This is a genomic window from Polycladospora coralii (genome assembly GCF_014773435.2).
Classification (GTDB): Bacteria; Bacillota; Bacilli; order Thermoactinomycetales; family Thermoactinomycetaceae; genus Polycladospora; species Polycladospora coralii.
The window spans coordinates 461,371-692,056 of sequence record NZ_JACXAG020000001.1; the positions used below are offsets into that span (position 1 = coordinate 461,371).

At 39.6% G+C, this 230,686-nt stretch carries 227 protein-coding genes, 3 tRNA genes, 3 pseudogenes, 1 riboswitch and 3 other annotated features (2 of these 237 running past the window's edge); of the genes and pseudogenes, 59 read left to right on the forward strand and 174 right to left on the reverse strand.

The annotated features are described in order from the left end of the window. From cshA to IC619_RS02385, 3 genes are all read right to left on the reverse strand, one after another. On the reverse strand, nucleotides 1–642 hold the 5' end (the start) of the coding sequence (gene cshA / locus IC619_RS02375) for a degradosome RNA helicase CshA (protein WP_224749577.1). Its footprint begins 810 nt before the window's first position; the window shows 642 of its 1,452 coding nt (coding positions 1–642); the start codon lies at nucleotides 640–642; its stop codon lies off the left edge, out of view. 158 nt (nucleotides 643–800) lie between these two features. Further along, nucleotides 801–2,111 (reverse strand): D-arabinono-1,4-lactone oxidase, encoded by a 1,311-nt coding sequence (locus tag IC619_RS02380; RefSeq protein ID WP_191138511.1) that lies wholly within the window; start codon nucleotides 2,109–2,111, stop codon nucleotides 801–803. Beyond that, on the reverse strand, nucleotides 2,108–3,298 hold the full coding sequence (locus tag IC619_RS02385) for an amino acid deaminase/aldolase (protein WP_224749578.1): 1,191 nt from the start codon (nucleotides 3,296–3,298) through the stop codon (nucleotides 2,108–2,110). The genes IC619_RS02380 and IC619_RS02385 overlap by 4 nt, the downstream gene beginning before the upstream one ends. A 103-nt stretch (nucleotides 3,299–3,401) precedes the next feature. On the opposite strand from IC619_RS02385, the gene IC619_RS02390 reads away from it, so the two are divergent. From IC619_RS02390 to IC619_RS02405, 4 genes are all read left to right on the forward strand, one after another. Further along, nucleotides 3,402–3,575, forward strand: coding sequence for a hypothetical protein (locus tag IC619_RS02390; protein WP_191138512.1), 174 nt, complete (start codon nucleotides 3,402–3,404; stop codon nucleotides 3,573–3,575). Between the two features lie 212 nt (nucleotides 3,576–3,787). Next, nucleotides 3,788–4,105: a PadR family transcriptional regulator gene (locus IC619_RS02395; RefSeq protein WP_191138513.1), complete on the forward strand. Its 318-nt coding sequence runs from the start codon at nucleotides 3,788–3,790 to the stop codon at nucleotides 4,103–4,105. A gap of 13 nt (nucleotides 4,106–4,118) precedes the next feature. After that, nucleotides 4,119–4,733 (forward strand): DUF2812 domain-containing protein, encoded by a 615-nt coding sequence (locus tag IC619_RS02400; RefSeq protein WP_191138514.1) that lies wholly within the window; start codon nucleotides 4,119–4,121, stop codon nucleotides 4,731–4,733. Between the two features lie 86 nt (nucleotides 4,734–4,819). Then, nucleotides 4,820–5,530, forward strand: a complete 711-nt coding sequence (locus tag IC619_RS02405) for a creatininase family protein (protein ID WP_191138515.1) — start codon at nucleotides 4,820–4,822, stop codon at nucleotides 5,528–5,530. 42 nt (nucleotides 5,531–5,572) lie between these two features. Here IC619_RS02405 and IC619_RS17270 read toward each other — a convergent pair. The 3 genes and pseudogenes from IC619_RS17270 to IC619_RS16975 form a co-directional block, all read right to left on the reverse strand. Continuing rightward, nucleotides 5,573–5,815, reverse strand: a pseudogene (locus IC619_RS17270) (hypothetical protein); the annotation flags it as partial. 326 nt (nucleotides 5,816–6,141) lie between these two features. Beyond that, nucleotides 6,142–6,231: a transposase gene (locus IC619_RS17275; RefSeq protein ID WP_191138565.1), complete on the reverse strand. Its 90-nt coding sequence runs from the start codon at nucleotides 6,229–6,231 to the stop codon at nucleotides 6,142–6,144. Then, on the reverse strand, nucleotides 6,216–6,344 hold the full coding sequence (locus tag IC619_RS16975; RefSeq protein WP_255506009.1) for a hypothetical protein: 129 nt from the start codon (nucleotides 6,342–6,344) through the stop codon (nucleotides 6,216–6,218). Before IC619_RS16975 ends, IC619_RS17275 begins: the two co-directional genes overlap by 16 nt. Before the next feature lie 176 nt (nucleotides 6,345–6,520). Between IC619_RS16975 and IC619_RS02420 the strand changes: the two genes are divergently transcribed. Continuing rightward, complete coding sequence (locus tag IC619_RS02420) at nucleotides 6,521–7,279, forward strand: alpha/beta fold hydrolase (protein WP_224749598.1); 759 nt, start codon at nucleotides 6,521–6,523, stop codon at nucleotides 7,277–7,279. A gap of 84 nt (nucleotides 7,280–7,363) precedes the next feature. Here IC619_RS02420 and IC619_RS17165 read toward each other — a convergent pair whose 3' ends face one another. From IC619_RS17165 to IC619_RS02445, 5 genes are all read right to left on the reverse strand, one after another. Then, nucleotides 7,364–7,507 carry a hypothetical protein gene (locus tag IC619_RS17165; protein ID WP_347239748.1) on the reverse strand — a complete coding sequence of 48 codons (144 nt, stop codon included), beginning with the start codon at nucleotides 7,505–7,507 and terminating at the stop codon, nucleotides 7,364–7,366. A gap of 351 nt (nucleotides 7,508–7,858) precedes the next feature. After that, nucleotides 7,859–8,134 (reverse strand): hypothetical protein, encoded by a 276-nt coding sequence (locus IC619_RS02430; protein WP_191138517.1) that lies wholly within the window; start codon nucleotides 8,132–8,134, stop codon nucleotides 7,859–7,861. Between the two features lies 1 nt (nucleotide 8,135). Then, nucleotides 8,136–8,381, reverse strand: a complete 246-nt coding sequence (locus IC619_RS02435) for a hypothetical protein (protein WP_191138518.1) — start codon at nucleotides 8,379–8,381, stop codon at nucleotides 8,136–8,138. A gap of 3 nt (nucleotides 8,382–8,384) precedes the next feature. Next, the gene (locus tag IC619_RS02440) at nucleotides 8,385–8,807 is read right to left on the reverse strand and encodes an NUDIX domain-containing protein (RefSeq protein ID WP_191138519.1); all 423 of its coding nucleotides are present in this window, start codon (nucleotides 8,805–8,807) and stop codon (nucleotides 8,385–8,387) included. Next, nucleotides 8,804–9,061 carry a hypothetical protein gene (locus IC619_RS02445; protein ID WP_191138520.1) on the reverse strand — a complete coding sequence of 86 codons (258 nt, stop codon included), beginning with the start codon at nucleotides 9,059–9,061 and terminating at the stop codon, nucleotides 8,804–8,806. The genes IC619_RS02440 and IC619_RS02445 overlap by 4 nt, the downstream gene beginning before the upstream one ends. Before the next feature lie 257 nt (nucleotides 9,062–9,318). Here IC619_RS02445 and IC619_RS17170 point away from each other — a divergent pair, with 257 nt between their 5' ends. After that, entirely contained in the window at nucleotides 9,319–10,731 is a 1,413-nt protein-coding gene (locus IC619_RS17170) for a helix-turn-helix transcriptional regulator (protein WP_191138521.1), read from the forward strand. Nucleotides 10,732–11,140: 409 nt separating this feature from the next. Here the strand turns inward: IC619_RS17170 and IC619_RS02455 are convergent, their stop codons facing one another. Both IC619_RS02455 and IC619_RS16980 read right to left on the reverse strand, forming a co-directional pair. Then, a complete protein-coding gene (locus tag IC619_RS02455; RefSeq protein ID WP_191138522.1) occupies nucleotides 11,141–12,502 on the reverse strand; it encodes a S8/S53 family peptidase in 1,362 nt (453 codons plus the stop codon). Nucleotides 12,503–12,524: 22 nt separating this feature from the next. Beyond that, nucleotides 12,525–12,653: a hypothetical protein gene (locus IC619_RS16980; protein ID WP_283770911.1), complete on the reverse strand. Its 129-nt coding sequence runs from the start codon at nucleotides 12,651–12,653 to the stop codon at nucleotides 12,525–12,527. A gap of 108 nt (nucleotides 12,654–12,761) precedes the next feature. Here IC619_RS16980 and IC619_RS16985 point away from each other — a divergent pair, with 108 nt between their 5' ends. Continuing rightward, a complete protein-coding gene (locus IC619_RS16985; RefSeq protein WP_283770912.1) occupies nucleotides 12,762–12,890 on the forward strand; it encodes a hypothetical protein in 129 nt (42 codons plus the stop codon). A 759-nt stretch (nucleotides 12,891–13,649) separates the two neighbouring features. Here the strand turns inward: IC619_RS16985 and IC619_RS02465 are convergent. Continuing rightward, a complete protein-coding gene (locus tag IC619_RS02465; RefSeq protein ID WP_191138524.1) occupies nucleotides 13,650–14,717 on the reverse strand; it encodes a cytochrome D1 domain-containing protein in 1,068 nt (355 codons plus the stop codon). A 345-nt stretch (nucleotides 14,718–15,062) separates the two neighbouring features. On the opposite strand from IC619_RS02465, the gene IC619_RS02470 reads away from it, so the two are divergent. Further along, nucleotides 15,063–15,317 (forward strand): hypothetical protein, encoded by a 255-nt coding sequence (locus IC619_RS02470; protein WP_191138525.1) that lies wholly within the window; start codon nucleotides 15,063–15,065, stop codon nucleotides 15,315–15,317. A 416-nt stretch (nucleotides 15,318–15,733) separates the two neighbouring features. On the opposite strand, the gene IC619_RS02475 is transcribed toward IC619_RS02470, so the two are convergent. Next, nucleotides 15,734–16,792, reverse strand: coding sequence for a trypsin-like serine peptidase (locus tag IC619_RS02475; protein WP_191138526.1), 1,059 nt, complete (start codon nucleotides 16,790–16,792; stop codon nucleotides 15,734–15,736). Between the two features lie 673 nt (nucleotides 16,793–17,465). Between IC619_RS02475 and IC619_RS02480 the strand changes: the two genes are divergently transcribed. Next, nucleotides 17,466–17,693 (forward strand): AbrB/MazE/SpoVT family DNA-binding domain-containing protein, encoded by a 228-nt coding sequence (locus tag IC619_RS02480; protein ID WP_191138527.1) that lies wholly within the window; start codon nucleotides 17,466–17,468, stop codon nucleotides 17,691–17,693. Nucleotides 17,694–17,708: 15 nt separating this feature from the next. Continuing rightward, nucleotides 17,709–18,137, forward strand: a complete 429-nt coding sequence (locus IC619_RS02485; protein WP_191138528.1) for a type II toxin-antitoxin system death-on-curing family toxin — start codon at nucleotides 17,709–17,711, stop codon at nucleotides 18,135–18,137. Nucleotides 18,138–19,542: 1,405 nt separating this feature from the next. Here the strand turns inward: IC619_RS02485 and IC619_RS02490 are convergent. From IC619_RS02490 to IC619_RS02505, 4 genes are all read right to left on the reverse strand, one after another. After that, a complete protein-coding gene (locus IC619_RS02490) occupies nucleotides 19,543–20,247 on the reverse strand; it encodes a hypothetical protein (protein WP_191138529.1) in 705 nt (234 codons plus the stop codon). Beyond that, on the reverse strand, nucleotides 20,228–21,184 hold the full coding sequence (locus IC619_RS02495; RefSeq protein WP_191138530.1) for a hypothetical protein: 957 nt from the start codon (nucleotides 21,182–21,184) through the stop codon (nucleotides 20,228–20,230). Before IC619_RS02495 ends, IC619_RS02490 begins: the two co-directional genes overlap by 20 nt. An 18-nt stretch (nucleotides 21,185–21,202) precedes the next feature. Then, nucleotides 21,203–21,619, reverse strand: a complete 417-nt coding sequence (locus IC619_RS02500; protein ID WP_191138531.1) for a hypothetical protein — start codon at nucleotides 21,617–21,619, stop codon at nucleotides 21,203–21,205. A 214-nt stretch (nucleotides 21,620–21,833) separates the two neighbouring features. Then, nucleotides 21,834–23,396 (reverse strand): FAD-dependent oxidoreductase, encoded by a 1,563-nt coding sequence (locus IC619_RS02505; protein WP_191138566.1) that lies wholly within the window; start codon nucleotides 23,394–23,396, stop codon nucleotides 21,834–21,836. Nucleotides 23,397–23,567: 171 nt separating this feature from the next. Between IC619_RS02505 and IC619_RS16990 the strand changes: the two genes are divergently transcribed. Continuing rightward, on the forward strand, nucleotides 23,568–23,699 hold the full coding sequence (locus tag IC619_RS16990) for an RAxF-45 family protein (protein ID WP_255506010.1): 132 nt from the start codon (nucleotides 23,568–23,570) through the stop codon (nucleotides 23,697–23,699). Between the two features lie 90 nt (nucleotides 23,700–23,789). After that, the gene (gene abc-f / locus IC619_RS02510) at nucleotides 23,790–25,424 is read left to right on the forward strand and encodes a ribosomal protection-like ABC-F family protein (RefSeq protein ID WP_191138532.1); all 1,635 of its coding nucleotides are present in this window, start codon (nucleotides 23,790–23,792) and stop codon (nucleotides 25,422–25,424) included. Between the two features lie 79 nt (nucleotides 25,425–25,503). On the opposite strand, the gene IC619_RS02515 is transcribed toward abc-f, so the two are convergent. Then, complete coding sequence (locus IC619_RS02515) at nucleotides 25,504–26,106, reverse strand: TSUP family transporter (RefSeq protein WP_191138533.1); 603 nt, start codon at nucleotides 26,104–26,106, stop codon at nucleotides 25,504–25,506. A 154-nt stretch (nucleotides 26,107–26,260) separates the two neighbouring features. Continuing rightward, complete coding sequence (locus IC619_RS02520) at nucleotides 26,261–26,824, reverse strand: hypothetical protein (RefSeq protein ID WP_191138534.1); 564 nt, start codon at nucleotides 26,822–26,824, stop codon at nucleotides 26,261–26,263. A gap of 103 nt (nucleotides 26,825–26,927) precedes the next feature. Between IC619_RS02520 and IC619_RS02525 the strand changes: the two genes are divergently transcribed. Beyond that, nucleotides 26,928–28,493 carry an FMN-binding glutamate synthase family protein gene (locus IC619_RS02525; protein WP_191138535.1) on the forward strand — a complete coding sequence of 522 codons (1,566 nt, stop codon included), beginning with the start codon at nucleotides 26,928–26,930 and terminating at the stop codon, nucleotides 28,491–28,493. Between the two features lie 48 nt (nucleotides 28,494–28,541). Here IC619_RS02525 and IC619_RS02530 read toward each other — a convergent pair whose 3' ends face one another. The 7 genes from IC619_RS02530 to IC619_RS02560 all read right to left on the reverse strand — a co-directional run bounded on the left by IC619_RS02530 (nucleotide 28,542) and on the right by IC619_RS02560 (nucleotide 37,352). Then, the gene (locus IC619_RS02530) at nucleotides 28,542–30,098 is read right to left on the reverse strand and encodes an ABC-F family ATP-binding cassette domain-containing protein (protein ID WP_191138536.1); all 1,557 of its coding nucleotides are present in this window, start codon (nucleotides 30,096–30,098) and stop codon (nucleotides 28,542–28,544) included. Nucleotides 30,099–30,233: 135 nt separating this feature from the next. Continuing rightward, a complete protein-coding gene (locus tag IC619_RS02535; protein WP_191138537.1) occupies nucleotides 30,234–31,385 on the reverse strand; it encodes a thiolase family protein in 1,152 nt (383 codons plus the stop codon). Between the two features lie 18 nt (nucleotides 31,386–31,403). After that, nucleotides 31,404–32,258 (reverse strand): 3-hydroxyacyl-CoA dehydrogenase family protein, encoded by an 855-nt coding sequence (locus IC619_RS02540; protein ID WP_191138538.1) that lies wholly within the window; start codon nucleotides 32,256–32,258, stop codon nucleotides 31,404–31,406. Between the two features lie 63 nt (nucleotides 32,259–32,321). Next, entirely contained in the window at nucleotides 32,322–34,646 is a 2,325-nt protein-coding gene (gene helD / locus IC619_RS02545; protein WP_191138539.1) for an RNA polymerase recycling motor HelD, read from the reverse strand. A gap of 225 nt (nucleotides 34,647–34,871) precedes the next feature. Continuing rightward, nucleotides 34,872–36,251: a beta strand repeat-containing protein gene (locus tag IC619_RS02550; RefSeq protein WP_213260798.1), complete on the reverse strand. Its 1,380-nt coding sequence runs from the start codon at nucleotides 36,249–36,251 to the stop codon at nucleotides 34,872–34,874. Between the two features lie 222 nt (nucleotides 36,252–36,473). Next, nucleotides 36,474–36,848, reverse strand: coding sequence for a hypothetical protein (locus tag IC619_RS02555; RefSeq protein ID WP_191138568.1), 375 nt, complete (start codon nucleotides 36,846–36,848; stop codon nucleotides 36,474–36,476). A 150-nt stretch (nucleotides 36,849–36,998) separates the two neighbouring features. Next, the gene (locus IC619_RS02560; protein WP_191138569.1) at nucleotides 36,999–37,352 is read right to left on the reverse strand and encodes a hypothetical protein; all 354 of its coding nucleotides are present in this window, start codon (nucleotides 37,350–37,352) and stop codon (nucleotides 36,999–37,001) included. A gap of 774 nt (nucleotides 37,353–38,126) precedes the next feature. Between IC619_RS02560 and IC619_RS02565 the strand changes: the two genes are divergently transcribed. Then, complete coding sequence (locus tag IC619_RS02565) at nucleotides 38,127–38,987, forward strand: DegV family protein (RefSeq protein WP_191138570.1); 861 nt, start codon at nucleotides 38,127–38,129, stop codon at nucleotides 38,985–38,987. 218 nt (nucleotides 38,988–39,205) lie between these two features. Here the strand turns inward: IC619_RS02565 and IC619_RS02570 are convergent, their stop codons facing one another. Further along, nucleotides 39,206–39,424, reverse strand: coding sequence for a helix-turn-helix domain-containing protein (locus IC619_RS02570; protein WP_191138571.1), 219 nt, complete (start codon nucleotides 39,422–39,424; stop codon nucleotides 39,206–39,208). A gap of 189 nt (nucleotides 39,425–39,613) precedes the next feature. Beyond that, nucleotides 39,614–40,813 (reverse strand): M24 family metallopeptidase, encoded by a 1,200-nt coding sequence (locus IC619_RS02575; protein WP_191138572.1) that lies wholly within the window; start codon nucleotides 40,811–40,813, stop codon nucleotides 39,614–39,616. 96 nt (nucleotides 40,814–40,909) lie between these two features. Here IC619_RS02575 and IC619_RS02580 point away from each other — a divergent pair, with 96 nt between their 5' ends. The 5 genes from IC619_RS02580 (at nucleotide 40,910) to IC619_RS02600 (ending at nucleotide 46,384) form a co-directional block, all read left to right on the forward strand. After that, nucleotides 40,910–42,472, forward strand: a complete 1,563-nt coding sequence (locus IC619_RS02580) for an alkaline phosphatase family protein (RefSeq protein WP_191138573.1) — start codon at nucleotides 40,910–40,912, stop codon at nucleotides 42,470–42,472. A 72-nt stretch (nucleotides 42,473–42,544) separates the two neighbouring features. Then, nucleotides 42,545–43,267: a hypothetical protein gene (locus IC619_RS02585; RefSeq protein ID WP_191138574.1), complete on the forward strand. Its 723-nt coding sequence runs from the start codon at nucleotides 42,545–42,547 to the stop codon at nucleotides 43,265–43,267. 204 nt (nucleotides 43,268–43,471) lie between these two features. Beyond that, a complete protein-coding gene (locus tag IC619_RS02590; RefSeq protein ID WP_191138575.1) occupies nucleotides 43,472–43,708 on the forward strand; it encodes a DNA alkylation repair protein in 237 nt (78 codons plus the stop codon). Nucleotides 43,709–43,856: 148 nt separating this feature from the next. Then, a complete protein-coding gene (locus tag IC619_RS02595) occupies nucleotides 43,857–45,389 on the forward strand; it encodes a fumarate hydratase (RefSeq protein ID WP_191138576.1) in 1,533 nt (510 codons plus the stop codon). A gap of 83 nt (nucleotides 45,390–45,472) precedes the next feature. After that, nucleotides 45,473–46,384: a DUF1002 domain-containing protein gene (locus IC619_RS02600; RefSeq protein ID WP_224749600.1), complete on the forward strand. Its 912-nt coding sequence runs from the start codon at nucleotides 45,473–45,475 to the stop codon at nucleotides 46,382–46,384. A gap of 23 nt (nucleotides 46,385–46,407) precedes the next feature. On the opposite strand, the gene IC619_RS02605 is transcribed toward IC619_RS02600, so the two are convergent. After that, a complete protein-coding gene (locus tag IC619_RS02605) occupies nucleotides 46,408–47,388 on the reverse strand; it encodes an aromatic ring-hydroxylating oxygenase subunit alpha (RefSeq protein WP_191138578.1) in 981 nt (326 codons plus the stop codon). Nucleotide 47,389: 1 nt separating this feature from the next. Next, nucleotides 47,390–48,751 (reverse strand): aminotransferase-like domain-containing protein, encoded by a 1,362-nt coding sequence (locus tag IC619_RS02610; protein ID WP_191138579.1) that lies wholly within the window; start codon nucleotides 48,749–48,751, stop codon nucleotides 47,390–47,392. A 108-nt stretch (nucleotides 48,752–48,859) separates the two neighbouring features. Between IC619_RS02610 and IC619_RS02615 the strand changes: the two genes are divergently transcribed. Beyond that, nucleotides 48,860–49,270 (forward strand): GNAT family N-acetyltransferase, encoded by a 411-nt coding sequence (locus IC619_RS02615; protein ID WP_191138580.1) that lies wholly within the window; start codon nucleotides 48,860–48,862, stop codon nucleotides 49,268–49,270. A 70-nt stretch (nucleotides 49,271–49,340) separates the two neighbouring features. After that, nucleotides 49,341–50,141: an AAC(3) family N-acetyltransferase gene (locus tag IC619_RS02620; protein ID WP_191138581.1), complete on the forward strand. Its 801-nt coding sequence runs from the start codon at nucleotides 49,341–49,343 to the stop codon at nucleotides 50,139–50,141. Nucleotides 50,142–50,597: 456 nt separating this feature from the next. On the opposite strand, the gene IC619_RS02625 is transcribed toward IC619_RS02620, so the two are convergent. From IC619_RS02625 to IC619_RS02660, 8 genes are all read right to left on the reverse strand, one after another. After that, on the reverse strand, nucleotides 50,598–51,632 hold the full coding sequence (locus tag IC619_RS02625; RefSeq protein ID WP_191138582.1) for a cytochrome D1 domain-containing protein: 1,035 nt from the start codon (nucleotides 51,630–51,632) through the stop codon (nucleotides 50,598–50,600). 224 nt (nucleotides 51,633–51,856) lie between these two features. After that, on the reverse strand, nucleotides 51,857–52,891 hold the full coding sequence (locus tag IC619_RS02630; protein WP_191138583.1) for a cytochrome D1 domain-containing protein: 1,035 nt from the start codon (nucleotides 52,889–52,891) through the stop codon (nucleotides 51,857–51,859). Nucleotides 52,892–53,190: 299 nt separating this feature from the next. Next, the gene (locus IC619_RS02635) at nucleotides 53,191–54,222 is read right to left on the reverse strand and encodes a cytochrome D1 domain-containing protein (RefSeq protein ID WP_191138711.1); all 1,032 of its coding nucleotides are present in this window, start codon (nucleotides 54,220–54,222) and stop codon (nucleotides 53,191–53,193) included. Nucleotides 54,223–54,498: 276 nt separating this feature from the next. Further along, nucleotides 54,499–55,536, reverse strand: coding sequence for a beta-propeller fold lactonase family protein (locus IC619_RS02640; RefSeq protein ID WP_191138584.1), 1,038 nt, complete (start codon nucleotides 55,534–55,536; stop codon nucleotides 54,499–54,501). Between the two features lie 143 nt (nucleotides 55,537–55,679). Continuing rightward, nucleotides 55,680–56,582, reverse strand: coding sequence for a cytochrome D1 domain-containing protein (locus IC619_RS02645; protein WP_191138585.1), 903 nt, complete (start codon nucleotides 56,580–56,582; stop codon nucleotides 55,680–55,682). Next, nucleotides 56,567–56,719 (reverse strand): hypothetical protein, encoded by a 153-nt coding sequence (locus IC619_RS02650; RefSeq protein WP_191138586.1) that lies wholly within the window; start codon nucleotides 56,717–56,719, stop codon nucleotides 56,567–56,569. The genes IC619_RS02645 and IC619_RS02650 overlap by 16 nt, the downstream gene beginning before the upstream one ends. A 231-nt stretch (nucleotides 56,720–56,950) precedes the next feature. After that, nucleotides 56,951–57,853 (reverse strand): orotidine-5'-phosphate decarboxylase, encoded by a 903-nt coding sequence (pyrF, locus tag IC619_RS02655; protein ID WP_191138587.1) that lies wholly within the window; start codon nucleotides 57,851–57,853, stop codon nucleotides 56,951–56,953. Nucleotides 57,854–58,086: 233 nt separating this feature from the next. After that, nucleotides 58,087–58,186: riboswitch (purine riboswitch) on the reverse strand. Nucleotides 58,187–58,314: 128 nt separating this feature from the next. Next, a complete protein-coding gene (locus IC619_RS02660; protein ID WP_191138588.1) occupies nucleotides 58,315–58,470 on the reverse strand; it encodes a hypothetical protein in 156 nt (51 codons plus the stop codon). A gap of 86 nt (nucleotides 58,471–58,556) precedes the next feature. Between IC619_RS02660 and IC619_RS02665 the strand changes: the two genes are divergently transcribed. Together IC619_RS02665 and IC619_RS02670 are read left to right on the forward strand one after the other, a co-directional pair. Then, nucleotides 58,557–59,246, forward strand: coding sequence for a methyltransferase domain-containing protein (locus IC619_RS02665; RefSeq protein ID WP_191138589.1), 690 nt, complete (start codon nucleotides 58,557–58,559; stop codon nucleotides 59,244–59,246). A gap of 501 nt (nucleotides 59,247–59,747) precedes the next feature. Next, nucleotides 59,748–60,140 carry a hypothetical protein gene (locus tag IC619_RS02670; RefSeq protein WP_191138590.1) on the forward strand — a complete coding sequence of 131 codons (393 nt, stop codon included), beginning with the start codon at nucleotides 59,748–59,750 and terminating at the stop codon, nucleotides 60,138–60,140. 153 nt (nucleotides 60,141–60,293) lie between these two features. Here IC619_RS02670 and IC619_RS02675 read toward each other — a convergent pair whose 3' ends face one another. The 9 genes from IC619_RS02675 to IC619_RS02715 all read right to left on the reverse strand — a co-directional run bounded on the left by IC619_RS02675 (nucleotide 60,294) and on the right by IC619_RS02715 (nucleotide 68,421). Continuing rightward, nucleotides 60,294–60,578 (reverse strand): ferredoxin family protein, encoded by a 285-nt coding sequence (locus tag IC619_RS02675; protein ID WP_191138591.1) that lies wholly within the window; start codon nucleotides 60,576–60,578, stop codon nucleotides 60,294–60,296. Next, nucleotides 60,575–61,885: an FAD-dependent oxidoreductase gene (locus tag IC619_RS02680; protein ID WP_191138592.1), complete on the reverse strand. Its 1,311-nt coding sequence runs from the start codon at nucleotides 61,883–61,885 to the stop codon at nucleotides 60,575–60,577. The genes IC619_RS02675 and IC619_RS02680 overlap by 4 nt, the downstream gene beginning before the upstream one ends. 105 nt (nucleotides 61,886–61,990) lie before the next feature. Next, nucleotides 61,991–63,046 (reverse strand): electron transfer flavoprotein subunit alpha/FixB family protein, encoded by a 1,056-nt coding sequence (locus IC619_RS02685; RefSeq protein WP_191138593.1) that lies wholly within the window; start codon nucleotides 63,044–63,046, stop codon nucleotides 61,991–61,993. A 23-nt stretch (nucleotides 63,047–63,069) separates the two neighbouring features. Continuing rightward, a complete protein-coding gene (locus IC619_RS02690; protein ID WP_191138594.1) occupies nucleotides 63,070–63,879 on the reverse strand; it encodes an electron transfer flavoprotein subunit beta/FixA family protein in 810 nt (269 codons plus the stop codon). A gap of 133 nt (nucleotides 63,880–64,012) precedes the next feature. After that, nucleotides 64,013–64,378 (reverse strand): hypothetical protein, encoded by a 366-nt coding sequence (locus IC619_RS02695; protein WP_191138595.1) that lies wholly within the window; start codon nucleotides 64,376–64,378, stop codon nucleotides 64,013–64,015. 341 nt (nucleotides 64,379–64,719) lie between these two features. Continuing rightward, a complete protein-coding gene (gene sdhB / locus IC619_RS02700; RefSeq protein WP_191138596.1) occupies nucleotides 64,720–65,472 on the reverse strand; it encodes a succinate dehydrogenase iron-sulfur subunit in 753 nt (250 codons plus the stop codon). Then, a complete protein-coding gene (gene sdhA / locus IC619_RS02705) occupies nucleotides 65,469–67,229 on the reverse strand; it encodes a succinate dehydrogenase flavoprotein subunit (protein ID WP_191138597.1) in 1,761 nt (586 codons plus the stop codon). The genes sdhB and sdhA overlap by 4 nt, the downstream gene beginning before the upstream one ends. Nucleotides 67,230–67,245: 16 nt before the next feature. After that, the gene (locus IC619_RS02710) at nucleotides 67,246–67,893 is read right to left on the reverse strand and encodes a succinate dehydrogenase cytochrome b558 subunit (RefSeq protein ID WP_191138598.1); all 648 of its coding nucleotides are present in this window, start codon (nucleotides 67,891–67,893) and stop codon (nucleotides 67,246–67,248) included. A gap of 207 nt (nucleotides 67,894–68,100) precedes the next feature. Beyond that, nucleotides 68,101–68,421 carry an SCP2 sterol-binding domain-containing protein gene (locus tag IC619_RS02715; protein ID WP_191138599.1) on the reverse strand — a complete coding sequence of 107 codons (321 nt, stop codon included), beginning with the start codon at nucleotides 68,419–68,421 and terminating at the stop codon, nucleotides 68,101–68,103. A gap of 288 nt (nucleotides 68,422–68,709) precedes the next feature. Between IC619_RS02715 and tatA the strand changes: the two genes are divergently transcribed. After that, nucleotides 68,710–68,895: a twin-arginine translocase TatA/TatE family subunit gene (gene tatA / locus IC619_RS02720; protein WP_191138600.1), complete on the forward strand. Its 186-nt coding sequence runs from the start codon at nucleotides 68,710–68,712 to the stop codon at nucleotides 68,893–68,895. Between the two features lie 31 nt (nucleotides 68,896–68,926). On the opposite strand, the gene IC619_RS02725 is transcribed toward tatA, so the two are convergent. Together IC619_RS02725 and uvrC are read right to left on the reverse strand one after the other, a co-directional pair. Next, nucleotides 68,927–70,375 carry a phytoene desaturase family protein gene (locus tag IC619_RS02725; RefSeq protein ID WP_191138601.1) on the reverse strand — a complete coding sequence of 483 codons (1,449 nt, stop codon included), beginning with the start codon at nucleotides 70,373–70,375 and terminating at the stop codon, nucleotides 68,927–68,929. A gap of 128 nt (nucleotides 70,376–70,503) precedes the next feature. Then, complete coding sequence (uvrC, locus tag IC619_RS02730) at nucleotides 70,504–72,282, reverse strand: excinuclease ABC subunit UvrC (protein WP_191138602.1); 1,779 nt, start codon at nucleotides 72,280–72,282, stop codon at nucleotides 70,504–70,506. A 204-nt stretch (nucleotides 72,283–72,486) separates the two neighbouring features. Here uvrC and IC619_RS02735 point away from each other — a divergent pair, with 204 nt between their 5' ends. Further along, nucleotides 72,487–73,443, forward strand: a complete 957-nt coding sequence (locus tag IC619_RS02735) for a hypothetical protein (protein ID WP_191138603.1) — start codon at nucleotides 72,487–72,489, stop codon at nucleotides 73,441–73,443. 32 nt (nucleotides 73,444–73,475) lie between these two features. On the opposite strand, the gene trxA is transcribed toward IC619_RS02735, so the two are convergent. From trxA to IC619_RS02765, 6 genes are all read right to left on the reverse strand, one after another. Next, nucleotides 73,476–73,799, reverse strand: coding sequence for a thioredoxin (gene trxA, locus IC619_RS02740; protein WP_191138604.1), 324 nt, complete (start codon nucleotides 73,797–73,799; stop codon nucleotides 73,476–73,478). A gap of 190 nt (nucleotides 73,800–73,989) precedes the next feature. Then, a complete protein-coding gene (locus tag IC619_RS02745; protein ID WP_191138605.1) occupies nucleotides 73,990–74,973 on the reverse strand; it encodes an electron transfer flavoprotein subunit alpha/FixB family protein in 984 nt (327 codons plus the stop codon). A 19-nt stretch (nucleotides 74,974–74,992) separates the two neighbouring features. Further along, nucleotides 74,993–75,772 (reverse strand): electron transfer flavoprotein subunit beta/FixA family protein, encoded by a 780-nt coding sequence (locus IC619_RS02750; protein WP_191138606.1) that lies wholly within the window; start codon nucleotides 75,770–75,772, stop codon nucleotides 74,993–74,995. A gap of 19 nt (nucleotides 75,773–75,791) precedes the next feature. Beyond that, nucleotides 75,792–76,379: a fatty acid metabolism transcriptional regulator FadR gene (gene fadR / locus IC619_RS02755; RefSeq protein WP_191138607.1), complete on the reverse strand. Its 588-nt coding sequence runs from the start codon at nucleotides 76,377–76,379 to the stop codon at nucleotides 75,792–75,794. A 101-nt stretch (nucleotides 76,380–76,480) separates the two neighbouring features. Beyond that, the gene (locus tag IC619_RS02760) at nucleotides 76,481–78,199 is read right to left on the reverse strand and encodes an AMP-binding protein (protein WP_191138608.1); all 1,719 of its coding nucleotides are present in this window, start codon (nucleotides 78,197–78,199) and stop codon (nucleotides 76,481–76,483) included. A 247-nt stretch (nucleotides 78,200–78,446) separates the two neighbouring features. Then, on the reverse strand, nucleotides 78,447–79,925 hold the full coding sequence (locus IC619_RS02765; protein WP_191138609.1) for a spore germination protein: 1,479 nt from the start codon (nucleotides 79,923–79,925) through the stop codon (nucleotides 78,447–78,449). 109 nt (nucleotides 79,926–80,034) lie between these two features. On the opposite strand from IC619_RS02765, the gene IC619_RS02770 reads away from it, so the two are divergent. The 3 genes from IC619_RS02770 to IC619_RS02780 are packed head-to-tail and all read left to right on the forward strand — an operon-like array spanning nucleotide 80,035 to nucleotide 82,959. Then, nucleotides 80,035–81,309 (forward strand): BaiN/RdsA family NAD(P)/FAD-dependent oxidoreductase, encoded by a 1,275-nt coding sequence (locus IC619_RS02770; protein ID WP_191138610.1) that lies wholly within the window; start codon nucleotides 80,035–80,037, stop codon nucleotides 81,307–81,309. Beyond that, the gene (locus IC619_RS02775) at nucleotides 81,302–82,702 is read left to right on the forward strand and encodes an RsmB/NOP family class I SAM-dependent RNA methyltransferase (protein ID WP_191138611.1); all 1,401 of its coding nucleotides are present in this window, start codon (nucleotides 81,302–81,304) and stop codon (nucleotides 82,700–82,702) included. The genes IC619_RS02770 and IC619_RS02775 overlap by 8 nt, the downstream gene beginning before the upstream one ends. Before the next feature lie 47 nt (nucleotides 82,703–82,749). Beyond that, a complete protein-coding gene (locus IC619_RS02780) occupies nucleotides 82,750–82,959 on the forward strand; it encodes a hypothetical protein (protein ID WP_191138612.1) in 210 nt (69 codons plus the stop codon). A 324-nt stretch (nucleotides 82,960–83,283) separates the two neighbouring features. On the opposite strand, the gene IC619_RS02785 is transcribed toward IC619_RS02780, so the two are convergent. The 9 genes from IC619_RS02785 to IC619_RS16680 form a co-directional block, all read right to left on the reverse strand. Next, entirely contained in the window at nucleotides 83,284–83,574 is a 291-nt protein-coding gene (locus IC619_RS02785; RefSeq protein ID WP_191138613.1) for a hypothetical protein, read from the reverse strand. Nucleotides 83,575–83,629: 55 nt separating this feature from the next. Beyond that, a complete protein-coding gene (locus IC619_RS02790) occupies nucleotides 83,630–84,013 on the reverse strand; it encodes a hypothetical protein (protein ID WP_191138614.1) in 384 nt (127 codons plus the stop codon). Between the two features lie 18 nt (nucleotides 84,014–84,031). Then, on the reverse strand, nucleotides 84,032–84,211 hold the full coding sequence (locus IC619_RS02795; protein WP_191138615.1) for a hypothetical protein: 180 nt from the start codon (nucleotides 84,209–84,211) through the stop codon (nucleotides 84,032–84,034). A gap of 660 nt (nucleotides 84,212–84,871) precedes the next feature. Next, nucleotides 84,872–85,276: a phosphoribosylaminoimidazole synthetase gene (locus IC619_RS02800; RefSeq protein ID WP_191138616.1), complete on the reverse strand. Its 405-nt coding sequence runs from the start codon at nucleotides 85,274–85,276 to the stop codon at nucleotides 84,872–84,874. A gap of 148 nt (nucleotides 85,277–85,424) precedes the next feature. Beyond that, on the reverse strand, nucleotides 85,425–85,877 hold the full coding sequence (locus IC619_RS02805; protein ID WP_191138617.1) for a hypothetical protein: 453 nt from the start codon (nucleotides 85,875–85,877) through the stop codon (nucleotides 85,425–85,427). A gap of 13 nt (nucleotides 85,878–85,890) precedes the next feature. After that, a complete protein-coding gene (locus IC619_RS16995) occupies nucleotides 85,891–86,394 on the reverse strand; it encodes a polymorphic toxin type 35 domain-containing protein (protein ID WP_191138618.1) in 504 nt (167 codons plus the stop codon). A 180-nt stretch (nucleotides 86,395–86,574) separates the two neighbouring features. Next, complete coding sequence (locus tag IC619_RS02815; protein WP_191138619.1) at nucleotides 86,575–87,219, reverse strand: hypothetical protein; 645 nt, start codon at nucleotides 87,217–87,219, stop codon at nucleotides 86,575–86,577. A 12-nt stretch (nucleotides 87,220–87,231) separates the two neighbouring features. Further along, nucleotides 87,232–87,546, reverse strand: a complete 315-nt coding sequence (locus IC619_RS02820) for a polymorphic toxin type 35 domain-containing protein (RefSeq protein WP_191138620.1) — start codon at nucleotides 87,544–87,546, stop codon at nucleotides 87,232–87,234. 716 nt (nucleotides 87,547–88,262) lie between these two features. After that, nucleotides 88,263–88,460, reverse strand: a complete 198-nt coding sequence (locus IC619_RS16680) for an immunity protein Imm33 domain-containing protein (RefSeq protein ID WP_347239757.1) — start codon at nucleotides 88,458–88,460, stop codon at nucleotides 88,263–88,265. A gap of 463 nt (nucleotides 88,461–88,923) precedes the next feature. Here IC619_RS16680 and IC619_RS02830 point away from each other — a divergent pair, with 463 nt between their 5' ends. After that, nucleotides 88,924–89,187 carry a hypothetical protein gene (locus IC619_RS02830; RefSeq protein ID WP_191138621.1) on the forward strand — a complete coding sequence of 88 codons (264 nt, stop codon included), beginning with the start codon at nucleotides 88,924–88,926 and terminating at the stop codon, nucleotides 89,185–89,187. Nucleotides 89,188–89,898: 711 nt separating this feature from the next. On the opposite strand, the gene IC619_RS02835 is transcribed toward IC619_RS02830, so the two are convergent. The 3 genes from IC619_RS02835 to IC619_RS02845 form a co-directional block, all read right to left on the reverse strand. Next, the gene (locus tag IC619_RS02835; RefSeq protein WP_191138622.1) at nucleotides 89,899–91,107 is read right to left on the reverse strand and encodes a helix-turn-helix domain-containing protein; all 1,209 of its coding nucleotides are present in this window, start codon (nucleotides 91,105–91,107) and stop codon (nucleotides 89,899–89,901) included. Between the two features lie 11 nt (nucleotides 91,108–91,118). Beyond that, the gene (locus IC619_RS02840) at nucleotides 91,119–91,817 is read right to left on the reverse strand and encodes a hypothetical protein (RefSeq protein WP_191138623.1); all 699 of its coding nucleotides are present in this window, start codon (nucleotides 91,815–91,817) and stop codon (nucleotides 91,119–91,121) included. A gap of 476 nt (nucleotides 91,818–92,293) precedes the next feature. Further along, nucleotides 92,294–92,431, reverse strand: a complete 138-nt coding sequence (locus IC619_RS02845; RefSeq protein WP_191138624.1) for a hypothetical protein — start codon at nucleotides 92,429–92,431, stop codon at nucleotides 92,294–92,296. Between the two features lie 82 nt (nucleotides 92,432–92,513). Here IC619_RS02845 and IC619_RS02850 point away from each other — a divergent pair, with 82 nt between their 5' ends. After that, complete coding sequence (locus IC619_RS02850) at nucleotides 92,514–93,602, forward strand: choice-of-anchor I domain-containing protein (RefSeq protein WP_191138625.1); 1,089 nt, start codon at nucleotides 92,514–92,516, stop codon at nucleotides 93,600–93,602. A 252-nt stretch (nucleotides 93,603–93,854) separates the two neighbouring features. Here the strand turns inward: IC619_RS02850 and leuS are convergent, their stop codons facing one another. From leuS to IC619_RS02890, 8 genes are all read right to left on the reverse strand, one after another. Beyond that, entirely contained in the window at nucleotides 93,855–96,311 is a 2,457-nt protein-coding gene (leuS, locus tag IC619_RS02855; RefSeq protein ID WP_191138626.1) for a leucine--tRNA ligase, read from the reverse strand. A 55-nt stretch (nucleotides 96,312–96,366) separates the two neighbouring features. Next, nucleotides 96,367–96,582: a binding site (T-box leader), on the reverse strand. 62 nt (nucleotides 96,583–96,644) lie between these two features. Beyond that, nucleotides 96,645–96,992, reverse strand: a complete 348-nt coding sequence (rsfS, locus tag IC619_RS02860) for a ribosome silencing factor (protein WP_191138712.1) — start codon at nucleotides 96,990–96,992, stop codon at nucleotides 96,645–96,647. Between the two features lie 28 nt (nucleotides 96,993–97,020). Further along, nucleotides 97,021–97,584, reverse strand: a complete 564-nt coding sequence (gene yqeK, locus IC619_RS02865) for a bis(5'-nucleosyl)-tetraphosphatase (symmetrical) YqeK (protein ID WP_191138627.1) — start codon at nucleotides 97,582–97,584, stop codon at nucleotides 97,021–97,023. Then, a complete protein-coding gene (locus IC619_RS02870; protein WP_191138628.1) occupies nucleotides 97,547–98,158 on the reverse strand; it encodes a nicotinate-nucleotide adenylyltransferase in 612 nt (203 codons plus the stop codon). The genes yqeK and IC619_RS02870 overlap by 38 nt, the downstream gene beginning before the upstream one ends. Nucleotides 98,159–98,236: 78 nt before the next feature. Then, nucleotides 98,237–99,070, reverse strand: coding sequence for a shikimate dehydrogenase (gene aroE, locus IC619_RS02875; RefSeq protein WP_347239749.1), 834 nt, complete (start codon nucleotides 99,068–99,070; stop codon nucleotides 98,237–98,239). A 21-nt stretch (nucleotides 99,071–99,091) separates the two neighbouring features. Then, nucleotides 99,092–100,204, reverse strand: coding sequence for a ribosome biogenesis GTPase YqeH (yqeH, locus tag IC619_RS02880; RefSeq protein WP_191138629.1), 1,113 nt, complete (start codon nucleotides 100,202–100,204; stop codon nucleotides 99,092–99,094). After that, nucleotides 100,201–100,710: a YqeG family HAD IIIA-type phosphatase gene (locus IC619_RS02885; RefSeq protein WP_191138714.1), complete on the reverse strand. Its 510-nt coding sequence runs from the start codon at nucleotides 100,708–100,710 to the stop codon at nucleotides 100,201–100,203. Before IC619_RS02885 ends, yqeH begins: the two co-directional genes overlap by 4 nt. Before the next feature lie 99 nt (nucleotides 100,711–100,809). Continuing rightward, nucleotides 100,810–101,859, reverse strand: a complete 1,050-nt coding sequence (locus IC619_RS02890; RefSeq protein ID WP_191138630.1) for an aromatic acid exporter family protein — start codon at nucleotides 101,857–101,859, stop codon at nucleotides 100,810–100,812. Between the two features lie 108 nt (nucleotides 101,860–101,967). On the opposite strand from IC619_RS02890, the gene rarD reads away from it, so the two are divergent. Further along, nucleotides 101,968–102,885, forward strand: a complete 918-nt coding sequence (rarD, locus tag IC619_RS02895) for an EamA family transporter RarD (RefSeq protein ID WP_347239750.1) — start codon at nucleotides 101,968–101,970, stop codon at nucleotides 102,883–102,885. A 100-nt stretch (nucleotides 102,886–102,985) separates the two neighbouring features. Here rarD and IC619_RS02900 read toward each other — a convergent pair whose 3' ends face one another. Beyond that, entirely contained in the window at nucleotides 102,986–103,177 is a 192-nt protein-coding gene (locus IC619_RS02900; RefSeq protein ID WP_191138631.1) for a hypothetical protein, read from the reverse strand. Between the two features lie 563 nt (nucleotides 103,178–103,740). Here IC619_RS02900 and IC619_RS02905 point away from each other — a divergent pair. Then, nucleotides 103,741–104,187 (forward strand): YncE family protein, encoded by a 447-nt coding sequence (locus IC619_RS02905; RefSeq protein ID WP_191138632.1) that lies wholly within the window; start codon nucleotides 103,741–103,743, stop codon nucleotides 104,185–104,187. Between the two features lie 64 nt (nucleotides 104,188–104,251). Continuing rightward, nucleotides 104,252–105,223 carry a glycosyltransferase family protein gene (locus tag IC619_RS02910; protein WP_191138633.1) on the forward strand — a complete coding sequence of 324 codons (972 nt, stop codon included), beginning with the start codon at nucleotides 104,252–104,254 and terminating at the stop codon, nucleotides 105,221–105,223. Between the two features lie 123 nt (nucleotides 105,224–105,346). On the opposite strand, the gene IC619_RS17000 is transcribed toward IC619_RS02910, so the two are convergent. Both IC619_RS17000 and IC619_RS02915 read right to left on the reverse strand, forming a co-directional pair. Next, nucleotides 105,347–105,478, reverse strand: coding sequence for a hypothetical protein (locus IC619_RS17000; RefSeq protein ID WP_283770916.1), 132 nt, complete (start codon nucleotides 105,476–105,478; stop codon nucleotides 105,347–105,349). Nucleotides 105,479–105,487: 9 nt separating this feature from the next. Then, nucleotides 105,488–106,375 (reverse strand): SDR family oxidoreductase, encoded by an 888-nt coding sequence (locus tag IC619_RS02915; RefSeq protein WP_191138634.1) that lies wholly within the window; start codon nucleotides 106,373–106,375, stop codon nucleotides 105,488–105,490. Nucleotides 106,376–106,571: 196 nt separating this feature from the next. Here IC619_RS02915 and IC619_RS02920 point away from each other — a divergent pair, with 196 nt between their 5' ends. Further along, nucleotides 106,572–106,847: a hypothetical protein gene (locus IC619_RS02920; protein ID WP_191138635.1), complete on the forward strand. Its 276-nt coding sequence runs from the start codon at nucleotides 106,572–106,574 to the stop codon at nucleotides 106,845–106,847. A gap of 154 nt (nucleotides 106,848–107,001) precedes the next feature. On the opposite strand, the gene IC619_RS02925 is transcribed toward IC619_RS02920, so the two are convergent. Further along, nucleotides 107,002–109,362 carry an endonuclease MutS2 gene (locus IC619_RS02925; RefSeq protein ID WP_191138636.1) on the reverse strand — a complete coding sequence of 787 codons (2,361 nt, stop codon included), beginning with the start codon at nucleotides 109,360–109,362 and terminating at the stop codon, nucleotides 107,002–107,004. A gap of 186 nt (nucleotides 109,363–109,548) precedes the next feature. Here IC619_RS02925 and IC619_RS02930 point away from each other — a divergent pair, with 186 nt between their 5' ends. After that, complete coding sequence (locus IC619_RS02930) at nucleotides 109,549–109,890, forward strand: hypothetical protein (RefSeq protein ID WP_191138637.1); 342 nt, start codon at nucleotides 109,549–109,551, stop codon at nucleotides 109,888–109,890. A gap of 46 nt (nucleotides 109,891–109,936) precedes the next feature. Here the strand turns inward: IC619_RS02930 and sleB are convergent, their stop codons facing one another. The 16 genes and pseudogenes from sleB to IC619_RS03005 all read right to left on the reverse strand — a co-directional run bounded on the left by sleB (nucleotide 109,937) and on the right by IC619_RS03005 (nucleotide 124,953). Further along, a complete protein-coding gene (gene sleB / locus IC619_RS02935) occupies nucleotides 109,937–110,596 on the reverse strand; it encodes a spore cortex-lytic enzyme (protein ID WP_347239758.1) in 660 nt (219 codons plus the stop codon). A 45-nt stretch (nucleotides 110,597–110,641) separates the two neighbouring features. Continuing rightward, a pseudogene (locus IC619_RS16685) lies at nucleotides 110,642–110,938 on the reverse strand (peptidoglycan-binding domain-containing protein); the annotation flags it as partial. A gap of 56 nt (nucleotides 110,939–110,994) precedes the next feature. Beyond that, entirely contained in the window at nucleotides 110,995–112,236 is a 1,242-nt protein-coding gene (locus IC619_RS02940; RefSeq protein WP_191138638.1) for a M16 family metallopeptidase, read from the reverse strand. Beyond that, nucleotides 112,233–113,432: an insulinase family protein gene (locus IC619_RS02945; protein ID WP_191138639.1), complete on the reverse strand. Its 1,200-nt coding sequence runs from the start codon at nucleotides 113,430–113,432 to the stop codon at nucleotides 112,233–112,235. The genes IC619_RS02940 and IC619_RS02945 overlap by 4 nt, the downstream gene beginning before the upstream one ends. Next, nucleotides 113,429–114,406, reverse strand: coding sequence for an LpxL/LpxP family acyltransferase (locus tag IC619_RS02950; RefSeq protein WP_191138640.1), 978 nt, complete (start codon nucleotides 114,404–114,406; stop codon nucleotides 113,429–113,431). Before IC619_RS02950 ends, IC619_RS02945 begins: the two co-directional genes overlap by 4 nt. A 14-nt stretch (nucleotides 114,407–114,420) precedes the next feature. Continuing rightward, nucleotides 114,421–115,794, reverse strand: coding sequence for an MATE family efflux transporter (locus tag IC619_RS02955; RefSeq protein WP_191138641.1), 1,374 nt, complete (start codon nucleotides 115,792–115,794; stop codon nucleotides 114,421–114,423). Beyond that, nucleotides 115,781–116,713 (reverse strand): hypothetical protein, encoded by a 933-nt coding sequence (locus tag IC619_RS02960; RefSeq protein WP_191138642.1) that lies wholly within the window; start codon nucleotides 116,711–116,713, stop codon nucleotides 115,781–115,783. Before IC619_RS02960 ends, IC619_RS02955 begins: the two co-directional genes overlap by 14 nt. Continuing rightward, nucleotides 116,706–117,848, reverse strand: a complete 1,143-nt coding sequence (locus IC619_RS02965) for an acyl-CoA dehydrogenase family protein (protein ID WP_191138643.1) — start codon at nucleotides 117,846–117,848, stop codon at nucleotides 116,706–116,708. The genes IC619_RS02960 and IC619_RS02965 overlap by 8 nt, the downstream gene beginning before the upstream one ends. Before the next feature lie 5 nt (nucleotides 117,849–117,853). After that, nucleotides 117,854–118,543 carry a hypothetical protein gene (locus tag IC619_RS02970; protein ID WP_191138644.1) on the reverse strand — a complete coding sequence of 230 codons (690 nt, stop codon included), beginning with the start codon at nucleotides 118,541–118,543 and terminating at the stop codon, nucleotides 117,854–117,856. 13 nt (nucleotides 118,544–118,556) lie between these two features. Next, on the reverse strand, nucleotides 118,557–119,498 hold the full coding sequence (locus IC619_RS02975) for a ketoacyl-ACP synthase III family protein (RefSeq protein WP_191138645.1): 942 nt from the start codon (nucleotides 119,496–119,498) through the stop codon (nucleotides 118,557–118,559). Then, nucleotides 119,495–120,340 carry a hypothetical protein gene (locus tag IC619_RS02980; protein ID WP_191138646.1) on the reverse strand — a complete coding sequence of 282 codons (846 nt, stop codon included), beginning with the start codon at nucleotides 120,338–120,340 and terminating at the stop codon, nucleotides 119,495–119,497. The genes IC619_RS02975 and IC619_RS02980 overlap by 4 nt, the downstream gene beginning before the upstream one ends. Continuing rightward, nucleotides 120,330–120,599, reverse strand: coding sequence for an acyl carrier protein (locus IC619_RS02985; protein ID WP_191138647.1), 270 nt, complete (start codon nucleotides 120,597–120,599; stop codon nucleotides 120,330–120,332). Before IC619_RS02985 ends, IC619_RS02980 begins: the two co-directional genes overlap by 11 nt. A 170-nt stretch (nucleotides 120,600–120,769) precedes the next feature. Then, on the reverse strand, nucleotides 120,770–122,059 hold the full coding sequence (gene lysA / locus IC619_RS02990; protein WP_191138648.1) for a diaminopimelate decarboxylase: 1,290 nt from the start codon (nucleotides 122,057–122,059) through the stop codon (nucleotides 120,770–120,772). After that, complete coding sequence (locus IC619_RS02995) at nucleotides 122,043–123,431, reverse strand: preATP grasp domain-containing protein (RefSeq protein WP_191138649.1); 1,389 nt, start codon at nucleotides 123,429–123,431, stop codon at nucleotides 122,043–122,045. Before IC619_RS02995 ends, lysA begins: the two co-directional genes overlap by 17 nt. Nucleotides 123,432–123,441: 10 nt before the next feature. Continuing rightward, entirely contained in the window at nucleotides 123,442–124,377 is a 936-nt protein-coding gene (locus tag IC619_RS03000) for a 3-oxoacyl-[acyl-carrier-protein] synthase III C-terminal domain-containing protein (RefSeq protein WP_191138650.1), read from the reverse strand. 87 nt (nucleotides 124,378–124,464) lie between these two features. After that, on the reverse strand, nucleotides 124,465–124,953 hold the full coding sequence (locus IC619_RS03005; protein WP_213260800.1) for a hypothetical protein: 489 nt from the start codon (nucleotides 124,951–124,953) through the stop codon (nucleotides 124,465–124,467). A gap of 161 nt (nucleotides 124,954–125,114) precedes the next feature. On the opposite strand from IC619_RS03005, the gene IC619_RS03010 reads away from it, so the two are divergent. Further along, nucleotides 125,115–125,441, forward strand: a complete 327-nt coding sequence (locus tag IC619_RS03010) for a winged helix-turn-helix domain-containing protein (RefSeq protein WP_191138652.1) — start codon at nucleotides 125,115–125,117, stop codon at nucleotides 125,439–125,441. A 440-nt stretch (nucleotides 125,442–125,881) separates the two neighbouring features. Further along, nucleotides 125,882–126,328, forward strand: a complete 447-nt coding sequence (locus tag IC619_RS03015) for a VOC family protein (protein ID WP_347239751.1) — start codon at nucleotides 125,882–125,884, stop codon at nucleotides 126,326–126,328. A 120-nt stretch (nucleotides 126,329–126,448) separates the two neighbouring features. On the opposite strand, the gene IC619_RS03020 is transcribed toward IC619_RS03015, so the two are convergent. The 4 genes from IC619_RS03020 to polX all read right to left on the reverse strand — a co-directional run bounded on the left by IC619_RS03020 (nucleotide 126,449) and on the right by polX (nucleotide 132,434). Further along, on the reverse strand, nucleotides 126,449–126,736 hold the full coding sequence (locus IC619_RS03020; RefSeq protein ID WP_191138654.1) for a hypothetical protein: 288 nt from the start codon (nucleotides 126,734–126,736) through the stop codon (nucleotides 126,449–126,451). A 445-nt stretch (nucleotides 126,737–127,181) separates the two neighbouring features. Continuing rightward, entirely contained in the window at nucleotides 127,182–127,529 is a 348-nt protein-coding gene (locus IC619_RS03025) for a hypothetical protein (protein ID WP_191138655.1), read from the reverse strand. 23 nt (nucleotides 127,530–127,552) lie between these two features. After that, the gene (locus IC619_RS03030; RefSeq protein ID WP_191138656.1) at nucleotides 127,553–130,438 is read right to left on the reverse strand and encodes a DEAD/DEAH box helicase; all 2,886 of its coding nucleotides are present in this window, start codon (nucleotides 130,436–130,438) and stop codon (nucleotides 127,553–127,555) included. Between the two features lie 265 nt (nucleotides 130,439–130,703). Then, on the reverse strand, nucleotides 130,704–132,434 hold the full coding sequence (polX, locus tag IC619_RS03035) for a DNA polymerase/3'-5' exonuclease PolX (RefSeq protein ID WP_191138657.1): 1,731 nt from the start codon (nucleotides 132,432–132,434) through the stop codon (nucleotides 130,704–130,706). 107 nt (nucleotides 132,435–132,541) lie between these two features. Between polX and IC619_RS03040 the strand changes: the two genes are divergently transcribed. The 3 genes from IC619_RS03040 to nadR all read left to right on the forward strand — a co-directional run bounded on the left by IC619_RS03040 (nucleotide 132,542) and on the right by nadR (nucleotide 134,943). Continuing rightward, nucleotides 132,542–133,078, forward strand: a complete 537-nt coding sequence (locus tag IC619_RS03040) for a DUF420 domain-containing protein (protein ID WP_224749695.1) — start codon at nucleotides 132,542–132,544, stop codon at nucleotides 133,076–133,078. Between the two features lie 139 nt (nucleotides 133,079–133,217). Continuing rightward, a complete protein-coding gene (pnuC, locus tag IC619_RS03045) occupies nucleotides 133,218–133,907 on the forward strand; it encodes a nicotinamide riboside transporter PnuC (protein ID WP_191138658.1) in 690 nt (229 codons plus the stop codon). A 1-nt stretch (nucleotide 133,908) separates the two neighbouring features. Continuing rightward, nucleotides 133,909–134,943 carry a multifunctional transcriptional regulator/nicotinamide-nucleotide adenylyltransferase/ribosylnicotinamide kinase NadR gene (gene nadR / locus IC619_RS03050; RefSeq protein WP_191138659.1) on the forward strand — a complete coding sequence of 345 codons (1,035 nt, stop codon included), beginning with the start codon at nucleotides 133,909–133,911 and terminating at the stop codon, nucleotides 134,941–134,943. Nucleotides 134,944–135,077: 134 nt separating this feature from the next. Here the strand turns inward: nadR and IC619_RS03055 are convergent, their stop codons facing one another. Beyond that, complete coding sequence (locus IC619_RS03055; protein ID WP_191138660.1) at nucleotides 135,078–135,275, reverse strand: transcription initiation factor TFIIIB; 198 nt, start codon at nucleotides 135,273–135,275, stop codon at nucleotides 135,078–135,080. Between the two features lie 120 nt (nucleotides 135,276–135,395). Between IC619_RS03055 and IC619_RS03060 the strand changes: the two genes are divergently transcribed. Next, nucleotides 135,396–136,172 (forward strand): class I SAM-dependent methyltransferase, encoded by a 777-nt coding sequence (locus IC619_RS03060; protein WP_191138661.1) that lies wholly within the window; start codon nucleotides 135,396–135,398, stop codon nucleotides 136,170–136,172. Nucleotides 136,173–136,325: 153 nt separating this feature from the next. On the opposite strand, the gene IC619_RS03065 is transcribed toward IC619_RS03060, so the two are convergent. Then, complete coding sequence (locus IC619_RS03065; protein ID WP_191138662.1) at nucleotides 136,326–140,606, reverse strand: AAA domain-containing protein; 4,281 nt, start codon at nucleotides 140,604–140,606, stop codon at nucleotides 136,326–136,328. A gap of 805 nt (nucleotides 140,607–141,411) precedes the next feature. Between IC619_RS03065 and IC619_RS03070 the strand changes: the two genes are divergently transcribed. Then, nucleotides 141,412–141,801, forward strand: a complete 390-nt coding sequence (locus IC619_RS03070) for a hypothetical protein (RefSeq protein WP_191138663.1) — start codon at nucleotides 141,412–141,414, stop codon at nucleotides 141,799–141,801. A gap of 191 nt (nucleotides 141,802–141,992) precedes the next feature. Here IC619_RS03070 and IC619_RS03075 read toward each other — a convergent pair whose 3' ends face one another. The 6 genes from IC619_RS03075 to IC619_RS03100 form a co-directional block, all read right to left on the reverse strand. After that, the gene (locus IC619_RS03075; protein WP_191138664.1) at nucleotides 141,993–142,523 is read right to left on the reverse strand and encodes a CvpA family protein; all 531 of its coding nucleotides are present in this window, start codon (nucleotides 142,521–142,523) and stop codon (nucleotides 141,993–141,995) included. A 12-nt stretch (nucleotides 142,524–142,535) separates the two neighbouring features. After that, a complete protein-coding gene (zapA, locus tag IC619_RS03080; RefSeq protein ID WP_191138665.1) occupies nucleotides 142,536–142,784 on the reverse strand; it encodes a cell division protein ZapA in 249 nt (82 codons plus the stop codon). A 47-nt stretch (nucleotides 142,785–142,831) separates the two neighbouring features. Beyond that, nucleotides 142,832–145,249 (reverse strand): phenylalanine--tRNA ligase subunit beta, encoded by a 2,418-nt coding sequence (pheT, locus tag IC619_RS03085; protein ID WP_191138666.1) that lies wholly within the window; start codon nucleotides 145,247–145,249, stop codon nucleotides 142,832–142,834. A 14-nt stretch (nucleotides 145,250–145,263) separates the two neighbouring features. Further along, nucleotides 145,264–146,265 carry a phenylalanine--tRNA ligase subunit alpha gene (gene pheS / locus IC619_RS03090; protein ID WP_191138667.1) on the reverse strand — a complete coding sequence of 334 codons (1,002 nt, stop codon included), beginning with the start codon at nucleotides 146,263–146,265 and terminating at the stop codon, nucleotides 145,264–145,266. Nucleotides 146,266–146,318: 53 nt separating this feature from the next. Then, nucleotides 146,319–146,552: a binding site (T-box leader), on the reverse strand. 74 nt (nucleotides 146,553–146,626) lie between these two features. Next, on the reverse strand, nucleotides 146,627–147,442 hold the full coding sequence (locus IC619_RS03095) for a TrmH family RNA methyltransferase (protein ID WP_191138668.1): 816 nt from the start codon (nucleotides 147,440–147,442) through the stop codon (nucleotides 146,627–146,629). Continuing rightward, nucleotides 147,435–148,100: an NAD-binding protein gene (locus tag IC619_RS03100; RefSeq protein WP_191138669.1), complete on the reverse strand. Its 666-nt coding sequence runs from the start codon at nucleotides 148,098–148,100 to the stop codon at nucleotides 147,435–147,437. Before IC619_RS03100 ends, IC619_RS03095 begins: the two co-directional genes overlap by 8 nt. 109 nt (nucleotides 148,101–148,209) lie before the next feature. Between IC619_RS03100 and sspI the strand changes: the two genes are divergently transcribed. Beyond that, on the forward strand, nucleotides 148,210–148,422 hold the full coding sequence (sspI, locus tag IC619_RS03105; protein WP_191138670.1) for a small acid-soluble spore protein SspI: 213 nt from the start codon (nucleotides 148,210–148,212) through the stop codon (nucleotides 148,420–148,422). 33 nt (nucleotides 148,423–148,455) lie between these two features. Here sspI and IC619_RS03110 read toward each other — a convergent pair whose 3' ends face one another. From IC619_RS03110 to IC619_RS03130, 5 genes are all read right to left on the reverse strand, one after another. Further along, nucleotides 148,456–149,541: a M42 family metallopeptidase gene (locus tag IC619_RS03110; RefSeq protein WP_430624088.1), complete on the reverse strand. Its 1,086-nt coding sequence runs from the start codon at nucleotides 149,539–149,541 to the stop codon at nucleotides 148,456–148,458. Between the two features lie 120 nt (nucleotides 149,542–149,661). Then, on the reverse strand, nucleotides 149,662–149,793 hold the full coding sequence (locus IC619_RS03115; RefSeq protein ID WP_191138672.1) for a sporulation protein YjcZ: 132 nt from the start codon (nucleotides 149,791–149,793) through the stop codon (nucleotides 149,662–149,664). A gap of 81 nt (nucleotides 149,794–149,874) precedes the next feature. Further along, nucleotides 149,875–150,321 carry a disulfide oxidoreductase gene (locus tag IC619_RS03120; protein WP_191138673.1) on the reverse strand — a complete coding sequence of 149 codons (447 nt, stop codon included), beginning with the start codon at nucleotides 150,319–150,321 and terminating at the stop codon, nucleotides 149,875–149,877. Continuing rightward, the gene (locus IC619_RS03125) at nucleotides 150,318–151,013 is read right to left on the reverse strand and encodes a DsbA family protein (protein ID WP_191138674.1); all 696 of its coding nucleotides are present in this window, start codon (nucleotides 151,011–151,013) and stop codon (nucleotides 150,318–150,320) included. The genes IC619_RS03120 and IC619_RS03125 overlap by 4 nt, the downstream gene beginning before the upstream one ends. A 134-nt stretch (nucleotides 151,014–151,147) precedes the next feature. After that, complete coding sequence (locus tag IC619_RS03130; protein WP_191138675.1) at nucleotides 151,148–153,505, reverse strand: M4 family metallopeptidase; 2,358 nt, start codon at nucleotides 153,503–153,505, stop codon at nucleotides 151,148–151,150. A 915-nt stretch (nucleotides 153,506–154,420) separates the two neighbouring features. Here IC619_RS03130 and IC619_RS03135 point away from each other — a divergent pair. Next, on the forward strand, nucleotides 154,421–154,837 hold the full coding sequence (locus IC619_RS03135) for a MarR family winged helix-turn-helix transcriptional regulator (protein ID WP_191138676.1): 417 nt from the start codon (nucleotides 154,421–154,423) through the stop codon (nucleotides 154,835–154,837). 595 nt (nucleotides 154,838–155,432) lie between these two features. Here IC619_RS03135 and rplT read toward each other — a convergent pair. From rplT to IC619_RS03280, 29 genes are all read right to left on the reverse strand, one after another. After that, nucleotides 155,433–155,786 (reverse strand): 50S ribosomal protein L20, encoded by a 354-nt coding sequence (gene rplT, locus IC619_RS03140; RefSeq protein WP_191138677.1) that lies wholly within the window; start codon nucleotides 155,784–155,786, stop codon nucleotides 155,433–155,435. Nucleotides 155,787–155,830: 44 nt separating this feature from the next. After that, nucleotides 155,831–156,028: a 50S ribosomal protein L35 gene (gene rpmI / locus IC619_RS03145; RefSeq protein ID WP_191138678.1), complete on the reverse strand. Its 198-nt coding sequence runs from the start codon at nucleotides 156,026–156,028 to the stop codon at nucleotides 155,831–155,833. Nucleotides 156,029–156,049: 21 nt separating this feature from the next. Further along, complete coding sequence (gene infC, locus IC619_RS03150; RefSeq protein WP_430624089.1) at nucleotides 156,050–156,568, reverse strand: translation initiation factor IF-3; 519 nt, start codon at nucleotides 156,566–156,568, stop codon at nucleotides 156,050–156,052. Between the two features lie 16 nt (nucleotides 156,569–156,584). Then, nucleotides 156,585–156,722 (reverse strand) — a sequence feature (ribosomal protein L20 leader region). A 177-nt stretch (nucleotides 156,723–156,899) separates the two neighbouring features. Then, on the reverse strand, nucleotides 156,900–157,295 hold the full coding sequence (locus IC619_RS03155) for a thiol-disulfide oxidoreductase DCC family protein (RefSeq protein WP_191138679.1): 396 nt from the start codon (nucleotides 157,293–157,295) through the stop codon (nucleotides 156,900–156,902). Nucleotides 157,296–157,302: 7 nt separating this feature from the next. Beyond that, complete coding sequence (gene ytxC, locus IC619_RS03160) at nucleotides 157,303–158,181, reverse strand: putative sporulation protein YtxC (RefSeq protein WP_191138680.1); 879 nt, start codon at nucleotides 158,179–158,181, stop codon at nucleotides 157,303–157,305. Nucleotides 158,182–158,260: 79 nt separating this feature from the next. Next, entirely contained in the window at nucleotides 158,261–158,902 is a 642-nt protein-coding gene (locus tag IC619_RS03165) for a metal-dependent hydrolase (RefSeq protein ID WP_191138681.1), read from the reverse strand. A gap of 272 nt (nucleotides 158,903–159,174) precedes the next feature. After that, nucleotides 159,175–160,290 (reverse strand): cyclic dehypoxanthinyl futalosine synthase, encoded by a 1,116-nt coding sequence (gene mqnC / locus IC619_RS03170; RefSeq protein ID WP_191138682.1) that lies wholly within the window; start codon nucleotides 160,288–160,290, stop codon nucleotides 159,175–159,177. A 148-nt stretch (nucleotides 160,291–160,438) separates the two neighbouring features. Next, nucleotides 160,439–160,527 (reverse strand) — tRNA-Leu (locus tag IC619_RS03175). 9 nt (nucleotides 160,528–160,536) lie between these two features. After that, nucleotides 160,537–160,611 (reverse strand) — tRNA-Gly (locus tag IC619_RS03180). 2 nt (nucleotides 160,612–160,613) lie between these two features. Beyond that, nucleotides 160,614–160,689, reverse strand: a tRNA-Phe gene (locus IC619_RS03185). Between the two features lie 62 nt (nucleotides 160,690–160,751). Next, nucleotides 160,752–161,696 (reverse strand): primosomal protein DnaI, encoded by a 945-nt coding sequence (gene dnaI / locus IC619_RS03190; RefSeq protein WP_191138683.1) that lies wholly within the window; start codon nucleotides 161,694–161,696, stop codon nucleotides 160,752–160,754. Beyond that, complete coding sequence (locus IC619_RS03195; RefSeq protein WP_191138684.1) at nucleotides 161,693–163,138, reverse strand: DnaD domain protein; 1,446 nt, start codon at nucleotides 163,136–163,138, stop codon at nucleotides 161,693–161,695. The genes dnaI and IC619_RS03195 overlap by 4 nt, the downstream gene beginning before the upstream one ends. Before the next feature lie 106 nt (nucleotides 163,139–163,244). After that, complete coding sequence (gene nrdR, locus IC619_RS03200) at nucleotides 163,245–163,739, reverse strand: transcriptional regulator NrdR (protein WP_191138685.1); 495 nt, start codon at nucleotides 163,737–163,739, stop codon at nucleotides 163,245–163,247. 166 nt (nucleotides 163,740–163,905) lie between these two features. After that, nucleotides 163,906–164,949, reverse strand: a complete 1,044-nt coding sequence (locus IC619_RS03205) for a glyceraldehyde-3-phosphate dehydrogenase (protein ID WP_191138686.1) — start codon at nucleotides 164,947–164,949, stop codon at nucleotides 163,906–163,908. A 162-nt stretch (nucleotides 164,950–165,111) separates the two neighbouring features. After that, nucleotides 165,112–165,717 carry a lytic transglycosylase domain-containing protein gene (locus IC619_RS03210; protein WP_191138687.1) on the reverse strand — a complete coding sequence of 202 codons (606 nt, stop codon included), beginning with the start codon at nucleotides 165,715–165,717 and terminating at the stop codon, nucleotides 165,112–165,114. Next, the gene (coaE, locus tag IC619_RS03215; RefSeq protein ID WP_191138688.1) at nucleotides 165,675–166,289 is read right to left on the reverse strand and encodes a dephospho-CoA kinase; all 615 of its coding nucleotides are present in this window, start codon (nucleotides 166,287–166,289) and stop codon (nucleotides 165,675–165,677) included. Before coaE ends, IC619_RS03210 begins: the two co-directional genes overlap by 43 nt. 154 nt (nucleotides 166,290–166,443) lie before the next feature. Beyond that, nucleotides 166,444–167,088: a sporulation membrane protein YtaF gene (gene ytaF, locus IC619_RS03220; protein WP_191138689.1), complete on the reverse strand. Its 645-nt coding sequence runs from the start codon at nucleotides 167,086–167,088 to the stop codon at nucleotides 166,444–166,446. A gap of 67 nt (nucleotides 167,089–167,155) precedes the next feature. Further along, on the reverse strand, nucleotides 167,156–167,980 hold the full coding sequence (gene mutM / locus IC619_RS03225) for a DNA-formamidopyrimidine glycosylase (protein ID WP_191138690.1): 825 nt from the start codon (nucleotides 167,978–167,980) through the stop codon (nucleotides 167,156–167,158). A 15-nt stretch (nucleotides 167,981–167,995) separates the two neighbouring features. Beyond that, nucleotides 167,996–170,641, reverse strand: a complete 2,646-nt coding sequence (gene polA, locus IC619_RS03230) for a DNA polymerase I (protein WP_191138691.1) — start codon at nucleotides 170,639–170,641, stop codon at nucleotides 167,996–167,998. Nucleotides 170,642–170,862: 221 nt separating this feature from the next. Beyond that, entirely contained in the window at nucleotides 170,863–171,519 is a 657-nt protein-coding gene (gene phoU / locus IC619_RS03235; protein ID WP_191138692.1) for a phosphate signaling complex protein PhoU, read from the reverse strand. A gap of 15 nt (nucleotides 171,520–171,534) precedes the next feature. Next, entirely contained in the window at nucleotides 171,535–172,293 is a 759-nt protein-coding gene (gene pstB, locus IC619_RS03240; RefSeq protein ID WP_191138693.1) for a phosphate ABC transporter ATP-binding protein PstB, read from the reverse strand. Between the two features lie 26 nt (nucleotides 172,294–172,319). Next, nucleotides 172,320–173,237 carry a phosphate ABC transporter permease PstA gene (pstA, locus tag IC619_RS03245; RefSeq protein WP_191138694.1) on the reverse strand — a complete coding sequence of 306 codons (918 nt, stop codon included), beginning with the start codon at nucleotides 173,235–173,237 and terminating at the stop codon, nucleotides 172,320–172,322. Beyond that, nucleotides 173,237–174,154, reverse strand: a complete 918-nt coding sequence (gene pstC, locus IC619_RS03250) for a phosphate ABC transporter permease subunit PstC (RefSeq protein ID WP_191138695.1) — start codon at nucleotides 174,152–174,154, stop codon at nucleotides 173,237–173,239. The genes pstA and pstC overlap by 1 nt, the downstream gene beginning before the upstream one ends. Before the next feature lie 79 nt (nucleotides 174,155–174,233). After that, nucleotides 174,234–175,184, reverse strand: coding sequence for a PstS family phosphate ABC transporter substrate-binding protein (locus IC619_RS03255; protein WP_191138696.1), 951 nt, complete (start codon nucleotides 175,182–175,184; stop codon nucleotides 174,234–174,236). A 123-nt stretch (nucleotides 175,185–175,307) separates the two neighbouring features. Beyond that, nucleotides 175,308–177,005 (reverse strand): two-component system histidine kinase PnpS, encoded by a 1,698-nt coding sequence (gene pnpS, locus IC619_RS03260; RefSeq protein ID WP_191138697.1) that lies wholly within the window; start codon nucleotides 177,003–177,005, stop codon nucleotides 175,308–175,310. Further along, nucleotides 177,002–177,712: a response regulator transcription factor gene (locus tag IC619_RS03265; protein ID WP_191138698.1), complete on the reverse strand. Its 711-nt coding sequence runs from the start codon at nucleotides 177,710–177,712 to the stop codon at nucleotides 177,002–177,004. The genes pnpS and IC619_RS03265 overlap by 4 nt, the downstream gene beginning before the upstream one ends. A gap of 279 nt (nucleotides 177,713–177,991) precedes the next feature. Continuing rightward, a complete protein-coding gene (gene mdh / locus IC619_RS03270; protein ID WP_191138699.1) occupies nucleotides 177,992–178,933 on the reverse strand; it encodes a malate dehydrogenase in 942 nt (313 codons plus the stop codon). An 18-nt stretch (nucleotides 178,934–178,951) separates the two neighbouring features. Continuing rightward, nucleotides 178,952–180,247 carry an NADP-dependent isocitrate dehydrogenase gene (icd, locus tag IC619_RS03275; protein ID WP_191138700.1) on the reverse strand — a complete coding sequence of 432 codons (1,296 nt, stop codon included), beginning with the start codon at nucleotides 180,245–180,247 and terminating at the stop codon, nucleotides 178,952–178,954. A 100-nt stretch (nucleotides 180,248–180,347) separates the two neighbouring features. Beyond that, nucleotides 180,348–181,460: a citrate synthase gene (locus IC619_RS03280; RefSeq protein WP_191138701.1), complete on the reverse strand. Its 1,113-nt coding sequence runs from the start codon at nucleotides 181,458–181,460 to the stop codon at nucleotides 180,348–180,350. Nucleotides 181,461–182,081: 621 nt separating this feature from the next. Between IC619_RS03280 and ytvI the strand changes: the two genes are divergently transcribed. Further along, complete coding sequence (gene ytvI / locus IC619_RS03285; RefSeq protein ID WP_224749692.1) at nucleotides 182,082–183,224, forward strand: sporulation integral membrane protein YtvI; 1,143 nt, start codon at nucleotides 182,082–182,084, stop codon at nucleotides 183,222–183,224. A gap of 869 nt (nucleotides 183,225–184,093) precedes the next feature. Here the strand turns inward: ytvI and IC619_RS03290 are convergent. From IC619_RS03290 to IC619_RS03390, 21 genes and pseudogenes are all read right to left on the reverse strand, one after another. Continuing rightward, a complete protein-coding gene (locus IC619_RS03290; protein ID WP_191138702.1) occupies nucleotides 184,094–184,492 on the reverse strand; it encodes an FxsA family protein in 399 nt (132 codons plus the stop codon). Nucleotides 184,493–184,535: 43 nt separating this feature from the next. Beyond that, nucleotides 184,536–184,973, reverse strand: coding sequence for an acyl-CoA thioesterase (locus IC619_RS03295; protein WP_191138703.1), 438 nt, complete (start codon nucleotides 184,971–184,973; stop codon nucleotides 184,536–184,538). Nucleotides 184,974–185,277: 304 nt separating this feature from the next. Then, nucleotides 185,278–187,032, reverse strand: a complete 1,755-nt coding sequence (gene pyk, locus IC619_RS03300) for a pyruvate kinase (RefSeq protein WP_191138704.1) — start codon at nucleotides 187,030–187,032, stop codon at nucleotides 185,278–185,280. A 268-nt stretch (nucleotides 187,033–187,300) separates the two neighbouring features. Beyond that, nucleotides 187,301–188,260, reverse strand: a complete 960-nt coding sequence (gene pfkA, locus IC619_RS03305) for a 6-phosphofructokinase (protein WP_191138705.1) — start codon at nucleotides 188,258–188,260, stop codon at nucleotides 187,301–187,303. Between the two features lie 98 nt (nucleotides 188,261–188,358). Then, the gene (locus IC619_RS03310; protein ID WP_191138706.1) at nucleotides 188,359–189,327 is read right to left on the reverse strand and encodes an acetyl-CoA carboxylase carboxyltransferase subunit alpha; all 969 of its coding nucleotides are present in this window, start codon (nucleotides 189,325–189,327) and stop codon (nucleotides 188,359–188,361) included. Further along, nucleotides 189,324–190,184: an acetyl-CoA carboxylase, carboxyltransferase subunit beta gene (accD, locus tag IC619_RS03315; protein ID WP_191138707.1), complete on the reverse strand. Its 861-nt coding sequence runs from the start codon at nucleotides 190,182–190,184 to the stop codon at nucleotides 189,324–189,326. The genes IC619_RS03310 and accD overlap by 4 nt, the downstream gene beginning before the upstream one ends. 487 nt (nucleotides 190,185–190,671) lie before the next feature. Then, a complete protein-coding gene (ystJ, locus tag IC619_RS03320; protein ID WP_249669671.1) occupies nucleotides 190,672–191,907 on the reverse strand; it encodes an NADP-dependent malic enzyme in 1,236 nt (411 codons plus the stop codon). Between the two features lie 409 nt (nucleotides 191,908–192,316). After that, on the reverse strand, nucleotides 192,317–192,775 hold the full coding sequence (locus IC619_RS03325; RefSeq protein WP_191138708.1) for an SRPBCC family protein: 459 nt from the start codon (nucleotides 192,773–192,775) through the stop codon (nucleotides 192,317–192,319). Between the two features lie 159 nt (nucleotides 192,776–192,934). Then, nucleotides 192,935–193,552 (reverse strand): YczE/YyaS/YitT family protein, encoded by a 618-nt coding sequence (locus IC619_RS03330; RefSeq protein ID WP_191138709.1) that lies wholly within the window; start codon nucleotides 193,550–193,552, stop codon nucleotides 192,935–192,937. A gap of 155 nt (nucleotides 193,553–193,707) precedes the next feature. Then, the gene (locus IC619_RS03335) at nucleotides 193,708–194,367 is read right to left on the reverse strand and encodes a YczE/YyaS/YitT family protein (protein ID WP_224749691.1); all 660 of its coding nucleotides are present in this window, start codon (nucleotides 194,365–194,367) and stop codon (nucleotides 193,708–193,710) included. A gap of 527 nt (nucleotides 194,368–194,894) precedes the next feature. Further along, entirely contained in the window at nucleotides 194,895–195,953 is a 1,059-nt protein-coding gene (locus tag IC619_RS03340; RefSeq protein ID WP_191138710.1) for an RNA-guided endonuclease InsQ/TnpB family protein, read from the reverse strand. Nucleotides 195,954–195,957: 4 nt separating this feature from the next. Then, nucleotides 195,958–196,319, reverse strand: a pseudogene (tnpA, locus tag IC619_RS03345) (IS200/IS605 family transposase). A gap of 155 nt (nucleotides 196,320–196,474) precedes the next feature. Beyond that, nucleotides 196,475–196,771 carry a hypothetical protein gene (locus tag IC619_RS03350; protein WP_191138722.1) on the reverse strand — a complete coding sequence of 99 codons (297 nt, stop codon included), beginning with the start codon at nucleotides 196,769–196,771 and terminating at the stop codon, nucleotides 196,475–196,477. A 60-nt stretch (nucleotides 196,772–196,831) separates the two neighbouring features. Continuing rightward, a complete protein-coding gene (locus tag IC619_RS03355; protein ID WP_191138723.1) occupies nucleotides 196,832–197,188 on the reverse strand; it encodes a lasso peptide biosynthesis B2 protein in 357 nt (118 codons plus the stop codon). Further along, entirely contained in the window at nucleotides 197,185–197,442 is a 258-nt protein-coding gene (locus tag IC619_RS03360) for a PqqD family protein (RefSeq protein WP_191138724.1), read from the reverse strand. Before IC619_RS03360 ends, IC619_RS03355 begins: the two co-directional genes overlap by 4 nt. Then, entirely contained in the window at nucleotides 197,442–199,082 is a 1,641-nt protein-coding gene (locus IC619_RS03365) for an asparagine synthase-related protein (protein ID WP_191138725.1), read from the reverse strand. Before IC619_RS03365 ends, IC619_RS03360 begins: the two co-directional genes overlap by 1 nt. A 139-nt stretch (nucleotides 199,083–199,221) precedes the next feature. Then, nucleotides 199,222–199,326, reverse strand: a complete 105-nt coding sequence (locus IC619_RS03370; protein WP_213260802.1) for a keywimysin-related RiPP — start codon at nucleotides 199,324–199,326, stop codon at nucleotides 199,222–199,224. 1 nt (nucleotide 199,327) lies between these two features. Then, nucleotides 199,328–200,323: a methyltransferase domain-containing protein gene (locus IC619_RS03375; protein ID WP_191138726.1), complete on the reverse strand. Its 996-nt coding sequence runs from the start codon at nucleotides 200,321–200,323 to the stop codon at nucleotides 199,328–199,330. 61 nt (nucleotides 200,324–200,384) lie between these two features. After that, a complete protein-coding gene (locus IC619_RS03380) occupies nucleotides 200,385–200,942 on the reverse strand; it encodes a hypothetical protein (RefSeq protein ID WP_191138727.1) in 558 nt (185 codons plus the stop codon). 96 nt (nucleotides 200,943–201,038) lie between these two features. Beyond that, nucleotides 201,039–201,281, reverse strand: coding sequence for a hypothetical protein (locus IC619_RS03385; protein ID WP_191138728.1), 243 nt, complete (start codon nucleotides 201,279–201,281; stop codon nucleotides 201,039–201,041). Nucleotides 201,282–201,297: 16 nt separating this feature from the next. Next, nucleotides 201,298–201,603, reverse strand: a complete 306-nt coding sequence (locus IC619_RS03390) for a hypothetical protein (protein ID WP_191138729.1) — start codon at nucleotides 201,601–201,603, stop codon at nucleotides 201,298–201,300. A 184-nt stretch (nucleotides 201,604–201,787) separates the two neighbouring features. On the opposite strand from IC619_RS03390, the gene IC619_RS03395 reads away from it, so the two are divergent. From IC619_RS03395 to IC619_RS03410, 4 genes are all read left to right on the forward strand, one after another. Continuing rightward, a complete protein-coding gene (locus IC619_RS03395; protein ID WP_213260804.1) occupies nucleotides 201,788–202,615 on the forward strand; it encodes a helix-turn-helix domain-containing protein in 828 nt (275 codons plus the stop codon). Then, nucleotides 202,612–203,166, forward strand: a complete 555-nt coding sequence (locus tag IC619_RS03400; RefSeq protein ID WP_191138731.1) for an NUDIX hydrolase — start codon at nucleotides 202,612–202,614, stop codon at nucleotides 203,164–203,166. Before IC619_RS03395 ends, IC619_RS03400 begins: the two co-directional genes overlap by 4 nt. Before the next feature lie 46 nt (nucleotides 203,167–203,212). Further along, on the forward strand, nucleotides 203,213–203,926 hold the full coding sequence (locus IC619_RS03405) for a YdcF family protein (RefSeq protein WP_191138732.1): 714 nt from the start codon (nucleotides 203,213–203,215) through the stop codon (nucleotides 203,924–203,926). Between the two features lie 487 nt (nucleotides 203,927–204,413). Beyond that, nucleotides 204,414–205,223 carry a DUF4037 domain-containing protein gene (locus IC619_RS03410; RefSeq protein ID WP_191138733.1) on the forward strand — a complete coding sequence of 270 codons (810 nt, stop codon included), beginning with the start codon at nucleotides 204,414–204,416 and terminating at the stop codon, nucleotides 205,221–205,223. Nucleotides 205,224–205,252: 29 nt separating this feature from the next. Here the strand turns inward: IC619_RS03410 and IC619_RS03415 are convergent, their stop codons facing one another. Further along, complete coding sequence (locus IC619_RS03415; protein ID WP_191138734.1) at nucleotides 205,253–208,648, reverse strand: DNA polymerase III subunit alpha; 3,396 nt, start codon at nucleotides 208,646–208,648, stop codon at nucleotides 205,253–205,255. 207 nt (nucleotides 208,649–208,855) lie between these two features. Between IC619_RS03415 and IC619_RS03420 the strand changes: the two genes are divergently transcribed. The 4 genes from IC619_RS03420 (at nucleotide 208,856) to IC619_RS03435 (ending at nucleotide 210,393) form a co-directional block, all read left to right on the forward strand. After that, a complete protein-coding gene (locus tag IC619_RS03420) occupies nucleotides 208,856–209,188 on the forward strand; it encodes a YtrH family sporulation protein (protein ID WP_224749822.1) in 333 nt (110 codons plus the stop codon). A gap of 1 nt (nucleotide 209,189) precedes the next feature. Then, a complete protein-coding gene (locus IC619_RS03425) occupies nucleotides 209,190–209,714 on the forward strand; it encodes a sporulation membrane protein YtrI (protein ID WP_191138736.1) in 525 nt (174 codons plus the stop codon). Between the two features lie 64 nt (nucleotides 209,715–209,778). Next, nucleotides 209,779–209,985 (forward strand): YtzJ family protein, encoded by a 207-nt coding sequence (locus IC619_RS03430; protein WP_191138737.1) that lies wholly within the window; start codon nucleotides 209,779–209,781, stop codon nucleotides 209,983–209,985. A gap of 60 nt (nucleotides 209,986–210,045) precedes the next feature. Then, nucleotides 210,046–210,393: a YtpI family protein gene (locus IC619_RS03435; protein ID WP_191138738.1), complete on the forward strand. Its 348-nt coding sequence runs from the start codon at nucleotides 210,046–210,048 to the stop codon at nucleotides 210,391–210,393. A 34-nt stretch (nucleotides 210,394–210,427) separates the two neighbouring features. On the opposite strand, the gene IC619_RS03440 is transcribed toward IC619_RS03435, so the two are convergent. The 7 genes from IC619_RS03440 to IC619_RS03470 form a co-directional block, all read right to left on the reverse strand. Continuing rightward, complete coding sequence (locus tag IC619_RS03440) at nucleotides 210,428–211,741, reverse strand: DRTGG domain-containing protein (protein WP_191138739.1); 1,314 nt, start codon at nucleotides 211,739–211,741, stop codon at nucleotides 210,428–210,430. Between the two features lie 109 nt (nucleotides 211,742–211,850). Then, the gene (locus IC619_RS03445; RefSeq protein WP_191138740.1) at nucleotides 211,851–212,135 is read right to left on the reverse strand and encodes a hypothetical protein; all 285 of its coding nucleotides are present in this window, start codon (nucleotides 212,133–212,135) and stop codon (nucleotides 211,851–211,853) included. 156 nt (nucleotides 212,136–212,291) lie between these two features. Continuing rightward, nucleotides 212,292–212,912 (reverse strand): dienelactone hydrolase family protein, encoded by a 621-nt coding sequence (locus IC619_RS03450; RefSeq protein ID WP_191138741.1) that lies wholly within the window; start codon nucleotides 212,910–212,912, stop codon nucleotides 212,292–212,294. A gap of 175 nt (nucleotides 212,913–213,087) precedes the next feature. Next, entirely contained in the window at nucleotides 213,088–214,119 is a 1,032-nt protein-coding gene (locus tag IC619_RS03455) for a coiled-coil domain-containing protein (RefSeq protein ID WP_191138742.1), read from the reverse strand. A gap of 153 nt (nucleotides 214,120–214,272) precedes the next feature. Continuing rightward, complete coding sequence (locus IC619_RS03460; protein WP_191138743.1) at nucleotides 214,273–214,449, reverse strand: P-loop NTPase family protein; 177 nt, start codon at nucleotides 214,447–214,449, stop codon at nucleotides 214,273–214,275. A gap of 164 nt (nucleotides 214,450–214,613) precedes the next feature. Next, nucleotides 214,614–215,300 (reverse strand): metal-dependent hydrolase, encoded by a 687-nt coding sequence (locus tag IC619_RS03465; protein WP_191138744.1) that lies wholly within the window; start codon nucleotides 215,298–215,300, stop codon nucleotides 214,614–214,616. Between the two features lie 56 nt (nucleotides 215,301–215,356). Next, entirely contained in the window at nucleotides 215,357–215,704 is a 348-nt protein-coding gene (locus tag IC619_RS03470; RefSeq protein ID WP_191138745.1) for a YlbF family regulator, read from the reverse strand. A gap of 145 nt (nucleotides 215,705–215,849) precedes the next feature. Here IC619_RS03470 and IC619_RS03475 point away from each other — a divergent pair, with 145 nt between their 5' ends. The 5 genes from IC619_RS03475 to IC619_RS03495 are packed head-to-tail and all read left to right on the forward strand — an operon-like array spanning nucleotide 215,850 to nucleotide 221,651. Continuing rightward, entirely contained in the window at nucleotides 215,850–217,280 is a 1,431-nt protein-coding gene (locus tag IC619_RS03475) for a YheC/YheD family endospore coat-associated protein (protein WP_191138746.1), read from the forward strand. Further along, the gene (locus tag IC619_RS03480) at nucleotides 217,280–218,428 is read left to right on the forward strand and encodes a YheC/YheD family endospore coat-associated protein (RefSeq protein ID WP_224749733.1); all 1,149 of its coding nucleotides are present in this window, start codon (nucleotides 217,280–217,282) and stop codon (nucleotides 218,426–218,428) included. The genes IC619_RS03475 and IC619_RS03480 overlap by 1 nt, the downstream gene beginning before the upstream one ends. Continuing rightward, on the forward strand, nucleotides 218,409–219,791 hold the full coding sequence (locus IC619_RS03485; RefSeq protein WP_191138748.1) for a YheC/YheD family endospore coat-associated protein: 1,383 nt from the start codon (nucleotides 218,409–218,411) through the stop codon (nucleotides 219,789–219,791). Before IC619_RS03480 ends, IC619_RS03485 begins: the two co-directional genes overlap by 20 nt. A gap of 19 nt (nucleotides 219,792–219,810) precedes the next feature. Continuing rightward, nucleotides 219,811–221,151 (forward strand): YheC/YheD family endospore coat-associated protein, encoded by a 1,341-nt coding sequence (locus tag IC619_RS03490; RefSeq protein WP_191138749.1) that lies wholly within the window; start codon nucleotides 219,811–219,813, stop codon nucleotides 221,149–221,151. Then, nucleotides 221,148–221,651, forward strand: a complete 504-nt coding sequence (locus tag IC619_RS03495) for a GNAT family N-acetyltransferase (protein WP_191138750.1) — start codon at nucleotides 221,148–221,150, stop codon at nucleotides 221,649–221,651. Before IC619_RS03490 ends, IC619_RS03495 begins: the two co-directional genes overlap by 4 nt. Before the next feature lie 8 nt (nucleotides 221,652–221,659). Here the strand turns inward: IC619_RS03495 and IC619_RS03500 are convergent, their stop codons facing one another. Beyond that, nucleotides 221,660–222,379: a C40 family peptidase gene (locus tag IC619_RS03500; protein WP_191138751.1), complete on the reverse strand. Its 720-nt coding sequence runs from the start codon at nucleotides 222,377–222,379 to the stop codon at nucleotides 221,660–221,662. A 364-nt stretch (nucleotides 222,380–222,743) separates the two neighbouring features. Between IC619_RS03500 and IC619_RS03505 the strand changes: the two genes are divergently transcribed. Further along, complete coding sequence (locus IC619_RS03505) at nucleotides 222,744–229,346, forward strand: WIAG-tail domain (RefSeq protein ID WP_213260806.1); 6,603 nt, start codon at nucleotides 222,744–222,746, stop codon at nucleotides 229,344–229,346. A 70-nt stretch (nucleotides 229,347–229,416) separates the two neighbouring features. Here IC619_RS03505 and IC619_RS03510 read toward each other — a convergent pair whose 3' ends face one another. Then, nucleotides 229,417–230,686 carry the 3' portion of a SpoVR family protein gene (locus IC619_RS03510; RefSeq protein ID WP_191138755.1) on the reverse strand. 143 nt of this gene lie beyond the right edge of the window, so the window shows 1,270 of its 1,413 coding nt (coding positions 144–1,413); its start codon lies beyond the right edge, outside the window; it ends in the stop codon at nucleotides 229,417–229,419.

Genomic DNA, 230,686 nt, shown 5'->3' on the forward strand with positions numbered 1-230,686 from the left:
CGTTGGAATGGTCATCTCTTTGGTCTTCGTTTTAATCTCAACGGGATTTTTCATAAACTTATCTGCCAAGGCACGAATATCCCTAGGCATGGTTGCTGAGAACAACAAGGTTTGATGCTCTTCTGGAATTTCGGAAAGAATTGCTTCGATCTCTTCCACAAATCCCATTTGTAACATCTCATCTGCTTCATCTAACACCACCATATGAATCGATTGCAGACGAATCGTACGACGTCGCATATGGTCTTGTAAACGTCCTGGTGTCCCTACAATAATTTGAGGTTTCTTTTTTAATGAGCGGATTTGACGGTTAATATCTTGTCCACCATAGATCGGTAATGCCTTTACTCTCTTTACTTGTCCAATTCGGTTTAATTCCTCTGCTACTTGTATCGCTAATTCACGAGTCGGCGTAATCACGAGTGCTTGTATGTCATTGCTTTCCATATCCGTCCGGTCGATTAAAGGTATGCCAAAGGCGGCCGTTTTTCCTGTTCCGGTCTGTGCTTGCCCTAAGACATCTTGTCCTGTCAAAGCGACGGGGATCGATTGCGCTTGAATCGGTGTCGCCTCTTCAAACCCCATCTCCTCTACTGCTTTAATTAATTCTAAACTAAGATCAAAATCACGAAAAGTTGTCAAAACGTTGGTACCCCTCTCAAAAATTTATCCATCAACCCGTCTTTATGGCGTGAGATCTATATAAAAACTGAGTAATGATCTATTTATTATTCTTAACACCTTATCTTAACATGTATGCATAAAAAAATCTCAACTATTTTGCAGAGGGACACCTATTTTCATGAAGATACGAGCATTTTCCTTACATAATCATTTAAAAATAGGCCTTGTGGATCCATCTGCTCTCGGAATTGGTTAAACTGCTCCAACTTCGGATAGCTATGCTTTATGCTATCATGCTCCATATGATGCATTTTTCCCCAATGTGGTCTCCCTTCATACTTCTGTAAGATCGACTCAAGTTGTTTAAAGTACGCTTCATATTCCATACCTCTGTACATATGCACGGCAATATATGCGGAGTCCCGGCCATAGGCAGAGCTTAGCCAAATATCGTCTGCGGCAACAAAACGGCATTCAATCGGAAAATGTACAGCAAATTGGTGTTGATCAATACTTGCTTTAATCTCTGCCATCGCCGCAGGTAAGCAGTCAGCAGGGATACTGTATTCCATCTCTTGAAAACGGACAAGACGGGAGGTGGCAAACATGCGATGACTCTCTTCAATTTCATTTGTTGCCGGTATCCCATTGGCTGAAATGCGTGAAACAGCAGGCGCTAATTTGGGAACGAAGCGTGTAGCTTCCGATAAACACCAAAAAGCACCATTTTCCACAACCACTTCCTTAAAAAACTTTACCGTTTCATTTCTAGTCGGTTCTGCTTCTGTGATATTGGTTAACTTCATCTGAACCAAGTCCGTATATGGAAACCAGTAAAACTCAAAATGGCGATTTTCTTGTTTATAATGTTCCAATTGCTGTATGCACTCGGAGAGGGGCAAACGAAAACTATTTAAATGAAGCCGGTACTTCGGTAAAACTCGCAAGCGTACTTGTACAATGATACCGAGTGTGCCTAAGGAAACCTGAGCCGCTTTAAATAAATCGGGATTTTGCTCCGCACTACAGCATACCATTTCGCCTTCTCCATTTACCATCGTGATCTCAACGGCTTGCGTAGAAATACTTCCAAATTGAATGCCGGTCCCATGTGTACCTGTGCTGATGGCACCCGCAATCGATTGCGCATTAATATCGCCTAAATTTTCTTGTGAATAACCACGTTCGGCAAGTAACTCTCCTAACGCTTTTAGTTTGGTCCCGCCCCATACTAAAGCTGTTTTCCGCTCCTCATCCATCTCCACAATCCCTTGCAATCGATCGAGTGAAACCAATTGATCATCTGTCTCTACAAGACGAGTAAACGAATGTCCAGACCCAACCACACGAATCAAACGTTGTTCTTGCTTTGCCTTTTTCACAAGCGCTACGACTTCCGCTATCGTTTGAGGGTACAAAACAGCCTGTGGTTGACATTTTACAGAACCGGACCAATTTTCCCATTTTTTAATCTCTGCTTGACTCATAAAAAACACTGCCCCTCTCCCCGATAGGTTTTAACTTCATCTACTACTTTATGATTTCTGATCAGATATAAACTTTGAAATCGCTCGCATAACTCTCCCGCTTTACTATGCCGCATAAAAATGGGGTCACCAAGCTGAAGTTTATGCTCCCCGTGATAGCGAATCGGTGTTTGTACTTCACCCGCTCCTTCCATGGCTATGAGGGATGCTCCTGCAGGCAGATGAGGTTGGGGAAGTTTATCCACCCCCGCACTTCCCGAGGCCGGATACCCCCCTCCTAAACATGTATATATGTCTTGCTGTGGCTGTCTGGTAATTTCAATCGCAAATCCGGCTGCTGGGGCATACTGAAAATCTCGATAATAATCAAATAATATCGGCGCATAAAAAGCGGATCCCACCGTAACTTCCGTCACACTGGGATCCATGACGGTACTCGCTATACTTCCTGTCCCCCCACCATTTACAAAACGTAATGAAAACCCCTCTTGCTTGATATAATCGACCATTTCCGTTCTGCGTTTTTGGATTTTTGGAATCGAAAACGCTTTCAATGTTTTTATAATCTGATTTTGTAATCGTTTACCAGTAGATCGGTCAGCCACGCCTGCGATTTGAGCCTCATAGCCCATCAAACCTGCTAACTGAATACATGCAGATTGCTTGATGGTTTCAATCACTTTCTTAACATCAGTTAGCGTACGACTACTAGACCGATACACACCAAAGTAAATCGCCGGGTACTGTATCGACATGTCTACATCCATACAAACCGGTATTGGCGTCTCCATCCGACTTGCAATCTGTTCCAAATGGCGTACATGCTCCGCACTGTCAATCATCAAAGTGATCCTTTTTCCCTGGCGTACCTTGAGCAAGACCGCTTTAACCGCTTGTTCATTCCACGCTGGATAGGCGACCAATAGATCATCTAATCCATGCTCACTTAAAAATAAAGCTTCTTCAATCGTAAAGCACAACACCCCTTGAAAACGTTGGTCAGATTGTAAGATATACTTCAATATCTCTACACTGCGAATCGATTTACTCGCTACTCGGATCGGTTTATCTTGACTTCTCTTTAAGATTTGTTTGATATTTTCGTCAAGTAAGTCGAGATCCATATAAGCAAATGGCATCGGCAATCCCGAAAAAACTTCTCGATACTCCGTATATGTTCTACTCATCCTGCACGAATCACTCCCTTCATCAGTTCCCTAGTTAACTTAGTTATTTGAAAAAATCATATTTTTACAGTAGTGTTGATTATCCAAATTTAGGAAGTGTATTTTGAGCGGAAACCCCTTTGAGCTGTACCTAGCGAAGCCAAAACCTGAAGGGAAAAAGCGGACAACCTGTTTGACTGATAGGGAGTTTTGGGAGCGCCGTAAGGTTTTGGCGGAGCGGTCTTTTCAGCTACTTTGCAAGGCGAAAGTGGATGGAGAGCAAAATACACGACACTAAAATGGAAAAATAATGCAACTCAACACGCTTGATATTTTTATTATAGTACATCCCATTCTTGCTGAAAAGATGAAGCGAACTGGTGTGTTGTGAACATAGACTTAGAAATTGGTGATACAATAACAAAATTTGCAATATACGGTACAGTGTTATACGATAATTATATCGTCATACTGTATACAGTGAAACTGATTAATTATGGGAGAGGTCATATGTCAAGAGATAAACACTTACCCTTAACAGAAACCGTTTATTATATCCTCTTATCTTTACTCGAACCTGCACACGGTTATCTCATCATGAAGAAGGTGGAAGATCTGAGTAAGGGGGAAATAAAAATGGCTGCTGGTACTTTGTATGGAGCCATTGAAAACTTATTAAAGTTAAAATTGATCGAACCCGTACATAGCCCAGATAAAAGACGTAAAATATATTTGATTACACAAACAGGTAGAGTCGTTTTACAACAGGATTTTGAAAGAATACAACATATGGTTCAGCTAACTGAAAAAGCATTTACAGAAAGGTGAAGGTGATGTGCACGTGAAAAAGTTTAGATTTTTTCTCGATATCGACAAAGAAGAAAAATGGCTAAATACGATGGCGAAACAAGGTTATATATTCATTGGAAAGTTAGTCCGATATCACTTTCGTCCAGCCCAAACTGAGACGTCAACGATAAAAATCGACTACCGCTCATTTAAAAACCAGGTCGATTATCAAGATTACCGCACCCTTTTTGAAGATAGTGGCTGGAAGCATATTGCTGGTTCAAAAAACTCAGGGGTTCAATACTTTGAGCGAATAGATGAAAATGCGAGTAAAGATATATTCTCAGATATTTCTTCTAAAGCAGGACGATATAAAAGACTTTCTGAAATGTATCTAACACTGGCATTACCACTCACCTTTGCACTCATACTAAGCCCTGTAAAATTCTCAACTCTACTTCATCCGATGTCTTGGTATCTCACCCCCGGCCTATGGGAGAAAGCAGGTATTTCCTTCTGGTGGTCTTTTCTATTCGAAACACCGTTTGTCCTTCTTCGCAATCTCTCTTGGGTGATATTGATCCCTATCGCCTCATTCTTTTTGATCAAATCGATGAGAGCGCGTATGCAATACCGGAAAATGAGAAACTCGACCAAACATTCTTAGAAGTAATGCCGATAGATATTTTCAATTGAGATGTTTATATGCATGTGCATGTCATATCCTGCTTGTAGAAAGGACGTTTTTTAATAATGAACCCCTATTCCACTTGGACTGATTTAAAACATATCGATCTTGCATTATTTCCGATCGGCTCCTTAGAACAACATGGTTATCATCTACCAATTAACACAGACAGTCTCATTGCTGAAGCCATTGCAAATCAGTTAGCAAAGACTTTAACCCATCGTTCATTTGTAATACCAAATCTTCCTTTTTCAGCATCTTTTGAACACGCTCATTTCCCCGGTTCCATTTCGCTATGTTCCGAAACCATCATCCATGTTGTAAAAGATGTCATCCATTCATTGGAACGGATGGGCATCACGAAATGCGTCATCGTGAACGGACATGGTGGGAATATGCTATTCGGGAATATCGCGCAAGAAATGAATGTTAATTCTCCCAAACTACTGATCACACCAAGTCGGAAGCATTGGGATCGCGCTTATGAAAAAGCAAATCTATCTACAACCATCTCTCGGGATATGCATGCCGGAGAAGGTGAGGCTTCTATTTTGTTATCCCTCTTACAAGAAGGAACTATAAAAACAGATCACTACCAGGATGTAGATTCGCCTCGTAGAGACTTATTTCAGGTATTAGGCATAAAACCGTATTCAAAAACCGGGGCAATCGGATTCCCCACCCGAGCGAGTGCTGAAAAAGGAAAAGCACTTCTGCACGCATTAACTGACGAAATCAAGCTCACTGTAGAGGATTTTTTAAAACTTGGCTCGTAAAAAATGGTTAGAAGCCAATTCAAAAATGACGCAGGCACATCATTATGCAAGCAAGCACACAAAAGCCGCGATATAACCGAGCACATTGTTCATATACAATAACCAGACGCGGAAAATTGTCCATCCAAGCAAAACAACGCTCAACCTTGTATCGTTGCTTATAAATGAGTTTAAAGTTAGCAGGCTTCTTGCCTCGCTTCTTTTTTGATTTTTTCGCATAGGAATGTGAAAAAGAACACCCTTTTTTCTCATGTACTTCTGAAAGGATTTACTTTGATATCCTTTATCTGCACAAGTATATTAGGTCTTTTGATGGGTGCTCCTTGCTTTTGTGGGATACGAATATCATTCACGATCTACTTAGCAAAGTTGATCTTTTGAGGGTTCGCGTCTTCGACACGTAAAGCAACCGGGAGCCCCTTTTTATTTTCGACGATATATAAGACTTGAGAGCCTTTTCCAACCTTTGTTTTTCCTACTTTTGTTCCTCCTTTTTAGCAGAAACAAAACTCGCTTCTAGATGAACGATGTCCAGTTCGGTTTTACCCTCCCCATATAAATCTCGTAACAAAAGACGCCAAATTCGGTTCCAGATCTCCCTTTTTTCATAATCACGATGTACTTCTCCAACAAGTAGAAGAAGAGCCATATCTTTTAGGAAGGTCTTGCCATGCACAACCTATTTTTAGTACATAAATGATTCCATCTCACTTTTTCGTCGATCTGCGAGCGGTCCTCCTTTTCCGTCTTTTCGTTTAGGTAAATAGGGTTCTATTTTCTGCCATTGTTCGTCTGTAAGTTCATGTCTATTCATAATTTATAGCATACTCTATTTCTGATGTTTTTCAACAAAATGTATATTTATGATTTTTGAAATGGGCTCTAGAAAACAGGAGACAAATAAACATATACCCATTACTTATATAATTTTTTTGAGCTTTATCCATACTAAGAAAAAATGATAAAAGGAGCAAGATCGATTTGCCACATATGCAGATAAACGGCGTGCAACTTCATTATCAATCAGTAGGTACGGGTAAAACCATCTTATGTATCCATCCCCCACTTCTCACAGGTGAGAATTTTTACTATCAAAGAGAACAGTTAGCAAATGAATTTAGAATCATCACTTTAGACTTACGCGGTCACGGGAAAAGCGATGCTTCATCTCTCCCCCTATCGTATCCCCTTATTGTTGAGGATATCGTTCAACTACTTGACCAACTTCAAATCAATGAAGTGATTTTATGTGGCTATTCAACAGGAGGGAGTATAGCACTGGAAGCCATGTTACGATATCCAAATCTTTTTGTAGGGGGAATATTGATCAGTACGATGTCAGAAGCAACCCGTTTTTATCTAAAGTCGAGGATACACACGGCCTATACGTTATCTAATCCCTATACTTTTAAGACACTAGCTACGGCAATCTGTCTAGGAAATGCTGATTCAATTTCTACTTACCAGCGTCTTTATCAAGCCTCAAGAACTGGTCACATTCCCAATATCAAACAATATTATCAATACAGCCAGCTCTATCAATGTACAAATCGCTTACATCAAATCACACAACCGACCTTACTTCTCTATGGAGAAAATGATCGTCATTTTCATCATTATTTTAGATTACTACAAAATAATATTCCTAAGCACATTGATGCACTCATCATGAATGCCCCTCATCAATTACCCACTAAAGCTACTTCAAAGATTCACCCGATCATTCGTGATTGGATGAAAAGCTTGTAATTTCCTTATGCATAATGCTAGTTAAATCTGCGCGCTTTAATATACAAAGCCTGTTTGGTTAGAGTCGGGATGTGAGACTTCAACTCACACCGTGACGCCAGAATGGTGGTGGTAGTTTCGAATAAACATCCCGTGTGCGGTTTTTAATCCAATCTGTTCGTGAAAAGATTGCAGGTTTTCATCGCATAGAAGATCAATCATATTCAAGTGATCTAGCTCATTTAACATGCGAACGACTCATTCTTTTCTGATTCCCTTTCCTTGATAAGCGGACAACACCTTCTAACAAGGGTATATCAGATGCTAGAACGGCATCACTCACCGCGTCAATAAAACCAACAACTTGATTTTTCTCTTCATCTATTGCGAGCACAATGCGATAAGATGTGTCTCAGGTGAAGGTGGACTTGGCCAACCGACAAAAAATCCTCCTGTTAACTGTTCCACACTGATCTGTTTGAGACTCATTACATATTTCATAAGGGAACAGCTCCTGTTTCTTTTCATTCAGTTACGAATTGCATTTAAATCTTCTAATCATATGAATCATCTGCATTTCATCAAACTTACTGTACCGATCTACAACACCCGAACCTTCCCTGTAATCAGTACTTGCACCTGCGCTCCTTTATACTTGGTGTTTCGTAGATACCGTTGTTGTTCCGCGTGCTCGATCCATATGTTTAATCTTTGAAAATGATATAGCTGTCGCGTTTGGTTACAGTGGGGGCACGAGAATCGGTCGGTTAGTTGTGGTTTTTCCTCTGCCAAGTGATATTTGATCCGCTTTCCACAAGGGCGACATTCCACTTCGGATAAGTACAAAAAGGGAACAACTTGTCCAATAACATCCATCTCACTTCGACTCCTTTCTTCTTTTAGTCGCAAAATAGGTTTTCATCTTCTCCCTTAACCGCTGCTTTCCAAATAGATTCAGTCGATCTTCTGCTTCAACAATCCCTTTACACGCTTCCCTCGAGATTTGGTAAGTGTTTAAGAAGCGGTCAATTTCTCTGGGCTGTGTCAGTACTTTACGCCGCCCCCGCTCATCCAAGATGATTAGCTTTTGCTCCATAAAGTCATAAAAGAATTTAATCCCCACGGATCACGACCTCCTCAGCGGTAAAAAGGTTTCTTTCAAATAGGTTTTGATAACTTCCCGAATATGTGTCGGTAGTTGCTCGACCTCCATATAGTTCAGATTGGGATCTGGATAGAGCGTACCTTTAACATGACTAGCTACATATACCGCTGAGATAATATACGACTCCAGTCCTGCTTGTTTGCGAAATGTGGTCTGGATAAAACGCGTGCCTTCAATTACCAGACCTGTCTGCTCATACACCTTGATCAATAACGTTTTGGTCAAGGTTTCATTCCCAGTGCAGACCCCACTCGGTAAGTCCCAATCCCCCCGCTCATCCTGACACACCAATACCTGTCCCGCTTGATTGAAAATGAGTACACATGGTTTAATCTCCAAATGGACGGGCTTTAGCAACTGTTGATCGATGATTAAGCTTCTCATGATCCCTGTGCTCCTGCGGACTGTGATGGTGTGGCAAATAGGTCAAATGATTTCCCGTAGATGTAGGTTGTACCGTTCTCCCGTTTTATGATCGTGATTGCCTTTAACGGGAAGGAAAGCACCTCGCCCTCGCCATTGATTAGCGTGATCATGCTTAAGTCCCCATGATAAGCCTTCTCTATGAATACGAACTGCTCATCATCAACAAATAATTGTTTTATTCGCTCCAGTGCCCATTTCTCCTGCATTAGCATAATGAAGCCCTCCTTTAATCATGCATCTATCCCCATCTGTTGTCTATGATTCTAAAGAATACATCTAATATTTGCAAATTTGTAAAATAAATCGATATAATGTGACTATCCATTAAAATACACTATTCAATTCATCCCAATATCCTTGCGTAGATCTATTTTTTCCTCATGATTCGATTCGTTTTACTAGAATGAGCCGCAAAGTATACTGGCGGAGAAAAATATTATCAAAATTTTTTTAGAATGGAGGAGAAAATGTGGACGAGCATGATCTCAATCGCTTAGGCAGTCTATTCCGTACCCGCAGAGAACAGCTTGCGTATAAAATTGAAGATTTAGCGGAGGACGGCTTATCGATTTCGACGATCAGTAATTTTGAAACCGGCAAGAAAAAAGTAAAGCGGAACAAGATAATCCGCTTATTTGAAAAAGTAGGGATTACTTATAAGCAAATCCCTTCCCTCGTAAGAGAGGAAAAAAAGAAAATCGATCAAGACCGGCGGTTGATTCATCTCCATTTACTCGCCATCGAAAATCATATTCAGTTTGTATGCCCCACACAAGGATTGAAGCAATTAAAAGAAGTAAAGCGGCTGGTGCAAGCAAAGAAATACGAGGAACTTCTACCAACCATTGAATATATCGCAGGCAAAGCTTACTATAAAAAAGAAAACTGGACAAAAGCAAAGGATCATTACTATAAAAGTATGCAATTACTAGAAACGCATCCTGATTGGAGCAAATCAAACGTTTACGAAGGATGCCTGTATGAGTTGGCCCGCATTGCTTTTCGCGAAAGCGATATGGTGAGTGCTTTAAAGCTGGTCGAACAAGGCATACAAGCATTTCATAAAGATGGTGAACGAAGCTATCTCTATGATCAACTCATGATCAGTAAAGTAATCTATGCCGAAATACTAGAGCGAAATGAAGATGCATTTGACACTTTATCTGAAATGTGGCAAGATACGGATAAGATTGACACGGAAGTTTTGCTCAATATGTACCAACTACAAGCGACACTTTATATCAAGCGCAGCCGGTATGAAAACGCTGTGCAGTATGCGCAGACAGGCATCGATATTGCACGGCGCAATCGAAATTATGACCGTAGCTTTGAGCTTTGGACGACACTAGGTAGTGCTTATATCCACTTGGATGAACTCACAGAAGCTAAAATCTGCTTCGAAAGTGCATCCCAATTTGAGCATAAGATTCAGCGTAAATTTCTCTCAATTCAAAACTTAATCGAGTTAGGACTACTCCATTTAAAAGAGGGTAACGAGCGAGTTGCACAAACCCTTTTAGAAGAAGCTGTCAAAAAAGCGGCCAAGGCAAAAGAAGCATTGCTCCATTTCAAAGCATTCGATGCACTGGGAGATTGCCTTTTGCAGCAACAGAAAGCACTTGATGCTGTCAAGCGATATGAACAAGCCCTCTCCATCGCCCATCAGCATGCCTTCTTATCTCAAGAAAAACAACTTACCCTCAAGTTAGCTCAGCATTACGAAAAGAATGATTTAACCAAACACAGCAAATATTGTGCGCAATACTATCGGCTTAGTGTCCAATTACTCGATAAAGGAGGTGAAACATCCGTGGTAGCTCCTGATGTAATCCAATCTACACTGACAGAACGACAAGCCGCTGGTGATCCACCGGACTCTTAAATCAATATTAGCGCCATTATTTAGATTGTAAGTGTGACTATTCGGTTAAGGGACTATGTATACATGCATAGTCCTGTTTGCTGTGGGTAAGCGCATGTAATATAAAAACCCCATGAATGAACAATGACATCATTCATGGGGTCTAATGAGTCCTATCTAGTAGCAGCGAATATTTGATCTATGTGTTCGAGCAAATACTTCTTTCCATTTGTTTGAAAGCCATATAATAGGGCTGATACCTGACGACTTATATTCGTGTTAAGTATCGATGGTTAAAAGGTAGTGGAAATCACAAATAAGTCCAGTACTCCTTACAAGACAAGTAGCTTGGACTTTTTGATTTGGATGAAACTAGGAATCCGTATACATCAGTCAGCCCTACTTCGTTCGTACCAATCCAGAACCGGTGCTATCGCTTCATCCATGATATGAGGGGTTGGATCTGGTGTAATCTCCATCTTAGGGGCATCAGGGTAAAATTTTTGTAGGAAGAGGTTAATGCATATCCATATATCGATCGTTGAATATGCTTGTAGGCGATCCATTTGTGAATCTCATCAGGTGAAGCAGTATGTAATAAGGTATATCCCCAGTACTCCCTAACTCCCCATTCACTCGATTCTTGATATACCCGTTCATCAAAATCGATCGGATCACCCAGTCCCCGAAGGGCTACTTTTTTTACTAGAGGTGATTCATCGTCTACATATGCCCATATTTCTGCACGCGATAGCTGTTTATTCTGTATAAATGAAGTGAGGGCAAGGGCTCTTTCCAATGGATCGCGAGACAAAATAGACTTGTCTGCATCCGTTACCTTGACTCGTGGTTTTACAGATGGGGGTGTATCATTGCGATAACCCGATTCAATCGCCTCGATCGCTTTTGCACCATTTACGACAGGTGCAGGCAAGCCTTCAAATATATCTCCTGTTTCGATCAGAACATTGCGAATCATATTCGCGGTTAGTCCAGGAAAAGTTGACATCAGATAGGCACACAAACCCGCTATTAGGGTAGATGACCCGCAAGTCCCTCCGAAATAATCTAATTCTTCACGCTCTTTAAAGTGAGGAAATGGTATATAGGTATAAGGCGCAAGTAGATCCGGACGAAAATACCCATCCCCATTTAGCCCATAAGGTACAGATGGATGTGGTTCGTATTGACTTGAATCATGGGATCCTTTATCGTTCAATCCACCAATCGTAAAGAACGAATTGGGATGTAGATTACAAAGTGCCTTCGAATTTCCTCCAGCTGATACCACCAACAAACCCGCTTCAATCGCAGGTTCTAATGCCTGCGTATAGGAGTCTTGATTTGTAGGGGTCATTAAACCTTTCCCTTGTGGAACGATTAGATTTAATACAAGCTGCGGCTTCCAATTTTGATCAAGTATCCATTTTAGACCTACTTTGATACGATCTGGCTTCGTAGTAGGTAAAAAGATGAAATTTGCTGACCGTGCTAAGCCTGTATATGGATTTCCCTGATATTCAAATCGTTTATGTGCGAGCAGGTTGAGCACCATCACACCATGACGATCATACTCACTCAGCGTTTTTACTAATGGCTTCTCAAAAACATCCATGCAATGTACAGCATAATCTTTTGCAACTTCAACGATTTTCACTCTATCTTTTAGATGTTGTAAAGAAACATGAGGAGCAATATCATCCAAAATAATAATATGAATCCCCTCTCCTGAATTCTCGGCAAGAGGTTCTGAAAGCCCCACTCTTTTCCATGTAGGCTCTACATGCATCATGTATCCACTCCTGTCAGATTGTTTAATAGCCATGATGTCTTAACCAAACTTCCAGCGCACAAGTTCTGGAAATTAAACCAAACTCATGATTTACACCATATTTGAATCGTTCTACAGCATCTCGAAATACCTCTTCTTTCATCCAACCCAAATCTTCCATCCTAGAGTTTGTTAATATTTCATTTAGAAACCGGTCTTCATAGTAGTAACCTTTGCGAAGAATTTGATCAAAACGACTTTTATCTGGATGTAATAAAATTTGAATAGACATGAACTGACAGATAAACAATGGGAGAAAATAGAACCCGATTTACCTAAACGAAAAGACGGAAAAGGAGGACCGCTCGCAGATCGACGAAAAAATGAGATGGAATCATCTATATACTAAAAACAGGTTTTGCATGGCAGGATCTTCCAAAAAATATGGCTCTTCTTCTACTTGTTGGTGAAGACATCGTGATTATGAAAAGAGGGGAATTTGGAACCGAATCTGACGTCTTTTGTTACGAGATTTATATGAGGAGGGTAAAATCGAACTGGATATCGTTCATCTAGATGCGAGTTTTGTTTCTGCTAAAAAAGGAGGAACAAAGGTTGAAAAGGCTCTCAAGTCTTATGTATCGTCGAAAATAAAAAGGGGCTGCCGAACCCTCACGAGATCAACTTTGCAGAGAAGATGGTGAATGATATTCGTATCCCACAAAAGTGGGGAGTATCCATCAAAAGACCTAATATACTTGTAGCAGATAAAGATTACCAAAGTAAATCCTTTCAGAAGTACCTGAGCAAAAAGGGTATTCTTTTTCGCATTCCTTTCAAAAAAGAAGCGCGGCAAGAAACCTGCTAACTTTAAACTCATTTATAAGCAACGAGACAAGGTTGAGCGTTGTTTTGCTTGGATGGACAATTTTCGGCGTCTGGTTATTCGATATGAACATTGTGCTCGGTTAGCTTGCTTGCATAATGATGTGCCTGCGGCATTTTTGAATTGACTTCTAGGATTCATGTTATGAGCTTAATATTTACAAAACTTTTTAAAAATTTTTCAACCTAAATAAATCATTGTTTTCTCTATAGAACGTACTTACGATTATAATCGCATTCAAATCAGCTGCGTGCGGTTATAGGGCTTTTGATTTTGCTAGTGTCAGCCCTGTATGTAGCCTCCATCTAAGCAAGGTGTGATTGCGATAGCGAATGGATTGATCCCTACTTCAACGGTTGCGATAACCGAGTGTGTTTTGACATCGATGACCGATACAATACCTTTCTGATTTAAATTACTAATAACATATACAAATTGGCTGTCGGGCGTAATGACTAAATCGAAGGGAACAATACCGGTTTGAACAATAGCAATAACAGAATGTGTTTTGACATCAACGACGGTAACAATTGTGCTATTAAAATCCAGTATATACCCAAACTGCCCATTCGGAGTAATGGCGAGTTTGCCAGTTCCCATTCCAGCGGGCACTTTCGCAATGAGCGCATGCGTCTTCACGTCAATAATGAAAGCGGTCCCTGTAATAGAATCTGTCACATATGCAAATTGGCTGTCTGGAGTAAAGACCACATTTTCGATCCCACTTTCAAGAACCACAGTAGCAATTACGGATTGCTCTTTTGTATCAATCACTGAAATTCCTTCGTCACTAGATGCGACATATACAAATTTCCCATCGGGAGTGATGGCTAATTTTTCTGGAAAATTTGCCGTCTCTATCGTACCAATGATACAATTTGACTTGGCATCGATTACCGATACCGTATTTCCAGCACCGACTTCACTTGGTACATAGATAAATTTCCCATCTGGAGTAATGGCAAATGCTTCTGCATTCGTCGTCTTAACGGCTATCGTAGCCACTACCTCATTTTTTTTGCTATCGATTACGCTAATGTTTTCTAACATTAATACATAAACAAACTGACTTTTGGGTGTAATAACTAAATACCTCGATATATTTTCGATTTCAACTGTAGCCACTTTGGCATTCGATTTAACATCAATTACAGCAATTGTCCTTTGATCCGACATGGGATTCTGGTCTCCTACATAGGCAAATTGTCCATTGGGAGTAATCGCAATTGACTGAGGTGATGTATTCATCCTGATCGTTGAAAAAACAGCATGTGTTTTCGTATCAATCACAGATACAGTACCCGGTGGCCCTTCTCCCATTCCACTATTTATTACATAAACATAAGACATCTTCTTCCACCCCCGATACACTTGGTTAAAACATCATATGCATGCTGAAGATGTCCTAATTTACGCTTATACGTTTAAATGGATTGCATCCCAGTCCTTCGTGAATTTATTGGAAATTAATATTAGTCAATTTTCTCATCTGAAGTTATTAAAATACACTGTCTATTTTGTTCCTAATTGAGTTTTCCACCTATTTTCCCCTCAATATGTGGTTTGTTTTACTAGAATGAACCTCAAAGTATCCTAGTGGAGAAAAAGATTTTCAAATTTTTTTCGAATGGGAAGAACCCTTAAGAAAGCAACCAAAGCCAAAAAAATATCGCTCTATTTAAAGCACTAGATGCGGTGAAGCGATATGAACAAGCCCTCTCCATCCCCAATCAGCATGCCTTTTTATCGCAAGAAAAGCAACTTGCTCTCAAGCTAGCCCAGCATTACGAAAAGAAAGTTTTAACCAAATATAGAAAATACTGTGCACAATACTACCGTCTAAGTGTACAATTACTCGATAAAGGAGGTGAAACATCCGTGGTAGCTCCTGATGCAATCCAATCCTTGATGACAGAACGACAAGCCGCTGGTGATCCACCTGATGATTAAGTGAATATTAGCGTGCCATGATATGAATTGTACATGTGACTATTCAGCCAACAGGACTATGTAACCTACATAGTCCTGTTGGCTGCGGGTAAGCGCATGCAATATAAAGACCCCATGAATGACGTCATTCATGGGGTCGCAACTCTGCTCTAATTCTGTGTACTCCACTGGAAGAACTCTGTTCTTTTTCTTTTGTACTCTTAAATGCCGCTGATTCTCCAGTTTGCGTAACATATGTTCCACCGGATAGCGATTGGGTTTACCGTTACGAGTTCGTCATACTTAGATTCAAATCATCCAATCGTTCGTTATTGCTTTGCATCTGAAAAAGTTATCTCTTTATTCATAATGGGAGGATCTCGTTTGGTCGCTTGAATAACAATTTCTTCTACACTGCTAATTTGAATCACACACGGTTAGTATTGCTTCCAGATTTCAATATTTTCGATCGCGGTTGGTGTAATATCTGTGGAATAATTAGTATTTATACCGTCATTACCACTAACAATCCCTAAAATATACATATTTGACCCACCAAATGAATTGAAGTTTGGTCCACCACTACTTCCAGAATAAGTATCTGCATTGTGTTTATAGACAACATCATTACCATATTTAGTGAAAGATTTTATATTACCATGTGCATACCACATTGTCGCATAGGGTTTGTCACCTGGATATCCTGTAACATTTATTTGAGTGCCAACAGACGCACTTGAACTTAATTTAAAATAACCATGTGCAGATGTAAAACCACTGCCTTTTGGAACCTTTACAACACCATAATCGACTGCTGCGTGGTACTCTGAGTAACTACCACTTCTATTTGCATATGCATTCGTTACAATTAAGTTTGTAGCATTTATAGTACCATAATAATTCTTATCTCCACTTTTTCCTGGATATACTTTCATACTTGAATGATACTTATTAGCATCCGTATCATAGAGACAGTGTGCTGCCGTTAACACAGTATTATCATCAATGACAGCTCCTGAACAACGATAACCTTTTCCATCAGTGCCAATAAACTCCAAGAAAACAACTCTTTTATATGGGAATACAGTCGGTTTGGTGATTTGCTTTCTTGAGTCGGCACCAATTACCATTTTAGGTTGAATGAATTGCGAAATTTCCTTCTTATTATTTTCTTTTTTAAAATCAAAATCTTTTGCTTGTACACTACTACTGCTATTCTTTAACTTTTCTACTTCATCATTAGTATAAATTTCACCAGTTGCAGTAGTAAATCCATGGGGATTATTTTGAATAATTTTTTGTTCTTCTTTATCATGAACCCTAGAGTTGCGTGTTCCTATTTCTTTACTTCCTTTCTTAATTTTATCAATCTCAGCCTTATCCGTAATCACCGTGTCATTTGTTTGTGGCGATATAGCCGTTATGCTATTTTCTTGTATCGACGGCATGAAACAGAATACAAAAGCGAATAAAATAACAGTTATGTTTTTTTTCAAAATTCTTCAACTCCATTTTCATATAGTGAATACCAAACCAAAACAGTGAACCCTATCATTTCTCGTGTATTTTGCTCTTCATACTCTTTCGCCCATAAGGCTTACCGGTCGAAACTTTCATGTTTTGGCAACGCTAAGGGAAAGTACAGAGGATATTCAAAAAGCACTCAATAAAATAAAAAAACGCATTTGTGTAAGTAAATTTACTCTTACAAATCTAGTGGATGAATAGATATTATCATATTATTTTTTATTATACAAACTTTAATCCGTTATTGCAATGAAACTATGTATTCAATCTTCATAGAAAAAACAAAAGCATCGGATTAGAAAAGCTTAAAGTCAGACTGGACAAAAGTATACTGATAGACATTGAAAATCATTCGATTTTTGGTGCCATTAAATAACAACAACATACAGTCCTATATCAAATTTATATATATATATTTTTTAAAAAGATCTAAAATAGCGTATGCTATAAATGATCAATAGGTTTGAATTTACATATAAGTTACGGAAGAAGATAGAATCCTATTTACCTAAACGAAAAAGAAAGTTTTGCTTTAATATGACAGTATAGACTCCTAATCATCATAAGGGACTTTTTTGCTTCGGATATTTTTAAATGATATAGTGGTAATATAGTATTACTTTATTACTATGGGGTGAAATTATGGATACGTATCGTGTAACAACAAAAGGGCAAGTCACAATCCCTAAACATGTTAGAGAAAGATTGAACATCGGAGAAGGAGATCAAGTTACCTTTGTAGAGCAAGATGGGCAGTTCATCATTCAAAAGGTGAGTATCGTACCCATTCAAAATCCATCCATTCGTGATTTATATGAAACTGTAAAAGCAGAGCGTGACGAGGTATTTCACAATCTTAAGGATCGCTAATGAGGAGATGGTTCCATGGGAAGAGACATACGCTATCTTACTGTCTCTGAAATCGTCGAGATTCATATGATGATCATGCGTGATTATGGTGAAGGTGAACAAGCTGGGGTAATGTTTCCTGATCGGTTAGAATCTGCTTCTGAAAGACCTAAAGCAGTTTTTTTTGAGAAGGAACTTTACCCTACAATTTGGGATAAAGCGGCTTGTTTACTACAATCTATCATTCAGGAGCACATCTTTCATAATGGAAATAAACGAACAGGTTTAGCTTGCATGGAAATTTTTCTGATGCTTAATGGATATCAGTTCAGAATGCGAAATGGTGATACAGAGGAATTCATTGTAAATATTGCTATGAGTAGTGAATATAAAGGTAAAGAAGGCGTCTCTAATATGAGTCAAGTGATTCAATCCTTTACTATACCGATTTCATTGAATAGATGACTCAAATAAAACCGAGGAATGTTAGAAAGTATATAAATTTAATATTCAGTTTATTATGTACTTATTTTCATCTTGCGGTTATAATATTATATAATATTAATGTAAGTAATTCACTTTTAATACGCATAAGCATAAGATATAATAAATGTATGTTAATGGAATAAGCGACCCAAAAGGACCGCTCATTGTAGTTGTTATTTCTTATTAGCATGATCATCATGCCCGTGATGATCATGCTTCTTTGACTTGGCATTAATTACAGCTGAAATAATGCCTCCAAATGCTGTAATTAATGCGGCAAAAATTATCTCCACTAAATTATCCCCTCCTCCCTCCAATTCAATTGGATTAAAATCCATAATCAAATTATCTATCAAACGGAAAAATATATCAATTGAAATCATGATATTATTCAAACTACTTGCATAATAAGCCCACCCATAAGAGTAGGCTCTATGTCTATATCGCTTTACGAGTAGCATCCACCCCATCATTTGCAATACATATTTCTTGCATGGCTTTTTCTTTTTGTACAAATTCAGCATAACCGGGTGGGATTTCTACTTTTGGTATGATATTTAGGATTTGAGAGCGAGAATCCTTCCCATTTTAATGGGGTAGATGAAAGTGAGCGTTGCTCGGTATCTCTTGCTTTTTGGGGGTGCTTAGAGCAACAAACTCTGCTATACTAAGTCCTATAGTTAGAAAAAACCGAAAACTAGCGATCTTTGATAACTGAATCCTATTGGGTTAGTTGGAAGAAACAGTCCGACCGTAAAATGATTCCTGTGTAGCGAATTGACGCTTCTAACTTTTGGGCATGGAGTGTGCCTTCATGGATGGATGTAGGATGCTACGCCAGATGAAGCGAGAAGCTCAACCACTTTTAATAGTGAGTAGTTCACGTTATTGTGACTGCTAAACTAAAGTGAACAGTTTCCGATAGATAAGATTGAACACTTTATTTAGCTTAGATAAGCCGATCGCTTGATAAGGAGTCTTTCTTGACAAACTAAAAAAACAAACCTCTCAATCACTTCTCCATCAATAATAAATCCCATCTCCCTTCAATCATTGAAGACTATGTTTATCGCTATGATCATCTTATTCGTCCGCATAGTACGCTTGGTGGTAAAACACCTATGTAAGTTCGATCAGAGTAACTTTCAATTATAGATTGCAAATTTGCTTGACCAGGTCAAATCCTGAAAGATCTGGAAATGAGATAGAAACTCTACTTCATTTCTAGTCGCATTGACGTTCCTATCCATATGAACAGAAACGTCAATTCGCTACACAGGTTCCCTTCGATCAACCCAATATTAGTGACTGTAGCTCTTGTCGGGTTGTTATTTTGTTTCATTTGACTTTTTTGGGAATCATCATTTATTTCATTGTGTCATATCTAATCCACATCAAACGCATACCCGTCATTTAATTGTTCTACTTCCTCTTGATCATTCTCTTTTTCCTGCTCCATTAGTTCTGGACTTTTGAGAAAATCACTATTAATATTTCCCTGATTGTTACTGAAGTCACCTAGTAGAATGTGTCCGCCAACAGATCCTTCAATATGAATATGGAAACTCGATTGATTATTTTCAAGATCACCCTTGTATTGCAGTAAGTACAACTCCAAAATACATAAATAAGGTACAATCATTTCATTAATAAAATTTTGTGTAGAACTTTTTTGGATAGCCTGAGTCTTTGCTCTGGAATTTTTAAGAACACGTGGGTCAATAAATTGATCTAGGTCGCGATAAGCATAAATTGCATTAAAAATATCAAATCGATCATAAAATGAACATATGTATTTAAGTAATAGCGTTACAAATATTATTTTTTGTTCATCTTCCAGTGCATTGATATCGCATTTCATATTATAAAACACGCAGCTTTCTACTGCTGACTGGGCATCGCACAAGTAAGGTTTTTGTTCTAACAAATGAACAATCAACGGCTCATTTATTACAAATAAAACTATTTTCTTAAGGTACTTATACATTCCTTCTGGAGTAATATATGCGGAATTTTCTTTTAGATGCGCCACATAATGTAAAGTATTACTAATATCATCCAACATTTTATTATCCTTTTTTTGTTGCAATATAATCAAGCGCCTCCTTTTTCGCATGTATACAATGATGTAGTAGTGGACAATATACACAGCGATATGTATTATCTTGATTCCATTTCTCTCTTCTATCTATTTGTTGAATGACGCGATTAATTCTATTTCTGGACTTTGCATCTAACCAATAGACATGTGGTTTAACATTTTTGTATTTCACATAGCCTCGTATTTTATATTCTTCACCAAAATAATCTTCAGCGATTGCCATTTGCGCTGCTAAACGAATGGTGTGGTACTGATGGCCAATTGGAACATAGGGCGGTTTATCTTCGTTTGATCGATCTAATATTACCCACAATGTCTTATAATCTTCTTTTAAGCTTAATTTCATTTCATCATCAAATATACGAACTATCTGTTCGTTTGAATTAATTTGTTTGTTTATATTTGTATGGATTTCTGATAATAGAATCTTTTTTTCTTTCCGAGTTTCTACTATGAAATCATTTTTGCCTTGATTGGATTTTTGTAAAATCCAATCAACTTCATTTTGATAGTTGGCTTGCATTTGGTTTAATTGTTGGTTTACTTTTCTCACTTGAGAATGGTATAAGTTCATTTTGGCTTTTGAGACCATATGAGGAGCCAGTCCCACACAAATAATCCCTAATATTATAAATATTAAATTAATAATATCCAATTTAATGAGCATGTAAAAAAATATGATGACGACGATCACTCTAGATAGGAACGCGTGATTATTTTCAGGTATCTTTGGATATGTAACATCATTTTCAGTAGGCTTTTTTGGATAAATAGGATTACAAAATTCTTTTATATGGTTGCGAGCATGAATGGCAATTTCAAAGTCTTCTTCAACATAATGATCATATTTCGGATTTTGCTTCCATCGCTTATGACAATACAAATACTCTTCGATTTCTCTAGTGTGTATATAGCGATCAGACATCGTAGCACCCCTCCAGATTTACTTCGGCAAAAAAAAGGATAAAACTTGTGTAAGAGCGCCAATATTGATCAAGAGTGGACAGTTATCATTCAATTTGTATTTTAGCTGTTGCAAGTGTTGCATCAATGATTTCATAATAGATCGCTTAGGATCACCCGATTCAATTTGTTGGACGTTTAGTTGCATTAACTCTATTGAATCTTCCTTTTCTTCTCGAGAAATATTATTGTTTCTCTCTACTAATTCATAGAATTCTTTTGCTAATTCTTTAAAATCTTCTACTGAAAATTGGTCCTCTTGCCGGGTTTGATGTATCTGATTATTACTATTTATAGCTCCCTTATTATTTGAAAAATCTCCTATAAGTATACTACCTCCTACATTACCTTCTATTTGAGAATGGATACCATTTTTCAATTGATTCTTCTCTGACATGAAATTTACCCCTTATCATTTTTATTTATAATTATACTATTTAATCACAATAATTAAAAGGATAAAATCGTACAATTGATTATATTTTCAAAGGAGAATCGCAATAAACAACCTCCTATCTGTTTAGGCTGTAGCATTGTTAGAGGGAATTTGACTCAATTCATAATTTTTGAAATAGCTTAACGGATAAAGGGAGTTAAAACCCTTTATCCGCCTAGTACCCCGAGTCTTCAGATAGCAAAATATCCAGCATGGTGTAGTCATACTGCTGTAAGGGTTTTTCTGCTGGGCCTTCCAGAACTTCTCCAGTATATGAGAATCTGGAGCCATGGCATGGACAATCCCAAGTACGCTCCGCACGATTCCACTCCACTTCACATCCGATGTGCGTACAGGTTGTATCTATCAGATGTAATTTACCTTTTTCATCTCGGTATGCGCCTTTCCGATGCCCATCGATGAATATGAAAGCCCCCTCATCCCGCGCTAAATCTTCACTTTTTTTCTTAGGTAGCTCAAGTTTCCCTTTGATGAGGTGACCGACCACATTTGCATTTTCCAATAAGAAGCTTTTCAAGCTGGGGTGTGCATAAAATCGTGAAGGTGCAAACAAATCTTGATACACACTTTTTTTGCCCATTACAGTATCGCGTAGAAGTAACGCGGCAGCGGTGCCATTGGACATTCCCCATTTCCTATATCCAGTGGCGATTAAGATATGAGGCTGACTGTCGTTTATTTTCCCGACGTAGGGCACTTGATCTAGCGTAACCAAATCTTGAGCTGACCAGCGATAGCGAATCTCTTTCAGGCCTAGAGTTTTTTGGCCAAATTGGGCTAGTGCTGTGAAATGTTCTAAAGTATCTTTCCCCTGCCCCGTTTTGTGTTCATCCCCTGCAATCAATACCATTTCTTCCCCATTCATCTTTATGGCACGTAGCGAGCGTGTTGGCTTATCCGCACTGATATACATGCCACCTGGAAAAGGCTTGTTTGTTTTAGCTGCAATGATATAGGAGCGATCTGCATGTAAGCGCGTAGAAAATAACCCTAGCCCTTCGTAAAAAGGAAAGTGCGAGCAAGCAAGTACCTCATTGGCAGTGATACGATGTCCATCACGCGTGATCACCACTGGTTTCTTGCCATCCTCAACATCAACTGCTGTGGTCTCCTCAAAAATATGTCCACCCTTTTCCGTGATCACTTGAATGAGATGTGTTAAGTATTGAAGGGGATGAAACTGTGCTTGATTTTTCATGACCAAGGCATTTTGTATGTTTATAGCTAGTGGAATGCGATGAACCAACTCCCCCTCAATCCCTAATTTTTGATAAGCGTCTGCTTCCTTTTCTAGCCTTTGTGCAGATGGATCTGTAGTAGCATATAGGTATGCATCTTGTATCTTAAAGTCACAATCAATTTGATTTTGGTCTACGATCGTTTTGATCCAGTGTAGCGCATCCCGATTCGCTTCATAATACAACCTAGCCTTGCTTCTTCCAAAGTTTTGTATCAATTCATCGTATATTACCCCGTGTTGGGCAGTGATTTTGGCAGTCGTGTACCCTGTCGTACCGTTTAATAATTTTCCCGCTTCCAATAGCGCTACCTTTAACCCTTCATGAACGAGTAAGTAGGCCGCTGTAATTCCAGTAATCCCGCCTCCTACAATGACCACATCCACATCCAAGTCTTCCTGTAACTGAGGAAAAGAGGGAATACGACTAGAATCTCGCCAATACGATTTAGCGTGCTTCGGCAATCCGTCCAGCGTCATCACTATACCTCCGTTTCGCATAATCTTATGATCAGCTTGTTCATCAATCGTAGCTTTTATAACAACGATTACTTGATCAGTCATTTACAATTGGAAGCTACCTATTTACATTTACCATCATTTTCATCTATAATGACTTTATCTGATGACATGAACAAGGAGGTGAGGAAATTGCGTAACAGTATGGATCAGGGCATGGTGTGGAATATCGTAGAAACCCGTGCCATTACGCATGCAAAAAAGGTCAACGGGATACGTGTGTCCTTTTTTAGCCGTGCTAAATCCATATGTTATGTTACGTAAGATTTCCTCACGATTTCACATATTACGTGAAGCCATCGGCAGGGTTTTCTTGCCGATGGCTTTTTCTATTAAAAAGGAGTGGACTTGTTCATGATCATTTGTTCCTGCCAATCTCTAAAAAAAATGGTGAGTACCGATTGGGTTTTAAATGGTATTCAAGTTGATATTAATAAAGAGGCACGTATTGGACTTGTAGGTGCCAACGGTTCTGGTAAAACGACTTTTCTCAAATGCTTAGCCGGATTAGAACAACCTGATAGCGGCGATATCTTTGTGCGCAAGCAGGTTAAAGTGGGTTATCTCGCCCAAATTCCCCGTCACTTTTTTCATTTAACAGTGAAGGAAGTATTGGAACAACCTTTTAGCCATCTACTTGAGATGGAGAAGCAGATGAATGAGATCAGTATGCAGATGTCACAGACCGGGTTAGACGAGAATGAACTGGAGCGTCTTCTACAAAAATGGGATCGCTTGCGCCAGCAGTTTGAAGCGGCTGACGGTTATCAGATTGAATCACGCATTAACCAAGTCGCAGCTGGACTTGGAATCCCACAGACCATGTGGATGCATGCTTTTCAACAATTAAGCGGTGGTGAAAAAACGAAAGTAGGTCTTGCCACGGTTTTGCTCAGTCAACCTGATTTATTATTACTGGATGAGCCGACCAACCATTTGGATCTACCCGCAGTGGAGTGGTTAGAATCTTTTCTGAAAAATTACCGTGGGGCCGTTTTAATCGTTTCACATGATCGCTATTTTCTCGACGAAGTGACCACAGAAACATGGGATTTAGAAGACGGTGAGATCATCTCGTATCCTGTCCCTTATACCATCTACACGAAACAAAAAGAAGAGCGGCTCTTAAATGAGTATGCGGCTTATCAAGAGCAAGAGAAGAAGATTAAGAAAATGAAAGAAACGATTAAGAAATTAAAAGAATGGGCCAATCAGGCCAATCCGCCTAATGCCGGCTTACATCGTCGTGCCAAAAGTATGGAAAAAGCACTTGCCCGGATTGATCGCTTAAAGCGACCACAATTAAACCGCAAAAAAATCAATCTCAATTTACAAGTGCAAGAACGTAGTGGCAATGATGTGATTCAAGCAAAAGGCATTGGTAAAATGGTAGACGATCGCATCTTATTTAGCCATTCTGATTTGCACATCCGTTACCAAGAGCGGTGTGGCATCGTAGGTGCAAATGGATCAGGAAAGTCAACCTTATTTCGCATCATCCAAAATGAACAAACATTAGATGAAGGAAGTCTCCGTATCGGTGCCAATGTGCGCATCGGATATTTATCACAAAACGGCTATGAGGGTAACGCCGAGCAAACGGTGATCGAAGCTTTTCGGGATGAAGTAGCTGTCTCCGTTGCAGAGGCCCGTCATATATTGGCACGTTTCCTCTTCTACGGTTATGCTGTGTTTAAAAAGGTGAAACACCTAAGCGGCGGCGAACAAATGCGCCTGCGTCTGGCTCAACTTATGCATCAGGATATTAATCTCTTATTACTAGATGAACCGACTAACCATTTAGATATCGACTCCCGTGAAGCATTAGAAGAAGCCATTATGGACTTCTCCGGAACAATCATCGCCATCTCACATGATCGCTATTTTCTAAACCAGTGCTTTGAAAAAATTTATTGGTTAGAAAATGAAGCTTTCACCCATTATCCAGGTCATTTTGACTGGGCCAAAGAAGTACGTTCGAGACGATAGCACAAATGCTCCTACACACATGATCGTGTAGGAGCATTTTCATGGGCTTCCGCCACTTTTTTCTCGTATGTTTCATGGGTCACAATATGTATATTAAAATATTTTGGTCGAAAATTGTATGAGGAGTAGAAAGATCACCACTGCCATCACAACTGAAATGTGTGGCAGCAGTTTCATGGCAACCTGTGCCCCGATCAATGAACCGATAGCGAGTGGTATGGCTAACTCCCAGTGAAAAAATTCCGTTTGGATGAAGATAATAAATGCCCCGAGACAACTTCCAAAAATTAAGACACGCGTGTATTGTACCGCCTTCATGTACGAAATTCCTCGCTTCAAGAAATGTAAAATACCGAAGGAACCCACCATCGTAGGCGCCTACCGCCACTAAGATGATGTAAGTGAATGTTGAGGATGATTGCTTCTGATTTACTTGCTTCATTTCGATCTTACTGATGGACAGTACAAAAGCCAAAGTAAGGAGAACAATCGCCACTACATTCATCATTTGTTCACTTAGGCGTGAAGTAATCAGCGCGCCAATACCACCCCCACAGCACGCTAGCACAAAAAATATCGCAATCTCTCTTATTGTTAATGTTTTATTCCGTAGCAAGGTAAATACATTGGAAAAAGCAGCCAATCCACTTGAAAACTTGTTGGCTGCTACTCCAGCTTGCACTGGGATCCCAAAAAAACATCATAACTGGAATGGTAATCAGTCCACTCCCACCCACCAAAGTGCCTAAAAAGGCGTCACCTAAACCACAAATAAAAAGTAACATCATTTGTTCATACATAAGCGCTCTCCATTTTCTACTACGATGTTTGCTTCGTTAATCCAACTGTTTCTCAAGTGCCACTTGTGTCGCTCGTTTAGCGGTGGATAGTTTACTACGTACATCTGCTGGGAACATTTGATTTATACTCGTTTGATAGCTACTCCCATCCAGCGGTACTTGATGAGAAACAATTTGCGTTTGCTTGTTTACTTGAAAGACGACCGGGACAGAAACCCCTGAACCTGTATCCCCTTTTCTGATGACTTCTTCACAGGTTACCCAAGCGTATACCTCTGTTCCATTTCCTTTTGTTTCTTCACCCATCACCTGATTAGCGCAGTATATTTCCCCGCCTTCAATTGGCTGTATCAGATGGGATTTGGCATAGCGATTGATGGTACTATCCATTTGTAAAATGATTTTTTCCTTAGGGTTCTCAACAGGTTTTTCTTTAGATTCCTCTTTTGGCTCTTCCATTATGGCTGCTTTTTTAGGTATTTCAGATGGTTTTTCGGCAACTAACGGATCAGTAGCTGTCGATTGTACAGGCACTTCTTTTTCGCAGCCCAATGTAATGACTGAAACTGCGACTCCTAATAAAATCAGTTGCTTTTTCACAAAAACCCTCCACATCATTAATGGTCATCTACATCTCCTTTTAACTTCCAGTTTCATTGAAGCGCGAAACAGGAATATAGATATAGTGAAGGAGGAGATGTAGATGACTGAAATTGAATTTTGGCGAACAGGAACTTTTATCTGGTTCACCATACTCGTCATTTTCCCACTTACTCTTATTATGTATTTGTACATAAAAGATCGCAACCAAAAGGAACACTCTATCCTGCGTAATTTCCCGATTTTGGGTAAAATCCGCTATATATTTGAGAAAATCGGACCCGAGATGCGCCAATACTGGTTCAATGATGATCAGAATGGGACCCCTTTTTCACGCCTCGATTATTTAAATGTGATTTTCTCAGCTAAATATAAGCATCGTAAAATTGGATTTGGCAGCAAACGAGACTTTACCCCTGATCGCATCTATCTAAAAAACGATTTATTTCCTCGTCTTTATGAGGAGTTGTGTGTTGAACAAGCCCCTAAAGTGCAAACCCGCATCTATGAGATTGAAGATGATGGATTGTTTACCCGTAAAGAACATACAAAACCCGTCCACGCAGATCCCTTTTACTTAAGCCCAGAGAATGTGATCACGATTGGGCAAAATACTGCTCGTCATCCCTTTACTTTAAAAGGACTCATCGGTCAATCCGGCATGAGTTATGGATCGCTCGGGGAGCGAGCTATTACGGCACTCTCCATCGGATTAGGAAGAGCTGGTGGAACTTGGATGAATACGGGTGAAGGCGGACTATCTGATTATCACTTAGCAGGACAAACAGATATCATCATGCAAATCGGCCCTGCAATGTTTGGTGTGCGCACACCCGAAGGAAAGCTGGACTGGGAAGAACTAGAAAAAAAGGCGCAAATCCCACAGGTAAAAGCAATCGAACTAAAACTTGCACAGGGTGCGAAGACACGTGGCGGTCATCTTGAAGGGGAGAAGGTAACACCTGATATTGCACGCATGCGCAAAATTGAACCATGGAAAACAGTAAATAGCCCCAATCGGTTTCCTTTTATTAAGAACAGCAAAGACTTAGTATCCTTTATTGACCAAATCCGAAGTCATACTGGGCTACCAGTCGGCATTAAAATTGTAGTTGGGCACGCTGAACAGATCGAGGAACTTGCATCACAGATGAAAGAAAGCAATATTTACCCTGATTTTATTACCATTGATGGTGGCGAAGGTGGAACAGGTGCAACTTATCAAGAGTTAGCTGACAGTGTAGGTCTGCCTATATTGCAAGCGTTACCGATCGTGGATCGTGTGCTCAAACAGTATGGCCTGCGTGATCAAATCAAAATTTTTGCCTCTGGAAAATTAATCACACCGGACTTGATTGCGACTACACTTGCACTAGGAGCAGATTGTGTAAACATTGCACGTGGATTTATGTTTTCTGTCGGCTGTATTCAAGCTCAGGTATGTCATAATAATACTTGTCCAGTCGGCGTTGCGACAACCGACCAGTCTTTACAGCACGCGCTCGATATTGAAGAGAAATCGTATCGGGTTACAAACTATGTACTTTCATTGCGCGAAGGCCTTTACAACTTAGCCGCAGCCGCAGGTATTGATTCACCTACCAAGTTCTCACATCAGCACATCACTTCCATAAAATCCTCACACTCGGAATCCCTCACCCATGCATAAGCAAAAGTGAAGTTTGCTTCTAACAGAGAAGCAAACTTCACTTTTCACCTAAAAAATCTTAGTTGTCCATGTTTCACCATTCCAAATTTGGTCTACTACATCTTGATAAAACTCTGGTTCATGGCTAATTAATAACACGCTACCCTTATATGCTTTCAAAGCACGTTTTAACTCTTCTTTCGCTTCCACATCGAGGTGGTTAGTAGGTTCATCTAAAACTAATACATTGGTTTGGCGATTGATTAACTTACAAAGACGAACTTTTGCCTTTTCGCCTCCACTCAGGACTTCCACTTTACTTTCGATATGTTCCGTTGTGAGGCCACATCTGGCAAGTGCAGATCTAATTTCAAATTGGGTATAGGAAGGGAATGCTTCCCAAACTTCTTCAATACAGGAATTTAAGTTTTTTTCTTTCGATTCTTGTTCAAAATAACCAATTTCTAGATAATCACCACGCACAACCGAACCTGAGATCGGTTTGAGTTCTCCTAATAAACTACGTAATAAAGTCGTTTTTCCGATCCCATTTGCGCCTACTAAAGCAATTTTTTGACCGCGCTCCATTTGCAGGTTAAGGGGTTCTGATAATGGTTCATCGTATCCGATCACAAGTTGTTTCGCTTCAAAAATCCATTTGCTTGGTGTGCGAGCTTCTTGAAAGTTAAATTGAGGCTTCGGTTTTTCTTTTTTAAGTTCAATCACATCCATTTTGTCCAATTTTTTCTGTCTGGACATGGCCATATTACGTGTCGATACACGTGCTTTGTTACGCGCTACAAAATCCTTTAAATCAGCAATTTCTTGTTGTTGCTTCTTATAGGCCGATTCTAATTGTTGTTTCTTCACTTCATAAACGCGTTTAAAATCATCATAGTCTCCTACATAACGGGTTAGCTCTTGATTTTCCATGTGGTAGACCAAATTGATCACGCGATTCAGAAAGGGAATGTCATGTGAAATGAGTATAAAGGCATTTTCATATGCTGTCAGATAGCGTTCCAACCACACGATATGCTCTTCATCTAAATAGTTCGTCGGCTCATCGAGGAGTAATATTTCCGGTTTTTCGAGTAAAAGTTTGGCCAACAATATTTTTGTGCGTTGACCTCCACTTAAATCATGCACATCGCGTTCCAATCCTATCTCGTCTAAACCAAGCCCACGCGCGATTTCTTGCACTTTCGCATCGATAATGTAGTAATCATTATTCGTAAGGGAGTCTTGAATCGTACCCACTTCAGCTAGCATCTTTTCCAGCTCCTCGGGCGAAGCTTCTCCCATCTGTTCGTACATCTGATTCATTTCAGTTTCCATATCGATCAAGTACTGAAAGGCGCTCTTTAAGACATCGCGGATGGTTTGTCCTTTTTGTAAAACAGTATGTTGATCGAGATAACCGATACGTACTTTTTTAGCCCATTCAATCTTGCCCTCATCTGGCTCTAATTGACGAGTAATAATATTCATAAAGGTTGATTTTCCTTCACCATTTGCACCAATCAACCCCACATGTTCTCCTTGTAAAAGACGAAATGAAACATCATTTAAGATTGCGCGTCCTCCAAATCCATGGCTTACATTTTTTACAGTTAAAATACTCATGATCGACACCTATCTCTAACGATTTATTTGGCTCACTCTTATTCAAGCAATGATTTTATCATAAACCAAATAAATATACGCGTAAAGAAAAGAAGCTTCGATAATGGATGAGCGAAGCTTCTTCAGGATTTCTTCTTATTTGATTCGTTCGATAATCATAGCAGTAGCCATGCCATGGCCGATACACACCGTAAGGAGACCATATCTCCCCTGAATCCGTTCCAGTTCATGTAGTAACGTGGTTAATAACTTGGCGCCAGTTGCTCCGAGTGGATGCCCCAATGCAATGGCTCCTCCATTTACATTTACTTTATTTAAGTCAACATCAAGTTCTTTTTGCCAAGCTAATACCACGGGGGCAAATGCTTCATTAATTTCAATGCGGTCGATATCCGCAAGGGTTAAGTTGGCTTTCTGTAACACTTTTCGTGTAGCTGGAATGACACCATCTAACATCATGGTCGGATCGGAACCGACAACTACCTGTGCTACAATACGCGCTCGCCCTTTGATTCCCAATTCGTTTGCTTTCTTTGCATCCATTAATAATACGGCAGCAGCGCCATCACTCATCTGGCTTGCATTACCCGCTGTAATAAGCCCATGATCTACAAACACCGGTTTTAAAGCAGCGAGTGTTTCAGTGGAAGTGTCTGGGCGTGGCCCTTCATCTTCTCTCACCTGAATCAATTGATCATTGGCATCATGGCCTTGAAGCGGCATCAATTCTCGATCAAATCGCTTTTCCGCAATCGCACGTAAGGCTCTTTTATGACTTTCCAGTGCGTATATATCGACTTGAGCACGCGTAATCCCATATTTTTGGGCGATCCGTTCAGCTGAGACCCCTTGATGAATAAATTCATATTGGTCAGCAAGTCGATCTGGAATGGAGTTTTCATTTTGATCACTCCCGATGGGAACCATCGTCATATGTTCGACGCCTGCACCTATGGTGACATCCATATCACCTGAGCGAATTTCTTGGCAAGCAAAATGGATGGCTTGCTGTCCAGATCCGCACATGCGATTAATCTGGACAGCTGGCACTTCGACCGGGAACTTCGCTCTTAATACAGATAGACGTCCAATATTTAGTCCTTGTTCATTTAGTGGCGATACGCATCCCATGACTACATCTTCTACCATTTCATCAGGAACACCAGCGCGACTAACCACTTCCCTCAGTACACTAGCACCTAATTCAACTGGATGGATATGACGAAAAACACCTTTACGCCTCCCAACTGCTGTCCGAACCGCACTCACAATCACAACTTCTCTCAATCTGGCTTCCTACTTTCTCTACTCTGTGTAGTTATAAAATCCTTTTCCAGTTTTCCTACCCAAGTGTCCCGCTTCTACTAATTTTCTTAATATTTGAGGAGGACGAAAACGATCTCCATAGGCTTCTACCATTCCATCACTCGCATATAATAAGGTATCCAGTCCAATATAATCGGATAATTCAAGTGGTCCCATCGGATAATTAAGTCCTAACCGTACCGATTTATCAATGTCCTCAGGACTTGCAACACCCTCTTCCAACATACGCATACTCTCAATTAGTTGTACCGACAGCGCACGAGTCGTCACAAAACCTTGATAATCTTTCACGAGTACAGATTCTTTTCCAATATCTCGCGAAAAGGATTGAATCGCATCGATCGTCTCTTTTGAGGTATCGAGCCCTTTCACAACTTCAATCAACTTCATTACAGGGGCAGGATTAAACCAATGCATCCCGATAACCCGATGGGGCTGCGATGTTGCTGATGCGATCGCTGTTACGCTAAGTTCAGAGGTGTTCGTCGCAAGAATCGCACTTGATTTTGCCAGCTGATCCAATTGCTCGAAAATTTCTTGCTTCAATTTTAATTGTTCTGGAATCGCTTCAATCACTAAATCTGCTTGGCTAACGGTCTCCTCTAAATGTGAAGAATGTGTAATTCTGCCAAATGTTTTTTCAACATCGGTTTTCGACATATGACCTGCTTTTACAAAACGGGTTAAGCTTTTTTCTATGGTTGTCATGCCACGTTGGAGCGCGAATTGAGAGATGTCATATAATGTAACAGATTTGTCTGCCATAGCAATGGCTTGTGCTATGCCATTTCCCATTGTACCCGCACCAATCACTGCGACTTGATTGATTGTCATGAGATCCCCTCACTTCTTTTACCTATCTTGTTTTCTTTCGACATATATCAACGTTTTTCCTGTTTATTGAATATGTAGATATTTGTCTGATGGGATTTGAGTGATAAACGGTGTTAGCTCACCTTCATATAAGAGATGTAATTCATGCATTGCACGTGTACAAGCAACATAAAGCCATTTCCTTTCTTCAGGCCGGCTAAACTGTATAGAACTGACATCATGCACAATGACCGCATCAAACTCGATACCTTTTGCCAAATAGATAGGGATCGCTAATACGCCTTGATCAAATGACTCATTTTTCTCTTCAATTCGTGTCATCTGGATATGTGCTTGCAGAAGCGAAAAGATAGCCTTACTCTCATTAGCCGTCTTACAAATAATCGCAATGGTTTGATGCTGTTGTTGTAATTTTTTTATACATCCTATCATTTTCTCAAGATAAGATCGTGAATCTTGGGCTTTCGTTATCGTGGGTACCTTTCCATCACGATGAAAGGGTTCAATTGTGTCATCTTCAACGATTTCACGTGCAAACAACATGATCGGACCGGTAGAACGATAACTTTTCTTCAATGAAAAGATGCTTGTCTGATTTTCCCCATACAAAGAAGTAAAAGAAGCAAGATCGACAGCAGATTGTGTTAGTCCATGTAACGCTTGATTAAAATCCCCTACTACTGTCATTTTACTAAACGGAAACATCTTTTTTATCATGTACAATTGAAAAGGCGTATAATCTTGTACTTCATCGATGAATACATGACGAATCGATGTATTTGTTTGATATCCATGAATAGATGCGAAAAGATATAGAAAAGAAGTGGCATCTTCATACGGCAAAAATGCCTGCAATCGTTGCCTCGTATCTACACATATTTCTCGCCAAACGGAACAATCCAATTCCTCAGGGGTACGATTATATTGAAATAACTGATTGTAGGTCTCCCATACATCTACAAAGGAAAGTTTTTGAATGACATGCTTGATCGGCTTTAGTTCCCTTTTCACGACGTAGGAGGCCAATTGATTATATTCTGCTTCAAAATCATCTTGATCCCCTTGACGATACTCCTTTTTTTCCAGTTCTTGATAAACTTGCTGGTATACTGCTTTATCCAACAGTTCTACTGCTGATTCCACCCATGCTTCTTTTTTCATCTCTTCTTGTAAACGATACAATTCCTGAAGTAGCAGCTGAGATAGCAATTGCATCCGATTTTTTAGCCGAAGCTGTAAGTCGGTTTGGTCAAATAACTTCTGGATATCTTGTGCAGTGAACAAAGCCCTCCCTTGAAATAGAATATCACTAAAAATCATACCTCGATTTCCTAGTTCTTCTACATAACAATCAATGAAACGCATAAAATTTGGGGTTCCTTTATACTGAATACCTGCCATTCTCGTTTTATAGTGTGGATCTCTTACGCCAGTAAGTGCAAATTCCAATTGATCATATCCAGATTCAACCCGTATGTCAGCGGGGAGTGTGCGATTTAAATAAACTTGATACGTCGTTTGTTGCATATTTTCCTCACCTAATTCCGGCAAAACTTCACGTATATATTGACTAAACAGTAGGTTAGGTGAAAAAAGAACAATTTGATCGGCATTTAAGCCCTTACGGTACCGATAGAGCAGATATGCAATACGTTGCATCACAACAGATGTTTTCCCACTTCCAGCTACACCTTGTACCATTAACATCCGACTTCTCTCATCGCGAATGATTGCATTTTGCTCTTTTTGAATAGTGGCTACAATACTTCGCATATTTGTGTCCGCTTGTTTTCCCAATACAGTTTGTAATCGTTCATCTCGAATGGTTAGACGCGTTTCAAACACGTGCTTAAGCACACCATTTTTAATCAAATATTGTCTTTTCCCTTGGACCTCTCCCCTGAATTTCCTATCCAATGCCTGGTATTCAGTTTCACCGATCTCAGAATCATAGAATAAACTCGCAATTGGAGAACGCCAATCATAAATCAAAAAATGAGTCTCTTGATGATCTAATAGTGAAGCAAGTCCCACATATACTTCCTCTGCTTTTTTCTGATTCTCTTCACAAAAATCAACCCTACCAAAATAGGGCGACCTTTTTAGTTGTTTTAATACTTTCATTTCTTTAGCGGTATGACGATGGGTTCGCTCTCGTTCAGATAATACACCCGCTTGTTGATTCAAACTAGCTAGTGTTTCAATTGCTTCATCAGTATCATCCAGATTAATCGTGACTTGATCCCAAAAAGTTTTACGAATCTCAACAATATCTTGTTGAAGAACAGATGTTTTTTGAGTGATTCGCTGTAATCGTTTTGTAATTTCTATCATGACATCCTTTATTCGTTGCTGCTCTTTTAATTTATCAAAGTGAGAAAGGGTCATCATGCATCTCCTTTGTTGATTTAGACATATTGACAAGCTTCTATACGACATGTTATATTGTGTATCAGATATATTTTTTGAAATTTCACTTTAAATCGACTCGTTTATTTAGCATATAGGAAAGAAAGCATGAACACAAGTTGTTATTCTAAAGAATAAAATGATGATGGTGCTTTTTTTTTGATGAAAAGTGAGGTGTTCTCTCAGAGAACACCTCACTTTTGATTAAAGTCCTTCGTTTAAATCACTTACGATTTCATTTACACCTCTTGGACCTCTTGGACCCCTCGGACCTCTTGGACCTCTTGGACCCCTCGGACCTCTTGGACCTCTCGGGCCTGTTCCACCGGTACCTCCGGTCGCTCCAGCAGGACCTACCGGTCCTCCACTTGATCCTGTTGGACCTTTCGGGCCAGTCGGGCCAGTTACTCCGAATCCGGTTACTCCGGTCACTCCGGTTGCTCCAGTCTGTCCGGTTGCTCCAGTCAATCCGGTCGCTCCGGTCACTCCAGCTCCGGTTACCCCGGTCGCTCCAGTCTGTCCGGTTGCTCCAGTCAATCCGGTCGCTCCGGTCACTCCAGCTCCGGTTACCCCGGTCGCTCCAGTCTGTCCGGTTGCTCCAGTCAATCCGGTTGCTCCGGTCACTCCGGCTCCGGTTACCCCGGTCGCTCCAGTCTGTCCGGTTGCTCCAGTCAATCCGGTTGCTCCGGTCACTCCGGCTCCGGTTACCCCGGTCGCTCCAGTCGCCCCAGTCAATCCGGTTGCTCCAGTCGCTCCGGTTGCTCCGGCTCCGGTTACTCCAGTCGCTCCAGTCGCCCCAGTCAATCCGGTCGCCCCAGTCGCTCCGGTTGCTCCGGCTCCGGTTACTCCAGTCGCTCCGGTGGCCCCAGTCAATCCGGTCGCTCCGGTCGCCCCAGTCAATCCGGTCGCTCCGGTTACTCCAGTCGCTCCGATCGCCCCAGTCAATCCGGTCGCTCCGGTTGCTCCGGTTACTCCAGTCGCTCCAGTCGCCCCAGTCAATCCGGTCGCTCCGGTCAATCCGGTCACTCCAGTCGCCCCAGTCAATCCGGTCGCTCCAGTCGCCCCAGTCAATCCGGTCGCTCCGGTCAATCCGGTCACTCCAGTCGCCCCAGTCAATCCGGTGGCTCCGGTCGCTCCAGTTAGTCCGGTCAATCCGGTCGCCCCAGTCAATCCGGTCGCTCCGGTGGCCCCAGTCAATCCTTGAATCGCATTGGTTACCATCCCAACATAACTACCACGCACTAAGTTCATCGCTACATTTATTGTTCCATTTACCGTAGTTGGACAGGTGAAATTTGATATACGTAGTGTGGTTACATTTTGTGCAATAAGTGATTTTTTCTGCCCTGGTTCAATCGTCGCCGAGGCTACGGTCACACCAAAACTTAATAAAGAAGCAAGAAAAGTGCAGTTCCCAGCTTGGGAAGATGTCATTGGCGTTGCAATACTAGCCCAATCGTAGTCATTCTTTACATTTACTACAACTGAATTCGTGCTAAATATAGATAATACATAATCTTCTAAAGATATTAAGGAGCTAGAATTAACAATATCTCCTTGTATCTCATTAATAAACGTATCCATTCCCCAACCCCCATTCCACTCTTAACTACCTCATTTTATCCGAGATATTTCATTATATGAGCGGAGTAAGGTCCTAATACTTTTTTTGTCAAAATATGCTTGTTCAAGTTGTATCATGTATAATTTACTGCTTTTTTGGTAACTTCTCATTTTAATTCGCGGTCCAAAAACAAAAAAAGGATATGGAGACATGAATCATATCTCCATATCCTCTCTATCACCCTAAAGCGTAGTGATGAAACCACTATAGCTACCATTTGTTTGCAGAAAAAATGAGTTTGCTGAAGACGGTCCTGATGGACACGAAACACCTGTAATTTGCAGAAATTGAACACTACTTGCAATTAATGTTTTTTCCTGACCAGGTTCAATTTGAGCCGAGTTCACCACTGTAGTACCCGTTCCATCGACTATTTCAGCTAGAATATCACAGTTTCCAGCGTTTGATGAAGTCGCGGGAGTCAAGGGATTTACCCAATCAAAATCATTTTTCACATTTACGATTAAGTCAACTGGTGTAGTCGATCGAATATAGGTGACCACTGCACTAGTAAAAGTTTGCACGATATCCCCTGATAATTCTTGTATAAAACTCATCCTTACACCTCCATAAGGCAAAATATCTTGATCATGCAGTGATAGTTCAGTATATGTATAGTTGCCTTAAGAGTGCTTAGGAATTTATAGTGATTTAACCCAAAAAAATAAACAAACCCCTGTGCACATCATGGACACAGGGGGCACTCATTACTTCGCATATTTTGTACAAGTCGCCTCAGCTACGTCAGCAGCAGGCACATAGCGGAATCCCATGAAAGTATTAAAATAATACCAATCGTTTGAGTAACCACTAGGTCCAACTACATAGTCACCTTTTGTTTTTCCAATAAAGGACATTTCAGAGAAAGCCTCAAGCTTTCCTTCTTTTTCAGCATTTAAAGAAGTGCCTTTATAAATATCTGATCCCCAAAATGAAATCACGGCTTCGTAACTTGTACATTTTGAAGTTGTATCCGTTTTTTCTGCATATGTAGCTGCAGGAGCCACAATTTGCGAAAGTAACATAAAGCTTAACGCGAATGCAACGATTATTTTTTTCATCATGACCACTCCTAATTTGTTATTTTTGCTACATTTAAATCGTATCATAACCCATAAAAAAATAATGTGAAATTTATATTAATTATTTAAATTTATATAAATTAATTTGTATATTTATGATGGTTAAAATGCGTCAAACAGCATATTTAAAGTTTTTTAGTTTGTATACAATGATTTAATCTATATATTTTTACGCTTTATCTTGTTAATTATATAAAACACCATTCCATTAAATTGTATAAACACATCATATTGGTTGATTTTTAAAATAATGATCTTATTGATATGCATAAAGTTCTTTTATTATATATCATTTTTCTAGCATGTAATATGAGGTTCCTCTGCTTTCTACAATTGTTGCATGAGGATAACAAGCGTTCCTTTCCGCCCATGCACCCTAATAAATCGGTTCTATTACAATGGACTGGGGTACATCGCTTTCATGATATACGGTGAATTTATCGTATAAAGTCCATCCTCCTACTGATCAAGATGAAATTGTGCACTTTCTTTTGCGATACACCGCAACACTTCCTCATTTACTTGCGGTGGTTGAACATTTGGATTCCATTTCTTTATATTCATCATCCTTCTCCTATTAATATAAACGGTTCCATTTGAAAAAATAGGATTATGTTTTTCCCGGTATAATTTGATATGATGTAAATGAACAATATACGCATCATATCCATTTCCAAAAATATGTCAAAATACACAAAACCATGACATAGCAATGGGCTAAAATCATCTGAAAATAGGAAAGGAAGCGTTTTCATGGGAAAAATAGCGGTTGTTACCGATAGTTCTTGTGATTTACCACAAGATGTGATTGAGAAATGGCAGATTGAGGTTGTCCCATTACGTATTCATTACATAGATCAAGAATATCGCGATGGTATTGAAATAACCGCTGACGAAGTCGCTGATCAATTGAAACAAGAAATCCCCAAAACATCTATGCCTACACCTGAAGATATCTATTCCACATTCGAAAAATTAAAAAACAGTGGGGTTACACATATTATTGTGATTACTGTTGCGGCAGCTATAAGTGGCACCTACAATACATTTCGCTTAGTCGCCAATGAATTTGAGCTGGAAATATCAATGGTTGACTCTGCTGGTGTCTCTTTTTTGCTCGGTTTTCTCGTGCTAGAAGCTGCCCGATTATGTAGCATTACGACAAATATGACGGAAATACTAGATAAAATCGATAAGACCAAAAAACAGCTTAAAGGGTATTTTATTGTAGACACGTTAGATTATCTGCGTGCAGGGGGAAGAATCGGAAAAGTGGCTAGCTCGATTGGTTCGATGCTAAATATTAAACCGATCATCTCCTTAGATAGCGAAGGCAAATTATACCCACATGGAATTGCCAGAGGTAAAAAGCAAGCCATACGTAAAATGATTTCACCGATTCTAAAACAACTAGAATCTACTCGTGCTCATATTGCGATTTTACATACGAAAGCTGAAGAGGAGGCACTCGCACTTAAAGAGAAAATGATGCAGTATGACACCTTGCAAAATTTGTATATTCGCACCGTAAGCCCCGCCCTCATGGTTCATGCCGGACCCGGCTTACTCGGAATTGTGATTCATCCCCTTCCACAAGATCAAGAAAATGCATAACAATAAAACCCTGCCTTCTCCTTTCCCGGGCAGGGTTTTATACATGCAACGATGATTGCTGACGTAAACGCATTACAAATCAATCAACACGCAAGCGATTCGCTGTTTCCATACCATTGATCATATCAACTTAAAGGATAAATGGGCTATTCGTATCTAAATTCACAAAACAATAAAACCCTGCCTTTTCCTTTACCGGGCAGGGTAATATGCAGCTACTATATGACCAACTCACCTAGACGAACCAGCTCCACAACGGCTTGTGATCTTCCTTTGACGGCTAGTTTCTGCATGACGTTTGAAATATGATTACGGACTGTTTTCTCACTAATAAATAGCTCTTCAGCGATTTCTCTTGTCGTTTTGTCTTGGACCAAAAGTTCAAATACTTCCCTCTCCCGATTGGTTAACAAGGGTTTGCCTTTTTGGTTAGTCAAATTATGCCACCCTTCCTTGCTCGAGCACTGAGAAACACGAGGATCAGGGACCAGTCAAATTATACTATGAGCAGTTATACACCTTGGTGAGGCTGTAGGATTAAAATAGGCAGAGTATATGAAATCTGAATCATTTCTTCTCCGCATTACTGAGTTATCCTATGCATGCCAAGGAAGGGCGGTGACAACTTAAACCACGGGGATATGTATGATATCTTCATTCGCAAAGGTGAGCGATTCTAATCCATTTTCTGTCACAAGGTAGGTATTTTCGATTCCGACTACACCTTGATCTGGAAAGGTAAACTTAGGCTCAATTGCGATCACCATTCCCACTTCTAATGGCTGGTCAAACCCATTTGCTAGGATGGGCAATTCATCTAATTCCAAGCCTACACCATGCCCCACAAACTTCGCTTGATCATCACCAAATCCCATGAAATGTTCTTTTAAGCCTGCTTTTTCTGCCATTGCAAGCGCTTTCTGATATAAAGTTTGCCATGAAACACCTGGTTTACCGCATTTCTCCATCTCACGTATAATCTTTTTAGCTTCTTCGTATGCGACCACTAATTCGGAGTCTAGTTCTCCTAAGACTGCCATTCGCGTTTGATCAATAATGTATCCTTCTACTACCGTGCTTATATCGATCAAAATCGGCTCACCACGTTTTATGGGTTTCATACTAGCACTTTGTGGATTTACAATGGATACCCCAAGCCCACCAGCCGGCCCATCAAAATAAGTAGGCGTTGCTGCTGCATATCCAGAACTTACCATCCCTAGTACCAACTCTTGGTTATAACCCCTCATTCGAAATAATCCTGTATTCCCCTGTACGCGTAGTGCATATTCGATCTTGGCAGATAATTCTAACTCAGTCATATTCTCTTGAATGATATGAGGGATAGAAATGACCACCTCATTTACACGTTTTGCCGCTTGTTGCAATTGTCTAATTTCATAAGGTGATTTAACAGCACGTTGCAGACGAAGCATAAAAGCGACATCCACTACTTTCGCCTGGGGAAACCATTTCATATAACGCTCAGCTAATCCCATGGGTAGCACATCTTTTTCTAAACCTAATTGATGAATGACCCCGTATTTTTCTTTTAATACCTCTGCCATCCTCTTTGATTTTTGGAGCGGTTGAACTTCGAGACTGGTTTCAAAGGCAGCTCTCTTTACACTTTTTCTGACAAAAAAACACGGAGCTCCAGTGCAAGGTATAAATAAAACACCATTTTGCAAGGTACCCGTTAAGTAATAAATATCAATATTTTGTGTCAGCAAAGCACCATCAAGTGCATTTTTTTGTAATGTGTTTTGAAAAATAGCGATTCTTTCTTCGACTTCTTTTTCTGGTAATCGAGCGAGATTATGCATATTTCATCCATCCTTTTCTCAAATTTAGATCAATCCGGATAAAAAAGTAGATGATGTGAAAACATAGGGCAAAGGCGGTTTAGAAGAGGTTGAAAAATGATGATTAAACTGATCACGATTATACTCATTATCTTACTTGTATTCATTTTATATCGAAACCATAGGCAAAGCCAGCAGTCACTTCGTACACCCTATATGCATCCATCCGCTCATAAACCACTTATTGTTTTAGTCATTGATTCTCTCATGGATTTACCTCTGCAAGAAACTGTCTCGTTAGGGCAAGCACCGGCACTTCATTTTTTGCAGAAAAAAGGGGAATACTATCCTAAAGTTGTATCCTCTTTTCCAACTATGTCTGTCAGTATCGATAGCACACTTTTAACAGGGACACCACCTAACCAGCACCATATTTACGGTTTAAGTTATTATCATCCATCAGAAAAACGCGTAGTCAATTTTGGTACAGGGGCACGTGAGTCACTTAAATTTGGTGTTCGAACTGTGCTACAAGATAGTTTACAACACTACAATCAGCACTACTTAAGTTCACGTGTATCCACTATACATGAAGATTATCCAGAAGATACAGCTTCCATTAACGCCCTTTTGTATCGTGGAAATCAAAGCCTTGATCTATACGCACCTTGGCTAGCCCAGTTCTTGGGACTTATGCCCAAAAAAATCCCTGCACGCGTACCGGCCTTATTTTCATTTGGTGTATTTGCGCGCTTAGCCAAAGCAAGTAAACCCAAACATCTTTGGTCGCGCTATGGATTAAATGATCGTTTCGCGAGAATGGAGCTCATTTCATTAATAAAACAGAAGCAGTTACCCGCCTTCTCTATTGTTTACTTACCACAGAACGATGATGCCGTTCATGCTAAAGGACCGCAGGAAATTAAAGGCATAAAAAAAGTAGATAAGGAGCTACAAGCCATTTTAGAGGCTTTTGGAAGTTGGGATGACGCCTTACAAAAGGCCAACTTCATCATTATGGGGGATAGCGGTCAAACCCATATGATCCCTAATCATAAAAGTGCTTATATTGATTTGCGTACCCTTTTACAAACATATAAGATTATGCCGATCGCCCAACAATCTCCACAACCCTCTGATCAACTAATTTTATGTGTAAATGAACGAATGGCCTATATTTATATCCTAGATCAACAGGTATCGCTGGCTGAGATCGTCTCCCATCTACAAAAAGAAGAGCGGATTGATATCATCGCATGGCGTCAAGAAGAGCGGATACATGTGACCAATCATCTGAATACACAAGTTCAATATCAAGCGAAAGGCAAGTATTGTGATGAATATGACCAGACTTGGGAAATTGAAGGCGATCTCACTTTACTAGACATCCATGTTGTAAACCAGAATCAGCTTACATATGGAGAATACCCTGATGTTTTATCTCGTTTAGCAGGAGTTATGGATAACTACACGCCCATGATTGTTATGACTGCAGCTGCCGGGTATGAACTAGTCGGAGAAGCTTCCCCTACTCATGTAGGTGGATCACACGGCTCCCTACATTATATGGATTCCTATGTACCGATGATTGTTACCGGCCATCTGCCACCGCCTCCAAAACTCAGATTGATTGATTTCAAAGCCTGGTGGCTTTCTCTTTACAAGACCAACGATGATTAATCAGATGAGCATGAGTCAAGCCCTACAAAACATATGATGTTTTAAAACCATTACATCATTGGGGCGTTATAGATGAATAACGTAAAGGATCAGCATAAAAAAAGACAGACTCAAACCTTTTCTCAGATAAAGATTGAGCAGTTCTGGCCCATTTTAGATCGCGAAACATTAGCTTGGATCGAAATCAAGCAGGACCCACACTACGCACTTCTTTCACACGCGCAAATTAAACGATACGTGCTCGAATCCATCCAATACGGAGAAGCGATCGCAAAACAACACACAAGTAAAACGCAATTAAAAACACTGCTTAATCTGCTCCTCCAACAAGGTGTACAAATTAAGTTTATTGATTTAACACATGAAAAGAATGAGGTACGTGCCCGCTATATTCGCAAGCCCGCTACCATTGAAATTTTTCGTTCATCACTGATACAAATCGAACAATTTTTCAATAAAATGGGTTACCATCTATCCATCGAAGACCTCATTCTGCTCCATGTATATCACGAATGGTTTCACCATCTCGAAGAAACCGTTATTGAACGAACTGATGAGACCTTACCCCGTATACTGGTGAAACAAACAGGTCCCTTTAAAAGGTACCAAACCATTGCAAAAACAAGAGAGATAGCTGCTCATACTTTTACCCAACACCTATTGCCTATTTCTTGGTCTCCCCTATTAATTGACCAGCTGTTATTATTATCAGAGAAAAACGTAACAAAACCGCAAATTCGTGAAAAATTTCAAGAACTTAAGCAACAGGCGAAAACCATATTTAAAGAACAGTAGTGTCGACTAGCCTATATTCTCCACCGTTACATCGCGGAGTCCAAACCTGAAGGAAGAAGCGGACAACTTGCTTAACCGCCAAGGCGTTTTGGCGAGGCAAAAGACAAGACCATAACCTAATTAAATTTGACACATTTGATTACAAAAACCGATGCTGTATAAAAGAGATCAACAGAGACATACTAAGGGCGGAGGTGGGATTTTATGTCAGATCCTTACTTATGCCCTGCTTGTGGTACAAACCGTAGCCGCTTTAATCTTATTCAGCAAGTCGTACAACCCGTAAAAAAAGATGCACAGACAGGCGATGTCGTGTCAGAAGTTTCACTGTCTGATCCACTCCAATTCAAGTATAAAGGTGATCCTTATCGTGTACAATGTGGGATATGTGGAGTGATCGAATCTGAAGAGCAATTCATTCGTCAAGCTCAGCGTAGTTAGTCAATTAAAAAAGTGTTGTCCATTATAAACTGGATGACACTTTTTCATTTTTAATTGTGACTATATTCTAATAGGTGAAGAATTTGTTATTAGCATATATAATAGAGTAGTACTTGGATACAAACCGGATGACAAAAGGAGACTAATCATGCAGGCTTTTCAAGCTTCAATTTTCAATTTAATCACAGAAACCTCTACGCACTTACCAGCTGATGTTCAGTATTCGATCCGACAAGCAAAAGAAAAAGAAGATGCTGGAACACGCGCTGCACTAGCACTTACTACCATTTCACAAAACATACAAATGGCGGAAGAAAACGTTTCTCCCATTTGCCAAGATACTGGAATGTTGACTTTTAAAATAAAGGTTCCTGTAGGTGTGAACCAAATTGAAATGACAAAGGCGATCAAAAAAGCGGTTGTCGAAGCTACCAAACAAGGAAAACTTCGTCCCAACTCAGTAGACTCCCTAACAGGTGAAAACAGTGGGGATAACCTCGGTGAAGGCGTTCCTGTTATTCAGTACGAACAGTGGGAGCGTAACGATATTGAAGTAAGACTCATTTTAAAAGGAGGTGGCTGTGAAAACAAAAATATTCAATACAGTCTCCCATGTGAACTAGAAGGCCTCGGTAGAGCAAGCAGAGACCTTGACGGTATTCGTAAATGTATTATGCACAGTGTGTTTCAAGCACAAGGCCAGGGTTGTAGTGCTGGCTTTATCGGTGTCGGAATTGGCGGAGATCGTACATCAGGTTATGAACTCGCTAAAAAGCAATTGTTCCGTGAAGTGACCGATACCAATCCCAATGAAGATTTAGCGAAACTGGAAGATTATATCTTAGAAAATGCCAACACGTTAAGCATCGGCACAATGGGATTTGGAGGTAACACCACGCTACTCGGATGTAAAATTGGTTCCATGCACCGAATTCCTGCTAGTTTTTATGTATCTGTTGCTTATAATTGTTGGGCATACCGCCGTCAAGGTGTGCGGATCCATGTAGACTCTGGTGAAATATCGGATTGGCTCTATCAGATTGAACCCCAAAAAGAACAAGCTGAGCCCGTCGATGAGATACAATCAGATGAAGATAAGCGCCAAGTGGTATTAAAGGCTCCGATCACAGAGGAGCAAATTCGTGATCTCAAAGTGGGTGATGTCGTCTTAATTAGTGGATTGATTCATACTGGACGCGATCAAATCCATAAACACCTGATGGATCATGATGCTCCTGTTGATTTAGAAGGTGGGGTACTCTATCACTGTGGTCCTGTCATGCTGAAAGATGCTGACGGGAATTGGGATGTAAAAGCGGCTGGTCCTACTACCAGTATTCGTGAAGAGCCTTATCAATCTGACATTTTGAAGAAATTTGGCATCCGGGCCGTGATTGGTAAAGGTGGTATGGGTGCGAAAACATTAGCCGGCTTACAAGAACACGGCGCTGTATATCTAAATGCAATCGGTGGAGCCGCACAATATTATGCCGATTGTATTACGGCTGTAGAAGGTGTAGATTTCGAAGAGTTTGGTGTACCAGAAGCCATGTGGCATTTACGAGTGAAAGATTTTGCTGCAATCGTCACAATGGATGCACATGGAAATAGTCTTCATGATGATGTAGAGAAATCCTCACTTGAAAAATTAGCTGCTCATAAAGAAGTGGTATTTAAATAACTGTAAGGGTTCAGTATACTTCTAATTGTATACTGAACCGACACTTTAAACATATGAATAGAATCAAAAAGGAGGATTTTTCATTGCGTAATTTAAAAAAATTGGGTTTGTTCGCAATTACCGCTATTACAGCTTTTAGTATGGTATTCCCTTCTTCTGTCTCAGCAGATGCAATTGTAGGTGAATCTTATGTCACACTAGGTGCCAATCTAACAGAAGCCCAGCGTAACCAAATATTACAAGAAATGAGCGTCTCAGACCAAAGTAAAGTTATTGAGGTCACCAATGAGGAAGAACATCAATATCTCGGTCAATACATGAGCAAAGCAACGATTGGAACCAAAGCCATATCTTCGGCTAAAATCACCATTCAAGATAACGGAAAAGGAATCGCCGTAAAAACAAAAAATATCTCCACTATTACAGAAGAGATGTACGCAAATGCAGCGATTACAGCAGGTATAAAAGATGCCGATCTATATATCACTGCACCATTTAAAGTATCTGGAACAGCTGGACTTACTGGAATTATTAAAGCATTTGAAACCGCTACAGGTAAAAAAATCGATGAGAGCCAAAAACAAGTAGCCAACGAGGAAATTGTGCGAACTTCTGAAGTGGCAGAAGAAATTGGCGATCCATTAAAAGCAGCCCAGTTTATGAACCGGGTAAAAGAAGAAGTGGCAAAAGAAGAACCTAAATCAGTTGAAGAATATCGCGATATTATCATCAACGTTTCGAACGAATTTAATATCAACCTAGATTCTGATACGATTAATCAACTAGTTACTTTCTCACAAAACTTCAATGATCTAAATATTGATTGGGACCAACTCAGTTCCCAATTTGAATCACTACGTGGGGACTTAAGTGAAGCACTGAAGAGTCCAGAAGCACAGGGCATTATTGACTCTATACTCGAATGGTTCGGAGAACTCTTCTCTGCAATCGGTGACTTCTTCACCTCATCCTCATCACGCTCTGAATCTAATTAACAAAAAAGGCTTAAGCTGGTTGCTTAAGCCTTTTTTGTGTCTGAAATCACGATGCGTGGCTCCTTATTGGTTAAAAATGCATACCATCTCTGTCTAAAGCGAACTTGGGGACCGTCAGCTGGTACATGTGCTTCTAGCCTTAGTGCTTCTGGAATAGGACGTGGGTGCTGTGACTCCACCACAGCTTGATCTTCTTTTAAGATTTTAGAGCTATAGTATGAAAAAATGAAGTTTACACCTGGGAATTTAGCGAAATTCCGGCCCGCATGTCCAAAAATAAGTGTTTTCTCTTTTTCAACCGGGGTAAAAGTGACAAAATTTATAAATTTCGCTTTACGTTGTTTTTTTGGCCTTAATATCCACAAGTGAGGAAAACGAAATTCTAAAATGCCATCTCCGTTATGAATCTCGATCTGATCCCCTTCGGACTCAAAGTTAATCTCAATTTCCTTGGCCAAACGTCTTCCGATCGTTTTCTGATGTACGATAGGTAAATGGGCTACATCTAATACACTTTCTACCGCCCTTGTTAAGTGTGCGGACCAAACTGCATCATAGGGAGATAAGACCAAGTCAGGATCATCCAGTTCAGGAAACAATTCAAGTGATGGTGGGTCAGTCACCACCGCTGGATAAACCCATATTAATCCAGCTTTTTCTTGCACTGGATAAGCATTTGTATGTGCGAAATCAGGAATGGGACGTTTTGGGTGAGCAGGAATCTGCTTGCAAGTGCCCTCACCATCAAACTCCCATGCATGGTACGGACAACGAATATGTCCATCTGAACATGTTCCCAATACAAGGTCCGCACCACGATGGGGACAATAGGCGTGTACGGCCTTGGCTACCCCTTTTTGATCACGAAAAAGTACAATATCGAGTCCAACAACGCTTATTTTTAATGGCCTCTTTTTTAAACTCTTCGACCATTTCACTGCATACCACTGGCATGGAAAGGTACGCTCGTCTTTTTCTTTGGCAAGTCGATACGCTGTCTGCATCTTATCGTTCTCCTTTCACCCAATGAATCATTCGGTTATCTGACATGACAGTCCCTAAATGCGCTATGCTCTGTTTAATCTCTGATTCTTGCACTTGCATGACACAAAGTCGAATATAATTTTCTTTTGGAAAATGAGGTAAATAGAACGAATTTGAGGTTGGAAAATGAATGCCGTCTTGACGCATACGAGCTTGCAGAGAAGATAGATTTATTCCGTCAGGCAAAGTAAAGTGGGCAAAAATCCCCGTATCTGGAATAAATCGATCTACACTAGGGGGAAGATACTGATCACATGTTGCTTGCAGTACTTTCATTTTTTCATGGTAGTGCTTACGCAATTGTTTGATATGTTGTTCATACATATCACTTTGTAAATAAACTTCCAAGGCGGCTTGTGATACGGCAGTCGTTTGAATATCAATTCCTTTTTTATAGTGATTAAAGATAGATTGTAACCGTGATGGTAAAACAGCTATGCCAAGTCGCAACCCTGGTAGCATCACTTTAGAGAAACTTTTAAGGTAGATCGTGTATTCCCCATGGTCGGCACTAAAAATAGAATCCGCTTTAGGATCCCGTTCTAAATCGGCTAAATAATCATCTTCTACAATATAAACATCATATTTTTTAGCAAGTAATGCAATCTTCTTTTTCTCTTCTTGTGCATAACTTGTACCTAACGGATTATGAAAACGTGGTACTGTATAAAAAAATTTAATCTGATTCCCTCGGAAGTAACGCTCTAGCTCCTCAAAATCAATACCAGCCGCAGTTCGGCGAATGCCGATTGCAGTGGCACCAAGTAACTGAATCGCTCTTAATACACCACTATATGTAGGCTGTTCCACCAAGATATTCATTTTTCCATTGGGAAATGGCATAGCGGCAAGGATATAAATCGCTTGTTGTGAGCCTGCTACCACATTAATATAATCAGGTTTTGTAAAAATTTGCTTAGTTGCAAGTTGTTTCTCCATTTCACAACGCAATGAATAAAAACCTTGTGGTTCCGTATAGGTAAAAAGCTCTTGCTGATACAACGTAATCGCCCGATCTAAACAATGTTGAAAATCTTGATAAGGCAAAACGCTGGGATGCGGTGTAACGGATGCAAAATCAATTATCTCCTGAGATGCAGCGGTAGAAACGTCAGGTCGATCGACAACATAATATCCACTTTTAGGCACCGCATAAATGAGATGTTCTCGCTCTAAAGCAATAAATGCTCGAATCGCTGTATTTTTACTACAAGCAAATGAAAGAGAGACATTCCGAATGGAAGGAAGTTTATCGCCTGCCTTCAATTTTTTTGTCCGAATTAAATTTTTATAATACTTCGTAATCACATCATAACGGTTCATGTTCTACCTACCTCCTCTCCATCTATACCCATACAGATGATCCAAATAAACTAGACGGCCTCTCTTTGCTTTTATTATACTAGAAAAATAGAAATGGAGGTATAAATCATGATGGCTCAACATCCTCAACTCCCTTATTACATCAGTGATCAGAAAGCACTATTAGCGTTAGACACCATACAAGCGTTACTTCATACCAGTTATTGGGCCGCCGATTATTCACGGGCTAAAATTGAGAAAAGCATCCAAAATTCATTATGTTTTGGGATTTATCATGAAACGGGTCAAGTCGGCTTTGCGCGGGTCATATCGGATTACGCAACCTTTTCCTGGATTTGTGATGTGATCATTGATCATAGGCATCGCGGGCAAGGCTTAGGGAAGTGGTTCGTCTCTATCATCACATCTTATCCCCAGTTAACGGGTATACGTATGTTACTCGGCACACGTGATGCACACGAGCTTTATGCACAATTTGGTTTTGAAAATAAAGAAGTGATGTTTCGTAAATCGATGTAGGTGATAAATTAGATAAACTCTATTATAATCTACTCATGAACGTTTAATAAATAAGATAGCAGGTGAAATCATGTCTGAAACCGAAAACATACAAGCCGCACAATTCCCTCAAACCATTGATACACTTGTACATGATTTGAAAAATATCGGCATCCAACAAGGAATGACCATAATCGTCCACTCTTCTCTCTCCTCAATCGGTTGGGTTTGTGGAGGGGCTCAAACAGTTGTAGAAGCTTTGATGAAAGTCTTAACTCCAGCTGGAACATTAGTGATGCCCACCCACTCTGCCATTTTATCTGATCCGAAAGATTGGGGAAATCCCCCCGTACCAGAAGCCTGGTGGCAAACGATTCGTGAGCAAATGCCTGCATATGATCCCCATTTAACACCCACTTTTCTCATGGGAAAAATTGTAGACTGCTTTCGCTCTCATACCGACACCATCCGTAGTTCACATCCAAAAAACTCATTTGCAGCATGGGGGAAACATGCACATCTCATCACAGCTAATCATTCGCTTGCTTTTTCAATGGGAGAAAACTCTCCACTCGCACGTTTATATGACTTAGACGCATATGTACTCCTACTAGGTGTTGACTTTGACAGTAATACATCCTTTCACTTAGCCGAGTACCGTCAAGCAAAGCCACCTGTCATAGAAGAGAGTGCCCCCATTATAGCGCACGGAAAACGGGTGTGGAAAACGTATCAAGATATTGAAACCGCTGAAGAAACATTTGCTGAATTAGGTAAACAGTATGTCCAAAAATATTCGGTTAAACAAACTCAAGTCGGTCAAGCCCCATCCTATTTATTTTCACAACGACAAGCTGTCGACTTTGCTCTGCAATCCTTACAGGGGAGGTGATGCAGGTATTCGCCCTATCTGGTTTGATTTTACTCATCGCCGGTTATTCCCATGGTATTTTACTCAGCATTTTGGATTAGTAAAAAACGCAATCTGTAATCGTAATAAAGCCATCCAAATGAATAGGATGGCTTTATCATTGCGATTCGTATGTATCCATACAAAATTATACTTTGTATGAAGATGTGATGTGATGTGATGGAATCGAGCAGTCTTCATTGTGAATTAGCTCTTTCTTTGCCTATCTATGAACAAAAAAACCTTTCAATCAGTACTCAAAAATTCCATAAAATAATGCCCTCATTTTGAAAGAGGGTGTGCTGGTTCGAGAAACAGATATGGAAATACTACGACATGAATGCTTGAACATTTAGCTCAAGATGAAATGGACCAGATTGTTGTATGGTACAAAGATCGCCTTGTGCGTTTTGGGTTTGCCTCAACCGGTCAGTCGATCTAAGGGGTAATGGCCAGTGCTGTTGGCACTAAACCGACTCCTACTGTTGAAATCACTTGATTTGTCTTCGTCTCAATCACAGATACCATAGCACTATCTCTATTTACAACATAAACATAGCGGTCATCTGCTGTGATCCCTAAGGTGAAGGAAAAACTCCCCGCTCTTACTGTGGCAATCACTTGATGGGTACGCGTCTCGATCACGGATACTGTTCCTCCCCTATTGACCACATAAAGATAGCGACCATCTGCTGTAGCCTTAAGGGAAAATGGAGAATCTCCCAATTCTACTGTTGAAATGACTTGATGAGTACTGGTATCAATCACGGATATGGTAGCATCATCTCTATTTACAACATATACAAATTGTCCGTCTGCTGTGATCTCAAGCGGCAATGCATTAACTCCCACCGCAACCGTGGCAATCACCTGGTTCACCTTGATATCAATCACGGAGACATTATTGTTAGTCTCATTACTGACATAAGCATACCGTCCATCGGGTGTGATTTTAAGGAAGGATGCTGGCCCCCCATTCCTTATCTGCGAAATGACTTGATTCGTCTTCGTCTCAATCACGGTTACAATGCGATCAGTACCAGATGCATTTGGCACATAAGCAAATTGATCGTCTGGTGTGATGACGATAGCGCTTGGGAAAGCATTCAATTGAACGGTTGCCATCACCCGATAATCTTTGGTGTCAATGACGGTTACATTACCACTGATACTATTATCAAGTACATAAAGCCATTGTCCATCATGGGTAATCGCCATAAGGCTAGTAGGTTGCCCTGGTGAACTTACTGACCTAACTTGGATCGTAGCTATCACCTTGTGATCCTTTGTATCAATAACCGTCACATTTCCAGGAACCCCTTGGCTTAATACATAACAATATTGGCCGTTAGGTGATACAATAGTAGCTACGGGTAACCCTTGAACCTGAATGTTTGCAACGAGCCGATTCACCTTGGTATCAATGACCGATACGCTCATGCCTCCAAAATTTGCAACATATACAAATGACATCGATTCACTTCCTTTCGGTAAAAGCGTTTTTACAAGTTTATGCTATGTATGTGCACACTGCAGTGTCGTCATGTATCCATAATCGAAACCAAGACGAATGCGATGCGAATATAACGTTACGTATATATTCTAACGATTCGCTGTCACCGTGAGCGCAAAGGAAACAAACCCAATCGATATCGTTGCAATCAGCAAGTACACGCTTGCAAGTTAGACCAATCGACCTAAGGTGTAATGGCTAGTGCTTGTGGCAGTGAACCCACTCTTACTGTTGAGATGACCCGATTGGTCTTCGCCTCAATCACGGATACCGTGTTCTCACCCCCATTTACAACATAGACATAACGGTCATCTGCTGTAATCCTTAGAGTGAATGGCATTAAACCCACTCCTACTGTTGAAACGACCCGATTGGTCTTCGTATCAATCACGGATACCGTGTTTTCACCTTGATTTACAACATAAACATAACGACCATCTGCCATGACCTTAGGGATGAGTGGAAATAGGCCCACTCCTACTGTTGAAATGACCTGGTTGGTGCGCACCTCAATCACAGATACCGTAGCATCAATTGTATTTGTCACATAAACATATTGTCCATCTGCTGTGATATCAAGAGACAAATCCCCTGCTACCATCCCCACTGAAATAATCGCAATCACTTGATTTCCTTTCCTATCAAGGACGAAGACATTAGCGTCAACATTACTACATGCATAGATATAACGTCCATCTGGTGTGATGAGAATGTCGAATGCTCCCAAATCAATTCCTGTCGACGAAATCACTTGATTCGTCTTCGTTTCAATCACGGTTACAGAACCTGAATCAGCATTTACCACATAAGCAAATTGATCGTCTGCTGTGATGGCGATAGAGTTTGGGATCGTAATCAATTGTACGTTTGCAATCACACGATAATCTTTGGTGTCAATTACGGTTACATTAGAACTGGCACTATTAGCCACATAAATCCATTGACCATCATGCGTGATTGCCATGGGATTATTTGGTAAAGATGAAGAGGTTACTACTCCAACCTGTATCGTAGCCATCACCTTGTGATCCTTTGTGTCAATAACCGTCACATTTCCAGGAGATCCTTGGCTTAATACATAACAATATTGTCCGTTGGGTGATAGGATAGTAGCAATTGGTGATCCTTGAACCTGAATGTTTGCAATAAGTCGATTCACCTTGGTATCAATGACCGATACGTTAGCACTATTAAAATTTGCAACATATACAAATGACATGGATTCACTCCCTTTCACAAAAAGCGTTTTTATAAGTTTATGTAGATGAAAGATTGTCCTATGTATGGATTGCTACACAGAAGAAAACTCTTCAGATGAAAACTGCTGTGTCATCATGTATCCGTGATTGAAATCAAGACGTATGCGATGCGAATATGACTTTTTTACCGTCCGGCATTGGCTACGTATACAGCCTAACGAGCGCAAAGGAAACAAACTCAATCGGTATCGTTTCAGTCACCAAGTCTCCTACTTACCAGTTCAGCAAAGTGAACGAAAGTTTCAACCGGTCAATCAATCTAAGGTGTAATGGCTAGTGCTCCTGGAAACATATCCACGCTTACTGTGGAGATGACTTGGTTTGTCTTCGTCTCAATCACAGATACCGTGCTTTGGTTTATATTGACAACATAAACATAGCGGTCATCTGCTGTGATTGCTAGAGTGAATGGCGTTAAGCCTACTCCTATTGTTGAGATGACTCGGTTTGTACGCGTTTCAATCACGGACACCGTATTTCCATCCCCATTTACAACATAAACATAACAGTCGTCTGCTGTGATCGCGAGGTTGAATGGATTTAAACCTACTTCTACAGTGGAAATGACTTGATGGGTATTCGTTTCAATCACCGATACCGTAGCACCCTCTATATTTGTCAAATAAACATACTGCCCGTCTGCTGTGATCTCAAGGGACAAGGGGCCATCTCCCACCACAACCGTGGCAATCACTTGATTCGCCTTAATATCCACCACGGAAATATGATTGCTACTTCTATTACAAATATAGGCATACCGTCCATCGGGTGTAATCTTAATGGCGACTGCTCCCTCTCCAATCCCTATCGTCGAAATGATTTGATTCGCCTTCATTGCAAGCACATTTACAGAGTGATCAGAAATTATATTGGCCACATAAGCAAATTGATCATCTGGTGTGATGGCGATCGAACTGGAGAAAAAGTTCGTTTGCAGATTTGCAATGACACGATAATCTTTCGTATCGATTACGGTTACATTACTACTCAAATTATTGAGTACATAAATCCATTGTCCATCATGGGTAATCATCATTTGTGTAAATGGAAAACTCGTAAAAATGACTATCCCAACCTGGACAGTAGCGATCACCCTGTGATCTTTGGTGTCGATAACCGTTACATTCCCTGGCACGCCTTGAATTAATACATAGCAATACTCTCCATTGGGTGATACGATCAGAGCTATTGGCGCTCCTTGAACTCCTATATTTGCAATAAGCTGATTCACCTTGGTATCAATGACCGATACGGTTTCCCCTACAAGATTCCCAACATATACAAACGACATCCATTATCTTCCTTTCAATATAGGCGTTTTTACCCATTTATGTAGATGAAAGGTTGCCCTATGTATAATTGCTACACAGAAGAAAAACCTGCAGGGTCGTGATGTATCCGTGATTGAAACCAAGAAAAATACGTTTTCTTATTCACTGTTTATGAGGAATATAACTTTTTTACCGTCCGCATTGGCACCGTATACTTCCTAACGAGCGCAAAGTGAGTAAATCCAGCCGGTATCATTGCAATCACTAGGAATCCTTGCATAAACCGGTCAACTGATCTAAGGTACAATGGCTAGTGCTCCTGGAAACGTATCCACGCTTACTGTGGAAATCACCTGATTCGCCTTGGTCTCAATCACAGATACCGTAGCATCATTTTGATTTGCAACATAAACATAACGGTCATCTTTTGTAATTCCAAGTGTGATTGGAAAAGAACCCACTCTTACGGTTGAAATCACTTGATGGGTGCGCGTCTCCATTACAGATACCGTGTCTCCTCCATTATTGACCACATAAAGATAGCGACCGTCCGCCGTAACTTGAAGAAAGGCTGGGCCATCATCCACTCCTACTGTTGAAATGACTTGATAGGTACGCGTGTCAATCACGGATATCGTAGCATCATTTCTACTTGCCACATAAACAAATTGGCCGTCTGCTGTGATGTCAAGGGCCACTGGTGCTGCTCCCACCGCAACCGTGGCAATCACTTGATTCGCCTTGGTCTCAATCACCGAGACGTTAGCACTACCAAAATTACAGATATAGACATATCGTCCATCCGGTGTGATTTTAAGGAAGAATGCGGAATCTCCAATTCCTATCGTCGAAATCAATTGATTCGTCTTCGTTGCAATCACGGTTACAGAAGGATTAGTAGTAGTTGTATTCACCACATAGGCAAATTGATCGTCTGGTGTGATGGCGATAGCATTCGGGAGTATACCCGGTTGAACCGTTGCAATCACGCGATAATCTTTGGTGTCAATTACCGTTACATTGCCACTGGTACTACTATCAACTACATAAATCCTTTGTCCATCTTGGGTAATGCCAAGGGGAGTAGTGGCTTGACCTGGAGAAAGTACTACACCAACTTGGATCGTAGCCATGACCTTGTGATCCTTTGTGTCAATAACGGTCACATTTCCTGGAGACCCCGTGCATAATACATAACAATATTGTCCATTGGGTGATCGTATCGTAGCGATGGGGAACCCGACAACTTGGATGTTTGCAATAAGCCGATTCACTTTTGTATCAATGACCGATATATTAGAACCTCCAAAATTTGCAACATATACAAAGGACATCATTCTTCTCCCTTTCCTCAAAAGCATTTTTACAAATTTATGTAGTTGAAACATTGTCCTATGAATGTTTGCTAAACAGAAGAAAACACTATAGATGGATCCTGCAGTGTCGTCATGTATCCATATATGTATAGGATATCCAATCATGGAAGAATAGCTAAACCGAAAGGAAAGGTTCCAGTTTCGATCGTGGATACTACTTGATTTTTCTTCGTGTCTATAACCGATACCGTATCACTATTCGCATTAGCCACGTAAACATACCGACCATTCGCCGTGACCGAGACCGCAGCTGGAGCCGTTCCAACCGGTATCGTTGCAATCAACTGGTTCCTCCTTGTATCAATCGTTGATACGGAATTACCGTTCACGTTAGCTATGTAAATAGATTGACCATCCGGTGTAATAACAAAAGAAAACGGAAAATCTCCCACCTGTACGGTAGACACTGCCCGATGCATTTTCGTATCAATGACTGTTATAGTACTCTCTATTGTATTGGAAACATAGACATATTGGCCGTATGATGAAAATGCAAGATTAGAGGGCCCCATTCCAACTGGAACAGTCGCTACTACCTGATAAGTTTTCACACAAATGACGGCTACCACAGCTTCTGTAAATAGAACCACATAGACATACTGACCATCAAGCGTAACCGCAAGAGCACTTGGGGCACTTGGAGCATTTCCAACAGAAAGGGTAGCCGTCACCTGATTGGTTTTCGCATCGTAGACAGAGACGGTATTGGCTCCTCCATTAGAAACGTAGACATATCGATCATTGCGTGAAATCGCAAGAGAAATTGGAACAAATCCAACTTGCACCGTCGCTATGATTGCATTTGTTTTTGCATCTATAACAGACATGTCATTATTATCTGAATTTAATACATAAACAAACTGACCATCATTTGAAACAATAATGTTGGTTGCTGAAGTAATTCCAGTATCGTCTACTAAGCCAACTTGTATGGTTGAAATAATGGGATGCGTCTTAGTATCGATAACAGCTATATTTCCATTTGCTGTTAAGCATATTGACATTGAGGAGCCATTGCGATAAATAAAGGATTTCCTATCATCTGAATATTTGCTATTATATTGTTGGTCTTGTTATCAATCACGGATACTGTACCGTTTGGATTGGCAAAATCAGCATTGATTACATATACAAGCGACATCTGTCCCCCCCTAGCAAAGAATCTATGATTGTTAATTTATTCAAGTATGTCGTGTCCTATTACGATTCGAACATAAGCGTAAAATAACCCACACCTATTGATTTGGAGTGGGTTATTTTACGCTTACCGATAAAGCAAGTGAGCTAATTAAATGGAATTCACACACAAGTAATCAAACATTACTCGTTTTTTGTTATACTTATCTACACCTACTAAAACGGCTAATAACACCTATCGAATCGCATTAATTTCTTCCTTTGCTTGTAATGTTGCGATTTCTATACTATCTTGAATCTTATTTTTATCGATATTTATCCAGTCTTCATGATGTTGCATATAAGAATAAATAATTGCTCGTGTAGAGGAAATAAGTGCACCCATTCCATTTTCATCAAAATAACAAGACAAATCCTCTGCTTTTCCTCCTTGAGCACCGTATCCAGGAACCAAGAATAAAGAATGTTTTAAAAAGCTACGGATATAGGACGCATCTTGAGGATAGGTTGCTCCAACAACAACGCCAAGGTTTGAATAGCCATAATGACCCATCGTGTCTTTTGCCAAATGATCTAATGTCTCAGCTAGCCTCTGATACATTTTTTCTCCCGATTTCAGCTGTAGATCTTGTAAATCAGATGCGGATGGATTTGAAGTTTTTAATAGAACAAAAATACCCTTAGTTCGATCTATTCTCTCCTGCAAAAAGGGGGTAATTCCATCCCTACCCAGATAAGGATTTACCGTAACAGCATCACCACTTAAGGGGGAGTCCCCTAAAAATGCTTTTGCATAGGCAATTGCCGTTGGTCCAATATCGCCTCTCTTAGCATCATTAATCACTAGCAATCCTTTTGACTTCGCATAGCAAATTGTTTGCTCAAGTGCATAAATCCCATAACTACCATAAACTTCATAGTAAGCAAGCTGCGGCTTTACTGCTAGCACATGTGGATGTATAACATCAATAATCATTTTATTAAACGCTAGGATAGAATCTGTTATGGTTTTAATATCGCTCTGCCCTTTATCTAACAAGCATAATGGAAAGTAATCTGGATTTGGATCTAATCCAACTACCACTGAACTCTCTTTCTTTAAAACTTCTTTGATCAGTAAATCAGCAAAATTGTTCATACAAACCCACACCTTATTGAATAGATATTCTCAGAGCTATATGTTGAGTAAACAATAAAAAGCGAGACTTCCTCTAAAAGAGAAAATCTCGCTTTTTATAAATTCGTGATTTCACATTAAAATCCATCATCAAAAAGCAACGAAATAGACATACCAAAATAACAGCGCAAGACTGTCATACGATGTTTTTTTATAGATGAAGGGATTATAATGTGATGAATAGCTACGAAATAAACAACGGAATTTCCTCTCATAGTCGAATGATTACGGTCACTCGGTAGAAACTTTCAAGCCAATCCTTGATATTATATGAGGGGTTTAATGCTTTATTTTTTATCATTGTATCATGTAGTCTTTTTGTTAACAATAATATTACATGATACAAATATTTATTTGCTAGCGTGACATGATGTGGTAAATTTGTGCGTTTAACCACTTTTGCTTCATGAAATACTTATTTTTCAATCCCGCAATACACGGCGCAAGTGGCTGATCTCTTTTTCGATATGTTTACTGGCATGACGTGCCAGTTGATCTCGGATAAATGGACGGGGATTTTTGAGTGCTTCTAACTCTCTTTCTAAGTACCGAATTTTTCGTTTAATTTCTTTCTCCATTTTCTCCTCCTTCACGCTTGACCTTCTCGTTACGTTAACCCTTATCCTCAATATGTAACAGTATATCGAGAAAAGGGGAATTCCGTGTGCCAAATCACAAACATGTTTACAAAAATGAAGTCTTGCAATACGACCGTATGATTTCGAAACAACCCAATCTTCTTCCACATATTGAAAAGATTGTAGCTGTCGAGGGGCTAGATATTATCGACATCGGTGCAGGTACGGGTCGCTTAACGATTCCACTCGCACAAACAGCTAAGTCCGTGTTAGCCCTTGACCAATCACCAGAGATGTTATCGCTTATAGCCACCCGATTAGACCAACTCGGTCTCTCTAACTGGGAGACACAAGTGGCTGACCATCGCACGATTCCAGTAGAGGACAACCAAGTCGATCTGGTTGTAGCCGGATGGAGTCTTTGCTATCTAGCCAGTTCCAATCAATCTGAATGGAAAGAAAACTTATCTCAGATGATCGCTGAAATTAAACGTGTATTACGTCCAAATGGTTATCTGCTTATTTTTGAAAATATGGGTACAGGTTCACTTCAGCCTCGCCCACCGGCTTATTTAACTTCCTACTTTGAGGCGTTGGATCAAAGCTATCACTTTAATCATTCACTCATACGGACTGACTACACTTTCTCTGATCATGAAGAAGCACTGACACTTACAAATTTTTTCTTTGAAGATGAGATTGTAAAACGTATCTCCTCTGAAGAATGGGTGCAAGTTCCCGAATGGGCTGGCATGTGGTGGAAGCAATTTAAGTGAACTACTCACCACCTACGCTAACGCTAAGAGGTAGGAGTATTCTCAGCTATATTAAATAAAAAATCCGGGGCTGTCACTTATGGGACAGCCTTCACAATCACTAGATTCCATAGCCCGTCTCTGTTTTTTCTGTTGTTTCACATTGAAATGTTAACCGTTTATTGTCAGCACAAATCAACTCATCCTTCTGTTCGTCATAGGACCAGCTCTCTACTTTACTGATATTCTTTTCCAGTTCTTACTCCGCTTACGGTAGAATGATTATAAGGTGATCATAGCTATTTTTGATTTCTTCTCCATTTCGCACCAGAACCTTTCTGGGTGAATAGTATTGGTTATAGATGTACCAGTCAACATCCTGGTGCATTTATAAAGAACGTCATCTCATCGCATTTTTTTAATAAACTGAAGCACTTCCGTAGCGTTGCCACATCGTATTGGGGTTTGTCGATTTCGTTATCGCTTACACTTGAAAGCGATCCGTTAAAAAGGAGGGATTTAGTGGGATATTATGTATTTACGACATTTCTCAACTATACTTTTAGATATATAACCGAGTTAAAAACGCTTGTTCCACTAGCTTCGGTTAAGTTTAAAGTTTCAGTGAATGAAAGTCTGATGCCTGAAACGCCAGTAGCTGTATTAAATCAAACGGCTGTCTCCTACTTAAATGCATGGCAAGGCAAATTTTTGGTTCAACAGGGCGTCTCAATCCCACCTGCATTAAATATTTTTCCTATTTATAGAGTGAACTACTCACCGAACTTAATCTATACTGCACAAGCATTATATAGGGATTTTTATTACCTTTTCTCCTCCCCTTCTATCGGAGCTCAACTCATATCTGTAGAAACTGTCCACAATCAAAACCAATCCTATACTTACTCCCCGTGAACTTTACCATAGACCTCTTGCATAACCTTCGTATCTTAATCCCAATTTATAAATGGCACAGCCGGTTCCTGTAACGATTCGCGTAGATTTTAAGTTGTGTGGGGCTGTCCCCAAAGTAGTAAATCTACTTAAGGGACAGCCCCAGATTTTTTATCAACCCATTTTATAGGTCATGCCATATCCACCTTTGGGATATACCCACTTAATATTATCTGCTGGGCATGCAATGCGACAGGTACCACACTCAATACAGTTTTCATAGGCAACAGTCGTCATCTTTTGTTTCAAATCCCAATCATACACTTCAGCCGGACAAAAATAGTTACAATCCTTGTGGGTACAACTTAAACATTCATTGTGTTCTTTAATGATTAAGTGCGAATTCTCATCACACTTGAAACGAATGGTAAACAATTTATCGGTAATATCTTGACTCATCCGTTCATCGACCTCCATCCTTTATATCCCAATTTAAGCAAATTCATTGTGCCGCCAGCCGCTGTTTTAATTTTATGGAAGGCTTGCTTTTGCTTTTCAGCCTTCGGTATCCCGTTTACTAAGAACATATTGTAAGCGGCATCGTTTAGTGCTGAGGGTAACTTACTAAATAACAGCTCTGGATCTTCATCTTTTAATAATTTATGCATCCCTTTGTACTTTTTCAAATCTTTCATAATAAACGATTGCTTTACTTTTTCATCATATTTGTTCAAAGCTAATGCCGAATGATCTTGCTGAGCAAACGCTTCTATAATGGTTTCACCTGCCATCTTGCCAGAAGCCATCGCTAAATTGGTACCTTCACGATGTACAAAATTGACTAATTGAGCTGCATCCCCAACAACACACCAGCCATCTCCTGATAACGGTGGAATGGAATAGTAACCTCCTTCTGGAATCAAATGACCTGAGTATTCTATCGATTCTCCACCTTGAATCAATTTGCGAATAAAAGGGTGTTTTTTTACTGAATCGAGTACCTCATGTGGTTTTAGACGTTTTTCTCGGAGTTGATCCACCATAACCCCTACACCAAGTGATAAGGTTTCTTTATTGGTGTATAAAAAACCCATCCCCGCCATACCCAGTGAGGTTTCCCCCATAAACTCAATCGTAACGCCTTCGTTTCCTTCTACATTAAAGCGGTCCTCAATTTTTTCTTTGGGTAAAGCGATCACTTCTTTAACCGCCAGTGACACTTCATCTGGATTCCATTCTTTATGAATGCCTAACGATTTCCCTAGCAGAGAGTTTACACCATCCGCAATGACAACGACATTCGCATATAGATCTCCATCATCTCGATCTGTTTTGACACCAACTACTTTATCCCCTTCACGCAGTAAGTCCACAGCTACGGTTTCATAAACTGGAATCGCCCCTGCTTCGACTGCTTTATTCGCAAACCATTGGTCAAATTTTACCCGTAAGCCTGTAAAACAATTGTAAGGTTCTTTATATGCTTCATTTCGATGGCCAAAGGTGACAGCAGATTCTTTGCCCATTACCCATATACGTTGCTCTACAATATTTCGTTCCATTGGAAACTGACGCTCTTTCCAAAATTCTGGCACCAATTCTTCAATTTGCTTTCGATATAATACGCCACCGAAGATGTTTTTGGCACCGGGAAACTCCCCTCTTTCCAATAAAACCACCTTTAATCCCGCGCGTGCCATAGTAAGTGCTGCTGCTGTTCCCCCTGGTCCTGCTCCGACAACAACGGCATCAAATTTTTCGTTCATTTCTATCGCTCCTCACGAGTTTATCCTAATTTAGGCGTGTCAATATGCATAATTATTCAATTTGACCGTCCTCATCTTGGTTAATCAACACTACGTCACAAGCGATTACAAGGAACGTAATGTGACAGTTGGATCTGATTGTTGATCTTTTCGTTGTTTAAAGGCATCAATAAGCGCGGGTACAATTTGAAAGAGATCCCCCACGATCTGATAATGTGCAATCTGAAAGATGGGTGCTTCGGGGTCTTTATTAATCGCAACGATATAATCTGAATTCGACATACCGACTGTATGCTGAACCGCTCCAGAAATCCCGATTGCAAAGTACAACTTAGGTCTAACAGTAAAGCCAGTCTGACCCACTTGATGTGCATGCTTAATCCAACCCGAATCCACGCAAGCACGACTAGCACCGACTTCCCCGCCTAAAACATCAGCAAGTTCTTGTAGCATTTGAAACGGTTCAGGGCCTCCAAGTCCCCGACCACCGGCAACAATAATGTCAGCTTCTTCTAGGTTGATACCGCTTTGCTTTTCAATAAAACCCATCACTTGAGTGGCAATTTTTTCACCCTTCATCGGATTTTCGATCCGAATAATCTTGCCTGTTCGGGATGCATCTCGAGGGAGCGCTTGAAATACGCCTGCTCGCGCCGTAGCCATCTGAGGGCGATATTGTTTACACAAAATCGTAGCCATCATTTTTTCAGAGAAAGCTGGTCTACTCGCCAGCAATAACCGAGAAGGATGTGACTCAACATCAAGTTCAGTGGTATCTGCTGTCAGTCCTGTCGGTAAATGTGTGGCAATCGCACCTGCTAGATCTCGTCCTGTAGCAGAGGCTCCAAATAGACAGATTTCCGGTTTCACATTTTCAATCAGCTTTAAGGTGATTCTGCTATAAGGACGGGTACGATAATCTTTTAATTCAGGACCTTCACATAAATACACTTGATCCGCACCATACCCTATCGCTTCATCAGCCAAATTTTCCACATGCTCTCCGATTACTAATGCCATGAGCGGCACTTCAAGCTTATCTGCTAACTTTTTTCCTGCTCCTAGTAATTGCCATGATACAGGTTTAGCCACACTTTCCCGTTGCTCGACAAATACCATTACACCACGATAATTTGACCAATCCGGCAGTTGGTTTGACATCTATTTCAGCCCCTGTTCTGCTTTTAGCTAATTTCATATAGTTTTGCAACCAATTGATTGGCCACTTCGGCTGGTGTTTCACCTTCTATCTTCTCACCCTCTATCTTGCGAATTTCTGGCACCCATGTTTTAGCTACAATTGTGGGTGAACCTTTCAGTCCAATCTTACTGATCTCCAGATCAGGAAAATCAGCAGTTGTCCATACAATCGGTTTGTACCTGGCTGCGCGAATCATGCCCGGGAGAGAAGCGCGCCTTACTTTATTTAACTCTTTGAGTGCTGTAAGTAGTACTGGAAACGAAGTTTCAACCACTTCAATTCCATCTTCTAAATGGCGATGTACACGTACCGTTTTTCGTTCTGGATTTACTTTAACCACATCGCCTACATAGGTTAACTGTTCTAAATCGAGCCGACATGCCACGCCTGGTCCTACTTGTCCTGTATCTCCGTCAAGTGTTTGTTTACCACAAAAAACCATATCTGCAGGCCCCCACTTTTCTTCCACTTTTTGTATTGTTTTTGCTAATACATAGGATGTTGCCAAAGTGTCTGCGCCTGCAAACTTACGATCCGTAACCAAGACCGCTTCATCTGCCCCGAGGGAAATACATTCTTTGAGTGATTTTTCTGCTGGAGGAGGCCCCATCGTAACTACGGTAATACGCGCACCTAGTTCATCTTTTATTTGTAATGCAGCTTCCAGTCCGTGTAAGTCATAAAAGTTAACAATACTTGGTATCCCTTTACGAATTAAGGTATTGGTGTTGGGATCAATACGAATTTCGCGACTATCCGGCACCTGCTTAATACATACGACAAGATGTAGCATAACTGCCCCTCCAATAAATGTATAAAGTTAATATTTTAAATTATAAGAAATTCAATTAGTTGTGTTGATTTGCATGTTTTTTTCATATGAAACATCGTGTATTTCTCTTCATTGATATAGTCCATATGAAGCATTAAGCAAGATGAGCTTCTTCACCTGTCACCTGACGTAATTCATGATAAAGCCGTCTAGAAGTTAGACAATCGTTAAGGGAATGCGTTTCGAGTACGCGAGACACTTTGAGGGCAATATCTAGTTTGTAAGTCTCCTCTGACTCGAAATAAGCAGAACGACACCAGAACGGCTTACTCCTACACACTGGATAAACCACTACCTTCCACCCAGCTTCTAACCAGATCAGTGCAATTAACCAATGGCTTACATGGTTATACACAATGCCATCACTTTGGTTGAGTCGCATTAGCTTTACTTTATCAGCGTGACCGACTGGAATTTTTGATTTATCGTAAAAATCCCCCAAATAAGGCATCTCCTGCATACACTTCCCCCCTATATTGAATGATCTGCTCACTTTAATATTCTATTAATTAGACTCGCGATTATGAAAGGCATGATCATTCTGACTTTAGATATCTTACATAGTTTGCATGAAAGAGGACAGTATATTACTTATTGTACACTATTTTAGTCTATTGATTAATAGTTGATTTACAGAAAAAACGCAAAATTTTTTTTAGTGAACACTTTTCAGAATGTGGAGGAGACTCTACTTCACCTGGTTAAAAATGGAAAGCGGATGCAAAATCGGTTTGCACGAGTTAAATGATGAAAATAGAGCTGTTGCGTGGACACGCAACAGCTCTATTTTGGGTGATTTCACTAAAAGGTTAGCCACTTCTTAAACATATGTTTGGTTGCTTCACGATTGGTTGCTGCAATCGCTGTCGTAAGCGGGATTCCTTTCGGACACGCTTGTACACAGTTTTGCGAGTTTCCACATTCTTGTAAGCCACCATCATCTAGCAAGGCATCCATACGCTCATCTTTATTCATTTTACCGGTTGGATGGGAATTAAAGAGTTGCACTTGTCCTACAGCAAACGGACCAATGAAGTTGGAATCACTATTCACATTAGGGCATGCTTGCAAGCATACGCCACATGTCATACATTTGGATAACTCATAGCGCCATTGCCGATCAATCTCCGCTTGGCGAGGTGCAGGCCCTAAATCGTATGACCCATCAATTGGAATCCAAGCTTTCACTCGTTTTAACGCATCAAACATGCGACCGCGATCAATCACTAGGTCACGCATCACTGGGAAGGTTTGCATCGGTTCTACTCGAATCGGTTGCGTCAACTTATCAATTAAGGCTGTACATGCTTGTCGCGGCTTACCGTTGATCACCATAGAACAAGCTCCGCACACTTCCTCCAAACAGTTTGACTCCCATTGAATCGGAGCCACTTTATCTCCATTACTGTTTACTGGGTTCCGCTGAATCTCCATGAAAGCAGAGATGATGTTCATATTTTTACGATATGGGATATGAAACTCTTCTTTATACGGGGCAGTATCAGGACCATCTTGTCGGGTCACAATGAGATGTACAGTGGTTTGTTCACTCATTTTTTGTCACTCCCCTCTTTGGAAACCGCATAGTTACGTAGACGTGGTTTAATGAGGGATACATCTACATCTTCGTATTCAAACGCTGGGCCTTCAGGTGTATATTTTGCTTTAGTGGTTTTAAGGAAGTTCTCATCATCACGATCAGGGAAGTCTGGTTTATAATGCGCACCACGACTTTCATCACGCTTTAATGCGCCTATGGTAACCACACGAGCTAGTTGAAGCATATTCCAGAGATGACGCGTGAATGGACCCGCTTGGTTACTCCATTTACTGGTGTCGATCATACTAATATTTTGGTAACGCTCCATCAGCTCTTGAATCTTTTGGTCTGTTTTTTCAAGACGATCGTTGTAGCGAACAACTGTCACATTGTCAGTCATCCATTCACCTAATTCTTTATGAATCACATATGCGTTTTCAGTACCGTCCATTTGCATGAGGTTATCGTATTTTTCTTGTTCCAAGTTTACTTGTTGATTCATAAATTCGGTTGGTAGATCATCCGTACTCTTATCTAAACCTCTTATATATTCAATGGCTTTTGGCCCCGTAATCAGTCCACCATAAATGCAGGAGAGCAATGAATTAGCTCCTAGACGGTTAGCTCCGTGGTATTGGTACTCACATTCTCCAGCCGCAAACAAACCTGGTATATTCGTCATCTGATTAAAGTCCACCCATAATCCGCCCATAGAGTAATGTACAGCTGGGAAGATTTTCATTGGAACTTTACGAGGATCTTCACCCATGAATTTCTCGTAAATCTCAATAATACCACCTAGTTTAATGTCGAGTTCTTTGGGGTCTTTGTGAGATAGATCTAAGTAGACCATATTTTCACCATTAATCCCAAGCTTCATATCAACACAAACTTTGAATATCGCACGTGTCGCGATGTCACGAGGCACTAGATTGCCATATGCAGGATACATTTCTTCCAAGAAATACCAAGGTTTACCATCTTTATAAGTCCAAACACGTCCACCTTCACCGCGAGCTGATTCGGACATTAAACGTAACTTGTCATCTCCTGGGATAGCAGTCGGATGAACTTGGATAAATTCACCGTTTGCATAGTAAGCACCTTGTTGATATACCGCCGAAGCTGCTGTTCCGGTATTAATCATCGAGTTGGTAGATTTCCCAAACATGATACCAGGACCACCAGTTGCCAAGATCACTGCATCAGCTGTAAAACCTTTGATTTCACCACTGCGTAAGTCTTGTGCGACAATACCGCGACAACGACCTTCATCATCTTTGGCTATGCTAACAAACTCCCAGTGCTCATACTTCGTTACTTTTCCTTCTACTTCATAACGACGTACTTGCTCATCTAATGCATATAACAATTGTTGTCCGGTCGTTGCACCTGCAAACGCCGTCCGGTGGTGTTTCGTTCCCCCAAAGCGGCGGAAATCAATTAAACCTTCTGGTGTACGGTTAAAGGGTACGCCCATTCGATCCATCAAGTTAATAATACCTGGTGCTGCTTCACACATTGCTTTCACAGGAGGTTGATTGGCGAGAAAGTCTCCCCCATAAATCGTGTCATCAAAGTGTTCCCATGGTGAATCACCTTCACCTTTGGTATTTACTGCACCGTTAATCCCACCTTGTGCGCATACAGAGTGAGAGCGCTTAACGGGGACAATTGAAAATAGCTCTACATTTGCACCAGTTTCAGCTGATTTTAATGCTGCTGCTAAACCAGCTAAACCGCCACCAACAATAATTATTTTTTCATTCATTGGCAAGTGCTCCCTTCTACTGTGCCAACTGAGTTGCAAAACTTGGATCGGCAAAAGCGATTACTGCGCTTACACCTAGATAGGAAACCATGACAAAAACGACTGCCCATACATAGGTAGAAACACGCTGTGCACGTGGACCAATCGTAATTCCCCAACTGACGAGGAAAGACCACATGCCGTTGCTGAAATGAAAAACAGCCGCAATAATTGCAATAATATAGATGACAACCACAATTGGATTACTTAAAATGCCTGCCATATGTTCAGTCAGATCAGCTGCACTCAGATTATGGATTTCTTTATAAATGCGTGTCTCCCACAAATGCCACATTACAAAAACAAGTGTAATCACACCTGTCACGCGTTGTAACATAAACATATAGTTTCGAAATGTACCGAAGTTGTTTACATTATTCTTTGCTTGGAAAGCAATATACAATCCATAAATCCCATGGTACATTAAAGGTAAAAAGATACCAAAAATTTCTAAAGCCGTTAAAAACGGCATTCCCCACAGCCATTCCACTTGTTCCGTAAAAGCTTGTGCTCCTTCAGTTGCCTTGTAATTTACAAATAAATGTTCGACTAAAAAAAAGCCGACCGGTATCACACCCAACAGTGAATGTAACCGACGGTTAAAAAAACTGCGCTTGGTGCCCATCTTATGCCTCCAATCTCAGACTAAATTGCAGAACAATTCTGCTCATAAAGCTATCGTCAAACCACAGTGTTTATTGTACTCCCAATTTCAATTCATAGTCAAGAAATCGACATGAATCAGTAAAGAAAACTTGCTAACTGATAAGCATTTTCACTAAAAAAGCAAAAGGGAAAGCGTACATGCATTCCCTTTTGCTTGAAAGTTATGTTAGGCATAGTTCTTTAAGACAGATTGCAACTTCAATGCTTGACCCAGTTCCCCTTGCAATTTAATTTTACCCATCATAAAAGCAGTTGTAGGATTTAAGTTCCCCTCTACCAGCTTTACAAAGTTCTCATCACTCATTATCATCGTACAACTAGCATCCCATTCATTTCCTTCTATGTACTCGGCCTTCCCATCAACAAAGCGAACTTGGTAAGTTCCACTCGTTAAATCTAATTGAAAAGTTGAGTTCATATTTTTTATTCCCTCAGGGTTTGCATTTACTTTTGTTACTAGATCCGAAATAACTGTTTGTACCGACATCTTTTTCTCCTCCAATGGTTTAAATTCGTATAAACAAATCTATCGTACTACAATTCAGCAGGTCTGTCAGAAAAAATCTACAGAAAGATTCGGGAAGTGTATCTTGAGCGCCACCCTTTACTAAAGGGTTTGGTGAAAGGGCATGACGAGGTTTCAAATGGATCAATCATATGAGTCGACATCCTTGATGTCACCATTTAGCAATAAGGTGAACTTGGCAGACGTGCTTTTCAGCGTTATAATGTAGTGTAAATAGGTGAAAAATATCTCCTAATGGAGCGTGATAGAATGCCAAGTATGATTGGAATCCCAGGACTTATCCTCATACTGCTCATCGCCTTGTTACTATTTGGGCCTAAGAAATTACCCGCTCTCGGACGTGCGACAGGGCAGACCCTAAAAAACTTTAGGGAAGCCGTAACGGGTAAAGATGATGAGAAAGAAAAAGAAAAAGAACCTGCGACAAAAGTATAATGAAACATTACACAAGCCTAACGACCCACTGTTAGGCTTGTACTACTTTTTGAGAAAGATCAAATCCGATCATATCACTCACATGTATGCCACTTATAACTGAAAGGGTCGTCGTACTGCCAGGTCGCGTTGTGCCTCCTGTATAATAGAGACCCTCTAATTTTTGATCACGAAGAGATGGACTAAAAAAAGCTTTTATTCCATGATAGGCCATTCCACTTAACGCCCCTCGATATGATCCTGTCCAACTTTCCAATTCCTTTGGACCGAACATTAACTCCGTTTCAATCTGATTGGCCAGTCCCTCTAGCTGCCACTCGGTTTCTAATTGATATACCAATTGCGCTTTGTATTGTTTGTAATCAGGGATCCTTTGATCTTGAAATCCTCGAGCCGGTACAGGAACAGTGATACACAAGCTATTTCCATTTAAAGTTTGTACATCGATTGCTGGCGTTAACGGCCATTCACCACGTTCAAATATGTCGACAAACTCTCTCCCAATCTGCTCTGGATAAAACACATTGTGATGGATCAGATGGTCATACTCTTTTTTTATTCCTAACAGACAGATAAATTTAGATGAACTTAGTTTTTCCTCATCGGTAAGAAGGTGCTTTCGTTTTAATAATGTGGCTTGCGCCGTCAGCGTGTCTACATTGGAGACTACAAAATCAGCTTCCCATTTTTGTTCGCTTGAACGAACACCTACAACACGCTCGTCTTTCACTAATATCTCATCTACTTGACACGCTTTATGTATCGTGACCCCGACTTGTTGTGCTAATTTCTCTAATGCAACAATTAACTGCCACATTCCTCCTCTCACTTGATAGGTTCCTTGTGTTAACTCTAGGTAACCGATCATTGCACCCAATGCGGGCATTTTGAAGGGGGATGCATTCATATAATCCGCGTAACGATTCATCATACCAATAAGACGTGGGTCGTCAAAAAAATAGCGATGTAAACGATCCATTGATTGAAATGGATGAAAGGATAACCACGCTTTCATCCCCTTTAATGAGAGCAGATCTTGCCAAGAAAAGAGTGGATTGTTTAGCCAATACGCCTCCACACCTTTATAAATGGATTGCAAGCGATTTAAATAATCGATAAAACCTAAGCGATCTTCAAGTGAAAAATACTTAAGTTGATATGCCATATGATCTGGATTTGCGGTGAGGTCAATCACTTGGCTATTATGAAAAAAGTGACGACTATTTACAGATAAGGGTACAAAATCTAAAGTTTCAGTAAGTCGTTGCCCTGCGTCATGAAATACTTGTTCAATTACCCATGGCATCGAAATCGGAGTAGCACCAATCTCAAACACATGCTTCCCTTCTTCAATCCGCCGAATTTGCCCTCCTAATTGATCTTGTTTTTCCAATAATGTCACAGCATTTCCATCTAGCGCTAAACGTATCGCTGATACCAGACCCGCTATGCCACCACCAATCACAATGCCTTGATTCATTACTGTTTTCTCCTTTTGTATGAGGTCTTTATCATCCGTCGTGCAGAGACGGTTTACACGACGGATGATAAACGATCAGGCATGTCCATTTGCATTAAATCGCCATAATAAGTCGCCTCGTATGTTAGCTATTTATCCTTGTGATTTAATGCCTGAATAATCGTTTCTGCCAGCTTCGTGCTTAACCCCACTTTTTGATATTCTTCAAGAGGAGCCATCTTCATTTTTTCAAGTGTGCCGAAGTGTTGATATAGTTTTTGCTTTCGCTTTGGACCTACTCCCGGAATATGATCTAATTCAGATGCAATCATGTGTTTCGCTCGCACCTGTCGATGAAATGTGATCGCGAAACGATGTACTTCTTCTTGTATCCGTTGAATGAGATAAAACTCACTCGTTCCTCGTTTCAAAGTGACACGTTCAACTGGCTCTCCAAATAATAACCCCGCTGTCTGATGCTTATCATCTTTTACCATTCCGGCAATGGGGATATATAGACCTAGTTCATTCTCTAAAATATCGGCAGCTGCCGACATTTGTCCTTTTCCACCGTCTACCAATATTAGATCGGGTAAAGGAAGATCTTCCCTAAGTAAGCGTGTATATCTTCTCCGAACCACTTCACGCATCGTTTCATAATCATCCGGTTGTTTAACCGAACGAATTTTATATTTACGATATTCTTTCTTAGCAGGTTTCCCATCTATAAATGAGACCATGGCTGAAACCGGATCCGTTCCCTGTATATTGGAATTATCAAAAGCTTCGATTCGACGCGGTACACCGATTTGCATCACTTCACCAAGCTGATAGATCGCCGCTAACGTTTTCTCCTCATCTCTTTCCATCAATTGAAATCTTTCTTGCAGTGCAATCTCTGCGTTTTTGTGAGCTAATTTCAACAACTCTTTTTTGTTACCACGCTGTGGCGTATGGATATCAATATGGGGAAAGATTTCACTGATTATGGCATGATCAACATCAGATGGCAGATGAATCTCTTTGGGTTGAGCCGGTGCATCATAATAAAACTGAGACACGAAGGACAAAAAATCCTCCTCTGGCTCCCTATAATGCGGAAAGATCGATACATCCCGTTCGATGAGTTTCCCTTGACGCACATAAAAAACTTGAATACATAACCAACCTTTTTCAGCCGCATAGCCGAACACATCACGATCACTCTGATCGGAAAGTGCCATACTTTGCTTTTCCATCGTTTGGTCAATACCCGCAATTAAATCACGTAACTCCTTTGCTTCTTCAAAAGCTAAGTTTTCAGAGGCGATCTCCATTTTTTTACGTAATTCTTGTTTCAGCTCAGGGTAGTTCCCATTGAGAAAACGCGTAATCTTTTTGGTAATTTCCTCATACTCTGTTCCATCTATTTTTTCGACACAAGGGGCTAGACATTGTCCCATGTGATAATATAAGCAAACCCGATTGGGAAGCGTCCGACATTTTCGTAGGGGAAAAAGCCGATCTAATAATTTTTTTGCGTGTTGTGCCGCACCCGCATTGGGATACGGACCGAAATACTTTGATCCATCTTTGCGCAATTTCCGTACGATTTCTAAGCGTGGATGTTTTTCTTTTGTTAAGCGAATGTAGGGATATGTTTTATCGTCTTTTAATAAGATATTGTATTGTGGACGATGCTTTTTAATCAAATTACATTCTAAAATAAGCGCTTCCGTAGGGGTACGCGTCACGATATACTCAAAGTCTACAATATCCATCACTAGACGTAAGGTTTTAGCATCATGACTCCCCGTAAAATAAGATCGAACACGGCTCCTTAAGCTTTTTGCTTTTCCGACATAAATGATCTCCCGATCCTTATTCTTCATTATATAGCAACCGGGTTGATCCGGAAGGAGAGCCAATTTATCTTGAATCGTGCTCATCGTTTAACTTCCTTCCCTTCTCTATCTATATACTAATGAAATGTTCTGCGATCAAGTAAAATTCTACTATAGATGTACCAAAAAAATAACACATACTTTCAAGGTTCGTTTATTTTATTATCATTTTCGACAAATTTTGTCTTATGTTGACAATTTTCATGACTAATTATATGCTTATGGAAAATTTAAGATTGGAGAATATCTATGAATCATCTAATGAAACATGGCTTCAAAATATCTTTAGGTGCTATCTTGCAAATTTTCATAGTAGGCATTCTGTTAATAGCGTTAAATGCAATCCCTGTCATTATTTTTATATCTATTTTTGCAGCTAAAGTCACTTTTTTATTCGAAAATAATATGGACCCTTCCGCTTTATATGACGACTTAGGAGTAGGGGTTATTATTTTCATGGTGTTTTTTGTGATTTATTTGTCATTTACAATCTTTTTGGTAAATACTTATATTACAAATGGGCTATATCGAGCTAGTATCCAATCTGTATTTAATCGACGTGTATCTATCAGTGATGTAATCTCACTAGTTTTTAAAGATTACTTATCTATTTTAGCTGTTATACTCATTTCTGCCGTTTTGTTGCTTCCTTTTAGAATTTTTTCAGGAATTCTCAGTTATGCAGATTATCCAATATCGGCACTCCTAGTCGACTTTATGATCGGATTTATGAGTCTTGTTTTCGTGCTATATTCACCTATTTTAATTATCCATGAAAAATTAGGTGTTTGGAAATCCATTCAGACCTCCTTTAAAATTTTTACAAAAAAATTTGGTAAAGCATTTATTGGCGTACTGATTTTTATAGGTATTCCTTCTGTCATGTTTGGTTTTTATATGCTTTTTTCCTTTTTGATAGCTCTAGCTGTTGGGGCTGTAGATTCGGGAATAGACGGGGAACTTACTCCATTGTTTTTCGTTACGGTTTTCTTATTCATCCTTGTTTTTATTTCTGTCATATACCCTATTGTCAATTCATTCACTATCCTGTTGACTGTTAATTATTATAGAAAGCAGATTAGACCTCATTTTTTCATAACAGAAGAAGAACCACACCTTCAAACAACTGATGAGACGCCATCTTTTACATTTGAACCCCATCAAGCCCCAAACAAAAAAGATGATGATGAGTCACCATCCCATTAAAAAAGCGAGCCGATACGGCCCGCTTTTATTCTTTAAACGTACTCTTTTAACCACTGGATTAATTGATCTTTTTGTTGTAATCCAGTCATTTTTGAGACCATCTCACCATCTTTAAAAACAACTAAAGATGGAATCCCCATAATGCCGAACTTGCCCGCACTTTCAGGGTTATTATCTACGTTTACTTTAGCAATCGTAAGCTTATCGCCTAATTCAGCACTCACTTCATCTAGAATCGGAGCAAGCATCTTACAAGGTCCACACCATGGTGCCCAAAAATCAACCAATACGGTGCCCGTACCTGTGCTTTCCACATCCGTAGCAAACGTTTTATCTGTTACTTCAACAATAGCCATTTCAAAGTCCTCCTTCATCGCTGTTCATATCCATATCTGCATCGCTTATTTTTTCCACAAACAGCGCATCTATGATAGTATACCATTGGTTATAAGATCCGCCAACTATTTCGCCACCCGAAATAGTTATCGAAAAAGAGCACAAGGGCCCTTGTGCTCTTTTTGTTCCCGCTTTGGCGTTGTATTAAACCTAACCCTCAGCTAATACTTTCTTGAATTCCTCAGTGAGTAGTGGAATCACTTCAAATAGATCCCCTACAATCCCATAGTCCGCTACTTGGAAAATAGGCGCTTCTGGATCTTTGTTGATCGCCACGATCACTTTAGAGTTTGACATACCGGCTAAATGTTGGATGGCACCTGAAATTCCTGCTGCAATATACAGATCAGGTGTAACCACTTTACCTGTTTGTCCAATTTGCAGTGCATAGTCACAGTACTCTGAGTCACATGCACCACGAGAAGCTCCTACTGCTCCACCTAATAATTGAGCAAGTTCTTCTAGTGGTTTAAAGCCATCTTCACTCTTCACACCACGACCACCCGCTACGATTACACTAGCTTCACTTAAATCAACACCATCGCTTGATTTTTTCACAACGTCTTTTACAATCGTGCGAATCGTGTCAGCTGCAAGCGTGACCGATAAATCTTCAACATCAGCAGTACGTGTTGTATCCGCTTCTTGTGCAGGGATATTATTCGGACGAAGCGTAGCAAAAATAATACCTTCTTTAACTGCTTTTTTAACAAATGCTTTACCCGCATAGATTGGACGAGTAAAGACCACTTTCCCGCCATCAACTTCAATGCCGGTCACATCAGACAGCAATCCTGCACCGATACGTGCTGCAATACGAGGGCTTACGTCACGACCTACAGCAGTATGTCCTGTGAAAATCACTTCTGGCCCTACATGATCAATCACTTGTTTAAAGGCTTGAAAATAGGCGTCAGTTGTATATTGATCCAATTCTTGATTGGATACCGTAATAATTTTGTCCGCTCCATGGTGGGCAAGTGTGTCGGCTAATTCCTTACCATTGCTGCCAAAGATTGCAGCGGTAATTTCGCCACCATCTGCAACCATTTTCGCTGCTGCAAGTGATTCTAAGCTGACATTACGAAGTTTTCCTTCACGAATATCTGCTAATATAAGTACTTTTTTACTCATGGTTTTCTCCTCCTCAGCACTAAATTACTTTCGCTTCAGAACGTAGTAATTGCACAAGCTCTTTTGCTTGAGCATCGATATCGCCAGAAAGAATCTTTCCTGCTTCTTTCTTAGGAGGCAAGAAGGTTTCCAAGAGTTCTGTTTTGGCAGCGATTTCATCTTCATCTAGATCTAGATCATCTATATCTAAGCGAGAAAGTGGTTTTTTCTTAGCTTTCATAATTCCTGGTAAAGAAGGATAACGTGGTTCGTTTAATCCTTGTTGTGCTGTAACCAAAATAGGTAATTTGGAATCAATCACTTCCAAATCTCCCTCTACGTCTTTTTCAACTGTTACAGCCTCTCCATCAATGGTAAGCTTTGTTGCAGTCGAAACATGTGGAATATTTAGCAATTCAGCTAAACGTGGACCTACTTGTGCAGAACCATCGTCAACTGCCATGTATCCACAAAGAATAATATCAAATTCAATATCTTCTTCTTCTATAGCACCTTTAACCACATGGGGAATGGTATGTTCGTCGATCTCTTCATCAAAATCTTCAATATCAACAATTACACCTTTATCAGCACCCATTGCCATTGCAGTACGTAATGCTTGCTCTGCACGCTCAGGTCCAATGGTTAGAACGGTCACTTCCCCACCATGTTCTTCTTTTAATTTAATCGCTTCCTCAACAGCGTATTCGTCGTAAGGGTTGATCACAAACTCAACGCCCTCTTCGTTAATACGACCATCTTCTAATACGATTTTTTCTTCAGTGTCAAATGTCTGTTTTAAGCAAACCAGAATATTCATCAGTTTTCCTCCTAACTGATTATGGTTTTCCAAAACCATGGATGAACAGATTGTGAATATCATCCACTTGCTCAAGTAGTTTATACTTATGATTTTTCGTGATCCATGATGTAACGGTTTCGTCTAATGTCCCAAAAATCATTCTTCTGGTGATCCGGATATCCATATCCGAGCGAAATAGATTTTGTTTTACACCATCTATTAAAATTTGATCAATCACATTCAAATATCGCTTTAATATTTTTCCTATCCCCTTACGTACCTCAGGATTGGACTGGCGTAACTCAATCTGCGTCACAATGGCCAACATATGATCACGTTCTAAGTTTTCAAAATGCAAGCGAATGAGATGGTAAAGTTTATCAATCGGTGACTCCACTTGCTGGAGTGCCTCTTCCACCTGACTAATAAAACGGCCCATCTTATCACTAAAAAGTGAGATCAGAACATCATCTTTATTTTCAAAGTAAAGATAGATCGTACCATCTGCCACTTTAGCTTCACGGGCAATCTTTGATACTTGTGTATTGTGGTAGCCATATTCCGCAATCACCTTTACGGCTGCTTCAATGATTGCATCATATTTCGCTCCTGTCCGCTTCGCCATGGCCATGTTCCCTTCTGTCATTAATGAATGACTGTTCATTCAATGAATAGTTTATTATGCAACGACGTACTTGTCAACGTATAGATACATAAATTTCTACATTAGTTTGCAACAGCTTCTTTTTCTTTTTCTTCGTTTTTCATTTGCTCCACAGCTTCTTCTTGAATCACTCTCCGTAAGACTTTACCTACCGCTGTCTTAGGTAACTCTTTCCGGAATTCGTAAATCCGCGGCACTTTATATTTGGCCAACTTCTCCCGACAAAATTGATCAAGTTCTTCTTCAGTAATATGCTCAGCTTCTTTGAGGACAATCGTCGCTTTAACGGTTTCTCCACGATATGGATGTGGCACACCGACAACCGCCGCTTCTTGAATCGCTGGGTGTTCAAATAGCACTTCTTCTACTTCACGTGGATATATATTAAAGCCACCTGCGATGATCATATCTTTCTTGCGATCCATAATGAAGAAATAGCCATCTTCATCCGTACGGGCCATATCCCCTGTACTTAGCCAACCCTCTTCATTAATGGTTTTCTTGGTATCCTCAGGCCGGTTCCAGTAGCCTTGCATCACTTGTGGACCTTTAACCATTAATTCGCCGGTCTCCCCGATTGGGAGTTCTTCTTTCGTTTCTGGATCTACAATACGTGCATCTGTATCTGGCCATGGTAGACCGATCGTTCCACTACGCTCACGATTCCATATTAAGTTACAGTGTGTAACAGGCGATGTTTCAGTCATACCAAATCCTTCAACAAGAAAACCACCTGTAATCTCCTCAAATTTTTGTTGAACATCTAGCGGAAGTGGTGCTGATCCACTAATACAAGCTTTTACAGAAGAAAGGTCATAATCTTTAATTTTAGGATAATTAATCAGTCCAACATACATGGTCGGTGCCCCTGGGAAAAATGTAGGACGCTTCTTCTCAATCATATCTAAAATTTCTTTAACATCAAATTTTGGCACTAACAGCATGGTGGCCCCGATGAGCATCGCAAAGTTCATTACGACCGTCATACCATACACATGAAAGAAAGGAAGTGCCCCCACAACTGAAGACTGCCCATCACGGTCCGTCGCATTCAACCAATTCGCCGCCTGTATCGCATTTACAATCAAGTTGCGATGGGAAAGCATAGCCCCCTTCGCAAGCCCAGTAGTTCCACCTGTATATTGGAGTAAAGCTAAATCATTTCCAGACTCATAAGGAACTGTGACAGGTGTTGGAAGCGTTTTCTGAATCAAGCTTTTAAAAGAAAAGATGTTGTCCGCTTTAGGAACATTAACTTTAATACCATCTTTTCTTAATGTGAGTGGATATAACCAATTTTTTGGAAAAGGCAAATAATCTTTTACACTCGTTACAATCAGATTTTTGAGTTGTGTTCCTGGACGCACCTTCTCAACACGCGGATAAAGTAGGTCTAAACATACAAGCGTTTCTGTACCCGAATCTTGCAATTGATGTTCAAGTTCTCGTTCCACGTATAAAGGATTGATCTGGACAACTACACCACCGACGAACAAAGTCGCATAGTAGGCGATCACGGCTTGTGGTGAGTTGGGTAACATAATTCCAACACGGTCCCCTTTTTTAACACCTAGCTCTTTCAAGCTATTGGCAAAGCGGTAAACGTCATCTAGTAGTTGTTTAAATGTGATCGATTTACCTAAGAAGTAAATCGCCTCGTTTTGAGGAAAATCATTTGCAGAATCAACTAGAAACTGTGTTAATGGTACATCTGGATAATCAATCTGTTTCGGTATATAGGATGGATACTTGTTATACCATGGTCTTTCTACCGCAGTCATAAAAGAGCCCCCGTTTCTTGACTGAACAGTCATTCAAATATATTTGTTTTATCGACCGAAATGTAACTTATCATTCACAAAATCATTTTAACTAATTTCACATTTTTTTTAAACCATTTATTTCACAGTTTTGTTGATTTCTTAATAGAAATTCGTTCCAAAATGATAGATAGGCTACGAAATTACAGCAAAAAAAGACACCTCGTATTGATCATAATCATTGTAGATACAAGGTGTTTGACTATCTTTATTGCGTATCAGGATCTTGTGGTGATACGATGCTAGGTCGTTTATGTTTATTTGGCATCGGGGTTCGAATTAAGACATCTTTTAATGCTTTTCCATTAAAAGGAATAAGGGGCCATAGGTACGGTGTATTTAATGCATTTTGACGGGATAACCAGATAAACCATGCACCAGAGCCCAATACGAGTCCCCATCCTCCGAATAAAGCGGTAACTGTCAAGAGTATCATTCTGGTCAGTTTATTGGCCAAGCCTAATTCATAACTAGGTGTAGCAAAAGTCCCGATAACAGCAATGGCTACATATAAAATAACTTCTGGGGAAAACCAACCTACTTCGATGGCGATTTCTCCAAGTAAGATCGCTGCGATTAAGCCCATGGCGGTAGCGAGTGGGGACGGTGTATGTATCGAAGCCATGCGGAGTATCTCTATCCCGATTTCAGCTAGGATAATCTGCAAATAGATGGGAATGGCTACCGCTTCCTGTACCCCTATAAAAGCGAGCCAGCTCGGTAAGATCTCAACATGCGTCGCTAAAAAATACCAAACCGGTAATAAAAAAAGGGACATCAAGATAGCTAGCAGTCTTGTCCACCTTAAAAATGCACCCGTTGCCGGTTCTTGTCGATATTCTTCTGCGTGCTGAACATGATGAAAAAAAGTTGAAGGTGTAATCATCACACTAGGAGAAGTATCCACATACACCAAACAATGTCCTTCCAATAAGTGTACAGCTGCAACATCAGGGCGTTCAGTATACCGAACAAAGGGATAAGGATTCCATTGCTTGCGAAAAATATATTCTTCTAGACTTTTCTCTGCCATCGGTAAACCATCAATATCAACTGCTTCGATTTTCTGTTTTAACGTTTTGACATAGCCTTCATCTACCACATCTTTGATATATGCCACGCATATATCCGTCTTGGTTCGTGTTCCGACTTGCATAAATTCAAATCTCAAATTGGGATCACGGATGCGCCTCCGGGTTAAAGCGGTATTAAATATGATGGTTTCTACGAAACCATCACGTGACCCTCGCACTACGCGTTCAATATCAGGCTCCTCAGGTCCCCGTGCGGGATAGGTACGGGCATCAATGACAATAGCCGTTGTTTCCCCATCAATGAGTAAAACGAGTGGTCCTGATAAGACATTATCAACCACTTTCCTGATTTCATCTGTGGTCTCGATTTCAATATAAGGAATTTCGGTCTGCAGGAGTTTTTTTATCTTATCACCAGTCAGATCAATGGGATTTATGCCAGATAGATGCTCCATGATGCGATTTAAAATGTCATCTTTGACAAATCCATCCACAAAATACATCGCAAAGTCTTGATTACCGTACTTTAATTTACGAAAAAGCATATCGAAACTTTCATCAACGCCCAGAATGTCATCTAGCAATTTGATGTTTTCCGATAAACTTTTATTTAGTTTTTGTTTTGTCCATTCAGGTAGTTTAGTTTGACTCATCGTATCCACCTATTATGTGTCATTTCGCATAGTATGTCCGATCTCCCTCTTTTAAATCCGTTTCAAGTAGCCTACAATAAGAACAACATATGATGAAAGGAACGACAGCATGAGCTTTGATGTAATCGTAATTGGTGGAGGGCCAGCAGGTCTGATGGCAGCGGCGGCGGCAGGACTACACGGTAGCCGTGTTCTCCTTTTAGATAAAGGAAATAAACTAGGGCGTAAGCTGGCGATTTCTGGTGGTGGTCGCTGTAACGTAACCAATATAAAAGAAGTGGATGAATTGATTCAATACATACCGGGGAATGGGCGGTTTTTGTATAGTGTCTTTTCTGTATTTAACAATAAGGACTTAGCCCGTTTCTTTGAAGATATGGGTGTAAAATTAAAAGAAGAAGACCATGGACGGATGTTCCCAGTCTCTGATAGCGCCAAATCAGTTGTTAATGCATTGGTACAAAAAGTGAAAGAAGTAGGTACCACCATTCGAGTAAATACATCTGTAAAGTGTATTCAATATCAGGATGGTGAAGTAAGGGGTGTAGAGCTCGAAAATGGAGAGATCCTCACCGCTCGTTCTGTCATAGTGGCCGTGGGTGGAAAGTCTGTTCCGCAAACTGGAAGTACGGGCGATGGATATGCATGGGCAGAAGAAGCTGGCCATCGCATTACAGAGTTATTCCCCACAGAAGTACCGCTAACATCTCCCGCCGGATTTATTCGGCAAAAAAGCTTACAGGGATTATCGCTACGGGATGTAAGCTTGTCCATCTATAATCCGAAAGGAAAAAAATTAATCACCCATCGAGGGGATATGATTTTCACGCATTTTGGCTTATCGGGTCCCATTGCTCTTCGCTGTAGCCAATTTGTCATAAAAGCCTTACAAAAATTTAAAGTATCTACTGTCCCGGTTCATATTGATCTATTTCCCGATCTTACTGTCGGACAACTAGAAGAAGTATGGCGTCAAAAGTTTAAAGATCACAGCAAACGCGTGCTACGAAATGTTTTAAAAGAAGTTCTACCTGAACGCATCATACCTGTCATCCTACATAGACAAAGCATAGATCCTGAAACGCAATATGCACAACTTTCCAATGAGCAGTTTCATCATATCATCCAACTTGCAAAACAGTTTGTCGTGCCCATAGATGGCACACTCTCTTTGGAAAAAGCATTTGTTACTGGTGGCGGTGTACATATCAAAGAAATTGAACCTAAAACCATGCAGTCTAAATTAATGAAAGGATTATATTTCTGCGGTGAAATTTTAGATATCCATGGCTATACAGGTGGTTATAATATTACAGCAGCTTCATGCACAGGCTACGTAGCTGGTAAAAGTGCGGCAGAGCGTGATCGGAGGACTTATGCTTAAACGGAATTTACCCCCCGCTTTTTTAGAACAAATGCAATCCATGCTGCAAGAAGAGTATCACACCTTTATGGGAACCTATGAAGTAGAGCCGACACGCGCTTTACGTGTGAACACTTTAAAAACAACCCCGGAGACTTTAACAGCGTCCGTCCCCTTTAAGCTCGATCCGATTCCATGGTGTGAGGAGGCTTTTTATTATCAACATCATGTGGATCGCCCGGGGAAGCATGTTTATCATGCAGCTGGACTTTACTATATTCAAGACGCCAGTGCGATGGCCCCCGCTGAGGCCCTCGAGGCACAACCAGGTGAACGCATATTAGATTTATGTGCTGCTCCAGGGGGGAAAACAACCCAAATTGCTGCACATATGCAAGGGCAAGGTGTGCTAATCGCGAATGAAATTGACAGTCAGCGCATTAAAGCATTAGTCGAAAACTTGGAGCGATGTGGTGTAACCCATGCTACAGTGTTAAATGAGCGTCCCGAACATTTAACGACTCGCTTCCACCATTACTTTGACCGTATTCTCGTAGATGCACCTTGTTCAGGCGAGGGCATGTTTCGGAAAGATGCAGATGCTTGTGCAAGATGGAGTACCCGCACGGTAGACAAGTGTGTCGATTTACAAATGGAAATCCTTACATCTGTCGCTCCTATGCTTCGACCCGGTGGGAGATTGGTTTATTCCACTTGCACCTTTAATCCGTATGAAAACGAAGAAACCGTGGCCCGTTTCATGGCACAATTTCCCGAATTTGAGCTTGTACCCGTCCCACAACTGGTTCATTATCAAGCCGGACGTCCGGAGTGGATACGCACTCCTACTACCGAAGATCTCACACAGACCGCTCGTCTCTGGCCCCATCATTTACGAGGAGAAGGGCACTTTGTAGCTGTACTCCAAAAAAAAGAGGGTGAGAAGCAGACACGAAAAGTAAAACATAAGAAAACATCGATCCCGAAAGACGCGCTCAAGCACTGGCACCAATTTAAACAAGATGTTTTAAATTCGTTTCATACCGATGAGCATCTCACTCTATATGGCGAGCATCTCTACCAGATCTCCCCTGACTTACCGACTCTTAAGGGGCTTCGTGTAGAAAGACCCGGCCGCCATTTAGGACAAGTAAAGCGTAGTCATTTTATTCCTTCTCACGCTTTAGCACTCTCGCTCACCACTGAGGCAGTCAAGCAGACGCAAAATTTTACCGCAGATGATCCGAACCTACTTCTTTACTTACAAGGCGAAGCACTGCCTACCACACTTTCAAAAGGTTGGACATTAGTCACAGTGGATCACTTTCCACTCGGATGGGCCAAAGTATCAGGCGGACTTCTTAAAAACCATTATCCCAAATGGTTGCGCTGGGATCGTCATGTGACAAGCTGACAGTACATAGGCTAAAAGTAATACCCTAGAGATGTGGAAGGAATTGCATGAACAAAAAAAGTGTACTTGAAAATAGGCCAAAACAACCCATTCTCTACTCCCCTATGGCAATGGGATTTATGCATCCCGACTGGATTTACTTGGCGCATTTAATGGAAGAAGAAGCAGAAGAAAACAGACCGGAGCCCGTACCAGCAAAAACCGTGGTAGAAAAGCCACAACATCAAATTAAAATTAATATCTATGCACGAAAATAAGGCAGGGAATTCACTTGAAATTCCCTGCCTTACGATTATATATCGTGAAGGAGTAAGAAGAGCTGTCATCTGATTATATTGATCAATCCGTATCTCCTATACAAATAACCCATAATTTGTTCTTTTCGATATCTTATAACGATCTATGAGTTATCCCATGCTACATTATAAAACCATGAACTCCACGGATTAGTAAACTCTGTTTTTCCTGTCTTCCAATCCATAACTAGATCTCTGAAATTTTCTGCTATCTTCTTCGCCTCTCTCGCAGTCCCATCAAATCGTACATGAGCTCCACCATTATATCATTCTTGCTAATACATATTAGAGCTCAAATACATAACATTGCTCAAAATCAGGTTCATGCTGAATACCTTTTTCTAATTTTAAACATGGAATAGACATTGCAATGGCGGGTGAGAGAAATAACTCTTGTAAATTTCTCTTATATCCATTTTCATTGAAAACACAATATATTACATCTTCATCTAGAACCTGATAACAGTTAATAATGATATCTCCATTTACATGTGTCTTCTTGATAGAAGTGGTTAATTGAATAACTTCATCTAAGTGGGTTACTTCAATCGATTCTAAAGATCTCTTGGGAGACACTTCAATCCGCTTCTAAATATAATCAGATACAATTATTCCCACTAAGAACGCTTTACTAAAACAATATTTTTTCAAAACGCTTAACCTGGGAAATATTGCTTTCATCTCCAAAATTCCAATGTTTAATGATTTCGGTGGAAGACATTTGAATGATGTGATTGTAAGCATAGGCGTTTTGAGAATACCATATCTCAAATAATCCAACACTTGAATTTTTAGACAAGAATATAAGGTTTGCTTCTTCAAAAGTAAATTTTACACCGATATCTACTTTAAGATCCCAAGATCCGGAATCATTGCTCCACATTAAATGATCTGTAATCCTGGAAATAGATTTTAATGTCTTATCTTTAATGATATACTGCCAATTTTGTTCCTCCAGTTTATCTGCCAAATTCGTTTTAAGCTTCAGTTTAGGTGCTTCTTCACCATCTGTCATCAACTCCGGCTCGTCCACTTAACAATAGCTATTTTTTCTGCTATTTATTAGAAGTTCAAGCCCCATAGTATAACTGATTCCATTCTTAGATTGTAGCTCTTCTTGGTCATCAATTAATATATTACAAACTTCATTTTCTAGCTCTATTAATTGATCCAAGTTTTCTTTATCCATGAAAGAGTTTATTAAATGTTTCATTTCATCACCTTTTTGGTACAAAGTGTACTTTTTGCGCCTTATATTTCCCTTCTCCATGTATCTCTACAACTGGCGTTTTATCAGAAGAAGATGTTTTTCTAAGCACATTTTATTTAGATTCTCCCACAGCTTGAAAGAATAATTGTAGACCTGATAGCTGGGGTTTACCCAATACAGTCTTAAAAACAAATGTTTCCTAGATAGTGAATGCCATGGCAAAATATGTACGAATATGCATCTTTCAGCAGTACGAAAATAGGGCCAGTCTTCAAAGTTATGATTAGATAGACGGAAATGACTTTATAGACATGGGAGAAGCCACTCCTACAGTTGTAAGAATGACTTTTAACAATTATACGTTTACCCATTCATAGCCTAGATCTTCAATTCTAGCATCTTTATAAGAAAGACCCTTATCCTCGAGGGAAACAATTCAATTATGGAAGTTAATGATAGAAATAGATGGGTTTTCTTCCCATGTCGCTTCACATTCATCACAAATATAAACTATTTGATTCAGCTTAATGATTTTTGCCTTGTATATTAATCCATTTCCATCACATCTTGGATATACTACTTTCCCTTTAAATATTTCCAACGACTATCAAATCCTTGCTTGAATCCGCTTTTAAATAGAAAATCTTCTAGCTGATTTTAATCTTATCGATCATACATATGATCCATTTGTTTTTTTCTCAAATGAAATATCTCCAGGGCTTCTTCTTTTAAATCAACAAGGTCGTCAAAATGATTGGTGTGCATAATTAATTCCTTATACCCCCACACATTGGACACACTATTCTCTCTATACCCTAGAAAAGTATGATACCAATCTGATGGTAGTCTATGGTCAATTAATTCAAAAAGATCTGCATAATACCACTTCGCATAACCATACTCATCATGCAATAAATATTTGATTTCTCCACCACTTAAACACATTCCGTAGACATTATAAACATCGTCTATACATAGCCCTTTAAAAGTAGTAGTTAGTGTATTACCTTGCATGACTGACTCTCTGGGGAACATATATCTCTTATTTTTAATACATTTTACTTTCATCAAAACCCTCCTTAAGTATTACTAGTGTGCATTGTGTGCAGTATGCAAACTGTTATGTTATTAAAGGTTTCAATTGGATAGATGGAAGTCGGTTTATTTACATAAAAGAAGCCACCTTTACTGCTATAAGAATGGCTTCTTTCAAAATTTAATTACTATCAAGTAAACTAGACTGCAATTTCATCTTCAACTCTAATGCCCTTTGCTGAGTTGGATTTACTTTTAGGATTTCTAATGATAATTTGAATGCTTCTTGAGATGATACTAATCTTTCAGGTATATCATGAAATAATAATAGATATTCTTTATAACTGATTTCATCAGGAGCTAACTCGATTGCTTTTCTAGCGTGATATAGTCCTGCATGATAGGCACCTGTCAAATGTGATAATGCCGTACTTAAAACTACAGATGCTATATAATGATGGAATGCATTTTCACTCTTTTCAATAACACTTAGCATAAAAAAATACGCTGATATATTCTCTAATTCAAAAGCAACACTTACTACTCTTTTTTCAAATTCTTCCTCAGATAAGCTCTTTAATTGTTCGAAAGCGTTAATGAAATTTCCGTTTTGCACATTCTCTGCAAAATCCAAAGTATAATCCTCCTCAGTTTTTCTCAACCCAACCGTTTGATACTTTAACCCCACGATCTGTTTTTGCATAGGTAACTAAAACGCTTTCCCCGTTTATTTCTAATCTCTTACTCCAAACACCTTTATAGAGTACTTCAACACCTTCATTTAATACCTTTGACATAACAATAGAGATATCATCCCAGCTTTCTGGATTTGATACAACTTTATGCCAATCATGTTTTTCAGCCATGATATGACTTATTTTATTCTGAATAATCTCAGCAAATTCTTTTCGAACCGTACCATCGACAACATTTATTACTAAATCAGGAATATCATCCTTATCAACCTTCTTAACACCATACTTAACTACTTTAGAACCTGTCTTAGCACCATCTCCCACTATGGGAATCATAGCAAATGCAGATAAAGCATAATTTCCAAGATCTCCTTCTGTCAGATAGATTACTGCGTTCGCTCCGTCTGCTATCGGACCAAGAGGAGTAAATCTACCAGCATCGAGCCAGTTATGCACATCATCAGATTGAATGATTTCAATATATTCTTCTACTGGAGGGTTACTTACTTCATCTGTTTAAACGAATAAAAGCCACCCTTATACAAAATTCATAGGGATGGCTTTTTCAATCTATCCGATATTGATGATAAAACTACTTTTTCTTAAATTTAATATGCGTGTTAGGGAAATGCCCCTTTACTCTTTATTTATTCTATTTTTTATCGCATTTACAAGTATATCTGTTTTATGGATCCCCTTAATGCGTTCATTAATGAACTCTTCAGGGTCACATCTATCCAAAATAGAGTCATTATCACTGTAAATTTTTTTTACATTTTTGATTGACTTGTCAAGTAACGCCTTTCCCTCATCTATCCTTCCAATATCAATGTAGTAAATACCTAAACTAACATAGTTCTGTACATGGTTAGAGTAACTATCAATAGAATGAAGTAACATCTTTTCGAAAAGAACCCAGTTTTTTTCTTGTGCATAATACCATGCTTGAACAAGTTGTAACATCGACTTCCATTCATGGTTATTAGTATGAATTTGTTTGATATTCTTAAACAAATCTTCTTGGATTTCCATCGTGACACTTTGCATAAAAGCCAGTATAACATTGGCATTTATGTGCGTGGGTTCAATCTGTATTGCTTTTTCTAGACATGCAAAACTCTTTTCATAATCTACCAGAGGGGGCTCAAACACAAGGACACCAAGCCTTAACCACCCTTCAATCCAATTTGGATTTACGGTTAAATAATTCTCTAAAATCCGTTCCATCTCTTCTACATCATTTTGTACTTTCGATAGGGCTACCTCTATATTTGAATCCAAAGCCTTTACCTCCTAAGGTAAGCCTGGGTGACCAATTGCATTCTTGGCACTTCGAGTCGAATGACCAGGAATACCATCGATGCTCAACAGTTCGCCATTTTTTATAAAAAAATTGATTTGTGCATCTTTTCCACTGATCGTTGTTTGAACAACATTAAAACCTTCTTTAGAAAAGCCAGCTCCATCTACATCATGAATGATTCTAAGGAGTTTATTTACGATGTCTCTTTCGCTATCTCCAAATTCCATAATGCCATCTTTCTTGTGCTGATCTGAGAATATATGTGGTTGCCTATCTTCCTTTGCAAGTATATCATCTGCACTCAACTGCTTCGTTATTTTTCCTAGTTTACCTTGGTTGCTATCATTTATTGTTTTTCTTACAGAATCAGGAACATCAGACTCAATAGGTTTTAAGATTTGTCGCTTTATGATGCTTTATAAATGAGCTACAACCATTCTTCCCAATCTCTTAAGTTTAGAGAATTTATATACTTACTTTTTTTAGTGTACTACCTATAACGTATTATATTAGAATTGAGGTGAAGGCATTAAATTTGAGTCTGATTTATCAGACGACCTTTTGTCCCATTCAATACCTAATTTTTGCGAGAGGTGTTTTGATAAAGAAATTACATCTAAATTACTCTCTGTGATTTCTACATAAAAAAAACTGGCTAATACGCTGTCATAACAAATTAAGCAAAAAAAAAGGATAATTCATGTTTGATTTTTTAGAAAGATGGCATTATAGCGCTCTGATTTTTCTTCTTACTATTTCTGGGCTTACAAACTTTATTTTTAAAGATGAAAACTGGCCTCCCTATGTTACGATCGTCTCATTTTTAATAGCAATTATTTTGTATATTTTACATGGGAAACGTTACTAAAAAACTATATGGTTACATTTTTTGTTTTGTAATCTCATTAAGATAAACGAAAAAAACCCCTTAATACCTTAATACATAAGTATTAAGCTGTTTTTATGCCAATTCCTTCCCCTTTGGTTAAGTTAAAGGACATTAAAATGTACATAGTCTTTATCATAAGTAGCTTTTCCAATCATAATTTTTAATTTTATAAAGTAAACCTTCGTTATTCCTTTCATATGCACAGAGAGGATTATCATCGAAAAATGATTGAATAGCGTCATCTATATTCAAAACTACACCCAAGGAAAGGATTTGAAAGTTCGTAGAATCATTTAGGAATTCAATTGTTTCGTCTCCACCGAAAATAATCCATTCAGAGTCTTATTCATTATGGGGATGATCTTTTAACATATAGTTGAATTCTTGTTTTTCAAGTACATCATTACTAACGGTCAATTTTGTATCAAAATCATAATCCCAAGCGGATGATGCAGGATCATCATACGCTGTTTCACAAATATTGTCCGTACAAAATGATATTTTTTGTCCCAGTTCTAATCCCTTAAGTCGCTAGGGTTCGTTGTGTGAAACTCCTATAAATATTTCTCCATCCCTATAAGTGACTCTAACCCATATTTTTTCATCTGAAAACCACTTTCTTCTGGAGCACATACAAAACGCAATTGAACCAAGTCGTTAGGTTCTAGTAAGTCGATTACTTGATTGCTCAAAATGTAAAATAAATATTCTATATTAGATTAAACTTTATTCAAAAGGGGAAAATATAAATTATTCAGATCTTTAATCGACTTAAATTGGAAGGGGTATATTCATGATTCAATTATCGATATCGATGCTTCTAATCAGTTTTATCGCCATTTTATTTTCACTGATCACAAATAAGCGGTACAAGCAGGGGAACCCTAACGAAGGAATAGGATTACTTATCATTGGCTCTCCTACAATCATGTTATCTTTATATCCTAATATCGAAATTGGATTGCGACTCATCTTGATTTTTTCAGGTATGGTATTTTTAGCATTTGGTAGTATTATGATTATCGTTAGTCAAATAAACAAAAAAAGACAATCTTAATGCGTCCATAATGGGACGTTTTTTTCGCATCAAAACACTTGATTGGTGAGGAATCAGATAAATTTCTGTCCCAATGGTTACATTGGCGGGTGAAAATCGGGTCATGAACCAGAAAACACCTTCTCAGTTGTATGAAACCGTCAAAGTAAAGTGAAAATATATAAAATCGTCAAATTATTATCTTTATCCAGGTAGTGAAGTGGCCAATTGAGACATGAATAGTATTGAATAGAGATTTATAACACGCTCGATAGAACGTTTTATTGTGAAGTCAGATCAAACAAATAGCCCCTTGAGATTATGGGGGCTAGACACATCTTATGTTAATGTTCAACTATGCTGTCGATCCGAAACACCTAATTTAAATACACCCTATGTTAAATGGCTAACGTTGTCATTGATTGGTGAGTATATATATACTCTCATATAAAATCAAATAATTGTAATTTAACAGTCAATCATTCTTATGTTCCCCTGATAGATTCCGGTGTTTTTAATGTAAAATAAAGAAAATATAATCAAAAAATACCGGCTGACTTTCAGCATAGCAAAATAACTCCACAAAATCCTCTTCAAATAGAACGTTAGGTTCCTAACAACTTTATAGCGGAAAATACCTGGGATGTGGATTTTTGCTATTTTCCTATCTAGACATACTTTGAACCGCTGTAAAGGCTATCATGCTGTTGAGAAAGTTTCAACAGCATGTATTTATACAGTTTTTTGGCTTCTGAAATTTTTCAAATGAACTAGATTAGTGGGTAGGGTACTCTCTTCCGCTTCTATAAAGGTTCCAGGTTCTGCATTCACTAGCTTTTCAAGGATATGAATTGGAAACCCAATCTCCTCTATCAGCTGTTTTGCCGATTTTACGTTATGTTCCAAGATCATTTCGATGGATTGGGATAAGACTTGTGGTTGCTCAAAAGGTAACTCATCATCCAATGGCTCTTCATACAATATTTTTTCCTTATTCATTTTTTTCATTAGATATATGTACTGATCGTCTGTAAATAATTCCAGATTCTTTGCTCTATAAGCCATCGCACTAATTGAGACTTTCCAACGTTTTTTCAGCTCAATTAAATGATCGATGTTGTTGAACACTTCCATACCAAATGTACTAGAGGGGAGTAAGAACGCTGACGCGAATCTGTTTGCTTCTTTCTCTATAACCTTGTGGTTTTTTTTGTCCCCTAACTCGCTTGGCTTTAAATCAGCGTGTAAAACTAAGTGCCCTAATTCATGTGCCAAATCAAATCTAGATCTTACTGCGGAAGACTTGTGGTTTTTAGATCTACTCACTCCCCTATTATCACTACCTAGCAGAATGTAAGGGCGGTCATTATTCCCCCAATAAGAGCACGCGTCTATTTTAACATCATCATCAAAGTCTGATCGAGAAACGATAGCTCCTTTTTTCTCTAATAACAAAAGCATATTTGAAATAGGACCCTCGCCAAGACCCCAGTGCCTCCTTACCAATGCTGCTACTTGGTCAATTTCTCTAAATCTTGTTGGTGTATAAGAAGGACCCCTTCCGAATTTGGGAATATCTACACTCGGAAACTCCAGTATATGTTCTAAATAAACATGAATCTCCTGTATCCATCTATTTCTAATTTCATGGATCTTTTTTGACTTCTTCGTTGCAGTTGCAAAGCTCCGAAAATAAATCGTTTCTTCACCATCTATTTTCTTTGGTTTAAAGAAAAAAGTGTATGGAAACCCTAAAATACGCGATAATTCCCTAACCTTATCTGGTTTAGGTACTGTTTTCCCGTTTTCATATCTAGATATACATTGGTGAGTTGTTCCGATTAATTCAGCTAAGTCAGTAATCGTTTTTCCGCAGGCTTCTCTAGCTTCACGAAGCCTCTTTGGTTCAAATATAAATGAGTTATGGGAATCGATCGCCATACACGCACACCTCACTTCAGTTCTTTATCGGCGATATGATTGGCCTCGATAAACTTTACTAGTTTAGGACCTTCATTTTGACTATCCTCAATCTTTTCTTCAGGAACCAAATCTTGTTTTTCTATTACATACGGTTCGTCTAAAATGTTTATTTTCTCAATCCATCTCTTTTCATTTGGGAGTCCTAAATTGATAAAATACGGGCGATACTCATTTCCACCATCATGACCATGGGTAAGCAAAAATTTATAAGGTAGAGACTTAACTATAGTATCACCAGTTCCATACAAATCAAGCACTAATTGATTTAATCCATGATTAGAATCCCTAAATAAAGCTGGTCGAGCAATATTTTTAGGGCTCTGAACAGCACTTATAGTAAGTTCCATTGTATCAGTAAATATTTGAAGATAATAAAATGACTTATTTCTAGTTGGTACCACTCGACACTGAAAAGGCAATAAACCTTCATTACAATAATTTTTTATTTCGTACCAAATAGCGTAAGGACGCAAATTACCTCGGGTTTGTATTTGAAAAACTCCACTACTTAGAAAGGGCTCCTTTTTAACATGCTCATCAGCCAGTTTATACCCTTGATTGATTGCCTCAGTAAGCTTTCTCCTGATCTTCGCCTCAAATTCACGTTCAATGACTTCTTTAGCTACCTCAGCATTTAGAATACCACTCGACCCATTCGAAGTATCCACTTGACTCCCCCTCATTTATATATGTATTGCAATCATTTTACCTCTATAATTTGTTTTTTGCAAATTATTACCCTTTTTTGTGTTTTTTTGCAAATAAAATTATCATTTACGATATATTGGAGGAGGAATAGAAAGCTTAATCTGCTATAACATCATACCAATTACGATTACATGCGTTACAGTATTCCATCCTTAGGTTTTGATATTTCAAGTGACAGATAAACCCTGTGTCATGGGTATGCCTGGATGATCTATTGCATTTTAGAAACAACTAATGAGATTGAGATAAACACTTATCTGTTTGAAACGTCACCTAATATACATGTTAATGATCAAGCTGTGCTTGATTCTTTTATTTCCAGGGATGAATGAAAATGTTTAATGAGCATTTTATTAGAGGTAGAAGGAGGATCGATCGAATTTAGTGCCACATTTACATTCTACGCCGACACTTGAGATGAGTAATCTAATGATTTCTAATGGATTAGGCGATCTCTCGGTAAGTACCAGTTCTTGTTCCCTGTATGCAAATTTGCGAATCCCTTCACTTTTGATATCAATAGACGCATTCCAATCACGATCACAGTTCTCTTATTTGCAGTATGATCGTTCATGTCCAATCCTCCTCCCATCTTCTCACATATTATTGAATAAGATTGAAAGAAAGGAGAATATACCATAGGTATAGAGAAAAAGTTGGATCGTTGTCAAAATGGGAGAAAAGCATGCAGAGAAAACCTGCGAGAATGTAGAGGGAATTTACATGAAGTAAGATCTGACCGAAAAGCATGTAGAGAGAAATTACATGAAGTAAGATCTGACCGAAAAGCATGCAGAGAAAGTTTGCGCGCATGTAGGGAGAGTCAAAGAAGAGGAGATATTCTGGCATATATTTGTAATTTTTTAGGTAATAGCGTTGCAGTAATCGATTGTAAGACCGATACACTTATTAAAACAATTAGTACGTTAAATCATGGCAACCGAATCAGTGGACCTGAAGGAATTGCTTTATCACCAGATCGTACAAGTGTTTATGCTACGAATGCTGATCAAGCTAATTTATCTATCATCAGAACAATGGACCAAACGTTAACGGGCACAATTGAAATGTTAAATACACCAAGAAAAATTGCAGTATTTTCAGATGGAAAAAAAGCGTATGTGACGACTGCAGGTAATAATTCTGTAGCTGTCATCGACTTAATCAATCAAAACGTCACAAACACAATTCCAGTGGGAATGGCTCCTTTTGGTATTGCACTTTCTCCAGATAATGGTAAAGCTTATGTGGTAAATGAAGATGACAGCACCCTATCCATTGTTGATACAATGACTGAGACGCAAGTTGACAATTTTCCAATTGGCCCAGGGCCACTATGCATTGCAATATTACCAGATGGAACAAAAGCATATGTCACTAACGAGAGCAATGCAAACGTTTCTGTTATTCATCTGAGCAATAATCAGTTATCCTTTATTTCAGTTGGTGTGGGTCCTTTTGGTGTTGCTGTTTCTCCTAATGGAGAAAGGGTGATTGTAACCAACGGAAACACCAATACCGTATCCGTGATCGATCCTCAAACCGATCAAGTGATCAAAACAATCACCGTAGGATTAAATCCGTTTGGAGTCGCCTTTACCCCTGACGGAACAAAGGCCTATGTCACCAACTATCGGGATAATAGCATCTCTATCATTGATGTTCAGATGCTAACCGTAACAAACACCTTTGCAGTTGGAAATGGCCCCATTGGTGTGACTATAGGTCAAATTGCATCTAGTTAAAAAACGAAAGGGAATTAAAAATAGCAAATGATGAAGATAGCGCTTTCCAATACGGAAACCTGTCTTTTTTTTGATCATTTCTAGTGGACTAGACATGAATACGGGAATTCTTGAAAAGTGCTATCTACTGACAGGTAGTAGACTAAGCTTAGACCAGGCGTCCCACACCTTTTTGTAGATTATAATTGGAGTCCTGTTTACATCTATATTAGTAAGCATGCAGGAGCCTCTATATGCCCCTGCATGCTACAATTAGTTCGCTACAATATTTACAAGTCGTCCTGGGATCACAATCACTTTACGAATGGTCTTACCCTCAAGTAGCCCTTGCACTTTCGGCTGATCCATGACAGTGGTTTGGATCTCTTCTTTGGATGCTTTTGCTGGGACTGTACAGCGCTCTTTCACTTTACCATTTAATTGAATCACAATCTCTACTTCATCTTGTACGAGTGCATCTGGATTAAAGTTCGGCCATGGTTGGAGATGGATGCTGTCGGTATGCCCCATTTGTTCCCAAATTTCTTCCGTGATATGGGGGACAAACGGTGCCAGCATGATAACCAATTTTTGGAGCGCATCTTTCATGATGCCTTGATCCGCATGCTCAGGATATGTGTACATTCCGTTGACCAGTTCCATCATGCTACTTATGGCTGTGTTAAATTGACTCCGATCCTTAATATCTTCGGTTACTTTTTTGATGGTTTGATGAAGCAAACGATTTAAATCTTTGGCGTCTTTGTCAAGAGAACCAGCAGGTTGAATCTCACTTTGCAATAGCTGGTGATGTTGTTCAAACAAGCGCCAGACGCGACCTAAGAAGCGATAACTCCCCTCTACACCTGAATCATTCCAGTCTAAGTCACGATCAGGGGGTGCCGCGAATAAGATGAAGAGTCGTGCCGTATCCGCACCATACTGGTCTATAATCTCAAGCGGACTAACCACGTTCCCTTTCGACTTCGACATTTTAAATCCATCTTTTAAGACCATTCCTTGTGTTAAAAGGCTCTTAAACGGTTCAGAAACGTTTACCATACCTGCATCGTATAATACTTTGGTGAAAAAGCGGGAGTACAAGAGATGTAGAATCGCGTGTTCAATTCCTCCGATATATTCATCCACTTGCATCCACTGATTCACTTTTTCAGGCGCAAACGGCAGTTCGTCATTTGCTGCATCGGTGAAACGGAAAAAGTACCACGAGGAGTCCATGAAGGTATCCATTGTATCCGTTTCTCGTCTCGCTTTCCCACCGCACTGGGGACAAGAAGTTTCCAGGAAAGCACGCGAAGTGGTGATCGGATTTTCCTTACCCGTAAATACCACATCTTCCGGTAATTGTACAGGAAGCTCTTCTTTGGGCACCGGGACAACACCACAATCATCGCAGTATACCATCGGAATAGGTGCTCCCCAGTAACGCTGACGTGAGATCAACCAGTCTCTGAGGCGATAATTGGTCGTTTTTCCGCCAAGACCCTTTTCTTCGAGATGTAAGGAAATCGCAGTAATAGCTTCTTGCTTCAACATACCATTAAAAGGACCTGACTCAAAGAGTACGCCTTCATCTGTATATACGGTAGTATCCGGATTTTCTATGACCCCGTCAACTGGTTTGATCACATGGCGAATGGGCAGACTATATTTTTGTGCAAACTGGAAGTCGCGTTCATCATGTGCCGGTACGCCCATCACTGCTCCCGTACCATAATCCATTAAGACGTAGTTGGCTACCCAGATCGGCACTTGTTCACCGGTTAGTGGATGTACGGCATATGAGCCAGTGAAGTAACCGATCTTATCTGCGTCAGAAGCCGTCCGCTCCATTTCCGATTGCTTATTCATTTCCGTGACAAACTGCTGAATCACTTCTTCATTTTCTTTTCCAGCAATCAATTGCGGGAGCAAGGGATGCTCTGGTGCTACAACCATATAGGAGACACCATAGAGGGTATCCGGTCTTGTCGTAAACACCGTAATATCTTCCAGCTCAGGAATCACAAAGGTGACGTGAGCCCCTTCACTTTTTCCAATCCAGTTGCGCTGCATGGCTACGACACGTTCTGGCCATTCTGTTAACTGATCTAAATCATTTAGGAGGCGTTCCGCATAGTCGGTGATACGTAAGAACCACTGCTCAAGTTCTTTTTTGATTACTTCAGCGTCACATCGCCAGCACTTTCCATCCTCGACTTGTTCATTTGCAAGTACAGTAGAACAAGTCGGGCACCAATTAACCATTGCCTGCTTCCGATAAGCAAGGCCACGCTCATAAAAGAGGAGAAAGAGCCACTGTGTAAATTTGTAATAGTCTGGTGTACAGCTACCGAAGTACCGATCCCAGTCATAAGAAGCGCCTACTTTTTTCTGTTCTTCCCGAATACGTTCCATATTTTTGAGCGTCCAGTCCCGTGGTGCAACCCCACGCTGAATGGCCGCGTTTTCCGCAGGTAATCCAAACGCATCTGCGCCCATCGGATGAAGTACACGATAGCCATTCATGCGATAAAAGCGTGCAACGACATCACCAATAGAATAGACACGGGTATGCCCCATGTGTAATCCCTCGCCTGAGGGATACGGAAATTGTTCCAGGGCATAATATTTCGGTTTGGATGGGTCTTCATCTGTTTTGTACAACTGGGTTTCTGCCCACCGTTGTTGCCATTTTGTTTCGATATCTCTTGGCTGATAAGCGTTCATATCAAAACCTCCCACTTCTTAAAAAAATATAAAACCTCCCACCCCCAGCTTCATTGCTAGGGACGAGAGGTTAGTTAACATTTCCCGCGGTACCACCCTGATTAGTGTCTACTCCAGATAAACACTCACTTCAATATCCAATAACGAGGATAAACCGTCATGACTCGAATACGCTAAGGCGAGTTCACTTGTCGTACCAGGTTGACTCGCACCAAACCGTCAACTCTCTGCACTGGACAAACAAATTACTACTCCAAAGCTTTGCATGAAATATTTAGTTCACATTATATGCAATTTCTTCAATCTATGTCAATATTTTTTTGTTTTTCCGCTTTATTGAACTTGAACGTACTCAGCGTCTCCCCACAGACGCTCGAGGTCATAGACGTCTCGCTCATCTTTGTGGAAAACATGTACAACTACATCACCGAGATCGATCAGTACCCAGCGCGCATCCCGATATCCTTCAATCCCTTTCACTAGGATATTGGATTGTTGCGCTTTTTCTTTGATTTCGGATACGATTGCTTGAACTTGCGTCTGAGAATTACCATGACAAATGACAAAGTAATCCGCAAATGCCGAAAGCTCACGAATATCTAATATGGTTACCCCGTGTGCTTTCTTTTCCTCGGCAGCTGTAGCTGCTAATTGAGCGATTTCCACTAAATTCAACGAGATTCCTCCCTTAAATTCGTTTTTTAATCCTTTACCCCAAACAATGCTTATAATAACCATAAGCTTGTAGGGTTAATGGATAAACCATCTGATTTCGACTTTCCAAAAATGAGATCGTATTTCGTAATGACTGGGCAACAGCACCATCTAAATGCGTTTCAGCGGTCTTCCGCACTTCTTCAACATCTGGAAATTTTCTACCAGGTTCAATATAGTCTGCTACAAAAATAATTTTCTCGATCTCTGTCATCTCTGGGCGACCTGTTGTGTGATAACGAATAGCATTAAGAATAGCTTCATCCGTAATGCCCCATTTTATACGAGCAACTTCTGCGCCTACCGGTGCATGCCAAATTTCTTTATGGTAATGTAGTAAATCACGTGGTAATTCATACTTTAAAATCCACTTTTTCAGTTCCTCATCTGGCCAAAATTTACAAAAATCATGTAAAACAGCGGCGACCTGAATGGAGAGGAGATCAATTTGCCTATCTTGTATCAAATCGATGGCGGTATCTAGAACACGAAGCGTATGTTCCCATCTGGAAGTAGGCAATTCATTTTTCGTCGCTTGCTTGAGTATGTCTAGGTTCATAGAGATGATTCTCCTTCAGATACTGATAAGATCGCTCCGGTATCAGATAGCGTGTCGTCTGGTGCTGATTGATTTTTTTTCTGATCCAAGAAGAGGAGACATTCATCTCGATCGCATCTGGAATGAAATGAACTTTGTCTTGAATAAATGAGGGTAGAGCTTCAATGGCATAGCCCGGTCTTCCGAGTGCAATCACTTGAACAAATTGTAGGGTTTTCTTTATTTTATACCAATTCGGCAAATCTTTCACCATATCTGCCCCAATTAGTAGAAAAAATTGTACATTTGGGTGCTGTGCACCTAATTGGACAACCGTATCCACTGTGTAGGAAGGTCCAATTCGCTCTAATTCAATACGTAAACATTTAAAGCGAGGATGATCTGCAAGTGCTAATTCCAGCATGTTGAAACGATGGTGGGCATTCGTAATTTGCTTATCACGTTTATGTGGTGGCTCTCCTGCCGGTATGAACCAAACTTCATCTAACTGTCCATATGTCATCGCTTGTTCGGCAAGAAGCAGGTGGCCAATATGTATCGGATCAAAGGTACCACCAAAAATTCCTATTCGCATAACCCTGTCCTCATTTTTAAGTCCGGCGTGTCGATTTGTATGATTTTTCATCATTTGAGTTGATCGACACGCCTGTTTTTAAGTATATGAATTCGCCTGTTCCAGTGCCTTTTTCATTACGGGTATGGGTGCAGGTCGACTCGTCCATAATTCCCAAGCAATCGCCGCTTGATACAGTAACATGCCATCACCTGTATGGATTTTAGCTCCTTTTTTTTCAGCACCTTGTAATAATGCTGTATGAAGTGGATTGTACACCAAATCACTAACAATATGATGCGCCCCAATCCAATCGATGGGGATCGGTGATTGCTTGGTGTGAGGGTGCATCCCTACTGATGTAGTATTAATGATCAGGTCAGCTTGGGCAATCACTTCTTCTGCATCTGCAAGGGCTAGAAAGTTCGTCTGTCCTCGTGATGCGAGTTGATTGGCCAGCTCGTTTGCTTTTTTGACTGTCCGATTTACAATGGTTAAGTGTTGAATACCATGCGTGCAGAGGGCATATCCGACTGCACGAGCCGCACCACCCGCACCGATCATCACCACCTTACAGTGATTTAAATCGATAGCGATGGACTCCCGTAAAGAACGAAGGTAGCCTGCTCCATCTGTATTATACCCGATCCATTTCCCTTCTCGATGCACCACTGTATTGATCGCACCGATTACTTGGGCTGATTCATCTAATTCATCTACCAAGTTCATCATAGCCTCTTTATACGGAATCGTAACGTTAAACCCTTCATAACCTAATGTTTTAAGACCATTTACAGCCCTTTCTAGCTGATGGGGTTCTACATGGTGCGCCAAATAAACATAGGGAAGCTGGGTATCTTGAAAAGCCGTATTAAACATCCGTGGAGACTTGGAATGGGCGACTGGACAACCGATTAGAGCCAGAACGTTCACTTTTTTACCTCCTCGAATGACTTAAATGATTGCTTTACGCGTGGTAACTTGTACACCTTTAGGTGCCCACACACGGATTGTCGCTTTTTCCGATCCAGTTGAAATCCAACCCAAGCCAGAGATGACAATATCTTGTTTCTCTTGCCCATTTAAGTGAATATCATGTTTGACCCAAGCTGGTAAGCGGGATGGGTCAGCAGGCGGCACCAGCAACTTACCACGTTGCTCACCGGCAATGCGATCCGCATTCTCTGATTTAGTACGATGAATATATAAAGGATTAGACGTGTAGCATACAAATGATTGCCGCTCGCCTTTTACATAATCAATCCGAATCATCCCACCTAAAAAAATCGTTTGTTGATCCTGAAGTTGATAACCTCGTGGTTTTACGGTATCAGCAGGTACGACCACTTTTAATTCTTCTGGTGTCATCCATTCACTCAAGCGATCAGACCGAACAATACCCGGTGTATCAATTAAGCTTTTACCATCATCTAGGGGAATTCGAATCATGTCTAGCGTAGTGCCCGGATAAGGTGATGTAGTGATCACATCTTCAAAGGATCCTTCTAAATCTCGAATCAGACGATTAATAAAAGTGGATTTACCGGCATTAGTCGTTCCTACGATATACACATCTTTTCCTCGGCGATGATGTTCAATTGCGGCTATTGCCTCTTCCATTTTGGTTCCTTTTACGGCACTTGTAAGAACCACATCAAGCGGTTTCATGCCTAATTCTTTTGCTAGCGCATAGATCCACTCCCGTACACGTCCCCATTTGGTCAATTTCGGAAATAGATCGGTTTTATTAGCTAAGATCAACAACGGATTTTTACCGATATGGCGGTGGATACCTGGGATCCAACTACCTGAAAAATCAAATAAATCGATCACTTGCACCACTAAACTATCCGTATTGGCGATTTCCCCTAATTTTTTCAAATATTCATCTGGATTTTGAGAAATCGAAGCGATTTCACCATAATGCCTAATCCGATAACAACGTTTACATAAGATATATTCACGTTCAAATGCAGAAGGGGGGGCATAGCCCAAGTGATCAGGTGATTCACTTTGTAGCTTTACACCACAACCCTCACAATGAAACTGTTTTTCTTCCGAACTCAATGCTTTTCCTCCCAGCTAAGAAGCCCTTTCTTTTCCATCCAGCGAAATAAGAGCCGCTCAATTCTTCTGTTCACACGTGTCAAATATCCATCAGTTTCACATACTGGTGTAACCAAAATGGTATAGATGCCCATACGGTTCCCCCCAAATACATCCGTGAGTAACTGATCCCCTATCACAACCGTCTCTTCTTTCTGTGAGCCCATCTTTTTTAATGCTCTTTTAAATGCAAGTGTTAGGGGTTTTTTTGCTGTATAAATAAATGGAATTTGGAGCGGGCTGGCAAATGTAGAGACCCGATTCCGATTATTATTGGAAACGATCATCACTTGAAACCCCAACCCTTTTAATTGTGCTAACCACTTGATCAGCTTTGGTGTCGCTTCGGGACGCGTTGATTCGACAAGCGTGTTGTCCAAATCAACGATAACGGTTTTTATGCCTCTATCTTTTAATTCGTGTAAGTTAATCGCGTATATAGACTCTACATACAGATTTGGTATCATTGATTTAAACACAGATTCACCTCGTCTAATTCAAACTTTTCGGCACTAAATATACCACAGAGAAGCCGCAGATGCAAAAGCTTCCTTCTTTATGTGATTTTACCGCTTCAACCAATTTCGCACTTTAATTGTAACTGTTTGTAACCGTAATCCTTCCCCTTCCCATAAATGTTTATGGGAACCCAGCTTTCCAGCTTCCCGAGCTTTTATTTTCAAACTTTGCTTGAGGATTAAATAACGCTTCATTTCTTCTACAATATGCATTAAGGAGGCCCGCATTTCAAATTCTTTTCGAGTAGTGGGCAGAGGGGAGTGCTTAAATTTCTTTCGCATCTCTTCCAGTTCGTCTAAAAAAAGATGTGCCGAATTGTGGGGACATACTGCGTCTGCGATGTGATCCAGGAAAGCAGCCACTTCTTCCCCTTGTTCAACACAAGCATTAAAAGAAGAAACGGACGGAAGTATCCGTTCGATAATTTCAAATTGTTTACTCCTCATATTGAAGTAACGATAGTAATTATATTCACGATCATATGCATGATTCTCGATATCTAGTAAAGCAATCTCTTTTGCTTTTTGTAATAACGCATCCGTTTCCACAATCTCTTTTCCGTCCCAATCACTTTCTCCATGTCGTAGATAGTAAGCAAATTCTTGAAAAATCAATTGAAAATTGCTTTCAATCTTCACACGATAACTTTTCAAATCTTTTTCCACACTTGGCATATACAGATTCACAAGTAACGCAATACCAATGCCAATGGTAATTAAGATCAGCTCATTTATCACCCATTTGCTACTCATCTCTCCCAATGTGTAAAAATGGAGCAGTACGACTACGCTCGTCACTAAACCTTCTGTCACTTTTAGAGTTACGCCCAGTGGAAAGAGCAATAATAGGATGATGGAAATGGCCCATGGTACATAACCCGTGATTGGAAAAATGATGGCTGCGATTCCAATTGCAAGGATACAAGCCACAAAGCGATCAATCGCACTTTGGTATGACCTTTTCTTCGTTGTTTTTATACTTAAAATCGCAATCACACCGGCCGCTGCGTAAAACTGTAACGATAACCCTTGTGCAATCGCAACGGCAAGTCCACATCCTACTGCTGTCTTCAATGTCCGATAGCCAATTTTAAACATCGTACAAGTTCACCTCGATCTTGCAAAAAAGAGTGGCTCTTTCAGTATACAATAAAAAATGATTGTCGAATCAGGTCGGTTATGGTAATTTAACTGCAACAGAAAGGAGTGTTAACCCTGACTGAGCATCGTAAAGGCGTGATTTACACGACATTTTCCTATCTCATGTGGGGATTACTTCCCCTCTACTGGAAAATGATCGAACATGTTTCTTCTCTCGAAATTCTTGCACATCGCTTGATCTGGTCTTTTGTCTTTGTCTTTCTTATTCTTACCCTGACAAGTGGTTTATCATCACTTTGGAAAACCATATGTAAACTCTTCAAGGATCATAAGTCTCTGTGGCTTCTCTTAATCGCAGCCATCTTGATCACCATCAACTGGTTCACTTATATCTGGGCTGTGAATCATGATGCCATCTTAGAAGCAAGTCTTGGCTATTATATTAATCCCCTTGTGAGCGTTCTGTTAGGCTATCTCTTTTTAAAAGAGCGTATGAATGCATTACAAACCCTTGCTACGATCATTGCAGGGATCGGTGTCTTATTTTCAACTGTTCAACACGGAGAATTCCCTTGGATCGCACTCATTTTAGCTATCTCGTTTGGCTTATATGGTTTAGCAAAAAAACTACTCGCAGTCGGACCGTTACACGGATTAACCCTCGAAACATTGGTCATTCTGCCTGCTTCTTTATTATATCTTTTCTATCTCATTATAAATGGAGATAGTCAATTCATTCATGGGGATTGGGTTACCATCCTTCTCTTATCTGGCGCAGGAATCGTGACTGCTGTACCCTTGTTGTTGTTCGCCAAGGGGGCACAGATGATTCCATTGTATATGATCGGTTTTTTACAGTATATCGCCCCTACAATTTCCTTTATGATCGGTGTATTTCTTTATCAGGAACCTTTTTCCTCTACTCAACTGATTACCTTCAGTTGTATATGGATCGCCCTCGCACTCTTCGTCCTAAGTCACACCAGGCAAGTGCATGCTAAACAAGTTAGATCCCCATCATGAATGGGGAACCTAACTTGAATACTTTCCTTTTGTAAACGATCCACACCGTTTAAGTCGCCATGACTCGCTTAAATAAATTAATATTCTAATTTTTTTAAAATCAATGATACAGATACATCTCTTTCTCGAGTTGGGCTAAATAAGCTTGTAATGCTTCGATTTCCTCTTGTGTAAAGCGATGAGGCTCTTCGATCATCCGCTCCATTTTATGCCGTGCACGCTGATAGCTACGTTCTAAAACTTGACGATACCCCGTTTTTGTCGGCAAGGGCTGGCTTGAATAGGTGAACATGCTACTCTCTCCTCGTATATTGAACTTGTTTCAGCCAAGATTGAAACATCAGACGCTACTCCAATGGTCTCGATTTCATTCAATTTTCCATCTGTACCTCATCGTGTACTTTTGACCATTTCCTAAATTTGGTTCATCGACACCACTGAAATTATACCATATATGTAAGTTACACATCTGCAAAATCACCTCAAGTACACTCACCATTCTAAGATTTGGCAATACAATAAAAATTGAAATCGCTTATAAAATATTGTCATGCTTTACTTAAAAACATTATACCAAACCTTTATTCATATACAGTACATTCAATCTATTGTTTACATACTATGAATGCGATATTAGTCAATCTTTATTTTATTTTACAAATTAGTCGTACAAATCGACACACTGCTCAGCTACGCTATCCACTGATGCTAGAATCACATCCCATTCCTCCTTCATACAATGAAACAAGTGGATCAAAAGGAGTAGTCCTCCATCGAGTCATGTGCAGGTGGATACTCGTATGCGAGTAAATCCCAATTCCTTCCTCACACCCTGCCAGCGATCAAGAGGCATATGTGACCACCAATTCGAGTAACACCCTGACGCTAATCGATGTAAGCTCGGACCAAGCGACTCGTGCAATCCTAGAGGACAGATCAGCGATTTACATCAATCGTCCCGGAAATAACCGTGTAAGTGTATTTTCACCTGAGACTTCACTAAATCGACATGGCAAACCGGATGGAATTACCATTACACAAGATCAAACCACTGTCGTGATCTCCATCTCTGATAATGCTTTTTTAATCGTCATTCTGGTAGAGTCGAACCTGTTAAACCGTGCTTGGGTTACGACCCATAAGCCAGGATTTGTTACCACGATACCTAGGGTAGTGGGAGCAATAATCGAATCTGTTTTTGCACTCATGATTAAAACCGATCCCATTGCACACAAACACATATTGCCCATTCGGAAATGGGCAAAATACTGGTTCGCAAGTTCTAAAAATTTATTTTTATGACCGATTAAGATGCTGTTAGATTGAGAATGGAGGGATTTATATCAAAAAAAAGCAGATTAAAAAAGTGTTGTTTGTCTCTTCTGGAACCGAACGTGGACCGTACCCTGCACTTGAGATTGCGATCTTTCGTGCACTTAAAGAGCAGGTTAAAGCCATTATGTATCGACAAGGATATTTGGTCGATACCGTACTAAGTACAAATCCTGATCTCGTCCTCATTTTTCACGGCATATACCGCCATAAGTTTGATGCACTCAGTAAAGATATCTCATCTATTCGTAAGCTTGGTTTTAAAACGGCTATCTGGCTTACAGATGACCCTTACTATAGTAGTACGACGAAAGCCTTGTGCTTACAATATGATTATGTATTTACACAAGATCGAGGTAGCGTTTCCTTTTATAAGGAGTGTGGTGCTAAAAAAGTTTTTTTTCTTCCCCTAGCTACTGATCCAAAAGCATATCGACCGCTGGAAGTAAACCCCGCCTATCAATCCGACATTTGTTTCATCGGTGTGGCTTTTGATAATCGACTCCAATTTATCGATTCTATAGCAGATTATTTATCTACGAAAAACGTAAAACTAATCGGTCCCAAATGGAACCAACTAAACCATTATTCACGATTAAAAGAAAAAATCATCCTAGGGAAGTGGCTCAAACCCAAAGATACCGCACGTTACTACAATGGTGCTAAAATCGTTTTGAATTTGCATCGTCTTGATGCAGATAAGAAAATTAATAAAAACAAACATAATATTCCAGCTTTTTCTATAAATAACAGAACTTTCGAAATTTTAAGTTGCAAAACCTTTCAATTAACCGATATGCGTCCTGATTTAGAGCAATTTTATACACCACAACAAGAAATTGAAACTTTTAATTCAGCAGACTTATTTATAAAAAAAGCGGAATATTACTTGAAACATCACGAAGAACGGAACCAGGTTGCAATCGATGGTTATCGCAAAACATTACAAGAAAACACTTACGATAAGCGGATTCAATCCTTATTAAAGCACGTGAGAAATTCTTGAATACACACTGCATACGGGACATGATTTCGCTCATCATGCCACTTAATACATGTACCCCTCTACTAAAACCTCTCCGATCTATGTCACATTCCGTGCCAGAGACCGGTTGAGGTTATAGCCTTTTTAAACACCACTTTTACCTGTACACTTTGAAATGATAGAAGTTGTGGAAAAGATATGGATATCATCCATGACGACTTCAATTCCTTTTGTTTCTGCAACCTCATGGTAATTCAATTGCTTGATCTCGTACATGCATGCACCTTAGCTTACGGGTGGCTGTTGATTCACTTTTTCCTTAAAATAGGTGTCTAAGTGATGGGTACCAAATTGCGGCGCCACCATGTCACGTGTCACGCCCGCATAAAAAAACTGGGCTAAGGTATGGATTCTCGAACCTAGAAGACGGGAAGCCACAACCGCTACTTTCAAAATATTTTGTGGAATGTGTGTTACTTTTGCTTGTTTTCCAGTTGCTTCTACTGCGAGTTGCGCCAATTGCTGATGCTGATAAATAACAGGTCCACCAATATCTAATATCGCATGATGCTGTACATCTAGCACTTCGGCACAGTAGTTCGCCAAATCTTGACCATGTATAGGATTTAGTCGATAAGCACCCGAGCCGATCAAGTAGACTCTTCCTTTTTCAGCCATATCTAAGTAAGCGGTCAAATCAGAAAAATAGCCAGTTGGTTTTATGATGATAAAGTCGAGAGAGGCGTTTTTTAAAGCGGTGGCAAAAGCTTCTTTGGCTTTGGTTAAGTTGTTATTCAACTGTTCTGCCTGAAAGGCATGTATGTACATCATTTGTTTCACTTGAGCTTGCTCTGCTTCTCGTAATAAGTTTAAATTTCCTTGATAATCTACATCCCAAAAGGTTTGTTTCCCGATTTGGCGGGTAATGCCAACGGCTGAACAAACAAAGTCGATACCTTCACATACACCAGTAAGCGTGGCTGGATCACAAACGTCTCCAATGTGGACTTCATCTGCTAAGTGGGCGATGGCAGGAGACGCAAATGGTCCCTTCTCTTTTAACCGCTTCTCATTTCGCACTAGGACATGCACTTCATATCCTTTCGTTTTAAAGGTTTGTACCAAATAACGCCCCAAATAACCCGTTGCTCCTGCTATTAATATCTTTTTCAATAAGATTGTCCTCCTACTATCATTCAAGTGTGTCGGTTTGCATGATTTTTCTATGAGTAGTTGAAAAATCATGATCCTCAACTTCAGTTGAAATTGATTTATAAAGGGATATTCATCGAGACAAGCGCTCAAACCATTTTCTGATTGTTTCATATAGTATCATATATTCATATTATGATAAGAAAGGATGTTCACATTGCAAAATTTAAAAGCATGTGGCATTGGTAACAATATCCGTGTAGTTAATGTATCGAACGGTCAAAGACAAGTATGTTGCGGAGGGGCAAACCCACGAAATATACGCACAATTCCGGTTAATCCTGGTGATTTTTATATTGTCGTATGTCGCGTTAATCCCACGCTCCCGCCACTAATCACCCTCGTAACCAATGGCAGACCTGTTCGAAATCGTGGTGTGATCAACCTGCGATTAGCAACATGTATTACGTTTACCCCTACTAGATTTAGTTAACATCTTACACAAATAGTGAAAAAAGCGTGAGGGTACACACGTCCTTATGCTTTTTTCACGCATTGAAGAAAAACCAAATTAATCCCACGATAAAGAAAAGCAACGAGATGCTTCCTAATATGGGCGGGAGATACTTCATATTGGTCACCTACTTTTATGATAGTTCAATCACCGTTACACCAGATCCACCTTCGCCTTGGCTTCCGAGACGCATGCTTTTAATATTACGATGGCTACGAAGAAAATCCTGTATACCAGCACGTAATGCACCTGTGCCTTTACCGTGAATCAGGCTTACTTGTTTATATCCTGCCAATATGGCATCATCTACATATTTATCAATATCACCGATCGCTTCTTCGACAAGCTTTCCACGTAAGTCGAGCTCTGGTCTTACATGCTCCTTGGAACGAGTAATGGAGGTTAGCCCTTTCGCTTTTTTCTTTGTTTGCGGCTTAGATGCTTTTTTCTCCAAATCATGCCGATTTACTTTTGTCTTTAAAAAGCCAATCTGAACTTGAAAGACGTGATCGCTTTGCTTTGAAACGATTGTTCCCGTCTGACCAAGCGACAAGACCAACACTTCATCTCCCACGTCGATTTGATCATGGGTCTTTCCTCTTCTTTGCTTCTGCGGTAGCTCCAGTTCAGGCACAGCTGCTTCTAATCGTTTCTTCGCTTCAGTCAACTGATGCTCTTTTAACTGATCCGGACGTTCTTTAGCCCACTGACGGAGTTGTTTCAATAAATCTTCAGATTCACGTGTCGCTTCATTTACGATTTGACGGGCCTCTTGTCTCGCTTTTTCTTTTAACTTCGCTTTTTCTTCATCCCATGCTTCTACTTTGGCCATCCATTCTTGATAATGTTTTTCAGTTTCTTCACGTAAGCGCGTGGCTTCCTGTCGATCTACTTCTGCCTGCTTTCGATCAGTAGCGAGTAGCGTAATCATATCTTCTAAGCGGTTTTCATCGGAAGATAATTGTTGTTTAGCCGCTTGAATGATCCATTCTGGTAATCCCAGGCGATTGGAAATGGCAAAAGCCTTACTTTTTCCTGGTACCCCGACCAATAGCCGATAAGTAGGGCTTAAAGTTTCCACATCAAATTCGACGCTTGCATTAAGGGCTTGTGGATGAGAGTGAGCAAATAATTTTAGTTCACTATAGTGTGTAGTGGCAATAACTGTGCTACCTTGTCCCATTATTTCTTCTAAAATGGCGATGGCAAGTGCCGCTCCCTCTGTGGGATCTGTTCCGGCTCCTAGTTCATCTAAGAGTACGAGGCTATGCCCTTCTACCGCTTTTAGAATACGTATAATATTAGTTAAGTGACCTGAAAATGTACTTAAACTTTGCTCAATACTTTGTTCGTCCCCAATATCAGCATATATCCCAGCAAAAACAGGCATCAAACTCTCTTCTTCTGCTGGAATCGGAAATCCACACTGTGTCATGAGTGCCAGTAATCCAATCGTTTTAAGCGTAACTGTTTTTCCACCTGTATTAGGCCCCGTAATGATAAGTGCATGTTGTTCATCGTTTAATTCAATGCTAGTGGGCACGACTTCATCAGCAGGAATTAAAGGATGTCTTGCTTGCTTTAAGCGTAAGGTACGATTGGATGTCAGTACAGGACAAACCGCTTTCGCTACATATGCATAGCGTGCTTTAGCAAATATAAAATCAACATGAGCCAAAATACTTAAATTTTGCATCAGCCCATCTGCTACCTCTGCAACTTGTCCCGTCAAAATGGATAAGATACGTTCTACTTCTCTTTCCTCTTCCAATTCTTTTTCGCGTAGGCGGTTATTAAGTTGAACAACTGCTTCTGGTTCTATGAATAAAGTGGCGCCGGACGCTGATTGGTCATGAACGAGTCCACCGAAAGCAGAACGATACTCTTGCTTAACAGGAATAACATAACGATCATAACGCTGTGTGATAATAGCCTCTTGCATCATTTTCTGGTAATTGGAATTGCGTAAGATTTGCTGTAGGGTTTGGTTCACTTGTTGTCGATATTGGGCGATCGCTCGCCTTACTTTGGCGAGTGCTGGACTAGCTTGATCTACGACAAATCCTTGCTCATCAATACTGACTGTTAGACTCTCCTCTAGATGATCGAGGCTTTCGATTCCTTCAGTTAAGGAACGAAGCAAAGGAAGTTCAGCCACCTCAATTTCAACTTGCCTGACGGTCGATTTCACCCTGCGACCAGCAGAAATTGTACTGGAAACCTCCAATAGCTCGGTCTCAGATAATATCCCACCAATCGTCGACCGCTTAACCTGTGGGAGAACATTACGAATGCCACCTAATGACATCTCCCCTTTTAAACGCAAGAAGTCGATTCCTTCTTGTGTAGCTTGTAGGCGTTCTTTTACTTCTATATATGTAGACGAAGGCGTGATTTCTTCCACTTTTTCTTTTCCAAGCAAAGTAGAAGCTTGTTCTTTTAATAAATCTTTTACTTGATTAAACTCAAGCGGATTTAACATCCAATGCTCCACATCGATTCTCCTCTATCTTGATCTTTGAGGTGGTTTCAGACCTCCACCCGATTCCCCGATGTTTCAGCCTTGACTGAAACGAGTTCACTTCATCTATCTCTCAGTATAACACGACATCTTTCACGTAAAAAATTTCTTTTGGGTTAGAATAATATCAACTATATGGTAACGAAGGATGCGATCACCGTGTTTATATTTAAGCTACTCTTTCGCTTTTGCGGCGTAGTCTTATCGATCGAGGTTTTAAAACCGATCATTCCCAACATGAAAAGCACACCTCTCACGACTATTTTAGCTGCGTTGTTTATTATGCTACTAGGTGCTTCGATCGAGTTGATTAGTGGGGGCTCTCTCTCTCCTTTTGCACGTGCGATCATTGGCACATTTAGCTCTGCTTTCACCTTTTGGCTCTATGCATTTTTTAGTGCTACGCTTGATATTCCTTTATTCGCTATCGCATTTCTCGCCATTTGGATTGGCTTGTTTGACTTATTTGCACCTACTGGAGCTCGCTATGCAAAACCTTAGAGAAAAGGCTCTTCCACTGAATTGAGTCAGAAGAAGAGCCTTTACCTTATTTCATGAAAATATGTTTCCCAATCGTTTTAATTTGGGGACGGCTCCAGATCCATTTAGAAGTAGCACGATCTGGGTTAAAGTAGTAGACCGCTCCTTCGGCTGGATCCCATCCATTTAATGCATCCATCACTGCTTTACGAGCGGTATCATTAGGAGGCAAGTTTATTTGCCCGTCTGCTACTGCTTCAAACGCTAGTGGCTGATAAATGATCCCCGAAATCGTATTAGGAAATTGCTGACTTTCTAACCGATTTAAGATTACAGCTGCAATCGCAACTTGTCCAACATATGGTTCTCCTCGTCCTTCCGCATACACGGCCTGTGCCAGTAGCTGGATATCAGCTTGACTCATGCCAGCTGATGACTTCGGTACAGGAGGCTTATTCGTCTTGGGCGAGGATGGGGTCGCTTTTGGAGGTGCATATTTCGTCGTTGCCGCTTTCAGTTTCGACAATGTTTTTGCACCCACGATACCATCAATTTTCAATCCAAACTCGTACTGGAACAATCGTACAGCCTTCTGTGTCCGATCACCAAACTGGCCATCAATCTTACCTGTGAAAAAACCTAAGTATTTCAGTCGCCCTTGAATATCATACACATTCCCACCTGAATCTCCTCTTTTTATCTTGGGCGAGGGGAACCTTTTCTCAATCTTAGATGGATGGTAATCGTTCGTCGCTTTTCTTAACTTTTTCCAAGTCTCATTTCCTACAATACCGTCAATCGGTAATCCAAATTCATATTGGAATAGACGTACGGCTTTATAAGTTCTATCTCTAAATTTCCCATCTACATCTCCCGTGTAAAACCCTAAGTATTTCAACCTCCCTTGTAAATCCCATACATCTCCACCTGTCGATCCTTTTTCGAGATGGATTTTCGTATAAGCGTACTCAGGATTCATTGCTGAGATTACCTTTCCTTCACCAACTACAATAAATCCCACGATTGTGATGAGAGTCAAGGTAATATACCAATAGCGCATATGCATCATGATTCAACCCTTTCCAGGTTGGAATTATGATGTTATTATGTGAAGATCCAATTGATCTATGCATGTTCAAGTGGAAAAATATGAACAGCATGTGTATGCTTTGCATTCATGTGAGATTCCACATAGGATTGTACTTGCGTGAGCTCTATTTTCTCTACCGTAGGAATAAGGGACTCAAAATCATATCCTTTTACCTGATAGGCAGCGGTGTGCAAACTAAAGCGACGTAAAACATCTCGCTCCTGAAAAAAATAACTAATCACTTCTTTTTTTCCATCCACTAATTCTGCTTGTGTCACACCCCTATGCCTCACCCGCTCTATATATTTTTCGAAGTGATCATAAAACGTCTCAAGATCAAATACGTATCCAGCTATGGTTCCGTATCCATATGCCAGATGCTGTCGATAATCGTAATGAAAATTTTGTGCAAACCATTCATCAGCAATTCCTCGCTGCACAAAGGATGTATGCTTGCCAAATAGTGTCGCTAATGTAACTTGGGCTACACACATCTGTTCAAAAGTTACGTTTTGCTCACGATATCCCCACCGTATAAACGGTACGGGTACAGGTAAATGTAACACGGTCGGAGACACCTTTTTTGATGTAGAGGCGGATTCCATACAAATCGAGTATGAGGTTTGATGCTCTGTCTTTGATACACCAAGGGATTCTAATGTCTGCATCATGATAGACGCTTCGATATCTCCCACGATCAGTAATTGCATATGTTCCGGCTGATAAAAAGTGTGGTAGGCATGCTCGAGTTGATGGCGCTGTATCTGTTTCACACTTTCTGTCGTACCCGCAATATCAACAGATAGTGGGTGCATGCTCCCATACATCCCTTCCGTCCACTGCTGCATCGATATCGTAGCGAAATCTTCTTGAAATAAGTCGATTTCCGATTGAATCACTTGACGTTCTTTTTCAACCAGTGCATCGCTAAAGGCGAGATTCGTTAAGCCCTTAACTAAAAAAGAGAGATGCTGTTGAACGGAGTCCGTACAAGCCAATTCATAAATCGTCATATCATGCGTTGTAAGTGCCGATGCTTCTGCACCACTTGAAAGCACATGGGTGTTCATCCCCGAAGCTTCAAAGACAAGATGTTCTAAGAAATGTGCGAGTCCCGCAGGGGTTTTTATGTCATCTGTAGTGGCGGTGGATCGAAAAGTCCGATGGACAGAACCAAAAGGGACAACCATCGTGAGAACGGTATGCTTATACCCTTTCTTAGGGATAAAAGACACACGTAATCCATTATCTAAGCGAAATGTTTTGGTCGCCATCATGATCCGCCCCCTTCCTTTCCACTCAAATGATATATGGTGTGAAGATTCAAATTTTTAAAAATTTCTAACATGTCTTCCTGGTTACAATGAAGCAAAATTTCTTCATATGAAGTATCTAGTGAATCGATACCCGTTATATAATGGTTACGCGCAATAGCCAACCACTTATCTGGCAAATCATATCCCATTGCTAAGTAATGCATTGTTTTCCCTTTTGCAAAATGCCATTCTTGTTCTGAAAATTCCCCTGCTTGTATGGACTCCACATGTTTAAGGATTAAATCTGTGACGTTTTGTCGCTTTTCATCCGGTACACTCGTCTTGATGAGCACGATTTGATGCAACAAATCTAATTCTACAAAGATATAATAAACAAGCCCTTCTTCACGACGTAAAACTCGATTTAATCGTTGATTCAACATCGATGTAACCAAAAACAACAAGGGATAGTTTTGATCGCATAATGGACGCGTCAAATTTAATCCTAAGATAAGCCGTGTCTGTTTGATCGGCATCTGTTCATAAATGACTTGCGGTGTTGTTTGTTTTTTGACTGGTTTATGTAGCGCAATCGCTTTTACACGGCGCATGTTTCGGGACGTTTCAAGCACTTCGCTCTGTACCTGCCCAATCCTTTGAAACAAGACAGGTGTAGCGTGAACAAGCTTTTGCTGTAATTGATATAAAGATTGCGAAGTAACGCCTTCTAACGATGTCAACTGATCCGCTTTCTTCTGGTTTACGAAACCTGTCATATAAGCCATACATCGATTTTTAGCATATTGTGTCAGATTGTGGGTAGGCGCATCACTTGTATATCGAAGGATTTGCTTTTCCTCCTCGATCTCATGCTCATGTAACACAGGCGCAAAAAATAGATCGAGCAATACATTTCCGATCTCATGCTGATCCACTGGGGTTGTATACGAATGTGGAAATGAAACCCAACCTGTATATGAGCGGATATTTTCTCCTATCTGGTCATAATACGTTTGGAGCGGGGTACAATAGTGATGAACTAGTTTTCGTTGCACCGCAAGGGGGGAGGGATATTGCTTACTTCCTTTTTTCAAGACGGCACAAAGTAACTTAAATAGGGTTTCATCATATTGCGTTACATCACAAAAAGCAGTTACGGCAAAATAGTTACTCTCAAACTTACTCGTTTCGATCGTTTGCAGATCAACCCCTATCATATCTGCCCCACACCTGCTTCCAATTCATACAAGGTTCCGGTCTTTAAATTTATTCCCAGTTGCATCTCCCCTGGTACATATTTACTAAACCAATCAATATGGGTTTGTGAAGGTGTTTCTGAGAGGGATGCGTGCCATTTCACAATACGCATGTGATGACGATCCCACAAACGCCACTGTTCCGGTTGTTTGCGAACCGCTTCCCGAAAAACCGCATATACACGTTCACAAGATGATGATAGATTATCCGTCATTTGAATCGGCTTATGAAATTTTATGCGCGCGTTCCCTTCAGGGGTAAGAGACATGACAACCGGGCAAGCTTTTGCGCCAGTTTGTTGTAATATACGAAAGATCCCACTTCTCGTCTGCATCTCTGACGATAAAAACGGTAATGAAATGGGATTATTGTCCGTATTGTAACCGCTAAATCCATCTAAATATAGAGAAAAGGCACCTTTGTTTTTCAAAATCTTATATAATTGTAGCCCAATCATTTGTTGTTCGGAATTGATTAGTTGAACGCCTGCTCGCTGCCGAATTTGATCCCAATAAGAAAAAGACTTTTCTTGCTTAAAGGCCGTCCCATCTACTACTTGATAAAATGGACTTCGATTTTTTTTTGTGTGTAAGGCCTCTACGATCACTTCCATGATATGACGAACAAAGCCATAGTGCCAGGTTAAAAAGACGCCACCATCGGTCAATATTTCATCCACATACTCATGGCCTTCAATCTCATCCCAACCCGTATAAAGCTCAGGTTGTTCACGTAGACGATCAACTACTTTTAAAAAAGCAAGATGATCCAGCCATATGTCTTCAATTGATTTATCTGGATTAATAGGTAATAGCTCTTGCGTAATATTCATCAGTGCATAAAAATATCCCAAATAAATGCCTGACTCTTTTTGTGGTGGAATGGTCTCATATACTTCTGCACGACACGCTTCATACAACGCTTGATATCCCATCCTTCTCTCTCCTCCTATCCAGATACTACTTCTTTACTTGGAACACTTGATTCAGATGGTCTAAAATATCGTTTTCGAATCACGTAATATCCATAAGACACGCCACTTAGACCGAATACATTCACCCCAGCAAAACTCCAATAAAAAAGGTTCAGATCATTTGTCCGCTGGGTGAAGATAAAGCCTATTATGATAATTGATGCGAAATAGAGAATATTCATAACAAGAGCTTGGTATCCCTTACCGATTTGCTCCAGTATCATCAGCGTCGTTAAAATCGGGCCCACGATAAAATAGGTCGGAGACACGATTGTAAAAAAATCGATCGCAACCGCTTGCGATGATTGGTTTTGAATTAAAGCTGTAATAAATGGAACTCGTCCAAAGAAAAGCAAAACAGAAAATCCTAGATAAAGCGCAAATGAATAAAATAGCCCTACCCGATACGCGTTATAAACACGTATGTGTTGCTTGGCACCCGCATTTTGATTCATTAAGATACTCGTTGCTGAGCCGAGTAATATACTAGGTAAAATACAAAGGGTATGCAAACGATAAGCAGCACCAAACCCTGCAACTGCATCACTTCCAAACGGGCTTACAATCTTGGTGTAAAAAAAGGTACTCACAAAAATCACACAATAAGATATAAAAATCGGAATACCAACAAATCTAAGCTTTTGTATCCCCTGCTGGAGAAAGGTGCTCGGTAAAAATGAAAGCTTTTGCAGTTTCACATTTTCATACCGTTGTACATAGACCAAACCCACGATGAGCACACCTACTGTACTAATGAACATTGCGTAGATCAAACTATACACACCTAGCTTAAGAAAGGAGACACTAATAAAGAGGACAATCACATGGGTAATGGCCATGGCCATCGTCAAATAGGCCGATATTTTCACCTTACCTATTCCTCGCAAATAGGCACTAATCATACAAGTAAATAGTAGAAAAAAATGGGTAACAACCATACCGGCTATCAATAGCCACAGTGAAGTGCGCAAAGATTGTGGCACCTGTAAAAAGTCGTACATAAACGGTATAAAAAGTAAGACCATGCCACCTATAAGCACTGTCGCAATGAAACTGTATGCCCAATAATTTCGTAAATAAGTAGGCAGATTTTTTACATTGCCTTTTCCTTTTTCAGTAGCTACGGTCACTTGCATCGATATTTGCAACGCTTCAATTAAAGCGACAAATAAGAGTGAAATCGGAATATAAAGTGAAAATAAATATAAAGCATCGGCTGCTGCCTGATCCATAAAATACAATTGGGCAAGTTGCATAAAAATATTGACTGATGACGCTAAGAACATGGGTAAAAACGTTTTAAATAAAAGAGGGGTTACTTTTCCTTCTAGGTAATTAAGTGTTGACATAGACCTGCTTCCCTTCAATTTGTTCAGCTTGAATAACTGGCATATCTTGTACCGTTAAGATGACATAAGATAATGAATGGAGTCGGTCAAACGAAATCATGGCGATTTGTTTATCTATGAGATCCGGATTTTGTTTACATAGCTCAGCTAATGTGACCCATACATCACCACTTCGAAAATCGACCGTAGCATGTTCCGATCTTGTATAACAAAGCGGATGAGAAAAGCCAGGAATCGCATTTTGCACGATAATATAATCAAGTGCCGGGTTTTCTTGCGCGATTTGCTCACAAACGGAAGTCACATATTGAGCTAGATCTCCACTCGGGATGGTAAGACACGTAACAGAATGAATGCGTATGGCTCCATCTCCTTTACTTACCTCTAATGCCACCGAAGCATCGGCGTATCTGACAAACTGAGGGGTATCGTTTAAGGGAGCTATAAATTGATATTCCGTCATTACCATGATCCCAAGCCGATTGTGATCTAGCGATATCTGCATCAAATCTAGTCCAGTAAGGCCTGCCACTTCGCCTAGATGGGTAAGACCAAAATACTTCTCTGGATAAACGCCCCCCTTTACCATTGTGTTTGCCAATGTCGGGTTGAGTGCTTTGTAATCAGGAATGGTTTGAGCAAGGATCAGACATTGATACTTCTGATCCTGATCTCGTCGCTTTTGGAGCGCATGTATCACTTTAGCTGACAGATCATAATGAAAAAGCTGTTGATCTCCTTGAAAAATGCTTACAACTTCTCTTTTGCTCCACTCCTTTTGCTTATAGTGCTTCTCTAGCAGTAAGTGATAATCGAGATCATAGTTCTCATTGGGCGTATCTGATTGCACATAGGCTGTTTGCGCAACCGTCACAGTTGCTATCGTGTTTACACTACACATAAAATTGCGACTAGACATGTGCCATCTTCCTATTCATATAATTTTGGAAAATGTTCAATTTTTGAATATTGGTGGTACCCTCCATATATTCACACGCCCGGGCATCACGATACCATTTATTTAGATAAGGATGCTCAAAAAATGCGCCTGCTCCCATCCAACCCAAAGCTTCTGCTGTGATCGATTCCGCTAACCGAACCGCTTTCACTTTACCAATTGAGGCCAAATGACCTTGATTGGGATCATGATCAAGGGCTTCAGCCCCTTGACGAATCACTGCACGTACAGCCTGTAATTCCTGTTCGAAATAAGATAATCTTGTTTTTTCACTTTCACTAAATTGCTTCCGATGGGCCATCACATAATCATAGGTAGCTTGTGCAATTCCAAGTGCGGCTGCTGCTACACCTGGACGCATCCGATTAAACGTTTGAATCGCTCCCCACAATCCCCTGCGCGTAGGCTTCAGATGATGACCGATAATGGCATCGTCATGCACAGCACATTGGTCAAATTTTAAGTGGCTTAACATCGCCCCTTTTAATCCCAAGGCATTGAGCGGATTCGCCTGAAATCCTACTGCATCTTTTTCGATCCATACAATTTCGATACCAAGTGGTCCCGAGGTTTTACGTGTAAATACGAGACCAAAGTCAGCTCTGGTTCCATTGCCGATCAAATATTTTTCACCATTTAAAGTATTGTGAGTCATGTGCGTCTCAATCGCTGTAGCATCTGAGCCTTTGTTTCGCTCTGATAAGGCAAAAAAGGTCCAAGTAGGTTTTTCTAATAATCGTGTATAATATTTCTCTTGTTGCGCTTTACTACCGAGATCATACATCACAATCCCCGACAATGACGCACCTGGACATGCCAGTACGACGCCCATATCTCCATAAGCTAACTGCTCAAAAGCGATAACCCGCTCTAAACAGGTAATACCATAAAATTTCTCCTTAGTTGACGTCACAATCGGTTCATTATTATAAGCTTCTGGTATGATCTGTTTGGAAAAAATACGTATTTCATCTAAGTGTAAATATTGATTAATTGCAGCCGGATTTTGGTCAATCTCTAAACCCAGCTTACGAAATGTTTGAGCAAACGACTTCGCCGTCTCCTCTAGTTCTCGTAAAGCACGGTCTGAATACAAGATCATCACCCCTTCGTAGCGATTTCAAATTGCGTAGCAGTAGGAGAAGTATGTCTCCGCATATCAAACAAGTTTTGTAACAAATCAGAAGCATAGCCCCATTCTGCTGTACCTTCTTCGATATATCCATGCCCGCCCATAACCGACATCAATTCTTTTCGGGTACGATGTGTCTCATCATGAAGAAACGACAGGAATGCTGGAGTTAAAGATTTTTGGTGATAGGCATAGCTACTCATTACGGTTTGAAAACGGACTAAAAACTCAGCAAATGATGATTTAACCATCTGATGGGACAATGTGCTTTCTCCATAAGAGCTTCGACTTGCGAGATGATCATGGCTTAATTTTAATATTTTAAGTGCAATACCCAGTTGCAGGAAAAGCAGACCTTCTTGATAATTAGCCCAATCTTCATCATCTGCGACATGCTCAGTCATTCGAAAAACAGAGACACCTAAACGCGCTAAAATAGGGTCACTTACGCTTTCTGTTTGTAAATCATGAAAAAGATACATATCCCCTGCTACTTTGACAAGCAAGTAGGGATCATCTGCTACTGCATGAGGCACTAAAATAAAGTGGCGATTTGCGAGCATAATGGGATCCTTCTGATTCCATTTCATCAAATGACTTAGTGCAACGCCCAAATCTTCAGTTTTGGCAAGTTGCATCAACCGGATTACCGAATCCATATGAACCCTCCAATCAATATTCAAATAAGGCACTACCTACAAAGCAACCAAGACCTACCGCAATCATCAAATAGGTATCGCCTTTGTTTAATCGTTGCTTCTCCATACAATCATGCAAAACCAGCTGAGAATCTGTCGTGTAGGTATGCCCCAACTGTGGAATCAAATCCATGACCACCCGTTCAAGCGGAAAATCATACTGCTGACAAAATGTTCTCCATGTCGTACGATTTACATTATGCGGTAAGATATAATCCACATCGTCTAGTTTCCGGTTCGCTTTAGCCAGCGTTTTTTGAATACCAGAAAAAATATTGGTTTGATACTGTTCATTAAAAAAACGAACCTGTTGGTCATCTTCGTATATCCCCTCAGAAAAGCGGTCATCGAAATGGGTAGAGCAAGCCAATAAACGATTTGTCTCAGCCGATTTGGAAAATAATACTGCGGTAGCCGCATCCCCAATCAGTAATGAACGCATCACATAGCGCGCCTTGGGATATAGATTAGTCTGATCACCACATAGTAGTAACACTTGCCTAGCCTCTGTTTGATCCATATAATCTTGAATCAGTTGCATAGAAGCAAATGGAGAAGCGCAGTTTAGCTGTGCAACTCCGTATCGTCGTATGTTTTCTAATCCGAATGGCTGGAGAACTTTATAAAGCAAATCATGCTGGTAGGGTACTTGTGTAAGTAAAGCATGGGAATATAAAATTAGGTCTACTTGATCTAGTGTTACATGTTGCTTTAAATCCGCTACAGCTAAGCGAATCGTTTCTTCTAACGGTTGATCCTCATCTACAATTGGGGTTTGGTGGAGATGATGCATACGCTTTAACATTTTCACTTCAGAACGCTTTTTGTCAGCCGTAGATACTAGATTTACGAGTTCTTCAGCTTGTTGCATACGCTCTGGGATATAGACACCTATGCCTGTAATTCCGATATTCATCCACACACCTCGCCCTCTTCCGCTTGAATCCAAACCCCCAACAGAAATTGTCTTTTTTGATCATAATGACATAGTAACGTGTAGGGTTTGTGTGCATGGTCACACCATGCTTTTAAAGGCGGTACCACAAGATCTTGATCAGGTAGTAACACCTGCTCTACTTGGGGATCTGCAAGCCGATCACTTGAATGGTTGATGACCAATAGATCTTGTTTAGCAATATGAAGTTTTTTTCGCTGGGCATCAATCCAGTCCTCTAATGAAAGACCGCCGTATTCTTTGAAGGAAACCGTATCAACTTGAATCACTTTGGGTTTATGATCAGTTTCTTGATCCAACAACATCACAAAACCAGTGTCTTGCACATCAGTCTGATGAATGACAGGTTCATAATTGGGAAGCGTAAATTGATCCAACAACAGGAGAACCGCTTTACGCTTTCCATGGTGATGCATATATTGACGAATCACTTTAAGCGCTGTATACGGTGTACCCCCACCACGATCTGAAATAGCAAATCCAGTCGCCTGTTTGAGATCAAATTGATAAATTAACCGATTAACAACTGCTTCCCAGATATTAATATCAGGTGTACAGTGCCCCAACACAAGTAGGTCTACGTCTTGTAGATCATGGTCCGTTTGTAATCGTGATAATAATACTTCTCCCATATGACTAAAGGTATTTTGTGCGCCTTGTTTTAGATATTGTTCATCAAATTCTTTGTCATATAAACCAAGCAATGTTTGATGAAAGTCTACGATACGTGCATCATGTTCATAACTGCGTTCTCGCCCGTAAGTGTGTAAGCGATGATCTAGAATGCTTAAACTAACCGACATGATCTCTCACATCTTCAAGTTGTGCGTCAATATATATCGCTAAAGATTCTACGGTTTCAAAATGCTGTGGTTCTAGTGTCTCAGGATCAACTGATAACCCGTCAATCTCATCCTCTAGCACCATCAGTAATTCCAACACCGATGTGGAATCAAGGGATAACTCATCAAATAAGGTAGTTGAAGGTTTAATATTGTCGGCGTTTTCTACATTAAGTACCTCAACCAAAGCTTTTTTAATACTTTCGATAATAGCGGTCATTTTTAAATCTCTCCTTGTGTCATCGTGTATTTTGCTCTCCATGCATTTTCACCTAGCCGCTCCACCGAAGCCTTACGGCGCTCTCCAAGTTCCCTATTGGTCAAACCCTTCAGGTTTAGGCTACGCTAAGAAAAGGCGGGGAGGCACTTCCTCGTTTTAGTAAACTCATACTACTGTCTGGATGCGATCTTCTCTGAAAAAGCATGTAGATGTTGTTTTTCAAGTAAATCTTCCACCTGATCTCTCTCTCGTATCAGATAAGTCTCTTGTTGATGCACCAACACCTCCGCTGGATAGCCATGACTTAAGAACAATACAGGAGATGCTGTAGGTCCATATGCCCCAGAGTGAAAGATACCGAGTAAATCTCCTACTTCAACTGGTGGTAGCTTCACTTTCTTCCCTAATTGATCGTTAGGTGTACAGAGTGGCCCTGTAATATGGTAAGCAACTTGATCTTCACCTTCTATATCGCTCAATTGCCGAATCGGAAAATTTCGTTTTACAAAAGAGCCAATCCCGACTGCTGCCATATGACAATTGGTTCCACCATCTGCTACTAAAAACGGTTCACCAAACGATTCTTTGATATATTTCACCTGAGTGACCAAAATACCAGATCGTCCAGCCAGATAACGCCCTAATTCCATGATAAGTCGAATATGGGGATTGGCTTCACGAAACAGATGAATAACAGGATTTAATAAGTCCGCTAATCGATCTACATTCAACTTTTGCTCTCCCTCAAAGTAAGGAACACCTAGACCTCCACCGATATCCACCATCTCAAGGGGTACTCCTAGCTGATCTTGAAAACGTTCCGCTAGTTGGAAGATGTGACTGGTATTTTGTACGATCACTTCTTCATCTAAAATTCGCGTTCCCATATAAACATGCATGCCCATCACCCGAACATGAGACAGTGCTTTAATCTCATTTAACTGCGCAAATACAGTCTCTTCATCGATTCCAAACTGCCGTGGCTTCCCTCCCATCGTTAAGCGCGAGCCTTTAACGGAAAACGAAGGATTAATCCGGATAGCTACATCAACCGTCACGCCTAGTTCAAGCGCCAAGCTTTGAATCTGCTGTAATTCTTGAATAGATTCACACACAATCGCATAGATTTTATTTTCAATACAAGCACGTAGCTCGGTCTCGTTTTTACCTGGTCCGAGGAAAATAATATTTTGTGGATCCGTTCCTGCTTGTAAAACCGTTTGGAGTTCCACTAAGGAGGACACCTCAGCGCGTGCTCCTAAACGTTTTAAATAATGGTAAATGGAGATATTGGGATTCGCCTTTAAAGAATAAAAAAATTCAAGGTAAGGGGGTAATTTTCTTCTCAATTGCGTATAATCTTCTGTTAATATGTCCCCATCATATACATACAGAGGAGTTCCAAACTCTGCGGCTATATGACTGATTGGTATGCCTTGCACCTTATACTCCTTGCGCATATTGATCCTCCTCTAGCAACTGTTTTAATTGATAGCTAATCTCTTCATCGAGACGTTTTAATTCCTCCACGTTCTCAGCTATGATCATGCCATAAAGGCGACCTGAGAAAGGCTTACCTTCTTCAATATAGGCTGCATTCACCGTTGCAAAATTACAGATAAGAAATCCTTTACCCGAAGTGACTTGATATAAATATGTGCTAAGATAAGCTGCTATTTTTTGATAAGATAATGCATACTTCAATTTGAGCGGATACTGCTTCACTAGCGCAACTTGCTCTGCTGTCATCCGTTCTTCCTGAATTCTAGTTTGATAGGTAGACATATTAAATCGCGCATTAATCTCTAAATTAGGCCATATCTTATTTTGCTGATCTAAAATGGCATCGACACCGACAATACCAAAGTAGCCATCCTTATATAACGCCTCACCGATTTGCTTGGAAATCACTGCAAGAGCTGTCACTTGCTCCGCGGTCAAGCGAGATGGAATGAGATGCCCTTGATGTACACCATTATGTGTAAGTGCTTCTTTAACAAAGTGGAAGTGAACTTGTCCATCTCGTGAGATCAGGAATTGATAGTTTAGATCACACACCTTATCAATCCATTCTTCTAAAACAAAGGCTACTTTTTGATTCCCATTTGCTTTCTTACTACGATTTTCTAACAATTTAAGGGTCTGCATAAAACGTCGTTCACTCTCTATGATCACAATCCCTTTTCCCGAAACCCCTAATGCATCTTTTAAAACAAGCTTACGATTATCTGCAAGCAGTGGCTTCAACTCATTAAAAGCTTGTTTTAATGAATCGATTGACTCACAATTAATCCCCCTAATTTGCGCTAAACCTAACTGCTCATTTAATTGACGTGAGTAAATCTTACTATTCACTTTTTTAAACACGCTACTACTAGGTGTTGCTAATGGAATCCCTGTTACTTCGGCTAACTTTTCTTCCGCTTCTGATACACCAAAAGGTAGAAAGAAGACCCGTTCTTTTGTTCCTAACTCTCGTAGTTTGCTAAGCGTCTCTTCATCTTCTAGTAGATTTTCAGTAATCGTCTGCTCAGGATTATTCTGCGTTAATACAATGCGATGAGGAATGGAAAAATGATGATCCCGCAGTGCCTGTAAGTAATCCGGATCAATTGCATCTTTCAGCACAATATAGTCAGAAGATGATGCTAAGAAGATCCCCATCTCTTCCATCCGATTCACAATGGTCTTACCGGATCCCAGTGTGAGCTGAGGCAATTTGATCAAGTGATCATCCGACCAAGATTCCTCTACTTCAAAATTATTCAAGTAAATAAATTTAACACGCTGATCCTGAACAAGTGCATCCTTTAGTTCCGCTTCAAAGCCCATACTCCACCTCCTAATGTTTCATAACAGAAACAGCAAATGTTGCTCCAAGACCTACTGATACCATTAAATATAAATCTCCTTTTTGCAAAAGATTTTGCCTCACCATATCTTGATAATTAATAAAGGGGTCTGCACCAAAGCAATGCCCTAACCGCGATACATTTTCGAGGTAGATTCGTGATAGCGGAAAATCAAATTGTTTGGCAAACTGCTTCCAAGAGGATTGATTTACATTATGTGGGATGATCCAAGCCACGTCCTTTTTTGCTTTATCTACCTGGTGCAGAGCTTCCTCAACAGTTTCAATTAAGGTCGATGTGTACTTCTCTTCGAAATCTTTGGCATCGGCAGGCGAAATTTGAATACCTGCTGCATATTTACCCATGATTTTGCGATGAACCGTTAACACTTCATCTTGCTCTCCATTTTTGCCAACTACAACAGCGGCAGATGCCTCTCCCATAATCGTTGTATTCGGAATAAGCTGACATGTAGGATGAAATGCTTTCTCACCGATGAGAATGAGCGCTTGATCATCATTGTTTGGATCGCTAGCCAACAACGAATCAGCTACCTCCATCGCGATTAATCCTGAAGAACAGTGTTGTTGGGTTAATGAAAAATAAAGTGCGTGGTCCAACTCAAACGAGCTGAGTACCTCTTCTAATACATTATGAGGATACGGTGCTACAAGAGGTGAAGTGTGACAAAAGATAATATATTTAATTTGCTTCAACTCGACCTGATTCTGATCCATTAATTGATGAATGGCAATCTGGAGCATTTCTTTTAGTTCGTGTTCGGAATCCATACAAATTTGATTTAAACCATGTACCTTCTCAAACAGCTTAACTTGATAATTCTTCAAGCCTAAGTTAGATTGGAGTGACTGAATAGACATTCTGTTTTTCGGAACATGTGCGTATACTTTATCGATATAAACCATGAAATTGACCTCCATCTAAACCATACACCCGGCAGTAATGAATGAGGGGCACTAATGCCCTAGAGCCCCTCTATATTTGGATAAATCTTATGCCTTAGCGTCTGCGGCTTTAGCTGCTGTTGCTTTAGCTGCTGTTGCTTTAGCTGCTGTTGCTTTAGCTGCTGCTGCTTTAGCTGCTGCTGCTTTAGCTGCTGTGGCTTTAGCTGCTGTGGCCTTAGCGTCTGCGGCTTTAGCTGCTGTGGCTTTAGCGTCTGCGGCTTTAGCTGCTGTGGCTTTGGCGTCTGCGGCTTTAGCTGCTGTGGCTTTGGCGTCTGCGGCTTTAGCTGCTGTGGCTTTGGCGTCTGCGGCTTTAGCTGCTGTGGCTTTAGCGTCTGCGGCTTTAGCTGCTGTGGCTTTAGCGTCTGCGGCTTTAGCTGCTGATGCTTTAGCTGCTGTTGCTTTAGCTGCTGATGCTTTAGCTGCTGATGCTTTAGCTGCTGATGCTTTAGCTGCTGTGGCTTTGGCGTCTGCTGCGCGTGTTTCCTCTAAGCTTTTTTTCAAGTCTGCTGTCTGGATCGGAGTAGCTTTCATGCTCATATTTTTAACCTCCAGTATAATAAATGTCGTTACTTTATTAAAATTAATAAAATAACTTGAATTAATGTTATAACATTTATAAAATAGTGTCTATAATAATTATCTTAAAGTTCATTAAGATTAGTATTTTCTATTTATAAACAAAATGGGAGTTGGAGCTAATGAATCATTTACAGTATGAAAACATCAAGATCGGTGATCAAACCTACTTAGACACTGTACGTGAACTGCTCATTCATGATCGTTTTAGTATCTCCTTCTCACGCCTTGAATTTCGTATTCTCTTTCGTTTAGCCCAGCAACTCGGACAAGCTGTGACCGCCGAAGATTTGATTCAATATGCTTGGGGCACGCTTCATGTAAGTAACGGTATTCTATATGTTTACATTAATCGCATTCGAAAAAAGATTGAAACACAACCACACAAACCTCAGTTTTTATTGGCACAGCGAAGTATTGGTTATGTCCTCCACCCTATTAACACCTGAACATATCCACATTTAAGACATGAATCTCTATATCATTCAAAGAAATATATGCATTCCATTAAGCTAAAATGGGAAATTTAACAAAATACTACTTCTTTATTTACAATATTTAATTAAAAACGTAACATGTTCTCCACTTCAAAATTAAACATGTCAAAAAAGTAGATCTTCATTATGTTTGAATTGATATATTGCTTTTTTTAACATTTTCTATTCATCATTAGGGTCTATTCTTATACCAGCTTAATTGAGCATCTGGCATATTGCCTCTTATATATTTGTAAAACATACCCAATTTAAAACTTGCTAATTAGATAAACATGTTAAATGATTATGCTCATTTGACATGTTTATTTTTAAGGCATACAATAACGACATATTTATCTATTTTTAGTAATAAGTTTATTTACTACTTTTCACCTCTGGAGGGAGCATTAGCCGTGATCACTAGTATTTATGAAACGCATTTACAAGTGAGTCAACTAGACCAATCGATACACTTTTTTGAAAAACTGGGACTTCAGCTCGCCCACAAAATTAAAGAACGACGCGTTGCATTTTTCTTTGTAGGTCCGAATAAGCAAATGTTAGGTATATGGGAAGTGCCAGAAGGTCAAACCGTACAGAAAAGTCATTTTGCTTTTGGCGTATCACATCAAGATATTGAAAAGGCGATTCCATGGCTAAAAAGTATAGGGATTGAACCACAAGCAGACTTTGGTAAGGAACCGATTGAACCGATCGTACATACATGGATGCCTGCTGCATGCGTCTACTTCCTTGATCCAGATGGAAACAGTTTAGAGTTGCTGACTTTATTAGACGATACACCTATCATCACAGATGATTTTCCATATTTAAGCGAATGGAACAAAAGGAAAAGTTAACTCAAAGAATAATCCTCTTGCTTTCAAGCGTGTTGATTCAATACGCTTGAATCTTACTTGAACGAATGAAGTAGCTTACTCTAAGTGTGCAATATCAGATTATTTAGAATTGAGTCGCTTCTATTTGGGTAAATGTTTGACATGCAGATCTACACCCATTCCTTTCCCTGTTGCTTGCATTACAGGTTCAGCTTCACAAGTGAAAACAGCATCGTACTTACCATTCTTGCGAATGATGGTTGATATTTTGACCTTTCCTTCCATATGTCTATGATATTTAATACCAATATTCTCGTTCTGAGATCGTTTCACATATTTCCCATTAAGTGTGCCCTCGATAAAGTCACACTTTAGTTGCGTGTAGAAATTTTCATAAAAATGAACGCTTCTACGGTATGATAATTCCACTTCTGTTTAAATACATCCTATGTTACTGTTCAACAAATTACGCCAGTTGACTATTTTTAGAGGATTCTTAGTTTAAATACATCCTATGTTACTGTTCAACCTTCTTCCTGTAATAAGCTAGGGTCTAATTCAGTCAGTTTAAATACATCCTATGTTACTGTTCAACCCCGATCAACACTAGGTTCTTGATTTCTATCATATCCCATAATGTTAGGAATCACAAGGGTTTGAGGGGGTTTATCCCAACCTACTGAGCTCTATTTTGATACAGTTGATAGAAGGAAGAAAAGATCAGTCATAGCAAGGGTTACAGCCGATTTGGTCGAAAATGAGGTTGGGATAAAATCGTTAAGGGGGAAGACGAAATCAAGTGACAGTTGCACCCAATACCTAGTTCAGGAGTAGATCGACATAGGTTAATCTCTACTCCTACTATGCATCCTTTTCACTTTAACAAACTCAGAATCGTAGAAACCGTTTGACCTAATGTCGATGTTCCCTGAAGTATTCCACTTATTTTTTCTAACTCTTGATTTAGTTTGTTAAATGCATTTTTGAAACGATTTCCTTTTGTGATGTGCTCTTGGGACTCTTTGGCTGTCTGCATGAGTTTTATTTTTGTCTCATCTGATAGGTCTGATGAGTGGATTAATTGTGAAATAAATTTGTTTAGCTGGGAATTCAGCTCATTTAGATCAATGGAATCTTTGGTGTTTTGGTTGTAATTGATCGTATTATCTCCTTCAACGTAAGTACTGTCACCAGAATTATTAAAGTTTATATTTCTGTTCATTGGTATTCCTCCTCCAAATCACTTCATTCTGCTTCATTTCGATTTTCAATGTGATCTCCCTCAACGTAAGTGGCGGAACCTATATTATTGAAATAGATGTTACGGATATTTTGAATAATGACATTTTTAGGAGTCTCTTGGTTATTTATGAAACTTCTAAGCAATTCACCTTCGTTATATTTTTTTACACTTAAATCATCTATTTGATGATGGTTCATTCTTTCACGAAGCATTCGCGATGGTTCCCCTTGGTTTACGCCAAACTTATCCCAATTAGTGAATAAGATAAAGTGATCTCGCGCTCTGGAAACAGCTACATTCATAAGTTGATGACTACGATCGAAGAATGGTGTGATATTTGACCTTGTATCTGTAGGAGAGAAGAGAATGATATCTTTTTCATCTCCTTGTAAGGCATGAACTGTGTTCACAATGATGTCGTCTGGAAAGTTTACACTATTGAGCAATTCTTTAATGAGTACAGACTGATACTTAAAGGGGGTTATGACTGCTAAGACATCTCTTAAGTTGTTTTTTCCTGAACGCTGTAAAATTTTGTCCCGATTATCTTGTAGCCAATAAACCATTTGCTCAGCTTCTGCTACATTAAAAATTCCTGCATCATTCCGTGTAACTTTGCTATCTATGTGGATATATCCCATAGCATACTGAAAAAGTTCGGAATAACGACTAGTCGTTTCACGTTTATTCACTAGGATACCTCTGTAAGCCAGTTGATTAATGTAGTCCATGATATCTATTACGCTTCTCCGATGATGAAACAAATACATACCACCATAAGGTGGAAATTTTTGATATTTACTGACGTATTGTGCTTTCTCGATCGCACTACCAGTAGATGCTAAGAAGCCATTCTTCTCTAATTTCTCCATTTTCTTTGGGTTACGATATTGTTTTAAATTACTCTTTAAGTTCCCGATGTCAATGGAGTAAGATAAACCCTTAACAATCGGTTCTAACTGATTTTCATCACCAATAACAATGGCCTTTTTAGCAAAGGCCAACGCTGGCACCGCCATTTGTGGGCTAACTTGACTTGCTTCATCCATGATGAGTAAGTCAAAAAAATCAAATAAATAATCTGACTCAAAAACCTTTTTAGTTTTCGTATTCGTTTGCTTCCGTTTTTTCCTCACTTTCATTTTACCTTCTAGCTTATAGAATGTCCCGACCAAGCACGGTGTTATCATGGCATATCGCTTATATTGTTGCATCAATTCTTCTTTTGTTTCTGTATACTTGCGTTTTGCGTTTTTTTGAGGTTTATTTGATTTTACTTCCATTAACCAGCGCGCTTCCCAATAGTGTGTTGCCAATGAAAACATAATATATCTTATGCTTTTATCAAATTGTTCAAGTGCGAATTTCCAAATGGGTATCTCCTTAGTAATCACTACATCTTCGAATTGTGTGTCTAAATAATTTTGTAATTTCAGCTCCAGTTGCTTGTCCATTTTGACGAGTAAATCTTCAGAAAGGCACTTTGACATGATATAAAGAGATGTAGGACAATCTTTTGGTTCGGGATTGTTCTGTTTATAGGATTGCATCGTTTTAATTTGATGAGATCTCAGAATATAGTGGCTTCCTCTTTTTAAAATTCGATTAAATCGCTTTAGTTCTTTGTGAATCCTCCTGATAGCGTTTTCTACATTCGATATCGGTTCATTGAAATACTCTTGGCATTTATTTAGAAACATACGTTCATGAGTAACTAATTTTCTTTCCATATCTTCCATAAAATGATGTTTGGCGCTAATCATTTGATAACCATTTACGTGATAACTCTCAATTTGTTTGGCAGCTGGAAAGCATAATGCAAAGCTGTTAATATCCTTTATCCATCTACCTTGTAGTTTTTCAAAGACGGTTTGATCTATGAATTTATTTATCTTACTCACCTGAGGCGCTGTATTTGACTTAGCAAAGGAATCAATGATGTTCATTATCGCTTTATTGGTATGGGATGTGCAGAAATAGATGGGTGGATCTCCTTTTTGAAGTGCTGCATTTGTCCAATATGATGCGACTATATTTTGAATTAAAGTCGTTTTACCAGTACCTGGTGGGCCATTAATAGCTAGCGTATCCCCTTCATTAAGTGTGAAAAGGTGGTACAGAGATTCCCGCTGGTCGTCAGATAAAGCGTGCTCCTTATTCATTTGCCCTACATGAGAATGTACATTTTCTGTTTCAATACGCAACCTCTTCTTTTTAGTCGGTTTGGTACTAAGAAAGTTGGATAGTAGTTTTGGATGCTTAGGAGATTTGATTAAATCTTCATATATGTGCGCATAGTCTTGTTGTGGTGATCCCTTCAATTTATCTTCATCACGTATGACGATCCAGGAGGAGTTTGTTTTACTAAAACCATCAAAAGCAAATTTATTCATGCTTCTACCTGCTATTTCTTTGTACATGGATTCGGCATACCTCCATGCATAAGACCATTTATTATTTGGTGTGTAGGGCCTTTTTTCAATATATTTATCGAATGCTTTCACATCTCCTATTTCAATTTCTCCATTTAATGTAGGTCTAAGATATTTTCTGAGAATATATGGCGGATAATCATCAATTGGTTTTAACTTTCCTAGTTGGTCAATTTTAGCAGGAATAAAAATAGGTGTAACATATTTTCCTTGGTATTGATAGACCCAAGGACATACAAACAGATCCACAGAACCTTTAAAGTCCCTTTTTTTCTCGTTGAAACTTTGAATATTTCCCGCATTTAATTGACCCTTAGAAACTTCTTCAAATAAAGGATGTAGACCTTGCTTAATGCTCCATTTAAAATCTAGAATATTATCATCGATTAAGCTCCGTCTATAATAACGCAACTGATTATCTCTGTTTTTTTTCAATATAAAATTGTGAATATCCATCTCAACCTCCTCGTCACTCTGAATAACTTAAGTGATTAACATTGTAATCAATCGTAATGTGTGATTCTCTATTTTTTTAAAATATCCTTCATTACTGATTAAATTTATTAGCTACTCTACATCTATATATATTTTAAAATCATTCAAAAAATGATAGATCATGATGTCTAACAGACCTACTTTACGAGGACTGATTTGAACATGCAGGATAAAACAAAACAACCTGAGTCCTGCAACATCCAGCACCCAGGTTGTCTAAATGACTTCATTTTTGCTTCTGTTTCAATACTTCGCGCAGCTGCGTAAGGGTATAGGTATTAATGACATCTTCTTTTTGTAACCACCCTCGTCGTGCTGTGGCAATGCCGTATCGCATATAAGCAAGTCCATCGGTAATATGGGCATCTGTATTGATCGTAAATTTTAGTCCATATTCCTCCTTGGCCCGCTTTAAGGCTTCGTCGTTCAGATCAAGCCGGCGTGGATTAGCGTTTAACTCTAGGATTGTGCCGGTGGATTGTGCCGCTTCAAACAACTTTTCTACATTGACATGGTAAGGATCCCGCTTTAAAACTAAACGTCCGGTTGGATGGGCGAAGATATGTACATAGGGATTTTGAATCGCTTCAATGATTCGCTTCGTCATCGTCTCCTCATCTTGTTTAAATCCACTATGGATGGACGCAATTACGACATCTAGCTCTTTTAGTATTTCATCAGGAAAATCAAGGCTACCATCAGGTAAAATATCCATCTCTGTACCCTTTAGCACTGTAATCCCTTCTAACGCTTCATTCACCCGATCAATTTCTTCCCACTGCTCTTTTAGCTCATCAATACTTAATCCACTTGCTACACGAAGAGAGCGTGAATGATCTGTAATGGCAATATATTCATATCCTTTGGCAAGTGCTGCACGAGCCATATCCATCACACTATCGCTACCATCACTATATACGGTATGCATATGAATATCGCCACGTATATCGGCTTGTTCAATGAGATGAGGCAGTTTCTTTTTTTCAGCCGCTTCTATCTCGCCTCGATCTTCTCGCAATTCAGGCGGTATGTAGGGTAAATCGAGCATCTTAAAAAACGCTTCTTCGCTACCGAAGGTCTTCATTTCTGCTTGGTCTTCTGCATCAATTCCATACTCACTCACTTTATACCCCATTGATTTTGCTCGCTGACGAATCCGTACATTATGCTCTTTAGAACCAGTGAAGTGATGGAGAGCTGATGCGAATTGCTCGGGACGCACTAAGCGAATGTCTACTCCCATTTCAATACCATCCACACTGACTACCACACTTACTTTGGTATCCCCATGATTGACAACCTCAACAACCAAGGGAAGTGTAGTAATCCAGTCAGCAACCGCTTGTGGTGAAGTAGTGGCGGTCACAAAGTCTATATCTTTAATCGTTTCCTTGCTTCGGCGTAAGCTACCAGCCAACTGTACTGCTGTAATCTGTCGATTCGATTCTAACTCGGCTCGCATCGCTTCTGCCACAGTCATCGCTTCATTTAATAGTCTACGATTGGGGCGATTCTTAAATTGAGCAATACCTTCTAATATCTTTTGTTCTTTTTTCGGTCCGAACCCAGATAGCGCCTGAATCCGCTTTTCCTCAGCAGCCTGCTTTAATTCAGCAATTGAAGTGACCTCTAGTTTTTGATATAGCGTATAGATAGATTTTGGGCCTAGACCGGGAATCACCAACATATCGGGTAGACCAGAAGGTAGTTTTTCTTTCAACTCTGTCAATAATGTGGTAGAGCCGGTAGCCATAATCTCTTCAATGACTCCTGCTGTTCCTTTGCCAATGCCGGACAATTGCTCTAATTGATCACGATGATCAGCAAGAGCAACTCGGCTGGACTCCACAGTCCGAGCCGCTTTCCGATAGGCATTTACTTTAAAGGGATTTTCGCCATTTAGTTCCATATAATCGGCGAGTGTCGATAACACTGCGGCAATCGCTTTATTTTTCATTTTATCGCTCCTCTTTTGACACCTTTTTGTTAATTTCACATGTAATTCATTGGGAGTCAAGTGGTAGACTAGTAGTATGTAATTTGAATAAAAGGAGAGGCTTTACTTTGACACACGACAAACCAAAGCAACGTAATTATACACCCTTGATTGTGTTCTTATCCATTCTGATCAATGTTTTGGTCGCCATTTTATTTGTTATGCCCAAATCTGATCAGTTTCAACATTTAGACCTGACCTTTCTCCCCATGATGAATGCCATTTTTAATAGTTTTACGTTTATCTTCTTATTAACCGCTTTAATCATGATTAAACAAAAAAATATTAAACTGCACCGTCGCTTTATCTTGGCCGCATTTACCACCACTACATTTTTTCTTGTCACGTACGTCACCTACCATTCACTAGCAGAGTCCACATCATATGGCGGAGACGGCATCATGAGGTATATCTACTTCTTTATCTTAATCTCACATATCTTACTCTCTATCGTGATCGTACCACTTGCTCTCTTTACAACCGCTCGTGGTCTTAATATGCAAGTTGAAAAACATCGCAAGATCGCACGCTGGACCATGCCACTGTGGCTTTATGTCAGTCTTACAGGTGTGCTTGTGTACTTGATGATTTCTCCCTACTATTAAATGCTTCAAAAAAAGCGACCATTTACTGGTCGTTTTTTTGTTTTCCGTTCATAATAAAAGAGAAAGAATTTTATACATACAAGGGCAGGCATGTCACGATATAAACTGTCCTGATACAACAGATAGAGGGAGAACATCTATGACGATTTTTAAAGATTGGACCACTTTCGAGAAGTATTGGCTGATTACTTTTACATTAATCAATCTGTATCTCTTTTTTGCATGGGATGACTCAATCCTCGGTTTTATTTCCGCATTATCCGGTATGTTATGTGTGGTACTCGTTGCTAAAGGAAAAATTTCAAATTATTACTTCGGCATTGTCCAAACCAGTACCTATGCTTATATTGCATATACGTATGCCTTATACGGGGAAGCCATGTTGAATGCTTTCTTCTATTTTCCAATACAGTTTATCGGGATTTATTTATGGCGCAAAAACCAAACCTCCTCCAGTATCAAAGGAGAGGATATACGCATTAAGCGCATGACCCGTAAAGGATGGATTAGGCTTACATTACTCGTACTCGTGTCTATTTTTCTTTACGCTTTATTCCTCACTAACATTGGTGGGAAATCAGTCTATATCGACTCGACTACCAATGTCTTATCCATAGTGGCACAGATATTGATGATTCGGCGCTTTGCAGAGCAATGGATTTTCTGGATTATGGTCAACATTTTTTCTATCATCCTCTGGTTAACTTCCTTATGGACAACAGGTGGAAATGAGATTTCAATGCTCGTCATGTGGACTGCATTTTTAGTGAATAGTATATACGGTTACATCAATTGGACAAAACTATACCGTCAGCAGAAGGAGGTTTAGTATGACCTATGGTAAAGTTGGTATGTATGGTGGAAAATTTTTACCCTGCCCACACTTAGGACATGTTTATACCATGATCCAAGCCTCTACGAAGGTAGATGAGTTACACATCATCGTGTCGCATGATACTTCTTACGAAAAAAAGCTATTCCTACATAGTCCGCTCGATCCGATCTCTTATGTGAATCGTATACGTTGGTGGATCCAATTGACACGGGATCTCCCCCATGTTCATGTTCATGAAATCTACGAAGAACAGACCGGCTTATTTTCCGATTGGGTGAAAGGCTCTGAAGCCATTAAAAAAGTAATTGGCAAGCCCATTGATGTCGTATTTAGCTCTGAAACCGCATACTCTACCATTTTTGCAGAGCTATATCCTACTGCAAAACATGTCATTATTGATGAAAAACGTGAAACCTATCCCATTTCAGGCACCCAAATTCGTACAGATGGTGCGATCAAGCACTGGCATATGATTCCTAAAACAATTCAACCTTATTTTGCTAAACAGGTCGTTGTGGTCGGTACCGAAAGTTGCGGTAAATCAACGTTAGTCAAAAATTTAGCACTCCTTTTTAATACCGTCTATGTAGAAGAATTTGGACGCACGTTTTATGAAAAGTTGGGTGGCTGTGAAGGATTAACCTTACCAGAGGATTATCCCGAAATCGCCTTCGAACATAAGTATCAAGAGAAGATGGCCCTTCAGCAGGCGAACAAAGTTTTATTTATCGACACGGAAGCTACCGTTACACAGTACTTTCTCAAGCTTTATTTAAATCAGCAGCAAGCTATATTAGACGAATTCATCAAGATGCAACGATATGATTTATGGTTGTTCTTAGAACCCGATGTCAAATGGGTAAATGACGGAACACGTACTTTTGGTGAACAACAGCAGCGTGAGCAAAATCATCAATTACTGAAGCGTATGCTCGATCAACAACATATTCCCTATATCAGCATTTCAGGTAATTATGAACAACGCTTGCAAACTGCTTTGCAACATGTGCATGCCTTATTGGACGAGTAATGCCCCCTCCATTTCGCATGATCAAATGCGAAATGGAGGGATTTCACTGTGGCATTTGATCTGTTTTTACTTTTAATTCATCATGTTCAAATTGCTATTCACTTTGTTTTCTATAATTCCTATTCTCCAACTATTCACTTAAACTTTTTGGGGTTTTTCACATAGCTTTTGATGATAAAACCACAATCCGTACAGAGCGTATACACAATCTCTGAACCCAAGGTCATCAATTTATCTCCTGGTGTCATGACTGCATATCCTGAGTGCTTGCCTTTCCCTATTTCAGTCCCCCCACACTCCGGGCAATTTAATACTTCTTTAGACTCATTCATCAGTTAAACCTCCTGCTCACCACTCAGCTGGTACTAAAAGGTGGGTATTTTTTTGCACTATTATATAATAAAATAAAAGCAACTAAATTTGTATGAAACTTTCAGATAGGAATGATTTTTATGGATATTACGGAATACAATCGAATGTCATGGAATAATCAGGTGGATAGCGGCGATCAGTGGACCCAACCTGTCGATTCAGCAACCATTGCCCAAGCACGTGCAGATAAATGGCATATCGTGCTTACCCCCACGCGTCCTGTTCCTAGAAATTGGTTTCCACCGAACTTAAAAGACAAAAAAGTCCTCTGTCTGGCATCCGGTGGCGGACAACAAGGACCGATACTGGCCGCAGCAGGCGCAAAAGTAACCGTATTGGATAATTCAGATAAACAGTTAGATCAAGATCGCTTTGTTGCTAAACGAGAACAATTAGACATTGAAACCATTAAGGGAAGCATGACAAACCTCTCCATGCTTGCGGATGAAACCTTTGATATAATCATACATCCTGTATCCAATGTATTTATTGACAATGTATTACCGGTTTGGCAAGAAGCTTATCGCGTATTAAAAACAGGCGGATCGCTCCTCGCTGGCTTTACCAATCCGATTCTCTTTTTATTTGCTGAGGAAGCCGTCGAAAAAGGCCCACTTGAAGTTAAGTATCCAATTCCCTATTCGGATTTAAAACATTTACCATCGGAAAAACTAGCTGAATTACAGCAAAAAAAAGAACCGCTTGCCTTTGGTCACACGCTGGAAGATCAAATCAAAGGACAGCTTGATGCCGGATTTGTCTTATCTGGCTTTTATGAAGATCAAAGTGGATACGATAGTCAGTTAGACTCGTATATTTCTGTATATATCGCAACACAAGCACGAAAGTTAGGTTAGAATGACTAAGGTGATAATAGGAACAACCTGTATGAATTAGTAAGTGAAGGCGATCGAAGACATTACATGTAAATTGAACAATGAAAACGGCTCCTCATAGCGGGAGCCGTTAAAAATGCGGTAAAGAATAATATTAGGCGCTTATAGTCCGTTTCATTTCCTTTCAATCCCCAACTCTTCTAACTTCAGCCACAAACTGCTCATCGCTTCTTCTCGATTTAAGTAAAATTCTCGGCCTCGTATCCGCCAGAAATGCCAGCCCACTCTTTCGAGGTCGTATTGTCGCTGCATGTCTTGCTTCCATTTTTTTTGGTTTTGCCATTTTTCGGTATCACACTCTACGGCTAGGCGCTCTCGTGATCCTTCGATCACCAAGTCAATTTGATGTCGTCCCACTCTTACTTGTGGATATACTTGATACCCGTTTGCTTGTATCATGCGGAACACTTCGATCTCAAAGGGAGATTCGCACTGATCTTCTAATTGGTCGATGATGCGCGTAGTTTGGTGTGGTTTCATACAGTAGCTCAGTAATTGATAACGATAATCTTCTTGTTTTAAATCATCAAGATCGACTGAATGATATAGGCGCATCTGATTTTTAGCCCGACTGGCGGCTACGTTAAAGGTTTGTTGATACGCTTTTTGTGTCAATGCGTTAAATCTTCTATTATTCGCGACCACCATCGATAAAAAGATAATGTCCCGTTCATCGCCTTGAAGATGATAGGCATTTCCACATACAATCCGGCGATGTATGATTTCACTTTCTGAGAGTTGCTCACGAATTTTTTGCTCAATCAAGGTAGCTTGTTTGGTCCCTTGTAATGTGATCACACCTATGGTTTGGTTTTTATAGCGTGGATCAGCGATCAGCTGCTTCATATCTTGCACAATTTGCTCGATTTCTGGTTCATTGACAAAGTGAGTCCCTTCCGTCACATACCCATGTTCCACTTTTACAGTAAGGACAGGAGGATCTATTTTTTCACTAGCAAAAGGTACCCGTAGCGGGATCATTTGACCATCATAACTAAGCTGATTGGAGAAATGAATAATTTCCGGTACACATCGGAAATGCTCTTTAAGGGTTAATCTCCCATCTTTAGGGAAGATTTGGTCTGCAATCTCGTAAAGCGATGCTTTGTGATCAAAAAGGCGCTTATTGGGTACTCCTTCGAGATAATGTTCAATCAGTGCTTCTACATCCGCATCTTTCGTTCCGATACCATAAGGACTTATTTGTTCATCATCTCCGACCACAATCAGCTTTTCTCCTCGTAACAGGAGAGGAATGGACATCAGATCACACTGACTACTTTCATCAAAAATAATGACATCAAATTTTTTGCTGTGGATCGGGAAGTTTTCAATCACTTGTTTTACAGGCATAATCCAGACTGGAATAGCAGACTGTGCTTTCTCCATCTCTTGCCGAATATCTTTTAAATACCGTCTGTTATTCCCAGTTCCTCTACCAAAGCGCTTAATGAAGTTTTTCCACGCGACCAGAGCTCGCTTTTCTTCTTCTGTGATATTTTTCATTTGATTTAACCATGTTGCATAAGCGACAATCTCTGTAATAGATCTTCTCTGATTTACTTGTTCCTGTTTAATATTCCGTTCGAGTCGTAAAGCATCAAAATCGATATCTTCTGTCATCCAATCGTATAAAGACTTCAGATACCAACTCTTTCGTGGTTCTTGCGGAATATCGTGTTCCTTTCCAAACAAATCTATGATATACGCGCCTGTTAAAGGTGCCACTTTTTGTAGCGGCGCATACAGCTTATCAAAGCGAACGACAGCTTGTTTCTTAGAAGTGATGTGTTGTAGTTGATGCGTGACTTCCTCCCATTTGACTGAATCAGACCCCAGTATAGCTTGTAAGAATGTATTTACAATCGGGTGCATGCGTTCTTCGTCGCGTAATGACTTCAATTCACAAACATAACTACCGTACTCCTTCTCCCACTGCTCATAGGACAGCACGGTAAACATTTGCTCCACTGTGGTTTGCAAATCGATGTATGTTTCGTACTCCAACCATTCATCATCACCTATACAAAGCGGCTCACATCTTTGCTTTAGTTTTTCAATAAAGATCCCTAAGCGAAGGGTTCTGTCATAGGTTTCCAGCTCTTGATTGATGTTTCGAACTAACCCTTTATCTTCTAATTGGACACATGCACCCTTAATCTCTTGCATGTGTGCATTCCATGTTTGCACAAGCTCCTTTCTTTTTTGCCTAAACTCAAGAAATGACGTGATTTTCTCAATTTCTTCCAATGTAAATATAGGCTTACCATTTAATACCGGAGTCGTCCACAAATATTTCGATTCTTTTCCTTGCATCATGCCAAACCACATGCTCACCTTTTTATGCTTACGTAAATGATCATAGTAACGGTTTACGTCAGCCTCCAACTCGAAAACTTCCTTATTAGGCAGTGTAATCTGGTCATGAATCGTATTTTTATGTAATACGAGCAAATCGGCACATTTTTTCTTAATATCAGCAAAAAAAGATGTCCAGCGGGTTCTTCTTGGTCCGTGAGCTAAGTAATCATCTAAGATATGAAAATGCGGGCTATCTTTTTTGAAATGATCCCGATACTTTATGATTCGCTCTAAATCATCATGAACTTGTTGGGTAAAATGCTGGTCATGCGGAAACTTGACTTTTTCTACTTCATGAATCGCACGCTCATACCCTCTTTTTAAAACTTTACCTTTTGCTAACCATCTCTTCATTTCAGTCGGATGTTTAAACTGTTTCTTGTGCGGAAGCACCAAATCTCTCAATTTCAAATCCTCTATAGAGAGTATACCTCTTAATTGCCATAGTTCTTTAAATTCAAGCTCACTGATCGGAAAATTGGAATGAAGAGGGACGTGATCTTTGATCCACTTGAAGTCAAGCATTTGTGTGCGCAAGGTCTCGGCCACATCCGCTTTCGTAATGGTTTGTCCTTTAAAATCGATCACCGACTGCTCACGCTTGCAGTAAAACATCAGCTGGTTTTGATAATTGGCTTCTCGTTTTCTACTCATCAGCAACTGAGACTGTGCTCTTTTTAATTCCGCCTCATAAAATTCCGGTGAAACATTTCCTAATTTTTCGGAAATGGTCTTCACCGATTTTTCAATATCTCGGAGTGCATCTTTGCCTCCTCCTAATACGGAAACACACAAGTCTCGAATTTCAGCTGGAATTTTCTCTTTTAGCACTCGTAGTGCATTCTCTTTTTGGCTAGTGATTAACACTTTTTTACCATGGGCTAATAAATGTGAAACGATATTGGCAATGGTATGTGTCTTCCCTGTTCCTGGTGGCCCTTGTACACTTACACCATGATTAACCGCCAAACGTCGTACGATTTCTTTTTGTTCTTCATTTGCTGGTAATGGAAAGTAGAGATCCGAGGCAATTTTATCCCATTTTAATGCATGGCTATCGTCTACTTTTACTTCATTTCCTACGATCGCATCAATTGGTGCGGGAACCGGATTTTGCTCTTCTAAATAGGAAATAATCTGCTCTAAATCTTGCTGATAAATATGGTGATCTTTTTTTCTGACTAAAAGAACATAATCATCTAAATCGCCTACGGGCCCTTTTTCTGAAATAGCAGGTCCATCTTTTGATATTACATCTGCACCCATAACATGTAAAAAATGGCTTGCTAGATCCGTAATATCCTCGTGTAGCACATCTCGATAACGGGCCAATCGATCTATCTTTTCAATCTCTTCAATTTGCGGAAGTTGGATTCCGCTTAATATGCTAAGTTGTAATTGATAACCTCGGTTGATCGGCTTAACTTTAATCACACCGCGCTCCATGTCTAGTTCAATATCTAATTTAGCTATGAAAAGCGGATGATAAATAGAATCTGCCTCGCGTTGCCACATTAACGTCGTTCTTCCTAAGAATAATTCGACGCCTTCTCCTGCTACATAAATACGATGATGTAGCTTCGAAAAGGTGTCATATAACTTCTTCACTTGGTTCTGCATACGAAGTTCGCTTGCCCATTGCTCCCACTCTAACTTCCAGTTATGAAACTTTTCTAACCTTTGTCTATCTTCATCAAAAGATACCTTCACTTCATCTGTACCCTGAACGAAAACTATAGGTGATGGTTGCTTTAATTCATCCGTTTCCTTTTGATAGGGATACGAAATCCATTCTTTAATGGCATCATCAGGTTCTGGTGGGGATTGTACGTTTTGGAGAATATGAGGTCGATGAATTTCAAGTATCGCTTCCGCATCATCACCTTCTCCCATCAGGTACACCCCTTCGCCTAAGCACTCGAGCACTTCTTTTGAAAACGTGTTTTCATACTCTTTTACATCGCGAATCACCTGAAAGCGTAGATTATTCACTGCTCGTAAGTATTCAAACAATCTCCTCGGTTTTTCATTCAAAATCTCGCACCTCACCTAACATCCTGTATTATATATACTTTATATTTTACCAGTTTATGAGATTTGCTGCGATGATTCAAAATGAAAAAAGTAGTTATTTATCTACTTACAGTTAGTCTTGTAACTTTTTTGTTTGATATTCCCATTGTATACACCTTTTAACTTCACCTAATAGCTTTTGAATATCAAAAATCACTAGGTATAATTTGATCAATATGTATGACATTATCTTTAATGATAGATGGCTGTTAAGCACACCGGATTGTTTCCTTTAATATAATAGCTGATAAGAAGGAGAACAGAATTCTTTAAAATTCATAAACGTAAACTTTTATTCAACCATTTCTCTGGCAAGGAGCACTTTGAATGGCCTCACTAGGTCAGAGAGATGTTTTCGATGGCGGAGGGTTAGTTTACGGTATTAACATTCTTATTGTAGCTGATAATTCATTGGTTCCTCTTCTGTTGGATAGCAATATAACCTCAGGAGTGTATTTAATCGGTCTAACATTTGTACAGCAACTGTTAAAACAACACTCTAAATATTAGTGAATAAATGCTATAAGCTACCAAAACTAGTTCCAATCGTTTACAAAAAGTCATTATTAACTGATAAGGATTAATGCATTTAGAGGTTCAGAAAGCTGTTAATACATTCGTTTAAACTAATATTGTACACGGAGTTAATTCTGAATTGGTTTGAAATATAATAGATTTACAAAAAAAAATCATTTACATTATTTAATTATCGTAGTATAATTTACATCCGCTTCATTAAAAAAAATATAAGGGAGTTGTTTTTTTCATGTTAAGATCTGTCTATGCAAAGTTTGCTCTTTCATTCATGTTAATTTTGGCAGTTAGTTTCTTTAATGTTACAAACGCTTATGCTGCGATCAAGTTTACCACGAACATTTCTACTGATAGCTATTTCCATTTGAAACTTGACGGAAAGACTTATTCTTCTATTGAATTTACCTTTAATGATTTTGAACAATTGGATGGTCTTGAAATTTCTACGTACCATGCAAGTGATGCCGATGAAACTGCTAATCTTATTGACACCATCGTTTTAGATGGAGATACATCGACTGCTTATTTTGAAATCCCGCAAGATTCCGTTTATAACATCAAGATGGCTAAGTTAGATAATGTTAATTTCGTCAGTGGTTCATGGGAAGTAGGCCGTAGATAATCGTTAAGTTATGAAAGATGATAAAAGGAATAGAACTACTCCCCTCTTGAGTAGATATGGGGGAGTAGCTTTTTTGTAGGAAGCAGACACATAAGAAATGAGAAAATCAGTTAACGATTACTAAAAATCCAGCTTATGTTAGGTCTATGTTTATTGTATTCCTACGCAATTTAAAGAAGCTAGGCGTGTGGTTATTCCCACGTACCTAGCTTCCTTTGCATATTTGTTGTTAAATCTGGCATCGTTCCTAAAGTTGCTTGAGCAAACATGGAGTTTTTAACTACGGTCTGCCCTATTTGTCCAGGTAGCGCTTGCAAGATATTTAGACTGATAAACAACACTAAGGTGAATTGAAGTATACCAATCATAACGCCCCCTAGACGGTTTGCCGTCGTAATCAAAGGTAACCGAGCTATTTGATTAACGAATGAGATGACTATGGAAAATAGGAGGCGACTCCCCATAAATAGTGCGAGAAATGAAATCCCATAATAAATCCACTGTCCGATTGGCAAATAGCCCCATAATCCTTGATTTAGGTCGATGGGTAATGGCATATTAGCTTTCATCCAAGGTGTCAATTTATCAGCATATCGATAGGCAGCCCATATTCCGATGAATACCCCAACCAATGCACCCATCTGAAGAATAAGACCGCGCTGATATCCTCGAAACAAAGAAAATGCTAAAACGAGCAGCAAGAAAAAATCTAGTCCGTTCATACCATCCTTCCTTTACGGTTCTTCATCCTCAACCAAGTGTAAAATTTCATCATGCTCTTGTTTGAGTTTTAAGTATGCATCTGCAATATTGACAGCTGCAAGGACGGCTAAACGTGTTGTATCTAATTTGGGGTTTTTATCTGCGATTTCCTGCATTTTTTCATCTACATGGTTAGCCACTTGTCGCATATGACTAGGACTTGCTTTTCCTGTCAAATGAAATTGTTGTCCATAAATTTCCACTACTAATTTATTTCGCATCTTGAAGCCTCCTTCACGCAGTGCAGGTTCGTCTCACCAAGGATAGACTATCGCAATTTCGCATCAAAGGTTACTTCTAATGATTGCACGATCGCATCATGCGCCGCTTGTACTTCTTCATCCGTTAGCGTACGTTCTTTTGACCGATATACAAATGAGAAAGCCACGCTTTTCTTTCCTTCTCCTACCTGTTCACCAACATAAACATCAAACAGGGTAATCTCTTCTAATAATGCTCCCCCTGCTTCTTTTATTTTTTCTTTAACCGAGCCTACAGGTATCGCTTCATCTACTACTAGCGCTAAATCCCGCGTCACAGCTGGGAACTTTCCAATAGGCGCGTAAATAAGATCATCCATTTCATCATTTAAAAAGGTTTCTAAATCTAATTGAAACACAACAGTTTCTTCTAGATCCATATTTTGAGCGAGCTTAGGATGGAGTTGACCGATTAAGCCTATTTTTTGATTTTCAATATAGATTCCAGCCGTTCGTCCTGGATGAAAACCGATAGGCGATTCTTCACGGAAAGTTGGCTCAGCTAATCCGAGACGAGATAGCATAGCCTCTATGATCCCTTTCATCTCAAAGAAGTCATTTTGCGGCTGTTGCTTTTGCCAAATAGAAGGAGTAATCGGTCCAGTTACTAAGCCTGCTACTTCAAAACGCTCATCTGGTAACTTCGTCAACTGCTCTTCTGTTGTAATATACGTTTTCCCTAATTCAAAAATACGAACGCGATGATTGCCATGTTTAACATTATAACTGGCCGTCTTGATTAAATGTGGAAGTAGGCTGGTACGTAAATAAGCGTGTTCATTACTCATTGGCATCGCTATCGCAATTGATTTTTCATTTTCATGTAAAGATGCGATTGCACTACTGGCTCCCTCAGAAGTTAAACTGTACGTAATCACTTCATTTAATCCTAAGGCTCGTAAAGAGCGGCGAATAATTCTGCGTGTATGTTGGTTTCTCGTTAAACCACCTGGTGTTTGTTTGCCCCACAATAAACTAGTTGGAATTTGATCATATCCATACAAACGTGCTACTTCCTCAATCAAATCAACTTCGATCTTGATATCTGGGCGACGTGAAGGAATTTTAACAGCGTAATGATCCGTCATTTGCTCTGTTTCTAAACGTAAACGTCTAAAAATGTCCATCACTTGCTCTTCTTTAACATCCATACCTAACACTTTTATTAACTGTGAATGACGTAGATCAACCGTGAATTCATTTCTTTCTAAACTACCCTTGACAACAACTTGACTAGAAGCACTTCCACCAGCAATTTGTTCCAATAACTGACGAGCACGATGAATAGCTGCGATAATCTTATCCGGATCAACACCTTTTTCAAAACGGCTACTTGCATCCGTGCGTAATCCAGTCTGACGAGAAGCCACACGTGTTAAAGTCGGATCAAAATAAGCAGACTCTAGTAGTATCGACTGTGTATTTGTCGTTACTTCAGCATTTTTCCCGCCCATGATACCTGCCAGAGCAATCGGTTTCTCACCATCTGTAATCATGAGCGTATCACGCGTACAGGTGCGTATTTCACCATCTAATGTTGTAACGACTTCATTTTCTTCGGCACGTCGTATACATATCGCTTCACCAGAGAGATTTCCCAAATCAAAGGCATGGAGCGGTTGTCCGGTCTCAATCATGACATAATTGGTTACATCTACGATATTGTTAATCGGACGAATGCCCGCTGAAATCAAACGGTTTTGCATCCATTGTGGAGAAGCTCCTACTCTCAAATCGGTAATGGTTTGCGCTGCATAAATCGGGCAATCCGCTTCCGATTCTACTTCAATACGAAAAGTTTCTGCTAGCTCTGCATCAATGGGGGTATCCAGCTGTGGTAAACGTAGCTCGCGGTCAAAAATAGCAGCCACCTCAACCGCCACCCCCATCATACTTAAACAATCAGAACGGTTTGGAGTAAGCTGTAACTCGATCACTTGATCATCCATGCCCATATACGAGTGAATATCCGTACCAATTGGTGCATCTTCACTGAGAACCAAAATGCCATCCATCTGTTCCTTCATGAGCACTTTATCAGGTAATCCTAACTCTTTAGCTGAGCAAATCATACCAAAAGAGTCAACACCACGAAGTTTCGCTTTTTTGATTTTAAAATCTCCTGGCAATTTGGCCCCCACTTCTGCTACAGGTACGCGTTGTCCTGCTGCTATATTGGTGGCACCACATACAATTTGCAGTGGCTGATCTTTCCCTACATCTACTGTACAAACTTGTAGACGATCTGCTTCAGGGTGTGGTGTCACTTCTTGCACATAGCCTACTGTAACACCTGTAACACCTGCATCTCTTGTATAGATGACTTCTACTTCAATACCAGTCCGATTCATTTCTTCCGCAATATCTTCTGGAGAAATACCGTTTAAGTCTACATATTCTTTTAGCCATTCATAAGATACTAACATGAACCTTACTCCTTTCACACCGATTTAAATTGATCTAGGAAACGTAAATCATTCGTATAAAGCTGGCGGATATCGTCAATATCATATTTTAGGATGGCAATACGCTCCACACCCACACCAAAAGCAAATCCTGTATATACTTCAGGATCGTATCCAACTCGCGCAAGTACATCTGGATGTACCATACCTGCTCCGAGAATTTCAATCCAACCTTTTTCTGGATGATAGATATCTACTTCAACACTAGGCTCAGTAAATGGGAAAAAACTAGGGCGTAGGCGCATTTCAATTCCGGCACCAAACATTTTTTGTGCAAAGGCAAATAAAACACCATTTAGTTCGCTCATCGATACATTTTGATCTACGACAAGGCCTTCGATTTGGGTAAACTGGTGGGAATGAGTCGCATCATCATCATCACGACGATAAACTTTTCCAGGACAAATAATTCTTACTGGTGCTTCACCTTTTTTCGCTTCCAATGTTCGAATCTGCACAGATGAGGTATGCGTTCTCAATAACATCTCAGGATTAATATAAAAAGAATCTTGCATATCCCGTGCTGGATGTTCTTTTGGAAGATTTAATGCTTCAAAATTATATTGATCCGTCTCCACTTCTGGCCCTTCCGCCACTCCAAATCCCATCCCGATAAATATGTCCTCAATTTTTTCAATCATCGAGTTGAGTGGATGTGCAGTTCCGATCTCTTGTGAAATACCTGGCAAAGTAACATCTAACTTTTCCAATTGTAATCGTTCTTCTAATTCTGCTTCCTCTAGTGCCGTCTCTCTGTCAATCAATAAAGACTCAATGACGCCACGTACTTCATTAGCCACTTTACCCATTTGTGGTCTCTCTTCCGCGGGCAATCCTCCCATACCACGTAAAATACTGGTTAATTCTCCTTTTTTTCCTAAGTATTTAACTTTCAAATCACGTAACGCGGTAATGTCATTGGTTTCTAATATAGCCGTTTCGGCTTCTGCCTGCAAAGTATGTAGTTTTTCTAACATCCACGTATACTCCTTTCTGATTTACCTTTTTAAAAACAAAAAAACCCCACGTCCTAAGGGACGAGAGATTCGCGGTACCACCCTTTTTGAAAAATAGCCATCGCTATTCTTCCACTTTGTATGAGATAACGGCCCATGAACCGACTCCTCCTACAGTGACTCTCGCCAGTTCAGAGTGATAGCTTCAGAGTGAATTTCACTTGAGGACACCATAGTATTGTTTCCAGTCTAGACAATACCTCTCTGAGATGGCTCAACAAGTTACTTATCTCCTTCATCGCATTTACCCAATATGAAACAAAATCCATTCCTATTATAGCCCTTACATATCACATCACGCAACAGTTAACTGATAAATGTCTTACATTCTTGAGGCCATATGTACTTGTCGCACATACTCATAAAGTAAAACAGATGCTGTAACCGAAACATTTAAAGACTCAGTCTGCCCCAGCATCGGAATTTGAACGGTTTGATCGATCTGTTCTAGTAGCGCTGGCTGTACACCTCGTGCCTCATTTCCCAATAAAATGGCACATTGCCTTGCATAAGAATAATTGTAATGAAAGGTACCAGCGTGTGGGCTTGTACCCATCACAGTAATGCGTTTCTGCTCCAGCAGTGGGATGATCTGGGTCAAATCGACATCAAGCAGTGGAACACGAAAAAGTGAACCCATTGCTGAGCGAACCACTTTGGCATTGAAGGGATCTACTGTCCCTTCTCCCAGAAAAACCGCTCGTACGCCAGCTGCTTCCGCAGTACGGATGATGGTACCCAAATTCCCCGGATCTTGAATGGCATCAAGTAGCAAATAAAGCCCCTCTGCTTCGCTGGACCAGATTTCATCCAGTTTAAAGGTGGGCAACTTAATCACCGCTGCCAAGCCTTGCGGATGATTTGTTTCTGTTAAAGTTTGAAAGATTGAAGGAGATACATAATAAACATCTATTTCACTTAAATACGTATGGTTTTTTAGATCTTGAATTTCCACCTTAGCGTCTTCTGCGATAATAAGTGCTAAAAAGGGCTGTTTGGCCTTAATCGCTTCTAAAATTAAGTGTTCCCCTTCTATGAAAAGTTCTTGCCTTTGAAATCTCCCTTTTTTCGTTTGTAATTTTTTCCAATTTTTGATGTGTTGGTTTTGTGGTGAAGTGATAGAATGAATATTAGTCATCTTGATCTGCCTTCTCTCGAAACTTTCGTAGATCATCATTATGACCAATTACGACAAGCATATCCCCTTCTTTTATGGCATCTGTTGCCAGCGGTGCAATGTTAAATTTTTCATCACTTTTAATGGCCATGACATTACAGCCAAATCGAGCTCTAATATCTAGTTCTTGCAAGCTTTTCCCACCTAAATATTTACGAGCGATAATCTCGACAATGCTGTAGTCTTTAGAAAGCTCCACATAGTCGAGAATATTAGGGGAGATGAGATTATGTACGACTCTTACACCCATGTCACGCTCCGGATATACCACTCTATCTGCACCGATTTTTTCAAGAACTTTACCATGTAATTCATTCTGTGCCTTTACAACAACCTTATGAATCCCCATCTCTTTTACAAGTAGTGTCGTCATAATACTGGATTGAATATCTTTCCCTATCGACACGACTACAACATCGATATTTTGGATTCCTAGTGCTTTTAATGCTGATTCATCGGTCGAATCTGCTTCTACCGCATGGGTGACGATTTGCGAAATATCTTGTACACGCTGTGTATCACTATCAATCGCCAAAACTTCATAGCCCATGGAGTGAAGTGTCTTAGCCACACTCCCTCCAAATCGACCGATACCAATAATTGCAAAAGTTTTACTCACTTTATATAACCTCCCCAGCTCCAATGATGGCGATTCATTCTGCAACTAAATTTCATTCGGATAAAGTTAATCTTTGCGTACATTCTAATAGAGGAAAGGGGTGTATCAAATGAACTTTAACGTACGCGGTGCAGTCATTAACAACATTCATAACATGGACAACCAAGAACTGCAAGGTCTCATTGAGGATTCTATCGGTGGAGAAGAAAAAATACTCCCCGGTTTAGGTGTCCTCTTTGAAGTGATTTGGAAAAACAGCTCATTAGAAAATCGAAATGTGATGATCGATACTTTACATGATAAGCTTTCCCAAATTCAGTAGGAAAGAACGTACACCCTTGCAGGTGTACGTTTTTTAGTAGAGGGCATTTACAGTCTCTTGATCTAGCCGTTGGACAATCGCAACGAGCCAGCGATTTAACATCTCAGCATCCAGTTTATCAATAATGGAAGCATGACTATGTATATATCGTGCAGGTATGCCTAATGTAACCGTAGGAACACCAATGTCATGGATATGGATATGACTCGCATCTGTAGCACCACGCTGTATCCACTCATATTGAAAGGGAATGTTTTCTGTTTCTGCCACTTTTCGGACGAGGTCAACCAATCCTTGATGAGGTACATGACCCCCATCATAAAGAACAAGGGTTGGACCTTTTCCTAGTACACATTCACTTCCCAAGTTACCCATACCAGGCGTATCAGAGGCAATCCCTACATCTACTGCAATGGCAACATCAGGTTTAACAACCGCAGTGGCTGTGTGTGCGCCACGTCTTCCTACCTCTTCCATCACGGTTCCCACCGAGAATAACTGATTTGGAAGTTCTTTTTCAGCTAATTGCGCCATTACTTCTACCACAGCTGCGCAACCAAAACGATTATCCATCGCTTTTGCCAACCATCTGTTTGAGTTACCCATTTCTGTAAAAGGAGAGATCGGTACTACCGTATCACCAGGACGGACGCCTAACTGCTCGGCTTCTTCTTTGCTTTCTACACCAATGTCAATATATAACTTTTCTAGTGGCGTACCTTTCTTTCTTTCCTCTAAGCTCATTACATGAGGTGCTTTTGATCCAACAACTCCCAGAATATTTCCAGCTCTCGTTATTACATCTACACGTTGAGCTGGTAACACCTGACTCCACCATCCACCTAGTGTCTGAAATTGTAAATACCCATCCTCAGTAATACGTGTGATTAAAAATCCAACTTCGTCCAAATGACCCGCCAACATGACTTTAGGGCCTTTTTCCCCTTTACGCGCGATTAATCCACCCAATCGATCTGTTCTTATCTCATCCGCATAAGGTGTAAGCCATTTCTTCATCACTTCACGTACCGGACCTTCATTACCAGGTACACCATGGATATCGGTTAACGCTTGCAATAGTTGTTTAAATGAGTGCTTCTTCTTATCCAATTCATTCACCTCGTTAAAAAAACTGACTCCATCATACCATAAATAAGCCATGACATGAAAAAAGCCCGCTTTTCAGCGAGCCTCATCTACTATGAACGTTCATTACCAGCGCAAGTTTCTGGCGTGTAATTAACACCAACCACCAAATCCTCCATATCCTCCATATCCGAAGAAACCCCAGAAACAGAAGAAAGCGATGATCAATATGATAATGATCGCAATACAAATCCAAATCCCACCATAAGGCAGATAACCACTCATGTGACTCTCCTCCTTTCTTTCTCCCTCAACAACAAAATATGTGAGAAGATCAGAAATGGGTTGGACAAATCACCATACTTATCAGCCCGAAATATTTTTGATCTGAACCCTTATCATCCACATCAATATACTAATCAAAACAAATGCAGTAAGTGCCAAAAAGGGAATGGTGATAAAGCCGAGCCAATTAATATATACACCACTACAGGGCACCCCTACCGTACAAGATGAAGTTTGAGCGATTGCAGGTACTTTTTGTACGAGATAATGATAGAATGATAAGCCGGTACCGATTAAGGAAAGCGCCAGTACGTAACCTGTAATCTGTAAATCTCTTCGGTACGCCGCAACACCTAAAATAAGTACAAGTGGATACATCAAAATGCGTTGATACCAACATAATTCACATGGAGTAAATCCGTTGACCTCACTGAAATATAAACTCCCACCCATTGCAATGAGTGCAATCAACCAAGCGGCATATAACAACCAACTACTCATTTGAGCCTTGTCTGCCGTATAACTCATTTTTGATTTAACTCTTCTTCAATCACTTTTTTAATATTTTCGTAGTCTAAACCATTTTCAAGCACTTTTCCGTTAATCACGATAGAAGGCACTCTTTGGATATTATTGGTGACGGCCATCTCGTTATCAGCTTCTACATCTTTAAGATAGGTTTTATTCTCCATATCTTTCTTCACTTGTTCAGCATCTACTTCAGGAATATTTTTTTTGATTAAGTCCGTTAAAAATTCTGGAGTTGCCCACTCTGTATGTTTATCTTGTTGATTTGCATAAACAACATCATAATATTTCCAAAAAGCACTCGGGTTTTGTTTAAAAACAGACTCTCCTCCAATTCCCGCCGTAATCGAATCTTCACCTAAGAATTGATAGTTCGTAAAATAAAATTGAACTTTACCGGTATCAATATAGTCCTTTTTCAATTGCGGATAAATGGAATCGTGAAAATCTTTACATGAAGGACATTTGTAATCACCAAACTCCATGACTTTGACTGGTGCGTTTGCATCACCGATCATCGGTTGCCCCTCGTAAGATATTTGAGTCTCGGCTTGTTTCACAGGCTCACTATCTTTGGATAAATATGCAAATGCAATTACGCCAATAAACCCAACCAACACAGTAACAAGTATGATGATTTGTAGTAAATCTTTACTTTTATTTGCTTTATTTCTTTGATTTTTACTCGGCAACAAAAACCTCTCCTCTACTCATGATTCTATCTATGATCATAGCAATTTTTTTGCGTTCTGGCTATTATTTTTACTTGATCGCCACATAAAAATAGGACAAGCGATATTTTACGCTTGTCCTATTTTTATGGTGTTTATTTAAAGTAAGCAACTTGATCAATGACGTACCCATTGGCGTTTACAGATGAGTCTGTCACAAGATTCGATGTAATCGTATCTCCATCTACAATTACCCAGAATGCACTTTTTGAACCACTATAGGTTTCCTTTACACTTCCATTTTTATCTTTGATATATACAAAGTCATACCCTGACTCCGTTTCCAAAGAACTAAAGTGAAGTGCTACTTTTTGTGCACCAGCTTTTGTGTAAGTGTGACTGTTCCCATTGTTGTAGTTGTTGCTATATGGGTGCGGCGTTTCAAATGATTTCGTTTCATAATTCCATTTGCTTTCTTGTTCAGAACCACTGGATGAACCCGCAAAGGTGGCATTTAGTTTATATGCCTGTGAAGTGCTCTTTGCACCATTATAACCAGCTATTTTCACATAATAAGTTCCAGCTGATGCAGAACTATATGAAATGGATTCTGAAGAGGTATTGCCATTTTCTGAATTACTTAACACTGTACCGCTTGCATTATACAAGTATAAGTCATAATCAGCTGGAAGATTGCTAAGACTTAAGTTAATCGAACCGGTTGACCCTGTTGAAAACTTAAACCAATCTACATCCGATGAACTACCGATATAAGCACTGTAATCTTTTCCAGATGTAATCGGACCATAAGCAGTACTTATAGAATCGTTAGACTCATAAGCATCAGTTGTAGGCCCACTTCCACCATCTGCTGGTGAACCTACTCCTACAGCTGCCCATGCATTTGTTACTGCTGTAACTTCAGTAGAGCTAGATCCGAATAAATCTGTAGCCGCTTGGATGGTTGCATTACGTGCATCATCAAAATCAGAACGGGATGTCATGTATGATGTGAGCGCACGATACCAAACCTTACCTGCATTATCGCGTGTAATACCACTTGTTTCTACAAAGTTTACAAACGCTTTATTTGGGATACCCGAGTTGGTGTGTACACCACCCCAGTCCCCTTCTCTCGTGTTTGGTAAGTTTTTATAGTCATCCATGTGAGCAGGATCTCCTTGAGATTCTGGATTAGACATGGAGCGTAATGCATCGCCTGACACACTAGGCGTATAAATATCTTCACCTAACAACCAGCCATTATCGCGATCTTCAATCAGATTCCCTAATACATCTGCAAAGGATTCATTTAAAGCACCTGATTGGTTTTCATAAACCAAATTAGCTGAACGTTCGATTACGGCATGCGTAATTTCATGACCTACAACATCTAGTGCGCCGGATAAAGGAACGAATGTGCTACCATCCCCATCACCATATATCATTTGCGCACCATTCCAGTAAGCGTTATTGAAATTGCGACCGAAGTGTACCGTCGATTTGATCGCCGCACCATTTCCGTCAAACGAATTACGGTTAAATTTAGTTTTATAATAATCATACACTTCAGCCGCATAAGTATGCGCATCTACAGCTGCTCCATCTGTCCAGTAGTTGTCACTATCTGACAGCAGTGTACCTGGAAGAAGATTTTCATTTGCACTATTTCTAGCCGTATAAGTTTTAAGGTTTCTAGTGCTGTCCTGTAAATAATAGGTTCCAGATGAAGACAAAGTATTAAATGATTTATTGTCACCAAGTACTCCTTTACCAGTACCCGTTGCATGCGTCGCCTTATTCACACTATGCACAACTTTCAAATTTTGCGCATCTACAAAAACATCGAAGTAAGCTGGTTCATTGGATTCAACAGTAGATAGCGTAACTTGATACACTAATCTGTGTTTCTTCTTATTGTCTTCATAGATGACCAATTTTGAATTTTCAATATCAAAGCTTTTAACATCACTTAATTTTGTCTCTTTTTTTGCTTTCGCAATCGCTTTATCAGCCAAGTATTTGGCTTTCGTCCGAATCTTTTTCTCTTTTACTTCAGGATCATAATAACCATTTACTGAAGTGGTATTCCCATCTTTATCAGCATGTAAAATAAGTTCATTACCATATACAGGAATACCTTGATATACTTGCTGGTACTTGAATGATGTAAAACCTAAATCATCTTTTGATTCTGAAATTAATTTTAATTCAGAAGATGCTGATTTCATGTCAAATAACGCCTTGTTTTCTTCCATTACTTGAAGGGAATCTTTAGCTTGCTTTAACTTCTTATTGGAAATTTCACCAACAACGAATTTGGGTACGCTTTTTTCTTCGTTCCAGCTTACTTCCTCTTTACCTTTAGAATCATTAGAAATCTTTTCTAATGATTTCATTTGTGCTGCTTTCTTTGCAAGATCTGTACTTTCAACTGCATTTGCACTTGGTGCAACAGCAGATATTAGGAGTGTAGCCATTACTGCTACAGACGTTAGTTTGACCATCTTCATCTAACTATCACCTTCTCTTATCCGGTTTATAATTATGCAGAAACAATCTCCCATTTCGTACAAGACAATGTTTCTTTCTATACAGTATTAATGCAAATAAAATAATTGTCAATAATATCTATTAAATAAATCAAATTTATATAGTTTGAATTGAAAGATTATAAAATTCAAAATTTACCGCTATTTTATCTCATAAAAATAATTCGTTATATCCTATAGGAATTTATGAAATTATGCTTCGAAACGCCAATACGCAATAACTTGAATCATTCATTTGTATTGGGATCTGACTCGTTCAGGAGAAACACCTACCGCTCCCCATGCCCATACAACTCCTTAGCTGCTTGAATCGTCGCATTGTTTACATCTTCAAAGTATGAACCGTGTACCCCATCCGATTTAGCATTATCCTCTAATAAGAATCCACTAGATTCTTCCCTTGTTGTAACGACTTATCGTCTCCTGTTTTTAGCCTTCCAAGCGATTTTATCAAGCCCAATCTGTAATAAATTCTTTTGAACTATACTTTGTGATGGCCCCTCTTTCCCAATTGCATCTACGCGAAAGCAAGAGTCTTGCCATTACAGTTGCCGATATCAACTTTAAGCCCCCATAAAACGATTTCTTTTTTTATAAAATTATCGCATTTGAGATAAACAGAAATTACACTCCGATGGAAGATCTTGTTTCTGAATACCATATTAATCCACTCAATTTGCATATCAATTAAATGTGCTTTTATAAATTATATTTATATTTGAGTTTTTATATTTATAAATTTAATTAATTATCTCAATTTTTTTTTAATAATCTTTAGATTATTTATTGTTGTGTACCCGTTGTCAAAATCATTGTCTCAAGCTATAATTTTATTACGATTTTATGAATGGATGATGATAACTGAAGGGGATGAGTATGTCAAATCGACTTGATGCCCTACTTGAACTTGAGCAAGCGATGATTCAATTCACTCGCCAAATCCGCAAAGACTTAAACAAAATTTGTGGAGAAGACTTAACAGGTGCAGAGTTTGGTATATTAATAAAATTACAACAAAACAACCCGCAAATCGTATCCGCACTCTCTCAAGATTTTGAAGTTTCCGCAAGTCACATCACCCATGTAGCCGATCAATTAGAACTTAAAGGATTAGCCGTACGAAAGCGCTGTCTAACCGACAAACGTGTTGTAGAGCTTCACATTACAGAAAAAGGACTTATCCTTTCTAAGGAATTATCAAATAAAAAAACACAATATTTCCATCAGAACTTTGGTCACCTTACGACAGAAGAAATTATGACCTTGCTTTCTCTTATTCAAAAAAGCTTGTGACAACTCCTCGCTCATCCACCATCAAGCGCGTTGTTTCGCATTCGACTTGCACTTTTGAACCGCCAAAATCTAAAGATGCTCCTCCCTTATCGGTCAAACCCTTCAGGTTTTGGCTACGTTATGTGATGACTTAAGGCATTCCCTGAATTGGTTACTTAACACTACTGAACCACACCATAAAGGTGGGGACCTGGGTAGCTATCGCAATCCCATTGTTGTTTTTGGGATCCCTTATATACGACCAGCGTTTTCTTCATCCAAATCTTTTCTCTTCCATTAACTTAATTACTTTTACTCTAATCTGTACAAAGCGTTAGATCTCCATCTTAGATTTGGAGTCTAATCTGCATCCACATGCACGACCCTAGTAGTTATAACTGACATCCAATAGAGCGTTCAGCGCTTGATCTTTAGCGTGGATTCCCCCACTTCTATAAGTGGGGGGTTAATCTAGGTGGAGTTGAGTCTCCACCTAGATTACCCGATGTTTCAGCCTTGACTGAAACGCGTTCACTGAAAATCAAATTTACCGATTAAAAGAGAACTGCCCCTTAAGTAGTAGGTCTACTTAAGGGGCAGTTCCATTCTTTTTTAATTACTTTGCACTTTTAGCCATATCAACAAGTGATTTAAACGCTGTTTCATCAGATACAGCAAGTTCAGCTAGCATTTTACGGTTAATATCTACACCTGCTACCTTTAGTCCATGCATCAATTTACTGTAAGACAAACCATTGATACGAGCAGCAGCATTAATACGTGTAATCCACAATCTGCGGAAGTCACGCTTACGCTGACGACGATCACGATATGCATACATTAATGATTTCATCACTTGTTGTTTTGCAGTTTTAAATAATGTGTGTTTTGATCCAAAATATCCTCTGGACAGTTTAAGTACCTTTTTACGACGTGCGCGTGTCACGGTACCACCTTTAACTCTTGCCACGGTAAATCCCTCCTGAACTAAAAAACAGTGCTTCGTTAGTTATTTTATTTGTAAGCGATTAGTTGCTTGATTCTTTTTACATCTCCGCTGTGCATGATAGCAGATTTACGTAAGTTACGTTTTTGTTTAGGTGATTTAGCTTTAAACATATGGTTTGTAAATGCGTGGTTACGCTTAATTTTACCTGTACCTGTTTTCTTAAAGCGTTTAGCCACTCCGCTTTTTGTTTTCATTTTTGGCATCGTTATTGCCCTCCCTACGACTTATTGCTGCTTCGGTGATAAGATCATAATCATTTGCCGGCCTTCTAGCTTAGCATGGCGCTCGATCTCTGAAACCTCTTTTACCTCAGCAGCCATACGTTCTAGAATTTTACGTCCAATACTTTGGTGTGTAATTTCACGTCCACGAAAACGGATCGTTAGTTTTACTTTGTCACCTTGACCCAGAAACTTTCGGACATTATTTAGCTTCGTTTTAATGTCATTCTCTTCAATAGAAGGACTGAGACGAACTTCTTTGATTTGAATTACTTTTTGTTTCTTACGAGCTTCTTTTTCCCGTTTACTCTGTTCATAACGGTACTTCCCATAGTCCATGATTCTACATACTGGCGGTTTCGCTTGCGGTGCTACATTAACTAAGTCTAAGTTTTCATCTTGTGCAAGTTGTAATGCTTCTCGCAAAGGCTTGATTCCTAGTTGTGAGCCATCAGCTCCTACCAAACGAACTTCCCGTGCACGAATCGCTTCATTGACTTGGTGTTGTTGTTCCTTGCTTATAGCCTGCCACCTCCAAAAGAATATAAAAAAGTGTGGACGAATACGCCCACACTTCTCCCTGTTTTCGACACCGAGCTACTGCACAGTAATCTCACATACCTGCCAACAGCCTATGCGTCGATCAGGTGAGAAGCGGGCGCTTCTTCTTTTTCACTGAATTTATGTTATCACGCTATACCTATCATGTCAAGAAAGTACATTTACAAGAACAAAGTACATTCTACACAAATCTGACTGCATTGTCAAATTTGATATCGTTCTTGCTGTAGAAGAAGTAGCTACCTTATTTGACCGATACACTACTTTGTCCACTCAAAAAAAATCGTTGCGGCTACTCATCTATAAACCGCTTTTTTAAGTCCGGGGTAGGCAGCATACATTGATCTTTTCTCCCAAACCAACGATAACGATTTTTTGCAATCCAAGCATATACAGCGTCTCGAATCGGTCTGGGTATGAAATAAAACACATATAAGAGTTTCCATGGATAGCCTAGTTTTTGTGCCACTTTTAAAATAGCAGTTGATCTATCATAGTACTTACCCTGTTCCCAAAAGATCATAGAGTTTAGTTCCTCAGTCATCTTTTCAGGTAAATGCTTCTTGGCAAAATCCGACTGGAGAGAGGCAAAATAAAACTGCCCATTTGGATCACGCGAAATAATAAACTGTACAGAATGATTACATAAATTACATACCCCATCAAAAAAGACAACTGGTTTATTCAAGAATTTACTAACTCCTGTCTCCTATAGAATGTGTATGCGGCTCACACACTTGACAGCCACTACAAACTTCAATCCGTTCTGCAAACACTTGAATTAATGTACGAATAAAATTTTCGGTTTGAAAACGTGTATGTAGTATGATTTTACTCGGCACAACATGTAGCAATGTGCTGACGATACGATCTTCATGTGACAATGGTTTTGTACTTTCATCATATATATCCTCTTCCATAATGGGAACACCATCTTGTGAATAAATTTGCAAATATTGACCAAACGGATGAAAGAGATGAATTAAACTCGTCTTAGGCTCCTGTTCCAGGATAAACGCTCTGAGCCGAGTAATAAAAAGCTGATATTCCTGAGATACACGGTACTCATTAATAGCTTCTTTTACACACATGGATATGGTTTGCCGATAGGTCTTCATGCGAAAACGGATAAATCCATTCATATCGAAAGTATCATGCTGACTTAAATATTGGGCAACTTGTTTCGCTACTTTTTCTCTTCTGTCACGATAAATTGTTTTGGCATATTCCCATACACTACTTTCTAATAGTCGAATGGTGTTATTTAGAATTTGTTGATATTCTAATCGGCTAAATTGTTTATGCTCAGCCCGTAAGATATCCAGTATAATTTCCGGCTCATGGCAATCACATATAAAATCGGCTATTGCTTCTCCCAGATAATTTCTAACCGTAACGTCATATTTGTTTTTCACACTTTCGCAATAATATAAACAACTTTCTTTCAGTCGTTTTTCCCAAATGGATAATACAATCCCTCTGCGATCCAGATCCGAAAATACATCATACAGTTGTACCCGAAAACGAATGAGGTGGTCAGTACGTATACTAGGCATTACAATTTGATAAACCAACACCCGCTCTCCTTCCATTTGTTAAGATGTTGGTTTTATTATATGGTCCCAAGATAAGGCATATACTTATACAAAAGCTTTAATTGTCAGGTAGCCATCCTGACGCCAGCGCTTCATTATAAATAATTTGTCCAAATAAATATGTAAATCCGATTACTGCTAACACAAACGAAAGCATCGCTACTGCATCGTCCAATTTTCCACCACTTTTCATTTTGATCCCTAAACTTTTAATCCCTATCCGTTTTTTTATAGGCCAAAACAATGGAATTCCTGCTCTTGTTAGGGCGTCAGTAAATAAATGAGAGCCATAAGCTAAAGAGGCCACTAACGTATAGGATGGATTTGCTAGGTACATGGTCATCGAGACATACCCTAAAGCAAATAGTGAATGGGTTACACTGCGGTGCGGAGCATAAGCCACAGCCGTCGCAAAAATACCTGTCAATAAGGTCCAATCTGATAATCCTTTTAAAAAGTAGAGCGTTATCATGATGACGCCAATTACAGCCAATGCAAGTGAGCGCAAGCTTCTCTTTAATGAAGGAAAGATAAAGTTGTTGATCATACTTCCGTCTTCATCTATGTCCGGCAATATCGAAAATAAACCTCCACAAACAATGGTCATTGTAACGCCCATCAAATCATCTGTTTGACCACTCATACTAGCTACACCAACTCCAGCTACGATACCCACTGCAAAATGCGTTCTCCCTTCCATGCTTGATCACCCCCCATCTACATTTCAACATTTATAGCACTTCCTTATTTGGATTAATCAACTAATTTCATCATAACATGGTAGTCCATATTGGGAAAATAAAATAAACACGCTCCCAAATTGATGAGCGTGTTTATTTTATTTTTTAATTAGGTTAAATTGCTGGAGATTCTACTCCACCTGATCCCCTGAAGTTTCAACCAAGACTGAAAAGCGTTTACTTTGGATTTGTCCTGTATTTAAGTTAATCGACAGGAACGATTTTACGCGCATTAGTTTTCCATCACGAAATCTCGTTCCGTTGTTTCTCCATCTTGAAATACATGTAAGATCTTATATTTAGTATTCCGCTGTGCAGGGGTTTTCCCCGCTTCACGAATTAAACGCAATGCCAAATTATTGTTTACTTTATGTGTTGTACCCGCAGCAGAGACCACATTTTCTTCCATCATGGTACTACCAAAATCATTGCAACCATATTGCAAGGATAGCTTACCGATTTCTGGTCCCATCGTAACCCATGAAGATTGAAAGTTTTTAATGTTGTCCAGCATCAAACGGCTAATCGCTACTGCTTTTAAATAATCGCGCGAAGATAATTTTTCGCGTTTCATATTCGTATTATCTGGCTGAAAGGTCCACACGATAAAAGCGAGAAACCCTTTTGTCTCGTCTTGTGCTTCTCGAATACGGAGTAAATGTTGTACACGTTCTTCGATGGTTTCACCAAAGCCAATCACCATCGTAGCGGTTGTATGCATTCCCAATCGATGACAGGTTTGCATCACATTCATCCAATCACGCCACGATCCTTTTAAACGGCTAATCTTGCCGCGAATGCGATCGTCCAGTATTTCAGCGCCTCCACCCGGGATAGAGTCAAGCCCAGCATCTTTAAGACCTTGTATCACTTCTTCTAAAGATAAGCCCGACACCTCTTTCATTTTCATCACTTCAGCAGGAGAAAATGAATGTAAATAGATTTCAGGGAATTTATGCTTAATCGCTTTAATGAGATCTGTGTAGTATTCAAATGGCAAATCGGGATTGGTTCCACCCTGCATCAAGATTTCAGTACCACCCGCGTCCAGCGTAGCTTGAATTTTATCAAAGATCTCTTCGTTTGATAAAACATAACCTTCCTCTGATCCAGGTTGACGGTAAAAAGCACAGAAGCGGCAGTATGTGTCACATATATTGGTATAGTTCACATTTCTACCAATCACGAATGTGGTAACGGGTTCAGGATGAATTTTTTTCATGATTTGATCGGCTGCTTCTCCGATTTTTTCAACTTCATCACTTTCCCACAATGCAATCCCGTCTTCCATACTTAATCGCTCACCGGCAAGCGCTTTTTCTATTATTAAATCGATATGATTAGGCATCAAGCAACTCCTCCATTCCATCGCCGAACATTAGTAAGTTCTATTTCATCGTATCATAAACCCATTTCATTGTCTCTTGGTTAGATTTTTCAGTGAATTAATCCGTTTTCAAAGTCAAAAACCCCATTCCTAAGAATGAGGTTTGCGCTGGTGCCGAGGGTCGGACTTGAACCGACACGGTAGTTACCTACCGCAGGATTTTAAGTCCTGTGCGTCTGCCTATTCCGCCACCCCGGCAGGAGTATTTGGAGCGGAAGACGGGATTCGAACCCGCGACCCTCGCCTTGGCAAGGCGATGCTCTACCCCTGAGCCACTTCCGCAATGGTGGTTCGGGACGGAATCGAACCGCCGACACGAGGATTTTCAGTCCTCTGCTCTACCGACTGAGCTACCGAACCACTAGGCAATGTTTTGTCTTATTTGCTGACAAGAAATATCTTATCATTTTTATACATGATAATCAAGTTTTTTTTGAAAGTTTTTTTCGCCAGTTTTGACCTTCAATGTAATAAGGGGTTACATAATGGGTAATTCGTTCTAAAATCCGCTTTGCTTTAGCTTTATCATTTCCGCCTTTTTGCGTTTGTGCTAGATGCTCTTCTAGCTCTTCTAAATCTAAGTTAGAGGTATATATAGTAGGTAAACCTTCAGCAGCTCGATACTGCAAAATTGCGCCAAGTACTTCATCACGCTTCCATGGCGATAAGAATTCAGCTCCAATGTCATCAAAAATCAACACCGATGCTTTTTTTAAGACATCCAACTTAGATTGGAGCGTATTATCTTGTATGGAGTCATTAATTTCTCTCATCAGCTCGGGCACATAAAACATATAAGAGTCAATGTCATATTGAACCAGTTGGTTCATAATAGCACCTGCAATATGACTTTTCCCCACTCCTAATGGACCATATAAATAAAGCCCTTTCGGATTTTGCCCATTCGCTAGTTGTGTACAAAACTGGATAGCATCCTCTATCACTGATATTCGTTCCCCATTAGGTTCAATCGTATCAAAAGAAGCTTGTAAGATATCTTTGGGGATATGATGACTCCGTATAAGCTTGCTTCTACGATTATGCTCTTCTATGCTCCGATAATAGTGGCAAGGTTTTAATTGCAAATCAATCATATCGTTATACGCTACTAAATGGGGAACGTGTCCTGTCATGATATTGGAACAAGATACTAGACCCTCACAGCGATTGCAATTTTCTCGTTCCTGCACCACTTGGTTCAGACGGCTCATCGATGTTCGATAAAGCTGATCCGATATTTGTGGATGCTCATGCCTAAACTTCGCAATTTCAGGATGGCGGAGCAATATTTGTAACTGCTTCTCTCGTTGTTTTGGATCAAGACGCTTGTTTCTCTTGATTTTCACCAAATCTTCTACACGATTCACGGCGTTTGCTCCTTTCCACCTTTATTCAATTGAACGCGTTCATTCATCATTCTTAGCTTTTCTTGTATGCGCGCTCGATTTTCAGCAATCGTTTCCGCACTTTCCTCTACGTCGGAGGGAGTCCATTGTTTTTCCATTGAACGTGGTAGTTTGTCTCGACTCGTGAATTTTTTCAGATTCTGTCTCTTATCTGATTTGTTTTCACTCTGTTTTTTCTGTAAGCTCCAGTCTTCGTTTCGAGCTTGTTCTAACGCTTTTTTCACGGTTTTAATCCCTAATCTTTTCCAATGACCTGCTATTTTCTCAATCAGATTACGGGGTAATTTATAATTGTATTTCAAAAGCACATATTCTAGTAATACATTAATGACACCAGTAGGAAGCCCATAATGTTGCACTAATGTCTCAACCAATTCGACATCAGTACTAGGAATCATCGCCCCTTGCTGGTAATGTGACAACAGCTCCAATGGCGACATCTGTTCCAGTTGCTCAAAGTGTTTTTCTTCCTCAGAGCGTTTTTTCGCTCCTTCTTTTTCTGGTAGAACAGCAGCTGGAGCTGTAGCGCGTATGGATGACAGGGGTGAAATGACTGGAGCTCTCCCAAAACGTAAGCGGTATTCATTTTTGACATAAGAACGTAAACGCTCTACATCAATTATGCCTTGTTTGGTTACATACGGATTTTGTAATGCTTTTATGAGATCCCATTCATCGAGTTGATAAAGAAAACGAATTTCGTTTAACTCAGCTACTAACTTCTCGGTCCAAGTCGTGTCATCTACAAGTGAGCTCAATCTCAACTTCACGGTTTCCAACTGACTTTCATCATTGAAAGTAGGTGCTTTACCTTCTTCAGCGTCAGTAAGAAGCGAAATAGGCTCAATCTCATGATCCATTGTAATCGCACTTTTCAATTGAGAAGGGGAAAAACTTCCAAATACTTCCTGAAAAGACTTTGTAATATTTTTTTTAGTATGATCCTGCGCTGTCTCTTTTACCGTATATAATCCTAATATTTTTTTTCGGATTTCTATGAAAGAATCTTTTCCCATGATATTAAATAAAGTTAGGCTAAGGACATCACTTTCAAAAAAACGTTGCGGTGACAAGGGGGGATGTAAGGCATATTCATAAAAAAAACGCGTATCTTCCAGCTTTTTCTCGTAACTACTTAGAAGTCCTACACCTTCTAGTAAATACCTCGCCTCCAACAATTGATCATACGTTAGCGCACACAGCTTTAGCAGATAGGAATGCGACGTTACATCTGAATATTCTGTACGATTCAAGGAAGATTGATATGACATCGTTAAGTAGAGAGAAACTGCTGTGGCTCCTATAATAGGCTGATATAGATGTGTTAAGACCATGTGATCTAATTGGTGTAAAGGCTTTTTAGTAGAACAACACCACCCTGAGTCTTTCCAAAACATCGTCATAGTAAAACCCACCTCCTTACAATCAGCTTCTACAGCTTTCACATTGTAACACAGAGACGCATTTTTATAAATCGTGTAAAGAAGACTTGCCGATTGGAAAACCTTGCTATTTTTCTTCTGTTTTTCGATCATGTATTAAATCATTTCGAGATCTACTCAATAAATCTTCTAACTCATGTACAAATACGTTAATATCCTTAAATTGACGATATACAGAGGCAAAACGAACATAAGCAACTTCATCTATATCCACTAAACAAGCCATTACCATTTCACCTATTTCTTGGGAAGGGACTTCAGCTAAGCCGGATTGACGTAAATTACCTTCTATTTTAGCAACTAGATTTTCTAAAACCTCTAGGGGAACAGGACGTTTTTCACAGGCACGAATAAGGCCTCTTAACAGTTTTTCACGACTAAATTCTTCTCGACTTCCATCTTTTTTAATGACAATTAACGGCTGAACTTCTACCATTTCAAATGTTGTAAAACGCTTCTCACATGACTCACATTCTCTTCTTCTACGAATCGCGTTTCCGTCATGTGCAGGTCGTGAATCAAGTACACGACTCCCATTATAACCGCACAGTGGGCATTTCATATGGATGCACTCCTTCTATAATCATAGCGATAAAAATAGGTATGCATTAATCCTATCATTTTTGTAAAAGAGAAAAAACACCCTATCATGTGTCATAAACATGATAGGGTGAACATTACACCAGAGATTTTCCGTTCACTCTGGACAAAGGTGAGTGTTAAACATCTTAAATGGACGAAATTGAAAGTTCTGGGTCATGAATCTTAGACAAACCGTTTCCCACATGTTTGACTAGATCGACAACTCGACAAGAGTAACCCCATTCATTATCATACCAAGCGATTACTTTTACTTGGCGATCATTTATAACCATAGTCGATAAGGCATCGATAATAGCAGAGTGTTCATTCCCATTAAAATCAGAAGAAACGAGCGGATCTTCACAATATTGTATATAACCTTTCATTTCATTATTTGCAGCACGATTAAAAGCTTGATTGATTTCCTCAACTGTAACATCCTTTTGTAAGTCTACAACAAGATCAACAACAGAAACATTTGGAGTAGGAACACGCAAGGCAAAGCCATTTAATTTACCTGCTAATTCCGGAATTACGACTCCCAAAGCTTTGGCTGCACCTGTTTTTGTTGGAATGATTGATTGTCCGCACGCTCTTGCTCTACGCAAATCTTTATGTGGATTGTCCAAGTTTTTCTGATCATTTGTGTATGCATGAACCGTTGTCATTAGACCCGATTCAATCCCAAATGAGTCTTGTAAAACTTTTACAACGGGTGCTAGGCAGTTTGTTGTACAAGAAGCGTTGGAAATGATATGGTGGTTCTTTTCATCATAAATTTCTTCATTCACACCCATGACAACGGTTACATCTTCATTTTTACCAGGTGCAGTAATTACGACTTTTTTAGCACCAGCATGAATATGTTTGGAAGCTTCCCTGTGTTCTTTAAACTTTCCTGTTGCTTCAACTACCACATCAATCTTTAATTCTTCCCATGGTAGATTCTCAGGATTACGGTCTGAAACAAGTCGAACTAACCGACCATCAATATCAAAACCGTTTTCCTGGGGCACAATATTTATTTGAGACATACCGTGTACGGTATCATATTTAATTAAATGTGCTAATGTTTCTGCTGGATAACTTGCATTAATAGCTACAATTTCAATACTTGGATCAGCAATAGCCTTGCGGAAAACCATCCGTCCAATTCTGCCAAACCCATTTATCGCAATGCGAAGTTTCATGCTATAAGTTCCCCTTCCCGCTCTAATGTTACATACCATTAACACTTATTATTATAATCAGTATGACATATTTTGCAACCATAAAATAAAAAAAAGACGCTATTTCAAAAGAAATAGCGTCTTTTTCTAGATTGCACATCCTATTATTTACCCAGTTTTTCCTCAAAACTTTTCTCCGTATACCTGTTTATATTTTTCATAGTAATAGGTGACACGTTGTACATATTGCTTTGTTTCACCAAATGGAATTTGATCTACGTTTTGTCTTGTTCCGTCCCACGTTCCATTTTTCAACCATTTTTTCACATTACCTGGTCCAGCGTTATAAGCAGCAGCAACAACAACTTTATTCCCTTCAAATTCACGCGTTAAGGCTGCAATATACCAACTTCCCATCTGTATATTCGTTGCAGGATCTTCTATATAGTCTCTTACTGATGGAGAAAAATAACCTCGTTCAATGGCATCTTCTACAGTTCCCGGCATTAATTGCATTAAACCTTGTGCGCCTACATGAGAGCGTTTATCTGGCTCAAACTTGGTTTCAACCCGAATTACAGCCATCACCAAGAAGGGATCCGCTCCTGTATACTTCGCACTATTGCGAATATGTTCCTCATATTCTAAAGGATATACAAAACGGTTAAAAAGTGGCGTTGCCAACCAGATAAATGCAATAATCCCCAAAAGTAAAATGAGTAAAATTCGCTTGGAAGGCAACGCAACTATGGCCGGTTTGACCCATTTTTTAATATTAGATAATTCCATAGTTGATCGACCTGTCTTTCCGTCTCACTTAAAGTCCCTTGATTATCAATTACAAAATCAGCTCGTTCTTTCTTACGCTCAATACTCATCTGTGATTGAACACGCATGGTCGCTTCTTCTTCTGTGTAGTTGTTTCGAAGCATGAGTCGTTTAATTTGTTGATCTTCTGCTACATATACCACGATAACTTTTTCCACAAATTCTGTCAAATCTTCTTCATACAATAAAGGAATATCCCAAACGATAATGGTATCGGGATTTTCTTTTTCTATTCGCCGTACCTCCTTTTGCATTTTAGCCATAATAAGTGGATGTAAGATATGATTTAGTTCAGATCGCGCCTGCTTATCTTGAAAAATGCGTTCCCCAAGCCGAATACGATCTAAAGTGCCATCTGGTCGGAGATACAATTTGCCGAAATGTGCTACAACTTGAGCCAATCCTGGTGAACCAGCAGCCACTACTTCGCGTGCTATCACGTCCGCATCTGAAATAATCGCCCCCCTTAGTTTAAGCATCTCTGCCACTGTACTCTTACCCGTAGCAATTCCTCCAGTTAATCCGATATTCATATGTCTTTGTTTCGCTCCTTTTACATATATGATTTAAAAGTTAATTTCAAGTGTGTGGATTTGTGTATTTCGGATAAATAACACCACTGAGTCCATCTATAGGTTTCGAAGCGAAACCGGTTATAAACATCATACACAGAGCTAATCACACGCTTTACAGCATCCGTGACAAACCCATGACAATTAAAAACATCCCTGGCAAGATGGATATCACCCGACTAAAGCGATGTTTAGGCACTTTAATGCCTATTATCATTCCCAATGATAAAAATAGAGAAGACATGATCGCGATTAAAATAGCTGTTGATAAAGCAGGAATGCCCATCATTGAAGCGCCTATGCCTGCCGCAAAAGCATCTAATGACAAGGCAATACCTAAAAGAATCGCTTCCCCCGCAGTAATACTCCCCGATTCATCGACATCAGCATGTAGCGGTGACTTTAAAACCTGAATGACTAATCCAATTTTTTCAATGTGAAAAGTCCAAGTTTTTACTTTTTCTTGCTGATGTTTGGGCTTGTCATTTGTACGAGAACGTAAACTTTGTAATACAGCCCACAACCCTAATGAAATTAAAATCATTGCCCCCAATGTAGAAGCTACAAAGGGTGAAAACCATATAGAAAGGCGATCACCAATCTTCATCGCTAGATATATCACAATACCTGAACAAATTCCAATGATTACAATTGAAGTAGGCGGAATACGCATTTTGCGCAAACCGTATGTTGTTCCAGCTCCAAAGCTGTCTAGGCTTACCGCAAATGCAAGCCACAATAAGGTTAAATCATGGAACATTGCTCATCATCCCTTCATAAGTTCGGATACTCAATCATCTTATGAAGAGATGGGCAATCGGTGAAAATCACTTTTGGCAAGTTTGACAGATGTGTGTTCCTCGCCCTGCAACGACTAGTTTTGATATGGGGTCCCCACAGCGATTACATGGTTCATTTTTTCTTCCATATACTTGAATCTGGAGTTGAAACATGCCCATCTCACCTTGTCCATTTAAATACGACCGAATCGATGATCCACCCGCTTCTATCGCATTCTTAATCACAACTTGAATACAGTCATAAAGACGCTCAACTTCATCAGATTGTAAGGTAGATGCCTTCCTCTCGGGATGGATACCTGCTTGAAAAAGTGATTCATCTACGTAGATGTTACCTAATCCTGCTAAATAGGATTGGTTTAATAGCACGGACTTGATATTTGCTTTTCGTCTAGGTAGTGTATCTTGAAACCATTTCAATGTGAAAGCACCCGATAAAGGTTCAGGACCTAACTTGCGCAGTGGATCTTGTATATCTTCTTCACCCGCGATGAAAAGATGCATGGTACCAAATTGCCGCACATCTTTATATCTTAATTCTGTTCCATCTGTGAAATGAAAGATGACATGTGTATGCTTTTCAATCGGCTCCTCGTTCCGAGCCAGTTTATATTTGCCCTCCATACGCAAATGGGAAACGAGTACATAATCTCCAATTACCAACTTTAAAAATTTGCCCCGTCTTTTTATGTCTATAATTGTAAGACCCAGTAATTTTTGTCTAAACTCGGCTGTATCACTTGGCAATTGTATGATGCGCGGAAGGTGAATCGTGACATCCTGTATCGTTTTTCCGAGCGTTAATTCTTTTAATGTTTTCCGTACCGTTTCAACCTCAGGTAACTCAGGCATTTTCTTTCTTCCTTTCTATTTCGCTTCATACCAGCTTTTCCCCACACTTACATCTACTTTTAGCGGCACAGATAATGGTAATGTATTTTCCATGGTTGACCTTACCAATGTTTTCATCTCTTCTAATTCTCCCTCAGGCACTTCAAAAATCAGTTCATCATGTACCTGTAGTAACATCTTGCTCTCTAATTGTTGATCTACTAATTGTGTGGCTATTTGAATCATTGCACGCTTAATAATATCGGCGGCAGTACCTTGAATTGGGGTATTCATAGCAGTTCGCTCTGCAAAACTTCGCACATTAAAATTACGGGAGTGCAAATCAGGTAAGTACCGCTTCCTCCCTAATAATGTTTTTACATATCCATCCTCTTTCGCCTGTGCAACCACTTTTTCCATATAGCCTTTCACACCAGGAAAAGTTTCAAAGTAACGATCAATAAATGCTTTTGCTTCTTTCCTTGTAATATTAAGATTTTGAGACAATCCAAAATCACTGATGCCATAAACAATACCAAAGTTAACCGCTTTTGCTTGTCTTCTCATCAATGATGTCACGTCTTCTACTTGAACACCAAATACATCCATAGCTGTTTTGGTATGAATATCCATATCTTGCTGAAATGCTGCTTGCAGATTATCATCAGCAGACAGATGTGCAAGTACGCGTAGCTCCACCTGCGAGTAATCAGCCGCCAGTATATGCCATTTAGCAGATGAGGGAATGAAGATTTGGCGTATTTTCCGCCCTTCTTCTAAGCGAATCGGGATATTTTGTAAGTTCGGCTCCGTACTACTTAATCGACCTGTCGCCGTAATCGTTTGATTAAACTGGGTATGCACTTTTCCGTCAGTAAGAATTTCCTTTTTCAATCCTTCTACATAAGTAGAATGTAGTTTACCAACTTGGCGATAGTGTAAGATTTTATCAACAATCTCATGTTGTGGTGCCAACTTCTCCAATACATCCGCACTCGTTGAATATCCTGTCTTCGTTTTTTTAAGGACTGGAAGTCCTAACTTATCAAATAAAATAACGCCTAATTGCTTTGGTGAATTAATATTAAAAGTGGAGCCAGCAAGCTCATAGATTTCAGCTTGTAAACCATCCATTTTTTCTTTTAATTCGGTCCCCATTTCATTTAATCGCTCTTGATCGACTTTAACCCCTATTTGTTCCATTTTCGCAAGTACATCCGTTAAGGGCAGCTCCAATTCATACAAAAGTTCATCCATTTGGTCTTGCGTTAGATGATCTTTTATGACAGGGAATAGTTGATATAGTGCATGACATTTGCGCGCGAGATGGCTTGCCAACTCTTCTCCCTCAAGGGCAACACGTTTTGCGCCTTTTCCATAAACTTCTTCATCGGGAGGAATGACCCCAACATCATAGCGACGCATTAAATCACTGATTTCCTGACCTGCTTCAGATGGATTTAATAAGTATGCAGCTAATAGCGTATCAAACTCGATACCTTCAACTTGGAACCCACTATAGTGAAGCAGTAGTTTCGCTTTTTTGGCATCATATGTTATTTTTGTGGCTTTTTCATCTGCTAGCCAAGTCACAAAAGCAGGTGAGCGCTTTGCATTTTCCGTCGATAGGTAGACTTGTTTTTCACCGTCTGATATGGCTAAGCCGATCATTTGAGCATGATGCGGGTTCTCTTGACTCGCCTCGACGGTAAAAGCGAGATTCGTTTGATTCAGCCATCGTTTTAGTTCTGGCTCACCAGGTTGAAAAAGATTAACGGGTGTGATTTCTTGTTCGTTTTTTTCTTCTGTTGACTTACTTTTCTTTTTCTGTATGCGATCTAGTAGGGTGTTGAATTCCAACTTCTTAAAAATATCGAATACCGTGTCGGTATATAGCTCCCCGATCGCAAGTTCTCCAATTTTAAAGCTGAGTGGAACCTCTGTGAAAATGGTAGCTAATTCTTTACTCATTAATGCTTGTTCTTGAAACTCTTTTACTTTTTCTCTTAACTTTTTACCTGGAAGCTCTTCTGGGTGGGCAACAATTTCTTCTACGCTCGGAAATTGATTTAATAATTTTAGTGCCGTCTTCTCTCCTACTCCTGGAATCCCGGGGATATTATCGGAGCTGTCTCCCATCAATCCTTTTAGATCGATAATTTGATGAGGTTGAAGGCCATATTTTTCATCTATGGCTGAAATATCGTATCGATCTACTTCTGTAACGCCTTTGCGAGGAAATAATACATGTACGGTTTCATTTACGAGTTGTAGTAAATCCTTATCCCCGCTTACAATGCGTGTATCTAATGGTTTCGTATCGGGATGATTAGCAATTGTGCCGATGATGTCATCTGCTTCATACTGTTCTTTTTCAAAATAACGGATACCAAAAGCATCTAAAACCTCTTTTACAAGTGGAAATTGCTCGGATAATTCACTTGGTGTTTTTTGTCTTCCACCTTTATATTCCTGATACGTTTCGTGACGAAAAGTCGTTTTACCCGCATCAAATGCGACCAAAACATGGGTTGGTTTTTCCTCTTCTAGTACTTTCATAAGCATCATACTGAAGCCGTATACAGCATTTGTGAAGTTTCCACTTGAATTACTTAACAAGGGTAAGGCATAAAAAGCGCGAAACAAAATACTGTTCCCATCAATCAATACTAATTTTCCCATCTTAATCACCCATCCTAAATATATGTAGGCCGTTATACGCACAGTAAACATCAAGCTTGTTGATTTGCAAAATTTTTCCATATGAGTCGTCGTGTGTTGTGTTAGTCGACACTACTACACTAAAACAAACTTATTGTAACACTTGAAAGATCGACTTACCACTATATATGAGAATGTATGATCGGTTTCTTGAGAAAAGAAAAAGCCGACCCTTTGTCGACTTAATTTAAATCTGCTTTTTTACCTGTTTCAATATAAAATACACACTCTACAATATTGGTCGCATGATCCGCAATGCGCTCGAGATAGCGTGCTACAAAACATAGCTTTAATGCACTTTCCGCATTTTCATTGCTTTGTGGCAAGAATTCGGTTAATTCTTGTACGATGGTTACATATTGACGATCAACCAAATCGTCTGTACGTGCAACCTTTTTAGCTAATTCTGTATTACCTGCAATATAGCTATTAATACTATCATGTACCATCATTTGAGTCGTTTTCGCCATTTCTGGTAAAGCTGTCAGTTTTTGAATGAAGTCTTGATTTTTACCCGCTAATTCAGTCGTTACTTTCGCAATATTAGAAGCTAGATCAGCCATCCGTTCCATATCAGCAGAGATTTTCATCACAGCAATCAGCATTCTGAGGTCTTTCGCAACGGGTTGTTGCGTTGCAATCAATTTAGCAACTACATCATCAATCTGATTCTCAAGCTGATCAATGCGCGAATCTTCACTGATGACAAGCTCGGCTAAAGGAACATTTTGCGTAGTAAGTGATCGCATGGCTTTATCAATAGCAACCTCCAGCTTTGACCCCATATCAAGCAATAAATTTTTAACCTCTTTTAATAGATGATCAAATTGACGTTCCACAAAACAACCTCCCCTCTAGCCAAAACGACCTGTAATATAATCTTCTGTTTTCTGATCTTCAGGGTTAGAAAACAAGGTATCAGTATCATTATATTCGATCAGATCCCCATTTAGGAAGAAGGCTGTCTTATCGGAAATACGGGCAGCTTGTTGCATATTATGCGTTACAATCACGATTGTATAGTTTTGCTTTAATTCCTGTACCAGTTCTTCTATTTTAGCCGTAGAGATCGGATCTAAAGCAGATGTAGGTTCGTCCATCAATAAGATTTCAGGCTCCACGGCGAGTGCGCGGGCAATACAAAGACGTTGCTGTTGCCCACCAGATAAGCCCGTTGCTCGATCTTTTAAGCGATCCTTCACTTCATCCCAAAGGGCTGCCCCTCGTAAACTTTTTTCTACAATTTGATCCAATTCATTTTTGTTTCGCATGCCATGAATCCGCGGTCCATAAGCAACATTATCATATATGCTTTTAGGAAATGGATTAGGGGCTTGAAACACCATTCCGATTTGTTTGCGTAGCATTTCTACTTCCACTTCATTGTCATAAATATTTTGATCATGAACATTGATCACCCCTGATATTTTAACACCTGAGATCAGGTCATTCATTCGATTAAGTGTACGTAAGAAAGTAGATTTGCCACAGCCAGATGGCCCGATCAGGGCGGTTACAGATTTTTCTTCTATGTCAATTTTAATATCTTTCAGCGCATGTTTGTCACCATAATATAAATTTAAATCTTGCACAGAAATGGCATGATGTTTCATCTTGATTCGCTCCTTGTTATGTCTGATTACCGTTGAAATTTATTCCGTAAATAGATGGCGATCGCATTCATGGAAAGTAAAATAGCTAGTAAAACAATTATGCCCGCTGCTGCTAAATATTGAAATTCCTCTTTGGGTTGCCCCATCCAGTTATAAATTTGAATCGGTAACACTGTAAACTCATCCATAAGTGAAGTAGGATTAAAGGCCACATAAGTAACGGCTCCAACCATGATAAGCGGTGCAGTTTCTCCAATCGCACGTGAGAGCGCTAAAATCGTTCCCGTCAAAATCCCTGGTAGAGAATAGGGCAGTACCACTTGACGGATGGTCTGCCAACGCGTTGCTCCCATCGCAAGTGACGCATGCCGCAATGCATTGGGAACGCTTGCAATTGCTTCACGAGCTGAAACAATGACAATCGGTAAGATCAGTAATGTCATGGTAAGCGCTCCAGCTAACACACTTCTTCCTAAAGCCAACTGACGTACAAATATGGTTAAACCTAACATACCAAATACAATGGAAGGTACACCGGCTAAATTCCCAATACTAAGCTGAATAAAACGATATAAAAAGCCTTTTTGGCTATATTCTTCTAAATAAATGGCTGAAGCTACGCCAATCACAAAGGTGAGGGGTGCAGTTACGGCAATCACCCAAATCGAACCCCACAAAGCGGCTTGTATACCCGCTTGAGATGGACGGCGTGAAGCAAAATTCTGGATAAAATCACTATTTAAGTAAGGAAGCCCACGTTGAAAGATATCGTATAGCAAGATTGCTAATATCACAACACCAATTAAAGTAGCACCTAAGAATAGCGCATGTGCACTTTTGTTTTTAAATCGTCGATAGGTAACTCGTGCCGATCCTTTTTGGAAGGCGGACTCATCAGACAGCGATGAGGTATTTTTACCTTCAAATGTATCTTGTGTAGCCATTAATATTCCTCCCTAAAGCGTCGTGCAATCCATTGTGCCATCAAGTTCATCACGAGTGTAAATACAAATAAGGTCATCCCCACTGCATAGATCGATTTATATACAATGCTTTGAAAAGAGATATCGCCTGATGCTGCTTGAACCATAAACGCTGTCATCGTTTGAACGGTTTCAGTTGGATTGGCCGTCAAATTGGGGGTTGCACCTGCTGCTATCGTAACGATCATCGTTTCACCAATTGCCCGAGATAAGGCTAATACAAATGAAGCAATGACGCCAGATAAGGCAGCTGGTAATACAATCTTTAAAGCCACTTCCAATCGCGTAGACCCTAGACCATACGCTGCTTCACGAATATGATCGGGAACAGCACGCATGGCGTCTTCCGATAGGGAAGCAATCATCGGGATAATCATGATTCCTACCGCTATACTGGCACTTAGTGCATTAAAAAAGTTAAGTTCAGGCATGAAAAATCTTAGCATAGGTGTAATGACTGTAATTGCAAAATATCCGTATACAATTGTGGGAATACCAGCTAACACCTCTAAAACAGGTTTAAGCACTTTTCGTACACGCTCGGGTGCAAACTCACTTAAATAAATCGCACTAGCAAGCCCCACTGGGATAGCCACGATAGCAGCACCCACTGTGATGAGTAACGTCCCCGCAACTAACGGTAAAATACCAAACTGTTGTTGCGCTTCACTAAAGAGGGCTGTCCATTCTGTTCCTGTAATAAAAGAAAGGAAAGGAACTTCTTGAAAAAAGGAAACCGTCTCAGATAATAAGGTAAAAATAATAGCAAATGTCGTGATAATCGATAAAAAAGCACATGCGAGTAATATTTTGGGAATCATCCCTTCCAATGTGTTACGGAATGTTTTCTTTCGCTTAAACCGGTTCGACTGGGACATCCTATCTCCTCCTTGAAACAAGGGAAAAAGGGTGGACCTATATGTCCACTCCTTTACCGTTTTCAATCCTATCCATTATTTACTTAATTTTGTCTAGAGATGCTTGATATTCTTCATCTTTCAATGGAACATATCCTACATCTCCAACTAAATCTTTAGCAGTTTCGAGATAGTATTGCACGAATGCTTTTACTTCAGGTTTCTCTAATGCCTTATTACTTACATATATAAAGATGGGGCGTGAAAGTGGAGCGTAGGTCCCATCGTTAATCGTGGTATCCGTTGGCTCAATTGGTCCTTTTCCACCATCTACTTTTACAACTTTGAGATTATCTTTATTTTCAAGGTAGTAAGCATATCCGAAATAACCTAAGCTATGTTTATCGCCCTGAACGCCTTTAACGAGCACATTATCATCTTCAGAGTTTGTGTAATCTGTACGGCTTTTTCCCTCTTCTCCTACAATTTCATCTGTGAAGTAGTCAAAGGTACCTGAAGCCGTTCCAGGACCGTATAGTTTAATTTCCTCTGCGGGCCATTCTTGACGAATATCTTGCCAGGTTTTTACTTTACTTTCAGGTTCCCAAATCTTTTTTAACTCATCTACGGTTAGTGAGTCTACAAAATCGTTCTCTTTATTTACAACAATCGAAATCCCATCATATGCGACAGGAATCTCAATTGGTTCGATTCCACTCTCAGTTGCTTTTGTTTTTTCTTCATCTTTAATGGGGCGAGAAGCATCATTTATGTCAGTTTCCCCATTTGACCACTTTTTAAATCCGCCACCTGTACCTGACTCACCTACAGTTACGCGAACATCTTTATTTTCTTTCATAAAATCTTCTGCTACTGCTTGCGAAATCGGGTATACTGTACTAGAACCGTCGATCGTTACTGAACCTGAGAGACCACCACTATTCCCTTCTGGGTTTTCTTTTCCAGATTCACTTTGTGCACAGCCTACTGCTCCCCCAAATAATACTGCAACAACACTTCCGAGCATAAGTCCTTTTTTGAACATAGACATAGACAACGTATCCCCCTACGATTTCAATATCATTTTCTCAAGCGTTTCTTCGACAATTAGAACTATACACGGATAGTATTGTTCTTTATTAAATACAATATTAAGTTTTTGTAAAGTTGAACTTCACTTGGGGAAATCTAAGATAAAGGTTGTCCCTTTTCCGACTCGACTGTGAACATGTATCGTACCGTGATGAGCTTCTACTAAATGTTTTACGATAGCGAGACCTAGTCCAGTACCACCTGATGCACGTGATCGATCTTTTTCGACGCGATAAAACCGCTCAAAAATACGTGGTAAATCATCTTCAGGTATTCCAATCCCATTATCCGTTACTTGTAAGGTCCAGTTATGCTTTTGTTCCATTACTTTTAACCCAATTGTGCCGCCGTTTGGTGTATAGGCCATCGCATTGGTTAGTAAATTCAGGATAATTTGGTGAAAGCGGTCTAAATCTACAGACACTGTCATATTATGGGGTACATCAATCTCAAGTTGCTGACCATTCATTCGTCTCTGCTTTTCAACTTTTATAACTATTTTTTCGATCACATTCTTGATTAAGATCGCTTCAGTTTGCAACGCTAATTGCCTCGACTCAATTCGAGAAAGATCTAAAATATCCGCAATTAATCTTTGTAAACGTAAGCTTTCGTCATAGATAATCGTTAGAAACTCCTTGCAAGTTTCATCGTCTTGCATGGCGCCATCTAATAAAGTTTCAGCGAAGCCTCTAATTGAAGTAATCGGTGTTTTTAATTCATGAGAAACATTCGCAACAAAGTCTTTTCGTAATTGTTCTAAGCGTCGAATAGCTGTTAAATCATGGATGACGACCACTACACCTACTCCATTTTTCTCCACCCACATCGGAGCGAAGTTAAGTTCTAACATACGTTCTTTCGGATAATAAAGATGAACTTCTTTCTTTAAGCGCTCACCCGATTCAGCAGATTCAGTGATCAATTTACTTAAATTATAAGGATATGTAAGTTCTGTATGCGGCTTACCGATTATGTCACTGATTGGCACGCCTAATAAACGCTCAAAGGAAGCATTTGCTACACTTACTTTACCCATAGGATCAATCATTAGTAAGCCACTCTCCATAGATTCAATCACACTACTCAAGCGGCGCTCACTTTTTCGGATTGTATCCATCTGTTTTCTCAGACTATGTGCCATCCGATTAATCGCTTGTCCCAAGCGCGCAACTTCATCATCTCCTTCTTGTTGCACCCTTTTTTGTATTCTGTTTTTTGCTATATCAACTGCTACCTGAGTCATTTCTTCAATCGGTTTGGTCACACTTCGTGCAATGCGGGCACTTGCAAGTGCAACTAAGGCATAAGCGACAGCCATCCCTAAGGCTAACGAAAACCAGACCGGTTGAAGCGACCCATTCAAACGGCCTTTATCCTGAATTAATTGGAGTGCGCCCATTCGTTGATCTCCACGTTTAATCGGAATCGTTGTTACCAATTGTTGACTATGATTTTCGACGCCTTCTTCAAGTATTGCTAGGTTTATAGGGGCTATCTCTTCTTTTGCAGTTGTACCCGCCATCCAGTTCCCTTGCTGATCAAACAAGATTAAGTCACTCTCTAAAATACGACTCTGATTTTCCAGTTGTGTTTGAATATCAGCATCAAAATCTAATGTTTCTATTATTAATTTCCCCTCTTTAATGTAGCGATCTCCCATTGACTCTAAATAAGATGTTTTGAGCAATAATGCCACAAAAGCACCTGTACCGATAATCGACAAACCGATTAACACCAAGAAGGACCATGTAATACGATAGCGAAGTGGTTTCATCATTCTTTTGGACCTTCAAACTTATATCCGATCCCCCTCACCGTCTTAATAAAGACAGGGTTACGTGTGTCCTCTTCAATTTTATCGCGCAGGTGACTGACATGGACGTCTACAATCCTAGAATCCCCTACATAGTCATAGTTCCAAACCGCATTTAATAATTGATCTCTAGACAACACTTTTCCACGATGATTTGCCATATACACCATCAGTTCAAATTCTTTAGGCGTTAAATCAATCTCTTCATCGTCTCGATAAATGACATATCCTTCTATATCTATGTTCATGTTCCCAATATGCATGTTTTTTGTCCCATCACTTATTTCTTCTTTAACTTGAGCGGCTTCGACTCTTCGTAGGATCGCTTTCACCCTTGCAGTCAACTCACGTGGGCTAAAAGGTTTTGTCATATAATCATCTGCACCTAATTCCAAACCTAATACTTTATCAAATTCTTCAGCTTTAGCCGTAAGCATTAAAATCGGCAAATGTTTTTTTCCTTGCCGAATGCGACGGCACACTTCTAATCCGTCCATTTTGGGCAACATCAGGTCTAGTATGAGTAAATCAACAGACAAATACTGTAGCTTATCTATCGCAACTTGCCCATCATAGGCAACCTCTACATCATAACCTTCCTTTTCAAGGTTAAATTTCAATAATTTTACAATTGATTGCTCATCATCGACAACTAAGATTCTTTTCCCCATGCTTAACCTCCATTCAAAATCAAGCGTAGCGATTTACATGATTATTCCATTTTACCTTCGTGCATTGTGCTTTCCATGCACTTTGCCATACGGTGCTCTCAAAACTCCCAGTCGGTCAGATTAACGATCCGGCTCCGCTAAATTGCGGTAGGCACACCCTAATTTTAGCTAATCGACATGACTGATTCAAAATCTTTATCAAAATCATAGCATAAATAAGTTAAGAAAACGTTAAGAAATCCCATGGCCTAATGGCCATGGGATGATGTAAGAAAAATTTTAACCTTGTAATACTTGCATGACTTTACGAACAGAATCAACAGAACGATCCAATGCTTCTTTTTCGTCATTTGTAAGCTCAAGTTCAATGACTTTCTCAATCCCGCTACCGCCAATAATGGTTGGTACGCCGAGATATAGGTCATTATATCCGTATTCACCTTCTAGATATGCAATTGCGGGTAAGATCCGTTTTTTGTCTTTCAGGAATGCTTCAGCCATTTGCACTAAGGAAGCAGCTGGGGCATAATAAGCACTCCCATTCCCGAGAAGGTTTACAATTTCAGCTCCACCTTTACGAGTACGCGCAACAATCGCATCAAGACGATCTTGTGGTATTAAGTTTTGTAACGGAATTCCACCTGCGTAAGAGTAGCGAATGAGTGGAACCATGTCATCTCCATGTCCACCTAATACAAAGCCAGTCACATCTTCTACTGAGACGTTCAGTTCCTGCGCAACAAATGTACGGAAACGCGCAGTATCTAAAACACCAGATTGTCCAATTACACGGTGTTTCGGGAATCCAGAAGTACGATATACTTCGTATGTCATCGCATCAACTGGGTTCGTTAATACCATAATCGTCGTATCAGGAGAATGTTTAACAATTTGCTCTGTAACCGCACGCATCACTTTAGCGTTGGTATTGACAAGATCATCACGGCTCATTCCTGGTTTGCGCGCAATTCCAGCTGTGATGATGACAAGATCAGAGTTAGCCGTTTCTTCATAATTGCTTGTGCCAATAATATTGCTGTCAAAACCTTGTACAGGACTTGCTTCTAACATGTCTAAAGCTTTTCCTTTAGTCGGATTTTCTGCTTGTGGAATATCTACGAGTACGACATCCCCTAATTCCTTCTGTGCTAACATAAAGGCAGTGGTGGCTCCAGTAAATCCAGCACCAATCACAGAAATCTTTTTACGAACGATAGGCATATACAAACTCTCCCCGTTTTATAGATTATCGATTAAATGATTTGCGAACTCTGAGCATTTCACTTCGATTGCATCGTCCATCAGACGTGCGAAATCGTAAGTTACTGTTTTCTGACTAATCGTTTTGGCCATAGACCCATAAATGAGATCAGCGGCTTCTTTCCAGCCTAGATGTTCAAGCATTAAGACACCGGATAAAATTACTGATCCAGGATTCACTTTGTCTAGTCCAGCATATTTTGGCGCTGTTCCGTGGGTAGCTTCAAAAATAGCATGTCCGGATTGATAGTTGATGTTCGCACCGGGAGCGATCCCAATTCCTCCTACTTGAGCTGCAAGTGCATCTGAAACGTAATCACCATTTAGGTTAAGTGTTGCAATGACATCATACTCAGCAGGTCTCGTTAAGATCTGTTGTAAAAAGGCATCTGCGATACTATCTTTGACAATAATTTTCCCTTCAGCTTCTGCTTTTGATTGCGCATCATTGGCAGCAGCTGTACCTTTTTCTGCTTTAATCCGGTCATACTGGGCCCATGTGAAAACTTGATCTTTATAATCGCGCTCAGCAATTTCATATCCCCAATTTTTGAAAGCACCTTCGGTAAATTTCATGATGTTACCTTTATGTACGAGTGTAACACTTTTACGTTTGTGCTCAATGGCATAATCAATTGCAGCTTTAACTAATCGTTCTGTTCCTTCTTGTGACACTGGCTTAATACCAATACCAGAAGTTTCAGGGAAACGAATTTTTTTCACACCAAGTTCCTGTTGTAAAAACTGAATCAACTTCTGAGCATCACCCGTTTCAGCTTGATACTCGATACCTGCATAAATATCTTCGGAATTCTCACGGAAGATAACCATATCTACATCTTGTGGGCGCTTTACAGGTGACGGGACCCCCTCAAAATAACGGACAGGTCGTAAGCAAACGTATAGGTCTAACTCCTGACGTAAAGCCACATTCAGCGAGCGCATACCTCCTCCAACTGGAGTCGTTAATGGTCCTTTAATGGCTACGAGATACTCCTCAATCGCGTCTAACGTATCTTTTGGAAGCCATTCATTATACAATTCATTTGCTTTTTCACCTGCATATACTTCAAACCATGATATCTTTTTATTACCACTGTAAGCCTTTTCAACTGCTGCATCTAAAACACGTTGTGAAGCTGCCCAGATATCAGGGCCAATTCCATCTCCTTCGATAAAAGGAATAATGGGGTGATTCGGAACCTGTAATTCCCCATTTGTTACTGTTATCTTTTCTCCAGTAGTAGGAGTTTGTAATTTTTCAAAACGCGCCATATAAACACCCCTCACGAAATAGTGATAATCGCTAAATCATATGATGTGAAATGAGGGGCGAATGATCTTCGCCCCTTTCACTTACCTATTATACACCAAGTTACCGCTCATTGATTGAAACATATTTTTGGTTAGCAAGTCCTGTGTATTCAGCACGTGGACGAATCAAACGGTTGTTAGCGTATTGTTCTAAAATATGTGCAGTCCATCCTGTTACACGACTTGTAGCAAAGATAGGTGTGAAGAGATCTCTAGGAATATCCAAATAGGTATAGACAGATGCAGAGTAGAAGTCCACATTTGGTTTCAATCCTTTTTTGTCAACAACCAACTCATCAATCTTTACAGACATGTCATACCATTTGGTATCTGCTTTTTGCTCCCCTAATTGACGAGACATTTCCCGTAAATGTTTTGCACGAGGGTCACCATCTTTATATACCCGATGTCCAAAGCCCATAATCTTTTCTTTATTGGCAAGTTTTTCTTCAATTACAGGGACGATACGGTCGACTGAACCAATCTCTTCTAGAGTAGCCATCACTTGCTCATTCGCTCCACCGTGAAGAGGTCCTTTGAGCGCTCCAATTGCTGAAGTTACTGCAGAATACACATCTGAGAGTGTGCCTGTTGTGACACGAGCTGCAAATGTGGATGCATTTAATTCATGATCAGCATGTAAGATAAGCGCTTTGTCTAAGGCTTTAGCTGCCACTTCAGTAGGTTCTTCTCCATTTAACATGTAGAGAAAGTTTGCCGCAAAGCCAAGACCCGACTTAGGAGCTACTGGCTCCTTTCCTTCACGAATACGTGCAAATGCCGTAATAATCGTTGGAATCTTAGCTGTTAGCTGAATCGCCTTATTATGATTGGATGCTTCTGTTTTTACTTCTGCTTCTGGGTCAAATAATGCTAATGATGAAACTGCGGTACGTAACATACTCATTGGATGAACATCTTTAGGGTAAGCTTTAAGTTGCTCAATAACGATTTCAGAAATCGCTGCATGTGCATCTAAATCTTTTTTCAATTGATCCAACTCAGTTTGCTTTGGTAGACGGCCATTCCATAATAAAAATGCGGTTTCTTCAAAAGTAGATTTTTCTGCTAAATCATCAATATTATATCCTCTGTAAGTAAGTACACCATCAATAATCGAACTAATCTCTGAAGTTACTGCTACTACACCTTCTAAACCTTTTGCAGCCGACATATAATCGCTCCTTTCAATTCGAAGGCACCCTCATTATTTCACATTCATGATCTTCATATAAAAAATGAATGAACAATCATTCTCTTAGTCTCATAAAAAGACTCTTTTATTTAGAAAGACCTTGTTGCTAAAGTCCTAAAAGAAAACTTGCCATTCGGCAAGCCATTTAAGGCGACAAGCGGGCAAAACCCATTTTGTGAGCTTGGGAGTCCTACTTCAAGTATTCACAAACATAACAAAAGAGCTCAGCCAGTCAACTCTCTAGATAGCCCAACATGTACAATCTAAATAAAAGACCAAGTAATCGTTCATTATTTCGTATAGATAGGGGTGCCCTTCCTCTTAACGATACTTATTTTAACACAAAAGAATTACGTTCGCCTACCACGTGTTTGATTGGGGCGCAAACATTTAACTATTTTTAAAAGAGGTACCCTCCACAAATCTCTAAAAAAGTGTATAATCACAATAATGGATGATCGGGCACAAGACCCGCGTATCCTTACTATTTCCCCATAATTCAGAAGCAAATCATGCTTTTTTTATGGAAAAATTTATATCCGTGTGATGAAACGGCCAAACTTCAATATACATATTACTTCACTTGGAGGTAGATGCGATTTGTTTAACCGCACTTGGATCCCCCCCATTACTCGTGCAACACTTGTAGTAACCATTATATTCATCAGTTATTTTATATTGGACTTTACACTTCCTCTGATCTATCCGTTTTTGATTAGCTTTGCAATTGCACTCCTAATTAACCCAGCGGTGAACTTGCTTGAACGACGTTTTCGCTTTCCTAGATGGGCTGCGGTAACTGTTATTTTACTACTCGTGTTGAGTATTATTTTAAGTCTCGTCATCTTTCTTGTAGCTGAAATCGTAGTGGGTTTAACACAGCTATCTGACTTTTTACCCACAGCACTAGAAACTTTCGGTAAAAAATTTACAGATACCTTCACCCAAGAAAATACCTCAATGCGACGAATTATCGATACCGTTCAATCGTATTTAGAACAAAACCCTTCACATCGAGAACAAATTACAACCAGTTTAGAACATAATATTGGTGTGATTGCCAACAACGGTACCAATATGATCACCAAAATTTTGTCGGCTATTGGTATTTTTCTCAGTGAACTTCCATTCTTCTTGACCGTCCTCGTCTTTATCACACTTGCTGCTTTTTTTATCAGTTTAGATTGGAAACGGTTAAACAGAGGAATCGGCAATTTAATGCCTAATCGTGTGCAATCTACCGGTGGTCTTGTATTTCAAGATATGAAGAAAGCATTGATGGGTTTTTTACGTGCCCAAATTACGTTGATCACCATAACAGCTCTAATCATGTTAACCGGCTTATTCATTTTACGAGTTCCCTATGCCATCACGATCGCGCTCATCATCGGAGTGGTCGATTTACTCCCTTACTTAGGTGTAGGTGCTGTGCTCGTGCCTTGGATTACCTACGCACTGCTTGTTGGCGATATCAGGCTCGGCATTGGACTTGCGATTGTATATGGGATCATCATTGTCGTACGGCAAGCTTTAGAGCCTAAATTAGTAGCCAGTAATGTGGGATTAGATCCCTTGCTTACCTTAATCGCACTGTTTATCGGGTTACAGTTATTCGGGTTTTTTGGTTTAATCATTGGACCCGTTTTTGTGGTCATCTTGCTCGCACTACATCGTGCCCATGTCTTTCGTGATATTTGGCAATACATCATCGGAAACGATAAACCTGACAACCCACGCTCATAACTTCATGTAAAAACGATCTAAAACTAGGGATTAAGTGAGACCCCCGCTATGACCTAAGGGAGTCTCACTTATTTTTTTGTCGTGTAAACTTTTTCGTCACTTTAACAGAAATATTGAAATTACTTGATTACCATCCCTATATATGCTTTTATTATATCAATTGGAGGTAATAATATGAATTTAAAGAAATTAATGGTTTTTACAATTACATTCTTGTTAGAGTTAGGCCTTACATTTCTAATCGTATGGAAATTTGATTATAATTTCCACGATACTACTTTTATGCTAAGCTTATTCATACTTATCGGAGTCATCTTCTTCTCAAGTGAAGGAGGATTCATAAGTCACAATCTAGATAGCGGCGTGCAGTATACGCATGGCGTGAAAATGGAAAACAAAATATTTTCATTAAATATTAACCCAATCTTACTGGGAGCAATTGCTTATCTTCTATTCTCAATCGTGATTTTCTTTACATATCCTTTATCATTCAACTTTTTTTAGGACTTGTGAACGCGAATCCTTCCCATTTCAATGGGGTAGATGCTTAGAGCAACAAGCTCTGCTTTAATAAATCCGATAGTGCGAAAACTCCAAAAGCGAGTGATCTTTGCTAACTGAATCCTATGGGGTTGGTTGGAAGAAACAGTCTGACCGTAAAATGATTCCTGTGTAGCAAATTGACGCTTCTAACTTTTTGGGTCTAACAACATCCTACACTTCCCATGATTGACAGTGGCACCCCCTTCCCACAAACACTTATTATTACAGGTCAATTTAGTAAAATAATTCAAAGACATGTTTTTACAACAATCTGTCTACACATAAAAAGGAGCCGACTTTTAAAGTCTGCTCCTTTTTTTATGCCCTTAAGATCGTCGTCGATATAAAACAATCTTACCCTCTTTCATTTTTCGCTGTAAGATGCGTATGGCAAGTAAACGTAGTATGCTTCTTGTATAGGGAATTACGAGGAGAAAGCCCATTATATCAGTTAAAAAACCAGGAGTGATCAGCATAATACCACCAAGTAGAATCATAACCCCATCAATAATGGCGTCTGTAGGCACTTCATTGTTTCTAAGCTGAATCATGGCCAGTTGATAAGTATTTAAACCCTCTTTACGGGCTAAATAACTTCCTAATACACCTGTCGCAATCACTAGTAAGATCGTCCATCCTGGTCCAATAAAACTCCCCACTGTAATTAAACCCCATAGTTCAAGTGCGGGTACCATGATAAATATTCCGACAAGTAACCAAAACATGGTCATTCTCCTTTTTAATTATTTTGATGGGACAAATCGATTGCTATACATTTGTAGGTTTCGTCAACTTTTGATACATGTCAGGAAAGTAATCTTCAATTCGTACTCTTTTCATCTCACTATTTACCCATAAGTGATCAGTTTGTCCCGTTACCAGTCGTTGTCCGTCCAACTTTCGCTTCACTTCGTACCGGAACGACATTTTACTTCCCTCTAATTTTTCCAACTCAGTATATACTTGAATCTCGTCGTCGTATTTGGCTGGTGAGATATAGCGGCATTGAACTTGAATAATCGGCAACAACAAGCCTTTATCTTCAATATCTTGATAATGGATTCCTAGACCACGTGTAAAATCTGATCTTCCTACTTCAAACCAAACGAGGTAGTTTGCGTGATATACGATACCCATTTGATCCGTTTCTTGATAACGAACGCGAATGTCGGATACAGAATGGTGAGAGTTTGCTTCAGTCGTCATTTATATGCCTCCATTATAGCATCATGCACATCAACACGATTGTTAAAATTGCTCAAGTCATGAGTTGTACACATATTTTGAGATGTAGTCACACATAATGTTAGTAAAGAAAACTTGTGGATTGATAGAGGTTGCTCACTATAATCGCCTTGTTTTGAAAGGAGCAAATACAGGGATGAAGATACGAAAAAGAAAAGAAAAACGTAAGCGGTTAAGATGGTGGATTTATCCTCGCTTAAATCTCATATAACTATACCATAGCACGAACAAAGAGCGCTGGATATCACACCAGCGCTTTATTTACTTAAAATATGTTCGCTCTCCCCGAGTAAACATGACCTCTTTCTGGATCTACTGTAACCATCAATTCATTTTGTAACAGCTTAATTGCATCTACTACACCGACAATAACAGGTACGCCAAGACTTACACCTACGACAGCGGCATGAGAGGTAAGTCCACCTTCTTCTGTGATGACGGCAGAAGCACGTTTGAAGCTCTCGATCATATCTTTATCGGTTCCTTTTGTCACAATCACAGCACCATCCACCATTTTGCGATTGATTTCTTCAGCAGAGACACCTGTTACAACACCACTACTTACCACTTTTTTACCTAATCCCTGACCCTTTGCCAGAATCCCACCGATTACATGAACTTTCATCAAGTTAGTCGTTCCTGATTTTCCTACAGGTACTCCTGCAGTGATAATGACTAAATCACCTTGTTGCACAAATTCGTTTGTCATAGCCGCAGTGATCGCAGCATGAAACATTTCATCTGTATTTGTACATGTCGGTCCTAGTACCGGATATACGCCCCAAATTAGGGCGAGTTTCCGACATACCGTTTGATTTGGCGTAATGGCAATGACAGTCGATTGCGGTCGATATTTCGAAATCATCCGTGCGGTATAGCCAGATTCTGTAGCCGTTAAAATCGCCTTCGTATTTAAGCTGTGTGAGGTATAAACGACAGCCTGACTAATCGATTCTGTAACGCCCTTATCGATCTCTCTGGCTTGTTGTTTCAAAAGTTCACGATAAGGAAGAGCTGATTCAGCTCGAATAGCAATACGAGACATCGTTGCCACTGCTTCTACTGGATATTTCCCCGCTGCTGTTTCTCCTGATAACATAATGGCATCTGTTCCATCAAATATCGCATTGGCAACGTCGCTCGCTTCAGCTCGTGTTGGTCTTGGGTTGCGCTGCATGGAATCTAACATTTGAGTCGCTGTGATTACAGGCTTACCTAGGCGATTACACTTCCTTATGGCTTCTTTTTGCACGAGCGGTACTTCTTCTGCCGGTATTTCCACACCGAGATCACCACGAGCCACCATAAGACCATCTGTAACTTCTAAAATCGCATCTAGATTTTTTATTCCTTCTTGATTTTCAATTTTAGAGATGATTTGAATAGAGGCTTGGAATTCCTCCAATATTTTACGAATATCATATACATCTTCCGGTTTTCTTACAAAAGAAGCGGCAATGAAATCAACCTGCTTTTCAATACCAAACAGGATATCAGCGGCATCTTTTTCCGTAATACCTGGTAAGTTTATTTTAAGACCCGGTAAATTTACACCCTTACGGCTTTTTAAGGTGCCTCCATTTACAATTTCGCAATACACTTCTGTTTCTTTCACTTCTTCAACCGTTAATCCAATTAAACCATCATCGATTAATATTGTAGATCCTTGTGCTACATCTTGAGGTAGGCCCTCGTAAGAAATGGAGATTTTATCTGCATCCCCGACATATGCCTCAGTTGTCAATGTGATGTGATCACCCGTATGTAATTCAACTTCTGCGTCTTTTAGTTCACCGGTACGAATTTCAGGACCTTTGGTGTCTAGCAAAATAGCTACATTTGTATTCAATTCTGTAGCAGCTTGGCGAATATTTTTGATTCGTTTGGCATGTTCTTCATGAGAACCATGTGAAAAATTAAGACGGGCTACATTCATTCCATTTTGAATCAGTTGTTTTAATACTTCAATCTCCTCACTTGCTGGACCAATTGTACAGACGATCTTTGTTTTGCGTAACATTTATGCTCCCAACTCCTTTTCTTTCTTTAAACACTCAACAAGCGTGTTGATTTGCATTATTTTTCCATTTTAGCGTCGTGTATTTTGCTCTCCATGCACTTTCGCCTTGCAAAGCAGCTGAAAAGACCGCTCCGCCAAAACTCCCTATCGGTCAAACAGGTTGTCCGCTTCTTCCTTCAGGTTTTGGCTTCGCTAGGTACGGCTCAAAGGCATTTCCGCTCAAAATACGCTTCCTAAATTTGGATAATCAACACTGCTGAACACTCAATTATATCGATAATATTTTAGCTAGTTCATATAAGTCCATATTGGGAATATGCTTTTGTGCAAGTGCGACATCAAAATCAATCCCCATCACATCCTGATTACGAATCGCGATCATCTGATCTTTTTGACCTGAACGCAGTAGATCAACAGCTTTAGCGCCCATCCGACTTGCTAATATACGATCAAATGCTGTTGGTGAACCCCCACGCTGAATATGCCCAAGCACCGTAACCCTTGTTTCCCAACCTGTGGATTCTTTTATTTGTTCACCGATCTTCACACCACTACCTACCCCTTCAGCTACTACGATAATGCTATGCTTCTTATCCCGCTCATATCCTCGACGTAATCGGTGAATGATTTCATCAATATGATAATGTGCCTCAGGAATCAAAATCGACTCCGCTCCATCTCCTAAGCCTGACCACAAGGCAATATCACCAGCATCTCGTCCCATTACTTCTACTACATATGTTCGCTCATGAGACGAGGCTGTATCTCGAATCTGGTCAATACACCTAATCACAGTATTTACTGCTGTATCAAAACCAATCGTAAAATCTGTGCTGGGAATATCGTTATCAATCGTACCTGGCACACCAATTGTAGGAATACCCAGTTGCGTCAGTTTCTGTGCTCCTCGAAACGAACCATCTCCACCGATTACGATTAAACCTTCTATCCCTGCTTGTTTTAGTTTTTCGACTGCTTTTAAGCGCCCCGCTTCGGTGCGAAACTCTTCACATCGTGCTGTATAAAGAATGGTTCCTCCTCGATGGATAATATCTCCAACAGAACCGAGCGTAAGCTTTTTCATTTCTCCTTGTATCAAACCGCTATACCCTCGGAAAATACCATATACATCTAAACCATAGTATATCCCACTCCGAACAACCGCACGTATAGCGGCATTCATCCCTGGGGCATCTCCACCACTCGTCAAGACAGCAATTTTTTTCATTTCCTTTTCACCTCGTCTTAATACTATTCCCCATCCCATAGGGACTAAAAACGTCCATAGTAAACAAAAAGAGAAACCGTTTCACCGGTTTCTAACACCTAAACTTTTAGAACATGATGGTATTCACCTATTTGAGCAAATTTTTGGTAACGATCTTCGATCAATTCTTCAGACGATAGCTTTAATAAAGGTTGTAATTGTTCTACTAACGCACGTTGGATCAGGTTTGCTTGTAACTCAGGGTCTCGATGTGCTCCACCTTTAGGTTCATGAATAACTTGATCAATCACACCAAGTTCCAGTAGATCTTGGGAAGTAATTTTTAATGCCTCAGCGGCTTCCTGTGCTTTGCTAGAATCACGCCATAAGATGGCAGCAGCTCCTTCTGGGGAGATAACGGAATAGTAGGCGTGCTCTAGCATTAACAGACGATTCCCCACTCCAATTCCGAGGGCACCACCGCTTCCTCCTTCTCCAGTCACAACACAAACGATCGGAACTTCAAAGCCTGCCATTTCCCTCAAATTGCGGGCAATCGCTTCACTTTGACCTCTTTCTTCCGCTTCAATCCCTGGATGAGCACCTTGTGTATCGATAAAACAAATTATGGGTCGACCAAATTTATTCGCTTGCTGCATCAATCGCAAAGCTTTTCGATATCCTTCTGGGTGTGGGAGGCCAAAGTTTCGTTTGATCTTGTCTTTGGTATCGCTTCCACGTTCATGACCGATCACCGTTACAGGCCGTCCTTTTAACTTGGCAATTCCACCAATAATAGCAGGGTCATCTCCATATGTACGATCCCCATGTAGTTCCATAAAGTGAGTAAAAATTTGATCAATATATGTTTTGGTAGTAGGCCTTGAGACATGCCGAGCGATTTGAACTTTTTGCCAGGTAGTTAAATTCCCATATATCTCTGCTTCTAACCGTAAGGCTTTCTGTTCCAGTGTTTTAATTTCTGTATTTAAATCAATTTTCTTTTCAGAAGTAAATTGTTTTAATTCATCTATTTTATCGCGTAGCTCTGATAATGGTTTTTCAAACGGTAAATATCCATTTTTCAATCCAAACTACCTCCTACTGTGTGAAGATCTAAAACGCGAATTAAAGTTTGACGCATTTCACAACGTGGTACAACTTTATCAAGTTGTCCATTTTTCAGTAAGAATTCAGCAGTTTGAAAGTCATCCGGTAGTTTTTGTCTCACTGTTTGTTCAATAACTCGTCTTCCAGCAAATCCAATTAACGCTTTCGGTTCAGCCAAATTAATATCCCCAAGAGATGAAAAACTAGCTGATACCCCACCCGTTGTTGGATTCGTTAATACAGAAACAAATAAGACCCGATTTCGATGCATTCTTTCCAATGCGGCGCTTGTTTTCGCCATTTGCATCAAAGAAAGCACACCTTCTTGCATGCGTGCACCACCTGATGCCGAGAATAGGATAAAAGGGTATCTTTTCATGCTGGCGCGATTGGCCGCCCTTGCGATTTTCTCTCCAACTACAGATCCCATACTCCCCATTCTAAACCGTGAGTCCATAACACCAATAATACAGGGATGACCGCCAACGGTACCTTCTCCGGTCACGATCGCTTCATTCATATTGGTTTTTTCACGATCTGACGCTAATTTAGCAGAATAGTTCGGAAAGGATAATGGATCTTTAGAGGATAGATCTGCATCTAATTCAAAGAAGCGCTCTTCATCAATTAAAGAGGCGATGCGCTCTGGTGCGGTCATCGGGAAATGATATTGACATTTTTTACATACTTTAAGATTTTTTTCTAATTCTTTCGTTACAATAATTGACCCACAATCTGGGCATTTTCGCATCAATCCTTCAGGAATATCCTTTTTTACTTGTGGAGAAGGTATCGTCGCATACTTTTTTTGCTTTCGAAACAGGTTTTGGATCATATGAACACCTCATTTGATTAACCTCAATATCTCACAATTATTTATGCTATTACCTGAATGACTGACTGAATGAATGAACTAAAAGTATCGGATAGTACCAAACGTGTCAATTTGCATGATTTTTTATTTGTTTGTTGTGTATATAGGTTATAAAACACGACTGATAGGGACGCTAATTGAACCGCATGTTGTCATTATACGCAATCTAGTCCCCTTATACAAGAAAAAGCCCCTTTTCCAAACATAAGGAGCTTGTAACTATCGACTTAAACATGGTTGATCTTTGAGAGACGTTCAGACTCGAGTAGCCTCTCAACCTAATTCCTCCCATATTCCAGCCTTGGCTGAAATGAGCTCACGAGGTCGGTTGTGGTTATCGTTCTCCATGCGCTTTCGTCGCTCCACCCAAACGCCCTCGTTCGCTCATTCCTTCCGTTTTTGGCTTCACTAGATGGTGGGTTTGGATCATCAACACCACTGCGATCCACTATATCGATGGCTTTGTACGTTTTACAGTATCTTTGTAGATATCATCTGGCTCCAATTGTAAGCGGGCCTCTCCCGTGTGAATAGCCGATCGTGCTACTTCTCTCGCTACTGTGGGAGCTACACGGGGATCAAATGGGGCTGGAATCACATACTCCGAGCTAAGTTCATCCGCATCTACAAGGCTTGCAATCGCATAAGCAGCTGCAATTTTCATTTCCTCATTAATAGCCCGTGCTCTCACATCAAGTGCTCCTCGAAATATACCAGGGAAAGCAAGCACATTGTTTACTTGATTCGGAAAATCAGATCTGCCTGTACCGATCACTTTAGCTCCAGCATTCTTTGCTTGGTCTGGCATAATTTCCGGTGTTGGATTGGCCATCGCAAAGATAATCGCCTGATCAGCCATCAAATGAATCATTTCTTCTGTGACCATGCCGGCTGCAGATACCCCAATAAATACGTCCATCCCTTGCATGACATGGCGAAGTTCACCCTTAATTCGGTTCTGATTGGTGACTTGGGCAATCTCTTCTTTCATCTCATTCATACCTTCAGAGCGTCCTTGATAGATCGCTCCATTGCGGTCACACATGACAACATCATTTACACCCATTTTAAGTAATAAATGTACGATGGCAATTCCAGCTGCACCTGCTCCATTGACTACCACCCGAATATCTTGCATCGATTTCCCCACTACTTTTAAGGCATTAATCAATCCGGCCAAGGTTACAATAGCAGTTCCATGCTGGTCATCATGGAAAACAGGAATATCCACCTCTTTCTTTAGTCTTTCTTCGATTAAGAAACAATTGGGTGCTGAAATATCCTCGAGATTAATTCCACCAAACGTGGGGGATAACAACTTAACTGTTTCAACAATTTTGTTCACATCTGTCGTATCTAAGCAAATGGGAAATGCATCAACACCGGCAAACGATTTAAATAGTACAGCTTTACCTTCCATGACAGGTAAAGCAGCATGCGGACCAATATCACCCAATCCGAGTACAGCTGTACCATCACTGATCACCGCTACCAGATTCGACTTCATCGTATAGTCATATATTTTTTCTTGACTTTGATGTATTTCTATGCAAGGTTCAGCTACCCCAGGAGAATAGGCTAAACTTAAATCACGCGCATTATTAACAGGGACTTTAGATTGAACAGTTAACTTCCCTTTCTGTTCACGATGCATTTTTAATGCAGCTTCTCGTAGATTGGTCAATGTCACATACTCCCTTTTGGCTACTTTTTCTAGTGAAAACCATTATAACAATTTCTATTCCCCAAATGTAGGATTTCAATCTCTGTATATATCTTATGCATCGCAACTCATATTTGACGAAACCAAAATAATAAACTGATCGCTTTCAAGCGTGTTGATTTTCCATTTTAGCGTCGTGTATTTTGCTCTCCATGCACTTTCGCCTTGCAAAGCAGCTGAAAAGACCGCTCCGCCAAAACCTTACGGCGCTCCCAAAACTCCCTATCCGTCAAACAGGTTGTCCGCTTCTTCCTTCAGGTTTTGGCTTCGCTAGGTACGGCTCAAAGGCATTTCCGCTCAAAATACACTTCCTAAATTTGGATAATCAACACTACTGGATCGCTTTATATAAAGCGATCAGTTTATTATTTCACTCCTCTTTCGTTTCTGATTCAGCTACACGCTTTACCCGCTTAACAAAGTCAACAACCACTTTATCTCTGGCAAACATCAGAATCAGTTTTACATACCATTTTAGTGGTTGATTGGTCGCTGTATAGCGAAAACGCGTATGTTCCTCATCAAGCTTTTCCAACTCATACATGGCCGTAATATCAAACATATCTGCCAATGTGAAGCCTACTTTGAAGGTTTTTGAAGTATCCTGATTTTCATATTGCAATGTTTTTACGTCGTACTCCATTATGCGCTTTCCTTCTTTAAACTTCTGTCGATAAATACTTCCAACGACGTCTGGTGTCTCATGTATCGGTTGATTGTCTACAACTTGCGGCATGATTTTTTGCATATTGGCAAGGGAGCCATCAAACAACGTCCAGACTTCCTCTATTGGCGCATCAATATCAATCTCTTCTGTCCAAGATTTCATCTTTAACTTCCTTTCTTTATCATGTGTTCTTCCATTTGACCGTCCTGTATTCTGAATAATGAACACCACTTTGTTTAATGTCTTAATTGTATGTTCGCAGTGAGTTTAGTCAATTCCTTTCATCACACATAAGAAAAAGCATAGTAGGTTAAACGCCTACTATGCTTTCACACGCGGAGCAAACAGTGGCTCCACTCGTTTGATGAAAAATTGTACTAATGGCCCGACTAAAAAAGTGATTAGGACGGTTCCCAAACCAATGGGTCCACCAGCAATCCAAGCAAAGGCTAAAGCAATCACTTCACCGATCGTTTTCGAAACCCGTAAGCTAAACCCAGTACGGTGCGCAATGGCATACATCAATTTATCAACGGATGTAGGAGCAAATTTGGCTTGTAGATATATGGAAACGCCAACAGCCATCACAATCATACCGACAAGAAGTAATCCAATTTGCTCCCAATAAAGGGCTGGTTGCCATGTGTTGATGATGATATACAGCCAAAAATCAACTACCCATCCCAGAAGCAATAGGGTTAACATCGCAAACCAATCTAATCTTTCTTTGAGTAAGATCGCATTTATAAGGACCAGGACAAGCCCGACTATGATCAGCCACGTACCTACCGTTAGGCCAAATTGTTTGTTAAGACCCACATATAGTGCATCCCAGGCACCTGCACCTTGGCTTGCTTCGATTACCAGTGAAATTCCTAAACCTAAAATAATAAGACCGATTACATAGGCAATCGTACGTAACTTCCAGTTATTTTTCATATCTTATTCATACGAGATCAAGCCGATCTCATACTTCCCTACCTTTCACCTCAAATTCCTTTTTCATTATACTTGAATTTATGAAAAAGAACAGACAGATTATGAAAGTTGAGTAGGAAAATATTGTATGGCTACCAATCAACACTCCTAATCCACTAACCTTCGTTATGACACACTTCTGAAGGACTCAAAAAGGACATGAAGGGAGATTCGATCCACCGCATAAAAAATTGTACACATGGCCCTACCAAAAAAGTGATTAAGACTGTACCTATCCCGATCGGCCCACCAGCTATCCACGCTAAAATGAGTGCCACAACTTCACCACTCGTCTTTGAGAGTCTTAAGCTTAGCCCTGTTCGATGTGCAATGCCATACATAAGCTTATCAATCGCGGTTGGCGCTAGTTTTGCTTGCAAGTAAATCGCAACCCCTAGGGACAGGACTAATAATCCGACTATAAGCAGACCCATTTGTCCTCCGAATAGCACAGGCTTCCAATTGATGATATAAAGCCAAAGATCAACCGCTTGTCCTAATACAAATAGCGTAATCAAAACAGACCAATCAGGTCGTTCGCGTAATAAATAGGCATTTATAAATATAAGTAAAATCCCCACTATAATTAACCATGTACCTACACTAAGTCCAAACTGTTCATTTAATCCCACATATAATGCATCCCAAGCACCTGAACCCAGTCCCGCTCGAATCACTAATGAGATGCCTAATCCTAAGACTAAAAGACCTAGTACATATACCCCGATTCGTTTTATTCGCATATTCATGAAGTATTTAGGAGAATAACCCCCCATAACCTCCCTTCAAATCCTTTATTATGTTCACTATAATATTATATCAGAGATATGAATTTTTTAAATAAAGTAGACCTTTATTTATTTTCAGGAGTATCGATTTTCATATTTTTTCCACTTGACTGTCGTGTATTTTGCTCAACTTGCCCTTTTGACAAAACCTTGCGGCGTTCCATAATCGCCCTATCGGTCAATCTATGCTATGTGGCTCACTCAGACATGAAAATAAAGCGACTATTCGAATAGCTATGTACGGGACTAAAGGTCAAATCAGCTAAAAAACTTAGCCATCGATTTTCTTTTCGTCTTGCTCTGATGTGATTTTGTCGATATTTTTCAGTTGAGTAGCCCACAATACACTTACCAGCATTTGACACTCCCACGGCTGAAGCCTGTGGGATTCTTAAGTCGTTAGCATCCGCAATTCGTTTCCGCTTTGGACAACGCTCAAGCTCTGGGGTGTGTCATCACCCCATCCTGTACAGTTAGCATGTACCCATACAGGCGGAACACCTATGACTAGTGTTCTAGGCAGCGAATCCAGATATCGCTTTACCTATATTGATGGCTCCATTTAAGTCTGCATGACAGATATAGCCACACTGCTTACACTTAAAACGAAGCCCCTTTCGATTTGATTTCTCACGATGCCCACATTTGCAGGTTTGACTGGTATATTCCGCTTTCACTTCTTCAAAACGAATCCCTACCATCTCTGCCTTGTACTTAATGAACTGCTTCAGCTGATAGAACGACCATGCATGCAGGCTTCTTCCTTGATCCTTCTTCCTTGACTTTGCAGTATTGCGAATATCCGTTAAATCTTCCATGCGAATCACGCCAACACCGTTGGTGCGCGCATGATTGACGATTTGACGACTCATTTTATGATTTTGATCTTTCATCCAGCGCGATTCTTTATTTTTTGATTTCTTAATCGCCTGCAGTTTTTTTGCTTTTCCTAGCTTCCGTCTTCTAGATGCATATCGTCTGCGAGAATAAGCCACTTGAGTACCTTTGAAAAAAAGCGATTTTGTTCCAACACTAGCAACTGCCAGATAACGAAGCCCCAGGTCAATCCCCATCATTTTCTCATCTTGAGATGACTCCACATGCCAAGTGATCGGGATCGCAAGATACCACTTCTTTTTCTTTTGATATAATTTCCCTGCTCCTTGTTTTACGTTTCCATCTATGATTTTATCCAGCCACGCGACTTGGAACGGTCTTGTTATCACTGGAACGCCTATACGCTTTCCAAGAGTGGGAAAAGAGACGGTATAGTGTTCGCTATGCTTTTCAATCTTTAAGTTTTGATTGTTGAAGCAACACCATATTTTGCGAAAAGTTTTCGCGCGCTGCTTCTTCTTTTGAGACTTTACTTCACGAATGGTTTGATTGACAACAGCAGATGGAAACGATTGATCCGAAAATGCCTTAAAGATCTTGCTTGTTGCCTGATTGACCTCTGGATGCAAAAGAAGCCAGTTCGCAAACTGCGTATTGATCTCTGTCATTCGTTGATACATCTGCTGTTTCGTTTGAGTTGGCTTAAGTAGTTCTAAACGCAGTGTGATCGTAGGCATAGGCTCACCCCCTTTTTTTCTGTGCTTCAACATAACGTTTAATCGTGTCTCGAGATACATTTCCTGCTGTACGAACAAAGAAAGAGCGTATCCAAAGGCTTTGTAGATGAAACAAATGTCTTGAAGTCACCCCTTTCACTCTTGCTATGATATCTGATGGAGAATCAGTGGGTAGTGACAATGATCGGGCATTACTTCCATCGCCACAATAACCCACTGATTCTCCTCACAAATCTCTGTCACTAATTGCTTGAATCGTTCTTCTACTTTGTTCACCAGTACTTTTCTTCGATAGCGTAGGCAGAAAACAAAATGATAATGGATAAGAGATACAGTCGTTTGAATTCGTCGATATGCTTGTTCCATAATGGCATTGTATCCGTTTAATTGTTATACAGCAACATTCAAACTTGCTCTAAGCACCTCCTAAAAAATAGGAGGTACCAAGCAACGCCGTCTTTCATCCCATGATTGAAACCGTGGGCTTTCAGTCAGCACACCTATTTATGATTCATCTCCCTTCAGTGCAACGCGTACCTTATCTCCAATTGCGATAGGAATTCATTTAAGATTTGAGCGTGATTTTGATCTGAAATCATCCACTTTTCTGGATGATGATAGGAAAGTAAGGCGAATCCATCTAGACTGCTATACCCAATCCATCCACTTTCATCTTCTTTCAATCCAAAAGTTAATCCTTGGGGGTTTTTGGCAAGTAGATAAGGTCGTATGTCGTTGCTCGTTTTCATGAATGATGATGATTCTGGCATTGTATCATGAAATAACTTCAACCAAGTCTGATTATCACTATTTTTCATCCAGTCCCCACTTGCCCAAACAGGAATATCTTCTCCAATCCGACCACACAGATTGTTAAATTAAACACAAAATATTTTTTTGTATCCTTCTATGCTCTCTCCAATCTCATTTCCTTGCACTTCTATCCATGCATGTGAAGAAAATGGAGCGAGTCTCACGCCTACACACCAATCTACACGCTTCCTATACGATGTTGCTAAAAGAAAAAGAGCAATCGATTCCTCCAAACAAGCTGATCTAGACATCATAATTTTTTTTGCTTGACTTAATTTAAGTTGATATCCTTGAGCTTCTTCTATCGTCCAAGATTCTTTACATTTTTTCTTTTTCTTGTCTAGGTATCTCCTGATATGTTCTACTTTCAAAAATTTAGCGATCAAAGATGCAAGAATCAAATAGAACCAAGTTCGAATCATTTCCCCACTACCATCCCTTTATCTATCAATATTTGTAAGAACGTTTTTAGGTCTAACTCAATCGCTTCATATGAGGCTTGATATTTGTCGCTTAAATTTGAAATTGCATGCGAAAAATCACCATGTGCTCTAATTTCCGCTAAGAAATCGACCCCTACTTGGTTGATTCCGTAAAAAGTGTTTTTTCTACAATCTAAAATCACATATTTCCCATCAATATTGGTCAATTCAAGTGAATTTGAAATTTGTATCATCATAATCTCCCTCTCATATTTTCTTGTCTTAACCACATTTCAACCGCAAGAGTTTGATTGAATTCTGGTAATCTTACAGGAAGACCTAATAACAATTTTTGTATACATTCTTGAAATTTGCTAAGATTTACTAGTCCTATATCTGATAAAATCATACTTTTGAAATTATTTTCAAACCAGTTTTGATGTATTCGAACCCCATGATAAAGATCTGCTGTGTAGTTCCCTTTGGTGTTTCGATTTAATAAGCAATTGGGTAAGTCATCCTGGAAAGATTTTTTCAATAATGGCTTTAACATCTGTGGGTTCATTTTATCTTCGGACTTTATTCGCATACAGGTTCTAATGATGTTGTGGTCAAGGTAAGGCATTGCCAAATTTACACCCTCTTGTACAGATAGCTCTCTCAATCCATGGGAAACATATCCAAGATAGTAAATGCCTCGAAGAGTGTCTGATACTCCTCTATATTTCGAATGTTTGTTTTGAATAATACCTTCCTGCTTCTTCAACCAATCAATGTGTACAGGATCAAGCAATAAAGAATGTCTTTTTTTCATATTTTTTGGAGTGTTAATATTCAACGCTAATCGCATTGATATGTTCATCCAATTCCAAGGAGATTCATTAAACTTCCTTGCCCATTCTCTGGTGTGATCCCAAAACATAAAAAGTTTCTTTTGCTTTAGAAGGTCTATAAGATAGGTTAGGCTTGGCTCAATTACAGTATCGGCTCCTTCTCCACAAAAGTGAATATCAGACTCATTCTCTTTCGCCCATCTCAACTTACTTCTAAATTTAGACGCTGACCACAAAAAAGGTATCGGACTATCGGTGTGAAAACTTTCAATATTAGAGTAGTTAGGAGGAATATTATCATATCCTATGAAGTCTGGTATGATATTACCTCTCAGTTCAATAATTTTTCTAGCAATAAACGCATCTTCATTTTCCTCTTTTCCAACAAAAGTAATTGTTCTGATTTCTTTGTCGTTTGAAGCTATCCATGCCAATGTAGATGAATCTAATCCACCGCTTAAGTCACTCGTTACTTGTCTATTTTTAGAACGATATAAAACGGCTTCTATAAGTTGTTTTTTAAGTAGATACTGACCTTCTTCTAAGGATAAAGGGGGATCATCGTCAATTATCCATGCCCTAAACAACCTAGTTGAACCATTCTTTACAACTAAACCATACCCTCCAGCTATTTTTTTTATTTTTTGATAAGGAGTTTCACCGTCAATATGAAGTCCTCCAGTTAATAATTGTTTTGATAAATGGTGATGGTTTAATTGAGATGGTAATTTATCTTGAATAAAATGTAGATTTGAAGAAAAGATAAGTTTATTCCCAAGTTCTGTATAGTAAATGGGTCTACAATTTGCTATGTCTGAAAACAAGAAAAGAGTATCTTCTATATGTATTACCGTTTGATAGTTGCCTTTTAGGAATAAGATATCCTTTGAATTATTGTTTTTCAAGAATTTTCTATAAGCTAGAGTAGCATCCTTTTTACTTGACATCATCTCACCAAAGAAGGAACATTGCACATTCTTATCTTTGAATTGGACAGAACTATGTATATCACTTTCAAATAATAGAGTATTTTTACCAGAATCAAAATTACCTAAAAACATATTTAAACTCTCCTCATTTCGTACAGTCAGAGAAACGATTTATTTCTCTGACTGTATGTACATTGATTTGTATAACAGAGGCATCTTGCTATACGAATCTTTTATTGCTGATTCCAAAAATCAAAAAGTTTCTGCTGATCTAGTTTTGATACGAGTTCTCATCCGCTGTGTCCTTATGTTTGAACCCTAAAGTGAGCTCTTCAAATGATCCAATTTCAATCAACATTGGTGCCTCATACTTCAAATCAATCACCTCCTTTCAGCTCTACTTTTATATTATCTTTGGTTATGATAGGAATTAAATCTTTATAACTGGGCTCGTTCACTAATACCCATTGATTAATCCAACCATTTAAGATTTGAGCGTGATTTTGATCTGAAATCATCCACTTTTCTGGATAATGATAGGAAAGTAAGGCGAATCCATCTGGACTGCTATACCCAATCCATCCACTTTCATCTTCTTTCAATCCAAAAGTTAATCCTTGGGAGTTTTTGGCAAGCAGATAAGGAAGTATATCACTACCCGTTTTTTTGAATGATGAAGATTCTGGTTTTGTTCCATAGTATAATCTCAGCCAGTTTTGATTATCACTATGTTTCATCCAGTCCCCACTTGCCCAAACAGGAGTGTCATCGCCGCCAATCAAGTCTGCATATGAGATGATCCCTAATGCTTTGAAATCTGTGACAGGCTCAGAGCTCATCGGGATATATCCTTCGTCACTGACGGATTGTCCAATGAGTCCATTATTCACTTTTTTGAATGAAACCGTTACAATTCCTCTTGCTATAGGCACGACTTGAAACGGGAAAACGATGATTCCGTCTTTTTTTAATTGTTCAATCCAATGGTTGGGGATCTCTTGTGGAGTCGTCCACGCAATAATCCGATCAAAAGGGGCATGGTCGGAATCACCTAGTCTGCCATCTCTGGTTATACATTGAACTGAGTGGATGTCCTTTTCTTTATACAAACGGTTTGCTCTTTTAGTAAGCGTCGGCTCGATATCTAGTGAGATAACAGAACCGCTTGAGCCTACCAAATAAGACAAAAGCGCCCCACTAAATCCTGAACCCGTACCGATTTCAAGTACACGATTCCCTTCGCGGGCATCTAGCATACTTAGTCCATTTCGAATTCCAGAATTAGCCGTTGATTGTGTGATTCTCTTGCCATTTTCCTGTAGGACAAAATCATCTCGGTTGGTGTTTTGAAAAGCCCAATCTAAGTTTTCCACTTTACTTACCTCCTTAAAATAGGGACTTATCTCTATAATTACTTTCATAATATCTGTATGTCTACCTCCAACTCGTTGCAATATCTAATCTTTTGTACATCCTTCGTATACTGCTTTTGCTGTGACCCATTTGCTCAGATAGTTCCTTTACGGTATGTGTTGTTGTTAGTTCAATCAAATACTTTTTCAACTGATAATCGGTCATGTTCCATTTAGCCTTGAGAAGATCTTCAATACGCTTGGCACCTGCTGACCGTAATGGGATTTTGTACTTCACGAGATAGTAGCGAACTAAGGTATGCGAACAGCCCAGTTCTGCACCACATTCTAGGATGGTTTTGTTCTGCTTGACATAGAGGTCATACAGACGCATTTCGGATAACAGGTTATATCTTTGCTTCGTCTCAATCCCATATCGTTTGTAAATCACTTGGGCTGAGCTAGCTGAGCAATTAAATATATCTCCCAGTTGCTTAAAGGTGAGCATTTGAAAGAAACGTAGGTGTAAGAGATGTTCTTTAAACGCTGTATCATCCATGTGCAGTTTCATTTTGAGTTTCTCTTCAAGTCTCACTCTGCCACCTTTTTTCTTTTCAATCGGGATTTGATTGTGTACCAAGTGCTTTCGAATCGCCTGAGGCTGGCAGTAGAGCTTATTGGCACATTCTCGGATGCTCCTTTTTTCGACAACATATAGCTGAGATGTCTAGCACGTCTAGCCCCTCCGCTTTCCGTTTGTCATAAGTTTTTTCAATAGCTCAAATGTCCGGTTCTTTCTGAATAATCCCATACAATCAATTGATTCCACAGGATACTGGCAATCCTCTAATGTCAGGGCATGTGCACGCAGAAAGACATCAATTTTAGCTGGCTTTTCTATTTCCTTGCACGCTCCCGTTTCCAGATGACAAACCATTAATTTGTGTTCATATTCGTCATACCAAAACTTAATTTCCATGAATAGACACTCCTTTTTAGGCATTCCGTTCAGAAGTGAACATGGGATCGAGCGTCGATTTACCTGTTATAATCTGCTGGCTTTCCAGTTCAGCATGAACGACATCAAGGAGTGGAATGACAACATCACCGTGATCCATATGGAAGACAATGCATTTCGTTCTTTTAGCGGGTTGATGATCAATCACTAAAACGACATTCGCCTCCGTATCCTTTCGTACATTCACCTTACTTTTAATGAATTCAACATGAGGACGGTTACATAAGTCAGTAATGAAGGTATAGACTTGATCGACTAATCCTTTCACCTGTAATTGAATCATGTTGATGCCTCCTCAATATCCGATATTACATACATACTGCATAATTGACACTTTGTATATTAAGCTGTACTATACTTCATAACTAACTATTATTATTGCTTATTTTCATATATTTATGAATAAACTAGTTTGTTTGATATTAATTCCATTTTCACACTATTTTGTTGGAATAGGAGAGGATAATTTGATCTATCACTATGGTTTAACAATTCGCGAAGGTAGAGAGCTGTTAGGTTTGACACAAGCTCAATTAGCTGAAAAGTGGCCACAATCTGGAGGTGGTACGGGGGTAAGTCTAAATTATGTATCTGATGTCGAGAGAGGAATTAAAAATATAACGGATTTAAAAACGCTACGCCTTCTGTGTAAAATATTGGAGATTCCTCTGTGGAAAGTCGGTCTTTCTGATTTCAACCCGTTTAATCCATATTCAATCAGTCCATTTGAGGTTAATCAATACGGTATAATCAAATTAACTGATTGTGCAATTGATCGTATTTCAGATTATAAAAACTGTCTATTGGATGCTAAAGGTGACTGTTTTATTTCTGGTACATCAATGATACATTTATCTGAAGATTCAAGTGAAATATTAAAAGATAAGCTACTATATGGGAAGGTACATTTACTTATCCTTAATCCAGATTGGATCAAATATCATTATATCCTTCTCTCTTTTATTGAAAATGAAGAAGACAAAAAAATATTTCACTATGAAATTCGTAATTCAATACGCAAGATCATTCAATTTAGAAAATCATTGCCAATAGAACTAAGAGAACGACTACATCTAAAGACCTACCACACTGTATTTCCGTATATTATAACTGGATTTGAAAATGATACCGACGGAAAAATCGTTTTTGAAATTACAGATTATATACCTGAAAAAAACAGACCGAGATTTACTGTACAAAAAACCAGTGACAATAATGCGATTTATGCGCAAGTCAAGCGAAAGTTTTTTTCCTTATGGCACAACAAATCAGTTACAGAGGAGCTAAACGCATGAGTACAGAACTCTATTTTGAGTATCAGTGGCGCTACAAAAAAGAAGATTTAAAGTTTTGTCCGCGATGTGGGGCGCATTTCTCACTTGAAGATTTACACATTCCGAATCAGCCGCAATTACTTTGTCATCATTGTCAGTTTGTATTTTACCTCGACCCCAAGTTAGTCGTTGTTGCGGTTGTGTTAAACAAACAGCGAAATAAGGTATTGCTCCTCCAAAGAAACGAAGAACCCGGAGAAGGGCTCTGGGCATTTCCAGGTGGACATGTTGAGCGTGGACAAGATCTTTTTGAAACACTTACAAGTGAAGTTAAGGAAGAGACCGGTCTATTCATAGAGATCAACAAAATCATTCATACTGCTTCTTACGCTACAGATGGAATCATACAATTAACCTATGAAGCAATCGCAGAAAATGAAGAGGTGATAATCAATATAGAAAGTAAAAAGGGGTGCTTCTTTTACTTTGAAGAAATACCATGGGACAGGCTCGCGTTCTCCTCAACTAAACAAATATTGAGCCAATATGATCAGCATAATAATGCGAATTAGCGTGATTGTACATCCATTCAATCCTACTGAAAAAGAAGTGAGTAAAATGACAACGATGATACTGATAATCGGCTTTATCTCTATAGGTACATGCCTAACTTGGCTTTTTTGGTATCTGAAAGGAAGAAGATTTGCACTGCGGAATCATTTACAAAAAGCAGATGCCATTGTTGTACTTGCTGGTACACGGGGTAGTTTGGAATTTCTCGATGGTAAGATTCGTACTGCGGTAAATCTATATCATCAAGGATGGGCGCCCTATATTATTTGTAGCGGTAAATTTAGTGTGAAAGTAGATGACAAAGCACCCGATCTGATTCCTCTACACGAACTTCACGAGGCTTTTCAACAGGGGCGTATTCAAAAAAAAGATATTGCTAATGCCGCAAAAAAGTGGGATCGAAATCTTGGAGCGGTTTATTTGCGTGATCAAGCTTTAGCGTTGAATGTTCCGTCAGAGTCAATCCTAATTGAAGATGAATCCCTACACACTCGTGAAAATGCTGCGTTTGTCCTTCACTTACTCAAGAAATCCAATTTATCACACATTATTATCGTAACATCACCCTTCCATCAATTAAGGACATACCTTACTTTCAAGAAAGTTCTTCAGCCCTATGGGATTATAATCACAAATTATTATGCTGACACAGGTGAATGGCATCCTTTTTCTTGGTTTTTGTCTAAAAAACACCGCAATCTAGTTAAAAGCGAAGTTGAGCGAATTCAGACATACCGGAAGAAAGGAGATCTTCTTTAATCCATTTTTCAAAAATCAGCTACGGATGAGATAGACACATGAGTACAGAGTTTTATTTTAAGTATCCGTGACAATACAAAAAGAGGACTTAAATACTTCTTCTTCAAATAATATCCTAGTATAATCTGGATAAATCGGGATCTGGTACATACTTGCCCAATGCGTGTCAGGTCCCTCCCATACCGTTTCATTACTCCCATCTCTTTTGAAAAAATCCCATGGAACAAGCTGGCATTTCCTTCAACCAAACAAATACTGAGCCAATATGATCAGCATAATAATGTGAATTAGCGTGATTGTACATTCATTCAATCCTACAGATAGCAATAATACATGCCTAGCTTGATTTTTCGGCATCTGAACGGAAGATTGGCGATTAAGCATATTCTTTAAAATATACATATTGTCTTTAATTAATATTATTGCTACTATTGAAACAAGCATTTCTATCATATGTACACAATAATACATATTCAAGGAGTAGATGATGCATTTACGAAATACTGCAAATCAAATGACACTGATTTACCAACAAGATCCCAATGTAGAAGCGATTTTGTTAGCTGGTTCTGTCTCACGTGGATGGGAAGATGATTTTTCAGATATTGAACTTCATATTTTTTGGAAACAAGCGCCTACGGATGCGCAACGTAGACGCCCCATTGAAAAAGTAAATGGGGCTATCTTGTCGTTCCATCCCTATGAAGACGAAGAATGGTCTGAATCCTATGTAGCCAATGGCATAAAGTTTGAGATTAGTAATTTTTTGACAAACACAATCGAAAATCTCATTAACGATGTAGTAGTAGCTTCTGATACTGATTTAGACAAACAGTGTCTTATTGCTTCGCTTGCATACGGGATTCCCCTACAAGGGGTCCCATTGCTTATGGATTTACAATGCCGTGTTCAACACTATCCTGATGCATTGGCACAAGCCATGATTACGCAATATATCCATTTGGGAACGCGCTGGCAAAGCCGTCATGCATTGCTCGCTCGTAAAGACTGGCTCCTATTGTACCAAGTAATGGTTAGTGCACAGCAACATATCATGGGGACTCTGTGTGGTTTAAACCGTATTTATGTCCAACATCCCGCCTTTAAATGGCAACAACAAACGATAGTCCAGATGAAAAAAAGACCGCCACATCTCCATGGGCGCCTTCAATCTGTCTTTTTATCTCATCCGGTTGATGGTTTGAAAGAATTAGAAGCAGTACGCTCAGATGTATTCCAATTACTTACACGAGAAGTACCCCACATAGATATGTCCCATGCAAAAGACAGCAGCTAAAGCACCTCATCCCCTGTGAGGTGCTTTAGCTAGTCTTTTTTTACTTTCACACTGCCTGCTCCTAGCAAAGCTTCCATTTCTTCGATAGCGGTCGCAGTCAGTTTTATACCATATTTAGCCACGGGCAAGGAAAGCAGTTGTTTGGATTGCTCGTAGTATAAATAGATAGGTTGAGAGCCTCGGTGTTTACCGATGATACCATGTAAAGCCGTTAAATGTCGCTCTTGTTGTTCTCCTGAAATACGCACGAATACTTTTTCATCTCTATTCATTTCTTCCAATAATTTCATTTCCTGTACCATCACTTTGGCACGGTCTTCTTGTCGATCCAACTTCCCTGTAAAGTAGACCATTTCATCTGCCTCGATCTTGGTTTGCAAATCGCGGTAAACATTTGGGAAAATCACCAATTCAATATGGCCGGTCTGATCCTCCACTTGCGCAAATGCCATCTGATCGCCTTTTTTCGTCTGAATACGCCTGATTTTGGTGATCATCCCTATCCCTTTCACCTGCTTACCCGTTGAGATTGCATCTAAATCTTGGCAATTCATGACCTGATGCTCCTTTTTCCATGCTTGATAACGATCTAAAGGATGACCAGAAACATAAACACCAATGTATTCTTTCTCATACTTCAACATTTCACTTTGTGTATAAGGTGTAATATCCGGTTTTTTCATTTTTGGGGTAGGCAACTCTTCAAACAAGTTTAATTGATTTTTAGATGGTTGATATCGAGCCCCATGCTGTTCGAAATAATCATCAAGGACAGCTAAATGCTCCGCACGATGGCCAGGTAGACCATCGCATGCACCACATTGGATCAAGGATTCGATTACACGTCGATTACAAATGCGAAGATCGATTCGTTTGCAAAAATCGGCGAGATCAACATAGGGTTGCTTCTTTCGTTCTTCTATGATGATTTGAATCGCTAAATGACCCACATTTTTTATCGCCAATAAACCAAATCGAATGCCATTTTTTTCAATGGTAAAATCCTCGCAACTCGCATTTATATCAGGCGGAAAAATCGCAACCCCCTTCTCTCGTGCCTCAGCCAAGTACTCGGCTAATTTCGTCTGATTGCCAATCATGTTAGATAAGATTGCCGTGAAATAAGCAAGGGGATGATTCGCCTTTAGAAAAGCCGTTTGATAAGCAAGTACACCGTAAGCAGCGGCATGGCTACGATTAAATCCATAATTGGCAAACCGAACAATCAGATCATACACTTCATTTCCGACGGATTCGTCGTAGCCATGATGAGTACAACCGGCAACAAAAGCTGTCCGTTGTTCGAGTAATACTTTTTTTTGCTTTTTACTTACCGCTCTTCTGAGTAAATCTGCTTCCCCCAAACTAAAACCAGCCATCTGGGCCGCAATCTGCATAATTTGTTCTTGATATACAATGATGCCATATGTGGGCTTTAAAATGTTGATTAAGTCAGGGTGCGGATAATGAACTTGCTCTTGTCCGTGTTTCGCACGAATAAAACGAGGGATTTGCTCCATCGGTCCGGGACGATATAAAGCTAGAATCGCAATAATATCTTCGAATTCTGTCGGTTTTAATTCTCGTAACACACGCCTCATGCCAGTAGACTCCATCTGGAATACACCAGATGTATCTCCAGCAGACAGTAATTGGTAGGTAGCCGGTTCATCAAAATGATCTTCGGAGAATGAGATATCGATTTGATGCTTCTCTTTAACCAATTGAATGGCTTTTTCAATTATGGACAAATTACGAAGCCCCAAAAAATCTACTTTAAGGAGTCCGATTTGCTCTAAGCTTTCCATCGCATATTGTGTCAATGGAATACCATCTGATCCCGTTTGCAGAGGGACATATTGCGTCAGAGGATGATCTGAAATGACAACTCCTGCTGCATGTGTAGAGCCATGCCGCGGCATTCCTTCTATTTTTTCTACGATCTCTCCCAATCGGGCAAATTGCGGAGATTTCAATTGTGCTTGTAGTTGTGGCACAAGTTTAAATGCTTTAACCATGGTCATACCGGGACTGGCTGGGACCATCTTGGCTAATCGGTCTACTGCACCATAGTCTACTCCCAGAACACGCCCTACATCTCGTATGGCTGCACGTGGTGCCATCGTCCCAAAGGTGATAACCTGGGCAACTCGTTCCTTACCATACTTATTCACGACGTATTGGATCACTTCGTCACGTCTTTCATCATTAAAGTCAATATCGATATCTGGAAGTGTGACTCGCTCTGGATTTAAGAAACGTTCAAACAGTAGCTGATACCGAATGGGATCCACATTGGTAATACGTAAGACATAAGCTACTAGACTTCCAGCCGCCGAACCTCTACCAGGTCCTACTGCAATTTTTTGTTGATGTGCAAAACCCACAAAATCCCATACGACTAAAAAATAATCGTTAAACCCCATTTGATCGATCACTTTCAGTTCATACTGAAGCCGCTGTATAACCTCATCGGATGGATTTTGATAACGCGCTTTTAATCCGTCCATACATCTAGCATACAGATAGGCTTTACTTGATTCTCCCGGTGGTAATGGAAAACGCGGTAATAACTGATTCCCAAGTGGAATTTCAACATGGCATTTTTCCGCAATTTTAATCGTATTTTCAATTGCTTCGGGTACATGGGCAAATAAGCGCTTCATCTCTTGCGTAGATTTTAAATAAAATTGATCAGATGGGAAACGAAGTCGATCTTCATCTTTGATCTTTTTGCCCATGCCTATACACAGCAAACAATCATGCATTAAGTCATCTTCAGCCCGTATATAATGAACATCATTGGTTGCTACAACGGGAACATTTAATTCTTCTGCAAAATGAAGCAAATAGCGATTTACTTTTTGTTGTTCAATTACTTGATGATCCTGAAGTTCCAAATAAAAGTGATCTGGCCCAAAGAGAGCTTTGTATTCTTGAATGAGCGCACGTGCTTTTTCTAGATCGTCATTTAAGATAGCCTGAGGAATTTCTCCAGCTAAACACGAACTCGTTGCAATTAGTCCTTCACCGTACTGTTGTAATAATTTTTTATCAATACGCGGTTTATAATGAAAGCCATGCATATGCGCATCTGTAACTAATTGCATGAGGTTTTGATAACCTGTATGATTCCGAGCAAGTAATAGTAAATGATAGATTTTTTGCTCTCTTCGATTTGGCTTATCACGGTGATTTCCTGCTGTTAAATAAACTTCACAGCCAATAATCGGCTTTATCCCTGCTTGTTTACATTCTAAATAAAATGGAATGACCCCATACATCGCGCCATGATCTGTTATCGCTAGTGCTTTCATTCCCTCTTGCTTAGCACGTTCTACCATTTGCTTAATGGGCGTAGCTCCATCTAGCAAACTATACTCGCTATGTACGTGTAAATGAACAAAATCTCCTAGTCCGGACATCTCATCAACTCCTCTCTATCTCAATTCACATATTTCACGTCCTGTCCACATACTTTGATAATAGTATAAAGAAAATGGATGGACTCGCAAACCTTTTTCAAAGTACCGAGGCAAGGTTTCTTTTAATTTGAATAAGTACGCACTACATCTATCATGATTGAACGCGATAGATCTGTTAGCCCAATTACTACAAAAGGTGGGATCACGTTGGGGGAAGAACAATTTTGGACCACAACCATCCTGGATTTCATGATCGCACTGGGTGTTGTTTTAGGTGGGGTCATGCTTGGTGGTATCTGTTATTTTATCTTAGATGATTATCCCATGACAAAGATGCTTCGTTTAGCAGAGCAACTAAAAATTTGGGCGATGGTTGCGGCCATCGGAGGAACTTTTGACACGATAAAATCGTTTGAGGTAAATATATTAGGTGGGCAACTTAATCTCGCTTTACAACAATTTATATTTATCATCAGTGCCTTTTTAGGGGCTCATTTTGGAACCTTACTAATCCGTTGGTTAATCCAGGGAGAGATTTAAGATGGCTCGTGAATTGCGAAAAAGTATGAAGAGTAATCTCCGCGCCATCATCCTATTTTTCATCGGTCTACTCATTGGAGCTGGAATTGTCGTCCTATTTTATATCCAACGCTTGGATAGTTTGTTGGCCGAAAGGGAAGAATTATATCATGCAAACAACCAGAAATATGAAGAAATTCTAGGTCTCCAACAAGAGTTAGCCAAGTATTCACAAGGTGGAGAATATCGGGTCAAGGAAGAGAAGATACGCAAGATCGTGGTGGAAGTAAATAGTGATCAAAAAATGGAAACGGCCATCAAACAGAAAATCGAAGACATGTTGACACCCTTCTATGATAAAAACGTGACTTGGATTAGCAATAATCCTGATTTGATAGAGCTCGTCCTACAAAACCAACAAATCACGATTGACAATGATCCCTCAACAAAATTTAGAATCCATCTCAAGTACTTATCTTTTTTTCGTTCAACATTAAAGATTTGGGTGAATGCAAAATCGATTTCTGACGATGGTGTGTCAGATTAAGGATCTTGATTACATTTTTACTCATTTTAGGGTATGATTAAAATGTAGAAAGGGGGAACCATTCATGATTATTAACCGTAAAACGTTAGCTAAATCTAAAGTTGATAATCTTAAAAATGGCTATTCTGCATTTGCCGAATCACAGGAAGTTGCTGAACTCATTGAAAAAGAGCTTGTTGAACTCAATATGGATGTCCATGTTGACCGAACTTCTATCGGATGCTGGTTTATCCCCGAGTTAAATTCTAATAGTGATGAACAACTCACATAGCAATATTACCGCGCCTCATCCAATAGGATGAAGGCGCTCGTTACGTATGGAGGAAGGCTCATGAAAGCACTTAGTATTATCCTAATCTCAGCTATTGCGATTTCTGTATTTGGTACCCTGTTTCATAGCTTTTTAGCACGTCGCAATACGCATGTCGTTAAACGGGTTAATCAAGGTTTGATGAATATCTATATGGGTACGATGTTCATATCCATTTCTTTCATTTTGTTTTTAGAAATTAACCGATCTGTTTTCCAATACTTAACCACCTCGTTCATTCTTATTATTGGTCTTATTAACCTTTACTATGGTATAAAAAATTGGCGTTATTTTAGTAAACTTAGTAAAGAAGAACAAGAGCTAGCAGAAAAAGATTTACAACAAAACATAAAACAGCAAGAGGAATAAGCATAACTCTTGCTGTTTGACAATCAATTTCACACTACCGATCAATCGTATGTGCTGTGAGAAGAGCCTTTACAGCCACCTGATTTTCAAACCTGATTTCGATATCCATTTTGGCTTGTTTTCGGCTTAGATCCATCACCTGTGGATGAATTTCAATTGTGCTTTCTAATTGGATCGGCTTTAATGTATATAATGTGATATTATCCACGGTTAAATCCCCTCGACGTAATCTCCTTAAAATACGCATCGAAGTTTCTGTCATAATGGACGTACATACGCCCATACTTAAAGTACCTAGTGCATCTGTCATCTGTGGTGTAACCCGACCACGGTAATAAGTTTTTCCATTTTCATCCATCTGCTCATCGAACCCTTGAAAGCTAAGTTCTTGAATCGTCTCTCCAATTTGGGGTTGCGTTTGCATATATTGCAATGATTTTATCACGTCTTGTCTACTAATCACGCCCATCAGCTTACGATAATCGTCTACCACGGGTATCATTTCAATACCTTCCCACACCATATCATGTGCAGCTGACGCCACTGATGTTTTAGGCGTAACGGTGATGGGATTTTTAGTCATCGCTTTTTCTACTTTTTCCTCTGGTGCAAACTCGATGACATCTTTTGTTGTTACCATACCCACCACTTTTCCTGCTTCGTCTGTGACTGGATAGCGGCTATGGTTCGTCTCTCTTACGAGCTCATGGAATCGTGATATGCAGTCATATGTAACTAAAGCAGTAGGGGTTTCCCGTGTCGATAAAATGTCTCCGATCAGCAAGATCTCTTTTTTAATTAATCGGTCATATATGGCACGATTAATCATAGAGGCTACCGTAAAAGTATCATAGCTCGTCGATATGACAGGTAATTCTAATTCATCTGATCTCTTCTTCACTTCTTCTGTTGTATCAAACCCACCTGTAATTAATACAGCGGCCCCGCGCTCAAGCGATATTTGATGTACGTTATCTCGATTTCCTACAATGAGTAAATTCCCTGGCTCCACGTATCGCATCATGGCTTCTAGTTTCATAGCACCAATCACAAACCGATTTAATGTTTTGTATAAGCCATCTTTCCCTCCTAGTACAGCTCCGTCCACTACATTGACTACTTCTGCAAATGTCAGCTTCTCAATATCAGAGCGTTGCTTTTTTTCAATCCGTACTGTGCCTACTCTTTCGATTGTATTAACGAGTCCTTGTACCTCGGCATCTTTAATCGCACGATAGGCTGTACCATCGCTAACATGAAGCGCTTTGGCGATTTGACGTACCGAGATTTTATGACCAACTTCCAAGCTTTCGATATATTGCAGAATTTGTTCATGTTTAGTTGGCAACCTTTTCCCCTACTTTCGCGCGTTCTTCCCACCATTATACACAAAGATACACATGAAAAAAAATAAGAGAGTCCGATTTATCATTCTTCGAACTCTTTCCTGATATCGATTAATTTGTATAGATGCGTTGCCGTCTATGTCTGAGCTGGTTTAATTCTTTTTCAGCCATTAACCACTGTTTCCGCCGTTTGCTTTCCGCTCGGTTTCTTTTCATCTGAATTTTTTGTTTTGCTCGCTGCCAATTACTTATGATCACAAGCAGAACAACAAAAGACCATAGCACTACAAAAATCAGTTCGATCAACAGAAGTTCAGCCAAAGGGAATTGAGTAAGTCCCAAAATGAGGAGTAACAACCCCATTACACTTATCAAAGCCGGTTGTTTACGTAGCAACACCTTCACCCTTTCTAATTGCTCAGCTTTTGATTTATACCTAATTTATGTTTTGTCTTTAAAAAAATGCACAAAAAAAAGAGATGGTCTGTTGCGCACCATCTCTGCCAAAGGGGGTTTTATCCTGTCTTTAATATACGTGAAAAAGATTACATCTTAATTACATTCACGTAACAATTTATTTTCCTTTTTGTTTTTCACTTGCTCCAAGAACCATAGAGATTGGGTATATGCTTGCTTAGCCGCTTCTTCGTTATACGCCTTCGCGTAAGGGTTACTAAATCCATGAGCTCCATAAAACCTTTTCAACACAGTCTGTGGATGATGGGACAGTACACCCATTAATGCCCCTACGTCAAAGTGTACTTCGTGTTCTGCGAAAATGAGAAGCGTCGGACACTTTGGTGTTTGATCCGTGTAGTCTCGTATTCGAGAGCCATAGTAGCAGACCACACCATCACAAAGTTCTGATGCTGTAAAACTTAACCACGCACTCGTAGCCCCAACACTAAAACCAATGACAAATAAAAATGGATATTGTCCGCGTAGTTCTTTCATTTTATGGATGAGGTGATCAGATGCCTTTGTAAAACCGACCTCTTGCTTAAAATATGAATAGGCACGATGACCCTCATGCAATTCAAACTGTTTTCCATCATATAAATCGAGACATAACGTATCATATCCATCGGCTATCAATTGTTTTTGCATATGATGCATATGATCATTTACGCCATATATTTCATGCATTAAGATAACCATTGCTTTAGCTGACATCTAAGTAAACTCCTTACCAGATTGAATCCAAAAATGACTCATGTATCCGCTTTTCACTCAGTAGGAGCTCATTTGAGCTTAATCCATGGTTTCTATTTCTTCTTTATTTTGTTTAGTATCTTCTATTACTTTAGTCAGACTGTCAAGCTTTCTTTCATTTTCTGGTTGATGTCTCTTATCGTTTCTTCTTTGTTTTGTTCAGTATTTTTATGACATTAGACAGTCTTTCAATTTTTTCTTCCATTTTCTGGTTGATGCCTTTTAGCACTTCTTCTTTATTTTGTTCTGTACCCACTACTACTTTAGACAGTTTTTCAATCTTTCCTTCCATTTTTTGATTCATATCTCTAATTGCTTCTTCTTTATTTTGTTCAGTATCCGCTACTACTTTAGACAATTTTTCAATCTTTTCTTCCATCTTCTGGTTCATATCTTTGATTGCTTCTTCTTTATTTTGTTCAGTATCGGCTACTACTTTAGACAGCTTTTCAATCTTTTCTTCGATTTTCTGGTTCATGTCTTTGATTGCTTCTTCTTTATTTTGTTCAGTATCGGCTATTACTTTAGACAGCTTTTCAATCTTTTCTTCGATTTTCTGGTTCATGTCTTTGATTGCTTCTTCTTTATTTTGTTCAGTATCGGCTACTACTTTAGACAGCTTTTCAATCTTTTCTTCGATTTTCTGGTTCATGTCTTTGATTGCTTCTTCTTTATTTTGTTCAATATCCGCTATTACTTTAGACAGCTTTTCAATCTTTTCTTCGATTTTCTGGTTCATGTCTTTGATTGCTTCTTCTTTATTTTGTTCAGTATCTGCTATTACTTTAGACAATTTTTCAATCTTTTCTTCCATTTTCTGGTTCATATCTTTGATTGCTTCTTCTTTATTTTGTTCAATATCTTCTACCACTTTAGACAGTTTTTCAAACGTTTTTTCAATGGTTTCATTTATATTTTTGATTACTTCTCCTTTATTTTGTTCGATATCTTCTACCACTTTAGAAAGTTTATCAGTTGTTTTTTCAATTATTTGATTTGTTTCTACCAATTTTTCATTTCTTTCATTCATCTTGGTATTTGTTTCATCTTGTTTTGTGTTTGTTTCATCCAGCTTTTTATTTGTTTCATCTAGCTTATTGTTCGTTTCATCCACTTTCAGACTAACTTCTTTGATCCATTGTAAGATTTGTTTCAGTTCTACACTCAATTCATCACCTCCGTTTTCACATGTATAATGATTACAGTTGTGTTTTATACCTCTGTCAAACTGGAAAGATTAAATTTTGAAATGGATCGGATTTTTACTGTATCCGATGCATTTGTTCAGCATCAGAATGGCATATTGTCCATGCTGATTCAGTCATACATGATGTACTTCTCCTTCCATGATCACTAGAATATGATCTACATCGCCAATTGACGCTGGGCGATGAGCAAAAACCATTACCGTTTTCCCAAAATATAGCGTTCTACAGCTTGCCCGATCTAATGCTGAAGTAGGTATTGCTTCTCTCCACCCGTTGGCTCCACTTAACATCTATCTTTTCCATTTAATCTAATTGTAATTTTTTGAATTAAAAGTGTTAATGAAGTCCCCCCGCCTACAAAACTGATACCATTTCCTTTTTATACTATGTAACGGGCTTCCACAAATAAATAAGGAGCCCCGTGTGATTTTACCAGGCTCCTCAACCATTCCTATCATGTATACAGCTCAATCGTTCCTCCCACTTCTAAAACCTTACCCTTTCCTTTTAAGCGTGACACAAACGGATAGGGGTCTTGTTCAATTACAGGGAAGGTGTTGTAATGCATGGGAATAACTTGCTTAGCTTGTAGCCATTCAGCTGCGAGCAAGGCATCTTCTGGTCCCATCGTATAATTATCTCCAATGGGTAGAAGGGCAACATCAATCGGTTTTCTCGCTAGCAACTTCATATCAGAGAATAGTGCGGTATCCCCAGCATGGTATATGATTTGCTTGTCAATGGTAAGCAAAAACCCCGCTGCAACCCCCATATAAGTAATTTCTTTTTGATCAGGCTGTTCTAATCCACTTCCGTGAAGTGCTGGGGTCATTTCAACATGTCCGAAGTCAAATGTATAACCTCCACCTGTCCCCATTCCATGTGCTTTTAATCCTTGCCATTCCATGTAAACGGCAATTTCATGTGGTGCAATAATTGTGGCATCATTTCGTTTCGCGATAGAAATTGCATCCCCGACATGATCTCCGTGTCCATGTGTAATCAAAATAAAATCTACTTTGATTTCATCTTCTTTTTTAGTCGCTACTGGATTACCTGTTAAGAATGGATCAATTATAATCCGATGCTTTTGATTACAGATCTCAAAACAGGAATGTCCATGATAGGTCAAAGTTAACATTTAATTTACCTCCATTAAAGAAGTCAACTTCACTTACACCTTAAAGTAAACTTTACCTATGTATCTTCTTGAAAAATTTCGTTAATCGGTTCCATGACAATTTTTTGTATGTCTTGCACTAAAATACCGAGTCGTTCTTCAGCTTGTAGGTAATGCATCAATGTCGGTATGGCTTGAATAGCCGTAAATAGTTGCTGCACCTTCTCTTCTTGCTCAGGACTTGGTTGCTCCCCTTGCATGTATATCATCTGTAAATTTTGTTGTTGTTCACGAAAATCATTCATCATTTTTTTCCAAATTGCGTTTTGCTTCATTTCTTCCTCCAGCTGCATAAGCTCTATATACGCTTTGTCACTGCGAATACTTTTTGCTAAGTGATGTGCATAGTCATACGGATTGGACATGGTTATATCACTCCTTTTAGTTTCTCCTTTAATCATAAAGCGTTATGACTAAACTCACAATAATAAAAAGCAAGCCTTTTTTTTTCACCACAGCATACATGCCTACATACCATAAATTAGCTATTCAAGGCGGAAGGGGATTGTCATGGCTCTGGTAAAAGTACAATTGCAAATCATACCTGATCGCCATTTCCCGCCAGGTATTCATATGGTGATGAGTCGACTACTTGCTAAAAAGTTAGAAATTAAAACAAACCCTTTTTGGATCAAGTTCGGCTCTGCTACGCAGTCTGGTATGACAGCACTCAGTCGCAAAAGTAGTAATCTCGTCCTGATTAGCTTCACATTGGCTTCTCAACTAAATATGACGGATCAAGTCTCAATTAATGCCCATTTTAACCCAAAATCTGTCCGTCTAAAACTAGGCCCAATCCTTGGTATTCTCATGAATCCGCATCAAGAAATTGAAAAAGAAAAAATAGAAGTTTTTGGACTGATGTCCAATTTCCTAAGCGAATGTGCACAAGTTGGAAAAAGCCGTGGATTGGTTGTCATGATTTTTACACCTCGTGAAATAGAGGTAGGTGCAACGACCCTAAGTGGATGGATCTTAGATAATGGCATGTGGAAAAAAACCACTCTCCCCTTGCCTGATACGATTTATAATCGCATTACCTCACGTAAAATCGAACAACAGCAAGATACCCAAGATAAGTTAAATTTTTTAAAACAACAGAAGCAAATTCCCATCTTCAATGAAATGTTTTTAAACAAATTTGAAGTTTATCAAATACTAGTTGCAAGTAATCAAATACGAAAGATTCTGCCTGAAACAAGAGTTTTTCACGCTACAAACTTCAAAGAAATGTCCCATCAATATCCCGTTCTTTATCTCAAACCAGACAACGGCAGTCTAGGTAGCGGCATCATTCGTATTACACATGCAGGGGGAAAATGGGTGTATGAGTCAGCAACGCCCAATGGCACCTTAACGAAAACCGCGTCTAGTTTGGTCACGATGTCCAAAATGCTATCCAAGCGAATTGGAAAACAAGCATATCTCGTACAGCAAGGCCTTTACTTGGTCAAATATGATGGAAACCGCCAAGTCGATTTCCGAGTCCTTGCTCAAAAAAATAGTGTAGGAAAGTGGCAAATCACTTCAGCGGTAGGTCGCATTGCAAACGATCAGCATATTGTTTCAAATTTAGCCCGTGGTGGTACGATTCGTAAAGCATCTGATGTATTAGCAGAACTAAAATTAGCACGACGCCCCTCCATAACACAACTTAAAAGTAGAGCGCTTGAAATTGCAAACGCATTTGACGAACTCGTAAATGGACATTTTGCTGAACTAGGGATCGATTTAGCCATTGATGTAAATGGTTATATTTGGCTCATTGAAATCAACTCTAAGCCCTCAAAAACAAATGATACAGTGATTGATCAATCTGTCGTTGCACGCCCTTCAGTGATGCGCTTAATGGACTATGTTCTATATCTAGCAGGAATGTCAACTCCTATTCGTAGTACAACTAACAAAAAAATTCCCACTAAAAGGAGGAAGTCGCTTTGATGCAAGTACCTAATAGTGATTCTCCTCTTCTCTTGGGCGTAACGGTTTGTTATGGCAAACCGAATCGCAAAGGACTCCCATTTGCCGAATATCCTTTTTTTCAACAACTTTCTCTATTCGGAAAAAGAATGGGTATACATGTCCTCGTCTTTAATCCAAGAGAGATTAACTGGACAAAACGTACCGTTTCTTGCTGGTATTTTAAAACGCAAGGAGAATGGATTAATGCGGTCTTTCCATTACCTGCTATCTTGTATGATCGCTGCTACTACTACAATACGCTACACTTTCGAAAATATAAGCCCGCAATTCAAAGAATTTTACAAGATGAAAAAATTATTTTGTTAGGGAGACCTTTAGGCGGAAAGCTACAAACCTATAACATTCTCAAGCAAAACAAAAACCTCATTCCTTTTCTTCCGCAAACCATTCGCTATACACAACCAAATGATGCCATCCAGTTTGTTCACACACATGCAGCTGCTTTAATTAAGCCTAATGGCGGTAGCCACGGTCGTGGTGTAGTCGCTCTTATTAAAGAGCAGAACCAGTATATCCTAAAAGGACGATCAATTGATAATGTTGATTTTAAAACGACATTAAATTCAGAACAAGAGTTGCGTGCTTGGTTACAGCAATTTATCCAGACAACCAAATATATTGTTCAACCGTTTCTTAGTTTATATACGCAAGATGAACGTCCATTTGATGTGCGTATACTGGTACAAAAAAATGAACGAAAAATGTGGGAAACAACAGGTATTGCAGTACGCACAGGAAAACCCACCACCATCACATCCAATTTACATGGTGGAGGAGAAGCTGAAAAATTTCATACTTTTTTGCAACGAAACTATCCCACCTACCTAATTGAAAACATCGTGAGAACCATTCGCTTGGTAAGTATAAAAACCCCTCAGTTTATTGAAGAAAATCATGGTTCTCTGTTTGAGCTTGGAATTGATGTCGGCATTGATCGGCGCGGACACATTTGGATACTAGAGGTGAATTCAAAACCTGGCCGCACTGTCTTTATCAAAACGGGTGAGCAGCATTTGCGAGAGCGTGCAATTCAACTCCCTATTCTATACGCCCAAACACTATTTAATGAATTAAAGGAGGGGAATTATGACATCCATTATATGTAAAACAAGTATATATCAAGACTTGCCAGCTAAGGCTATCGTAGTAAGCCGCCCACTCATGGACAAATGGGGCTGTAGCAATGGTCAGTCCATTACCATTGAGATTGGGAATAAAGCCATTATTACACGTATTGTCCGTGCACGTTCCCAAGATCACCAAATTTTTGTATCCCCTACCATGGCTAAACAATTATGTTTGCCTTATCCCGGTTTCATACGTGCAACTTTTAATCATAAAAGTATCCGCCTTGGCCCGGTAATTGGTATTTTAACGACAGGCTACACGGGTAATAATGCGACACCCTTTGGTGCTCGATCTGCGCTATTTCGCAGTTTTATAAATGCGAGTAAGGATGAACGACCCTATATTTATGTGTTTACACCTGAAATGGTGGACTGGAACAATAAATCCATTCATGGTTGGTATTATTTGCCTGATAAGAACCAGCAAATGCGATGGATCCGATTTACTTCTCCTTTACCAGATGTTGTATATGAGCGTGTCCCCAATCGCAAAGCAGAATCGTTAAATCATGTTCAAAATTGCTTACAGAAGTTACGGAATTACACACATTGTAAAGTGTTTAATCAAGGTTTTTTTAATAAATGGTCTATACACGAATGGTTAAATGATCATGAGGTTGTAGGAGACTATATGCCTGAAACGCACATTTCACCAGATGTAGATACGTTACAGCGGATGCTAGAAGATTACCGAATGGTTTATCTCAAGCCAAGTGGTGGTAGTTTGGGTCTCGGAATTTTTAGAATCACAAAACACCCCAAAGGAGGTTACTATTGTCGCTTTCACCAAGATAATCAGAACGTATTACATCGCTTCCACTCACTTAAAAACTTGGTCAACTACTATTTTGGCAAAGAAAAATCAACTCGTTTACAACGTTATCTGGTTCAACAGGGCATTCGCCTCATTAAACATGAAAACCGGCCAGTAGATTTCCGTGTCCATATGCACAAAAACAAATTAGGTAGCTGGCAAGTGATTGCCATCGGTTCTAAAGCAGCAGGAATCGGAAGTGTTACAACGCATGTACGAACGGGAGGTTCAATCATTCCAACTGATCAGCTACTAGACGAAGTTTTTAAACATAACGCTGAAACCATTAAAAAATCAATTACAGAAACAGCCATTCACATTGCTGAAGCACTGGAAGAACGAGTTGAAGGTCCCCTAGGGGAGCTTGGGATGGATATCGGAGTGGATCAACTTGGTTATGTCTGGTTATTTGAAATCAATTCAAAACCAGGTCGTCATATTTTCCTTCATCCCAGCTTACGAGACGCGGGCCGACAATCGGCAAAGTGTATTACAGATTATAGCTTAAAGCTTTCCAATTTCATATAGAAAGGGGGATCACTCATCCATGAAACTCCCAAGAGCCGGTTGGCTATCTCTGAATCCTAATCGTAAAGGAGCAGCTTTTGAATTCGTACCTCTTAAGCGTTTTCAACATCAAAAAAACACGTTCCCCGGAATGATCATTCCAGTTACGCTAGGACATCATACACCTGCTTGCGTAACAGTTAGTCGCGTGAAGAATAAAGCTCCTTCTCCTCATTTTATTCCGACACGTATCAAAGTAAATGCAAAAAATAAAATTAGTCTAGGACCTTTCGTTGCCATTCTAACATCTGATGGCGGAAGTCCTTTTCGAGGAAATCATATCAACTTTGCAGATATAATTCGCACTGGAAGAAAGATGGGGGTCACTGTATTTGTTATTACCCCCCACTCCATCCTATCCGCTAAAGAAAATATAAAAGGGTACTTACTTGATCATCAGACCAAACTGATTAAATGGAAACCAGCCATTCTTCCTCTTCCAGACGTTGTCTATAACCGCATTCCAAATCGGCGAGCAGAGCAAACGGCTGTCGCTCAAAAAGCGATCAAAACGCTACAGCAAGTCAAACAAATCCCTATTTATAATTACAGTTTTTTTAACAAATGGGCCCTTTATCGCGAACTGAGTCAGTCAGAAGAACTAAAGTCTTTCCTACCCAAAACGACCCTGTTAACTGGACAACAAAATCTCGAAGATTTATTAAAAGACTACTCAATTCTCTATTTAAAGCCCGTAGAAGGTAAAGCAGGAATTGGAATGATGCGTCTTATCCGTCTAAATAACGGATATCACTTAGCCCATCAGTCCAGTAAACAAAAAAAACACTATCGCAAAAAAAATTTAGCAGAAGTCTGGTCCGCTATTCAAAAATTGACCCATGATCGTCCCTATATTGCACAAGAAGGCGTTCAACTGGCTACCTATCACAATCAACCTTTCGACATTCGTATGTTACTGCAAAAAAATGGTAACGGGAAGTGGGAACGTAGCGGAACCGGTATACGTATCGCAGGAGAAACCGCAATCTCAACACATGTACCCATGGGAGGCAGGATTGAAGATGTGCAAACTGTTTTCCAACATGCTTTTCCCGAAGACAAAGAACAAATATTGAAAAACCTGGAAGAGACGGGTATTCTTTTTGCTCAAACCATTGAAAGCAATCAAAATACAATATTAGGAGAAATTTCAATTGATTTTGGAGTAGAAAAGAATGGTGATATTTGGTTTTTTGAAGCCAATTCAAAACCTATGAAATTTGATGAACCCGCAATTCGCCAGAAATCACTCCAGCGAATTATCCAATACTCGCTCTATTTAAGCGGTTATGAACAATCCATTGAGGAAGTTACATCATGAAAATTAAAAAAGTGACACCAACTGTCGCTGAAAAGTTAAAACCTGTCGCGATACGGTTTATGAAAAATCATGGTGATGGTCGGATCACACATAAAGCGTTACGATGGTTCAATAAACTAACACCTGAACAATTTATAGCCTCAACATGGATGGCTGTAGCATTTGACGATAAAAAAATGATTGGGATGATCATTTTTGGTGACTATGGCACTTCAGAATCTCTCATTGCCGTACACCCCTATTATCGTAAGCAGGGGGTTGGAGAAAAACTTTTGCTACATGGTATTGATCATTTAGGTAAAGTGTATACACGTGTAGCATGTGATAATACAGCTAGTTTAAAGCTATGCTTCTCTTGTCAGATGGTCGCAATCGATATGACGAAGGGCCCAACGGGTAAGCCTACCTTATGGCTTGCAGGTGGGAATTGGAATCGCCAAGATCTACTCAAAAATGCTTCATCAAGTACAACAAAAAACGCTACTGCATCACTGCAGTAGCGCTTTTATCACTTAATTACACGTTTAGCAGTTACAAAACCTGCTTTTAACCAGCCGTCAAAGTTATCATATCTAACTCCACCCGGACCATAGGTGTGCAGTACTTTTCCATTTCCAGCATAGATCCCAACATGTCCAATTGTACTTCCAGAAGAACTTGTTGTCGTGAAGATCAAGTCACCTTTTTGCAAGTTGTTCATAGAGACTGTTGTACCTACGGTAGCTTGTTCACGTGAAGAACGTGGTAAACTTATTCCATTTTTACTGTACACATGTTGAACAAATGAAGAACAATCAAATGTTGATGTTTGCCCTGATCTTGCTCCAAATTGATAAGGTGTACCTAGATACTTCTCACCAGTCGTAATGATGGTGTCAGCAACTGCAGTGGTAGCTTGTCCATCGTTTGTGTCTTTTGTATCTTTTTCAGCTGTAGTAGTCGAGCCCTCTGTATTGTCATTGCGTTTTTCTTTTTCTTTATTTGATTTTTCTTTTTCTTTATTTGATTTGGAATCTTTTTTCTCTTTTGTTTTCGTCTCACTCTTTACATCCGCTGTTCCATTGTTCCATGTCCAGCCAAACTTTGAAAAGACAGAGTTGATGATCTCATCTTGCGTCCTTCCTTCGCTTGTAGCTGCAAACGATACATTCGTAGGAATTGCAACCGATACCAATAGAGTAGCCGCCAATGTTAGCGTGACTGTCTTTAATTTTTTATGCTTTATCATCAAATCCCCCTCATATGGTCTGTGATTTATAAAACGTCCTTGCGAACAACTACATGCTAACACAGATATACGCCTATTTATTATGCAATAAATACCAACTTATTTATTTAATATTTTAAGAAGCTTATTTTTAGTTCCATCCAATCACGCCTGACTACTTCAGTCATCAGGGTTCCAGTTTGTTATGATACTGGCATGCCATCTTTTTATTTTTCATTATATTACCATATATTCCAAAAAACATCGCCATTAATTTTTTACTTTAAGCTAAGAATTAGCAAGCTTCTCCATCATATTTGTGACGTGTTCTCTACTTACTGCATATATTTGTAGGGAGTAGCCCATGTAGAAAGGAAGAGCGGATATGAAGAACAAGAAAAATGGTTCTACTCGTAGAAACCAAAGGTTACACCCCATGCCGGATGAACTTATTCTCGAAGATCTCATACGCTCTGAACAGGATGAATTACAAAGACGCATGCAGGATAAACAACGAAAAAAGAAGAAACCTGTCAAATATGTACCCAATGAGGATACTGCTAATGTGTATGTAGATCATCACAATCACACTTCTGACAGAACCCCAGATTACAATGAACCTCTCCAAAATACTGAGAATGTAGAGATTGAGCCTCATACATTTGAGGAAGAAAGCATATCTCCTTCTTCGTCTACAACTGTAGAGCCGGACGATTCAAATGCAAATGTATTTAGTGACGATATCGCGAATGCTGCGATAACGAATGCCAAAATAGCGTCACAGGCAGTGGATCACAAAAAAATAAAAAAAGGTACGATTACAACTCATCATATTTCACGCGAAAGTATTGATTCTTCACTCATTGCTCCGAGTGCTATTATCCCTTCTAAATTAGCACCTCAATCCGTACAAGAAAATCACCTAGACCGTGAAGTGATCGGTGAGGATAAGATTCAACGTGAAGCGATACATTCTAGACACATCAAACAAGGTTCTATATCCGGAGAGTGTTTACAAGACCGTAGTATTGATAGTAGCAAGTTTAAAAATCAATCTGTATTAGGGAACCATATTGCTTTCGATCATGTTTCTACCGAACATCTTGCTGATCAATCGGTAACAGGTGAAAAAATACAAAACAATGCCGTTACTGCTCATCACATTCAAAACAAGAGTATTCGTCAAGCTAAATTATCTCCGCAAGCAGTGGGAAAAGAACAGTTAGAGGATCAAGCTGTCATTTCCTCCAAAATTGAAAAAAGTGCAATTATGGAGGAGCACATCCAATCCAATGCGATTCGATCCAATCATATTGGCGAAGGTCAAATTCAAAGCATTCATCTTTCTAACAATCTCATCACGCCCGATAAGATAGCCACAGATAGTATTTATGGTCGTATGATTCAAAAAGATGCAATATCCTTGGAACATATCTCTTCTAATGCAATATCAACAGATCATATACGCGATTACTCTATTGAAGAAAGACATTTAAAAGAAGGTATCATCTCAGAGAAACATCTCAAAGACGATTTGATTTCTGGAAATAAGTTAAAAGATCACACCATCACAACAGCAAAGCTAGCAACCGAATCCGTTTCAACCGATAAAATCATTGATCAAGCCGTTACCACTTCAAAATTATCAAGTGAGTCTGTATCAACTGACAAGGTCATCAATGAAGCAATCACCAACGAAAAGCTAGGCGACCGTTCTGTTTCTTGGAAAAAAATAGCACCGAACAGTGTGATCTCTGATCACATTTCTGATGAAACCATTGAGGAACGTCATCTCATAAAAGAGCTCATTCAGAATGAGCATATAGCAAAACAAGCCGTTTCAAGTGAACACGTACAAGAAAACGCCATTCAAAGTGCACATATCGCCAATCAAAGTATGCACAGTCAGCACATCGCACCAGAACAGATTATAAGTAGTCACCTTGCTAAGAAAATAATTGATCAGAGCCATCTGAAAGATGAGACTATTCATTCAAATCATATTGGCTCACAAGCAATTGAATCACGTCACCTGCAATTACAACAAATTCAAAATATACACTTGTGCAATAAAAGCATATCTTCAGATAAAATTGCAAATAGTGCGATTGATCACTATAATCTTAAAGAGCAGGCCATAAGATCACATCACATAGCTGATCAGCATATTAAATCATCACATATACAAGAGGATCAAATTCAAACAGCACACATTCAAGATAAGAGCATTACAAGTTCCAAACTTACCCATGCTTCTATCAAATCCGATCACATCCAAGATCAAACGATTCAGTCTGATCATATCGTTAACAATAGTATTACTTCAGACAAAATTAGTGATGCACAAATCCGTCATCGACATATTGCTAAAGAAGCGATTCAAACCGATCACATTGCAAACAATACCATTTCTCCTCAACATTTAAATCAGAATATCATCGAAGAGGAACATATTTCGCCTAAGCAAATTGGTACACATCACCTTAAAGACCACTGTATCACTTCAGATCAGTTAGCTGATGCAAGTATCAGCACTAAAAAAATTCAAGAAAATGCGATTCAATCTGACCAAATCGCCAACCAAAGTATCCTTGCTAATCATATTCAAGAAAATGCGATCAACACGGTTCACATCCAAGATGCATGTATAAAAGTAGATCAGATAGCAGATGAGAGCATTACTTCCGAAAAAATGGGTGAGCATGCGATTCAAACCAAACATATCGCTGCAAAAAGTGTTATGTCTCATCAAATTGAAGATGAACAAATCGAATCTGAACATATCAAACCGGCTAGTATTTTAGCAGATCATATTCAAGATCAAAGTATTTCCGCAATTAAACTGGCTGATCAGTCTGTAGAAAGCAAACACATTAACGATAAAGCAGTAGAAAGTATCCATTTAAACCATAAAAGTATTCAATCCGATCATCTCAATCCTGCTTCTATCCTTGCCACTCACCTAGCAGATCTAAGTATCAAACAAAGACATATTGATATCGCTCAAATAACACATCAGCATATTGAAAATCAATCGATCTTAAACGATAAAATAGCCAATCAAGCGGTTACCAGTGAAAAAATTGCCCCCTATAGCATAGATCATAATCATATTCAAAATCACGCCATTCAAAGCACTCATATTGATGATAAACAAATTCACCATTTCCATTTAAGTGACCGAAGTGTAGGAGCTAATCAACTACAGAAGGAAGCGGTTTTGGGAGAACATATACAAGAAAATCAAATTAATTCCGAACATCTGAAGGATGCTATTATTGCAACCGAGCATTTGACCGATGGCAGTGTGACTGCTTCTAAACTGGAAAATCAAGTCGTTCATCACAACCACATTGACCTTGAAGCCATACACAAACAACATATCGCTCCTCTTCAAATTGATGCATCTCACTTAAGTGAAGATTGTATTACCACAGACAAAATTAGAGATGGCAGCATCACAAATACGAAATTGGCACCCCATACCATACATTCTAAACATATGGCTCCGTCCATTGTTCAATCCGTTCATATCACTGATCGTTCTATTAATAGTAAGCACATTGAAAACGCTACAATTGAGTCTGATCTTATCGCTACCAAAGCCATTACCGAGGACAAAATCGCACTTGATAGTGTCAGCAAGGATCACATCCAAAATCAAGCCATTCAAAGCCAGCACATCGATGATAAACAGATTCAACATCGCCATCTAAGTGATCAAAGTGTAGGGGCTAAACACATTCAAAAAGAAGCCATACTAGGCGAACATATACAAGACGATCAAATCGATTCCAAACATCTGAAAGAGAATAGCATTACGTCGAATCAAATCGCTGATGGTAGTATCACCCATACCCAGTTAGCTCCAGATAGCATTCACGCTGCGCATCTAGCTCCTGAAACCATTCAAGCTGAACATATTAAACACCACACCATTCAAAGCGGGCACATTAGTGATGATGCCATCACCATGGACAAAATCGCACGCGGAAGTGTCAGCAAGGATCATATCCAAAATCAAGCCATTCAAGGCCAGCACATCGATGATCAACAGATTCAACATCGCCATCTAAGTGTTCAAAGTGTAGGGGCTAACCACATTCAAAAAGAAGCCATACTAGGCGAACATATACAAGACGATCAGATTGATTCCAAACATCTAAAAGAGAATAGCATTACGTCGAATCATATCGCTGATGGTAGTATCACCCATACCCAGTTAGCACCAGATAGCATTCATGCTGCGCATTTAGTTCCTCAAACCATTCAAGCTGAACATATTAAACACCACACCATTCAAAGCGGGCACATTAGTGATGATGCCATCACCATGGACAAAATCGCACTTGATAGTGTTAGCAAGGATCATATCCAAAATCAAGCCGTTCATAGCCAGCACATCGATGATCAACAGATTCAATATCGCCATCTAAGTGTTCAAAGTGTAGGGGCTAACCACATTCAAAAAGAAGCTATACTAGGCGAACATATACAAGACGATCAGATTGATTCCAAACATCTGAAAGAGAATAGCATTATGTCGAGTCATATCGCTGATGGTAGTATCACCCACACCCAGTTAGCACCAAATAGCATTCACGCTGATCAATTAGCTCCTGACACCATCCAAGCTGAGCATATTAAACACCACACCATTCAAAGCGGGCACATTAGTGATGATGCCATCACCATGGACAAAATCGCATCTGATAGTGTCAGCAAGGATCATATCCAAAATCAAGCCGTTCATAGCCAGCACATCGATGATCAACAGATTCAATATCGCCATCTCAATCATCAAAGTGTAGGGGCTAACCACATTCAAAAAGAAGCCATACTAGGCGAACATATACAAGACGATCAGATTGATTCCAAACATCTAAAAGAGAATAGCATTACGTCGAATCATATCGCTGATGGTAGTATCACCCATACCCAGTTAGCTCCAGATAGCATTCATGCTGCGCATTTAGCTCCTGAAACCATTCAAGCTGAACATATTAAACACGACACCATTCAAAGCAGGCACATTGATGATAATGCGATCACCATGGACAAAATCGCACGCGATAGTGTCAGCAAGGATCACATCCAAAATCAAGCCGTTCATAGCCAGCACATTGATGATGATGCCATCACCATGGACAAAATCGCACGCGATAGTGTTAGCAAGGATCACATCCAAAATCAAGCCGTTCATAGCCAGCACATCGATGATCAACAGATTCAACATCACCATCTGAATGATCAAAGTGTAGGGGCTAACCACATTCAAAAAGAAGCTATACTAGGCGAACATATACAAGACGATCAGATTGATTCCAAACATCTGAAAGAGAATAGCATTACGTCGAATCATATCGCTGATGGTAGTATCACCCATACCCAGTTAGCACCAGATAGCATTCATGCTGAGCATTTAGCTCCTGAAACCATTCAAGCTGAACATATTAAACACGACACCATCCAGACTGAGCATATTGAAAATGGTGCAATCACGATAGAGAAATTGTCACTTGCAAGTTTCGGAAAAAATCACATTCAAAGCCAGGCCATTCAAGGCCATCACATCGATGATAAACAGATTCAACACTGTCATTTAAGTGATCAAAGTATCGGATCCCATCAACTACAGAAGGACGCTATTTTAGGTACACATTTACAAGCAAATCAAATTGATCATCACCATTTGAAAGAAAAAGTCATCTCCACAAAACATATCGCTGATGGTAGTGTCACGAATGCCAAGCTAGCACCAGATAGCATTCACGCTGATCATTTAGCACCTGCCATCGTTCAAGCTGTTCATATCAAACACGACACCATAGAGACACATCATATCGAAGAAGGTGCGATTACCATGGAGAAAATCGCACTCGATAGTGTCAGCAAGGATCACATCCAACACCAAGCCATTCAAAGCAACCATATTGATGATAAACAGATTCAGCATAATCACCTGAATGACCAGATTGTAGGATCCAATCAATTACAAAAAGAAGCTATTTTAGGAGAGCATTTACAAGCTAACCAAATTAACCAGCAGCATTTGAAAGAAAAGATCATCTCCACAAAACATATTAAAGATGGCAGCATTATAACTTCCAAGATTGGTAAGCAAGCCATTTCTCACCACCACATTGATTATGAAACGATACATGGGAAGCATATTGCCCCTCTTCAAATCCAGACAGATCATTTACGTAAAGGTTGTATTACGGCAGATCAGATAAAAGAAGGCAGCGTCACTGATACCAAGTTAGCAGCAGCTAGTGTACACGGGAACCACTTAGCACCTGCTAGTGTTCAAGGCTCTCACATATCATATCAAGCTGTAGCCTCTCATCATATTGCAGATCGTGCGATTACCTCTGAAAAAATAGTGGATCACAGCATTGATTCAACTAAATTGGATGAAGCAGTTATTTATCCAGAACATTTAACTCACGGATGCATCGAATCCAATCATATTTCACCCGATACTGTTAAGCCTATTCATATCACACACAATGCCATTTATTCAGCTCATATTCAAAATGAGGCAGTCACTGGCGAAAAAATTAGTGAGCATACCATCACAGGTGCACACATTCAAGATCATTCAATCGGTTTAGAAAAACTTAGTCTTCATCTTGATTTACCAAAAACCTTAGCAGACTCAAACACATTCTCGATAGAAGAAGAGACGACACACATCTTTCTTGATATTCCATTAGATACAACATTGGGAAACCATTATACAGTAGTCGCTATGACCGATCATCCCTTCTGTTCCCCCAGCCTCCATTATAAAGGTGATACCCATTTTACGATTCGTATTCAGCGGTTAGATGAATCAACAACACCTACAAGTGGTATTTTAAATTGGATTGTCACCTCAAATGCTTCCAAAAATAAAAAAGCGTCTCAAAATCAAAAAAATCATACTCCACTCGCTTTGATACAGTCCACACCTTACACTCAATCTCCATCAAACAAAGAGTAACATCAGGTGATTGCCACATAAAAAGCCATATTTAAGTGATAAAACTAACTTAAATATGGCTTACCTTCCTTTATAGAAAACGACGACCACATTTTTTTCCATTATACGTAAATACAACGGGTCTACCTTCAATTTGTGTCTCTAAATGAACCGTCCTTCCCCATATTGCGTGTACATGTGGTAATGTTTTTTCCATGTAATTTAGATCCAGTTCCATTCCTTCGTACATATGAATCAGATAAAGCTCTCCATTTTTTAAATGATCGCCATCTTTAACGACAATATAGGGATGTCCACCGTTAATTCTACTTTTCACTAACTCGTCACGTACATTCTCCCAAGCTTTATCTGTAATATTCCAATCATTTCCTTCGCGTGCAAATACGTACAAATCTAGATCTTCCACAAGTTCTTTAGTGAGATAATTCCGAATAAAAGATATATCCGTATCCACTTCCCTTACTTCAAATATTTTCGCCTTACCCTGGCCTTTTTTTCTACCATATCTCACCATTTCTTCTTCATTTGGATGATCCCATCTTTTTTCAATATTTTCCAACATCTTTAACCCTAAGTAGTAAGGGTTAATAGATGTAGATGACGGCTGAAGGACAGAGGAGTTTAAACGAGCAAATTCGATTGTTTCATCTTCAGTTAAATCCAATTCTCGCATGATTCGGATATGCCAATAGGAAGCCCATCCTTCATTCATAATTTTTGTTTCTAGCTGTGGCCAAAAGTAGAGCATTTCATTTCGGATAATAGATAATATATCTTGTTGCCAATCCTCTAAGATACGACTATGATTCATTAAGAATAGAAGGAGATCTTTTTCTGGAGATTTTGGAAATGATTTAGACGTATGATCTTCTTTCTGTTGCGATGCATGATCACGATCTAATTTCCATAAATCTTCATAAGGGCCTTCTTTTCTCTTCTGTTTGTCCTGATCTACAGAGCTTGAAGTTCTCAACTTTTTGTGAGCTAACGAATTGGGTTCAATATTCTCCTGAATAGATAATACATGATCCAGGAATAACTCTACTTGATCTTTTCCATGGACTAATTCATATTGATGAATACGTTCTGCACTATTTGACATATTTTCAACCATATCACGCGAAGTCATAGCAAAACGGTAGTTTCGCTTAAAAAAATCACAGTGTGCTAATACATGTGCAACAATTAACTTATTTTGTACCAAAGTATTTCCTTTTAATAAAAATGCATAGCATGGATTAGAGTTGATTACCAATTCATAGATTTTACTCAAATTAAAATCGTACTGTAGCTTCATTTTGTGAAAAGTTTTACCAAAACTCCAATGTGAATAACGTGTA

Coding starts and splice junctions, on each gene's coding strand:
- IC619_RS02380 (WP_191138511.1), bottom strand. CDS start 2,111: ATGAGTCAAGCAGAGATTAAAAAATGGGAAAATTGGTCCGGTTCTGTA.
- IC619_RS02385 (WP_224749578.1), bottom strand. CDS start 3,298: ATGAGTAGAACATATACGGAGTATCGAGAAGTTTTTTCGGGATTGCCG.
- IC619_RS02395 (WP_191138513.1), top strand. CDS start 3,788: ATGTCAAGAGATAAACACTTACCCTTAACAGAAACCGTTTATTATATC.
- IC619_RS02405 (WP_191138515.1), top strand. CDS start 4,820: ATGAACCCCTATTCCACTTGGACTGATTTAAAACATATCGATCTTGCA.
- IC619_RS16975 (WP_255506009.1), bottom strand. CDS start 6,344: ATGAATAGACATGAACTTACAGACGAACAATGGCAGAAAATAGAACCC.
- IC619_RS02420 (WP_224749598.1), top strand. CDS start 6,521: ATGCAGATAAACGGCGTGCAACTTCATTATCAATCAGTAGGTACGGGT.
- IC619_RS17165 (WP_347239748.1), bottom strand. CDS start 7,507: ATGTTAAATGAGCTAGATCACTTGAATATGATTGATCTTCTATGCGAT.
- IC619_RS02430 (WP_191138517.1), bottom strand. CDS start 8,134: ATGGATGTTATTGGACAAGTTGTTCCCTTTTTGTACTTATCCGAAGTG.
- IC619_RS02440 (WP_191138519.1), bottom strand. CDS start 8,807: ATGAGAAGCTTAATCATCGATCAACAGTTGCTAAAGCCCGTCCATTTG.
- IC619_RS02445 (WP_191138520.1), bottom strand. CDS start 9,061: ATGCTAATGCAGGAGAAATGGGCACTGGAGCGAATAAAACAATTATTT.
- IC619_RS02455 (WP_191138522.1), bottom strand. CDS start 12,502: ATGATGCATGTAGAGCCTACATGGAAAAGAGTGGGGCTTTCAGAACCT.
- IC619_RS02465 (WP_191138524.1), bottom strand. CDS start 14,717: ATGTCTTATGTTTATGTAATAAATAGTGGAATGGGAGAAGGGCCACCG.
- IC619_RS02480 (WP_191138527.1), top strand. CDS start 17,466: ATGGATACGTATCGTGTAACAACAAAAGGGCAAGTCACAATCCCTAAA.
- IC619_RS02485 (WP_191138528.1), top strand. CDS start 17,709: ATGGGAAGAGACATACGCTATCTTACTGTCTCTGAAATCGTCGAGATT.
- IC619_RS02495 (WP_191138530.1), bottom strand. CDS start 21,184: ATGTCTGATCGCTATATACACACTAGAGAAATCGAAGAGTATTTGTAT.
- IC619_RS02500 (WP_191138531.1), bottom strand. CDS start 21,619: ATGTCAGAGAAGAATCAATTGAAAAATGGTATCCATTCTCAAATAGAA.
- IC619_RS02505 (WP_191138566.1), bottom strand. CDS start 23,396: ATGACGCTGGACGGATTGCCGAAGCACGCTAAATCGTATTGGCGAGAT.
- abc-f (WP_191138532.1), top strand. CDS start 23,790: ATGATCATTTGTTCCTGCCAATCTCTAAAAAAAATGGTGAGTACCGAT.
- IC619_RS02525 (WP_191138535.1), top strand. CDS start 26,928: ATGACTGAAATTGAATTTTGGCGAACAGGAACTTTTATCTGGTTCACC.
- IC619_RS02530 (WP_191138536.1), bottom strand. CDS start 30,098: ATGAGTATTTTAACTGTAAAAAATGTAAGCCATGGATTTGGAGGACGC.
- IC619_RS02540 (WP_191138538.1), bottom strand. CDS start 32,258: ATGACAATCAATCAAGTCGCAGTGATTGGTGCGGGTACAATGGGAAAT.
- helD (WP_191138539.1), bottom strand. CDS start 34,646: ATGACCCTTTCTCACTTTGATAAATTAAAAGAGCAGCAACGAATAAAG.
- IC619_RS02550 (WP_213260798.1), bottom strand. CDS start 36,251: ATGGATACGTTTATTAATGAGATACAAGGAGATATTGTTAATTCTAGC.
- IC619_RS02555 (WP_191138568.1), bottom strand. CDS start 36,848: ATGAGTTTTATACAAGAATTATCAGGGGATATCGTGCAAACTTTTACT.
- IC619_RS02560 (WP_191138569.1), bottom strand. CDS start 37,352: ATGAAAAAAATAATCGTTGCATTCGCGTTAAGCTTTATGTTACTTTCG.
- IC619_RS02565 (WP_191138570.1), top strand. CDS start 38,127: ATGGGAAAAATAGCGGTTGTTACCGATAGTTCTTGTGATTTACCACAA.
- IC619_RS02575 (WP_191138572.1), bottom strand. CDS start 40,813: ATGCATAATCTCGCTCGATTACCAGAAAAAGAAGTCGAAGAAAGAATC.
- IC619_RS02580 (WP_191138573.1), top strand. CDS start 40,910: ATGATGATTAAACTGATCACGATTATACTCATTATCTTACTTGTATTC.
- IC619_RS02585 (WP_191138574.1), top strand. CDS start 42,545: ATGAATAACGTAAAGGATCAGCATAAAAAAAGACAGACTCAAACCTTT.
- IC619_RS02590 (WP_191138575.1), top strand. CDS start 43,472: ATGTCAGATCCTTACTTATGCCCTGCTTGTGGTACAAACCGTAGCCGC.
- IC619_RS02595 (WP_191138576.1), top strand. CDS start 43,857: ATGCAGGCTTTTCAAGCTTCAATTTTCAATTTAATCACAGAAACCTCT.
- IC619_RS02605 (WP_191138578.1), bottom strand. CDS start 47,388: ATGCAGACAGCGTATCGACTTGCCAAAGAAAAAGACGAGCGTACCTTT.
- IC619_RS02610 (WP_191138579.1), bottom strand. CDS start 48,751: ATGAACCGTTATGATGTGATTACGAAGTATTATAAAAATTTAATTCGG.
- IC619_RS02615 (WP_191138580.1), top strand. CDS start 48,860: ATGATGGCTCAACATCCTCAACTCCCTTATTACATCAGTGATCAGAAA.
- IC619_RS02620 (WP_191138581.1), top strand. CDS start 49,341: ATGTCTGAAACCGAAAACATACAAGCCGCACAATTCCCTCAAACCATT.
- IC619_RS02625 (WP_191138582.1), bottom strand. CDS start 51,632: ATGTCATTTGTATATGTTGCAAATTTTGGAGGCATGAGCGTATCGGTC.
- IC619_RS02630 (WP_191138583.1), bottom strand. CDS start 52,891: ATGTCATTTGTATATGTTGCAAATTTTAATAGTGCTAACGTATCGGTC.
- IC619_RS02635 (WP_191138711.1), bottom strand. CDS start 54,222: ATGTCGTTTGTATATGTTGGGAATCTTGTAGGGGAAACCGTATCGGTC.
- IC619_RS02640 (WP_191138584.1), bottom strand. CDS start 55,536: ATGTCCTTTGTATATGTTGCAAATTTTGGAGGTTCTAATATATCGGTC.
- IC619_RS02645 (WP_191138585.1), bottom strand. CDS start 56,582: ATGTCAATATGCTTAACAGCAAATGGAAATATAGCTGTTATCGATACT.
- IC619_RS02650 (WP_191138586.1), bottom strand. CDS start 56,719: ATGTCGCTTGTATATGTAATCAATGCTGATTTTGCCAATCCAAACGGT.
- pyrF (WP_191138587.1), bottom strand. CDS start 57,853: ATGAACAATTTTGCTGATTTACTGATCAAAGAAGTTTTAAAGAAAGAG.
- IC619_RS02660 (WP_191138588.1), bottom strand. CDS start 58,470: ATGGAGAAAGAAATTAAACGAAAAATTCGGTACTTAGAAAGAGAGTTA.
- IC619_RS02675 (WP_191138591.1), bottom strand. CDS start 60,578: ATGAGTCAAGATATTACCGATAAATTGTTTACCATTCGTTTCAAGTGT.
- IC619_RS02680 (WP_191138592.1), bottom strand. CDS start 61,885: ATGAACGAAAAATTTGATGCCGTTGTTGTCGGAGCAGGACCAGGGGGA.
- IC619_RS02685 (WP_191138593.1), bottom strand. CDS start 63,046: ATGTCAAACCAACTGCCGGATTGGTCAAATTATCGTGGTGTAATGGTA.
- IC619_RS02690 (WP_191138594.1), bottom strand. CDS start 63,879: ATGCTACATCTTGTCGTATGTATTAAGCAGGTGCCGGATAGTCGCGAA.
- IC619_RS02695 (WP_191138595.1), bottom strand. CDS start 64,378: ATGCAGGAGATGCCTTATTTGGGGGATTTTTACGATAAATCAAAAATT.
- sdhB (WP_191138596.1), bottom strand. CDS start 65,472: ATGAGTGAACAAACCACTGTACATCTCATTGTGACCCGACAAGATGGT.
- sdhA (WP_191138597.1), bottom strand. CDS start 67,229: ATGAATGAAAAAATAATTATTGTTGGTGGCGGTTTAGCTGGTTTAGCA.
- IC619_RS02710 (WP_191138598.1), bottom strand. CDS start 67,893: ATGGGCACCAAGCGCAGTTTTTTTAACCGTCGGTTACATTCACTGTTG.
- IC619_RS02715 (WP_191138599.1), bottom strand. CDS start 68,421: ATGTCGGTACAAACAGTTATTTCGGATCTAGTAACAAAAGTAAATGCA.
- tatA (WP_191138600.1), top strand. CDS start 68,710: ATGCCAAGTATGATTGGAATCCCAGGACTTATCCTCATACTGCTCATC.
- IC619_RS02725 (WP_191138601.1), bottom strand. CDS start 70,375: ATGAATCAAGGCATTGTGATTGGTGGTGGCATAGCGGGTCTGGTATCA.
- uvrC (WP_191138602.1), bottom strand. CDS start 72,282: ATGAGCACGATTCAAGATAAATTGGCTCTCCTTCCGGATCAACCCGGT.
- IC619_RS02735 (WP_191138603.1), top strand. CDS start 72,487: ATGAATCATCTAATGAAACATGGCTTCAAAATATCTTTAGGTGCTATC.
- trxA (WP_191138604.1), bottom strand. CDS start 73,799: ATGGCTATTGTTGAAGTAACAGATAAAACGTTTGCTACGGATGTGGAA.
- IC619_RS02745 (WP_191138605.1), bottom strand. CDS start 74,973: ATGAGTAAAAAAGTACTTATATTAGCAGATATTCGTGAAGGAAAACTT.
- IC619_RS02750 (WP_191138606.1), bottom strand. CDS start 75,772: ATGAATATTCTGGTTTGCTTAAAACAGACATTTGACACTGAAGAAAAA.
- fadR (WP_191138607.1), bottom strand. CDS start 76,379: ATGGCGAAGCGGACAGGAGCGAAATATGATGCAATCATTGAAGCAGCC.
- IC619_RS02760 (WP_191138608.1), bottom strand. CDS start 78,199: ATGACTGCGGTAGAAAGACCATGGTATAACAAGTATCCATCCTATATA.
- IC619_RS02765 (WP_191138609.1), bottom strand. CDS start 79,925: ATGAGTCAAACTAAACTACCTGAATGGACAAAACAAAAACTAAATAAA.
- IC619_RS02770 (WP_191138610.1), top strand. CDS start 80,035: ATGAGCTTTGATGTAATCGTAATTGGTGGAGGGCCAGCAGGTCTGATG.
- IC619_RS02775 (WP_191138611.1), top strand. CDS start 81,302: ATGCTTAAACGGAATTTACCCCCCGCTTTTTTAGAACAAATGCAATCC.
- IC619_RS02780 (WP_191138612.1), top strand. CDS start 82,750: ATGAACAAAAAAAGTGTACTTGAAAATAGGCCAAAACAACCCATTCTC.
- IC619_RS02790 (WP_191138614.1), bottom strand. CDS start 84,013: ATGACAGATGGTGAAGAAGCACCTAAACTGAAGCTTAAAACGAATTTG.
- IC619_RS02795 (WP_191138615.1), bottom strand. CDS start 84,211: ATGAAACATTTAATAAACTCTTTCATGGATAAAGAAAACTTGGATCAA.
- IC619_RS02800 (WP_191138616.1), bottom strand. CDS start 85,276: ATGAAAGTAAAATGTATTAAAAATAAGAGATATATGTTCCCCAGAGAG.
- IC619_RS02830 (WP_191138621.1), top strand. CDS start 88,924: ATGATTCAATTATCGATATCGATGCTTCTAATCAGTTTTATCGCCATT.
- IC619_RS02835 (WP_191138622.1), bottom strand. CDS start 91,107: ATGGCGATCGATTCCCATAACTCATTTATATTTGAACCAAAGAGGCTT.
- IC619_RS02845 (WP_191138624.1), bottom strand. CDS start 92,431: ATGAACGATCATACTGCAAATAAGAGAACTGTGATCGTGATTGGAATG.
- leuS (WP_191138626.1), bottom strand. CDS start 96,311: ATGAACGCTTATCAGCCAAGAGATATCGAAACAAAATGGCAACAACGG.
- yqeK (WP_191138627.1), bottom strand. CDS start 97,584: ATGAACCTAGACATACTCAAGCAAGCGACGAAAAATGAATTGCCTACT.
- IC619_RS02870 (WP_191138628.1), bottom strand. CDS start 98,158: ATGCGAATAGGAATTTTTGGTGGTACCTTTGATCCGATACATATTGGC.
- IC619_RS02885 (WP_191138714.1), bottom strand. CDS start 100,710: ATGATACCAAATCTGTATGTAGAGTCTATATACGCGATTAACTTACAC.
- IC619_RS02890 (WP_191138630.1), bottom strand. CDS start 101,859: ATGTTTAAAATTGGCTATCGGACATTGAAGACAGCAGTAGGATGTGGA.
- IC619_RS02900 (WP_191138631.1), bottom strand. CDS start 103,177: ATGTTCACCTATTCAAGCCAGCCCTTGCCGACAAAAACGGGGTATCGT.
- IC619_RS17000 (WP_283770916.1), bottom strand. CDS start 105,478: ATGTACGAGATCAAGCAATTGAATTACCATGAGGTTGCAGAAACAAAA.
- IC619_RS02940 (WP_191138638.1), bottom strand. CDS start 112,236: ATGATGGCGACCAAAACATTTCGCTTAGATAATGGATTACGTGTGTCT.
- IC619_RS02945 (WP_191138639.1), bottom strand. CDS start 113,432: ATGATAGGGGTTGATCTGCAAACGATCGAAACGAGTAAGTTTGAGAGT.
- IC619_RS02950 (WP_191138640.1), bottom strand. CDS start 114,406: ATGGGATATCAAGCGTTGTATGAAGCGTGTCGTGCAGAAGTATATGAG.
- IC619_RS02955 (WP_191138641.1), bottom strand. CDS start 115,794: ATGTCAACACTTAATTACCTAGAAGGAAAAGTAACCCCTCTTTTATTT.
- IC619_RS02960 (WP_191138642.1), bottom strand. CDS start 116,713: ATGTCTAGTCGCAATTTTATGTGTAGTGTAAACACGATAGCAACTGTG.
- IC619_RS02970 (WP_191138644.1), bottom strand. CDS start 118,543: ATGGATTCGGTAATCCGGTTGATGCAACTTGCCAAAACTGAAGATTTG.
- IC619_RS02975 (WP_191138645.1), bottom strand. CDS start 119,498: ATGAATATCGGAATTACAGGCATAGGTGTCTATATCCCAGAGCGTATG.
- IC619_RS02980 (WP_191138646.1), bottom strand. CDS start 120,340: ATGTCGGTTAGTTTAAGCATTCTAGATCATCGCTTACACACTTACGGG.
- IC619_RS02985 (WP_191138647.1), bottom strand. CDS start 120,599: ATGACCGCTATTATCGAAAGTATTAAAAAAGCTTTGGTTGAGGTACTT.
- lysA (WP_191138648.1), bottom strand. CDS start 122,059: ATGCGCAAGGAGTATAAGGTGCAAGGCATACCAATCAGTCATATAGCC.
- IC619_RS02995 (WP_191138649.1), bottom strand. CDS start 123,431: ATGGGCTTTGAAGCGGAACTAAAGGATGCACTTGTTCAGGATCAGCGT.
- IC619_RS03000 (WP_191138650.1), bottom strand. CDS start 124,377: ATGGTTTATATCGATAAAGTATACGCACATGTTCCGAAAAACAGAATG.
- IC619_RS03005 (WP_213260800.1), bottom strand. CDS start 124,953: ATGAGCATGAAAGCTACTCCGATCCAGACAGCAGACTTGAAAAAAAGC.
- IC619_RS03010 (WP_191138652.1), top strand. CDS start 125,115: ATGAATCATTTACAGTATGAAAACATCAAGATCGGTGATCAAACCTAC.
- IC619_RS03025 (WP_191138655.1), bottom strand. CDS start 127,529: ATGAACAGAAATATAAACTTTAATAATTCTGGTGACAGTACTTACGTT.
- IC619_RS03030 (WP_191138656.1), bottom strand. CDS start 130,438: ATGGATATTCACAATTTTATATTGAAAAAAAACAGAGATAATCAGTTG.
- polX (WP_191138657.1), bottom strand. CDS start 132,434: ATGAAAAATAAAGCGATTGCCGCAGTGTTATCGACACTCGCCGATTAT.
- pnuC (WP_191138658.1), top strand. CDS start 133,218: ATGACGATTTTTAAAGATTGGACCACTTTCGAGAAGTATTGGCTGATT.
- nadR (WP_191138659.1), top strand. CDS start 133,909: ATGACCTATGGTAAAGTTGGTATGTATGGTGGAAAATTTTTACCCTGC.
- IC619_RS03055 (WP_191138660.1), bottom strand. CDS start 135,275: ATGAATGAGTCTAAAGAAGTATTAAATTGCCCGGAGTGTGGGGGGACT.
- IC619_RS03060 (WP_191138661.1), top strand. CDS start 135,396: ATGGATATTACGGAATACAATCGAATGTCATGGAATAATCAGGTGGAT.
- IC619_RS03070 (WP_191138663.1), top strand. CDS start 141,412: ATGTTAAGATCTGTCTATGCAAAGTTTGCTCTTTCATTCATGTTAATT.
- IC619_RS03075 (WP_191138664.1), bottom strand. CDS start 142,523: ATGAACGGACTAGATTTTTTCTTGCTGCTCGTTTTAGCATTTTCTTTG.
- zapA (WP_191138665.1), bottom strand. CDS start 142,784: ATGCGAAATAAATTAGTAGTGGAAATTTATGGACAACAATTTCATTTG.
- pheT (WP_191138666.1), bottom strand. CDS start 145,249: ATGTTAGTATCTTATGAATGGCTAAAAGAATATGTAGACTTAAACGGT.
- pheS (WP_191138667.1), bottom strand. CDS start 146,265: ATGTTAGAAAAACTACATACTTTGCAGGCAGAAGCCGAAACGGCTATA.
- IC619_RS03095 (WP_191138668.1), bottom strand. CDS start 147,442: ATGACTAATATTCATTCTATCACTTCACCACAAAACCAACACATCAAA.
- sspI (WP_191138670.1), top strand. CDS start 148,210: ATGAACTTTAACGTACGCGGTGCAGTCATTAACAACATTCATAACATG.
- IC619_RS03115 (WP_191138672.1), bottom strand. CDS start 149,793: ATGAGTGGTTATCTGCCTTATGGTGGGATTTGGATTTGTATTGCGATC.
- IC619_RS03120 (WP_191138673.1), bottom strand. CDS start 150,321: ATGAGTTATACGGCAGACAAGGCTCAAATGAGTAGTTGGTTGTTATAT.
- IC619_RS03130 (WP_191138675.1), bottom strand. CDS start 153,505: ATGAAGATGGTCAAACTAACGTCTGTAGCAGTAATGGCTACACTCCTA.
- IC619_RS03135 (WP_191138676.1), top strand. CDS start 154,421: ATGTCAAATCGACTTGATGCCCTACTTGAACTTGAGCAAGCGATGATT.
- rpmI (WP_191138678.1), bottom strand. CDS start 156,028: ATGCCAAAAATGAAAACAAAAAGCGGAGTGGCTAAACGCTTTAAGAAA.
- IC619_RS03165 (WP_191138681.1), bottom strand. CDS start 158,902: ATGGAAGGGAGAACGCATTTTGCAGTGGGTATCGTAGCTGGAGTTGGT.
- mqnC (WP_191138682.1), bottom strand. CDS start 160,290: ATGCCTAATCATATCGATTTAATAATAGAAAAAGCGCTTGCCGGTGAG.
- IC619_RS03195 (WP_191138684.1), bottom strand. CDS start 163,138: ATGACGATGTTTTGGAAAGACTCAGGGTGGTGTTGTTCTACTAAAAAG.
- nrdR (WP_191138685.1), bottom strand. CDS start 163,739: ATGAAATGCCCACTGTGCGGTTATAATGGGAGTCGTGTACTTGATTCA.
- IC619_RS03205 (WP_191138686.1), bottom strand. CDS start 164,949: ATGAAACTTCGCATTGCGATAAATGGGTTTGGCAGAATTGGACGGATG.
- IC619_RS03210 (WP_191138687.1), bottom strand. CDS start 165,717: ATGGAATTATCTAATATTAAAAAATGGGTCAAACCGGCCATAGTTGCG.
- coaE (WP_191138688.1), bottom strand. CDS start 166,289: ATGAATATCGGATTAACTGGAGGAATTGCTACGGGTAAGAGTACAGTG.
- ytaF (WP_191138689.1), bottom strand. CDS start 167,088: ATGTTCCATGATTTAACCTTATTGTGGCTTGCATTTGCGGTAAGCCTA.
- mutM (WP_191138690.1), bottom strand. CDS start 167,980: ATGCCTGAGTTACCTGAGGTTGAAACGGTACGGAAAACATTAAAAGAA.
- polA (WP_191138691.1), bottom strand. CDS start 170,641: ATGGGAAAATTAGTATTGATTGATGGGAACAGTATTTTGTTTCGCGCT.
- pstB (WP_191138693.1), bottom strand. CDS start 172,293: ATGAAACATCATGCCATTTCTGTGCAAGATTTAAATTTATATTATGGT.
- pstA (WP_191138694.1), bottom strand. CDS start 173,237: ATGGCTACACAAGATACATTTGAAGGTAAAAATACCTCATCGCTGTCT.
- pstC (WP_191138695.1), bottom strand. CDS start 174,154: ATGTCCCAGTCGAACCGGTTTAAGCGAAAGAAAACATTCCGTAACACA.
- IC619_RS03255 (WP_191138696.1), bottom strand. CDS start 175,184: ATGTCTATGTTCAAAAAAGGACTTATGCTCGGAAGTGTTGTTGCAGTA.
- pnpS (WP_191138697.1), bottom strand. CDS start 177,005: ATGATGAAACCACTTCGCTATCGTATTACATGGTCCTTCTTGGTGTTA.
- IC619_RS03265 (WP_191138698.1), bottom strand. CDS start 177,712: ATGGGGAAAAGAATCTTAGTTGTCGATGATGAGCAATCAATTGTAAAA.
- mdh (WP_191138699.1), bottom strand. CDS start 178,933: ATGCCTATCGTTCGTAAAAAGATTTCTGTGATTGGTGCTGGATTTACT.
- icd (WP_191138700.1), bottom strand. CDS start 180,247: ATGGCGCGTTTTGAAAAATTACAAACTCCTACTACTGGAGAAAAGATA.
- IC619_RS03280 (WP_191138701.1), bottom strand. CDS start 181,460: ATGTCGGCTGCAAAAGGTTTAGAAGGTGTAGTAGCAGTAACTTCAGAG.
- IC619_RS03290 (WP_191138702.1), bottom strand. CDS start 184,492: ATGTTTTGGTTACTTGTCGGAATATTTATCATGGTACCCGCACTTGAA.
- IC619_RS03295 (WP_191138703.1), bottom strand. CDS start 184,973: ATGACGACTGAAGCAAACTCTCACCATTCTGTATCCGACATTCGCGTT.
- pyk (WP_191138704.1), bottom strand. CDS start 187,032: ATGTTACGCAAAACAAAGATCGTCTGTACAATTGGTCCAGCAAGTGAG.
- pfkA (WP_191138705.1), bottom strand. CDS start 188,260: ATGAAAAAAATTGCTGTCTTGACGAGTGGTGGAGATGCCCCAGGGATG.
- accD (WP_191138707.1), bottom strand. CDS start 190,184: ATGATCCAAAACCTGTTTCGAAAGCAAAAAAAGTATGCGACGATACCT.
- IC619_RS03325 (WP_191138708.1), bottom strand. CDS start 192,775: ATGAAATCTTGGACAGAAGAGATTGATATTGATGCGCCAATAGAGGAA.
- IC619_RS03330 (WP_191138709.1), bottom strand. CDS start 193,552: ATGAAAAATAACTGGAAGTTACGTACGATTGCCTATGTAATCGGTCTT.
- IC619_RS03335 (WP_224749691.1), bottom strand. CDS start 194,367: ATGGGGGGTTATTCTCCTAAATACTTCATGAATATGCGAATAAAACGA.
- IC619_RS03340 (WP_191138710.1), bottom strand. CDS start 195,953: ATGCCTACGATCACACTGCGTTTAGAACTACTTAAGCCAACTCAAACG.
- IC619_RS03350 (WP_191138722.1), bottom strand. CDS start 196,771: ATGAAAAATAGTGATAATCAGACTTGGTTGAAGTTATTTCATGATACA.
- IC619_RS03355 (WP_191138723.1), bottom strand. CDS start 197,188: ATGATTCGAACTTGGTTCTATTTGATTCTTGCATCTTTGATCGCTAAA.
- IC619_RS03360 (WP_191138724.1), bottom strand. CDS start 197,442: ATGATACAAATTTCAAATTCACTTGAATTGACCAATATTGATGGGAAA.
- IC619_RS03365 (WP_191138725.1), bottom strand. CDS start 199,082: ATGTTTTTAGGTAATTTTGATTCTGGTAAAAATACTCTATTATTTGAA.
- IC619_RS03385 (WP_191138728.1), bottom strand. CDS start 201,281: ATGGAAATTAAGTTTTGGTATGACGAATATGAACACAAATTAATGGTT.
- IC619_RS03390 (WP_191138729.1), bottom strand. CDS start 201,603: ATGATTCAATTACAGGTGAAAGGATTAGTCGATCAAGTCTATACCTTC.
- IC619_RS03400 (WP_191138731.1), top strand. CDS start 202,612: ATGAGTACAGAACTCTATTTTGAGTATCAGTGGCGCTACAAAAAAGAA.
- IC619_RS03405 (WP_191138732.1), top strand. CDS start 203,213: ATGACAACGATGATACTGATAATCGGCTTTATCTCTATAGGTACATGC.
- IC619_RS03410 (WP_191138733.1), top strand. CDS start 204,414: ATGCATTTACGAAATACTGCAAATCAAATGACACTGATTTACCAACAA.
- IC619_RS03415 (WP_191138734.1), bottom strand. CDS start 208,648: ATGTCCGGACTAGGAGATTTTGTTCATTTACACGTACATAGCGAGTAT.
- IC619_RS03425 (WP_191138736.1), top strand. CDS start 209,190: ATGGCTCGTGAATTGCGAAAAAGTATGAAGAGTAATCTCCGCGCCATC.
- IC619_RS03430 (WP_191138737.1), top strand. CDS start 209,779: ATGATTATTAACCGTAAAACGTTAGCTAAATCTAAAGTTGATAATCTT.
- IC619_RS03435 (WP_191138738.1), top strand. CDS start 210,046: ATGAAAGCACTTAGTATTATCCTAATCTCAGCTATTGCGATTTCTGTA.
- IC619_RS03450 (WP_191138741.1), bottom strand. CDS start 212,912: ATGTCAGCTAAAGCAATGGTTATCTTAATGCATGAAATATATGGCGTA.
- IC619_RS03460 (WP_191138743.1), bottom strand. CDS start 214,449: ATGTTAAGTGGAGCCAACGGGTGGAGAGAAGCAATACCTACTTCAGCA.
- IC619_RS03465 (WP_191138744.1), bottom strand. CDS start 215,300: ATGTTAACTTTGACCTATCATGGACATTCCTGTTTTGAGATCTGTAAT.
- IC619_RS03470 (WP_191138745.1), bottom strand. CDS start 215,704: ATGTCCAATCCGTATGACTATGCACATCACTTAGCAAAAAGTATTCGC.
- IC619_RS03475 (WP_191138746.1), top strand. CDS start 215,850: ATGGCTCTGGTAAAAGTACAATTGCAAATCATACCTGATCGCCATTTC.
- IC619_RS03480 (WP_224749733.1), top strand. CDS start 217,280: ATGCAAGTACCTAATAGTGATTCTCCTCTTCTCTTGGGCGTAACGGTT.
- IC619_RS03485 (WP_191138748.1), top strand. CDS start 218,409: ATGACATCCATTATATGTAAAACAAGTATATATCAAGACTTGCCAGCT.
- IC619_RS03490 (WP_191138749.1), top strand. CDS start 219,811: ATGAAACTCCCAAGAGCCGGTTGGCTATCTCTGAATCCTAATCGTAAA.
- IC619_RS03495 (WP_191138750.1), top strand. CDS start 221,148: ATGAAAATTAAAAAAGTGACACCAACTGTCGCTGAAAAGTTAAAACCT.
- IC619_RS03500 (WP_191138751.1), bottom strand. CDS start 222,379: ATGATAAAGCATAAAAAATTAAAGACAGTCACGCTAACATTGGCGGCT.
- IC619_RS03505 (WP_213260806.1), top strand. CDS start 222,744: ATGAAGAACAAGAAAAATGGTTCTACTCGTAGAAACCAAAGGTTACAC.